This is a genomic window from Sphingomonas beigongshangi, assembly GCF_016820445.1.
In the GTDB taxonomy this organism is placed as follows: Bacteria; Pseudomonadota; Alphaproteobacteria; order Sphingomonadales; family Sphingomonadaceae; genus Sphingomonas; species Sphingomonas beigongshangi.
Genome location: NZ_JADHDT010000001.1, coordinates 1 through 221,469, shown reverse-complemented (window position 1 = coordinate 221,469; position 221,469 = coordinate 1). Strand labels below are relative to the sequence as shown.

Sequence of the window (221,469 nt, the reverse complement as noted above, 5' to 3'; positions counted from 1 at the left end):
ACCTCGGCGATGGCGTCGCTGCGCGCCTTGGCCTTGGGCGGCAGGAAGCCGAGGAACAGGAACCGGTCCGTCGGCAGGCCGGCGAGCGTCAGCGCGGCCACGGCGGCGCAGGGGCCGGGGATCGTCACCACCGTATGCCCCGCCGCACGCGCGTCGCGGACCAGCTTGTACCCGGGATCGGAGATCAACGGCGTCCCGGCGTCGGAGACGAGCGCCACCGCCTCGCGCGCCATGCGGGCGACCAGGCCCGGCCGCACGCCCTCCGCATTATGGTCGTGATAGGGCAGCATCGGCCGCTTTATCCCGATATGGCGGAGCAGCCCGGCGGTGACGCGGCTGTCCTCCACCGCGATCACGTCGGCGCGGGACAGGATGTCGGCGGCGCGCGGCGACAGGTCAGCAAGATTGCCGATCGGTGTCGCGACGATGTAGAGGCCTGGTTCTAAAGCATTCACGGGAGCGGTCATGGCAGAGGCGGGAACGATTGGACAGCCTGCGGGCAGGCTTGGGCGCTGGCTGGCGATCGCCGCGGCGGCGGCGCTCGCCGCCTGTTCGACGGTGGTCCCGCGCGGGCCGGTCGAATCGCCCGAGCAGCGGCCGGTCCGCTCGCAGGCCAACCGTCCCGCGCCGGCCGTCGAGCCCGGCCTGCCGCGCGACACGCAGCGCAACCGCGTCGCGCTGCTGGTGCCGCTGTCCGGGAGCAACGCCGGCGTCGGCCGCTCCATCGCCAATGCGACGATGCTGGCCGTGCTCGACACGGGCACCGACAAGGTCCGCATCACCAACTACGACACCGCCACCGGCGCCGCCGCCGCGGCGCAGCGCGCGATTCAGGAAGGCGCGCAGCTGATCCTCGGGCCGTTGCTCGCCGACGACGTCCGCGCCGTGGCGCCGGTCGCGCATGCGGCGGGCGTACCGGTGCTCAGCTTCTCCAACGACACCAGCCTGGGGGGCAACGGTACCTATCTGATGGGCTATGTCCCGTCTCAGTCGATCGCGCGGGTCGTCGCCTATGCGCGCGGCCGCGGCGTCACGAGCTTTGCCGGCCTCGTCCCCAACGGCCTCTATGGCGAGCGCGCCTCGACCGCCTTCCTGCGCAGCGTCGAGGGGGCGGGCGGACAGGTCGTCTCGCTCCAGACCTACAGCCGGACGAGCGGCGGGGTGCAGGCGGCGGTGACGCGACTGTCGGCGAAGGCGCCCTATGGCGCGGTGCTGATCGCCGATGCAGGCCCGACCGCCGCCGCCGCCGCGCCCTTGGTGCGGCGCGGCGCGGGCGCGGACACGCGCATCCTCGGGACCGAATTGTGGAATTCCGAAAGCGGCATTGCCGCCAGGCCCGGCCTGTCCGGCGCCTGGTTCGCCAGTGTCGGCAATACGCTCTATCGCCAATATGCGACCAAATACCGTGCCCGCTACGGCGCGGCGCCCTATCGCCTCTCGAGCCTGGGCTATGACGCGGTGCTGCTGACGGTCCGGATCGCGCGCGACTGGCCCGTCGGCCGCCCCTTCCCCGAGAGCCGGCTGCGCGACTCGGACGGCTTCGCCGGGATCGACGGCGCCTTCCGCTTCGGGCGCGACGGCGTCGCCGAGCGGGCGCTGGAGGTGCAGGAGATCCGCGACGGCACGACGGTCACGGTCTCGCCCGCACCGACCGGCTTCGGGGGGTAAGGGCCGGCGCCGCCCTGATCCAGCCGCGCCGGATCGCGCTTCAGGCAGTGGCTGCGTCCGCCACCACCAGCGGCAGGATCGCGTCGAGCAGCAGTGCGCCCGCCTCGGTGATCCGCAGCCGCTCGCCGTCGCACACCGCCATGCCCTGCGCGACCAGCCGGTCGACGGCGCTGTCGACGACGGGCGCCTGGCCCCCGGCGAGCGCCGCGACATGCGCCAGGTCGACCCCCTCGCGCAGGCGCAGCCCCATCACCAGCGCCTCGGTGATCCGCAGCCGCTCGCCGTCGCACACCGCCATGCCCTGCGCGACCAGCCGGTCGACGGCGCTGTCGACGACGGGCGCCTGGCCCCCGGCGAGCGCCGCGACATGCGCCAGGTCGACCCCCTCGCGCAGGCGCAGCCCCATCACCAGCGCCTCGGTGGCGCGTTCGTGCGGCGTCAGGCAGGTTTCCGCCTCGATCCCGTGGCGGTTGCGGGCGACCGCGGCAAGCCAGTTCTCCGGCTTGCGCCGCCGCTGCGTCGCCATGCCGCCGCGCCGCCCGTGCGCGCCCGGGCCGATGCCGGCATAGTCGCGATAGCGCCAGTAGGTCAGGTTGTGGCGGCTCTCCGCGCCCAGTCTGGCATGGTTCGACGTCTCATAGGCGGGCAGGCCGGCAGCGGCGGTCATCTGTCGCGTCGCCTCGAACAGGTCCGCCGCATCGTCGCTGTCGGGCAGCGTCAGCCGGCCCTTCGCCGCCTCGGTGGCGAAGCGCGTGCCAGGCTCGATCGTCAGCTGGTAGAGCGACAGATGCTCGGTGCCGAACGCCAGCGCGCGCGCCAGCTCCGCCTGCCAGGCCGCCAATGTCTGGTCGGGGCGGGCGCAGATCAGGTCGATGCTGACCCGCGCGAACGTCGCCTGCGCGACATCGAGCGCGCCCAGCCCCTCCTTCACGTCGTGCGCGCGGCCGAGGAAGCGCAGCGCCGCATCGTCGAGCGCCTGCAGGCCCAGCGACGCGCGGTTCACCCCCGCGGCCGCAAGGTCGGCGAAGCGCGCCGCCTCGACCGACGACGGATTGGCCTCCAGCGTGATCTCGACATCCGGCTCGGGTGGCCAATAAGTCTGCGCGGCGTCGAGGATCGCCGCCACCGTCGCCGGTGGCATCAGCGACGGTGTGCCGCCGCCGAAGAAGACCGAGCCCAGCGTCCGCCCCGGCAGCTGCGCCGCCTCGTGCGCCAGATCCGCAAGCAAGGCGTCGCGCCACGCCGCCTGGTCGACCGTGTCGCGGACATGGCTGTTGAAGTCGCAATAGGGGCATTTCGAGACGCAGAACGGCCAGTGGACGTAGAGCGCGAGCGGCGTCTTGTCGGGGGTCATGGTGGCGCCGATATGGCGGCGATGTGGTTCAAACGCCAGCATCTCGCCATCGCCCTGCTGTTCCTCGCCAGCGCCTGCGCCCAGCCTGGCCCGGAGCGCGTCGTCGAGCGGCGCGAAACGCAGGCGCCGGCGGCGCGGGGCGAGGCGCTGTTGCGCGGGGCGGTCATCGACAGCCACAATGTCGCCCGCGCGGCGGTCGGCACCCCGCCGATCGCGTGGAGCGACGCGCTCGCCGTGTCGGCCAGGGCCTATGCCGAGGAGATGGCGCGTACCGGACGCTTCGAACATGCGCATCAGCCGATGGGGCCCGGCCGCCAGGGCGAAAACCTGTGGACCGGCACGCGCGACGCCTATGACTATGCGGAGATGATGGGCCACTGGCTCGCGGAGCGGAAGGATTTCGTCAACCTGCCGGTCCCCGCCGCCAGCCGCACCGGGACGTTCGGGGACGTCGGCCATTATTCCCAGATCGTCTGGCGGGGCTCGACCGAGGTCGGCTGCGCGCTCGCCAGCAACGCGCGCGACGATTATCTGGTCTGCCGCTACAGCCCGCCCGGCAATGTCGTCGGCTGGCGCGCTTATTGACCTTTGCCGGCGCCGTCGGCGTCCGGGATGACCGCGGTCGTATAGGGGACGTACACCCGCCAGCCGATCGTCGCGTACAGCGCGCGGCCCATCGGCGTCGCCGTCAGCACCTCGCGCGCGGTCGGGTCCCGACGCGCCGTCGCCAGCGTCGCCATCAGCGCACGGCCCAGCCCGCGGCGCCGGTGCGCCTCCTCCGTGACGATCCGGTCGTAGCAGAAGACGCCATCGTGCTCGGCCGCGAACCCGCGCGCGGCCGGGCGACCGTCCTGCGTTACCAGATCGACGCGCGTGACGGCGCCGCGCCGCTCCACCATGGCGCGATAGCCGGCGGGGATCGCTGGCGCGGGGCCGGGCGCCGCGCGCACCATCATGCAATTGGACGGTAGGACCGACCAGCGCGGCGGCAGCAGCGCACGCAGCGCCGCCGCATCGGCGCAGAGCTTCACGAAGACGCGCGGCGCGTCGATCGACCCGGCAAGGGCTACCAGGCCCTCACCGGCCGTCGCGAAGACGTAGCGGCGGCGCTCCTCCGCATCGTCGGTGTCGACGCGCCAGCCGCCATGGTCGGCGACCGGCGCGGGCAGCCCGCGCGACAGCGAGCGCGCGGCGAGCCAGCCGCGGACGAGGTCGGGATCGACGGCCGTCTCCGACCCCGGCACCGGGTCAGAACACCGCGTCGGTCAGCTGGCGGAACGCATCCGCGCGGTGGCTGATCGCGTTCTTCACCGCCGGATCGATCTCCGCGAAGGTCTGGTCGTGGCCGAGCGGCTGGAAGATCGGGTCATAGCCATGGCCCTTGTCGCCGCGCGGCGGCCAGACGATGCAGCCGTCGACCCGGCCCTCGAACCATTCGACATGACCATCGGGCCAGGCGAGCGCCAGCGCGCAGATGAAATGCGCCTCGCGCGGCGTTTCCGGCTCTTCCGACAGGCGGTCCTCGACCAGACGCATCGCCATGCCGAAATCCTTGTCCGGCCCCGCCCAGCGCGCCGAGAACAGGCCGGGATCGCCGCCCAGCGCCTCGACGCACAGGCCGCTGTCGTCGGATAGGGCGGGCAGGCCCGACAGGTCCGCCGCCGACAGCGCCTTCAGTTCCGCATTGGCGACGAAGGTCGTGCCGGTTTCCTCCGGTTCGGGCAGGTCCAGTTCCGCCGCCGACAGCAGCTCGACGCCATAGGGTGCGAGCAGCTCGCGGAATTCGGCGACCTTGCCCTGGTTGTGGCTGGCGATCACCAGCTTGCCGGGCTGGAGCTTGCGGATCGCCTGCGGCTGCGGGCCTTCCCCGCTCACGCCGTCACCGCCCGGTCCTGCGCGGCGAAGATCTCCGCGCAGCCCATGCGTGCGAGGCGCAGCAGGCGCAGCAGCGCCTCCTCGTCATAGGTCGCGTGCTCGGCGGTGGCCTGCGCCTCCGCGATATGGCCATTCTCGAGCAGCACGAAATTGGCGTCGGCGTCGGCGGCGGAATCCTCGATATAGTCGAGGTCGAGCACCGGCGTGCCCTGATGGATGCCGCAGCTGACGGCCGCGACCTTCTGCTTGATCGGGTCGACGGTCAGCTTGCCCTCGGCGAGCAGGCGATTGACCGCAAGGCGCATCGCCACCCAGGCGCCGGAGATCGACGCCGTCCGCGTGCCGCCGTCCGCCTGGATGACGTCGCAGTCGAGCGTGATCTGGCGCTCGCCGAGCAGCTTCATGTCCATGACGGAACGCAGGCTGCGGCCGATCAGGCGCTGGATTTCCTGCGTGCGGCCGGACTGCTTGCCCTTCGCGGCTTCGCGGCTGCCGCGGGTGTGCGTGGCGCGGGGCAGCATGCCGTATTCGGCGGTGACCCAGCCCTCGCCCTTGCCGCGCAGGAAGGGGGGCACGCGCTCTTCGACGCTGGCGGTGACGAGCACGCGCGTGTCGCCGAAGCCGATCAGCACCGATCCTTCCGCATGGCGGGTGAAATGCGGCTCGATCGTGATGGCACGCATCTGGTCGGGGGCGCGTCCGCTGGGGCGCATTCGTATCTCCTTATCTGGTCAGTCGCGGCGATAGACCGGACGGGAAGGTGACGCCAGCCGTTGCCGCTCCGCCGGTCGTTCCCGCAGTTTCGTCACCCCGGGCCCTCCGTCACTCGGGACCTCCGCCGCCCGGCGGCTTACGTCGCTCCCGGGCCCTTCCGTCATTCCCGGGCCCCTTCGTCGTCCCGGCGAACGCCGGGACCCATGGTTGCGAAACGCCGGTTTCGTGCGATCCTGCGACCCCAACGCATCCGTGGATCCCGGCATGCGCCGGGATGACGAAGGGGGAAACGGATGAAAAACATGATTCAGGCGGTATCGGCCGCGTCGGCCGCCTTCGTCATTCCCGCGAAGGCGGGAATCCATGACCTCGGGCGATCCGGCTGAAAGCGCGACGGCGGCGTGTCTGGATTCCCGTCTGCGCGGGAATGACGGTGACGGGGCGAACCTGCCATGCCCCATTTGCCCCCCTTCGTCGTCCCGGCGCACGCCGGGACCCATGGTTGCGAAACGCCGGTTGCGTGCGATCCTACGGCCCCATCGCATCCGTGGATCCCGGCGTGCGCCGGGATGACGAAGGAGCAAACGGATGCGCGGAAGGGGGAACCGCCTGCACGGAACGGGGAAACGGATGAGGAGCATTATTAGGCGGTATCGGCCGCGTCGGCCGCCTTCGTCATTTCCGCGAAGGCGGGAATCCAGAACCTCGACTGTGCCGGCTGGTAGCGCGACGGCATCGTGTCTGGATTCCCGCCTTCGCGGGAATGACGGTGACGGGGCGAACCTGCCATTCCCTAACGCCCGACCCCTTCGTCATCCCGACGAACGCCGGGACCCATGGTTGCGGAACGCCGGTTTCGTGCGAGACTGCGACCATATCGCATCCATGGATCCCGGCGTGCGCCGGGATGACGAACGGGGAAACGGATGCGCGGGAGGGGGACCTTCATGCAGGGAAGGGGAAAACGGATGAAGAGCGTGATTCGGGCAATATCGGCCGCGTCCGCCGCTTTGGTCGCCTTGGCCGCAGCGACCACCGGCGCGACCGCCGCATCGGCGCGGCCGGCCCCCGAGCGTATCGTCTACGAAACGGGGCCGTGTTTCGGCTTCTGCCCGTCGTATCGCGTCACCGTGTCGTCGACGGGGGAGGGGCTTTTCGAGGGCGGCCGCTTCACCGCGGTGACGGGGTCACAGCGGTTCCGCGTCGCCCCGGCGCAATTCGCGGCCTTCCGCGACCGCCTGCGCGGTGACCGGCCGAGGTCGGAGCGCCTGCTCGGCGGCAAACCGGCCTGCCGCACCATCGCCACCGATCAGATCACCGTCGACGTCCGCTGGACCGGCGGGGCGGCGCCGCCGTCGCATCTGCACGCCTATTTCGGTTGCGACATGGACCGCAACGCGGCGCTGTTCCGGCGGCTGGCGGACGCGCCGAAAGCGCTGCCGATTGCCGACTTTATCGGCACGACGCGGCGTCCTAAATAGGAGGCATGGCTCCGCCCGTCACCGAACTGACCGATCGCGCGCGCGACATCTTCCGCGCGGTGGTCGACGGCTATGTCGAAAACGGCATGCCGGTGGGGTCGAAGACGATCGCCGCGGCGTCGGGCCTCAACCTATCGCCGGCGTCGATCCGCGGCGTCATGCAGGAGCTGGAGGAGCTGGGCCTGCTCGCCAGCCCGCATACCAGCGCGGGGCGCATCCCCACCGAGCGCGGCCTGCGCCTGTTCGTCGACGGCATGATGCAGGCGCTGGAACCGAGCGCGGAGGAACGCGCGGCGATCGAGGCGCGCGCTGGCGCGGGTGGCCCGGTCGAGGAGGCGCTGGCCGCGACCACCGCGGCGCTGTCCGGCCTGTCCGCCTGCGCGGGGCTTGTGCTGGTGCCGAAGCGCGAGCTCGCACTGCGCTCGATCGGCTTCGTCGCCCTGTCGCCGACGCAGGGCATGGCGGTGATCGTCAGCGAGGACGGCTCGGTCGAGAACCGCGTCATCCGCTTGCCGGCGGGCATGAGCCCGTCCGCTTTGGTGGAGGCGGGCAATTACATGACCGCGACGCTCGGCGGCCTGACGCTGGCGGAGGCGCGGGCGCGCATCGAGCGCGAGATGGCGGAGGAGCGGGCGATGCTCGACGGCGCGGCTCGCGCGCTGGTCGAACAGGGGCTCGTCGTATGGAGCGAGGACGGCGCGCGCCGTCCCGTGCTGATCGTGCGCGGCCAGGGGCGCCTGATCGATGCGGCGGCGGCGGCGGACCTGGAACGGGTGCGCGACCTGCTCGACGACCTCGACGGCAAGCAGGAGATCGCGGCGCTGCTCGACAGCGCGCGGGCCGGCGACGCGACGCGGATCTTCATCGGTGCGGAGAACAAGCTGTTCGCCTTGTCGGGCTCGTCGGTGATCGCGCGACCGTTCCGCGGGCCGGGCGGGCGCGTCGTCGGCGTGGTGGGGGTGATCGGCCCCACGCGGTTGAACTATGCGCGCGTCGTGCCCATGGTGGATTTCACGGCGGCAACGCTGGCCCGACGCATGGGCTGAAGAACAGGGATACGAATGACCGACGAGACGACCAAATCCGCCGCGGCGGAGGATCTGCGCCAGGAAACCGCGGAAGCCGCGCCCGAAGTGGCGGAGCACGATATTGCGGCGCGGCGCATCGCGGAGCTGGAGGATCAGCTCGCCGCGGCGAAGCAGGACACCTTGTACGCGCAGGCGGACATCCAGAACGTCCGTCGCCGTGCCGAAAAGGATGCGGCCGACGCACGCAATTACGCCGCGACCAATTTCGCCCGCGACATCCTGTCCGTGGCCGACAATCTGTCGCGCGCGCTCGCCGCGATCCCCGCGGAGCTGCGCGCGGACGACAAGATGAAGGGCCTGGTCACGGGGCTGGAGGCGACCGGCCGCGAGCTGGAGAGCGTCTTCACCCGCCACGGCATCACCAAGGTCGAGGCGATGGGCGTGACGCTCGACCCCAACAAGCATCAGGCGATGATGGAAATGCCCAGCGACGCCGAGCCCGGCACGATCGTGCAGGAGATGCAGGCTGGCTATATGATCAAGGACCGCCTGCTCCGCCCCGCGCTGGTCGCGGTGGCGAAGAAGCCGGAGTAACGCAGCATGAGGCCGCGCCACGACAAGCCGACCGGCAAGCCGGTCGAGCTGCGATTGTCGGCGGCGCGGCTGCGCTTAGCCAGCGAGATCGCGCGGCGTCGCCGCGGCGGGCCGGATGGCAGGGGCCTGCCGGGCGCGGACCCATGCCCGGTCACCCCCGACCGCCCGCTCGACCTGTCGGGCGGCGCGGCGGCGGCGCTTGCATTCGACGACTAAGGCCGCGTCAGACCTGCGCCGCGCGGAGCGCCGCGTTGATCCGCGCATGCCAGCCCGGCCCGGTCGCGCGGAACTTGGCGATCACATCCCGATCGAGGCGCAGCGTCACCTTCTGGGGGGCGGCGGTCAGCATGGCGGCGACATGCGGCGGCAGCACTTCGCGGGCCGGCCGAGCCCGCGCGAAGTCCGCCTCCGTCCATTCGGGGTTTTCGTCGAAATCGGCATCGGGATCGAAGTGCGCGGACGGATGTGGCTTATTCATAGCGGCGAAGCTCCTTCTCTCGAGCGCGCCGATAACTTATAACGCGTACGCCCGTTTCGGTGAAGGTGAAGATTAGGCAGTGCGGCTTGCCGTCGACCCTGCCGAACGCACGGTAGCGAATTTCACCATAGTCAAAGCGGTCATCCCGGACGACCTTGGGCTCCCGATCGAACGGCCGGACCTCGGCCAGCGACAGGCCGTGCTTGCGTCGATTAATCGCATCCTTTGCGGAATCGAACTCGAATGGCATGGGGATGGTCTAACGATCCTCCCGGCCCCATCAATGGCCAAAATGGACCTAACATGGAGCGGACGCCATCATGACTTTCGGCAGTAACCTTAATCTCAACACCGACCGCCCCACGTTCGTCACGCACCTCGAATGTTCGATGACGGGGGAGCGGTACGAGGCGGACCGGCTGCACGGCCTGTCGCGCGTCGGGCGGCCGCTGCTCGTCCGCTACGATCTCGAGGCGGTGCGCGCGAACCTGCCCAGGCCGATGCTCGCCGCGCGGCCGACCGATCTGTGGCGCTGGCGCGAGCTGCTGCCGGTACGCAGGACGGAGAATATCGTCAGCCTGGGCGAGATCGAGACGCCGCTGATCCCCCTATCGCGCAGCGCCGGCGGCGACACCGTGCTGGTCAAGGACGAGGGGCGCTTGCCCACCGGCAGCTTCAAGGCGCGCGGCCTCGTCATGGCGGTGGCGATGGCGAAGGAACTGGGCGTGCGCACCATCGCGATGCCGACCAACGGCAATGCCGGTGCCGCGCTCGCCGCCTATGCCAGCCGCGTCGGGATCGAGACGATCGTCTTCTGCCCGGAGGACACGCCGGAGGTGAACGTTCGCGAGATCGCGCTGCAGGGCGCGCGCGTCTATCGCGTCAACGGCCTGATCGACGATTGCGGCGCGATCGTCGGCAAGGGCGCGGCGGAAGGGCGGTGGTTCGACCTGTCGACGCTGAAGGAGCCCTATCGGATCGAGGGCAAGAAGACGATGGGGCTCGAGCTCGCCGCGCAGCTCGGCTGGACGCTGCCGGACGCGATCTTCTACCCCACCGGCGGCGGCACCGGCCTGATCGGCATGTGGAAGGCGTTCGACGAGATGGAGGCGCTCGGCTGGATCGGCTCCGAACGGCCGCGCATGTATGCGGTGCAGGCGAGCGGCTGCGCGCCGATCGTCCGCGCCTTCGAGGAAGGTGTGGAACATGCCGAGCGCTGGGAGGATGCGCATACCGTCGCGGCGGGCATCCGCGTGCCGCGCGCGGTCGGCGATTTCCTGATCCTGCGCGCGGTGCGGGCAAGCGGCGGCAAGGCGCTCGGCGTCGGCGATCCGGCGATCCTCAAGGCGGTCGACGATTGCGCGCGGCAGGACGGCCTGCTGCTCTGCCCGGAAGGGGGCGCGACGCTCGCCGCCTATCGCGAGGCGCTGCGGACCGGCGAGGTCGATGCCGAGGAAAAGGTCGTGCTGTTCAACTGCGCCACCGGACTCAAATATCCGATGCCGGAGGCGCCGAACTGGCTCGATCGTCACCAGCCGATCGATTTCGACGCGCTCTGACGCCTCAGGCGGCGGCGTCGCGCTCCGTCGCCGCCAGCAGCACGCCGGCCTGCGCGGCGGCCTCGCGCGTCGCCTGCGCGAGCCGCTTCACCTCCTGCGCGACGACCGCGAAACCGCGCCCGTGTTCGTTGGCGCGTGCCGCCTCGATCGAGGCGTTGAGCGCGAGGAGATTGGTCTGGGTGCTGATCGTCTCGATCGAGGTGACGATCCGCGCCACCTCCTCCATGGTCGCCGACAGATTGCCGCGCAGCGCGCTCTCCTGCGCGTAGCGATGCGCGGCGGCGCCGGCGGCAAAGGCGCGGATGTCGACCATGCCGAACAGATGCAGCGCGTTGCTCAGTTCCGCATAGTCCGCCACGCGCTCGCCCAGCGCCTGCCGCATCATCGCGTCGCGCACCCGGTAGTTCTCGATCAGGCCGTCCAGATAATCGTCCGGGTCGCCGCCGTTGGCGGCATAGCGCCGCCCGCGCGCCTCCATCTCCTGCGCCAGGGCCTCGTCGAACGGCCCGAGAAACTTGGCGCGGGTATAGGCGTGTTCGCGCTGCTCGAGCGCCTCGCGCGACATATCGGGGGGATAGAGCCTGCGCGACAGCGGATCGTGGCAGAAGGCCTTGCACTGATCGAGCAGCGTGCGCTCGAGGAGCGACCAGATTTGCGCCAGCGCGGCGGGGATCGCCGGATCGCGGGTGATCGCGGACAGGCGATTGCGAGTATCAGGCGGAACGCTGGATGGAGACCGTGATGCCATACCGATTTTGACTAAGGTTAAATCGTTAAATGTCTCAAAACGGACGGATCGGGATCGCATCGTTTATCGGAAGGGCAGCAATGTCTCATATTGGGTCAGGGGCGGGGCGCCGGGAATGACCGCGCCGTGGCGCAGCAGGAAGGCGTGCCGCACGATCTCTCCCTGCTGCTCGATGCCGTAGCGGTGCAGCGGCTGGCCGGGCTTCAGCGCATAATCGTACCGGCAGAAGGGGTGCCGGACGAGCGGCAGGAAGATGCCGCGCTGATGCTGCCAGATATGCACCATCTCGTGCACGAACAGACCCTGATCGGTCAGCGCGGCGGCGGCGAAATCGTCGCGATAGGCGGTGCCGGCCGGATGGAAATGGATGCAGCCGCTCGGCGCCATCACCGTGTCGCGCGGCTGGAAGAAGGCCCATTTGCGCCGCGCGATCCGCACCTGCGCATAGTCGATCGAGTCGTGGAAGACGCCGCGCGCCAGGGCGATCTCGCCGGGGGTGAGGGGACGCGCGCTCACGGCCATCGGTCCGCCACCGTCAGAAGGACGGCGCCGGCGCCCCGGCGGCGACGACCACGGCCCGCGCCGCGATGCGCCGGCCGTTCGACAGCGTCGCGCTCAGCGTCACGCGGTCGCCCGGCTTCACCGCCGGGTTGACGCCGAATAGCATCAGGTGCCGGCCGCCCGGCCCGAACACCAGTGGCGCGTTGGCCGGAAGCGTTACCGTCGACAGCGACGTCATCCCGGCCGGTCCGCCGCCGCCCCCGGTGCTTTCGTGCATCTCCGCGCGCAGCGAGACGTCGGAATTGGCGGCGACGATCGTCTGCGCGACGGTACCGCCGTGGAGCGTGAAATAGCCGGCGGCCGGGCGTCCGGGTACCGCCGGCAACCGTACCCAGGCATCGGTCATCGTCAGCGGATCGGGCTTGACGCAACCCGCCAGCGTGGCCGCGATCGCCAGCGGCAGCAGATATCGCACCATCATGTGTCTCCGGACGGGAACCTTCCTGCCGCTCTATGGAATGGCGGTTCTTGCGGCAAGGCGAACCCCACCTATATCGCCCGCCGAGACGGAGAGATTGCGCTGCCGTAACGGGGCGTGTCCTCCAGTGTTTTCGTTTGTGAGGGGCTAGGGTTAAGCACGTATGGCTAAAGTAATCGGGATCGATCTCGGCACCACCAACAGCTGCGTCGCGGTGATGGAGGGCGGCAAGCCCAAGGTGATCGAGAACGCCGAGGGCGCGCGCACCACGCCGTCGATTGTCGCCTTCGCCAAGGACGGCGAGCGTCTGGTCGGCCAGCCGGCGAAGCGTCAGGCGGTGACCAATGGCGACAACACGATCTTCGCGGTGAAGCGCCTGATCGGCCGCCGCTTCGACGATCCGATCACCAAGAAGGACACCGAGCTGGTCCCGTACCACATCGTGCGCGGCGGCAACGGCGACGCATGGGTGCAGGCGGGTGGCAAGGATTATTCCCCGTCGCAGATCAGCGCCTTCACGCTGCAGAAGATGAAGGAAACCGCCGAGAGCTATCTGGGCGAGACGGTGACCCAGGCGGTCATCACCGTGCCGGCCTATTTCAACGACGCGCAGCGCCAGGCGACCAAGGACGCCGGCCAGATCGCGGGCCTCGAGGTGCTGCGCATCATCAACGAGCCGACCGCGGCGGCGCTGGCCTATGGCCTGGAGAAGCAGGACGGCAAGACGATCGCGGTCTACGACTTGGGCGGCGGCACCTTCGACGTCTCGATCCTCGAGATCGGCGACGGCGTGTTCGAGGTGAAGGCGACCAACGGCGACACCTTCCTGGGCGGCGAGGATTTCGACAACAAGCTGGTCGATTACCTGGCGGAGGGCTTCAAGAAGGATGAGGGCATCGACCTCACCAAGGACAAGCTCGCGCTGCAGCGCCTGAAGGAAGCGGCCGAGAAGGCCAAGATCGAGCTGTCGTCCGCGGCCTCGACCGAGGTCAACCTGCCGTTCATCACCGCCGACCAGAACGGGCCGAAGCATCTGGTCAAGACGATCAGCCGCGCCGATCTGGAGCGTCTGGTCGACGGCCTGATCCAGCGCACGATCGAGCCGATGAAGAAGGCGCTCGCCGATGCCGGCGTGAAGACCAGCGACATCAGCGAGGTCGTCCTCGTCGGCGGCATGACGCGCATGCCCAAGGTCCGCGAGGCGGTGAAGACCTTCTTCGGCAAGGACCCGCACACCGGCGTCAACCCGGACGAGGTCGTGGCGATGGGCGCCGCCATCCAGGCGGGCGTGCTGCAGGGCGACGTCAAGGACGTGCTGCTGCTCGACGTGACCCCGCTGTCGCTGGGCATCGAGACGCTGGGCGGCGTGTTCACCCGCATGATCGACCGCAACACGACGATCCCGACCAAGAAGTCGCAGACCTATTCGACCGCGGACGACAACCAGGGCGCGGTGACGATCCGCGTGTTCCAGGGCGAGCGCGAGATGGCGGCGGACAACAAGCTGCTCGGCCAGTTCGACCTCGTCGGCATCCCGCCGGCGCCGCGCGGCGTGCCGCAGATCGAGGTGACGTTCGACATCGACGCCAACGGCATCGTCAACGTTTCCGCGAAGGACAAGGGTACGGGCAAGGAGCAGCAGATCCGCATCCAGGCCTCTGGTGGTCTGTCGGACAGCGACATCGAGCAGATGGTCCGCGACGCCGAGCAGTTCGCCGAAGAGGACAAGAAGCGCCGTGCGGCGGCCGAGGCGAAGAACAACGCCGAAAGCCTGATCCACACCACGGAGCGCCAGCTGGCCGACAATGGCGACAAGGTCGACGAGTCGCTGAAGTCGGAGATTCAGGCGGCGATCGACGAGGCCAAGGCCGCCGTCGAGTCGAACGACGCCGATCGCATGACCGAAAAGGCGCAGTCGCTCGCGCAGGTCGCGATGAAGCTCGGCCAGGCGATCTACGAGAAGCAGCAGCAGGCCGATGCCTCGCCCCAGGGCGGTGCGACGGCCGAGGAGGCGAAGGCGGAAGACGTCGTCGACGCCGAATTCTCGGAAGTCGACGACCACAAGGCGTAAAAGGCGTAAGAAGGCCGGCTCCCGTTTTCCGGTGATCGGTCACGAAAGACCCGCAAACACTGCGACTTTTGTGACCTTTCACCGAGGACGGGAGAGGTTTGCGTAGAGGGCGGGCATGAGCACCACGGTCGACTATTACGAGCTGCTCGAATGCGAGCGCGATGCGGACGGTGCGACGCTCAAGTCCGCCTATCGCAAGCTCGCCATGAAGTACCACCCGGACAAGAATGCCGGGTGCAAGGATTCCGAGGCCAAGTTCAAGGCGGTCAGCGAGGCCTATGAGGTCCTGAAGGACCCGCAGAAGCGCGCGGCCTATGATCGCTACGGCCATGCCGCCTTTCAGAACGGCGGCGGCGGCGGTGGCGGGGCGCAGGATTTCGGCGCCTTCTCCGACATTTTCGAAAGCGTCTTCGGCGAGTTCATGGGCGGCGGGCGCGGCGGCGGCCGCGCGCAGCCCCGGCGCGGCGCCGACCTGCGCTACGACATGGAGATCAGCCTCGAGGAGGCGTTCCATGGCAAGGCGACGGAGATCACCGTCGACGTCTCCGCGCAGTGCGACACCTGCCAGGGCTCCGGCGCCAAGCCGGGGACGCAGGCGACGACCTGCCGCCATTGCGGCGGCCACGGTAAGGTGCGTGCCCAGCAGGGCTTCTTCGTCGTCGAGCGGGCCTGTCCGGTCTGCCAGGGCTCGGGCCAGGTGATCGCCGATCCGTGCGCCGACTGTCGTGGCGACGGCCGGATCGAGCGGACCAAGACGCTGGCGGTGAACGTCCCGCCGGGCGTCGACGAGGGCACGCGCATCCGCCTGACCGGCGAGGGCGAGGCGGGGCCGCGCGGCGCGCCCGCCGGCGACCTGTACATCTTCCTCCACATCAAGCGGCACGCGATCTTCGAGCGCGAAGGCACGACGCTGTTCGCGCGCGCGCCGATCAGCTTCACCACCGCCGCGCTCGGCGGCACGCTGTCGATCCCGGGGCTGGACGGCCGCACGCACGAGGTGAAGATCCCGGCCGGCATCCAGTCGGGCAAGCAGCTGCGCCAGCGCGGCGCGGGCATGCCGGTGTTGCAGGGGCGGGGGCAGGGCGACCTGGTCATCCAGATCGAGGTGGAGACGCCGACCAAGCTATCGACCCGGCAGCGCGAATTGCTCGAGCTGTTCCGAGAGACCGAGACGGGCGACGAATGCCCGGCGAGCCAGGGCTTCTTCGCCAAGTTGAGGAACGTGTTCGCGGGGGAATAGACGTCATCGGGCCTGTGGGCCCTCCGGGGGATGCGACATGCTGGTGATCGCGGCGACGTTCCTGATGGCTTGGGCGGCGATGCTGCTATGGCCGGGGGTCGGCTCTTCCGCGGTATTGCGCGATTGGTTGGTGGTCCGACCCGCCGCGCGGCTGGCGGCGATCCGTCGGGGCGATGTCGCCGTGGCTGTCGTGATCCTTGCCGGCGTCGCTGTCATGACGCTTTGCGAGGATGGTTCGGCCGTTCGGTTGCTCCTCTATGCGGTGCCGGACGCGGCTGTGTGGATGACGTCGATCGAAGTGTCGGCGTGTATCGATGCGGTTGTCACCGTCGCGGTGGCATTGTCGGCATGGCGCGGCGGCGCGCGCGCGATGGGCGGGCGTGTGCGTTTCCACGGGATGCACCGCGCGACACGCGCCCCGCGCCGCACTGCCCGCAGGGCGGCCGCGAACGACGATCGGGACGGTGACCGAAGGCGCGCCGCGTGACGTGGCGCCGTCAGCGGAACAGCGCGACGATCGCCTGGATCACGGTCGCACCGCCGATCGGCGCGATCAGCAGCAACAGCATGTTGATGCCGATGATGGCGGCCAGCGTATCCTGCTGCCGTTTCGACAGCTGGGGCGTCTTGCGGACGGGCTTCGGCTCCCAGCGGGGCGGCGGCGGCTGGTCCCGGAAATCGACGAACATGCGCGTGCTCCTGCTGCCGCACCAACGTCGCGCGCCGGCTCCGGTTCGATCGCGCCGATGCGAATCGCGCCGGGGCCCGCAATCCGCCATTGCGGGCAGGGCAGCAGACCTATCTTGCGTCGGCCGCCGATCCCAGCTCCAATTGCAGGGTCCCTTCTTCGGAGAGCCGTCATGAATCGTTCGCCCGTCGTCTTGTCGCTCGCCGCCGCCGCCGCGCTGATGCTGCCCGCCGCGGCGCCCGTCGCGGCGCCGCGGGTGAATGTCGCCAAGTTCGACGCTTTGCCGCAGCCGCTGCCGCTGCCCTATCACGCCGGCAATGCGAAGGCGGAGATCGCCGCGGCGCGCGCACGCGCGATCAAGGCGCACAAGCGGCTGCTGATCGATCTGGGCGGCAATTGGTGCCTCGACTGCCGCCTGCTCGCGGGCGTGATGGACCTGCCGCAGATGAAGCCGTTCGTCGCGAAACATTTCGAGGTGGTGACGGTCGACGTCGGCCGCTTCGACCAGAATCTCGACATTCCCGAAAGCTACGGCATCAAGGGGCGTCTCGCCGGCGTGCCGGCCGTGCTCATCGTCGACCCGAAGACCAACCGCCTCGTCAACGCCGGCCGCGAGACCGCGCTCGCCGATGCGCGCAGCCTGACGCCCCAGGCGCTGGCCGACTGGATCGCGGGCTGGGTGGGGTAAGGCGCCTGCCCCCTTGCGGCCGCGCGTAAATGCCGCATCATCGCGTCGATAGCGAATGTGAGCATCTATGCGGGGCAAGGTACTGGGCGTCGACGTCAGGACGGGGGAGGGCCTCGTCGCCGGGGACGACGGGCGGCGCTATCGCTTCGCCCAGACCGACTGGGCGACGCGCGGCGAACCGGCGGTGGGCATGGCGGTGGACTTCGAAGCCGCCGATGACCGGGCGCTGAGCGTCTTTCCCATGCCGGGCGAACGCGGCGCTGTGACGCTGCCGCCCAAGCCCGAGGCGCCCGTCACCGACCGTAACAAGCTGGTCGCCGCCCTGCTCGCCTTCTTCCTCGGCACGCTCGGCATCCACCGTTTCTATCTGGGTCGGACCGGCAGCGGTGTGGTCATGCTGATCCTGTCGATCACGATCGTCGGACTGTTCGTGACGGGCATCTGGGCGCTGGTCGACACGATCCGCTATCTGATCATGTCCGACCGTGAATTCGCCGCACGCTACCCGCGCACCACCTGAACGCGACGCCGGGACGGCGGGCGCGCCCCGGCGGACGGCCGGGGCGTCGGGGTCGGTTAGTGTGCGATCCAGCAAAGCTGGATCGGCGCGGTACCGGCCCTCACCCCCACCCGGCCGCCCATCGAGGATACGCTGTGTGGGCGGCCGGGTGGGGGTGAGGGCCGGTACCGCTTCCACGCAGGTGGATCAAACTCTAGTCCGCGCGCTTCGGAAAGACGCGGTCGAAGATCGTATCGACATGGCGCAGGTGATAGTCGAGGTCGAAGCGCGACTCGATCTCCGCCGGCGACAGCGCCGCCGTCACCTCGGCATCGGCCTTGAGCAGGTCGAGCAGCGACAGCGCGCCGTCGCTTTCCCACACCTTCATCGCGTTGCGCTGGACCAGCCGATAGGCGTCCTCGCGGCTGACGCCGGCCTGCGTCAGCGCCAGCAGCACGCGCTGCGAATGCACCAGGCCACCCATCCGGTCGAGGTTCTTCTGCATCCGCGCCGGATAGACGAGCAGCTTGTCGACCACGCCGGTCAGCCGCGCCAGCGCGAAGTCCAGCGTGATCGTCGCATCCGGCCCGATGTAGCGCTCGACCGACGAATGACTGATGTCGCGCTCGTGCCACAGCGCGACATTCTCCAGCGCCGGCGTGACATAGCCGCGCACCATCCTCGCGAGGCCGGTCAGGTTCTCGGTAAGCACCGGGTTGCGCTTGTGCGGCATGGCGGACGAGCCCTTCTGGCCGGGGCTGAAATATTCCTCCGCCTCCAGCACCTCGGTCCGCTGCAGGTGGCGGACCTCGGTGGCCAGCCGCTCGATCGACGAGGCGATGACGCCCAGCGTCGCGAAGAACATCGCATGGCGATCGCGGGGGATGACCTGGGTCGAGACGGGTTCGATCGCCAGGCCCAGCTTCTGGGCGACATGCGCCTCGACGCGCGGGTCGATGTTGGCGAAGGTGCCGACCGCACCGGAGATGGCGCAGGTCGCGATATCCGCCCGCGCGGCGATCAGCCGGGTCCGGCATCGATCGAATTCCGCATAGGCCTGCGCCAGCTTGAGGCCGAAGGTGACGGGTTCGGCGTGGATGCCGTGGCTGCGTCCGATCGTCGGCGTCAGCTTGTGCTCCCGCGCACGCCGCTCCAGTACCGCGAGCAGTCCGTCAAGATCGGCGATCAATATGTCCGCCGCACGCGCCAGCTGCACCGCCAGCGTCGTGTCGAGCACGTCGGACGAGGTCATGCCCTGGTGCATGAAGCGCGCCTGCTCTCCGACATGTTCGGCGACCCAGGTCAGGAAGGCGATGACGTCGTGCTTGGTCACCGCCTCAATCGCGTCGATCGCGGCGACGTCGATGACCGGATCGGTCCGCCACCACGCCCACAGCGCATCGGCGGCCTCCTGCGGCACGACGCCCAGTTGGGCGAGCGCGTCGGTGGCGTGCGCCTCGATCTCGAACCAGATGCGGTAGCGCGCCTCCGGCGTCCAGATGGCGGTCATGTCGGGGCGGGAATAGCGGGGGACCATGGGGTTCCTTCGTCCTGTCGGGGGCACGGCTCGCCGCGTCGGTTTCGTCGCGACTCGTGGTTTCCTGCGGCGCGTTAGCAAAGTGGTCGCGCGGCGACAAACGGTCCGGTGCGGAACCGTTGAAAGCCCGTACCTGTTTACCCATATGAAATAGATGCCACGGTGGCCTAAGATCATCGTGCGTAACGTTTCGAACGACGATGGGAGACAAGCAGATGTTGAAATATGCTTTGCTCGCCGGCGCGATGACGATTGCTGCACCGGCACTTGCGCAGACGACGGCAAATCAGCCGCAGACGCAGCCCGGTCGTACCGCGATCACGCCAACCGATCCGGCGACTGTCAAGGATCAGAGTGCCACGACGCAGTCCTCGCCAGCAGCACAGCCGGCAGATGCGGCTGCGCCGGCAGAACAGGCTGCACCGCAAACCGCGCAGGCGACGTCGGCAGACGCGGCCGCGACCCCGTCGGGGAATGCGGATGCGACGGCCGCCGCCCAGCAACCCGCCGCGCAACCCGCCAGCGGTCCGGCCCAAGTCGCCAGCATCGTCGACACCGAGTTCCCGTCCTACGATGCGAACAAGGACGGACAGCTGACGCGGGCGGAATTCGACAGTTGGATGCTCAAGCTCAAGGAAAAGAGCGATCCCACCGCATCGGCCGATAGCGCCGCGACTAAAAAGTGGCTGGGCGCCGCCTTCACCCAGGCGGACAAGGATCGGAACAAGGAGATCAGCAAGGCCGAGCTGCTCGGGTTCCTGACCCAGGGTAAGTCCTGATCTTTCGGGAATGATCGATCGAGGGCCGCCGGAGCGATCCGGCGGCCCGCTCGCATCAGATCAGCCCCTGCGCGCGCAGGCTGACATGGCCGTGCAGCCCGATGATCAGGTGGTCATGGACAGCGATGTGCAGTCGTTTGCCCGCGTCGGCGATCGCCCGGGTGATCTCGATATCCGCGCGGCTGGGGGAGGGATCGCCCGACGGGTGGTTATGGACGAGGATGACCGCCGCCGATCCGAAGTCGATGGCGCGCCGGATCACCTGGCGCACATAGACGGCGGTTTCGTCGATCGACCCCTCGCTCATCACCTCGTCGCGGATGAGCATGTTGCGCGTGTTGAGGTGAAGGACGCGGAAGCGTTCGATCGTGTGATGCGCCATGTCGGCACGCAGATAGTCGAGCAGCGCCTGCCAGTTGCCTAGGACGGGGCGCTCCGCGACGTCTGCCTGGAGCAGCCGGAGGGCGGCGGCATGGGCGATCTTGATCGCCGCCGCGCTGGTTTCGCCCATGCCGGGTACGCGTGCGATCGCCTCCGCATCGGCGGTGAGCAGGCCGCCGATGCCGCCGAATTCGCGCAACAGCGCCTTGGCGAGCGGCTTGGTGTCCCGGCGCGGAATCGCGAGTGCAAGGAGGTATTCGATAAGTTCGTGGTCGAGCAGGGCCTCGCCACCATGTCCGAGCAACCGGCGACGCAGCCGCGCGCGATGTCCCACAGTGTCGTCGGGGCTTTCGGCCATCGGGAGAGGCTAGCGTTCGGATCCCCGGGGGGAAAGGGGCAAGGCAGGGCCGCCGCACAGGATGCGGCGGCGCGGGACCGGAGGGGCTGACCCAGAGTGCCGATGCGACGGGGCAAGGGATGGAAAGAGAAGGGCGTCCGGATCGCTCCGGACGCCCGCCCTCTTTTGGCTTGTCGCCGTCACAGGCCGTCGGCGAACCGCCGGCCCGCTCGATCAGGCGCTGTAGTACATGTCGTATTCGACCGGCGACGGAGTCATCTCCCAACGCGCGACCTCTTCCCACTTCAGCTCGATATAGGCTTCGATCTGCTCCTTCGAGAAGACGTCGCCCTTGAGCAGGAAGTCATGGTCCGCGGAGAGCGACTCAAGCGCCTCCCGCAGCGACGCGCATACGGTCGGCACCTGCGAAAGCTCCGCCGGCGGCAGGTCGTACAGGTTCTTGTCCATCGCCTCGCCGGGATGGATCTTGTTCTGGATGCCGTCGAGGCCCGCCATCATCAGCGCCGCATAGGCGAGATAGGGGTTGGCCATCGCATCGGGGAAGCGCACTTCGACGCGCTTCGACTTGGCGCCCGTGCCGTACGGAATGCGGCACGACGCCGACCGGTTGCGCGACGAATAGGCGAGCAGCACCGGCGCCTCATAGCCCGGCACCAGCCGCTTGTAGCTGTTGGTGGTCGGGTTGGTGAAGGCGTTCACCGCCTTGGCATGCTTGATGATGCCGCCGATGAAATAGAGGCAGGTATCCGACAGGCCGGCATAGCCGTTGCCCGCGAACAGCGGCTCCTTGCCCTGCCAGATCGAGAAGTGGGTGTGCATGCCGGAGCCGTTATCTTCCTTGATCGGCTTGGGCATGAAGGTCGCCGACTTGCCATAGGCATGTGCGACCTGGTGCACGACATACTTGTAGATCTGCATGCGGTCGGCGGTGGTGGTCAGCGTGCCGAAGGTGAGGCCAAGCTCGTGCTGTGCCGCCGCCACCTCGTGGTGGTGCTTGTCGCAGGGCAGGCCCATCTCGAGCATCGTCGAGACCATCTCGCCGCGGATGTCGACGGCCGAGTCGACCGGCGCGACGGGGAAATAGCCGCCCTTCGCGCGCGGACGGTGGCCGAGGTTGCCGCCCTCATAGTCGCGACCCGTGTTGGTCGGCAGCTCGATGTCGTCGATCTTGAAGTACGAGCCGGCATAGTTCGTGTCGAACTGCACGTTGTCGAACATGAAGAATTCGGCTTCCGGACCGACGTAGACGGTGTCGCCGATGCCGGTGGTCTTAAGATAGGCCTCGGCCCGCTTCGCGGTCGAGCGGGGGTCGCGTGCGTAGAGTTCGCCGGTCGACGGCTCGACGACGTCGCAGAACACGATCAGCATCGGCGTGGCCGAGAAGGGATCGGTGTAGACCGCGTCGAGATCCGGCTTCAGGATCATGTCCGACTCGTTGATCGCCTTCCACCCCGCGATCGACGAACCGTCGAACATCAGCCCGTCGGTCAGCTCGTCCTCGCCCAGGATCGAGGCGACCATGGTGAGGTGCTGCCACTTGCCCTTGGGGTCGGTGAAGCGGAGATCGATCCACTCGATCTCCTCGTCCTTGATCTTGTTCAGGATGTCGCTGGCAGTCGTCGCCATGGTAAGCCCCTTGCTCTCGAAAAGGTCGGCCGGAACTGGCCGGTACGGGTCGGTGCGGTGCGATTGAACGCCTTATGCTGCACCGCGTCAAATGACGTAGATGTCAGATTGCGTCAGATCGCTGCTTCATCGCGTTCGCCGGTGCGAATGCGCAGCGCCGTTTCGACCGGGATGACGAAGATCTTGCCGTCGCCGATGCGGCCGGTCTGCGCCGCGGCGGCGATCGCCTCGACGACGCGCTCGGTCAGGGCGTCGTCGACGACGACCTCCAGCTTAACCTTGGGTAGGAAGTCGACGACATATTCGGCGCCGCGATACAATTCGGTATGGCCCTTCTGCCGTCCGAATCCCTTCGCCTCGGTCACCGTGATGCCGCTCACGCCGATCTCGTGCAGCGCTTCCTTCACCTCATCCAGCTTGAACGGCTTGATGATGGCTTCGACCTTCTTCACCGCGAAAATGCCCTTCATGATGCCGCTTCGCCCGGGCGGGCGACCGGTGCCGATTGTGCCAGCAGCGGACACTTCCAACAACGGGGATTCTGGGATTTATGATGCCTGTTTGCGCGGCAGCCGATCGTGATCTGCCCGGTTTTTGCGCACGTGTGTCCGTCGGACCGGCAAGAGCCTGCATCGATCCGTGATGCTGGATGCATCGCTGAGACTGGCGACGGTCGTCGGTCGATTGCGACGCTGCGGGCGAGCGACAGCGCATTACGCGTCATCCAGCAGCGGGAAAGGGGGAATCCTGGCAACAGGATCGATCAGGAGCCGGCCGATGCCGTCAGCGTTTCACCCTGAACCGGACCAGCCTTTGCGCAAAAAGGGGGGCGGCCTTACGGCCCCCCCCCGATGCAATCATGCCGTCGGTGACGGTCAGTCCTGGCGCGCGAGCCACTCCTCGAGCCACTTGATCGTATAGTCGCCCTGCTGGAATTCCGGATCGTCGAGCAGGGCTTGGTGCAGCGGAATGGTCGTCTTCATCCCGTCGATCACGAACTCCTCCAGCGCGCGGCGCAGACGGCGCAGCGCGCCCTCGCGGGTCGTCCCGTAGACGATCAGCTTGGCGATCATCGAATCGTAATAGGGGGGGACCTTGTAACCCGCGTAGAGGCCCGAATCGACGCGCACGTGCATGCCGCCCGGTGCATGATATTGCTTCACCAGGCCCGGCGAGGGCGTGAAACTGCGCGGGTCCTCGGCGTTGATGCGGCATTCGATCGCATGGCCGCGGAACTGCACGTCCTCCTGCCGCAACGTCAGCGGATGCCCTTCGGCGACGCGAATCTGCTCGCGGACGAGATCGAGACCGGTGATCATCTCCGTCACGGGATGTTCAACCTGCAGGCGGGTGTTCATCTCGATGAAGTAGAATTCGCCGTCTTCCCACAGGAATTCGATCGTGCCCGCACCGCGATAGCCCATGTCAGCCATCGCCTTGGCGACGATGCCGCCCATGCGCGCGCGCTCTTCCGCGGAAATGACAGGCGAGGGCGCCTCTTCGAGCACCTTCTGGTGGCGGCGCTGAAGCGAACAGTCGCGCTCGCCGAGATGGATGGCATTGCCGTTGCCGTCGCCGAACACCTGAAATTCGATGTGCCGGGGATTGCCCAGGTACTTCTCGAGATAGACGGTGGCGTCGCCGAACGCGGCCTTCGCCTCCGTCCCCGCCTGCTGCATCAGCGTCTCCAGCTGATCCTCGGACTGGCAGACCTTCATGCCGCGGCCGCCGCCGCCCGACGCCGCCTTGATGATCACGGGATAGCCGGCGCGCGCCGCGATGGCCTTTGCCTCGGCCAGATCGCTGATCGGACCATCCGATCCCGGCACCAGCGGCAGGCCGAGCGCGCCCGCGGTGCGCTTTGCCTCGATCTTGTCGCCCATGGTGCGGATATGTTCGGGCTTGGGGCCGACGAAGAGCAGGTTGTGAAGCTCGACGATCTCGGCGAACCGGGCGTTTTCCGACAGGAAGCCATAGCCCGGGTGGATCGCATCCGCACCGGAAATCTCGGCGGCCGAGATGATGTTCGGGATGTTGAGGTAGCTGTCCGCCGCCGCCGGCGGCCCGATGCAGATCGCCTCGTCCGCCAGGCGTACGTGCATGGCATCGGCATCGGCGGTCGAATGTACCGCGACGGTGCGGATGCCCATCTCGCGGCAGGCGCGGTGGATGCGCAGTGCGATCTCGCCGCGATTGGCGATCAGCAGCTTTTTGATCGGACGCATGACCTTACTCGACCACCACCAGGGGCTGGTCGAACTCGATCGGCTGGCCATTTTCCACCAGGATCGCCTTCACAGTGCCGGCGGAGGTGGCAGTGATAGGGTTCATCACCTTCATCGCCTCGACGATCAGCAGCGTGTCGCCGGCCGACACGGTCTGGCCGACGCTGATGAACGGCTTCGCGCCTGGTTCGGCGGCAAGATAGGCGGTGCCGACCATCGGCGACTTGACCGCGTTCGCCGACACTGTGGGGGCCGAAGCGCCCGCTTCCGCGGCCACGGGGGCGGCAGGCGCGGGGGCGGCAGCCGGAGCCGGCGCATAATGAACCGCAGGCGCGGCGGCGGCGGCCTTGCGCGCGACGCGGATCTTGCGATCGCCCTCTTCGACCTCGATCTCGGTCAGGTGCGTGGCGTCGAGCAATTCGGCGAGCTGCCGCACGAGGTTGACGTCGACCTGCATATTGCCCCCCTGGGCGCTGTTCTGGCTATTATCAGTCATGGCGGAGCCTCCTGTCAGAACCGCGCGGCGGCTTCAAGCGCGAGCATGTAGCTCAACGCACCGAATCCCGCGATGCTTCCCTTTGCGGCGCGCCCCACGAAACTGTTGTGGCGAAAGGCTTCGCGCGCATGCGGATTGGACAGATGCACCTCGATCACCGGGGTCGTCACGCTCTTGATGGCGTCGTGGATCGCGACCGACGTGTGGGTGAACCCGCCCGCATTGAGCAGCACCGCTTTGGCCCGTACCGCCTGCGCCTCGTGCAGCCAATCCACCAGATGGCCCTCGTGGTTCGACTGCCGCATGTCGATCGCGAGCCCGAGTTCGCGGGCGCGATCCTCCAGCTGCCCGGCGATGTCGTCGAGCGTGTCATGGCCATAGATCTCCGGCTCCCGCAGCCCCAGCAGGTTCAGGTTCGGGCCGTTGAGAACGAAGATCGTCGCGGGGACGGTGTCGGACATGTCCGCTCCTTGGGTTGCGGCACCCGGAAGCCGGGCCTAGATCGAGCGCGTTCTCCTAGCCCGATCGCCCCTCGCTTGTCGAAGGGCAGTTCTTCCCGCGCCGAACGGGCGGCGCCGGAAGGGCAGGGCTTCGACAGGCTCAGCCCGAATGGAAAGGGTGGGGCTGCGCCCCGCATAGCGACTCATGGCCCATACCGACGGCACCGTCTCCATCACCGTCAACGGCGAGCACAAGCGCGTCGCCGCCGGCCTGTCCCTCGCGCAGCTCGCGTCCGAGCTGGGACTCGTGCCGGAAAAGGTCGCGGTCGAGCGTAATCTGGAAGTCGTGCCGCGCTCGACGCTCGCCGATGTCACCGTGGAGGACGGGGACGACATCGAAATCGTGCATTTCGTCGGCGGCGGCGATCACGCGCGGGCGGTCGATACCGACAGCTGGACCGTGGCGGGCCGCACGTTCCGCTCGCGGCTGATCGTCGGTACCGGCAAGTACAAGGACTTCGCCCAGAATGCCGCGGCACTCGAGGCGTCGGGGGCGGAAATCGTCACCGTCGCGGTGCGCCGCGTCAACGTCAGCGATCCGAAGGCGCCGATGCTGACCGACTATATCGATCCCAAGAAGGTCACCTACCTGCCGAACACCGCGGGCTGCTTCACCGCGGAGGAAGCGATCCGCACGTTGCGGCTGGCGCGCGAGGCGGGCGGATGGGACCTCGTCAAGCTGGAGGTTCTGGGCGAGGCCAAGACGCTCTATCCCGACATGCGCGAGACGCTGAAGGCCACCGAGGTATTGGCGCGCGAGGGGTTCAAGCCGATGGTCTATAGCGTCGACGATCCGATCGCGGCCAAGCAGCTCGAAGAGGCGGGGGCGGTCGCGATCATGCCGCTCGGCGCGCCGATCGGCTCCGGGCTGGGGATCCAGAACCGCGTGACCATCCGGCTGATCGTCGAGGGCGCGAAGGTGCCTGTCCTGGTCGACGCGGGCGTGGGCACCGCCTCCGATGCCGCGGTGGCGATGGAGCTCGGCTGCGACGGCGTGCTGATGAACACGGCGATCGCCGAGGCGAAGGACCCGGTGATGATGGCGGCCGCGATGAAGTCCGCGATCGAGGCGGGGCGGTTGAGCTATCGTGCGGGACGCATGGGACAACGCCGCTACGCCGATCCCTCGAGTCCGCTGGCCGGGCTGATCTAAGTGCCCGTCTAAGTGCCCGCCGCTCGTCGCAAAAACTGTGCCCGTTACGGATTTGTCACGGAACCGGCGCGAGCCACGGCCCGTTATTGCTGACGTGGATCAAGCGGCCCGAAAGGCGGGTCGCACGAAGCGCAGGAGGCCGGAATGGGCGAGCTGACCGACAAGATCAAGGGCAATGTCAACGAGGCGATCGGCAAGGCGAAGGAAGCGATCGGCAACCACACCGACAATGCCGATCTGGCCGCCGAGGGCAAGGCGCAGCAGCTGGAAGGCAAGGGCGAGCAGGCCAAGGGCAAGGTCAAGGGCGCGCTCGGCGACGACATCTGATCGGCGCCTAGACAGAATGACAGGGTCGTTCCGCTCCGGCGGGGCGGCCCTTTTCGTTGATCGAACAGGGGAAGAATTCATGAGGAAGACGATGATCGCCGCGCTGCTGGGTAGCATGGCGCTTTCGCTCGCCGCATGCGGCGGCAAGGGCGACGACAAGCTCGGCCATGATGTCGAGAAGGCCTATGACAATCGCGCCGACGCGATGGAACAGGCTGCCGACAACATGAAGGATCAGGCCGACCAGATCCGCAAGAGCGGCAAACAGCAGGCGGACGCAATCGATGACGCCGATGTCAACGCACAGGCGATGACCGACGAGCAGAAGGCGGCGTTGATCAACGGAACCGAGAAACTGCGCTGACCGAAGCGTGATCAGCCGGCGCGGCCAGCGACTTGCGTTAGCGTCGTGCCGGCGGTGATCGCCTCGACATCCGTTTTCAGATGCAGCAGCCGAACACCCCGGACGCGCTGCGCGCGTTCAAGCGCGGGGGCGAAGTCTTCGGTGCGTTGCACGGTTTCCGACCAGCAGCCGTACGCGCGCGCCAGCGCGGCGAAATCCGGATTGGCGAGACGGGTCGCGGAGGCGCGGCCGGGAAACTCCCGCTCCTGATGCATGCGGATCGTTCCATAGGCGCCGTTGTCGACCACGAGCACCAGCATCTGCGCGTCGTGCTGAACCGCGGTCGCCAGCTCCTGTCCGTTCATCAGGAAACAGCCATCGCCGGCAAGCGCGACGACGGTGCGCCCCGGGTGACGCAGCGCCGCGGCGACTGCCGCGGGGACGCCATAGCCCATCGCGCCCGCCGTCGGCGCGAGTTGCGTCCCCGGCCCCGCATAGGGCCAGTAGCGATGCCACCAGCCGCTGTAATTGCCTGCGCCGTTGCATAGGATCGTATCGGCGGGCAGCAGGTCGCGCATCGCCGCGACGCAGGGGCCGAGATCCATGATCAGATCGCGGGGCCGTGGCGTCGACCAGTCGCGCCATTCGTCATGGGCTCGCCCGCCCGCATCGCGCGCTGGCAGCGCGACGGCGAGCAACGCCTGCGCGAATTCCGCCATGCCCGCGCAGATCGCGATATCTGTACGATAGGTGCGGTCCAACTCCTCCGGGTCGGGGTGAACGTGCACCAGGCGTTGTCCCGGATGGTCGGGGGTCACCAGCGTATAACCGTCGGTCGTCGCCTCGCCCAATCTCGGGCCCACGACCAACAGCAGATCCGCCGCGCGGACACGCTCGACAAGCCGCGGATTGGGACCATAGCCCAGATTGCCCGCCCAGGCGGGCGACGTGTTGGGAATTGCGTCCTGCCGGCGGAAGGCGGCGGCGACGGGAATACCGACACGTTCGGCCCAGTCGACGAAATCGCGCGCCGCATCCTGGTCCCAGCCCGCGCCGCCGACGATCGCGACCGGTCGCTCCGCCGAGGCCAGCGCTTCCGCCACGCGCTGAATCTGTGCCGGATCGCAGGTCTGTTTAATGCGCGCAACGCGAGGCCGGTCGACGGCGTCGACACGGTCGAGCAGCATGTCTTCGGGCAGGGCGAGGACGACGGGACCGGGCCGCCCGCTCATGGCGACGGCATAAGCGCGCGCGACATATTCGGGAATGCGCCGCGCGTCGTCGATCCGCGCCGCCCATTTGGCGAGCGGGCCGAACATCGCGGCGAAGTCGATCTCCTGAAAAGCCTCGCGATCCCGCGTCGCGCGGTCGACGTCGCCGATGAACAGGATCATCGGCTGCGAATCCTGCATGGCGACATGGACGCCGATCGACGCGTTCGTCGCACCCGGGCCGCGGGTCACGAAGGCGATGCCGGGGCGGCGGGTCAGCGTCCCGTCGGCACAGGCCATGAACGCCGCGCCGCCCTCCTGCCGGCAGACCACCGTTTCGATCGCCGGCGTGTCGTGCAAGGCGTCCAGAACCGCCAGGAAGCTCTCGCCCGGCACGGTGAAAATCCGCTCGCAGCCCTGCGCGAGCAATTGGTCGACCAGAATCCGGCCTCCGGTGCGCGTTCCACTCTCCATCGCTCGTCCTTGGCGACTTTGCGCCGCCAAGTCGAGACGGCGGTCGCTCAGCGGAAGTCGAACCAGCCGCGCGGCCTGCCGTCGGTGAACGCCGGGCGCGCGCTACGCGCGGCGACCGGGGCACGGCCGTTGAGGCGTTCGGTCAGCGTCGGCCGGGCGACGGCGGGATCGACGACAGGGGTGGCTGCCACCGGCGTCGCATTGGCGAGGCGTTCGTTTTCGCGCTCGAGTTCGGCGGTGCGCCGATTGGCCTCGGCCAGCCGCGTTTCGCCGTCGCGGCGATGCGCCGCATGCGCCTCGCGTTCGGCCGCATAGCGTTCCTTCCACTTGCGGCCGCCAGGATGGCTGGCGAGACCGAACAGCCAGCCGGCGATCAGCGCAAGGGCCAGCGCGGCGAACTGCGTCGGGGTGGTGAAGAGCATCGTCGGACTCCCTGTTACGGGAGCACAACGACGCTGGGCGGCGATGGTTCAGCGCCGTGCGTCGCCGCCTCGCAACCGGATCAGAACGCGTCGCTGATCGAACAGGCTGCCGGACCCAGGATGACGACGAACAGCGTCGGCAGGATGAACAGGATCAGCGGCACCGTCATGATCGCAGGCAGGCGCGCGGCCTTTTCCTCGGCGCGCATCATGCGCTCGTTACGGAACTCGCCCGACAGGACGCGTAGCGCGGAGGCGAGCGGCGTGCCGTATTTCTCCGTCTGGATCATGGTCGTGACGACGCCCTTGATCGCATCGAGATCGACCCGCGTCGCCAGATTCTCGAACGCCTGGCGGCGTTCGGTGAGAAAGCCCAGTTCGATGGCGGTCAGCGTGAACTCGTCGCCCAGTTCGGGATAGGCGCGGCCAAGTTCCTTCGCCACGCGGTGGAAGGCCGCATCGACGGTCAGGCCCGCCTCCGCGCAGATCACCAGAAGGTCGAGCGCGTCCGGCAACCCCTTGCGGATCGCGTGGCTGCGCTTGGTGATCTTGTTCTTGAGGTAGATATCCGGCGCCTTGTACGACAGCACGAAGGCCATCGCGACGATGCCGTAGCGCTGCAGCGCGGAATAGTCGGCGAACGTGTCGGTGCCGTAGACGAAGAAGGTCGCGAGGCCGCCGATGACGATCGGCAGGGCGAGGCGGCCGAAGATGACCGCGACCGCCCAGTCCTTCGACCGGATGCCGGCCTGCATCAGCTTAACCTGCGCGATTTTGACCTGGCTGTCCTGCAAGACCTTCAGCGACGACAGGATGCTGCGCATCCGGTCGGCCGTATCGTTGCGCTGGACCAGTTTCGCGCGGCGTTTCGTCGAGGCGGTGATACCTGCCTTCAGCTGTTCGCGCCGGTCGTTGAGCGCCTTGACGCGCTTGGACATCGGATCGCTGACGGTCGTCACCGCGTAGATCGCGATCATCACCGCGAACGCGGCGACGCCGGAGAGGATCGTCGCGACCCAAAGGACGTCGACGCCGAGGAGGGTGGGGCCGGTTGCCTGCATGTTGCCTGTCCTTGCCCGTCAGATCTCGAAGCTGACCATCTTGGCCATGATGAAGGCGCCGATGCTCATCCACAGCAGTCCGCCGAGGCCGGCGACCATCAGGCGCTGGTCGACGAAGAAGTTCTGCATGTAGCTGGCGTTGATCATCCAGATCATACCGAACACGATGAACGGCAGCGACCCGACGATATAGGCCGATGCCTTCGACTCGGACGACATCGCCCTGATCTTGAGCTTCATCTGGCCGCGCTGGCGCAGCACCGTGGCGAGGTTCGCCAGCGTCTCGGCAAGGTTGCCGCCGGTTTCGCGCTGGATCGCGATGGTGATGACGAAGAACTGGAATTCGGGCGTGCCCAGCCGGTCGGCGGTGTCCTGCAACGCCGCATCCATGGATTTGCCGATCTTCATCTTGTCGGATACCATCCGGAATTCCTCGCCGACGGGGCCCTCGACCTCGTTGCCGACGACCGCCATCGTCTCGCTGACGGGTAGACCGGATCGCAGACCGCGCACGAGCAGTTCGATCGCGTCCGGAAACTTCGCGGTGAACTTCGCGATACGCCGCTTGATGAAATAGCCGACGATGTAATGCGGCAGGCCGGCGCCGACGAAGAGCGCGAGGAACATCGCAAGCAGGATCGGCGCGCCCTTCAGCCACAGCAACGCCGCGACGAGCGCGAACAGGCCGGCGCTCGCCATGCCATATTGCCCGACGGTCCAGTCCTTGCCCGTCATCGCCAGCCGCTTGGCCAGCTGCGCCGGGTTGGGCAGCAGCTTGCCGAAGGCGACGTCCGTCCTGGTCTGCGCCCGTCCCGCGGTGATGCGGCGCATCTGCGCCTCGGCGACCGCATCCGCCTCGCCGTGCCGGCCGCGGACGGCCGCGATCCGCCGCGCCTGCGAGCGTTGCGGCGACGGCCCCGCGAGGGCGAACGCCACGAGGCCCAGCGCCAGCGTGGCACCGATCGCGAGCAGGAAAAGGGGCAGCGTATCCATGACGTTCGATCAGGGCTCCATGACCGCTATCGGCATTCGCCGGTTCACTTGCGCGGGCGCTTGGCGAGCAGCGAGGCGAGCAGCGAGCTGCCCTTGCCGCCGCTCTTGCCGGCACCCGGGACACCGGCATCGAGCGCCTCGTCGCCGACGCTCAGCACGCCCTTGACCAGGTCGAGCAGGGGCGCGACGGTCTTGGAATTCTTGCCCGCCTCCGCCATCGGCTTGCCGAGCTTCGCCGCCTGTGCCGCCAGTTTCTGGTCGAACGGCACGACATGATCGATCTTGCGTTCGATCGATCCCTCGAAATCCTTGCGGCTGATCTCGAGCTGCCCGGCGGCATGCATGCGGTTGGCGACGACGGTCACCTGCGTCTGCGGGGCGTTGGACTTGAGCCACGACAGGATGCGGATCGTGTCGCGCGCCGCCGCCAGCGTCAGTTCGGTGACGACCACCGCGGTCTGTATGTCGCTGATCAGGTGTGGATGCTGCACCAGCATCGCACGCGGAAGATCGACCACGGTGCATTCGAAGGCGGCACGCATCTCTTCCTGCAACTGGTAGAAGGCGGCGCCATCGGTCATCAGCGGCTGGTTGATCGGCGCTTCCGCGGACAGCACGGCGAGCTTCTCCGACGCCTTCACCATCGCCCGCTCGATGAACAGGCCGTCGATCCGGCTGGGGTTTTCGATCGCGTCGGTCAGGCCGCGGCCCGGCTCGAGATCGAGCGCCAGCGCGCCGGTGCCGAAATGGACGTCGAGGTCGAGCAGCGCGGTCGCACGCTTCTCCTTGTCGCTCATCAGCCAGGCCAGCGAGGTCGCGACCGTCGAAGCGCCGACGCCGCCGCGCGTACCGATGACGGCGGTCGAGCAATGCGGACGGTCGACGACCGCCTCCGTCGCCTTGGGCGCGTTCAGCATCGCCTGTGCGTGGCCGAGCGCTTCGCGCAGCATGTCGGGATGCACCGGCTTCAGCAGATAGTCCTGGATGCCGCTGGCCACGAGGTCACGATACAGCCGGACGTCGTTGACCTGGCCGGCGGCAATCACGACCGTCCCCGGTTCGCACACCTCGGCGAGCGCATTGATGTCGTTCAGCGGATCGCCCGATTCCGCCAGGTCGACGAACAGGATCTGCGGGCTGGCCGATACCGACAGCGACTGGACCGCGTTGCGCAGCCCGCCCTTGTGCACCTTCTCGACCGTCCAGCCGAGCTCCGCGGCGACCGCGCGCAGCGTGTCGGCGGTGGTGTCGTCGCAGGCGAAGGCGGCAAAGGGTTCGCGCAGGCCGGTACCGGGCTTCCAGGGCGCGTTCATGTCACTTTCCTCCCGTCGCGGGCAGCGTACCCGTCGCGCCCGTCGCCGTGCGCTTGCGGTAATTGTCGATCGCCTTGCTGGTCAGCGCCGGATCGACGACCGATCCCGCTTCCGTCCCCCGAACGAGGTCGTCGGGACGCGCGACCATCGCGGCGAGGTTGCTGTTCACCGCACATCCGAAATTGGACGAGGTATGCTGATCGAGTTCGGTGCTGCTGTCGCGACTCCAGTCGGGACAGCCCGGCACCGACGCACGCATGCGGGACACGATGACGCGCACGGCGCCCTGTGCCACAGGCGCGTTCGTGACGGGCGTATCGGTCGACAGCAGCAGGCCATAGCGCGCGACGACGCCGGCGACCTGCTCGTGGGCAGTGGGCGCATAGCCGCCCGGATCGTCGATCGCGATGCGGTCGCCGAAGCCGACGTGCATGCCTTCCATCCAGCCGGCGAGGCGATAGTCCTCGCCGGGCGCGAGCGCGCCGCCGCGCGTCGCGAGATCGAGCGCGTAGCTGGTGCGGTCGACGACCGGCTGGTGCACGGACTCCACGCCGCGGTTCTGGGTGCCCATGCACCCGCCCAGCATCAGTGCGGGAACGGCGAGCGAGGCAAGGAGGATCGGACGGATCATCGGGAAGGTCATCCTTCGCGCGCTTAGTTGGAGAAGCCGGGGGCGGGGACGTCCGCCTTGCGGGACTTGCGATCGCTACGGGCGTCGGAGGCGGCCGGAGCGGCATCGCGCCGCGGTTGCGCCGGTACCGGAGCGGATGCGCCGTAACTGGGCGCCATGCCGGGCGCGCTGCCTGGCGCCATCGACGGCACCGGGCGGCGATCGCCGCTGATCCCCGTGCCGAGTTCGCCGAGCAGCAGACGGCCGGCATCGGTGGGGGCGCGATAGCCGTCGCTCGGCAGCGCGACCTGCGACAGGCTGTTGATCGGCTTTACCAGATAGGGGGTGATGATGATGACGAGTTCGGTCTCGCTGCGCTGGAAGCCGTTCGACCGGAACAGCGCGCCGATGATCGGCAGATCGCCGAGGAACGGCGTCTTCTGGATCGAATTGTTGTGCGTGTTCTGGAGGAGGCCGCCGATCATCATGCTCTGGCCGGAGCCCAGTTCCAGCGTCGTTTCGACGCGGCGGGTGGTCAGCCCGGGAACGCGGGTGCCGTTCATCGTCACCGCATTGGAGTAATCGAGCTGCGACACCTCCGGCCGCACACGCAGGCTGATGCGCCCGTCGGCGAGCACCGTCGGCGTATAGGCCAGGCTGACGCCATATTGCTTGTATTCGACCGACACGGTGCCCAGCGCCTGCGCGATCGGGATCGGCACCTCGCCGCCGGCGAGGAAGGTGCCCGTCTCGCCCGACAGCGCGGTGAGATTCGGATTGGCGAGCGTCGTCACCATGCCCGTCGTCTCGCCGAGGTCGAGCGCGCCGAGCAGGTCGAGGCCGAGCAGCCTGCCGGCGAAGCCCAGCGTCCCGCCGGTTGCCGCGCCCGTCAGCAGCGTGCTGCCCGTCGATGCGGTCGTGCCCCCGGTGAACATGCCCCCGCCGTTGGCCCCACCGCTCAGTGGGGCATATTGCGTCTGGGCTCGTCCCTGCGTGATGCCGAACTTGAAACCGCCGGTGCCGTCGAACGACTGGATGTTGACGCCGACCTGCTTGATGAAGCTGCGGCTCACTTCCGCGACGCGCACCTGCAGGTTGACCTGCAACGGCGTCGCCGTCTTCAGGCGGGAGAGCACCTTGGTGCTTTCGCCGACATAGGCCTGCACAAGGCGTTCCGCCTCGGCCGCGTCGCCGGGGCTGGCGATCGTGCCGGTGAGCAGGACCAGACCGTTCATCGGCGTTGCGACGATCTGTGCTTCCGGCATCGCAAGACGCAGCATCGCGCCGATCGAGTCGTAGTTGTTGCCGACGCGGACCGTGCTTGCATAGACGACCGCGCCACCCTTGGTCGTCGCGGAGATCGTTGTCTCGCCCGGCTTCTTGCCGAAGATGTAGAGCTGGGTCGGAGAGCGGACCTGCACGTCGGCGACCGCGTCGTCGGCGACGAACACGTCGCTCATCGGGCGTGGCAGCGTGACGAGCCGGCCGCGACCCGTGTTGACCTGGACGAGGCCGCTGGGGGCGCTGGACGCACCTGGCGCCGGCCGCGCATCGGCGAGGCCGGCGGGCGTCGCCAGCACCATGGCCAGCGCGAGCGGCGCGCGTGCGAAAGGCTTCGAGGACTTGCGCATGATTACTTGTTTCCCCCGACCGGAACGACGGTCACGCTGGTGCCGCGCGCGACACGCACGACGGGACCGGTTGGTATCGCGGCCGCACCCGGTGCGGTCGCGGCGGCGCCACCCGGAGCGGGCATGCCCACCCCCTGCGCCTGCGCGGCAAGCCCGGAGGCCTTGCCAGGCACGGAACTACGCTGGAAGCGCGAGACATCGGCTCCCGTGGCGAAGGTGCTGTCGCCCGACTGCGGGCGGCTGGCGGACGCCAGCATCATCGCCTTCTCGGCCTTGGCATCGCCGTTGGCCGGCACCTTGACCGATCCGTTGGCAATCGCCTCCTCCAGCTGCGCCGGATTGTCCGCGAGGCTGCGTAGCGACAGCGACAGGTCGCCGACGGTGCGCGCCACCGCGATCTGCTCCGCCATCTTGGGCGTCGCTTCGAGCGTCACGTTGGAATAGGTGCTGACCTTGGTCTTGCCGTCTTCTCCGACGCTGTTGTCGGTGCGCTGGTCGGTCGCGAGGACCCGCACGTTGCGCATGATCGTTTCCGAAACCTTGAGCGGCTGGCCGTCGCCGCCGCCCGTGACGGATTGGGTCAGCACGAGATCGACGCGGTCGCCCGGGAAGACGAAGCCCGCGACGGCCGCCTGGCCGGAAACCGCGACCGTGACGGCGCGCATGCCGGGACCCAGCGCGGCGGCCAGGAAGCCGCGGTCGCCGGGCTTCACGAGCGCGCCCTGCGTCACCGGCTGGCCCGCGGTGATCGGGTTGCGCACGACCGTTCCCTGCAACGCCTTGAGATCGGTGCCCGCCTTCAGGAAATAGGCGCCGTCGACCAGTTCCTTGGGCCAGGGCTGGAACTTCAGCGCCGAGGCATCGAGGATGGTGCCGACCGGCAGCGTGCGAGTCGCGACCAGCACTTCCGGCCCGTCGACGGGCCGCAGGCCCGGCTGCGTCATGGCGGCGGCCTGCGGTGCGGCGGAACCGGCGAGCAGCGTGCGGGCGAAGAACGCCGTGATGCCGGCGATCAGCAGCGCTCCCACCAGCAAAACGATCTTGCGACTATCCATGTTGCAACGGGCCTTTTCTGCGCACCGGTGGTTGATCCGGCGCTAAGTATTGAGGTGGAGTGGTTAAAATCCGGTTGGTGGTCCCGCCGGGACGACCGTCAGCAGGGCTGCGGCAGCGATGGCGACGCCGTAGGGCACTTCGACCACCGCCTCGCGACGGCGCCAGCGGTGCTCGACCACCATCAGCATCGTGATCGCGCCGCCCACCACCGCCATCAGCATCAGCATCGACAGCACGCCGCCGGGCGGAAACCAGAGGGCAAGCGCGCCGATCATCTTGACGTCGCCTCCGCCCATCCACCCGGCAGCGAAGACTCCCGCGAACAGGGCGAACACCGCGGTGGCCAGGCCGAACTGGATCGCCATGTCACCCCAGCCGAGCCCGTTCGCCCACCACCATGCGGGGGCAGCGAGCGCGATGGCGGCATTCTTCCAGTTCGCGATTTCGCGCCGGCGAGCATCCTCGATCCCTGCCGAGAGCAGCAGGGCGAAAAGCAGCGCGATGACGGCCATGCCGAGAAGTTTGTCCCACCCCATCGGTGTGAACAGGTAGACGCGATGGCTTTCGAAACCGTAACCAAGGGGAGCCGATGACCCAGATCCCGTTCGATCCCCACGCACTGCGGCGCGATTTTCCCGCAGACTCGCGCCTGTCGCATTGGATCGCGGCCGACGGATGGCGGCATCGTCGCTTCGATTGGCCCCATCCCAACCCGCGCGGCCGCATCCTCGTCCAGGGCGGACGGGCCGACATCATCGAGAAGTTCCTGGAGGTGATCGGCCATCTCCATGCACATGGCTGGGCGGTCACGGCCTTCGACTGGCGGGGGCAGGGCGGCTCCGGCCGCCTGGCGAAGGATCCGCACGTCGGTCATGCGGAGCGCTTCGATCCCTGGCTCGCCGACCTTTCCGCCTTCTGGAACGACTGGCGGTCGGAGGGTGATGGTCCGACCGCGATCCTGGGGCATTCGATGGGCGGCCACCTGCTGCTCCGGTCCTTGATGGACGGCGGTGTGGACCCGGATGCGGCTGTGCTGGTCGCGCCGATGCTGGGAATCCACTCGCCGGTGGGGCCGCGGCTGGGCGCGTGGCTGGCGCGGCTGATGACCCGGATCGGCGATCCGGCGCGGCCCGCCTGGCGCGTGCGCGACGATTCGCAATCCGCCGGCCATCGCGAGCGGCTGCTGACGCACTCGCACGACCGGTATGCCGACGAGGCCTTTTGGTACGATCGCGATCCCAGCCTGCGACTGGGGCCGCCGAGCTGGGCATGGATCGCGGAAGCATTCGTCGCCTGCACCGCGTTGCGGGACGACCCGCGCCTCGTGACGGTCCGGACGCCGATCCTGATGCTGGTGGCCGACGAGGATGGGCTTGTCGATTCGCAGGCGGCGGTAAGGGTGGCCGCACGGCTGCCGCGGTGCGAGCTGGAGCGCTTCGGCGCCGAGTCGGCGCATGAGATCCTGCGCGAAGCTGATGCCGTGCGGTTGCGCGCCTATGGCCTGATCGACGCGTTTCTTGCCCGGCAGACGGCATGACCTACGACATCGCGATCGTCGGCGCGGGCATTGCCGGGGCGAGCCTCGCCGCCGCGGTCGGAGACGGCGCGCGTGTCCTGCTGCTCGAAGCCGAATCGCATCCTGGCTATCATGCGACGGGCCGATCGGCGGCCTTCTGGTCGGAAACCTATGGTGGACCCGGGGTCCAGCCGCTGACGAGCGCGTCAGAACGGGCCCTGCGCGAGGCGGGCGTGCTCGATCCGCTCGGCGAGCTCCATATCGGTCGCGCGGACGACGCGGCGGCGGCGGACGCGTTTCTTGCCGCCTTCGCGGGCAGCGGCGTCCGGCTCGACCGTGTCGATCCGGCCGCGATGGTACCGGGCCTGTTACCCGGCTGGACGATCGGCATTCACGAACCGAGCTGCGCCTATATCGATGTCGGTGCTCTCCATGCGCGCTATCTTGCCACCGCTCGGTCGGCGGGCGCGACCCTGGTCGTCGATGCGGCGATGCGCAGCGCGGTCCGGCGCGGCGGCTCCTGGCGGATAGAGACCGCCGCGGGGCCGTTCGCGGCGGACGTGCTCGTCAATGCGGCGGGCGCCTGGGCGGACGAGGTCGCCGTGCGGGCCGGCGTGGCACCCATCGGTATCCGCCCGTTTCGCCGGACCGTCGTCCAGTTGCGCAGCGATCCCGCCCCGCCGGCGCGGCTGCCGCTGGTCGCGGACATCGCGGGCAGTTTCTATTTCAAGCCGGAGGCCGGCGGGCGGCTCTGGCTGAGCCCGTCGGACGAGACACCCAGCGACCCGTGCGATGCAGCGGCGGAGGAGCTCGACGTCGCAATCGCGATCGACCGCTTCGAAGGTGCGGTCGACTGGCGGGTCGACGCGGTGGAACGCCGCTGGGCCGGGCTGCGCAGTTTCGCGCCCGACCGGCTGCCGGTTTATGGTGTTGCGCCCGACATGCCCGGTTTCTTCTGGTTTGCAGGACAGGGCGGCTTCGGCATCCAGACATCGCCCGCCGCCGCCATGATCGGCGCCGCATTGGTTCAGGGCGGAACGCCCGCGGACGAGGTGTCGGGCATCGACGTCGCCCGCTATGCACCCGCGCGGTTCGCGTCTATGCCACGCTGACCACTCTCGCGAAGGAGGCCAGGATGGCGCACAAGTTCGTGATCGAGAAGAACAAGGCCGGGGAATTCGTCGCCAAGTTCAAGCACAACGGCGAATTGATCTGGTGGACCGAGGGCTATTCCAGTCGCGCCAGCGCGCGCAACGCGATCGCCTCGATCCTCAAGAACGGACCCGCGGCCGCCGTCGAGGAAGAGGAATAGCGGGCGGCGGGGTTCAGGGACGCTTCGCCGCCGCCAATGCGGCGTCGCTGGCGAGCTTGTCGGCACGCTCGTTATCCGGGTGGCCGGCGTGGCCCTTGACCCAGATCCACTCGATCTCGTGACGCTGCGTCGCGGCGAACAGCGCCTGCCACAATTCGGCATTCTTGACGGGCTTCTTGTCCGCCGTCTTCCAACCGTTCTTTCGCCAGCCGTGGATCCAGCGGGTCAGCCCGTCCATCACGTATTTGCTGTCGGTGGATAATGTAACGCGGCACGGCCGCGTCAGGACGCCCAGCGCCTCGATGGCCGCGGTCAGTTCCATGCGATTGTTGGTCGTCATCGGCTCGCCGCCGGACAATTCCTTCTCGTGGTTGCCGAAGCGGAGCAACGCCCCCCAGCCGCCGGGGCCGGGGTTGCCCTTGCACGCGCCATCGGTGGCGATCTCGACGCGGCTCATCTGCTCGGTCATGCGAATGCCTCCGGATGTGCGTCATACCAGTCGAGGCGCCGGAGATAGGCGAGCGGATCCTTGCGCGTGACGAGCGCGTCCGCCGGTGTGTTGAGCCAATCCCAGGCCCGCGTCAGCAGAAAGCGGATGCAGGCGCCCCGCGCCAGCACCGGCATGGCCGCGCGTTCCGCCGGCGAAAGCCGGTCGCCATAGCCTTTCATCAGCGCCGCGCCGACGCCGTCCAGCGGCGCACCGGCGGGATCGAACCCCCAGGACGTATGCATCACGGCGAGGTCATAGGCGCGTAGGTCGCAGCAGGCGAAGTAGAAATCGATGAGACCCGTCACCTGTGCGTCGAGCATCAGCACATTGTCCGGAAACAGATCGGCGTGGATGACGCAGGCAGGCAGATCGTGCGGCCAGGCTGCCTCGAGACGGGCGAGCGCCGCGTCGACGCGGGCGAACAGTCCGGGGGCGATGGCATCGAGATCGGCACCGCAACGCTCGAGCAGGGGCCGCCATGCCGTGACGCCCAAGCTGTTCGGCCTCTTCCCGTCGAAATCGGCGACCGCGGCATGAAGATCGGCGAGCGCGGCACCGGCGGTATGCGCCTGGATCGGCGACGGACGCGTCAGCGACACGCCGGGCAGGAAGCGGATGAGGCAGGCGGGCCGGCCGGCGAGCGTCTGGATCGCGACGCCGTCCCGGTCCTTGATCGCGGGCGGCACGGGTAGTCCGCGCGCCGCGAGATGATCGAGCAGCGCCATGAAGAAGGGCAGGTCACCCGCCTCGACGCGCCGCTCGTACAGCGTCAGGATGTACCGCCCCGCGGTCGTGTCGATGAGGTAATTGCTGTTCTCGACGCCCTCGGCGATCCCCTTGGCGGAGACGAGTTCGCCGACCCCTTCGTAGCGCGTCAGAAAGGCGGCAAGCGCCTCTGCCGAGACCTGCGTATAGACCGCCATCAGCCCCGCGCCGTCACGCCGCGGCGTCGAGCCCGCGCGGCAGCTTGAACGCGATCGTCTCCCGCGTCGTCTCCTCCTCGCGCTCGGTGATGGCGTAGCGGGTGGCGAGCAAATCGACGAGCTCGCGCACCAGCATCTCCGGTGCCGACGCGCCCGCGGTGATGCCGAGCGTGCCGACGCCGTCCAGAAACGTCCAGTCGATCTCCGCCGCGCGCTGGATCAGGCGCGCCGGCGTCCCCTCGCGCTGCGCCACTTCGACAAGCCGGAGCGAATTGGATGAATTGGGTGCCCCGATCACCAGCATCGCGTCGCACGCCGCCGCGATCGCCTTGACCGCGGCCTGGCGATTCGACGTGGCATAGCAGATGTCCTCCCCGCGCGGCCCCTGGATGGTCGGGAAGCGCGCCTGGAGGGCGGCGACGACGGCGGCGGTATCATCCACCGAGAGCGTCGTCTGCGTCAGGAAGGCGAGGTTGTCGGGCTCCGCCGGAGCGAAATCGGCGACATCCTCCACCGTCTCGATCAGCGTCATCGCACCCTGCGGTACCTGGCCGAACGTGCCGATGACCTCCGGATGGCCCGCGTGGCCGATGAACACGATATGCCGCCCGGCGGCGACGAGCCGTTCCGCTTCGCGATGCACCTTGGAGACGAGCGGGCAGGTGGCATCGAGATAGTCCAGCCCGCGATTCTGCGCCGCGGCGGGCACCGACTTGGGCACGCCATGGGCGGAGAAGACGACAGGCTTACCGTCGGGCACCTGATCCAGTTCTTCGACGAAGATCGCGCCCTTCGCCTTCAGCGTGTCGACGACGAACTTGTTGTGCACGATCTCGTGCCGGACATAAACGGGCGCGCCGTGCTTCTCGATCGCCAGCTCGACGATGCGGATCGCGCGGTCGACGCCCGCGCAGAATCCGCGCGGCGCGGCGATCAGCAGTTCGAGTACGGGCTTGTCGGCGGCGGGCGGCGCGACGATCGGATCGATGGTTGCCATGGCGGGGCTCTACGCGATTGCTTGCACGCGCGAAAGGCGGTTCCTATGGTGCGCGCCGCCCGGCCGGGGCAGCCCGGCCTGATGTCGTCGCCCGTTCGAAAAGGTACGCGTTCACCGTGAAAAGCTCGCTTCTCGCCCCTTGCGCCCTCGCGCTCGTCCTCGGCGGCTGCGCCGGCAAGGGCGAAGTGGTGGAGGGCGGCATCTCCGCCGTCCGCTCCGCCTGCCCGACGGTGGGCGTCGCCGCCGGTACCGGCGATGTCACCCTGTTCGATCCGGCGACCAGCCAGGACGAGAATGCCGTCGACGTCGTCGCCAACATGACCAACGTGCGCGGGACCTGCAACGATGCGGGCGACCAGATCACGACCACGGTGACGTTCGACGTCCTCGCGCGGCGGACGCGGACCGACGGCGCGCGCGACGTGACGCTGCCTTATTACATCGCGGTGGTGCGCGGCGGAAATCAGGTGACGGCGAAGCGCGTCGGTCAGGTCGCGGTGCATTTCGACGCCGGCCAGGCGCGCGCACAGACCCGCGGCGAGGCGACGAGCTACGTCAACCGGGCGGCTGCGACCCTGTCCGACGACGTGCGGCGCGAGCTGACCAAGAAGCGCAAGGCGGGCGAGGAAGACGCCGCGACCGATCCGCTGAGCCGTCCGGAGATCCGCCAGGCGGTGTTGAGCGCGACGTTCGAGGCACTGGTCGGATTCCAGCTGACGAACGACCAGCTGAAGTACAACGCTCAGCGCTAGCGCGTCCGAGCTTGTCGCGCGGGGACCGGGCGGACAGGGAAGTGGTGGTGCAGCGTCCCTCGGGGCGCCGCCATGCCTAATCGCGGGCGCCGCTGTTTGCCGATTGACTTGGGACGGGCGCCCCGTCAGAGATTTTTGCGTCGATGCGGGGCAACCCGCATAGGCGCGCGCGGGAGAGAGCCCAATCAGGGCCGCCGAAGGAGCAACCGCCCCGGAATCTCTCAGGCACACGGGACCGCGCGGTCGCCATCGACACTCTGGAAAGCGCCCCTTTCAGGGGCCACCGAAGGGGTAAGCCCGTACGCCGCAACGGCATCGGGTCAAAGCTCTCAGGTTCCGTGACAGAGGGGGTTTCCGGCACACGCGCGGCATGTCGCCGCCGCTGCCGCCCTTTTGAAAGGCCCCGGGTGATGAGCGACGCGGTGATCGAACAGGCGCAGGACGCCGACCTTGCCGGCGAGGCGGAGGGTGAAGAGCCCGTCATCCAGACTCTGCCGCTCGACGCATGGCATCGCGCCCACGGCGGTCGCATGGTCCCGTTCGCCGGCTACGAGATGCCCGTCCAATACAAAGGCATCATGGCGGAGCATTTGTGGACGCGCGAGAATGCGGGCCTGTTCGACGTCAGCCACATGGGGCAGGTCGGTCTGACCGGCGAGGGTGTCGCCGCGGCGCTCGAAGCGGTGCTGCCGGGTGACGTCGCCGGTCTCGCGCCGGCGAAGATGCGCTATTCGCTGCTCCTCAACGACGAGGGCGGCATCCTCGACGACCTGATGGTGACGACGCTGCCGGCCGGCGATGCGCATCCGTTCGGCGAGGCGAGCCATTACATGGTCGTCAACGGCGCGACCAAATATGACGACGTTTCCTATCTGCTGGATGTCCTGCCTGAAGACATCGTCATCAACCTGATGGAAGATCAGGCGCTGCTTGCGTTGCAGGGGCCGAAGGCGGTCGATGCCTTGTCGCGGATCGTCCCAGGGGTCGAATCGCTGGTGTTCATGACTGCCGGTGCCTTCGCATGGAACGGCGCGCCGTTATGGATCAGCCGCTCGGGCTATACCGGCGAGGACGGGTTCGAGATTTCGCTGCCGGCAGAGATCGCCGACGCGTTCGCCACCGCTTTGTGCGATCAGCCGGAGGTCGAGCCGATCGGCCTTGGCGCGCGCGATTCGTTACGCCTCGAAGCGGGGCTGCCGCTCTACGGTCACGACCTCGATCCGGAGACCACGCCGGTGATGGCGGACCTCGGTTTCGCGCTGTCGAAGCGTCGGCGCGAGGCCGGCGACTTCGCGGGTGCCACACGCATCCTTTCGGAGCGCGAGAACGGACCGGCGGTGAAGCGCGTTGGCCTGACCGTCGCCGGTCGCCAGCCGGTGCGCGAGGGCGCGAGCGTCGTCGACGCGGACGGTGCGATCATCGGCCGCGTCACCTCCGGCGGCTTCGCGCCCAGCGTCGGCGCGCCGATCGGCATGGCCTATGTGCCGGCCGCGCTGGCCGTGCCCGGAACGCCGCTCAAGCTGATCCAACGTGGCAAGCTGCACGACGCAACCGTTGCGGCGATGCCCTTCGTCCCCCACCGCTACATCCGTGCAGGAGCCAAATGAGATGAGCCGCTACTTCACCGAAGACCATGAATGGATCGACGTCGACGGCGAGACTGGAACCGTCGGCATTTCCGAATATGCGCAGGGTCAGCTCGGCGACATCGTGTTCGTCGACGTCCCTGAAGAGGGCAAGCAACTGGCCAAGGGCGACGAGGCGGCGGTGGTCGAGTCGGTGAAGGCCGCCTCCGACGTCTATTCGCCGGTGTCGGGCCACGTGATCGAGGGCAACACCGCGCTCGGCGACGATCCCAGCCTGGTCAATTCGGACCCGGAGGGAGAGGGCTGGTTCTTCAAGATCACCCTCTCCGACACGGCCGAGCTCGAGGAGCTGATGGACGAGACCGCCTACGAGGCGTTCGTCGCCAAGCTGTGATCGCGTAAACTTCCCTCCCGCTTGCGGGAGGGGCTGGGGGTGCGCCTGTCCCCTCCAGCCCAGCTCGTGCCGACAGGCCCTTCCCCGACCCCTCCCGCGCGCGGGAGGGGGGAGTCTTTGTCTCAATGCGCTACCTGCCCCTGACGTCCCATGACCGCGAGTCGATGCTCGCGACCATCGGTGCCGCGAAGATCGACGACCTGTTCGTCGACGTGCCCGAAGCCGCCCGCCTCGGCGGCCCGATCGACGGCCTGCCGATGCATGCGTCGGAACTGTCCGTCGAGCGGCACATGACCAAGCTCGCCCGGCAGAACCTGGTCGCGGGCGAGGTGCCCTTCTTCCTCGGCTGCGGCGCCTATCGGCATCACGTGCCGGCCAGCGTCGACCATCTGATCCAGCGTGGCGAGTTCCTGACCGCCTACACGCCCTATCAGCCGGAGATCGCGCAGGGCACGCTGCAGATGCTGTTCGAGTTCCAGACGCAGGTCGCGCGGCTGCTCGGCACCGATGCGGCGAACGCCAGCATGTACGACGGCTCGACTGCCTGCTGGGAAGCGATCGGCATGGCGCGGCGCATCACCAAGCGCGGCAAGGCGATCCTGTCGTCCGGCCTGCACCCGCATTACGTCAGCGTCGCGAAGACGATGGCCAAGTACACCGGCGACGCGCTCGAAACCTCGCTGCCGACGCTGAGCGCCGAGACGGACATCGAGGCGCTGATCGCGGCGATCGACGGCGATACCAGCTGCGTCGTCGTGCAATATCCCGACATCCTGGGACGCATCGCGGACCTGACCCCGCTTGCCGACGCCTGCCACGCGCAGAAGGCGCTGCTGATCGCGGTGGTGACCGAGCCGGTGGCGCTGGGCGCGATCCGCTCGCCCGGCGAGATGGACGCGGACATCGTCGTCGGCGAGGGCCAGTCGCTCGGCGTCGGCCTGCAGTTCGGCGGCCCGTACGTCGGCCTGATGGGCTGCAAGGACAAATATATCCGCCAGATGCCGGGCCGCTTCTGCGGTGAGACGGTCGATGCCGACGGCAAGCGCGGCTTCGTGCTGACGCTGTCGACGCGCGAGCAGCACATCCGCCGCGAAAAGGCGACGAGCAACATCTGCACCAACTCCGGTCTGTGTGCGCTCGCCTTCTCGATCCACATGACCTTGCTCGGCGAGGCGGGATTGCGGCGGCTGTCGGGCATTAATCATGCCCAGGCATGCCGCGCGGCGGAACGGCTGGCGAAGGTACCAGGCGTGCGGGTCGTGAACGACACGTTCTTCAACGAATTCACGATCGACCTGCGCAAGGAGGCGCGACCGATCGTCCGGACGCTCGCGGATCGCGGCGTACTCGCGGGCGTGTCGCTCGGCCGGCTGTACCCGGGCGAGGAGTCGCTGGCGAACGGTCTCGTCGTCGCGGTGACCGAGACGGTGACGCAAGAGGATATCGAGGCGCTGGCGACGGCGCTTGAGGAGGTGCTGGCATGACGATCAACCAGAGCGGCTGGAAGCCCACGTCGCCCACCGCCAAGGATGGCGGCGCACCGGCGACCTTCACGGGCAATCGCGCGCTGATGCTCGAGGAACCGCTGATCTTCGAGATCGGTGACCTGCACACGACCGGCGTCGACTTTCCCGATGGCGACGTCGCCGGGTCGCGGCTTGGCGATCTGACGCGCAAGGATCCGATCGGGCTCGCCGGCCTGTCGGAACCCGAGACGGTGCGTCACTATACCCGGCTCAGCCGGCAGAATTATGCCATCGACCTCGGGCTCTTCCCGCTTGGCTCGTGCACGATGAAGCACAATCCGCGCCTCAACGAGCGCATGGCGCGGCTGCCCGGTTTCGCCGACATCCACCCGCTCCAGCCGGTCGACACGGTGCAGGGCGCGCTGGGCGTCATCAACGAGCTGGCGCACTGGCTGATCACGCTGACCGGGATGCACGGCGTTGCGATGAGTCCGAAGGCGGGCGCGCATGGTGAGCTGTGCGGCATCCTGTGCATCAAGGCGGCGCTGGAGAAGCGCGGCGAGGGGCATCGCAAGGTCGTGCTCGTGCCCGAAAGCGCCCATGGTACCAACCCCGCGACCGCGGCCTTCGCCGGCTTCACGGTCGAGGATATCCCGGCGACCCCCGACGGCCGGGTCGACACCGTGGCGCTGGAGGCGCGGCTGGGGCCGGACGTTGCGGCGGTGATGATCACCAACCCCAACACCTGCGGCCTTTTCGAGCGCGACCTGAAGCGCATCTCGGACGCGGTCCATGCCGCCGGCGGATACGTCTATTGCGACGGGGCGAACTTCAACGCGATCGTCGGCAAGGTGCGGCCGGGTGACCTGGGCGTCGACGCGATGCACATCAACCTGCACAAGACCTTCTCGACCCCCCACGGCGGCGGCGGGCCGGGGTCCGGGCCGGTGGTGCTGTCGGAAGCGCTCAGCCCCTTCGGACCGCTGCCCTTCACCGCGCGCCACGTGAACGGCCATATCCAGCTCGTGGAGGAAGAGACCGCAGGTGACGATCATCCCGACACGTTCGGGCGGATGACCGCCTTCCAGGGCCAGATGGGCATGTTCACGCGTGCGCTGACTTATATCCTCAGCCATGGCGCGGACGGCCTGCGCCAGGTCGCCGAGGATGCCGTGCTGAACGCCAATTACGTGCTGCGCAGCCTCGAAGACACGCTGGACGCGCCGTTCGCCGCGAGCGGGCCCTGCATGCACGAGGCGATCTTCTCCGATGCCGGTCTGGCGGAGGGCTTCTCGACGATCGACGTCGCCAAGGCGCTGATCGACGAAGGATTCCACCCGATGACCATGTACTTCCCGCTGGTGGTGCACGGCGCGATGCTGGTCGAGCCGACGGAAACCGAATCCAAGGCGGCGCTGGATCAGTTCATCGGCGCGCTGCGGTCGGTGGCGGAACGTGCCAAGGCGGGCGACCAGAGCCTGAAGACGGCGCCGCACTTCGCCCCGCGGGCGCGGCTCGACGAGACGCTGGCGGCGCGCAAGCCGGTGCTCGTGTGGAAGGAAAAGCCGCTCGCCGTCGCGGCGGAATAGGAAGACGGGCGGGGAGGGCGAGCCCTCCCCGTTCCGATTACTGGCCGTCCGGTCGCGGCGTGCCGCTCGGACTGACCGGCTTCGGGCCGTCGGCGGTCGCCTCCAGCGAAGAATCGCCGCCGATGACGCGGTACAGCGTCACGCGGTTGGTCGCGTCGGTCAGCTGCGTCGCCACGAGCGTGCGCTGCGCCGAATAGTAGGACCGCTGCGCGTCCAGGCTGGACAGGAAGGTATCGATCCCGCCCTGGTAGCGCGCGTTGGTCAGCCGCAACGTCGTCGCCGCGGCGGTCTGGAAGTTGGTGTTGGCGCGCAGCTGGTCGGCGATCGTGCCCTGCCGGGCGAGGGCATCCGCCGTCTCCTGGAACGCCGTCTGGATCGCCTTTTCGTACGTGGCGAGCGCCGCGTCGCGCTGCGCCTCGGTATAGCGGACATTGGCGCGCGCGGCCCCGCCCTGGAAGATCGAATAGCTGACGCTGGGTGCGATCGAATAATTGAACGCGCCGCTCGAGAAGAGCGAGGACAAGGCGTTGCTGGCGAAGCCGAGCACGCCGGTCAGCGACAGGCGCGGGAAGAGCGCCGCGCGCGCAGCGCCGATCTGCGCATTATAGGCGCGCAGCTGATATTCCGCCTGCACCACGTCGGGCCGGCGCAGCAGGATCGAGCTGTCAAGACCGGCTGGCAGGGAGGCGATCGTCGGGCGCGCCTCCTCGATCGACGCCGGCAACAGGGCAGGGTCGACCGGGGCGCCGACGAGCAGCTGGATCGCGTTCACGTCCTGAGCGACCAATGTCCGCTGCAGCGCCAGGTCGGCGTTGGCGGTTTCGAGGATCTGCTGCGCCTGCGTCAGGTCGGTGCGGGCGCTGACACCGCCCTGCAGCCGCGCCTGGGTCAATTGCACGCTCTTCTGCGCGCTGGTCGCGGTATCCTGCGCGATCTTGAGCAGGCTGCGGTCGGACGCATAGTCGAGCCACGCGGTGGCAAGGTCGCCGACCAGCGTCAGCCGCGTCGCGCGCGCCGCGGCTTCGGTCGCGAAATAGCGGTCGAGCGCGGCACGCGACAGTGACCGCAGCCGGCCGAAGAGGTCGATCTCGAAAGCGGTCGTGCCGATGTTCGCCGAGAAGCTGCTGCCCGAGCTGCTGGTCGTGACGGTGCCAGCGCCGGTCCCGTTGCCCGAACCGGCGCCGGTGCCTGTGCCGACATCGGTTCCGGTCCCCGTTCCGGTGCCGGTGCCGCCGGTCCCCGTTCCGGTGCCGCCGGTTCCCGTCCCTGTCCCGGTGCCGTTGCCGGTGCTGCCGCCGGTCGCGATGGTGCTCGCGCCGCGACCGCCGTCCGAATAGGTGTAGCGGCCATTGGCGCTGATCGTCGGCAGGATGTTCGCGCGCTGTATTCGATATTGCGCGCGCGCCGCGGCGATGTTGGCGGCCGCGGTGCGCAGATCGCGGTTGTTGGCGAGGGCCTGGTCGATCAGGCGCTGGAGCCGTTCGTCCTTGAAGACATCGCGATAGGTGATCGCGGGCAGCGTCGCTTCCGATTGGCGCAGATAGGCATCGCCGACCGGCCAGGAGGCCGGCACGGGCAACTCCGAGCGGACGTACTTCGGCTCCATCGAGCAGCCCGCTAGGCTCGTTGCGGCCAGGGCGAGGGTCAGTACGAGGCGGCGCATCATGCAGGCTCCGGTGCGTGGGGCGGTGTCGTGGCGGGCGGCATCGGCGGAGCGGGCGGCGTGCCGCCGTCGCCGTCATGGCCGCCGCCGTGACCACCGTGATGCCCGGTGGGCTTGCCGCGCAGCTTCGCCAGCCCGTCACGCACACCGCGACGGACGAGGACGAAGAACAGGGGAATGTAGAAGATCGCGAGCACCGTCGCGGTCAGCATGCCGCCGATCACCGCGGTGCCGATCGCGATACGGCTGTTCGCGCCGGCGCCGGTCGAGATGGCGAGCGGCAGCACGCCGAAGATGAAGGCGAAGCTGGTCATCAGGATCGGGCGCAGACGGATCTTGGCCGCTTCGAGCGCGGCGTCGATGACGCGTGCGCCCTTCCGCTCCGCCTGTTCGGCGAACTCGATCATCAGGATCGCGTTCTTCGCGGCAAGGCCCATCGTCGTCAGCAGGCCGATCTGCAGATAGACGTCGTTCGTCAGCCCGCGCAGCGTCACGAAGGCGATCGCGCCGATCAGGCCCAGCGGGATGACGAGCAGCACGGCGAAGGGAATCGACCAGCTTTCGTACAAAGCCGCGAGGCACAGGAAGACGACGAGGATCGAGAGGCCGTAGAGCAGAGGCGCCTGCCCCGACGACAGCCGCTCCTGATACGACAGGCCGGCCCAGGCGACGGATACGCCGGGGATCTTCGCCGCCAGTTCCGCCATTCGCGCCATGGCGTCACCCGAACTCTTGCCGGCGGCCGCCGAGCCCTGGAATTCGTAGGACGGAATGCCGTTGAAGCGCGACAGCGTCGTCGGCGCCTGTCCCCAGCCGATCTGCGAGAAGGACGAGAAGGGCGCCATCTGGCCGTTCGAGCCGCGCACGAACCATTGCTTCAGGTCGTCAGGCTGCGCCCGGTACGGGGCGTCGCCCTGGACATAGACGCGCTTGACGCGGCCGCGATCGATGAAGTCGTTGACATATTGGCCGCCCCAGGCGGTCGACAGGGTGGAATTGGCTTGGCTCTGGGTCAGGCCGAGCGCGGCCAGCTTCTGGTTGTCCATGTTGACCTGAAGCGTCGCGATGTCGGGCAATTCGGTCAGGCGGACCGAGCGCAGCGTCGGGTCGGCATTGGCGGCGGCGAGCAGCTGGTCGCGGACCGCCTCGAACTTCTCCTGGCTCATGCCGCTGATGTTCTGCAGCTCCATGGTGAAGCCGTCGGACTGGCCGAGACCGCGCACCGCCGGCGGGACCAGCGCGAACACCTGCGCGTCGCGCAGACCGCGGAAGGCGGCGGAGGCACGCGCCGTGATCGCGTCGGCAGTGTTATCCTTGCCCTTGCGGTCCGCCCAGTCGGTCAGGTTGAGAAAGCCCTGACCCGTGTTCTGGCCGCTTGTGCCGCCGCCGCCGCCGCCGGCCACGGTGAAGATGACCGACGTGTTCTTGCCTTCGTTCTCGGCGAAATATTTCTCGACCTGCTGCTGCACCTCCAGCGTGCGACCCTGCGTCGCGCCGGCGGGAAGGCGGAACTGGACGAGCGCCGCGCCCTGGTCTTCCGTCGGCAGAAAGCCGGTCGGCAGCCGCAGGAACAGCACCGCCAGCAGCGCGACGATGCCCGCATAGATGAGCAGGAACAGCCACTTGCGATCGACGACATGCTGGACGCCGGCCGTGTAGCGCGCGACGCCGCGATCGAACCGGTCGTTGAAGCCGTGCTTGGCGCGCTCCAGCACATGCGCGACCCGCGGCAGCTTGCGCTCGAGCCAGGCGTTGTTCTCCTGGTTCTTCTGCTTGAGCAGGGTCGCGGTGAGCGCGGGCGACAGGATCAGCGCGACGAGCACCGACAGGACCATCGCCGCGACGATGGTGATCGAGAACTGGCGGTAGATGACGCCCGTCGACCCGCCGAAGAAGGCCATCGGCAGGAACACCGCCGACAGGACGAGCGCGATGGCGATGAGCGCGATGCTGATCTCGCTCATCGATTCGATCGTCGCCTCGCGCGGCGACATGTCGGGATTTTCCTCCATCAGGCGCTCGACGTTCTCGACGACGACGATGGCGTCGTCGACGAGCAGACCGATGGCGAGAACGAGGCCGAACAGCGTCAGCGTGTTGATGGTGAAGCCGGCGACGTAGAAGACGGCGAATGTGCCGAGCAGCACGACCGGTACGGCAATCGTCGGCACCAGCGTCGCGCGCCAGCTCTGCAGGAAGACGAACATGACAATGACGACGAGGATGATCGCCTCGACCAGCGTCTTCACGACCTCTTCGATCGACAATTTGATGAAGGCGGTGGTGTCGTTGGCGTAGGCGACCTTGAGGCCGGCCGGGAAGGTCTTGGCGACGCGATTGACCTCCGCCTTGACGAGCTCGGCCGTCTTCAGCGCGTCGGCGCCGGGCGAGAGCAGCACCGCAATGCCCGCGCCGGGGTGGCGGTTGATGCGGCTGACCGCGGCATAGCTTTCCGCGCCCAGTTCGATGCGCGCGACGTCGGACAGGCGTACCGTCGCTCCGTTGTTCAGCGTCTTGACGATGATCTGGCGGAACTGCTCGGGCGTCTGCAGGCGCGACTGCGCGGTCACGGTCGCGTTCAGCATCTGGGTCGTCGGCATCGGCGTGCCGCCGATCTCGCCGGCGGCGACTTCCGTATTCTGGTTCTGGATCGCGGTGACGATGTCCGACGGCATCAGCTGATAGGATGCGAGGCGGGCGGGATTGAGCCAGATGCGCATCGCATATTGCGATCCGAACACGTTGGTGTCGCCCACGCCCTGGATTCGGCCGAGCGGATCCTGGAGATTGGAGACCAGATAGTCCGCGACGTCCTGGTTGGTCATCCGGTCCGTCTCGTCATAGACGCCGGCGATCAACAGGAAGTCCGGGTTGGACTTGCGCACGACCAGGCCTTGCTGCTGCACCTGCTGCGGCAGGCGCGACACGCCCTGCTGCACCTGGTTCTGGACCTGCACCTGCGCGATGTCGGGATTGGTCCCCTTCGAGAAGGTCGCGGTGATCGTCACCGATCCCCGGCTGGACGAGGAGGACTGGAAATAGAGAAGGCCGTCGATGCCGGTCAGCTGCTGCTCGATGACCTGGGTGACCGAATTCTGCAGCGTCTGCGCGGACGCGCCGGGGAAGGTGGCGCGGATCGACACCTGAGGCGGCGCGACGTCGGGATATTGCGCGATCGGCAGCGACAGGATCGCGCCGATGCCTGCCAGCATGGTGATGATCGCCAGCACCCATGCGAAGATGGGGCGATCGATGAAGATGCGACTGATCATCGGTTCAGCGTCCGCCCTTGCCGGCGGCGCCGCCCTTTTCCTGCGCCTGTTTCATTTCCTCGGGGGAGGGGGGCTTTACCGTCTGCGGCGAATTGGCCGGTACCGGCTTCAGCGCCTGGTTAGGCTTCACGTTGGCGAGCCCCTGGGTGATGACCTTGTCGCCGGCGTTGAGCCCCTTGGTCACGACCCAGTTCGTGCCCTGCGTCCGCTCGGCGGTGACGGTCCGCTGCACCGCCTTGTTGTTCGGGCCGACGACGAACAGCGTCGCATTGCCCTTCGGATCGCGCGACACCGCCTGCTGCGGCACCAGGAATGCGCGGGTGTTGATCGCCTGCGCGAAACGCGCACGTACGAACATGCCGGGCAACAGCATGCCCTGCGGGTTGGGGAAACGAGCGCGCAGCGTGACGGTGCCTGTCTGCGTGTCGACCATCGTCTCCGCGAATTCGACCGTCCCGGTCTGGCCATAGTCGCTGCCGTCTTCCAGCAGCAGCCGCACCTGCGCGGATGCGGGAATGACTCCGCCCGACGACAGGCTGCGACGCAGGCTCAGCAGATCGGCGGCGGACTGCTGGATGTCGACGAACATCGGGTCCAGCCGCTGGATCTGTGCCAGCGGATCGGTCTGGCTGGCAGAGACCAGCGCGCCGACGGTGTAGAGCGATCGGCCGATGCGCCCGGTGATCGGCGCGGGGACGGTGGTGAAGCCCAGGTTGACGCGGGCGGTTTCCAGCGCGGCGCGATTCTGCGCGACGGAGGCCGCTGCCTGCCGCGCCGACGCGACGGCATTGGTATATTCCTGCTTCGAGACCGCTTCGATCTGCGCCAGCGGGCGATAGCGTTCCGCCTGGATGCGCGTCGCTTCGGCATTGGCCTGCGCGCTCTGTAGGTTGGCGGCCGCCTGGTTGACCGACGCGCGATACAGGCGCGGATCGATCTCGTAGAGCGGCTGCCCCTTTCGGACGATCGTCCCCTCGGTGAAGAATCGCCGGCGAATGATGCCGTTGACCTGCGGCCGCACGTCGGAACTTTCGTAGGCGCTGGTCCGGCCGGCCAGTTCGGTCTCCATGGCCGCATCGGAAGGCTGGACCACGACATAGCCGACGGTGGCCGGGCCTTGGCCGGGGCCACCCGCGCCGCGACCCTTGGCCTGCGACCCTTCGCCGCCGCCGCAGGCCGACAGCGCAAGCGCGGTGGCAAGGGCAAGGGCGGTGGCGGACGAAAGACGGCGTCCGCGAATCGATGCTGTGTTCAAGGCTCGTGTACCTGCTCGAATCTCGGCTCGCGCAGCCGCGACCGCGCGGAAATGCGCAGGTGCGGCGAACGGTTGCATTGGCGCCGTGCAATGACGAACAACCGCAGGGAAAAGCAACCCGCGCGCGGCGTTTATAATGTCGCAAAATGTCGCAATGGGGAAAGACGGCTGCCATGAATCGGATGATCGGGGCGCAGGACAACGGCGATGCCGACAAGCGCGCAGCAGCCGCGGCGGCGGTCGCCGAGGTGTGCGACGGCATGCTCATCGGCCTGGGCACGGGGTCGACCGCGACCCACGCGATCCGGCTCATCGGGGCGCGGGTCGCGGAAGGATTGCGTATCCGCGCGGTGGTGACCTCGCGAGCGAGCGAGGCGCTATCACGCGACCTAGGTATCCCGTTGCTCGATTTCGCCGACGTGCCGCGGGTCGACCTGACCATCGACGGCGCGGACGAGATCGACGCCCGACTGTTCGCCATCAAGGGTGCCGGAGGCGCGATGCTGCGTGAAAAGGTCGTCGCGGCGGCGTCCGCACGGATGGTGGTGGTCGCCGATGTTAGCAAGCGGGTCGATGCGATCGGTGCCCATGCTAGCGTGCCGGTGGAGATACTGCCCTTCGCGCGGGCATCCGTACTCGCCCGTCTCGGCGAGGCGGCTGTGCTGCGCATGGCCGGCGACTCGCCCTACGTGACCGACAATGGCAATCTGGTCGCAGACTGTCGGCTGGACCTGTCCGACCCGCGCGGACGCGCGGCCGAGCTCGCGGCGGTCCCGGGTGCGCTGGGGCACGGCCTGTTCCTCGACGAAGTCGATGCCGCCTATATTGCGGACCAAGGTGTCGTTTCGCGGCTGGAACGGGACGGCGGCGGCGGCTAAGGCGCTCGTCGAGACAGGCAACCGGATCGGGCGCGCCGCGTTCGAACCGCGACAAGAGCGAGGCCCCTTTTCCCATGTCCGATACCATGTCCGACCCCCAGACCTCCGGCGCGGGTGCGCAGGACGCATCCCTTCGCGAGGACGGATCGATCGAGCGCCTGACGATCGACACGATCCGCACGCTATCGATGGATGCCGTGCAGAAGGCGAATTCCGGCCACCCGGGTACGCCGATGGCGCTGGCGCCTGTCGGCTACACCTTGTGGGCGAAGTTCCTGCGCTACGACCCGGCGCATCCCGACTGGCCTAACCGCGATCGGTTCGTGCTGTCGGTCGGTCATGCCTCGATGCTGCTCTACAGCCTGATTCACCTTGCCGGGATCGAGGAGATCGACGCCAAGGGCAACAAGACTGGCCGCGCGGCACTGACGCTCGACGACCTGAAGGGTTTCCGGCAGCTGTCGTCCAAGACGCCCGGCCACCCCGAATATCGCCACACCACCGGCGTCGAGACGACCACCGGCCCGCTGGGCGCGGGCGCGGGCAATTCCGTCGGCATGGCGATCGCCGAACGCTGGCTGGCCGCGCGCTACAACAAACAGGGCTTCGCGCTGTTCGACCATGACGTCTATGCGCTGTGCGGCGACGGGGACATGATGGAGGGTGTTTCGGCCGAGGCGGCGAGCCTGGCGGGACACCTGAAACTGTCGAATCTGTGCTGGATCTACGACAGCAACCACATTTCGATCGAGGGCGGCACCGACCTCGCGTTCGACGAGGACGTGGGCAAAAGGTTCGAGGCCTATGGCTGGAACGTCATCCATGTCGACGATGCGAACGACACAGCGACCTTCACCAAGGCAATCGAGACGTTCAAGGCGACCGACGACAAGCCGACCTTCATCGTCGTCCATTCGGTGATCGGCTGGGGCAGCCCCAAGGCCGGCAGCGAGAAGGCGCATGGCGAGCCGCTCGGCGCGGACAATGTCAAGGCGACCAAGCGCGCCTATGGCTGGCCGGAGGACAAGGACTTCTACGTCCCCGAGGGCGTGGCGGAGCATTTCCAAGGCGCGCTGAAGGATCGCGGCGGCGCCTTGCGCGACGCGTGGGTGGCGATGTTCGACCGCTATCGCGGCGAGCATCCCGAGCTGGCGGCCGAACTCGACCAGATGCTCAAGGATGAGCTTCCCGAGGGCTGGGACGCCGACATCCCCGTCTTCCCGACGGACGAAAAGGGCCTCGCCAGCCGCGATTCGGGCGGCAAGGTGCTCAACGCGCTGGCCGGCAAGGTGCCGTGGCTGATCGGCGGCTCGGCCGATCTGGCGCCGTCGACCAAGACCGACATCAAGGGCAAGGACAGTTTCGAGGCGTCGAATTATGGCGGCCAGAACTTCCACTTCGGCGTGCGCGAGCATGGCATGGGCGCGGTGGTCAACGGCATGTCGCTGTCGCACCTGCGTGCCTATGGCTCCACCTTCCTCGTCTTCGCCGACTATATGCGCCCACCGATCCGGCTGTCGGCCATCATGGAGCTGGCGAGCATCTGGGTCTTCACGCACGATTCGATCGGCGTGGGCGAGGACGGACCAACGCATCAGCCGATCGAGCATCTCGCCTCGCTGCGCGCGATCCCCGGCCTCGACACGATCCGTCCCGGCGATGCCAACGAAGTCGCCTATGCCTGGCGCGCGGCGCTGGAGGATGCCAGCCGGCCGACCGCGCTGATCTTTTCGCGGCAGGCGCTGCCGACGCTGGACCGCGAGACATACGCGCCCGCGGACGGCGTGCTGAAGGGTGGCTATGTGCTCGCCGACAGCAACGGCACGCCCGACGTCATCCTGCTCGCGACGGGCAGCGAGCTGTCGCTCGTGGTCCAGGCGCACGAGACGCTGAAGGCAGAGGGCATCAACAGCCGCGTCGTATCGATGCCGAGCTGGTATCGCTACGAGCTGCAATCGGACGAATACAAGGAAAGCGTGCTGCCCAAGGCGGTGAAGGCGCGCCTGGCGGTCGAGCAGGCCGGTCCGATCGGCTGGGACCGCTATGTCGGCTATGAAGGGCGCCAGATCACCATGTCGACGTTCGGCGCCTCCGCCCCCATATCCAAGCTGCAGGACAAATACGGCTTCACCGTCGACAATGTCGTCAAGGTGGCCAAGGAAATGCTGGAGATGAAGTGATGAGCACGCTCAAGGATCTCAGCCAGGCAGGCACGGCGGTATGGCTGGACTTCGTCGACCGCAAGTTCCTGGAGGCCGGCGGCCTGCAGAAGCTGGTCGAGGAGGATGGCCTGACCGGCGTCACGTCGAACCCCTCGATCTTCGAAAAGGCGATGGGCCACGGCGACGCCTATGACGCGACGCTCGCCGAATTCGACAAGGCCCATCCCGGTGCCGCGACGATCGACCGCTACGAGGCGCTCGCGATCCAGGACATCAAGGCCGCGGCCGAGACGCTGAAGCCGGTCTATGATCGGCTCGACGCCAAGGACGGCTACGTCAGCCTGGAAGTGTCGCCGTATATCGCCGACGACACGGATGCGACGATCGCGGAGGCCGAGAAGCTGTGGCACGCCGTCGACCGGCCGAACCTGATGATCAAGATCCCCGGCACGCTCGCTGGCGCGCCCGCGATCAGCGCGACGATCGCTAAGGGCATCAACGTCAACGTCACGCTGCTGTTCTCGAAGGACGCCTATATCCGCGTCGCCGAGGCCTATGCCACGGGTCTCGAGGAACGCGTGCGCCAGGACCAGCCGATCGACCGCATCGCCAGCGTCGCCAGCTTCTTCGTCAGCCGCATCGACTCGGCGATCGACAAGGAGATCGACCGCCGCGTCGGCGAGAACGACCCCGAAGCGGAGGCGTTGAAGGCGATTCGCGGCAAGGTCGCGATCGCCAATGCGAAGCTCGCCTATCAGTGGTTCCTCGACTTCGAGAAGTCGGAGCGCTGGCAGGCGCTCGCCGCCAAGGGCGCGCAGCCGCAGCGCCTGCTCTGGGCGTCGACGGGCACGAAGGACAAGGCCTATCCCGACACGCTCTACGTCGACACGCTGATCGGGCGCGATACCGTCAACACGATGCCGCCGGCTACGATGGACGCATTCCGCGACCATGGGACGGTCGCCGAGACGCTGACCGCCGATGTCGCCGATGCGCGGCACGTGCTGGACGAGGCCGAGCGGCTCGGGCTCGATCTCGGCGGTGTCACCGACCGCCTGGTCGAGGAGGGCGTCGCCTCCTTCGCCAAGGCGTTCGACGACCTGCTGGGCTCGATCGCGGCAAAGCAGCCCGCCGCCGCCTGACGCATCTTCCTTCCGCCGCGGCGCAACACATTGCCCGCGGCGGAGTTTGACGCTGCATCATCTTCCCCACGGGACATGGCAAACATGAAGATCGGTTTGGTCGGACTCGGCCGCATGGGCGGCAATATCGCGCGGCGCCTGATGAAGGCTGGGCATGAGGTGGTCGCCTTCGACCGTGCCAAGGACGCGGTCGACAAGCTCGCCGCGGATGGCGCGATCGCGGCGAACTCGCTCGACGACATGCGCGACAAACTGGACACGCCGGCGATCTGGTGGGTCATGCTGCCCGCTGGTGGTCCGACCGAGGATACGATCCAGGCGATCGCCGAGGGCGCACGCGACGGCGACGTGATCATCGACGGCGGCAACAGCTTCTACAAGGACGACATCCGCCGGGCCAAGGCGCTGCGCGAAAAGGGCGTCCACTACGTCGACGTCGGTACGTCGGGCGGCGTCTGGGGGCTGGAACGCGGCTATTGCATGATGATCGGTGGCGACGCGGACACGGTGACGATGCTCGATCCGATCTTCGAGGCGCTCGCCCCCGGCTACGGCACGATCCCCCGGACGCCGGGCCGCGAGGGCGACGATCCGCGTGCGGAAAAGGGCTATATCCACGCCGGTCCGGCCGGCGCCGGCCATTTCGTCAAGATGGTCCACAACGGGATCGAATATGGCCTGATGCAGGCCTATGCCGAGGGCTTCGACATCCTGAAGGGCAAGAGTAGCGAGAAGCTGCCAGAGGACGAGCGCTTCGACCTCAATCTGACCGACATCGCCGAAGTCTGGCGGCGCGGCAGCGTCATTTCGTCCTGGCTCCTCGACCTCACTGCCATTGCGCTCGCGAAGGACGGAAAGCTGGAACAGTTCAGCGGCAGCGTCGCCGATTCCGGCGAGGGCCAGTGGACGATCGATGCCGCGATGGAGGAAAAGGTCCCGGCCAACGTGCTGACCGCCTCGCTGTTCGCGCGCTATCGCAGCCGCGTCGAGCATACGTTCGGCGACCAGGTGCTGTCGGCGATGCGTTTCGGTTTCGGCGGCCATGTCGAAATCCCGCAATGATCGGCCGGCGATGAACCCGATCCGTTTGGTCATCTCCGATATCGACGGCACGCTGGTCGACAAGTCGAAGCAACTGACGGCGGCAACCGCGGATGCGGTGCTGCGGCTCGAGCAGGCGAAGGTCGGCTTTTCCGTGATCAGCGCCCGCCCCCGGTCGGGTATCATGCCCATCGCCGAGACATTGGGGATCGACGCGCCGATGGCGGCCTTCAACGGCGGCATCATCTTTCGCCGTGACGGAACCGTCGAGGAGCATCACGTCGTCGACCCCGACGTGGTGCGCGGCGTGCTCGACCTGGCGAAGGACGAAGCCGTCGATATCTGGCTGTTCGCCGACGATCGCTGGTATGCGTCGCGGGACGAGGGCGTGCACGTCGAGCACGAGCGCCTGGCCTCGAACCAGAACCCGATCGTCACCGACGATTTCTCCGATTATATCGACCGGACGGACAAGATCACCTTCGTCAGCGACGACCATGCGCTGCTGAAGGGACTGGCCGAGCGATGCGCGCCGCATGCGGCCCGGGCGACCATCGTGCAAAGCCAGGTCTATTATCTCGACGTCACCGCGCTCGCGGGCAACAAGGGCGATGGCGCGCGTGCACTGGCGCGCGCGTTCGACGTGCCGCTCGACGCGGTGGTGGCGATCGGCGACCAGTTCAACGACGTCCCGATGCTCGACATCGCCGGATTCGCGATCGCCATGGGCAATGCACCCGACGCGGTGAAGGCAAAGGCCGATGACGTTACCCTCGCCAACGACGCCGATGGCGTCGCCCACGCGATCGATACCCTGATCTTCCCCCGAATTGGAGTTTCCGCATGAAAGAGTTGGTTGCGTTCGACCTCGATGGAACCCTGGCCGAAAGCAAGCAGCCGTTGCAGGACCCGATGGGGGAGGCGCTCGCCGACCTGCTCGGCGTCGCGCATGTCGCAGTGATTTCCGGCGGCGACTGGCCGCAGTTCGACAAGCAGGTGGCAAGCCGCCTGCCGGCCCGCGCCGACCGTACGAAGCTGTGGCTGATGCCGACGACGGGTACCAAGCTGTATACCTTTCGCGACGACACATGGTCGCCCGTCTATGCCGAATTGTTCGACGATGAGACCAAGGCGAAGATCCTGAAGGCGTTCGACGAATCGCTCGAGGCGACCGGCTTCGTACCCGAGAAGACCTGGGGCGAGCGGATCGAGGATCGCGGCAGCCAGATCACCTTTTCCGCGCTCGGCCAGCAGGCGCCGATCGACGCGAAGGAACATTGGGATCCCAAGTTCGAGAAGCGCAAGGTCATCCAGGCCGATCTCAAGAAGCGGCTGCCCGGCCTGTCGATCAACATGGGCGGGGCGACGTCGATCGACATCACGCGGGAGGGCGTCGACAAGGCCTATGGCCTAAAGAAGCTGCGCGACGCGAGCGGTATCCAGCTCGACAAGATGATGTTCATCGGCGACGCGATCTTTCCGGGCGGCAACGACTATCCCGCCAAGGAACTCGGCCTCGACACGGTCAAGGTGCGCGACCCGGAGGAGACGCTGTCGGTGATCGCCGCGATCGTCGCCTGCCAGAAGTAAGCGCGGTCGTTCGGTCGAATACCACCCCTCGATATCGTCCCGGCCCTTGCCGGGAGGTAGGTATGACGGGTCGGCGTCGCCGGGATTTCCGCTGTAGTGAAAATCCCGGTGACGGACCCCGCGCGGCGCGATAATCGCGGGCGCCATGATCAAGCATGCTCTGCCCGTCACCCGCGCCGCCGATTTCGCCGCCTGGTACCAGTCCGTCATCACCGAGGCCGACATGGCCGAGGAGTCCGGCGTGCGCGGCTGCATGGTCATCCGGCCATGGGGCTATGGCATCTGGGAGCGCATCCAGCGCCTGCTCGACGATCGCATCAAGGCGACGGGGCACGAGAATTGCTATTTCCCGCTGTTCATCCCGCTGTCCTATTTCGAGAAGGAGGCGGAGCATGTCGACGGCTTCGCCAAGGAGATGGCGGTCGTCACGCACCACCGGCTGATCGGTGACGGCAAGGGCGGCCTCACGCCCGATCCCGAGGCGAAGCTGGAGGAGCCGCTGGTCGTACGCCCGACCTCGGAGACGGTGATCGGCACCGCCTTTGCCCGCTGGGTGCAATCCTGGCGCGACCTGCCGGTGCTCATCAACCAATGGGCCAATGTCGTGCGCTGGGAAATGCGCACCCGCATGTTCCTGCGCACCGCCGAATTCCTCTGGCAGGAGGGGCATACCGCGCATGCGACGGTCGACGAGGCGCGGGGCGAGACGCTGCAGATGCTGGAGGTCTATCGCAGCTTCGCGGAAGATTGCCTGGCGATGCATGTCATCGCGGGCGAGAAGCCGGAAAACGAGCGCTTCCCGGGGGCGGTCGAGACCTGGTCGATCGAGGCGATGATGCAGGACGGCAAGGCGCTGCAGGCGGGCACCAGCCATTTCCTCGGCGACAATTTCGCGCGCGCGCAGAACATCCGTTTCCAGAATGCCGAAGGCCAGCTGGAGCATGCGCAGACGACGAGCTGGGGCGTGTCGACGCGGATGATCGGCGGCATGATCATGGTGCATGGCGACGACGACGGCATGCGCGTGCCGCCCCGCGTCGCGCCGTGGCAGATCGTCATCGTGCCGATGCTGCGCGACCAGCCGGAGGACGAGGCGCTGCTCGGCTATTGCCGCGACCTGCAGAAGGAACTGGCCGCGCTGACCGCTTTGGGTGAACCGGTGCGGGCCATGGTGGATGCGCGCGCGCAGAAGGCGGCGACCAAGCGCTGGGGCTGGGTGAAGAAGGGCGCGCCGATCGTGATCGAGGTCGGCGGTCGCGACATGGCGGGCGGCAATGTCTCGGTCATCCGCCGCGACCGGCTGTATCGCGAGGACGGCAAGCTCGATTCGGTCGTGACTCCGCGCGGCGACTTCGTCGCCGGGGCCGCGGACCTGCTGGAGGCGATCCAGGCCGAACTGCACCGCCAGTCGACCGAGGCCCTGCGCGCGCAGATCGTGCCGGTGGACGATTGGGCGGGTGTCGAGGCCCATTTCGCCGATGGCGTGAAGAATCCCGGCTGGGTCGACGTGCGCTGGTCGAAGCCGACCGGCGCCGCGCTCGATGCGGTGGTCGAGCGACTGAAGGCGCTGAAGCTGACGATCCGCAACGCGCCGGCGGGGCAGGGGGCGATCGAGGGCGTCTGCGTCTTCACCGGCGCGCCCGCGGTCGAGCGCGTGCTGCTGGCGCGGGCCTATTGAACGACGCCGCCGCGCCCACCCGCCGGGGGGGCGTGCGACGACCGGCATGACGAGGTCGGGCGCGCGCTACCCGTCGTAGCGTGCGCCGACATGCGCTTCGCCGCGCCTGGCGGCCAGTTCCACCTGGCGGTGCCGCTCGGCGGCGCGTGCCTTGGTCTCCGCGTCGCGGGTCGCATGACAGCGGGGGCAGGCGACGCCCTCCTGATACAGCGGTGACCGGCGGTCCTCTTCGCTCACCGGCATCCGGCAGCCGCGGCATAGGCCGTACGTGCCGGCCTGCAGGCCATGGCCGACCGCGACCCGCTCGTCGAAGACGAAGCATTCGCCCAGCCAGCGGCTTTCCTCCGCAGGCGTTTCCTCGAGATATTTGAGGATGCCGCCCTTGAGGTGGAAGACGTCGTCCACCCCCTCGCTCTTGAGGAACGCCGTCGCCTTTTCGCAGCGGATGCCGCCGGTGCAGAACATCGCCACCCGCTGCCTGCCTGCGAGCAAGGCGTCGCGATGCTCGCGGAACCAGCCCGGAAAATCGCGGAAACTGGCCGTGCCGGGATCGACCGCCCCGGCGAAGGTACCGACCGCGACCTCGTAATCGTTGCGCGTGTCGATGACGAGCGTCGCGGGATCGGCGATCAGCGCATTCCAGTCGGCGGGATCGACATAGGTGCCGGGATCGGTGGGATCGACGTCGGGCACGCCCATCGTCACGATCTCGCGCTTCAGCCGCACCTTCGTGCGGTGGAAGGGCATGGCGTCGGCGCTCGAGAACTTGACCTCCAGCGCGGCACAGCCGGGCAGGGCACGGACGTGCGCGAGAACCTCGTCTATTCCCGCACGCGTACCGGCGATGGTGCCGTTGATCCCTTCGCGCGCGAGCAGCAGCGTGCCGCGTACGCCCTGCGCCTCGCACAGCGCCAGCAGAGGCGCGCGCAGGGCGCCGGGGTCCTCGAAGCGGGTGAAATGGTAGAGAGCGGCAACGGTTAGGGTCATGACGGGGGCCGCTTTAGCCGCTCCGCGCGAACAAAACGATGACGAACCGTGCCTGCACGCCTATCTCCCACGGGTGGCGAAGAAACCAAGACCCGGCCTGCCGACGCGGCAGCAGATCCTCGACTTCATCGAGTCCTCCGATGTCCCCGCCGGCAAGCGCGAGATCGCGCGCGCCTTCGGCCTGTCCGCGCAGGACAAGATTGCGCTCAAGGCGCTGCTGAAGGACATGGCGGACGAAGGGCTGATCGATTCCGCGCCCGGCCGCGCGTTCCACAAGATGGGCGGCCTGCCCAAGGTGACCGTCCTGCGGATCGCCGACATCGACGACGGCGGCAACGTCTGGGCGGTCCCGGAGCGGTGGGAGGCTGACGGCCCCGCGCCGCGACTTCGGGTCCGCGAACGCAAACGTGGCGCATTGGGCGTCGGTGAGCGCGTACTGGCGCGGACCGAGGAGGCCGGCAACGGCTGGATCGCGCATCCGATGAAGACGCTGGCCCGCGCCAGCGAACAGGTGCTGGGCGTGCTGCGCGAAGAGGCCGGCCGCTTCTGGCTGACCAGCGTCGACAAGAAGGAGCGGCGCGAATTCGCCGTTTCCGACGCGGGCGGGGCGGGACCCGGCGATCTGGTGCTGGCCGAGAAGGGTGGTCGCCCTCCACGCATCACCGCACGGGTGGTCGAGAAACTGGGCGATCCGTTCGCGCCCAAGAGCTTCTCGCTCATCGCGATCCACAAGCACGACATTCCAGACGTCTTCGCCGCCGAGACGCTTGACGAGGCCGCGCGCATAGCGACGCAGCCGTTGGGCGACGATCGCGAGGATCTGCGCCACCTGCCGATCGTCGCGATCGATCCCGCCGATGCGCGCGACCATGACGATGCGGTCTGGGCTGCCCCGGATGACGATCCCGGCAACGAGGGCGGGTGGAAGGCGATCGTCGCCATCGCCGACGTCAGCTTCTACGTCCGTCCGGGCTCCGCGCTCGATCGCGAGGCGCGTCGGCGTGGCAATTCGGTCTATTTCCCCGATCGCGTCGTGCCGATGTTGCCGGAGATATTGTCGGCGGACGTCTGCTCATTGAAGGAGCAGGTCGATCGTGCGGCCCTGGTCTGCCACCTTCAGGTCAGCAAGGCGGGGACGCTCAAGGGCTGGCGCTTCACGCGTGCCGTGGTGCGGATCGCGGCGAACATCGCCTATGAGGAGGCGCAGGCGACGATCGATGCCGGGGACGGCGCGATGATCGACGCCCTGCGGCCCCTATGGGAATGCTGGCGCGCGCTGGCGGCCGCGCGCGACAAACGCGAGCCGCTGGACCTCGATCTGCCGGAAAGGCGCGTCGTGCTCGACGAGAAGGGGCGGCTGCTGTCCGTCGCGCCGCGCGAGCGGCTCGATGCGCATCGGCTGATCGAGGATTACATGATCGCCGCCAACGTCGCCGCCGCCAAGGCCTTGGAGGCGAAGAAGGCGCCCGTGATGTACCGCGTCCACGAGCCGCCCGCGCGCGAGAAGCTGGTCGCGCTCAAGGACTATCTGGAGACGTTCGGCGTTCCCTTCGCGCTCGGCCAGGTGATCCGACCCGCGACGTTCAATCACATCCTGTCGCGGATCGGCGATGCCGATTTCCGGCCGCAAGTGATGGAGCAGGTGCTGCGCACGCAAACGCAGGCCTATTATGCGCCCGCCAATCAGGGGCATTTCGGTCTTGCGCTCGGCTCCTACGCGCATTTCACCTCGCCCATCCGGCGCTACGCCGACCTTCTCGTCCACCGTGCGCTCGTCGGTGCCTATGCGCTCGGTCCTGGCGCGCTCACGCCGGACGAGGCCGCCGGCATGGAGCGGATCGGCGAAGCGATCAGCGGCCTGGAGCGGCGGGCGATGGAGGCGGAGCGCGAGACGCTCGATCGCTATGTCGCGGCCTATCTTGCGGAACGCGTCGGAGAGACGATGCCGGCCCGGATCACCGGCGTGCAGAATTTCGGCTTCTTCGCGACCGTCGAGGGGATAGGTGGTGATGGGCTCGTTCCCGTGCGCGACCTGGGCGGCGAATATTTCCGCTATGACGAGGCGGCGCGGCAACTCGTCGGCGAGGACAGCGGGGACGTCTATGCGCTCGGCCAGCGGCTCGACCTTCGGCTGGCGGAGGCCAACCCGGTCTCCGGCGCGCTGCGGTTCGAGCTGCCGGGCGGCAAGGGCGCGGCGCCGCCGCCGCGCTACGGTGACAAGACTACCCGCCGCGACCGCGTGATCGGCAAGCGCGGGCGGCCGGGTAACATCCGTCACCAGGGGCGGCGGCGATGAGCGAGCTGCGCATCGTGCCGCCACCGGGCCCGCGCGTCCGCGCGCACTATCTGGTCCGCGGTACGATCGCGCCCCATTTCGTCGAGGCCGGCGCCCTGTCGGCGAAGGATGCCATCGCGTTTTCGCCGCCGGACCCGCGGCAGGTGAAGGAACTGGCGGCGATGGTCGCCGACGGATCGATCCGCACCTTGGGCAACGGCCGTTTCTGGTTCGACATGGACGCCTATGAGGCGGCAGCCGATGCCCGCAGGCGGCGGAATTTGCCAATCCTCATACTGGCGGCCCTGATCGTCGCAGCTGTGGCGGTGCTTTTTTACAGGGGATGAGTGGCCAATCCATCGCTGCCCGGGGCGTCGCCCGGCACAAGTCAAGGCGGCTTCCGCTCAACCTGCGGTGAACCGCAGTCCCGCCTTCGCTTCCAGCCGGTCGCGGAGCGTTTTCCCGAGCAACGCGCCCGGCGTCCATACGCCGCCATCGCCTGGCGTCTCCACCAGACAGCGCGCGGTTTCCGCGATCATCTTGCTCGTCGATCCATAGCCGGGATCGCGATCGCCCGTCACGACCGCATCGAAGCGCGCGCCATCGGGCATCAGTCCGACGAACAGCAGGTCGTAATAGCCGGTTTCGCGCTCTTCCTTGCTCGGGCCTTCCCCTGGCTTGGGGCCGCCGCTGCCAGAGAAGGGATTGAACTTGGCGATCGCCTCCGCCGCCGCCTTCCCCATGTCGCCGAGGCCGGCCACCATCATCTCGTCGTAGACGAAGTCCGTCCCATAGGGGTGGCCGAGCAGGAAATTGGTGCGATGCACGTTCTTCGTGTTGATCGCCGCCATCACGAAGGGCGCGACCCAGGTGTTCAGGGTCGCATCGAACTCGGGCAGCATGCCGGTCGGCTGATGCGGGCCGCTGAACCCCGGTGTCAGCGCGAAGGGATTGGTGAGCAGGCCGATGGTGGCGGGATCGCGCGCGGCGGCAGCAAGCGTCGCGCGCGCGCTCGCGGCGGTGCCGCCGGAGAAGGTGCCCTTCATCGCGCGCACGCGCCCCTTCACGCGCGGTGCCGGATGGCCGTATTTGGCACGGGCGCAATCCTGCAACGTCTGTACGCCGAGGTCGAAGGGGATCGAATCGAAGCCGCAGCTGAACACGATGCGCGAGCCGGTACGCTGCGCCTCGGCATGATGCGCGTCGATCATGTGGCGCATCCAGGCGGGTTCGCCACAGAGATCCACATAGGCGGTGCCGGTGGCTGCGCAGGCGGCGACGAGCTGATTGCCATAGAGCTGGTACGGCCCGACGGTGGTGAGCACGACATGCGCCCGCTCCGCCATCGCCTTCAGCGCGGCGGCATCGTCGGACTCGGCGACGATCAGCGGCAGGTCGGCAGGCGCGCCGATCAGGTCGCGAACCTCCTGAAGCTTGGCGAGGCTGCGCCCCGCCATCGCCCATCGCGGCGCCTCTTCCGCGACGAGATATTCCGCCACCAGTCGGCCGGTGAAGCCGGTGGCGCCGTAAACGACGATGTCGAAGTCGCGCATGCAATCCCCTCCCGCTCGCGGGAGGGGCTAGGGGAGGGAGTTAGCCACCTGCGCCGCTGGTTTCGAACCCATGGTATGCCCCCGGACCAACGCGCTCGCAAGCGGCGGCATGCGCTGGGGGCATGCCGCACGCGCTATGCCGCCTCGTGGAACTGCAGGCTGGCGAGCCGCGCGTAGAGGCCGCCCCGTCCGATCAGTGTGGCGTGCGAGCCCTCTTCCACGATCCTGCCGGCGTCCATCACCACGATCCGCTCCGCCGCCCGGACGGTGGCGAGCCGGTGCGCGATCACCAATGTGGTCCGGTTCTCCATCAACCGTTCGAGCGCCTGTTGCACCAGCCGCTCGCTTTCCGCATCGAGCGCGCTCGTCGCCTCGTCGAGCAGCAGGATCGGCGCATCGCGGAGCAGCGCGCGCGCGATGGTGATACGCTGGCGCTGGCCGCCCGACAGGCGGGCGCCGCCTTCGCCGAGGAAGGTGTCGAGCCCCTCGGGCAGCGCGCGCAGGAAGTCCGCGGCGTTCGCCGCCTCCGCCGCCGCCCACAGCATGTCGTCGTCCGCCTGCCAGTCGCCATAGCGCAGGTTGTCGCGCGCGCTGGCGCCGAATATCACCGTCTCCTGCGGGACCATGGCCATCTGCGCGCGGATGGCGGCCGGATCCGCTTCGGTCAGGTCGACCCCGTCGAGGAGGATGCGGCCGGCCGCGGGATCGTAGAAACGCTCGGCAAGCTGGAACAGCGTCGACTTGCCCGCGCCGGACGGACCGACGACGGCGACGGTCTCGCCAGGGCGGATCGCCAGGCTGAGCCCGTCGAGCGCGGCGACCTCGGTTCGCGTCGGGTAGCGAAAGTGAACGTCGTCGAAGGTCAGGGCGCCGCGGACCGGCACGGGCAGCGGCATCGGCGCCGCCGGCCGCGTGATCTCCGGCTGTTCCGCGAGCAGCTCCGCGATGCGGCTCGCGGCACCGGCGCCGCGCAGCAGGTCGCCATAGACCTCGGTCAGCGCGCCGAAGGCCCCCGCGACGATGCCGCCCGTCATCACGAAGGCGAACATGCCGCCCCCCGTCAGCCGTCCGGCGGCGACGTCGGCGACGCCTTCCCAGACGACGAGGGTGATCGATCCGAAGATCAGGCCGATCATGATCGCGGTCATGATGGCGCGGAGCAGGACGCGCTGCTTCGCCGCAGCGAAAGTGGCATCGACCGCGCCGTGGAAGCGGTTGGCCTCGCGCTCTTCCTGGTTGAAGGCCTGGACGATCTTCATCGCGCCAAGCGTCTCGGTTACCATCGCGCCGACGTCGGCGATGCGATCCTGCGAGTTGCGCGAATGCGCGCGGATGCGGCGGCCAAAGATCGTCACCGGCAGGATGACGAGCGGGATGCCCAGCAGCAGCATGCCGGCCAGCTTGGGCGACAGGACGAACAGATAGACCATGCCGCCGATGCCGGTTGCGGTGTTGCGCAGCGCGATCGAAACGGTGCCGCCGACCACCGTCTCGATCAGCGTCGTGTCGGAGGTGAGGCGGCAGGCGATTTCCGACGGGCGGTTCTCCTCGAAGAAGCGCGGCGTCAGCCCCAGCAGGTGGCGTTGCACCTGCAGGCGGATGTCGGCGACGACGCGCTCGCCGAGCCAGGACACGTGGTAGAAGCGGATCGCCGTCGCGATCGCCAGCACCGCGACGATCATCAGCAGATAGTGGAAGGATGACGTCACGGTGCCCGAGGCGCCCGGGCCGAAGCCGTTGTCGATCACCCGCTTGAAACCATAAGGTATCGCGATCGTCGCCAGCGACGTGGTCATCAATGCCAGCAGCGCGACGACGAGCTGGCGCGGGTAGCGCAGCACGCGCTTCCAGACGAGGCGGAGGTCGCCGAGGCGGCGGCCGGGGGGCGGGGAAGCGGCCATGATGCCGACGCGCCTAGCAGCGGGCGGCGGGGGGCTCAACGGCATGCGCGTTCGAGCGGGGTCGTCGAGCGTCCGGCGCCTGCGCAACAATTCGTCGCAATGCGCCGTTAAGGGCAAGTTGGTTACGGACACGACAACCCGATTGGGCTAAGAGGCGCCATGCTATACGATGCCTATGAATTGCAGCGCTCGATGCTTGCCGGCGCGAGCGCGATGGCGACCTTCAGCGCGGGCCTGCTGCAGAATCCCGCCAATCCCTGGTCGTATCTGGGCGGCGGTTCGATCGTCGCGAGCGCGCTCGAGGTCTTCGCCCATGCCGCCGCCCCGCGCGGCAAGCCGGCCTTCGGGCTGACGCACACCGTCATCGACGGGCGCGAGGTGCCCGTGCACGAGGAGATCGTGCTGCAGAAGCCGTTCGGCCAGCTCAAGCGGTTTAGGCGCGAGGGCGTGGAGGGCGGCCCGAGGCTGCTGATCGTCGCGCCGATGTCCGGCCATTTCGCCACCCTGCTGCGCGGCACCGTCGAACGGATGCTGCCGATCGCGGATGTGTACATCACCGACTGGCGCGACGCGAAGCTCGTGCCGGTGTGGGAAGGCGGCTTCGACCTCGACGATTACATCGACTATCTCGTCGCCTTCCTCGAAGCGATCGGCCCCGACGCGGGCGGGCGTGGTGCGAACATGCTGGCCGTGTGCCAGCCTTCGGTGCCCTGTTATGCCGCGACCGCGCTGATGTGTGCCGACGGCAATCCGTGTCGTCCGCGTACGCTGACGATGATGGGTGGGCCGATCGACACGCGCGAGGCGCCGACCGCGGTCAACACGCTCGCGACCGAGCGTCCGCATGCCTGGTTCGAGCAGAACGCGATCGCGACCGTGCCGATGACCTATCCCGGCGCGGGGCGGAAGGTCTATCCGGGCTTCCTTCAGCTTGCCGGCTTCATGTCGATGAACCTCGGCAACCACATGGTCAGCCATTGGGAGATGTTCAAACACCTCGTCCAGGGCGATGGCGAGGGAGCGGCGGCGACCAAGGCATTCTACGAGGAATATCGCTCGGTTTGCGATATGACCGCCGAATTCTACCTGCAGACCGTCGATCTCGTCTTTCAGACGCATGCCCTCCCGAAGGGCGAGATGATGCACCGCGGGCGCCGCGTTGATCCGGCGGCGATCAAGGACGTCGGCTTGCTCGCGATCGAAGGCGAGCGCGACGATATCTCGGGCCTGGGCCAGACCAAGGCGGCGCTGACGCTCGCCACCTCGCTGCCGGAAGCGGACAAGCGCTATCTGATGGTCGAAGGTGCCGGCCACTATGGCATCTTCAACGGATCCAAGTGGCGTAATCGCGTTGCCCCCGTCGTCGAGGACTGGATGGCCTCGCACGCCGGCTGATCGCCTCGCCAACGAACACGAAAAAGGGGCGCAGGATCACAGGATCCTGCGCCCCTTTTCGTCAGGCGGCTGCGATCAGGCGACCGAGTCGACCACCGCGTGGCTGCTGGATTCATCGCCGCGGATGGTGCCGCCGAACAGCATCTTCACGCGACCCGACAGCGAGATGTCGGTTTCCCACAGCTCGGCGCTGTCGATGTCGAAGCGCAGCAGCGTGAGGTTCGGGTCTTCCTTGCCGCCGGGAAACCATGCCTCCACCTGATTATTCCACAGGCGGTCGATCTGAGCGCGATCGTTATCCTGCGAGACGGTTCCGGCCAGGCAGGCGAAGAAATCATGGCCCTTCCCGACGAACTGCGCCATCGCGTCGCCGCCGCTGGAGATGCGATTGTCGCGGCCGCTGAAGAAGAACAACGTGTTGGGACGCTCGTCGTCCAGTTGCGCGGTCATCGGTTCGCTGTGCTCGCCGTTGGTCAGGCCGATCATCACGAACGGACTGTCCTTGAGCTTGGACAGGAACTTGTCGGCGATTTCGCGCGGGTCGTCATGGTCGGCCATCGTCACTCTCCCGAAACGTGAGGTTCGCAGCGGAGAACGAGCACGGCGGGGCTTGGTTGCGCGATAGGGACGCGACGGCCATGCCGCCGCATGACGCTTATCCTGTCGTTACCCCCAAGCGCGAAACCGGGATGACGGTCTGCGACGTCAGCCGGATCCAAAGGGCATTCCCCGGACCGGCGGCCTCGGCCGTCATCATCATGAATATGCGTGGGAGGCACGCGCAGGGGCGATGTTTGCGCTGCAGACAGCCCCCAAACGTCGAAGCCCCGGCCGTTGCGACGACCGGGGCTCGCAGGATGGCGGGATGACGTCGCCGATCCCGCTCAAGCCCTTTTGGCCTTAATGCGTCACCCTCACAGCACCTCGAACAGCCCGGCCGCGCCCATGCCGCCGCCGACGCACATCGTCACCACGACATATTTGGCACCGCGGCGCTTGCCTTCGATCAGCGCATGGCCGGTCATGCGCGCGCCGGACATGCCATAGGGATGGCCGATGGAGATCGCGCCGCCGTTGACGTTGAGCAACTCGTCGGGAATGCCCAGCTTGTCGCGGCAGTAGAGCACCTGCACCGCGAACGCCTCGTTGAGTTCCCACAGGCCGATGTCGTCCATCGTCAGGCCGTTCTTCTCGAGCAGCTTCGGAATGGCGAAGACGGGGCCGATCCCCATCTCGTCCGGCTTGGTGCCCGCCACCGCCATGCCGACATAGCGGCCGAGCGGCGTGAGGCCCCGTGCCGCGGCGACGCTTTCCTCCATCAGCACGCTGGCGGACGCGCCGTCGGACAGCTGGCTGGCGTTGCCCGCGGTGATATGCCCTTCCGGACCGACGACCGGCTGCAAAGACTGCAGGCCTTCCAGCGTGGTCTCAGGACGGTTGCCCTCGTCCTTCGACAGCGTGACCTCGGTCTTGGTCACCTCCTTCGTCGCCTTGTCGACCACGTCCATGACGCTCGGAAGCGGCACGATCTCGTCGTCGAACTTGCCCGCCGCCTGCGCCGCGGCGGTGCGCTGCTGCGACTGGAGGCCATAGGCGTCCTGCGCCTCGCGGCCGATGCCGTAGCGCTTCGCCACCACCTCCGCGGTCTGCAGCATCGGCATGTAGATGTCGTCGTGCATCTGGATCAGCTGCTTGTCGGGCTGCACGCGCATCTGCGGCGTCTGCACCAGGCTGATGCTCTCCACCCCGCCGCCGATGGCAACGTCCATGCCGTCCTGTACGATCTGCTTCGCCGCCGTGGCGATCGCCATCAGGCCGCTGGCGCACTGGCGGTCGAGCGACATGCCCGCGACGCTGGTCGGCAAACCCGCCCGGAGCAATGCCTGGCGGGCGATGTTGCCGGCCTGATATCCCTGTTGGAGCGCGGCGCCGATGATCACGTCCTCCACCTCGCCGCCCTCGAGCCCGGCGCGTTTCACCGCATGCGCGATCGCATGGCCGGCGAGCGCCTGGGGCGTGGTGGCGTTGAACGCACCGCGATAGGCGCGGCCGATCGGGGTGCGGGCGGTGGAGGCGATGACGGCGGAGCGCATGATCGAAATATCCCTAAATTCGCACGTCTCGGTGCGGTGAAGATGTCGACGAACGTTTAGACGAAGGCTTGGCTGATCCATTCCGCGATGAGCGCGGGCTTGTCCTGCCCCTCGATCTCGACGGTGAATTCGGATGTTTGCTGGAATTGTCCGGGGCGCTTCTCGGCGAAGTCGAGCAGCTTGAAGCGGCCGCGCACGCGGCTGCCGGCCCGCACGGGCGTCAGGAAGCGGACCTTGTTGCCGCCGTAGTTGACGCCCATCCGCATGCCCGCGGGCCGCGGTGCGTCCGGCGTCTTCGCCGCCAGCGCCGGCATCAGCGACAGCGTCAGGAAGCCATGTGCGATCGTGCCGCCGAACGGCGTCGCCGCGGCGGCAACAGGGTCGACATGGATGAACTGGTGATCGCCCGTCGCCTCGGCGAACTGGTCGATCATCGCCTGCGTTACCTCGATCCAGTCGGAAACGCTTTCCGTCCCAACGCGGGCGCGCATGTCGTCGGGCGTCAGCTCTGCCACCGGCTTTCCTTCCTCGTTATCCGGCTTTTGTAATTGAGAGCGTGGATCGACAGCAAGAGGAAAGAACCGGTTTTTTGAAAGGTGCTCTCGCTGCTCACGTAATTGCGCGAAAAGGCCACACCCGTTGTTCGAAATGCTTCAGCCTCGCGTCAGCGCGGCGACGGGTCCGCAGCATAGGGCAGAACGAGTCGGCCGTCGGGCGCGGCGGTGTAGGTGGTCTGTGTCGGATAGGCGATGCCGATCCCCTCCGCCGCAAAGCGCCGTATCAGGGACACCATGATCCGGTCCCGCATCGGATGTGCCGTCGCCCAGTCGTTGCCGGGGATATCGAACTGCAGGGCGAAGTCGAGGCTCGATGCGCCGAACGTCTCGAAACCCGAGCGGGCGACCTTGCCGCCCTCCGCTTCGACGAGCTCGCGCAGTATAGCGGGTACCCGCGCCAAAGTATCTGGTGGGGTCTCATAAGTCACGCCGACGGTAAAGCTCAGCCGGATGTGATCGCGCACCGCCGTGTTCAGGATTTCCTTGTCGAGGAGCTGGCGGTTCGAAATGATGCGAAGTTCGCCGGTAAACGCGCGGATGCGCGTCGATTTGAGCCCGATCGACTCGATCGTGCCACTGCTGCTTCCGTAGCTGATCGTGTCGCCGCGGCGGAACGGGCGATCGAAGATGATCGCCAGCGCGGCGAACAGATCGGCGAAAATACCCTGCGCGGCCAGGCCGATGGCGATGCCGCCCACGCCCAGGCCGGCGACCAGTCCCGTGACGTTGACCCCGAGATTGTCGAGCACCACGACCAACGCGACCGCGAACAGCGCGACGGACACGAGCAGGCGGATCAGCCCCAGCGCCGAGAGCAAAGCCTCGCCCGAATAATTCTCCGCGCTGGTGCGATGTTCGATCCCGCCCAGGATCAGCTCGCGTGCCCAGATCGCCGCCTGGAAGACCCAGGCGACGGTCCACAGGAAGTTGATCGTCAGCGCCACCTGATCGGGCGCCCCCGCATAACCGGCGACGAGCTTTGCCGCGAGCATGACGATGAAGACGTTGTTGGTGCGCGCGATCGTCCGTCCCAGCACCTTGCCCCATCCGCGCAGCGACGCATCGTGGCGGCACAGGCGATCGCCGAGCCGGCGCAGGCCGTGGAGCGCGAGCACGATCACCGTGCCGGCGGCGAAGGCGACCAGGATCTGCAGCCAATGGTCGTGCAGCCAGCGCTGGCTTTCGCTGACCAGGCCGGTGACCTGCTGGGGGACCGAGCTGGTGTCGAGAATGGGCTGCTTGGCGGCTGAGCTCTTGGCCATGCGCTTCCTGTTGGTTGGGCATCCGTGCCGTGGCCGATGCGGGAATGGGACGCGTCGGTTTCCCGTCGCGGTGGACCGAGCCGCCACGCGGGCGCGCGGCGGCCCCGACGCGGGCGAGGACTAGGCCGCCTTCTTCATGTCTTCCGGCCGCAATTTCGCCGGTGGCTCCGCGGCGGGCGTACCGGCCTCGAGGAAGGCGATGAGGCCACGTTCCTCGCGCGTCAGCCAGCGCCCGGCCCGCGGCATCCGCAACGCACGGCGAAACGCGCTCTGCCCCGTCTTCACCAGTGCGATCAGGGACGGGTGGACGTAGCTCTTGCGCGCGATGGCGGGCGTGTTGCCGAGCCGCGCCACCACCGGTTCGAGCATCGCCTTCAGGCTGAGGTCGGCTTCGGCGCCGGCGAGCGCCTCGAACGCACAGACGCTGGCGCCCCAGGTCCGGAAATGCTTGGCCGAGAAGGTACCGCTCGTCGCCTCGCGGATATAGGCGTTGACGTCCGACGACGTGACCGGGTGCGCGGCGCCGTCGGCATCCACCCAGGCGAAGAGATGCTGGTCGTCGAGGTCCTGCATCCGGCGCACGGTCGCGGCCAGCCGCTTGTCGGTCACCTTGCAGTCGCGTTCCTTGCCCGACTTGCCCTTGTAGCGCAGCTTCAGCGTGTCGCCGCTCACCTTGCCATGGCGCTTGCGCAGCGTCGTCGCGCCGAAACTCTTGTTCGCCTGCGCATAGGCCTCGTTGCCGACGCGGATGTTGCTGATGTCGAGCAGCCGGACGACCGCGGCGACCGCGCGCTCCTTCGTCAACCCTCGCGTCGCCAGGTCCGCCTCGACGCGGCGGCGCAGCTTCGGCAGCGCATGGCCGAACTCGGCGCAACGCTCGTATTTCGCCGCTTCCTGCGCCTCGCGAAAGTCGGTGTGATAGCGATATTGCTTCCGGCCTTTCTCGTCCCAGCCTACCGCCTGGATATGGCCGTTGGGCTTGGGACAGAACCAGGCGTTCGCATAAGCGGGCGGCAGGCCGATGCGGTTGAGCCGGTCGATCTCGTCGCGATCGGTGATCCGGCTGCCGTCGGTGCCGAAATAGGCCCAGCCGTTCCGCACCTTCTTCCGCGTGATGCCGGGTTTGGAATCATCGCAATAGACGATGCGGGCAGGCACCTCAGTCTCCCAATTTAAACAATGGGTTGTGGATCGTGGAAAATGCGCGGTCCGTCGCTTCGTTCCGGAACGGCCGGCTCGGGCAGGTGTTGGGCAACCCGCGATCCCCCTCGCATCCCCATTGGAGTGTTCCCGACATGGCCGATCTCAGCCAAGCCCGCGTTCTCATGCTCGCCACCGACGGTTTCGAGCAGGATGAATTGTTCAAGCCCCGCCAGGCGCTTCTGGATGCCGGCGTCCAGCTGACGCTGGCGTCGATCAAGACCGATGCGATCCAGGGTGTCATCCACGACAGCGAGAAGGGCGACAGCATCACCCCCGACATCACGCTCGATCAGGTCGACACGGACGATTACGATGCGCTCGTGCTGCCGGGTGGCGTCGGCAACCCGGACAAGATGCGCCTGCAAGACCGCGCGATCGAAATCGTCACGGAGTTCATGGAGGACGACAAGATCGTCGCCGCGATCTGCCACGCGCCGTGGCTGCTGGTCGAGGCGGACGTCGTCGACGGCCGTCGCGTGACGAGCTGGCCTTCGGTGCGCACCGACCTGGAAAATGCCGGCGCGGAGATCGCCGACGAGCAGGTGGTCGTGGACGGCAATCTGATCACCAGCCGCAAGCCGGACGATATTCCGGCGTTCAACGACGCGATCATCCAGGCCCTGACGCAGGAACTGGCGGACGCCTGACACGGCTTCGCGGCGTCCCTTTCCGTCAGGGGAGGGACGCTGCGTTGACCCATCGCTGCGCCGGCCGCTCCCACAGGTGATAGAGCGCGACGGAAGCGGCGAACACGATCCCGAGATAGGCGGCGATCACGGCCGGCGGCACCGGCGCGGGGTTGTGGACGAAGGCGAGCTTGAACGCCTTCCACAGCAGGAAATGCGACAGATAGGTCGCATAGCTGATGTCGCCGAGATAGTGGATCGCCCGCGTCTCGAGCGGGTTCCCGGCACGCCCGGCGGTCAGCGCCAGCGTAAGCAACAGCGCGGCGAACGCCGCCGGTACGACCGCGGTCTCCGGCGCGCCGGCCACCCAGGCGGCGCAGCACAGCAGCAGGATCGTTGCAGGCCACAGGAACGAGGCGCGTCGCAGGAACAGCGCCGCCACCACGGTGCCGCAGCCGAATTCGGTGAGGCAGCGCGTTAGCCCGTAATGGGGAATGTCGCTACCGAGCGACGGCTGATCGCGCATGACGACATGCAGCACCGCGAGCAGGGCTACCGCGACCGCGACGAGCAGCGCAGTCGGCAGCCGTCGCCAGTCCACCGCGCAGGCGAGCAGCGGAAAGAGGATATAGGCGGCGGCCTCGCAACTGATCGACCATGCCGGATCGTTCCAGCGCAGCGCGTCGGTGAAGCCCCAGTTCTGCACCAGCAGCAGGTGCAGCGGCAGCTCCGCCAAGGGGAAGGCGGGATCGTGCCGTCCGGTCGCGGCCAACGCCAGCGCGATGGCGGCCGCAAAGCCCAGCATCAGCGCGTGCAGCGGCCAGATGCGCGCGACCCGCTTGCGCCAGAAGAGGGGGGCCGCGCCCATGCCGCGGTCATGCAGGCGTGCGCCCCAGGTCAGCCAGATGACGAAGCCCGAGAGCAGGAAGAAGAAGTCCACCGCCAGATAGCCTTTGGCGAGAAGCCTTTCCGCGGCGGGCGGCAGGCCGGCGATCGAAGCGCGGACATGGTAGAGGACGACGGCCCAGGCGGCGAGCCCGCGCGCGCCGGTGAGCGCACGAAGCTCCGTCATGCCGGTAGCGGCGGGGCGGAGGGGCGACGCCGGGCGAAACCGCCCGTGTCCGCCGCCTCCTTGCGGCGGCGCGCCAGATAGGTGTCGAGGCCGATCTGCGCCCCGATCAGCATATAAATGAACGGCTGGAAGGCGATGGCGATGAAGGCGGCGCCGAGCAGGTAGACGCAATGGGCGGTCTGCAAGGCGGCGGCGAGCGGACCCGCCCAGGCGAACTCGCCGTCGCGCTCGCGGTAGCGACGGCGGAGCACCTCCATGCGGAACAGCCCGATCAGGCTGATCGACACCCAGATGGCGAGTCCCGGATAGCCCTGTTCGCCCAGCATCTCGAAATAGGCGCTGTGATAGCCGCGCGCCTTGTCGGTCACGGCGGTGTCGGTGACGGCGCCCGTGGGACCCGCGGCAGGATCGGCCTTCCTGATCTCGTAGCGGATGTGGTTGCCGCGGTAGGCATCGAACCCGCCGCCGAACGGATGCGACCTGGCATAGTCGATCGTCCACGCCCAGACCGCGACGCGGGTGGAGGCGGATTCATCCGCCTGGTGGTTCTCGATCGTACTCATCCGTTGCGTGAAGGAGGCGGGCAGGAAGGGGACGGCCAGCGCCGCGGACGCGCCGATCAGGGCGAGATAGAGGAATTTGCGCTGCGCATTGCGGATCGACAGCAGCGCGACGAGCACGATGCAGAGCAGGCCCGTCCGCGTCGAGGTGCCGACCGGGATCAGCAGGCAGGCGAAGATCAGCGCCAGGCAGAAGCCCTTCACCCGCCAGTCGGGGGCGAAGATCGTGCCGTGCCGCATGAACCAGGCGATCAGCGGCACGATGGCGATCGCGACGGTCGAGATGGTCGACCCTTCGTACAGGCCCGAATTGTTGTTCACCATCAGGTCCAGCTGGCCGTAGCCGCCGCCGCCGGCCAGCGTCTTGATGCCGCCGACGATGATGATCGACGCCGCCGACACGATCATGAACAGCAGCAAGGCCTCGATCCGCAGCCGCGTCCGCAGCGTCAGCGGCAGGAAGGCGGCGAAGGCCAGGCATTTCCACACCCAGTCCCATTTGTCTTTCGCGTCGAGCGGAAAGTCCGCACCCAGCGTCGTCGCCCAGCAATAGAGCATCAGCAGCACGATCAGGCCCTGGCGCGGCGCGAAGCGGCTGTCGGCCTTGTTGTCCGCAAGCAGCCAGCCGCCGACCGCGAGCGCGACGGCGATCAACGAGATCGGCACGCTGTTGAGCAGGAAATAGGTCAGTCGCTGGGGCGAGACGATGTCGATGTAGACATAGGCGAGCACGAGCAGGAACGGCCGGCGGAAGCCCATGCCGAAGATCGCGGCGAGGAAGGCGATGAAGACGAGGTCGCGCATGCGGGACGGCCGTCGTCAGTCCCTCGCCCGCCAATGGCGGGGCGGGGGTGCTTCCGAATCGAGATCGGGGCGTCGCAGCAGCCGCCATGCGGCGAGCAGCAGCAGCGCATGCGTCAGGCCGAGCGCGAAATTGTCGATCATGCGGCCGCGCCTTCCCTGCGTTCGGCATCGCCGGCGCCATCCGGCGTCTCGATCCCCTGAGAGGCGGACGCTTACATGAGTGTCGGTTGACGCGGCGTTAAGCGCCTTGGGTGCATGGCCGGCGCGATGCGCATCCTCCATATCCTCGACCACGGGCTGCCCCTGCAGAGCGGCTACACCTTTCGCACGCGAGCGATCCTGAAGGCGCAGGAAGCGCGGGGCTGGCAGGTCGCGGCCGTGACCGGCCCGCGCCAGAAGGCGTATGGCGACGCCGTGGAATCGGTGGACGGACTTACCTTTCATAGGACGCCGCTGGTGGGCGGTGGCGGCCCGGTCGCGGAGGCGCGCGGCATCGTCGCCTTCGCGCGCCGGATCGACGCGGCGGTCGACGCCTTCCGCCCCGACATCCTTCACGCGCATTCTCCCGCACTGGACGCGGTCGCCGCCTGGCTGGTCGCGCGCCGCCGCGGCTTGCCGTTGGTCTACGAGATCCGCGCCTTCTGGGAGGATGCGGCGGTGGGCAACGGCACGGGCCGCGAGGGCTCGGCCCGCTATCGCGCGACCCGCGCGCTCGAAGACTGGGCGGTGGCGCGGGCGGATGCGGTGACGGTGATCTGCGAGGGGCTTCGCGGCGACCTGATCGCGCGCGGCGTGGCGTCCGACAAGATCGCGGTGTCGCCCAATGGCGTCGACCTGTCGCTGTTCGGCGCGCCGGCGCCGCGCGATTCCGCCCTCGCGGCCTCGCTGCAGCTGGAGGATGCGGAGACGATCGGGTTCATCGGCAGCTTCTACGACTATGAGGGATTGGACGATCTCATCGCTGCGATGCCCGCGCTGGTCGCGCGGCGGCCGAAGGCGCGGCTGCTGCTCGTCGGCGGCGGCCCGATGGAGGATGCGCTGCGGGCGCAGGCGGCGACGTCGCTCGCGGCAGACGCCATCCGATTCGTCGGGCGCGTTCCCCATCACGAGGTGGAGCGTTACTATGCGCTGGTCGACGTCCTCGCCTATCCCCGCAAGAAGATGCGCCTGACCGATCTCGTCACCCCGCTGAAACCGCTCGAAGCGATGGCGCAGGGGCGCCTGGTCGCGGCGTCCGACGTAGGCGGCCACCGCGAGCTGATTCGCGACGGCGAGACGGGGACGCTGTTCGCGCCGGACGATCCGGGCGCCATCGCGCAGGCGCTGGCCGCCCTGCTCGACGATCGGTCCGGCTGGCAGGCGCGGCGCGAGCGGGCGCGCACCTTCGTCGAACAGGAACGTAACTGGTCGTCAAATATTTGCCGTTACGAACCGATTTACCAACGGCTTAGCGCGTAACCACGGGATCGATCATGGCAGCCTTGCCCCGCACCACCCTGACCTTCGCCGCCATCGCGCCCTGGATCGCGCCGATCGGCGGCGCGATCGCGGGCGCTGCGGCCGCCGGCACGTTCCTGCTCGTGCCCTCGGCGATGCTGGAGGACTGGGTATGGCGCAGCGGCATCGCCGCGCTGCTCCCCGTCGCGCAGCCGCCACTGGGTGCGACGGCGCGCATCGTCCTCGCACTCGCGGGGGGAGGCGTCGCCGCCGCCGTCCTGTGGTCGGCGCTGTTCCTGCTCTTTGGGCCGGAAGGCCTGCTCGCGCCGAAGCCGCGCGCGCCCGCGGAGGCTGGCGCGCCGACGCTGCGTCGCGCGGACGCCCATCCCGATGCCCCGGCGCGCCGGCCGCTGTCGGCCAGCGACCTGGGCGCACCGATGCCCCCGCCGACCCAGCCGCGCGATCCCGTGGCACCGCCGCCACCGCCGGTCGAATGCGACCTTCCCGCCGATCTCGACCAGCCGCTTGCCGCCTTCCACCCCGGCGCGGTGCCTGCCGTGCCGCGCGAGCCGCTGCGCGCCGTCGCGCCACTGTGCCCGCCGGCCGTGCTGTCCCGCACCCCCGTCGCCCTGGCGCAGGGGGAGCGGATCGCGACCGTCGAACTGCCGCGCAACGCCGATGCGGCATCGGAAAGCCCCTCGATCGAATCGCTGCTCAAGCGTCTGGAACAGGGCGCCCGCCGCCGTCCCGCGCGCGCCTGACAAAAAAAGCGCACCCGACAAAAAAGCCGGCCCCGCATCGAGGCGGGACCGGCAGTAGCCGAGGGCAGCGAGGGTTCAGCGCGGCCGTTCGGAAGGCGATAAGCCCATGTCATCGGGTACCATGGCAGCGTACCATGCTGGACATAATATGTCCATTACTGCCTTAAAATGCGAGGCTCGTCTGTTCGAACCGGCGGTACTGCTGGCACCTGTACTGGTCGGCAATTCGATGTTAGCTCTTCAAAAAAGCGGTATGTAGGAGAGCGCGATGGCCGACCTTTCGGCGATGGGGCATGCCTCAGCAAGCGAGCGGGGCGCTTCGCGCTACGCCTGGTATGTGCTGGCGATCCTGTTCCTCGTGTACGTGCTCAACTTCATCGATCGGCAGGTGATCTCCATCCTCGCGGAGGACATCAAGCGTGACCTCGGCCTTCACGACGAGGACCTGGGGTTCCTGTACGGGACGGCCTTTGGCGTCTTCTACTCGCTGTTCGGGATCCCGCTGGGCCGCCTGGCCGACAGCTGGCATCGCGTGCGGCTGATGACGATCGGACTGGCGCTCTGGTCGACGATGACCGCGCTGTCCGGGTTTTCGCGCAGCGGCGGCCAGCTGGCGGCGGCGCGCATCGGCGTCGGGGTCGGGGAGGCCACGGCGAGCCCCGGGGCCTATTCGCTGATCTCCGACTATTTCCCGCGGCGACTGCGCGCGACGGCGCTCGCCATCTATTCGGCCGGCCTCTACGTCGGCGGCGGCTGTTCGCTGTTCATCGGCGGGCTGATCGTGCAGGGCTGGAACCGCGCCTATCCCGCGGGCGGCCCGATGGGCCTGGTGGGCTGGCAGGCGGCGTTCCTCGCGGTGGGGCTGCCCGGGCTGCTCGTCGCCGTGTGGATCGCGACGTTGCGCGAACCGATCCGCGGCGCGGTCGAGGGCCTGCCCGAGCCCGCGCGCCATCCGGCGCCGTTCCGGGCCTTCCTCGACGAGCTGCTGACGATCATTCCGCCGCTGACGCTGATCGGGGCGGCGCGCGGCGGGGCGCGGGCGCTGGCGGTGAACCTGCTGGCGCTCGGCCTCGTCGTCGCCGCCGTCGTGCTGCTGCGCGCGGCGGGCGAGCCGCTGCCGCAATGGCTGGCGATCGGCACCGGCGTCTATGCAGTCTTTTCCTGGGCGAGCGCGCTCAAGCGCCGCGACCCGGCGACCTTCGCGCTGATCGTGGGCACGCCGGCCTTTCTGTGCACGGTGGTCGCCTATGGCCTCAACGCCTTTCTGAGCTATGCGGCCAGTTTCTGGGCGGCGCCCTATGCCATGCGCACGCTGGGCGCGACGCCGGCGGAGGCGGGATTCCTGATCGGCGGCAGCGGCGCGCTCGCCGGTTTCGTCGGCGTATCGCTGGGCGGGGTCATGGCGGATCGGCTGCGACGGACCAATCCCGCGGGGCGGCTCGCCGTCGTGCTGTTCGGGGCGACCGTGCCGATCCCGTTCCTGGTCGGTGCCTTCACCGCCTCGGCGGCGTGGGTCTTCTATCCGTGCCTGTTCCTATCGGGCCTGTGCGCGAGCGGCGCGCTCGGCGCCGCGGCGGCGACCACGCAGGACCTCGTCCTGCCGCGCATGCGTGGCACGGCGACGGCGACCTTCTTCATCGGCACGACGCTGATGGGCCTCGCGATGGGGCCCTATCTGGCGGGGCGCGTGTCGACGCTGACCGGCAGCCTGTCGACGGGGATGATGGCGCTGCTGCTCGCCACGCCGATCACGATCGGCTGTGCGATCGCCGCCTATCGCCTCGTCCCCGCCGCGGAGGCAAGCCGCGAGGCTCGCGCCCGGGCGGCGGGGGAGGATATCTGATCAGGCGGCCAAGGCGCCGCAGGTGATCAGGCGGCGGCGAATACGCCGCAGGCGATCCGGCCGCCGCTGTTGCCCGACGGATCGGTCGTCAGGTCGTCCGGCCCCGCATGCACGACGATGGCGGCGCCGTCGGCGTCGAGCAGGCCGGCCATGGTCTGGCCGGGAACCGTCACCCCCAATGTGCCGCGACCGTCGCTGCCGACGACGAGATTGGGCAGGTCGCCTTCATGCGGCCCCTGGGGGTTCATCGTCCCGTGCTTGGCCATCGTCGGGTTCCAGTGGCCACCCGCGGTGGTGAAGTCGGGCGCGTCGCAGCGGCCGACGGTATGCACGTGCGCGCCATGGGTCCCGGCAGGCAACCCCTTGACGTCGAGCGTGTAGCGGATGCCGCCCGCGACCTCCGTTGCGGTCGCACGCCCCGCGTCGACGCCCGCCGCGGTGCGCAGCATGGCCACCGCCCGTGCACCGCCGGCGACGGCATCGCCCGTGTGCACCTTGGGTTCCTGATTGCAGGCGGACAGGGCGAGGGCGGACAAGCCGGCAAGGATGAGCGCGCGCATGGAAATCTCCCGGGACGAAGCCGTCCTTACGAACCCGTCATGACCTTCAGGGTTCCGCGTGGCAAGGGCGTGACGAGTCGCGCTCACCCCGCGGCGAGCGGCCAGCGCAGCACCGGGGAATAGCTGGCGCCGCTCCCGCCCAGCCGGCTTTCGTACAGGATGATATGACCGGGCTCGAACGCGGGAGACGTCAGTCCGGCGTGCACCGCCAGCCACCCTTCGATCTCCGGCGCAAGGCCCGCACTGCGCGAGAAGCGCGCGAGCGTGACATGCGGCAGGAAGGCGCGCGATTCCGGCGGGAGACCGGCACGGACGCATGCCTGCTCGACCTTGCGCTGGAGATGGCGCAGCGCGTCGGACGGCGCCACACCGGCCCAAAGGGCCTCGGTCCGGCCGCGATGCGCGAACCGTCCGACCCCGGCGAGCGTCAGCCGGGGCGCGGGTGCGTGCACCGCGCCGAGCGCGGCGGCGACGTCCTCCGCCACCGGACGATCGACATCGCCGACGAAGCGGAGCGTGAGGTGGAGCTGCTCGTCATCCTGCCAACGCGCGCCGGGAACCCCGCCGCCGCGTTCGAGCAACGCCGCGCGGATGGCAGGTGGTGGGCGCAGGGCGACGAACAGGCGAGGCATCGGGCGCTCCTATGATCCGCAACGGCATAGCCGGTCCGGCAATCGACGATAAGGGAAGATCGGCGGGCGGCAGGGGACCTTTGGCACGGTCGTGGGTTGAGGGTGCTTGCCCCCGCCCGACGAGGAGTGTGTGGAATGCGTTTGGATTCGATCGCGCCGACCGTGCTGGCCCTGTCCCTCGCGAGCGGCGCGGCGGCCGCCAGCATACCCCTGAGGCCCGGCGACTATGGTGCGATCGGCCTGGCGTGCGACAACCAGCCCAATGCCACGACGATGAGCTTCGATGGTCGCAGCTTTTCCTATGCCCATGCCAGCAAATGCACCGACACCGTCACCAGGCGGTCGGCGGGGACGCTGACGATCGCGGAAACCTGCCGCGCAGCGGGCGATGGCAGCCCGGCGAAAGCCAACACCGCGACGTTCGGACTGCGCCGTCAAAACGCGACGCGCTTCGTCCTGATCAAGGGTGAAAGCGCCACGTCGTTCCGCCGATGCGGTCCGCCCGGCTATTTCAACAGACATTGAGGCGATCCGCGAAGCGGGTGACAAGTCGCCGCATCGGAGGCAGGGATAGGGCATGACGCCCATGCTTCCCATCATCGCGAAGGCGCGGCGGCGTCTGCGCGGGCCTGCCTGGCTGCGGTGGCTTGGCGGACAGGTTCGGTCGGTCGAGATCCTGTTCGTCGCGCTCGCCATCCTGGTCGGCATGGGCGCCGGCGGGCTGACGGTGATGCAGGGCGCGCTTGCGCGCACCGTGCAGCATCTTCTGTTCGATCTGCCCGAGAACGTCCGGCTGAGCGGAGCGCCGCCGTTGCACTGGCCGCAGCTGCTGATGCTGCCGATCGGCGGCGCGGTGCTGGTCCTGTTCAACCGGCTGGTGCGGGCGCGACGACGCTCGCTGGTCGATGCGGTGGAGGCGAATGCGCTGCACGGCGGCCGCATGTCCGCCGCCGACAGTGCGGTCGTGTCGGGCCAGACGATCCTTTCGAACGGCTTCGGCGCCTCGGTGGGACTGGAGGCGGCCTATGCGCAGGCGGGCGGGCTGCTCGCGTCCCTCGCCGGCCATTGGCTCAAGCTGCGCCGGGGCGACGTGCGGACGTTGGTCGGCGCCGGATCGGGCGCGGCGATCGCGGCGGCCTTCGGCGCGCCGATCGCGGGCGCCTTCTACGCGTTCGAGGTCGTGATCGGCGCCTATACGCCGGCGGCAATCGCGCCCGTCGTCGCCGCCGCGCTGGCGGGCGCGCAGACCGCACGACGACTGGGTGTCGTCCCCTATATCGTCAACGTCCAGCGCGGCCCGGAAATCCACACGTTCGGCTATCTGCTCTACGGCGGGCTCGGCGTGACGTGCGCGCTGATCGGGATCGCCATCATGCGCGGCGTCGCGCTGATGGAGGCGCGGACGCGCGCGCATCTTCCGGGCTGGTCGCGGCCCATCGTGGGCGGCGCGCTGATGGCGGGGCTCGCCGCGCTGTCGCCGCAGGTGCTCTCCGCCGGACACAGCGCGCTGCACATCGACATCATGGCGAGCGTGCCGATCGCCTTCGTCGCCGGCATCCTGCTCGCCAAGGCGCTGGCGTCGATCGTGTCGCTCGGCTTCGGCTTTCGCGGCGGGCTGTTCTTCGCGTCGCTGTTCCTCGGCACCTTGGTGGGGCATCTCTATGCCGGCCTGCTGGGCTGGGTCGCGGGCCAGTCCATCCTCAACGCCGGCAATGCGGCGATGGTCGGCATGGCGGCGCTGGCAGTGGCGGTGGTCGGCGCGCCCTTCACGATGACGATGCTGGTATTGTCCGCCACCGGCAATTTCAGCCTGACCGGCGCGGTGTTGGCCGCCAGCCTCGTCTCGTCGACGATCGTGCGCCAGCTGTTCGGCTATTCCTTCTCGACGTGGCGCCTCCATCTGCGCGGCGAGACGATCCGCAGCGCGCGCGACGTCGGCTGGGTCAAGACGCTGACGGCCGGGCGGATGATGCGGCGCCAGCCCAATATCGTGCCAGGCGACACGAGCATCGCCGAATTCCGCCGCCGCTTCCCGCTGGGGTCGACGAGCCGCGTCGTCCTGACCGACGCCGTCGATCGCTACGCCGGGATCGTCAGTCCGATCGCCGCGCATACGGAAGGCCTCGATGCCGCCGAGCCTGTCGCGACGCTGGCGGGCGCGGCCGACATGGCGCTGCCCCCCGATCTCGACATCGCGGCAGTTATGCGGCAGTTCGACGCGGCGCAGCGCGACGAACTGGCGGTGATCGACCGCGACGGACATGTGCTCGGCCTGCTGACGGAGGCGCATGTCCGGCGGCGCTACGTCGACGAACTGGAGAAGGCGCAGCGCGAGCTGTTCGGCGAACGCTGAACGCCACGGACGCAACGCGGCGATCGCGCGCGCTTCGGGGGCGGCGTACGGACCCCGAAGCCTGTCTGTAACGTTGTGTTGCACATCGTCGAAACGAGGCCCGGTTTCGCTTGAAAAGCGTTCGCCGCGGGCCGATATTTCGTCCATCCGGCATTCGGCCGGACAAAGGAGTTCTGGATACCATGGCAAACTGGTCCGACCCCCGGCAGAGCGCCGCGCCGTTCGGTGCCCCGCGCGCCGGCACCGCGCGCAGCGGCGCCTATGACGCGGGTCTGCGCTCGTACATGCTGTCGGTCTACAATTACATGGCCTCGGGCGTGCTGCTGACGGGCATCGTCGCGCTCGCCTTCGCGATGTCGGGTGCCGCCGCGGCGGTCTTCTCGAACGGCGCGCTGCGCATGATCCTGATGCTGGCGCCGCTGGGCGTCGTGTTCGCGATGAGCTTCGGTCAGGGGCGCTTTTCGACCGGCACGCTGAAGGCACTGTTCTGGGCCTTCGCGACGCTGATGGGCCTGTCGCTGTCGACGATCTTCCTCGTCTATAGCGGCACCTCGATCGCGGGTGCCTTCTTCGCCACCGCGGCGGGCTTCGCCGGCCTCAGCCTGTACGGCTATACGACCAAGAAGGATCTGTCGGCCTTCGGCACCTTCCTGATCATCGGCCTCGTCGGTCTGATCGTCGCCAGCCTGATCAACCTGTTCCTGCAGTCGGGGCCGCTGAACCTGGTGATCAGCTTCATCGGCGTGCTGCTGTTCGCCGGCCTTACCGCCTATGACACGCAGCGCACCAAGAGCCTGTATTTCCAGGTCGCCGGCACGGACATGGTCGGTAAAGTCGTGGTGCTGTCGGCGCTGTCGCTGTACCTCGACTTCATCAACATGTTCCTGTTCGTGCTGCGGCTGTTCGGTTCGCAGCGCAACTGATCCCGGCACAAGCGGTCGGTCCCCCGGGACCCGATCGACGAAGGGCCCGGCGGCGAACCCGCCGGGCCTTTTGCATGTCCGGACCATATCGCCCGACCCCGATCGCGACGGAACGTTAGCCGACAGGCCGTCGTTTCATGCGCAACGTCATTTCGAGGAGGGTGCGATGGGTAACGAAGACACAATGGATCAGCGGGCGCTGGACAGCCTGGCCGTCGCGCCGCCGGAGCCCGAGGACCAGGGGCGCGACCCGCGCCAGGATGCGGGGCAGGACGAGTCCATCGCGAAGCGGCTCGAGAAGGACCCCGAGAACCGCGATGCGCGGCTCGATGCGGGACTGGATGAATCGATGGACGCCAGCGATCCGCCCGCCTCCACGCAGCCGATCCACAATCACGGACCGGCGCCTTCGTCCGGCTATGACGAGGAAGCCGAGAAGGCGCGCAGCGGCCAGGCCTGACGTGGTCATCACGCGGCGCCGGGCACCGGACTAGTCCGCAGGCTGACCTTTTGTTGCGTCAATGACGCATGTGATTGCATTTGCGGCGAGTCGAAACTCGGCTCGTCGCATTGTTTGTTGCGGCGCAGCAGTTTTCGTGATGCTTTTATGACGTCGGGCGGGCGTCGTTCAGGCATTGGTTAACCATCTTGGCGCATGATCCCTATCCGACGACACGAACGGGCGGGGTGACACAATGGGTGCAGCCAAGAAGCCGGCCGAGGGCGCGATGACGCTGGCCGAAATGAAGGAATTCGCAGGGTTCGCCGCATCGACGCAGCGCTACATCCGTCGCAGCCTCGATATCGGCCTGGACCGCGACGACGCCATGGCGCGCTGGTCGCGCGACGTGGTCGAGGCGGCGAGCATCCGCGCGCAGGCACGGCTGTATCGCGCCTTGCCGGAAATCCGGCAGCGCGTGCCGGACGACGCCGATTTGTCGCAGATCGAGCCTTTCCTCACCCCCGTGACGACGCTCGCCGCGTTCGACCTGGGGCAGGGGCGGCTGACCAGCTTCTCCGCCTTCCGCTTCCTGTACGAGCGGCTGATCGGCGCGCAAGTGCGGCCGTGGCTGCCCAGCGCGTTCTGCGGTGCCGCGGCGCTGCCGCATCTACACCCGGAGGTGCGCCGGAAGCTGCTGCAGTCGATCAGCGAGGCCGCGGCGACGGCATCCGGCTGGTCCAACCGACAGCCGGTCTTCTATCCGAAGTGGGTGGAGAAGGTGGATACGGGCTCCGCGACGCTGTCGCACTGAGCGCTCGGAGTTTGATCCACATGCGTGGGGCGGAACCGGCCCTCACCCCCACCCGGCCGCCCATCCAGGACACGCTGATTGGGCTGGCCGGGTGGGGGGCGAGGGCCGGTTCCACGCCGATCCAACCTTGCCGGATCGCAGCCTAGAACCGGCGCCATCGGGGGGTGGCGACGGTCAGCGGCAGGCACGCCAGCCGAGCGGGCCGCGATCGGCCTGGTCGAGGTGAAGATGGTCGCGATGCGCGGCGTTATAGTCGGGCGAAAGCACCGTGGCGTAGAGGCTGCAGGCGCCATCGCGCACGTCGTGGAGGAAGGCGGCGCTGGCATCGGACCCCTGCCAGTCGCGCGCGACGGTGATCCGCCGGCCGTCGGCAAGTCGAAAGCCCGCGATGTCGATCGCGTTGGCGCGGGCGTGTTCGCTCCAGGCACCGCTCTCGCGGCCGTAGAGGCGGCGGCACGCATAGCTGCCGAAATGATCGATCGACGCGATCGGCATGCCAAACCGCGCCTGCGCGGCGGGTTGCACGACGTTCCATTCCCATAGTGCCAGAGCCGCCGCGACCGGACAGGCGATGCCGGGTCCGGCCGGCCGCAGCGCTATCCCTATCGCGCCGCCGCGGTCGAGGCGGATCGCATCGGCATAGCCGCAGGTCGCACCGTCGCGTCGTGCCGGCAGGGCGGTATATCGTACGCCGGCGGCGCCGAGCAGCGCGCGGCATTGCGCCGGGTCGGTTCGCAGGGCGGCGAGCTTGCGCCCCGTCGACAGGCCGATCGGCGCGGCAAGATCGAGGGGCGTCCAGGGAAGGTCCTGGGGCCGACCGCGCAGCAGCGCGAAGCCGACCAGCACCGTCGCGGCGGCGATGAGCAGGCCGAGCGCAACGCCGGCCACGCGGCGCAGCGCGCGCATCACTGCCGCCGGACGTGGTCGATCGGTTCCCCCGTCACGGGATAACCGGCATCGGCGGGGATGCACAGGTGCGGCACGCCGCCCCGCGTCTCGACGAAGGGGGTGATCGTGCGGATGGGAACGGTGGCGGCATGGGCGCAGGCGTCGGCATAGCTGCCGAATTGCGCCAGCCGTTCCAGATTGCGGCGCGTGGGATAGATGATCGTCATCTCACCCGCGTCCGCCGCCGCCAGCGCATCGGCGGCGGTGATCCACAACAGGCGGACATTCTCCGTTCCGTCCACCTCGACGTCCGCATCTGCGGGGGCCTGGGCGAGGAAGAAGAGCGTGTCGAATATCCGCATGCCCGGATGGTCGGGCAGCCAGCGCGCGAAGGCGGTCAGCCGATCCGGCGCCAAGGTCAATCCCTCGGCGGCGAGCAGCCGGTCGAAGGCGGCGCCGGCGTGAAGCTGCCGCCGAACGGCACGGATCATCCCAGGCGCGGGCTTGGGGGTGATGCCGATGGCAAGGCCGACTTCCTCCAGCGTTTCCCGGATCGCCGCGATCCGCGCCGCACCGTCGCTGCCGAGGCCCAGGCCGGTCGCCATGGCGACGTCGCCCGGATCGATGCGCCCACCCGGGAACACCATGGCGCCAGCGGCGAATGCCATGGCTGACCCCCGCTCCACCATCAGAATCTCGGGCGGTCCAGAGGCGCGCTCGCGCAGAATGATCAGGGTGCTGGCAGGAATGGCAGGGGCGTTCATGACCGCTTCAAACGCATCGGCGACGTATGCGGGTCAAAGCCGTGGCGCCATGCTAACCCTGTATAAAACATTGATCTAAGATAAAGCTTATGGAGCGCGCCTCGCGAAGGAGAGCGCGGTGCCTCGATATCACTTTCATATCCACGACGGGACCACGATCACTGATCAGGCCGGACGCGAACTGCCGGATCTGGCGGCGGCCCAGCGCGTCGCGATCCGGCTCCTGGGCGAGGCGCTTGAACAGGTCGACGATTTCTGGTCGGGACACGAATGGCGGGTGCAGGTTACCGACGCGCATGGTCTGACGCTGTTCCTACTGGATTTCGTCGGCACGCTCGCGCCGGCTGCGCGGATAGTCCAGCCTGATATCGGATAGAAGGCGCGACGCTGGCGGAGTGGGTGGTGGAGCTGAGGGGAATCGAACCCCTGACCTCTGCAGTGCGATTGCAGCGCTCTCCCATCTGAGCTACAGCCCCGCACTCCGCCCCGGCAAGGCCGGGAGCGACGCCATTAGCGGGGCTTCCCGCCCGATGCAACAGGCCCGCGGGGCCACGTGCGAAAATCTTGCGACAAAGCCCATGCGACGAACCGACGCCGAAAAGCGCCGTTTTGCGTCGTTGTGCGCGCGCAACGATAGGAACGAAGCGGCGACTTTGACGCTTGTTAGGCCCGGACGCAGGAGCGCGGGAACGACGCTCCGCAGCCGCAGGACGACCATCCGAAGGAGACGATCATGGGCTACGAACGCTACCCGCGGGGCACCAATCCGCAGGGCGACTATTACGGCCGCTCCGACACGCAGGACTACGGACACGACTATGGCTCGGGCCGCAGCTACAGCTATTCGAGCGCGCGCGACTATGAAGCCTCCGGCGCCTATGACAACGACCGCGACTATGGTCGGCGCGAATACGGCAACCAGCGTTACGAGCAGCGCGATCGCTTCAATCGCGATCGGGATGCGCAGGGTGCCCGTGGCTTTGGTCGCGACGACGCCTATGGCCGCAGCGACGCCTATGGCCGCAGCGACGCCTATGGACGCGGTAGCCGCGACGACAGCTACGGACGCGGCAGCCGCGACTGGGGCCAGTCGGACAATCGTTTCGCACAGCAGAACCGCTACGGTGTGGACCAAGACCGTTACGGCGCGCGGCAGGACTATCATGGCAGCTACGGCCATGACGGCCGCCGCTTCCTCGACGTCGGTCAGAATCGCCATGCCGACGACGACAATTATCGCGGGCGCTACGACAATCGCGGCAGCTACGGCGAAGGTCGCAGCGCCGGCCGCCCGTCGTCGCAGCAGGGCGGTTATGGCCGCCAGCCCCAGGGCTATGATTATGAAGAGCGCGGTTTCTTCGCCCGCGCCGGCGACGAGGTCCGCTCGTGGTTCGGCGACGAGGACGCCGAGCGCCGCCGCGAGATGGATTCGCGGTACGACGAACGCAACGCCAATGATCGCGACGACGATTACGGCAATTGGCGTCGCGGCCAGATCGCCTCGCTCGATCGCGACTACGACGAATATCGCCGCGAGAACCGCACGAAGTTCGAGAACGAATTCAGCTCGTGGCGGACGAACCGTCAGGGCCAGCGCGACTCGCTGAACAAGGTCGAGGAGCATATGGACGTCGTCGGCAGCGACGGCGAGCATGTCGGCACCGTCGACAAGGTGCGTGGCGACCGCATCCTGTTGACCAAGAACGACCGCGATGCGGGCGGCCACCACCACTCGATCCCGTCGAGCTGGCTGAAGACGGTCGAGGGCAAGGTGACGCTCAGCAAGACCGCCGCCGAGGCCAAGCAGGCGTGGCGTGACGAGGAGCGGAACCAGGCGATGTTCGGCTATGGCGACAACACGCAGGACGGTGGCCGGCGCGACATGTCGAACACCCGCACCGACCGCACGACGACCACGTCCGCGACCGGTAGTCAGTCCACCTCGGGTCAGGCAACGTCGGGTCAGTCCACGACGGGACAGGCGGACGCAGAGACGTCGACGGATGGACAGAACCTCAACCGCAGCTTCCCCGGCACCTACTGAGCTCGGGAGATCTGCGCGCAGCGGATCCGCAAGGATCCCCAGGAGAAAGCCCGGGGGCGATGTCCCCGGGCTTTTTTCGTAGCGAATCAAAACCTAAAAGATCAGATTGGCTAGAAAAGGAGAATCAGCATGGCACGAGCATGGAGCCTGAAGTCACGCCCGCAGGGGATGCCGACGATGGACAATTTCGAACTGGTCGATCTCGGCCGGCGGGAGCTGGCGGACGGCGAGGTCCGGATCGCCAACAGCTGGTTGTCCGTCGACCCGTACATGCGCGGTCGCATGAACGACGTGAAAAGCTACACGCCGCCGTTCGAGCTTGGAAAGCCGATGCAGGGCGGCGCGATCGGCCGCGTCGTCGAGAGCCGGTCCGACCGGTACCGTGAGGGTGACATGGTGCAGCATTTCGCCGGCTGGCGCGATGAGGCCGTGCTGCCCGCGGATCAGGTCCAGCCGCTGCCGCAGCTCGACGTCGATCCGCAGGCCTTCCTTGGCCAGCTGGGCATGCCGGGGATGACCGCCTATTTCGGATTGACCGAGGTCGCGGGCCTGAAGGAGGGCGACACCGTGTTCGTTTCGGCCGCGGCGGGCGCGGTCGGGTCGACCGTGGTGCAGATCGCGAAGGCGAAGGGCTGCCATGTCATCGGATCGGCCGGCGGCGCCGACAAATGTGCCTGGGTCCAGTCGCTGGGTGCCGATGCGGTGATCGACTACAAGAGCGGGACGCCGGTCGTGAAGGCCCTGGGCGAGGTCGCGCGCAACGGCATCGACGTCTATTTCGACAACGTGGGCGGCGAACATCTCGACGCGGCGCTGGCGCATGCCAATGTGCATGCACGCTTCGCAATCTGCGGCATGATCGACGTGTACAACAGCGCGGAGCCGACCTCGCTCCGCTACCTGGCGCGGCTGATCGGCAACCGCGTCCGGATGCAGGGATTCATCGTCAGCGACTATGTCGGCAAGGCAGCGGACTTCTACCGCGACATGGGTGGCTGGCTCGGCGAGGGCAAGCTGCAGCGGCAAGAGACGGTGTTCGATGGACTGGAGCGGGCGCCGGACGCATTCCTGGCGCTGTTTTCCGGCGGCAACACCGGCAAGATGCTCGTACGGGTATGAGCGCTTCCGGCACCCCGCCCGTGCGGACGGGGTGCCGATGCGGCCGGGGCCCTATACGGCTCCGTTGAACGTATCGCACTGGGCGGGGTCGCCGGTTTCGAACCCGTGCTTCAGCCAATAGACGCGCTGGGCGGACGTGCCGTGCGTGAAGCTGTCAGGCACGACGCGGCCCTGCGCCTCCTTCTGCAGCGTGTCGTCGCCGATCGCGTTGGCGGCGGTCAGGCCCTCCTGAAGATCGGTCGAATCCATCCGGTCGCGATTCTTCGCGGCCCAGACTCCGGCATAGCAATCCGCCTGCAGTTCGAGACGGACCGACGCGGCGTTGCCCTCCGCTTCGCCGGACGAGCGCTGGATGCGCTGCACCTGATCCGACGTGCCGAGCAGGTTCTGGATGTGATGGCCGAATTCGTGCGCGATGACATAGTCCTGCGCGAAATCGCCCTTCGCGCCGAAGCGGTTCGCCAATTCGCCGAAGAAGCTGGTGTCGAGATAGATGTCATGGTCGGTCGGGCAATAGAACGGCCCCATCGCCGATTGCGCCGCGCCGCATCCGGACACGCCGCTGCCCGAATAGAAACGCAGGCCCGGCTTCTCGAACCGCGCGCCCTGCTGGGCGAAGATGGCCGCCCAGGTCTTCTGCGCCGACTGGAAGGCGTTGCATGCGGACTTCGCGCCGGCGTCGGTGGTGCAGAGGCGCGTGACCTCCGCGGCAGAGCCGCCGCGATCCTGCTGCGTGACGGATGGCGTACCGCCTCCGCCACCACCGAGCATGCCGCCGATATTGCCAAGGCCGCCGAAGACGGCGAGCAGCAGCAGCACGACAACGATACCGCCGCAGCCGAAGCGACTGCCGATCAACGGCAGCAGGCCGAAGAGCAATCCGCCGCTGCCACCGCCACCCCCGAAGCCGCCGCCCGAGCGCGCCTCCCCGACGTCGATGTCGTTGGGATCGAAATCGTCGAGGCGCATGGGCAGGTCTCCGTTGTGCTTGCGTCACGAAATGCGCGGGGACGCAGGCGGTTGCAACAGGGCCCGAACGAAGGGCATGACGCACAGCAAAGAACGGAGAATGCGCCAATGTTCCTGAAGGGCAAGACCGCCGTCATCACCGGCTCCACCTCCGGCATCGGGCTCGCCTATGCCCGCGCACTCGCGGCGGAAGGGGCGGCGGTGGTCATTAACGGCTTCGGCGATGCCGACGCGATCGAGGCGGCGCGGGCGGAACTCGCGTCGGCGAGTGGCGCGGGCGCGCTCTACGACGCGGCGGACATGACGAAGCCCGAAGAGATCGGTGCGATGGTCGATCGTGCCGCGCGCGAGCTGGGCGGGGTCGACATCCTGATCAACAACGCCGGCATCCAGCACGTCGCCCCGATCGACGAATTCCCGGCGGAGAAGATGGAGGCGATCGTCGCGATCAACATGACGAGCGCCTGGTACGCCATGCAGGCGGCGGTGCCGCACATGAAGGCCAAGGGCTGGGGCCGGATCATCTCCACCGCCTCGGCGCACAGCCTCGTCGCCAGCCCGAACAAGTCGGCCTATGTCATGGCCAAGCACGGGCTGGTCGGGCTGACCAAGACGGTCGCGCTGGAGACGGCGACGCATGGCATCACCGTCAACTGCATCTCGCCGGGCTATGTCTGGACGCCGCTGGTCGAGGCGCAGATCCCCGATACGATGAAGGCGCGCGGACTGACCCGCGATCAGGTGATGAACGACGTGCTGCTCGCGGCGCAGCCGACCAAGGCATTCGTCACGCCCGAACAGGTCGCGGCGCTCGCGCTGTTCCTGTGCGGCGATGCGGCGAAGGCGATCACCGGGGCGAACCTGTCGGTGGACGGCGGCTGGACGGCGATGTGACGGCGCCTGGAGTGTGATTACCTTGCGGGGAACTTCCGCCCTGATCCAGCCTTGCTGGATCGTGCACTAGCGCCGCGGTGCGGGCGCCGGGAGCGGCTGTACCACGGCAGTCGACGCGCCCGGCGTCGGCAGTGCGGCCGATGCCGGGGTGGCGGGATTGACGACGGTCGCCGGCCCGCCCGGCCCCGGCGCGACGACGACCGGAGTCGCCGTCAGCGGCGGCAGCGAGGCGAGATACGCCTTGCCGTGCATCTTCACCGGCACGATCGCGCCGGGATTGGCGGCGGCGACCGCCTGAAGATAGGAACGCGGCTTCTTCATCAGCTTGGGCTGGTCGAGGCCCGTCAGGCCGGCGATCCGCGCTGCTTCCTTGACGAAATGGATGCAGTTGCGGGTGTTGAGATTGTAATGGCCGTCGCCCGTCTTGTCGTCCCAGGCGGCGATGAGCTTGAGCACCGCGGCATATTGCGCGTCGGTCAGCACGACCGAGAATTGCGCGTCGCTGCCGGCGATGTACGTGGGCTTGGAGATGTCGAGCCGACCGGGCACCGTACCCATCAGGATCGCGGGGGTCACCGCCTTCGCCGTGAAGCCGTAATTCGCGTCGACGGGATCGCCACCCGCGTCCGGCACACCCCGCAGCGTGAAGAAGGCATGCGGAAAGCTGTTGCCGAACTCGTGGCTCCAGAAGGTGATCGTCACGGCCGCCCAGGCCGGCGAGGCGCCGACGAGGGCGCCGAGCGTCAGGAGCAAGGCAAGCAGCGGGCGCAGGAAGAAACGGAACATGGTCGCGATCCTAGCCGATGTCGCTCCGCACGTCAGCCGGCCATGCCGTAGGCCGCGACGTCGCTGATCGCATTTTCGCGCTTTTCCGGTCGTATGTAGATCGAACTCAACGCCGGGACCGCCGCCCGCAGCTGTTCCTCCAGCGCCTCGATCAACGTCTCGCCCTCGCCCATGGTGAGGGCGTCGTCGAAGTCCGCGCTGACCGCGACGAAGATCGCATCGGGCGCGGTATGGATCGTGCGGACGTGATTGACGCCCGACACCGCCGGGTGCGCGGCGACGATGGCGCGCACCGTCTCTATCACCTTCGGGTCGGCGCGCTCGCCGATCAGCAGCCCCTTCGCCTCACGCGCGAGGAGCACCGCGACGAGCCCCAGGATGAGCCCGATCACGATCGACGCGATGCCGTCGATCCGCGGGTCGGCGAAAGCGTGGCTCGCCCAGACGCCGATCGCGGCGATGACCAGGCCGGCCAGCGCCGCCGAATCCTCGAACAAGACGATGAAGCCGGCGGGGTCCTTGGACCGGCGGATCGCCTGCCACCAACCGGCGTCCCCCTTCGATTCGCGGAATTCCCGCATCGCGAGAAACCATGACGATCCCTCCAGCACGGTCGCGATGGCAAGGACGATGTAATTGACGAGCGGATCGGTCAGTTCTTCCGGCTCGACGATATGCAGATAGCCTTCGTAGACGGACACGCCGGCTCCAACCGCGAAGATCAGGATCGCGACCACGAACGCCCAAAAATACAATTCCCTGCCATAACCGAACGGGTGCACGGCGTCGGGGGGACGCTTGGCGCGATGCTGGCCGTAAAGCAGCAGGATCTGATTTCCGCTGTCGACGCAACTGTGCACGCCCTCGGTCAGCATGGACGAGGAGCCGGTGATCGCGGCCGCGACGAATTTCGCGACGCCGATGCCGAGATTGGCGGCGAGCGCGCCGTAGAGGACGATGTTTTCGCGGATGCGCTGCGCGAGGCCGTGGGTCATAGGCGACTTAACGCGGCCGGGGCGCCGACGGTGCCGTGACGACATGGTGTTGCTGCCCGCGCCGACAGCGGTGCCATGGCGACCCGTCGCTGCGGGGCTGTCGGGCGTCGCCGCCTTGGCCCAAGAATGGGAATGCCCGCCGGTGGACTCCACCAGCGGGCACCTTTCCTCCCCAGGAAACTTTCGAAGACGCTGATATCGCCCGTTTCGCTCTACGCCATCCGGGATGGACGCGCGCTGGCGGTCATGATGTGTACCGCATTTGTAGAACAGCGAGTGGGACTGTAACGAATTGACAAGTTGGTCCGCCTAGCGTCAATCGCTCGCGATCGGACGGAGGGAACATGGCGGAACGCAAGCTGTTCGCGGGACATGCCGTGCGGCGGGTGCGGCGGCAGGCAGGGCTGACCCAGGCGGCCATGGCCGAGGCGATGGCCATCTCGCCCAGCTATCTCAATCTCGTGGAGCGCAACCAGCGTCCCTTGTCCGCGGCATTGCTGGTCAAGCTCGCCGAATCCTATGACTTCGATCCGCGCGCGCTGACCGCGGGGGAGCCGGGGGGCGGCGAGTCGGCGCTCCGCCGGCGGCTGGCCGATCCGATCTTCGCCGACCTCGAAATCGATCGGAACGAGCTGGCGGAATGGATCGCCGGCGCGCCGGGTGGCGCGGAGGCGTTCGCCCGGGTCTACGATCGGCTCGGCGCGGGTGGCGGCAGCGGCGTCGCGCCGGAGGGCGTCGATCCCGTCGGCGAAGTCCGCCGGGAGATCGAGCGCTGGCGCGGACATTTCCCCGACCTGGACGGTCTGGCGGAGAATCTTGCCGACGAGCTGCGCCTGGGGGCAGGCGACCTCTATGGCGCCATCGCCGAGCGTCTGCGCGTCAAGCATCAGCTGACGATCCGTATCCTGCCGGTCGAGGTCATGCCCGACCTGCTCCACCGCCTCGATCTTCACGCGCGCCAGCTGCAGCTGAGCGAGACGCTCGATCCCGCGTCGCGGACCTTTGCGGCCGCCTATCAGCTGGCGCTGATCGAGGCGCGGGGGGAGATCGACGCGCTCGCCAAGGGGGCGGGGTTCGCGGACCGGGCCTCCGAACGGCTGTTCCGGCGCCATCTCGCCAGCTATTTCGGCGCGGCCGTGATGATGCCCTACGCCCGCTTCCTGCGGGCATGCGAATCGACCGGATACGATTTCGAACTGCTGCAACGGCGCTTCGGCGCCGGGTTCGAGCAGGTCGCACACCGGCTGACCACGCTGCACCGGGTCGGCGCGCGGGGATTGCCGTTCTTCCTGATCCGGATCGATCGCGCCGGCCAATGTTCGAAGCGGTTCGCGGGCTCCAGCGCCTCACCGCTGGCCGAGGCGAAAGGCCGATGCCCGTTGTGGCGCGTGCATCACGCCTTCGACCGGCCCGGTGATCTCGCGGTTCAGTTGGTCGAATTGGAGGACGGCGCGCGCTGGCTCACCGTGTCGCGCACCGTGACGCCGCAACGTCGCCGGTACGGCGCGGTGGTCGCGGAATTCGCCGTCGGGCTCGGCGTGCCGGCGGACGTCGCGGGCGGGCTGGCGGTCGCGCGCGGCATCGATCTCAAAGGCGACGCGACGCCAATCGGTCTCGGCTGCGCGGCCTGTCATCGCGGTGATTGTCCGCAGCGCTCTGCTCCACCCGCCGGAAGGCCGCTCCTGATCAACGAGCGGGACCGGGGCGTGTCGGGGTTCACCTTCGCGGGCGATTGATGAAAAATATTTACAAAATTACAAACGGCCCGGCCCGATGTTGACTTGGAAACGCGCTATTGGAGCAGTTTTTTCGTAATCCGGCTGTGAAGTGACATACAGAGGCTGCACTTACACAGCGAGGCAGCGACATGACCTACCAGCAAGCCATCGGACACGCGCGACAGGCGATCGAAACCCAACCTGCCTGGGGCGGCATCGATGCGGAGGCCGTGGCGCGGATGCGCCTGCAGAACAGATTCCGCACCGGGCTGGATATCGCCCGCCATACCGCCGCGATCATGCGCCGCGACATGGCGGCCTATGACGCCGATCCCGCCGCCTATACGCAGTCGCTGGGATGCTGGCACGGCTTCATCGGGCAGCAGAAGCTGATCGCGATCAAGAAGCATTTCGGGTCGACCAAGGGGCGCTACCTCTATCTGTCGGGCTGGATGATCGCCGCATTGCGGAGCGAATTCGGCCCGCTGCCCGACCAGTCGATGCATGAGAAGACCAGCGTGCCGGCCCTGATCGAGGAGCTGTACACCTTTCTCCGGCAGGCGGATGCGCGGGAACTGTCGTTGCTGTTCCGCGACCTCGACAAGGCGCGGGCGGCCGGGAACGACGTTGAGGCCCAGCGCGTGCAGCAGGCGATCGACAATCACGAGACGCACGTCGTGCCGATCATCGCGGATATTGATGCCGGCTTCGGCAACGCCGAGGCGACCTATCTCCTGGCGCGCAAGATGATCGAGGCCGGCGCCTGCGCGTTGCAGATCGAGAACCAGGTCAGCGACGAGAAGCAGTGCGGCCACCAGGACGGCAAGGTCACCGTGCCGCACGAGGATTTCCTGCAGAAGATCCGCGCGATCCGTTACGCCTTCCTCGAGCTGGGCGTCGAGGACGGCATCATCGTCGCGCGCACCGATTCGCTGGGTGCGGGCCTCACCAAGCAGATCGCCTATTCGCGCGAGCCGGGCGATCTCGGCGACCAGTATAACGCTTTCCTCGATTGCGAGGAGGTGACCGACCTGTCGACGCTGCGCGGCGACGTCGTCATCGAACGGGACGGCAAGCTGATGCGGCCCAAGCGGCTGCCGTCCAACCTCTTCCAGTTCCGCGAGGGCACGGGCGCGGATCGCTGCGTGCTGGATTGCATCACGTCGCTGCAGAACGGCGCGGACCTGCTGTGGATCGAGACGGAGAAGCCGCACATCGAGCAGATCGCGGGCATGGTCGACCGCATCCGCGCCGTGGTTCCGGATGCCAAGCTCGTCTACAACAATTCGCCGAGCTTCAACTGGACGCTCAATTTCCGCCAGCAGGTCTACGACCACTGGGCCGGGGAAGGGCGCGACGTCGCGTCCTATGACCGGGCGCGGCTGATGAGCGCCGATTATGACGATACGGCGCTGGCGGCGGAGGCGGACGAACGCATCCGCACGTTCCAGAAGGATGCCAGCGCACGCGCGGGGATCTTCCACCACCTCATCACGCTGCCGACCTATCACACGGCGGCGTTGAGCACCGACAATCTCGCCCGCGAGTATTTCGGTGAGGCGGGGATGCTGGGTTACGTCAAGGGCGTCCAGCGCCGCGAGATCCGTGAGGGCATCGCCTGCGTCAAGCACCAGAACATGTCGGGCAGCGACATCGGCGACGACCACAAGGAGTATTTCGCGGGCGAGGCCGCGCTCAAGGCCGGCGGCGCCCACAACACGATGAACCAGTTCGCCGCCTGACGGGAAGGATCGTCACCCCGGTGCGCGCCGGGGTGACGTGTCGCTTCACGCGCCGGCCGCGTCCAGCCGACCGACCTGTTCCTTGGTCAGGTCCAGCGTCATCGCGGGCAACAGGTCGCGCAATTGTTCGACACTGGTCGCGCTGGCGATCGGTGCGGTCACGCCTTCCTGCGCGATCAGCCAGGCTAGCGCGATCTGCGCCAGCGTCGCGCCGGTCTCGGCGGCGATGTCGTCCATGACGCCGAGCACGGACGCGCCCTTGCCTTCGAGCAGGTCGCCCATGCGATTGCCGCGCACGCTCTTACCTAGATCGTCACGACTGCGGTATTTGCCCGTCAGGAAGCCGGAGGCGAGACCGTAATATGGCAGCACCCCGATGTTCTCGGCGATGCAATAATCCTCCAGCTCACCCTCGAACTTGTGGCGGCTGACCAGATTATATTCGGGTTGGAGCACATGATAGCGGGGCAGGCCGTTCGCTTTCGCGGCATCGTTGGCCGATTTGAGACGCGCGGCGTGGAAATTCGAGGCGCCGATGACGCGGACCTTGCCGGCGTCGACCAGCCTGCCGAACGCTTCGAGCACCGCTTCCTGCGGAACGCTCTCATCGTCCTGGTGCGCGTAGTAGAGATCGATGCGGTCCGTGCCGAGCCGCTTCAGTGAGGCCTCGGCCGCCGCGGCGATGCGCGCGGGCGCGAGCTTCTCGCCGCCTTCCCCCGGCAGCATGCCGACCTTGGTCGCGAGCAGCACCGCATCGCGCTTGCCGCTCGCCTTCAGCCACTCGCCGATCATCGTCTCGGATTCGCCGCCCTGATGGCCGTCGACCCAGGCGGAATAGACATCGGCGGTGTCGATCATCGTCCCGCCGCCGTCGACGAACGCGTCGAGCACCGCGAAGCTGGCCGCGCGGTCGGCCGTCCAGCCGAATACGTTGCCGCCGAGCACCAGCGGGGCGATGCGCAGGTCGGTGGAGCCGAGGCGTCGGAGGGGCACGGTCATGCGGGGTCGCTTCCGTTCTGGTAGGGGTCGATCGCGTTGAGGTCGACGCTGTTGGCATCCAACATGTCCGCCGCCTCGTTCAGCTGTCGCGCCTCGTCAGCGGTGATGGCGCGGGCCGGCTCGTCCGGCGCCTGGCGACAGGCGGTGGCGGAAAGTCCGAGGAGGGCGGCTGACATCAGGCGGCGCATCATGACCGGACTGTGCGATCCAATAGCGTGTCCGCACAAGCGATAATGCTCGGACCGCCGGCCGGCCGGACTACCGTCATGCCGCGCCCCGCCGTGGTGCGTTCGGGCGGCATGACGGCGGTCACTATCAGTCCTTCAGCGCGCGGCCGGCCTTTTCCAGCGTGTTGCCGGTGGCGTCGGCGGCGCGATCGGCACCGTTGCTGATGGCGCGGCCGGCATCGTCGGCGCCGCGGTCGATCGCGCGGCCCGCGCGGTCGGTCGCGTTGGCGATGTGATCGCCGGCACGGTCCAGCCCACGCTCGGCCTTGCCGAACGCTTCGTCCGTGGCGGAGGACACGTCGCTCGCGGCGTTGCGGGTGGTCGCGCTCGCATCGGCGGCGATCGCGTTGCCCGCCTGCTCGGTCTGCTCCTGCGCGTTCCGGCTGCATGCGCCGAGTGCGAGCGCGGGGATGGCCGCGAGAAGGACGATCCGCTTCATTTTATGTCTCCCTTTCAGTTGATCCAGGTGTGGTGCAACGCTGCCCGCGCGTTTCGGCTCCGCGTTGACCACATATAAAGATATCTTTATATGTTGATCCCGTGAGCCAAGCCCTCGACATATTCCGCGCCCTTGCCGACGCGACCCGCCTGCGGATCTTCTCGCTGCTGCGGTCGATGGAATTGTCCGTCGGGGAACTGGCGCAGGTGCTGGGCCAAAGCCAGCCGCGCGTATCGCGGCACGTGAAGATCCTGTGCGACGCGGGTCTTGCCGAGCGACGCAAGGAGGGAAGCTGGGTATTCGTCGCCCTCGGGCGGCAGGCCTCCACGGCGCCGGTCGCGGCGGCGCTGGACCAATGGCATGCCGAGCAGCCCGATCACTGGGCGGTGGCCGATGCCGCGCGTCTCGCCGCGGTGCGCGCGGATCGCGCGGCGAGTGCGGCGCAGTGGTTCGAGGGACATGCCGGCGAATGGGATGCGATCCGCTCGCTGTACGTGGCGGAGGAACAGGTCGAGGCGGCGATGGCAGCGCTGATCGGTCCCGCACCGATCGGCCAGCTGATCGATATCGGAACGGGCACCGGGCGCATGCTGGAGCTGTTCGCAGGACAGGCCGACGCGGCATTGGGCATCGACCGTTCGTCGGAAATGCTGCGGCTGGCGCGGGCGAAGCTGCACGACCGATCGAACACCGAATTGCGCCAGGCGGACCTTTATGCGCTGCCCCTCGGCGACGGTGCGGCGGATGTCGCCATCCTACACCATGTCCTGCACTTCGCACAGCAGCCGGGGGCGGCGATCGCCGAGGCGGCGCGCGTGCTGGGGCCGGGCGGGCGGCTGCTGATTGCCGACTTCGCACCCCACGACCGGGAGGAGCTGCGCACGCGCGACGCGCACACCCGGCTCGGGTTTGCGGATGCGCAGATCGCGGGCTGGTTCGGCAAGGCCGGGCTGGGCCTCGCGGAAACACGCACGCTGGAAGGCGGCGATTTGACGGTCACCTTGTGGCTGGGCGTGAGACCCGGCGCGCGACTACGTGAAGTGCCTAGGAAAAGGGTTGGTGTGGCATGACGATTTCGGTGAACCAGCTCGAGGAAGCGCAGATCGCGCTCAAGGCGCCGCTCTATGCCGACGTGGCGGGCGACCTGGACGTGTCGTTCGAATTCTTCCCGCCCAAGACGGAGAAGATGGACGCGCAACTGTGGGACGCGATCCGCACGCTCGAGCCGCTCGGGCCGAGCTTCGTCTCCGTCACCTACGGCGCGGGCGGGTCGACGCGCGAGCGGACGCATGCGACGGTGGCACGCATCCAGCGCGAGACGAGCCTCGCGGCGGCCGCGCATCTGACCTGCGTCGAGGCGACGCGTGAGGAGATCGATCAGGTCGCCAACGAATATTGGGCGGCGGGCGTCCGCCACATCGTCGCGCTGCGTGGCGATCCGCCCGCGGCGGGCACGCGCTTCCAGAGCCATCCGGGCGGCTACGAGAATGCGGCCGCGCTGGTCGCTGGACTGAAGCGGCTGCACCCGTTCGAGGTGTCGGTGGCGGCCTATCCCGAATGCCATCCGGACTCGCCGAACCCGGCCGCCGACCTCGACAATCTGAAACGCAAGATCGATGCCGGCGCGACGCGAGCGATCACGCAATTCTTCTTCGAGCCGGAAACCTTTTTCCGGTATCGCGATGCCGTGGCCGCGGCGGGCATCGATGCGGAGATCGTTCCGGGGATCATGCCCGTGGCGAACTTCGCGAGTGTCCAGCGCATGAGCGCGATGTGCGGGACCGACGTGCCCGCCTGGATGGCCCGTCTGTTCGAAGGGCTCGACGACCATCCCGCGACGCGGCAGCTGGTCGCCGCGACGCTCGCGGCGGAGCTCAGCCGCAAGCTCTACGCGGGCGGGGTCAAGGCCTTGCATTTCTACACGCTTAACCGCGCGGAACTCGCCTTCGCGATCTGTCACCTGCTGGGCGTGCGGGCGAAGGACCGGGCCGCGGTGGCGGCGGCTTGACGTGAAACAGGCCCCTCTCCTTCGGGGGAGGGGTGGAGGGCGGGGCCCGTCCGCAAAATGTCGGACCCGGTGAGACGCCGGCGCCCCACCCCAACCCCTCCCATCAAGGGGAGGGGCTTGAAGGATGAGACAATGACGACACGCGACATCTTCCTGGCGGAAGCCGCCAAGCGCATCCTGATCACCGATGGCGCCTTCGGCACGGAGATCCAGAACTGGAAGCTCTCCGAGGCCGATTATGCCGGCGACTTGGGCCTCGGTCACGACCAGAAGGGCAACAACGACATCCTCGCGCTGACCAAGCCGGACGTGCCCGCCGCCATTCACCGGGCCTATTTCGAGGCGGGGGCGGACATAGCCGAAACCAATACCTTTTCCGCGAACAGCATCAGCCAGGCCGATTACGGCGCCGAACATCTGGTGCGCGAGATCAATTACGAGAGCGCCAAGCTCGCGCGTTCGATCGCGGACGAGTTCCAGGCGAGGGACGGGCGCCCGCGCTTCGTCGCGGGTGCGATCGGCCCGACCAACAAGACGCTGTCGCTGTCGCCCGACGTCAACGATCCCGGGTTTCGCGAGATCGACTTCGATTATCTGAAGGGCGTCTATCGCGAACAGACGGACGCGCTGCTGGATGGCGGCGCGGATTTCGTGCTGATCGAGACGGTGTTCGACACGCTCAACGCCAAGGCCGGGATCATGGCCGCCCTCGATGCGGGGCGGGATCGCGGTCGCGACGTGCCGATCATGCTCTCGATGACGCTGACCGACCTGTCGGGGCGCAATCTGTCGGGCCATACGGTCGAGGCATTCTGGCATGCGGTGCGGCACGCGAAGCCGCTGACGATCGGGCTGAACTGCTCGTTCGGCGCGGAACAGCTGCGGCCGCACATCCGGACGCTCAGCGAGATCTGCGATACGCTGATCATGGTCTATCCCAATGCCGGCCTTCCCAATGAACTCGGCGCCTATGACGAGGCACCGGCCACGACGGCGGGGCTCGTCTACGAATGGGCGGGGGCGGGGCAGGTGAACGTCCTCGGCGGCTGCTGCGGCTCGACGCCCGCGCATATCGCGGCGATCGCGGAGCGGGTGAAGGGCGTGGCACCCCGCGTCATCCCGACCCCGCCGGTCCGCACGCGGCTCGCCGGCTTGGAGCCGTTCACGATGGCGGCGTAGCACTCCCTCCCGCTTGCGGAAGGGGCTGGGGGTGGGCCTGCCCCTGGCGACGCAACCTCAATTCAGGCCCACCCCCGACCCCTCCCGCAAGCGGGAGGGGGGAAGAAAGTTGCGATGACCACCAGCTCCTCCACCCAGTTCGTCAACATCGGCGAGCGGACCAACGTCACCGGATCGGCGGCGTTCAAGAAGATGATCATGGCGGGCGACTATGCCCGTGCGGTCGAGGTCGCGCGCCAGCAGGTGGAGAATGGGGCGCAGGTGGTCGACGTCAACATGGACGAAGGCCTGCTCGACGCACACCATGCGATGACGACCTTCCTCAAGCTGATCGCCGCCGAGCCCGATATCGCGCGCGTGCCGATCATGATCGACAGCTCGAAGTGGAGCGTGATCGAGGCCGGGCTGAAGTGCGTGTCGGGCAAGCCGATCGTCAACTCGATCAGCATGAAGGAGGGCGAGGCGCAGTTCCTCGAACAGGCGCGGCTGTGCATGGCCTATGGCGCGGCGGTGGTCGTCATGGCGTTCGACGAGGTCGGGCAGGCCGATACCAAGGCGCGCAAGGTCGAGATCTGCGAGCGCGCCTACAAGCTGTTGATGACGATCGGCTTCCCGCCGGAGGACATCATCTTCGACCCCAATGTGTTCGCGGTCGCGACGGGGATCGAGGAGCATAACAACTACGGCGTCGACTTCATCGAGGCGTGTCGCGAGATCAAGGCGCGCTGCCCGCACGTCCATATCTCGGGCGGATTGTCGAACCTGTCGTTCAGCTTCCGCGGCAACGAACCGGTGCGCCGCGCGATGCACTCGGTGTTCCTCTACCATGCCATTCCCGCCGGCATGGACATGGGCATCGTCAACGCAGGCCAGCTCGACGTCTACGACACGATCGATCCGGAACTGCGGATCGCCTGCGAGGACGTGATCCTCAACCGCGATCCGGAGGCAGGGGACCGGCTCGTCGCGCTGGCGGAGAAGTTCCGTGGCACCGACGCCGTCGCGGAGAAGCAGGCGGCGGAATGGCGCAGCCTGGATGTCACCAAGCGGCTGGAATATGCGCTGGTCAAGGGCATCGACGCGCATGTCGTCGACGACACCGAGGAAGCGCGCGCCGCGATCGCCGCGCGCGGCGGCCGCCCGATCGAGGTGATCGAAGGTCCGCTGATGGACGGCATGAACGTCGTCGGCGACCTGTTCGGCAGCGGCAAGATGTTCCTGCCCCAGGTCGTCAAGTCCGCGCGCGTGATGAAGAAGGCGGTCGCGCATCTGCTGCCGTTCATCGAGGCGGAGAAGGCGGCGGGGTCGCGCGCCAAGGGTCGCGTCATCATGGCGACGGTCAAGGGCGACGTGCACGATATCGGCAAGAACATCGTCGGCGTCGTCCTGCAGTGCAACGGTTTCGAGGTCGTGGACCTGGGCGTGATGGTGCCTTGGGCGAAGATCATCGAGGCGGCGAACGAGAACGATGCCGACATGATCGGCCTGTCGGGTCTGATCACTCCCTCGCTCGACGAGATGGTGACGGTCGCCGAGGAAATGCAGCGCGCCGAGATGCGCATGCCGCTCCTGATCGGCGGGGCGACGACGTCGAAGGTGCATACCGCGCTGCGCATCGCGCCGGCCTATGACGGGCCGGTGGTGCATGTGCTCGACGCCAGCCGCGCGGTCGGCGTCGCGACGACCCTGGTCTCCGACACGCAGCGCGATCCCTATGTCGCCGACATCGCGGCGGAATATCAGAAGGTGCGCGATGCGCGCGCGGGCAAGGGGCAGAACGACCTGCTGCCGCTCGCCGAGGCGCGGGGTCGGGGTTTCGTCGCCGACATGATGCTGAAGGCGCCCGCGCCGAACCGGCCCGGCGTGCACGTCTTCGATGACTGGGATCTCGAGGACCTGCGGCACTACATCGACTGGACGCCATTCTTCCGCGCCTGGGAACTGGCGGGCAATTTCCCCGCGATCCTGGACGATGCGATCGTCGGCGAAAGCGCGCGTTCGCTCTATGCCGATGCCCAGGCGATGCTCGATCGCATCGTCGCGGAGAAGTGGCTGACCGCCAGGGGCGTGGCCGCGCTGTGGCCGTGCCGCCGCGACGGCGACGATGTGGTGCTGGACGAAGGCGCGCGGCTGCCCTTCCTGCGCCAGCAGATCGCCAAGCGCGAAGGGCGCGCGAACATGTGCCTCGCCGATTTCATCGATCCGGCCGGAGACTGGATCGGCGGCTTCGCGGTCGGCATCCACGGGATCGAGCCGCATCTCGCCACGTTCAAGGCGTCGCACGACGATTACAACGACATCCTGCTCAAGGCGCTCGCCGACCGCCTCGCCGAGGCATTCGCCGAGCGGCTGCATGCGCATGTCCGCACCGATCTGTGGGGCTATGCGCAAGGCGAGCAGCTGACCAACGAGGCGCTGATCCGCGAGCAATATCGTGGCATCCGTCCGGCGCCGGGCTATCCGGCCTGTCCGGAGCACAGTCTCAAGCGGACCTTGTTCGACCTGCTCGACGCCGAGGCGAAGGTCGGCATCGAGCTGACGGAAAGCTTTGCGATGCTGCCGACGGCTGCGGTCAGCGGCTTCTATTTCGGCCATGCGCAGGCGGAATATTTCGGCGTGGCGCGGATCGGCGAGGACCAGGTGTCGGACTATGCGGCGCGGCGTGGCGTCGACATCGCGCAGGCGACGCGCTGGCTGCGCCCCAACCTGGACTAAGGTGCGATCCAGCAAGGCTGGATCGGGGCGGTGCCGGCCCTCACCCCCACCCGGCCGCCCACAGCATATCCTGGATGGGCGGCCGGGTGGGGGTGAGGGCCGGCACCGCTTCACCCTTTAAGCCCAAGGACATCGGGCGGATCGACACGTCACGCGGGCTCCCTCCGGCGTGGCGCGATCGGATCGGCAGGAGTCGTCGCGCACGATGACCCGCGTACCGCTTTGTTAACCATCTCTGCCTAGGACGAGACGCGAGGGGGATCATCCGGATCCTCCCTGCGCGCCTGGGCACGACGATGGAATTGACCTGCTACCTTCATCCGAGCTGGCACCCCCGGATCCGCCCGGCCGGGTCGAAGCGCGAATGGATGGACGCGACGCCCGAAAGCTTCGCCTATCGCTGCCTGCCGCTGGCGATCGCCAACGCCCATGGCTGGGAAGTCGGCAGTCCCTGCGCCTTCCGCGCGCGCTGGAACGGCGGCCAGGGCGTCGATGCGGTCGAGATCGAGGTCGAGGGCGACGTGCCCGAAAGCCAGCGCCCGGTCTCGCTGTTCGGCAGCGGCACGATCACCTTTCACATCGAGGGGCTGATCCGCACGTCGCCAGGCTACAATCTGTGGGTCGGTGGCCCGCCCAATGCCGCCAAGCACGGTATCGCGCCGCTGACCGGTGTGATCGAGACCGACTGGTCGCCCTATACCTTCACGATGAATTGGCGCTTCACCGCGCCGGGCGAATGGGTGCGGTTCGAGGAGGACGAGCCCTTCTGCTTCTTCTACCCCGTCGAGCGCGGGTTGATCGACCGGGTCGAGGCCCGGATGCGGCCATTGTCCGATGCGCCCGAGTTGGAAGAGGCGTTCATGGCCTGGAGCGCGTCGCGCGATGCCTTTCAGGAGCATGTCGCGCGCACCCAGCCGGAAGCGCCGTCCGACCGCTGGCAGAAACTCTATTATCGCGGCGTCTGCCCGAACGGTGAACCCGGCGCGGCGGACCATCAGGCGAAGCTGCGGCCGCCTGCATTCCAGAACGCACCCGAGAAAGGACGTTGTCCCATGGCCACACAGGCGAAGGCGGTCGTCGCCGCCGTTTCCGATCCCCATCCCATCGCTGCGCAGCGCCAGGCGTGGCGCGAGCGGACGCAGAAGCGCCAGGCGGCGCTGGCCGACGGGCTGACGGCCATCCCGATCCTGCCGACGATACCGGCCGAGACCTTCCTCGACCTGTTCTACGCACCGGGCGTGCCGGTGCTGATCGAGGGGCTTGCCGCCAACTGGCCCGCCGTCGGGCAATGGACGCCGGAATATCTTGCCGAGAAGGTCGGTCATGCGGAGATCACCTATCAGGGGGGACGCAATGGCGCGGCGGATTTCGAGCTGGCGAAGGATCGCCACATCCGCACCATGCCGTTCGACGCCTATATCGACGCGGTGACCGGCGGGGAGACGGGCAACGACGCCTATATCACCGCCTATAACAGCACCGCCAACAAGGCGGCGCTGGCGCCGCTGATGGCCGATCTGGGGCAGGTACCCTATCTCGACGAGGCTGAGGGCATGCTGTGGATCGGCCCGCAGGGCACGTTCACGCCGCTCCACCACGACCTGACCAACAATCTGCTCGTGCAGGTGACCGGCGCCAAGCGACTGCATCTGATCCCGCCCAGCGAGACGCATCTGATCGCCAACACGCGGCACGTGTTCAGCGACCTCCACGACATCCTCGACGAGGAGAAACTGGCGCAATATCCGGCGGCGCGGCAGGCGGTCTGCTACGAGATCGACATCCTGCCGGGCGACGCATTGTTCATCCCCGTCGGCTGGTGGCACCAGGTCCGCTCGCTGTCGTTCAACACGATGCTGACCTACACCAATTTCCTGTGGCCGAACGACGCCTACAAGGATTTTCCGACCGACCAGTGATGCAGGCGGGCGGGGGCTAGAACCCCCGCTTGGCCAGGCCGGGATCGCGGCGCAGCAGCGGCGCGACCATCGGGATGGTCAGCATCGTGCTCGCGACCGCCATCAGCAGCAGCGCGGTGAACGTCTCGTTGGTGATGATCTTCTTGTCGAGCAGGATGTTGACGAAGATGATCATGATCAGCGCCTTGGTCTGCAGCAGCCAGCCGATCGCCTTTGCATCGCCCTTCGGCCAGCGCAGGACGCGTCCGGCGACCGCCACGCCGAGCAACTTGCCGCCGACGCTGGCGACGAGCAGCAGCGCCGCCGCGGCGAACACCGCCGGCCCGCCAACGCCCCATTGCGTCTTGAGTCCGGTCGACAGGAAGTAGACGGGCATCACGCCGAGCAGGATCGTCTGGCGGAACCGGTCCATCCGCGCCTCGCCGAACCAACGCGCATCGAGGACCGCACCGGCGAGAAACGCGCCGACCATGAAGTGCAGCCCCGCCCAATCGGCGGTGAAGCCGCAGGCCGCCAGCCAGATCAGCCCGACGTACCAGCGGTCGTTCTCCGGAATCGCGCGCAACAGCCGGCGGATCGCCCAGGTGGCAAGCGCGAAGCCGAGCAGGAAGCCGCCCTGCCGCCCGACACGCTGCCAATCGAGCAGGATGAGCGCCAGCACGCCCCAGATCGCAATATCGTCGAGGCTGGCGTAGCGCAGGACCCGCTGGCCGAGCGGCGCGCGCAGGATCGCCAGTTTCTCCATGAACAATACGAGGATCGGCAGCGCGGTGACCGCGCAGGCCATGCCGATGCCGAGCACCACCTGCCATTGCGCCCCCTCGGGCCCGCGCCATCCCGGAAAGCGCAGCATGACGAGCGCGGCGAGGCTGCCCGCGATCAGGGGGACGCCGAGGGCCAGGCCCGCGGTGACGCCCGTCTCGCGCCGCCGCTTCCAAGCTTCGCCGACGTCGAGTTCCAGTCCGGCGACCCAGACGAACAGCATCACCGACCACCAGGCGATACCGTTGAGCGCGCCCAGCGTCGGCGCGCCGAAGACGAATGCATAATAACTGGGAAAGAGCGCGCCCAGGATCCCGGGGCCGAGCAGGATGCCGCCGACGATCTGCACCACGACCAAGGGCGCCCAGTAGTCGGTCCGCCCCAGCCGCCAGACGAGATAGGGCCCCGTGAAGATGATCAGGATGGCGAGGAGGAACACCTCCGTCGGCGCCATAGGCATCGCAATTCACTCCCCCGTCTACCCCGAAAGGCGGCTTATCGCGTCGGTCAGGCCAGGTGCAATCCCATGGCGGCGATGTCCCGATAGAGGACGGTCCGCCCTGCCTTTCCGCTCCCTCGGCGATGGCGGGGTGCGTTAACCGCGAATGCGGCTTTCCGCCCGCTCCGGCACGGGGCAGAAACAGCGCAAAGGAGTTGTCCGATGCGTGCCGCCCTGCTCACCCTGATCGCCTGCGCTGCCCCCGCGATCGGTGCCCCCGCCACCCCCGCGGGCCCTGCCGGTGCGCCCTTCACGATCGCGGAAACCGGGCAGACGTTCACCAACCTCCAGGACGCGGTGTCGTCGATCCGGATGGGGACGGGGACGATCCTGATCCGGCCCGGGGTATACCGGCAATGCGCGGTGCAGCAGGGCGGCCGCATCACGTTCAAGGCGATGCAGCCGGGCACCGCGATCTTCGAGCGCCAGGCGTGTGAGGACAAGGCCGCGCTGGTGCTGCGCGGGCAGGGATCGGTGGTCGATGGCCTCGTCTTTCGCAATTACAGCGTCAGCGACGGCAATGGCGCGGGCATCCGGACCGAGATGGGCGACCTGACCGTCACCAATGCCATGTTCCTAGACAGTCAGGAGGGCATCCTGGGTGGCGAGCCGACGGGGCAGCGGATCGTCATCGACCGCTCCACCTTTTCCGGCCTCGGCCAGTGCGACCAGACGGTCAATTGCTCGCACGCCATCTATCTCGCCAATCGCGGCAGCGTGACGGTGACGCATTCGCGGTTCGAGCGGGGCACGGGCGGCCATTACGTCAAGCTGCGCGTGCCGCACGTGGCGATCAGCGACAACAGCTTCGACGACACGGGGGGGCGGAAGACCAATTACATGATCGACCTGTCCGAAGGCGGCACGGGCACGATCGCGCGCAACATCTTCGTGCAGGGGCGCAACAAGGAGAATGCGTCCGCGCTGATCGTCGTCGCGGCGGAAGCGCGGACCTACCCGGCGACGGGCCTCGCCATCGAGGGCAACGACGCGCGCATGGCGCCCGGTGCGCCGGGCAATCCCGCGTTCGTCGCGGATTTCACGCACCAGCGCCTCGCGATCGGCGCCAATCGGCTGGGCGCGGGGATCCGGCCGTTCGAGACGCGGTAAGCCGCGAAGGTGCAAAGCCGCCAAACCCTTGGCGGCGGCGGATGCCGCATCACTTCTCCGGCGGCGGCAGCTTCAGCGTCAAGGACGCCTTCGGCGTCGCCTTTGCCTGCGGCGCCGGCTGCGCCTGCGAGACCGACGGCGGCGCGTCGCCGCCATAGGTCCGCGCCTCCAGCGTGGCGAGCCTCTGTTCGAGAAGCTTGGTATCGAGAGCCTGCTTGCCGTCCCTCAGGTCCGACACCTCCGCCTGCAGTTGGTCGACCTGATTTTGCAGCGTCTTGATGCGGACGTCCGTCTCGATGCCGTCGATCGCCTTCCGCTCGGCCGCCTCCGCCGCCTGGCGCGCGCCGTCATCGCGCGGTTCGGGCACGGGCTGACTGCGGTTGCAGGCGGCTAGGAGTAGCAAACAGACGAAGGGCAGGGCGCGCATCGCATCGTTCTAGGGTCTGATCCACCGACAAGGAAGCGGCGCAGGACCACGCACCCTGCGCGCCCCGCCAAGCTGGCGACACGCCGTGGGTTGGGACGGCGGCCGGAATGCTGCGCAGGGGCTGGGGCGCCTCGGCCAGGTTATGGCCGAGCGAGACCGTGCGGGACGTGCGGTAACGTCTATCGCGGCGCGTTCGGACAGGTCGAGGTCGCGCCCGGATCGAGGTCGAGGCAGCGGCCGTCGAGGCCATGGACGGGCAGGGCAATCGTCGCCGCAAGCGTCGGCGCGATGTCGACGGTCTCCACCGAAAGCGGCTGTTCGAAGCCGGTCATGCCGCGGCGCCAGAACAGGATGGGCACGCGCCGATCGTAATCCCATGGGCTGCCGTGAGTCTCGACATAACCGGTGGCGGGCGTCTCGATCGTGGTGACGCGCGGCTTGAGCAGGACGAGCAGGTCGCCGGAGCGATCCGGGTCGAAGGACGCGCGGGCCCGCTCGGCGAGCGTCCAGGTTTCCGGCGGGGTGGTGGCAAGAGGCGTCGCGGCGATCTGCGCGCGCGTGAGCGCGGCGGCGACCTGTGGCAGGGCGGCGAAGCGACGCTGCGCCTCCGCCAGCACGCGCGCGCGTGTCGCGGGCGGCAGATCGCGGTCGACGTAGACGTCGCCCTCCGCGCCGAGCAGCGCGGGACCCTTGAGGCCCAATGCCTTGACGATCGCCGCATCCACGGTCTTGATCGAGGCATCCGCGGAGACATGCTCCTCCATCGGCATCGCGCGCTGCTGCTGCCGCTCGGTCATGTCATGCGCGCCGTGATCGGCGGTCAGCATCACCTCGTAATCGATCCCGAAGCTGTCCAGGGCGTCGAGGAAGCTGCCGATCGTCTGGTCCAGCTGGTCCATCTGGATGCACATTTCGGTGCCTTGGGTGCCGAGCGAATGGCCGATATAGTCGGTCGCCGACGCGCCGATGTCGATGATGTCGGTCTGCGGCCCCTTGCCCAGCCCCATGTCCTGGATGAGCCCCGCCGCGATCGCGAAGACCGCCGCGTCACTTGCGGGGGAGGCGCGGAACGCCTTCAGATCGCCCGCCGCGCGTTCGAAGCGCCCCTGGCCGTAGGCGCGGCCGGCGACGGTGATCGGGCGATCGAGCGGCTTGCAGAAGCCCGGCAGCGGCAGCGCCGCCTGCGGCCGCGCGATCATTGCGGCGACCGCGTCGCGTCCGCGTTGTACCGCGCGCGGCACCGCGCGGCCCGCATAGCTGGTATAGGTCTTGCCGTCCCACCACCACAATTCGTCGACCTTGTGGCCGCCCATCATCACCGCGGCGCGGTCCTTGCCCGCGACCGAGACGACGCGCGTGCGGGGATCCGCCGCCTTCATCATCTCGCCCAGCGTCGGCACCTTCAGATGCGTGTCCGAGACGGTGTAGGTGTCGTGGTTCATGCCCGCGACGCTTTCGTCCTCGGCGCAATAGACGATCTTGTCGGCGCGCGGCGCGGACTGGTTGATCCAGTTGTTCGCGACGATGCCGGTATGCGCCGGTCGCATGCCCGTCAGGATCGTCGAGTGGCCAGGGCACGTCTCCGTCGCGGCATGGCTTTGGTAGCCGGACGGAAAGACCGCGCCGGTCAGAAGGCGGGCGAAGCCGCCGGTGAAGTGATTGCGATATTGCTGGAACAGGTCGGCGGAGAATTGATCCACGGAAATCGCGACGATCAGCTTGGGCGGTGTACGCGGAAACAGCGGCGTGGTCGGCGTCGGCGCGACGGCGGGCGGGGGCGGCGCGGTCACCGTCGGCGGGGGCGATGCCTGCTGCGCGGCGGCAGGGGCGAGCGGAAGCAGGGTTGCGGCGGTCGAGAACAGGACGGCGGCGAACATGGCCTTCATCGCGAAGATAACCTTATACTGGATCGTCGAGTCCGCTATGGTCGCAATCAATGGGACGGGCAACGACCGCAATGCGCGCACTGTGTGGCGCCGTGATGACGCTGATCGCACAGGCGGCGATCTGGCTTGGACTGGGCCTCGCGCCGGCGGCGGCGGACAGCCTCCCGCCAGCGGGCGGGGCGCCGCATCTGGCGATGTCGCTGGTCGCGGACAGCGACGCGCCACGCGCCGGCCAGGTGGTGACGCTGGCGCTCGATACGCGGCCGGCGAAGGGCTGGCACGGCTATTGGCGCAATCCGGGGGATGCGGGTTTCCCCCCCAGCTTCGACTGGACGCTGCCGAAGGGCGTGTCGGTCGACGCACCGCAATGGCCGGTGCCGACGACGCTCGTCGTCGCGGGGCTGATGAATTTCGTCTACGACACGCCCTATGCGCCGCTGGTCGCGGTGCACGTGCCGGCAGGCCTGGCGGCAGGCACGAAGCTGCCGATCCGGCTGCACACCAGCTATCTCGTCTGCACGGACACGATCTGCGTTCCCGAGCAGCAGAATCTTGCGGTCGAATTGACGGTCGGCGACGGGGCACCAGCCAATGGTGCTGCGTTCGATCGCTGGCGGGCGGCGATCCCGAAGCCGCTGGATGCCGCGGCGACCTACCAGGTCGAGGGCGACACGGTGACAATCGCGGTGCCGCTGCCGGCCACCGCGAAGGTCGATCAGGCCTATTTCTTCGCCGGCACGCCGGGCAGCCTGAAATATGCCGCCCCGCAGACGGTGACGCGCGACGGCGACCGGCTGGTGATCGCGACGCAGGGCGCACCGAGCGGGCGGATCGAGGGCGTACTCCGCATCGGTCGCGATCTCGGCCTGTCGGTACGGGCGGCGCCGGGAACGGTCGCGGCGACGTCCGGCCAGGAAGCCGCGGCGAGCGGTGGCTTGGCGGCCGTGCTCGCGGCGTTTGCCGGTGCGCTGCTGGGCGGCCTGATCCTCAACGTCATGCCGTGCGTCTTTCCGATCCTCAGCCTGAAGGCATTGCATCTCGCGCGCGGCGGCGCCGACGAGCGGACGGCGCGCGTCGATGCGCTCGGTTATACGCTGGGCGCGGTGCTGACCTGCGTCGCGCTGGGCGGTGTGATCCTCGCGCTGCGGGCGGGCGGGTCGGCGATCGGCTGGGCCTTCCAGCTGCAGGACCCCCGCGTCATCGTGCTGCTCGTCGCGCTGACCTTCGCGATCGGCCTCAATTTGCTGGGCCGGTTCGAAGTGCCCGCGCCGCAATTCGCGACGCACGGGGGCGCGCTGGGATCGGTCGCCACGGGCGCGCTGGCCGCCTTCGTCGCGACGCCCTGTACCGGGCCGTTCATGGGGGCAGCGCTCGGCGCGGCGCTCGTGCTGCCGTGGCCGGCGGCGCTTGCGGTGTTCGCCGGCCTGGGGCTCGGGCTCGCGCTGCCGTTCCTGGCCATCGGGTTCGTGCCCGCACTGCGCCGCTTCCTGCCGCGACCGGGTGCGTGGATGGAGCGGCTGCGGCGCGTCCTCGCGATACCGATGCTGCTGACGACGGCGGCGTTGCTGTGGCTTCTGTGGCGGCAGGCGGGTTGGCTCGGGCTCGGCGTCGGGATCGCGGCGGCCGTGCTGGTCGCGATCGTCCTCGTCGCGGGCGGGCGGCGTCAGCATCGCGGCGAGGGCTTCGGTCTGCCACTGGCGTTCGCGGCCATCGGGGCACCGCTGGTACTTGCGCTGGTCGTGACGGGCAATGCCACGGTCCATGCCGAGACCGACGGCACGGCGTTCAGCGAAGCAAAGCTTGCGCAACTGCGGCGGGAGGGCAAGCCGGTGTTCGCCTATTTCACGGCTGACTGGTGCCTGACGTGCAAGGTCAACGAGCGTGCCGCGATCGACACCCAGGCGACGCGCGCAGCGTTCGCCCGCAACAAGGTGCAGGTCCTCGTCGGCGATTGGACCGATGGCGATCCCGTGCTCGGCCGGTTCATCCAGGCGCACAATCGCGCGGGGGTGCCGCTGTACCTCTATTATGCGCCCGGCGCGGCCACGCCGCAGGTGCTGCCGCAGGTGCTGACGCCGGGGATGCTCGCGACGCTCCATTGATACCGGCCGTCCCCCGCTGCGGCCGTAGGCGAGGGGATAGGGCCGGCCCCGAAGCAATTAACCGTATCGCAAGGGCGATGGCTTAGCCCCGCGCATCGTGGGGCGTTTCCGTATCTCGATCCTCGGCCAGTCGCTGCTGGGCCTGACATTGCTCGCCGCATCGTCGTGCGTGCCGCCCAAGGCGAAGCGGGTCACGGTGGCGCAGGCGGTGCCGCCGGCCAGCCCGCGCCAGTTGCTTCGAGATCTCGCGCTCGACGCGTCGGCGACTGCGGATCTGCCGCGCGCGCTGGGTCTCGACCCGTCCGACGATGCAGCCCCCGCCTTCGTGCAGGCGGCGCCGGGGTTCCTGGCGAGCGCTCGCAGCGAGGAGGATGCACGCCGCGCCGCGGACTGTCTGACCGCAGCCGTCTATTACGAGGCGCGCTCGGAACCGATCGACGGGCAACGGGCGGTGGCGCAGGTCGTGCTCAACCGCGTGCGCGACCGCGCCTTTCCGCACAGCGTCTGCGGCGTGGTCTACCAGGGCTCGCAGCGGCGCACGGGATGCCAGTTCTCCTTCACCTGCGATGGATCGATGAATTACCGCCGCGATCCGCTCGCCTGGGCGCGCGCCGCGCAGGTCGCCGCCGCCGCCTTGTCCGGCCAGGTCTATGCGCCGGTCGGTTCGGCGACCTTCTACCATGCCAATTACGTGCTGCCCTGGTGGGCAGGCAGCCTGACGCGGATCGGTTCGGTCGGTGCGCACATCTTCTACCGATGGCGCGGCGCGATGGAGCGGGCCCTGAGCTTCCGCGCGGACTATGCCGGTGTCGAGCCGGGCATCGCCTCGCCGCGCCTGGCGGGGACGCCGGGCGCGACCACCGCAGCCTTCTACCCCGATGCGACCGACGACACGGGGGTCACCGTCCATCGTGGGAGGATGACCGCCTCTGCCAACGCGACCGCGACCCCGCGCCCGTCGATGCTGACGAGCGGCGGCGTGCGGGTCCATTTCGGCCGCGGCGCGCCCGAGCGCGAGGTCACGGCGGACGGCGTCGTGATCGAGGCGGAGAGCGACCCGATCTGAGCGGTCAGCCCGCCGCCTGATCCGGCCCGTCTTCCATCAATCGCCAGCCGGTGGGGCCAAGCACCTCGATCGGGCGATAGCGCGTCTTGTACGCCATGCGTTGCGACCCTTTCACCCAATAGCCGAGATAGACATAGGGCAGCCCGGCGTCGCGTGCGCGCAGGATGTGATCCATGATGATGAAATTGCCCAGCCCCGCCGGCGCATCGTCGCCGGCATCGAAGAAGCTGTAGATCATCGAAAGACCGTCCGCCTGCTGGTCGGTCAGGCATGCGCCCACCAGCTGCCCGCGACCGCCGTCCGCCGCCGGCAGCCGATATTCGATCACGAGCGAATTGACGGGCGAATGTTCGACCATGTCGGCATAATCGTCCTCGTCCATCCCCGCCATGCCCCCGCCGGGGTGGCGGGCGGAGAGATAGCGCCGCAGCAGCTGGAACTGCTCGTCCGTGGCCCAGGGACGACAGGCGGTGACGGTCAGGCCGGCATGACGCTTGAGCAACTTGCGCTGCGTGCTGTTCGGCTCGAACTGCTGCGTGACGACGCGAACCGAAAGACAGGCTGCGCAATTGGCACAAGACGGGCGATAGGCGACCCCCTGCGACCGACGGAAGCCGATGCGGCCGAGCGCGTCGTTCAACTCCGCGGCATGGGGGCCGGTCAGCTCGGTGAAAACCTTGCGCTCCTGCCTGCCCGGCAAGTACGGACAGGGTGCAGGGCTGGTGACGAAAAAGCGCGGAAAACGAAATGGCGCGGTCACCGCCCGTCAGCTCCCATCCGAGAAAGTGTCGGAACGGCCCGACCCGCCCGATAGCGTATATGTATAACCCGACACCTGGTGGAAAGCGCCTTTACCATAAAAATGGGTTAATCCGTTCTGAAGCATTCTCTTGCGCATCGCAGCAAAAACTGCGCGCGACAGGGGAACCTTTCTGTCATTGATCTGGTTTACCCGGTCCAGGGTTTTGTAGAGGTGTATTCATGAGCAAGTTTCTAACGGGTTCCGTCGCCGCTTTGTCGCTCCTCGCGTCGGCGCCCGCTTTCGCGGCGCCCGCGAACCCGGCGGCGTCGCTGTCGATTTCCCCGTCGGTCCGCGCCGGTGCGCCGACCGCGGGCAAGAGCAAGCTCGGCGGCGGTGGCGGCGTGCTCGCCGCGATCATCGCGGCGGGTGTCGTCGCGATCGGTGTCGTGGCGATCGTCAACGACAGCAACTCCGACAGCAACTGATCGGCATTGCATAGCGGGAAGGGGCGTCGCGGCTAAGGTCGCGGCGCCCCTTTCTCGTCGCGGGCCGACCGGGGCCTGAAAGCGGCGGCCTTCAGGCCTGCTCGACGAGGCTCGTCTCGTAGCCGCCCTCGCGCAGCGCGGCGATCAGCCGGCTCAGATGGTCGCGATCGCGCGCCTCGCATTCGATGTCGGTGATCAGGCCCTTCGCGGGCAGCGACGTGAAGATGCGCTGGTGATAGACCTCGATGATGTTGACGCGCTGCGCGTCGAAGATGCGCGCGACGTGATAGAGCGCGCCGGGTTGATCCTGCAGCCGAATGCGCAGGCGGGCGAGGCGGCCGGACCGGGCGAGGTCGCGGAGCAGCACGTTGGCGAGAAGCCGTGTGTCGATATTGCCGCCGCACAGCACGATCCCGACGCACCGCCCGGCGAACCGTTCGGGATAGGCGAGCAGCGCGGCGAGCCCCGCGGCGCCCGCACCCTCGACAACCGTCTTCTCGATCTGCAGCAGCAGGCTGACCGCTTCCTCCAGATTGCGCTCGGCGACCAGTACGATGTCGTCGACCAGCGCGGCCACCATCGCCGCGGTGATGCCGCCGGGCTCCTTGACCGCGATTCCTTCCGCCAGCGTGTCGCCCGCACATGGCAAATGCGTGCCACGGATGCGATTGTACATGGAGGGGAACAGTTCGGCCTGCACGCCGATCACCTCGACGTCATGCGGCTGCGCCCGCGCGACCGTCGCCATGCCGGAGATGAGCCCGCCGCCGCCGATCGGCGTCAGCAGCGTGTCGAGTTCCGGCACGTCCTCGAACATCTCGAGCGCGACGGTTCCCTGGCCGGCGATGACGCGGGGATCGTCGAACGGGTGGACGAAGGTGAAGCCGCGCTCCGCCTCCAGCACGCGGGCATGCGCATAGGCGGCGTCGAACGTCTCGCCTTCGAGTACGACGGTGGCGCCATGCCCCTCCGTCTGCACGACCTTCACCGTCGGGGTGGTGCGGGGCATGACGATCGTGGCGGGAATGCCGAGCCGGTTGGCGTGATAGGCGACGCCCTGGGCATGGTTGCCGGCCGATGCCGCGATGACGCCCTTGGCCCGCGCCGCGTCGGACAGCTGCAGCAGGGTATTGAGCGCGCCGCGCTCCTTGTACGCGGCGGTGAACTGCAGATTTTCGAACTTCAGATATACCTTCGCCCCGGTCATCTGGGAGAGGGTCCGGCTGACGAGCGTCGGCGTGCGGACGATCGAATCGCGAATGCGCCCATGCGCCGCGTGAACATCATCGATGGAAACGGGAAGGACGGCGGCGTCGACGCTCAGGGTAGCCATAAGGTCCAGCTATACGATTAGGCGACCCGGGGGAACCGCCGCGGCGGCCGTCGCCGTCCGAAAGCCGGGGCGACGGTACGGATCTGGGCGAGGGCGTGCGCCGACTTGGCACGCAAGCCTATCTGGACTCTCGCCAATCCGTCGTCCCCGCCATATGGCGGACCAATGGCAAAACGCACCGTCCATGCCCTGCTCGCGGCCTCGGCAGCCGTCCTGGCGCCCTGCGCCGCCCAAGCGGATGCGCTGATCGACAATGTCAGCGGGGTGACACTCGATTCGAATCAACGCGTCGTCCGCTTCCGCGCGATGGTGATCGACGGCCAGGGCCGTGTCGTGCGGCTCATCCCCGTGGGGGAGAAGGCGCCGGAGCCGACACGCAAAAATCCGGGGCCGCGCTACGACTGGCGCGCGGACCTGAAGGGGCGGACGATCGTGCCGGGCATGATCGACGCGCACGGTCATGTCATGGAACTCGGCTTCCGGGCGCTCGAACTCGATCTGTCGGACACGAAGAGTCTGGCCGAGGCGCAGGCGAAGATCGCCGCCTATATCAAGGCGAACCCTGAGCGGCGCTGGATCCTGGGCGGCGGCTGGAATCAGGAGACCTGGGGGCTCGGTCGCTTTCCCACCGCGGCGGAGCTGGATGCGGTGACGGGCGACCTGCCCGTATGGCTTGAGCGTGCGGATGGCCATGCCGCCTGGGCGAACAGCGCGGCGATGAAGGCGGCGGGGGTCACCGCCGCTACCGCGACGCCTGCGGGCGGCCGGATCGAGAAGGCGGGAGGCCGCCCGTCGGGTGTGTTCGTCGACGCCGCCATGGACCTGGTGCGCAAGGTCGTGCCGCAGCCGCTCGGCAAGGACCGCAACGCGGCCTTCATCCGGGCACAGGACATCCTGCTCTCCTATGGCGTCACCGCGACGGCTGACATGGGCACCAGCCTGGACGACTGGCTCACCTATCGCCGGATCGCCGATCGCGGCGACCTGCGCGTGCGAATCATGAGCTATGGCATGGGCGTCGACACGGCGATCCAGATCGGTGGGACGGGGCCTAGTCCGTGGCTCTACGGCGACCGTCTGCGCCTGGTCGGCGTCAAGCTGTACGCCGATGGCGCATTGGGATCGCGCGGGGCGTGGCTGAAGGCACCCTACGCCGACGCGCCGGGCCAGTCGGGGGCGGGCTTCATGTCCGACACGCTGATCCGCAACCTGATGAGCCGTGCGGCGATGGACAATTACCAGATCGCCGTTCACGCGATCGGAGACAGGGCGAATGCGCAGGTCCTGGGCGCGATCGAGGAGCTTTCGGACACCTACAAGGGCGACCGGCGGTGGCGGATCGAGCATGCGCAGATCGTCGATCCTGCCGATCTGCCGCGCTTCGGCCGCAACGGCATCGTCGCCTCTATGCAGCCGGTCCACGAGACGAGCGACCGGTCGATGGCGGAAGCGCGGCTCGGCGCGCAACGGCTGACGGGGGCCTATGCCTGGGCGTCGATGCTCAAGAACGGTGCGCATCTCGCCTTCGGCTCCGACTATCCGGTCGAACGGCCTGATCCCTGGGCGGGCTGGGCCGCGGCGATGACGCGGCAGGGGCCGGACGGCCAGCCGTTCGGCGGCTGGCAGCCGCAGGAGGTGGTGACGCGCGAACAGGCCTGGTGGGCCTATACCGGCGGCGCGGCCTATGCCGGATTCGCGGAGAAGCAGTTCGGATCGCTGGAGCCGGGGCAGAAGGCCGATTTCGTCGTCGTTGATCGCGATCCGCTGAACGCCAGCCCCACGGAACTGCGCGCGACAAAGGTGCTGGAAACGTGGATCGGCGGCCAGAAGGTCTGGGAGCGGAAATAGGGGGCGTGGCTACGCGCGGCCGATTGTGACTATCGTCGCCAGTTCGGACAGACCCGCGGGCGCATATTTCCAGAATGACGACAGGCGTTTCGGGAATCGCTCCCGCAGATCGGCAAGAACAGGCGCTGCGTCGCTCTCCGACAGGCGAAGGAGCCAGGGCTGCAAGGACATTCCTGCCCGTGCCGCCCCGCACAGGATTTGCTCGACCTCGCACGTGAGCCATCCCTCTGCGGCCTCGGCCAGATCACGCGCAAGCCTTTGCTCGAACCAGGCGTCGACGAGATCCTCGATCACGCGCTGCTCCTCCCGCGACCACGATCGCCAGTCGGCGAGCGCCAGCTTTCCCAGCACGATTTCCGGATCGTTGGCATCCTCGGACTCGCGTACGGACACCTCCAGAATCCGGGGGAGGAGGTAGCGGAAATCCCGCGTGTCGCCGACCGTCAAAAAGGCGCCTGACACATAGCGCCGCAGCGCCCGACCGGGGATTTGTCGCAAGGGCGTCGTCAACAGCACGTCGATGCCGCGCGTCGCGATACAGCAGGGACATCCTTCGATCGTGGCGGGCGGTACGCACGCGAAGGCCTCGTACACCGCCGACAAGGCCTGCCCGATGTCAGGCTTCGACGCAGATGGCGGAGCGTTGGTCACCCGACTATGCGACCGTCAGGACGACATCGTCCAAGAGGTCGACGTCGCACCCGCTAGCGGTTGCGGCCTGTGCGACCACCGCGCGTGAAAGCGGCCGCACCGGGCCGCAGCGGCGTCGCATGATGACGGGCGCGATCCGCGATCAGGCGACCGCGACGATCTCTTCCGGCTCGCGCAGCACATAACCGCGGCCCCAGACGGTCTCGATGTAATTCTCGCCGTCGCAGGCGACGCTGAGCTTCTTGCGCAGCTTGCAGATAAAGACGTCGATGATCTTCAACTCGGGCTCGTCCATGCCGCCATAGAGATGGTTGAGGAACATCTCCTTGGTCAGCGTGGTGCCCTTGCGCAGGCTGAGCAGCTCGAGCATCGCATATTCCTTGCCCGTCAGGTGCACGCGGGCGCCGTCGACCTCCACGGTCTTGGCGTCGAGGTTCACGGCGAGCTTGCCGGTGCGGATCACCGACTGCGAATGACCCTTGGACCGGCGGACGACCGCGTGGATGCGCGCGATCAGCTCTTCGCGGTGGAACGGCTTGGTGACATAATCGTCCGCGCCGAAGCCGAAGCTGCGCACCTTGCTGTCCATCTCGCTGATGCCCGACAGGATCAGCACCGGCGTCGACACGCGGGCGACGCGCAGCTTCTTCAGCACGTCATAGCCGTGCATGTCCGGCAGGTTGAGGTCGAGCAGGATGATGTCGTAGTCGTAGAGCTTGCCGAGGTCCAAGCCCTCTTCGCCCAAGTCGGTCGTGTAGACGTTGAAGCCTTCGGTCCCGAGCATAAGCTCGATGGCCTTGGCCGTGGTCGGCTCGTCCTCGATCAGCAGCACCCGCATCGCGTCGTCCCCTGTTGGCGCGGACGGGCACTCCCTGGCGTGCCCGGACGGCCCGGATTCATTAACCAAACGACATCTGAAGGACAAAGGTTAATTTGCGATTAAAGCGAATTAATCCCGCGATTACCGCGATTCGCGTGGCGACTCGTCCCCGTCCGGGTCGACCGGCGTGAGGTCCGGGCCGAGCAAGGTCTGGTGGCGGCTGCGGGGAATGTCCTCTCCCAATACCTCCCTCAGGTACAGGCTGCGCACCAGCGTAAAGATGACGACGAGCAGCGCGGCGGAAAAGAACAGCCCGAAGATGCCGAAGATCACGCCGATGCCGATGATCGCGAAGACGGTGATCGCCGGCGGGATCGAGACGACGCGTGCCTGGACATAGGGGGTGATGAAGTTGGTCTGGATCAGGCGCACCACGGCATAGGTGACGAGCGCGCCGATCAGCGGCCCGTTGCCCTGCGTCGCGGCGAGGCCGAGCGCGGGGACCATCGCCGCCGTCGGGCCGACATAGGGGATGAATTCGCTGAGGCCGGCGAGCAGGCCGAGCGCGGCGGCGGACGGCACGCCCGAAATCCACAGGCCGACGCCGATCAGCACGCCCATGGTGGTCATCAGGATCAGCGACGAGCGCAGCCACAGCCGCAGCGTCGAGCCGACGTCGAACAGCGCGTCCTCTATCGCGGGTCGCTTCGACGGCGGCATCAGGAACAGGAAGCCGCGCTGGTAGATGCCGGGGTCGGCGGCGAAGAACAGCGCGCCGACGAGCAGCAGGATGCAATTGAGCAGCAGTTCGCCCGCCCCGGTGACGAGCCCGCCGACATCGCGCGCCGCCTGCGATCCGGCATAGGCCTGGCGGACGGCGTCGACGATCTTCGCGCCGACCGGGCTTTGCGATGCCCAGGCGGCGAGCTGGTCGAGCAGGCCGGGCAGGCGGGTGACGAGGACGTTGACCTGCTCGCGGAACTGGACGCCGAACAGCCAGGCGAGGAAGACGACGATGCCGAGCGCGGTCGCCATGCCCAGCGGCAGCGCGGCGCGCTCGGGCACGCGGACATGGTCGCGCCACAGGTCGGCGATGGCGTGGATCGCGATCGCGCCGAGCATCGACCCGAAGGCGAGGATGAGCAGATTGCCCGCCTTGAGCAGCGCGGCGGCGATGCCGACGATGACCAGCACGTAGAGCACCCGGCGCATGAAGCGCGCATCGGCCTCGTCGGGAGCGAGGCGGTTCATGCGGCGGCGGGACGGGTCGGCATGGCGTGCTCAATGAGCGACGAGTGGTTTTGCTCCCCGGATTGGGGGGGATGGTCGCAGTGGGTGACCGGAACGTCCGCTATTGGGAGGAAGCGGAACGTCTGCTTACCGGAACGCCGAGGACGATAGCCGAAATCGCCCGGCACTGCCTTTTCCCGAAAACGGCGGTCTACCGGGAACGCTGGCAGTTTCTCAAAACTCACCTGTCGCTGACGTTCAAGGAGCTGGAAGGCGTCCGGGGCGGCGACCGATTGCGGGTAGGTGGCTGTCGGCTTTATGCGTAGTCTTGTGAACGCCGACGTTGCATACAATCTGAAACGTTCCGGGGCTGGCGCTAAATAATGGGATGGGACGATGAGGGTTGCGATTGGGCTGGCAACGGCCATGTTGGCCGCACCTAATCTGGCAGGAGCAAAAACAGCCGGTTCGCTCAGCGAGGTCGCCGCTGCACCATGTGAAGCGGTTGCGCGTGGGGCACGGGTATTGCCGCCAAGAGCGTGGGATCACGCCAAGACACCGCTTCAAGGTGTAATGCGACTTTCACAGGAAGCGAACGGCTCACCTCAGCGTCCATTTACTCGCACCGAGCAGCTAATAGCTCAAAATCCTGATGTGATTGAGACGATCGGTGCCGGGCCAGGCACCACTACTTTCGTCGAGCATCTAATGGGAACCACACTGTATCAGGTCTACACGTTCCAGGGCACGCTTCATGAGCAGGCAAGTGCGTTCGTCCAGGCTGACGCGAGCGGCGCGATATCGGTTCTGGCCACTCCGAGGTCAGCGCGGGGTGGCAGCTATACGACGGTCGAAGATTTAGGCACGGTCGGCAACAGCCTGTTCGTGATCGACCACGGTCAGAATGAAGCCGAGTCACCCGACGAAGACATCCAACTCACTCCGTGGTCCGGGCAGGACTTTGGCCCCGCGTGCCGCATCGCGCTGCGGTTCAGCACCGACTATAGGATCTCGGAAAGCTTCGGCGATCCTGCGATAGTTGCTGCGGGTGGGCGCACAGCGCTTGGGCTTGCGCGGTCGCTAGACGCGGGTGACGCAGGCGGCTCGCGGGGCGCTGGTGATGCGCAAGCCGGTCTCGACAAGGGTGAAATCGCACGAATTGAGTTTCCAACCTTTGGGCGCAATCGCTTCCCACCAAGCTGGAACTACGTTGACGGTATTACCGCTCATGTGACTTTGGCGGGACATCCCTTGCTTGCCATCTATGGTCATGAGGGCGTGGGCTGGCGTAGCGGGATGACGATGCTGGTTGCGTTCTATCGCGACGACGAAGGCAAGCGAACGCCCGTCGCAAGTTTCACGATCAGACGGTTCGTCACTAGGCTCCGCAGCGCAACTGTACTTTCTCCCGTCATACAGTCGCGGGGCGGCTGATCAAGCAAGGCATCCGGGTCTTATCAGCGGGGTGCGGGACATGCCTTTGCTATGGGACGCAATGACCCTACGATACGAAAAGCGATTATGCAGCCCATTCCCGAAAGCGAATCCGTAGCGGGAAAGCGGACTTTCTGACCGTGTTGCGAGGCGTCGGAGGCATCGCGTTTCCCGAAATATGTTCCCACTTACTCTTTCCCGAAATTGCCCCTTGATGACGGGGAAACGGGAATGGTCGGACTGAACCGATGGCCGATTTCGGGAAGACAGATTGCGTGCCCGAGCGTCTAGGTTTGGGCGCAATCCGCCATTTCCCTCAAGCTGGCCCCAGCAGCGGCGCGGTCAGCTTCCAGAGCCAGGACCATGTCCGCCCTCGCACGGGTCCCGCAGCCGCGCACCGAGGAAGGTGATCAGCGCCTCGACCCGCGCGGGGCGCAGCGGGCTGGGCGGGGTGAGGAGGTGGAGGCCGACCGGCGGGGGGGCCCAATCGGCGAGGATCTCGACCACATCGCCCGCCGCGAGGTGCGGCCCAATGATGAACCCCGGCAGCCGCGCGATGCCGAGTCCCGCGATCAGCGCCGGCACCAGCGCCTCGCCGGAATTGGCGACGAGTGGGCCTTCGGGCTTGACCGACACCTCCGCGCCGCCCGGACCGCGGAAGCGCCACGGGCCGGGGACGTTGGCATAGCCGAGCAGCCGGTGCTCGCCGAGCTGGCCGGGATGCTTCGGCTCGCCGTGCCGCGCGAGATAGGCGGGGGCGGCGATCATGTGCATGCGGATGCCGCACAGCCGTCGCGCGCGCAGGCTCGAATCGGGCAGGTCGGCGATGCGCAGCGCGACGTCGAATCCCTCCGCGACGATGTCGATCCGCGCGTCGGAGCAATGGAGGTCGATTTCGATGCCCGGATGCAGGCTGAGGAATTCGGCGATCAGCGGTGCGACGCTGCCGATGCCGAAGCTCATCGGTGCGGCGAGGCGGACGCGCCCCGTCGGTGCGCTTGCCGCGTCGCGCGCGGTCTCCTCCGCCGCCCGGGCCTCGGCGAGGATGCGCGCGGCATAGTCGGCGAGCGGCTTGCCCGCCTCCGTCAGCGCGAGCCGGCGCGAGGTGCGGTGGAAGAGCGACTGGCCGATATGCGCCTCCAGCCGGGTGATCGCCTTGCTCACCGTCGCCTTGCTGAGGCCGATCGCATCGGCCGCGCCGCTGAACGAGCGATGCTCGACCACCGCCGCGAAGATCGCCCAGGCCTCAAGATCGGGTAGCCGCATCCGTCTTTCTCCCTCAGCGCGCAGGCGTAGCAGGGAAACGATAGGTTTCCAGCGTTTCCGTTTACGCGCTGCCCGATCCGCCCCATCTTGGCTGCAACAGACAGGAGGCAGCCATGCTCGCTACCGATACCAAGACCGCTGCAAACGCCGGAATCGAACGGAGGCCGTTCGCCAGCCTGGGCCATGCCGATCACGGCTGGCTCGATGCCCGGCATCATTTCAGCTTCGCCAATTATTATGATCCCGCCCGGATGAGCTGGGGCGCGATCCGGGTGTGGAACGATGACGCCATCGCGCCGCAGACCGGTTTCCCGCCGCATCCGCACCGCGACATGGAAATCGTCACCTATGTCCGCACCGGGGCGATCACGCATCAGGATTCGATGGGCAATCAAGGCCGTACCGAAGCGGGTGACGTGCAGGTGATGAGCGCGGGCTCCGGCGTGCGCCATGCCGAATACAATCTGGAGAACGAGACGACGACGCTGTTCCAGATCTGGATCGAGCCGACCCGGACGGGCGGCGCGCCGAGCTGGGGCGCCAAGCCCTTTCCGAAAGGTGACCGGTCCGGCCAGTTCGTGACGCTCGCCAGCGGCTTTGCCCAAGACACCGACGCGCTGCCGATCCGCGCCGAGGCACGCGTGATGGCTGCGACGTTGAAGGCAGGCCAGAGCGCGACGCACACGATCGGCGAGGGGCGGCACGTCTATCTGGTGCCGGCGACCGGCGCGATCGACATCGACAGCGTGCGCTTCGACGCGCGCGACGGTGCGGCGCTGTCCGGCCGCCAGACGGTGACCATAACCGCGATCGACGATGCCGAGATCGTGCTGGTCGACGCGAACTGAACCTTCACTGCCGTGCCCGGTTGTCGCCGGGCACGTTCCTTTCCCATTGATCTGGAGCAACATCCGATGACCAAGGTCCTCGTCCTCTATTATTCGTCCTACGGCCATATCGAGAAGATGGCGGACGCCATGGCGGAAGGCGCGCGCGCCGGCGGCGCCGAGGTGGACATCCGCCGCGTCGCGGAAACCGCTCCGCCCGAGGTCGTCGCCGCGGCGCATTTCAAGACCGACACCGCGCATCCCGAGATCGAGGGTCCCGACGCCCTGACCCAGTATGACGCGATCATCGTCGGCGCCCCGACCCGTTACGGCCGGATGCCGAGCCAGATGGCGGCCTTCTGGGACACGACCGGCGGCGTGTGGATGCGCGGCGGGCTGGTCGGCAAGGTGGGGGGCGCCTTCACCTCGACCGCCAGCCAGCACGGCGGGCAGGAGACGACGCTCTTCTCCATCCTCACCAACCTGCTCCATCACGGCATGACGATCGTCGGCCTGGACTATGGCTATCAGGGCCAGATGGGCGTCAAGGAAGTGCATGGCGGGACGCCTTACGGCGCCTCGACGCTCGCCGACGGCGATGGCAGCCGCCAGCCCAGTCAGGTCGACCTGGACGGCGCGCGGCACCAGGGCAAGCGTATCGCCGAGACCGCAGCCAGGCTGAAGGGCTGACACGGCGCGTCCCCTCCCGCACGCGGGAGGGGCCTTCTGGCTAGAGGCTGATCCACGTGCGCGGACGGGGTGCTGGCCCTTGCCCCAACCCGGCCGTCCTTACAGCGTAGCTTAAATGGGCGGCCGGGTGGCGGCGAGGGATGGCACTGCCCGAGCCCAGCCCTGCTGGATCGCGCATCAAAGGCCGCGTTTGCCCTTCTTCGAGGCCTTGGCCGCGGGCGCTACCCAGGCGGGGAGGGCGACGAACGCGACCGGCACGACCGATGCGATGGTCACCGTCGCGTCGACGGCCGGATCGGCGGGAAATTGATCGCGCGCCTTGGCGAAGACGAAGCGGGCGCGCGCCGCGCCCGGCGCCGATGCCGTCGCGCCGACCCAGCGCCAGTGCCAGGGTTCCCATTTCACCTGTTGCCGGTTGCCGCCAGGGAACGACAGTTCAAAGCCGTAATGCGGCGCATTGCGAAGCAGCCACCGCGCCGCCGGCGTCGCCGCCATACACGCTTCCGCGTCGCGACATCCGTTCGCCGGCCGCACCGCGAAGTCGACGGCATAACCCGTCGCATGTTCGCTATGCCCCGGCGGCGCGACGGAAATCGCGCGATCGGCGGCGCTGGTCGTCCCGCCACGACAGAAAACCTCCGCCTGCGATACGATGGAGCGATGGCAGGACAGACCGCGCAGTGTGCCGCCCACCGCCGGATCGCCCGCGGCGGCCGCGACCAGGCGGCCGAGGTCGGGCAGCATGTCGCGCCTGACGAGGCAGCGGCCGAGGCCGAAGCCCGGAGGCGCGGGCACGAGTTCGTCCGGCGGCGCATCGCCATAGGCGAGGTGGCCGAAGGATCGGCCCGGATCGCTCATGCTGGCGCGGGCGGCGGGACATATGTCCGCCGCGGCGGGTGTCGCCTGGAGCAACTGGCCGCACAGGAGAAGGGAGGGGAGGAACGCACGCATTGCGGTGCGCCTCTGGCGCGAAGCGCCATCCGGTGGCAAGGGCCGTCGCATGCATGGCGACAGGGTCCTATTCATCGACGGCGAGGCGTTGGTCATCGACAAGCCCGCCGGCCTGCCGGTCGATCGCCCGCGCGACGGCGGCCTCAGCCTCGAAAACCACCTCGAATCCCTGCGCTTCGGCTTCCAGCGCTGGCCGCAGGCGGTGCATCGGCTCGATCGCGACACCAGCGGTTGCCTGCTCCTGTCGCGCAACCCGAAGGCGCATGCGCGGTACCAGCAGGCGTTCGAGCAGGGATTGGTCGAGAAGCGATACCTCGCCGTGCTCGCTGGCGTACCGAAAGGCGAGTCGGGGACGATAGACCTGGCGCTCGCCAAGGTGTCGACGCGGGAACAGGGATGGCGGATGGTGGCCGATCCGAAGGGCAAAAATGCGCGTACCGACTGGCGGCTCGTCGCGACGGACGATGCGGGGCGCGCGCTGGTGGAGTTTCGTCCCACCACCGGGCGGACGCACCAGATCCGCGTGCATGCCGCGACGGGTCTGGGTGTCGCCGTGGTCGGCGACCCTGTCTACGGCACGGCGGACAAGGGCGGGATGCTGCTGCACGCGGCCGGACTGGTGGTGCCGCGGGGGACCAAGGAGCCGATCCGCGCGGAGGCCCCCATGCCCGAGCGGTTCGGCGTCTGGCCGCTGTGATGCACGTGCCCGAGGATGCGATCGAGGAACGCTTCCTCGCCGCCTCCGGACCGGGTGGGCAGAATGTCAACAAGGTCGCCACCGCGTGCCAGCTGCGCTGCGACGTGTTCAAGCTGGGGCTCCACCCCGAGACGTGGCGTCGGTTGAAGGTGATCGCGGGCAGTCGTCTCAGCACCAGCGGCGAATTAATCATCACCGCGCGCCGCTATCGGACGCAGGAGGCGAACCGAGCCGACGCGCGCGACCGGCTGATGGAGATGCTCGCCAAGGCGGAGGAACGCGAGGCCCGCCGCGTGAAGACCAAACCGTCCAAGAGCGCCAGGGCAAAGCGCGTCGATGCCAAGAAGGGCCGGGGCGTGGTCAAGGCGGCGAGGGCGAAGGTCCGGCTCGACTGACGACGCCGGCTGGGATTCGCGCCCGCGTCGGCCTACATCGGGGCGCATGTACCAGTTCGATATCGCCGCCGGCTCCAAGGCCGAACTCTACCATGACCTGGCCGCGGCGCTCGATGCGCTGACCGCCGACGAGCCCGATCCCATCGCCAACATGGCCAATGCGGCGGCGCTGATCTGGCAGTATCTCCCCGACCTCAACTGGGCCGGATTCTACCGCAACGTCGCGGACGAGCTGGTGCTCGGGCCGTTCCAGGGCAAGGCGGCGTGTATCCGCATTCCGTTCGGCAAGGGCGTGTGCGGCACCGCCGCGGCGACGCGGGAAACGCAGGTCGTGGCCGATGTCCATGCCTTTCCCGGGCACATCGCCTGCGATGCGGCGAGCCGGTCGGAACTGGTGGTTGCGATCGTTCATGAAGAACGGCTGCTCGGCGTCCTTGACCTGGACAGCCCCGAGGCCGGCCGCTTCGATGCGGAAGACGCGGCAGGTTGCGAGGCGCTGATGCGGCGTCTGGCGCCCCGCATCGCCTGACCCCCGGCTTCGGGCCGCCGTACCTGACCCGGATCGGGACAATGGGTCCGCGTTCGACCCCTCTTCGGTGTCGGTAAGCAACCTGTTAAGGAAAGCGGCGTTGCGCAACCGTAACGTCGAGTCGGCGTCGGTTGGCCGTGGAACGGGAGGAAACAGGGATGCGCAGGGTGATGCTTGCGGGCGCCGTGCTCGCCATGGGGTTGACGGGTGGCGCGGATGCACAGCAGCGTGTCATCGTGCGCGGTCCCGGCATGGGTGTGCCTGGACCGGCGACGCCAGGCATGGCGCCCAGGACGGGCTATACGGGCCGATGGGGCAGCAAGGTCGGCGGCCACTGGTGGGGCGGCGTCAACGCGCCCGGCGGTTGGGGCGCCTATCGCCGTCCCGCACGTGGGTGGACCCTGCCTAGCTATTGGTATGCCCCGCGCTTCTACGTCAGTGATTGGTCGACCTACGGGCTCGCGCAGCCGCCGCAGGGCTACACCTGGGTGCGCTATTACGACGATGCGGTGCTCGTGGACGGCCGCGGCGCGGTCTACGACAGCGTGGGCGGACTCGACTGGGACCGGTATGAAGCCGGCTATGTCGCGCAGGATGCCGCCTATGCCGAAGGCGCTCCTTCGGACGGCTATTACGAGCACGACTACGACCGGCGTGGCAGTGGCGTGGGTGGAGCCGTCGCGGGTGCGGTGGTCGGCGGCGTCGCCGGCAACGTGATCGCGGGACGCGGCAACCGGCTGGGCGGTACCCTCATCGGTGCGGGTGTAGGCGCCGCGGCAGGCTATGCTATCGACCGGTCGCAGGATCGCCACCGCGTGGACGATTATGGCGCCCCTTACGGACGGCCGGGGCGCATTCCCGTGGCCCCGGATTATCCGCCGCCGCCGCCGGGCGACTATGCGCCGCCGCCGCCTCGCGGCCCGGCGCCCTACGCTCCGCCGCCGCCCGTCGCCTATGCCCCGCACGCGCCGATCGTTCAGCCCCTGCCGTCCCCCGCATGGCGATCCGCCGACGGGACGACGACGGTGACGACCACGACGGCCGGCGGTTATGTGAGCGGCGGTTACTATTATCCCGGCGCGAGTACGACGACCGTGGTGGTGCAGACCCAGCCCGTCGTCACGACCACGACGGAAATTTACGAGGATGCGGTGACGTATACGCGGCGTCCGGTGGCTCACATCAAGACCAAGCGGGTCTGGCGCCCGGCACCGCGCTGCGCCTGCCGCTGACGCGGGGGCGGTGCGGGGCGGTTACCGGATAGCCTCTCCGTGCCGTGCGCTCGGGGCGATGTCCGACCAGGCTAGCTTCGGTTCGGACCTTTCCCCGATTGTGCGCGTCGTGCCCTGATGCTTGTATGATGCCGAACGGGAGAATGACGATGCGCATGCCACTGCTCTGCCTGCTCCTGGCGCTGCCGGCGTCGCTATCTGCGCAGGCTTTGCCGACCCCACGGCCGCCGGTCGATCTCGGCGACCACGCCGTCCCGCGCCTGAGCCAGCCCTGGCTGCCGGGGGTGTTGAGCGACACGCGCGATACGCCGACGACCCGCCGCCAGCGTATCGTCTGGATCAGCCTGCTAAAGGCCCAGGCCGAGGCGTTGCAGGCCCAGGACGGCGGGACGCTTTCCGCCGATCATCGCGCCTATATACAGCGCCGGCTCAGCCGATATCTGCGCAGCTGAATCGCGCCGCACGCGATTCGCTTTCGCACGGACTGGGCGGCTCAGCGGCGCGATGCACGGCCGCCGAATGTCACCAAGCTTTCCGAGCCGTCCGCACCGATGGCCGAGACGCCGATGAACGTATCGTCGACGGGAACCTGCGACAGCACGGTTCGCGTGTCGGCGACATCGCGCGACTTCGCCCAGTCGGCGGTGTCGTTGGACCGCCAGTGCACCCGATAGCGGACGGCACCCGGAACCGCCGGCCATGATACCTGTGTGTCGCGCGACAGGTCGCCCGATAGCGTGACGCTGGCCGGAGCGGCGGGCGCGGCGGCGAGTCGCGCGATCGTCGCGACGTTGATCGCCGTCACCTTTGCGAGATACGCGAAATCCATCCGGTCGATGGTGTCGCCGTACACGACGCCCTTATCCGTCCGCAGGTCCTGGTGCTGCGCATCCCAATTTTCCGCACCGACCGAAAAGCGCACCGCGGGATAGCCGCGCTTGAGAAACGGTTCGTGATCGCCGCCCCGGCCGAAGCGGTCCGGCCGGCGGTCGATGACGACGTCCAGGCCGCCCGGGATGCCGCGGGCTATACCGTCGATCGCCTTCGCGAGCGCACGGCTCGGCCCGTCGTCCTCCCCGCCGTCGCCGCGGCGACGCATCTGCTGCGGCAGGTCTTCCGACGCGCGGATCCCCTCCGAAAAGACGCGCACCCGATCGGCGTCTACGACGCCGCCCTGGCCCATTGTGTTGCCCACGATGTCGTTGTTGAGCATCGCGCTCACCTGCCATCCGCGTTGCTGCGCGGTGTCGGCGAGAAGCTCCGCACCCCACAGGCCCTGTTCCTCCGCGGAAAAGGCCACGTAGACGATCGTCGCGTCGAATTGGTGCTTGGACAGCAGTCGTGCCGCCTCCAGCACCAGCGCGACGCCCGACGCGTCGTCATTGGCCCCGGGGGCATCGTGAGTCGCATCCATCACGTCCGTCACGCGACTGTCGATATGGCCGCCGACGATGACCACGCGATTGGGATCGCGACCGCGCTGAATGCCAAGCACGTCCTGTACGACGACGCCCTGCGGCGCGCGCGGACCGTCGAACCGCCGATCGATCCGCTCCACGCTGATGCAGCCGCCGCATTCGCGTCCGATCGCCTCGAACTGGCGCGCCGCCCAATCGCGCGCGGCGCCGATGCCGCGCTTGGGATCGGTCGTGGAGGACAATGTGTGGCGTGTGCCGAAACCAACGAGCGCCGCGACGCTCGCCTTCAGACGCTGAGCACTGGGCGCGGCGACCTTGGCGGCAGCCGCTGGGTTCGGGGGAGGCGCGGCGAGCGACGCGGCGGAGGCGGCAAGCAGTAGAGCAGGGATCATGCACCAGGCATGACGATTTTTCCCAACGGTCTCAAGGGAGAAGGCGTTGCAGCCTGGATCAGTGCAGCCGATGGGCTGAGGTCCGCGTTTTGGTCTCCAGTTGCTCTATGACGCCGGAAATCTGTGCTGCGGGAATGCCTTCGTCGAGCCTGTCCAGGATCGCGAGTGCCTCCGCCAACAAGGCGAGCACCTTGGCGTGGTGCGGTGCCTGCCCGCATGGTCGACCCATCATCGCTCTCCCGCCTAATCGTATTGCGGATAACGTATAACAGATCGGATATTCCGCTTCCATCGCAAAGCGATAGCTGTAGCCTCAGCTCAATCGATCGATCGCATCAGGGGTCAGGGAGCCTGGCACGATCATGACGGGAACTGGCAGGGTCCCGGCATCGGTGCCGGCGAAGTGACTGACCAACTTGCCCGGCGCGCCCGTCGCGGCCGCGCCCAGCACCAGTGCGGCGATGTCGCGATTCGTCGCGATGATCTCGCGGATGATCTTCGGACCCTCACCCTCGCGCACGGTGATCGCCGGCTTGAGGCCCGATTCCGTCATCAACGTGCCTGCGGCCTTCGTCACCAGCCCTTCGGCGTGAAGGCGCGCCTCTTCCTCGATCGTCGCCTGCACGCCGCCGAATGCGATGAATTCCTGCGGCGGGATCAAGGTCAGGATCTCGACACCGCCACCGGTCTTCACGGCCCGCCGCGCGGCGAAGCGCAGCGCGATCTCCGCCTCCGGACTGTCGTCGATCACCACCAGATAGATGCGCATCGCGTCCCCTTTTTCCGTTACGTGACGCGTGGCTCGGACGAGCGCAAGGGTTGACCCTGTGCGTCAGGGGCGCAAAGGAGCCTCCACTCCCCAGGCAAGAGGACCTGCATGTCGATCGAGATCAAGATGCCCGCGCTGTCGCCGACGATGGAGGAGGGCACGCTCGCCAAGTGGCTCGTCAAGGAAGGCGACACCGTCAAGTCCGGCGACATCATGGCGGAGATCGAGACCGACAAGGCGACCATGGAGTTCGAGGCGGTCGACGAAGGCACGATCGCCAAGATCCTCGTCGCAGAGGGTACCGACAACGTGAAGGTGGGCGCGGTGATCGCGATCCTGGCGGAAGAAGGCGAGGATGCCTCTTCGGTGCAGGCGCCGAACAAGAGCGAGACGCCCGAGCCCGCCGACCCGGAATTCAAGGGGCGCCCGGATCCGACCGATCCCAACAAGACCGGCAGCGAGGCGAAGCCCGCCGAGCGCACGGTGACGCAGGCCGAGGATCATGGCCGTCCCGCGGCGCAGGACGATCGTGGTGGCGCCACGGGCGGTGACGGCCGCGTCAAGGCGACGCCGCTCGCGCGCCGCATCGCCGCGGACAAGGGCATCGAGCTGGGCAGCGTGACCGGTTCGGGTCCCAACGGTCGCATCGTCAAGGCGGACGTCGAGGGTGCGAAGCCCGGCGCCGCGGCCCCCGCACAGGCGGCGTCGCCCGCCCGCGCTGCCGAGTCGAGCGCCCCGGTCGCCGCCCCCAAGCCCGCGGTCGTGCCGGACATTCCGCACGAGGCGACGAAGCTGTCGAACATGCGCAAGACGATCGCGCGCCGCCTGACCGAATCGAAGCAGACGGTGCCGCACATCTACCTGACGGTGGACGTGCAGCTCGACGCGCTGCTCAAGCTCCGTACGGAGCTCAACGCCTCGCTGGAAAGCCGCGGCGTCAAGCTGTCGGTCAACGACATGCTGGTCAAGGCGCTGGCGCAGGCGCTGATCGCGGTGCCCAAGTGCAACGTCATGTACACGCCCGACCAGCTGATCAGCTTCAAGCGCGCCGATATCTCGGTCGCCGTATCGACGCCCTCGGGCCTGATCACGCCCATCGTCGTGGGCGCGGACAGCAAGAGCCTGTCGACGATCTCGAACGAGGTGAAGGACCTGGCGGCGCGGGCCAAGGACAACAAGCTGAAGCCCGAGGAATTCCAGGGCGGCACCGCGTCGATCAGCAACATGGGCATGTTCGGCATCAAGCAGTTCGAAGCCGTCATCAATCCGCCGCAGGGCATGATCCTCGCGATCGGTGCGGGCGAGAAGCGGCCCTATATCGTCGATGGCCAGCTCGGCGTGGCGACGGTGATGACCGCGACCGGCAGCTTCGACCATCGCGCGATCGACGGTGCCGACGGCGCCGCGCTTATGAAGGCGTTCAAGGAGCTCGTCGAGCGTCCGCTCGGCATGCTCGCCTGAGGCGCGGAGCGCCGCGCGCATGCGCACGCTGATCGAACTGCTTCATATCCTCGTCGGGCTGACCGCGGCGGCATTCATCTCCGCCGCGGCAGCCTGGGCCTATCCGCTGGGACGGGATGTGATCTGGTGGTGCGGCGCGGGCGCGATGCTCGCGACGCTCGTCATGGGTGTGAAGCCACTGCGCCGCGCGCGCGCCGCCGACAGGAAACGCTGACCGTGACAGATCTTCCCCACGCCGATCCGACGATCCGCGTCACCGCCATGCCTGCGGATGCGAATGCCTATGGCGACATCTTCGGCGGCTGGCTGATGAGCCTGATGGATTCCGCCGCCGGACTCGTCGCCGCGCGCCGGGCGAAGGGACGGGCCGTCACGATCGCGATGGATGGCATGCAGTTCCACGCGCCGGTCCATGTCGGTGACGAGGTGTCCGTCTATGCGCGCCTCGACCGTGTCGGCCGCACGTCGATGACGATCGCCGTCGAAAGCTGGTCGCGAGACCGGCATGGCGAGGAGGTCCGCAAGGTGACGGAAGCGCGTTTCACCTTCGTCGCCATCGATGAACACCGCCAGCCGCGCCCCGTGCCGACGCTGGCCTGATCCCATTCTCCCCAGGTAAGGACCTTTCCCGTGGCAGACTCCTACGATCTCATCGTCCTCGGCTCCGGCCCCGGCGGCTATGTCGCGGCGATCCGCGCCTCGCAGCTGGGCATGAAGGTCGCGATCGTCGAGCGTGAGCGGCTGGGCGGCATCTGCCTCAACTGGGGCTGTATCCCGACGAAGGCGCTGCTGCGGACCTCGGAAATCTATCACTATATGACCCATGCCGATGCCTATGGGCTGAAAGCGGGGAATGTCGGTTTCGACCTGGGCAAGATCGTCGATCGCAGCCGCAAGGTCGCCGGCCAGCTCAACGCCGGCGTCAAGGGATTGATGAAGAAGAACAAGGTCACCGTGGTCGAGGGCGTCGGCACGGTCACTGGCAAGGGCAAGCTGTCGGTCAAGCAGGGCGACAAGACGGTCGAGCTCGCCGGCAAGCATATCCTGATCGCGACGGGCGCGCGGGCGCGCGACCTGCCGTTCGCAAAGGCGGACGGGGAGCGCATCTGGACCTATCGCCACGCCATGGTGCCGCAGGTGATGCCGACCAAGCTGCTGGTCATCGGGTCGGGCGCGATCGGCGTCGAGTTCGCGAGCTTCTACAATGATATGGGCGCGGACGTGACGATCGTCGAAATGCTGCCGCGCATTCTGCCGGTCGAAGACGCAGAAGTCAGTGACTTCATGACCAAGGCCCTGACAAAGCAGGGCATAAAGATCGTCACCGGCGCTGCACTGGAAAAGATCGAGACGGGTAAGGATGGGGTGAAGGCGTCGATCAAGGGCGCCGACGGCAAGGTCGACGCGCAGGACTATAGCCACGTCATCGTCGCCATCGGGATCGTGCCGAACACCGAGAATATCGGGCTGGAGGCGCTGGGGGTGCAGACGGAGCGCGGCCATATCAAGGTCGACGGCTTCGGTCGTACCAACGTCGAGGGCATTTACGCGATCGGCGACGTCACCGGCGCACCCTGGCTCGCGCACAAGGCGAGCCACGAGGGTATCGTCTGCGTCGAGAAGATCGCCGGGGAAAATCCGCATCCGTTCGAGACCTGGAACATCCCCGGCTGCACCTACAGCCGCCCGCAGGTGGCGAGCGTCGGTCTGACCGAAGCCAAGGCGAAGGAGGCGGGTCACGACGTCAAGGTCGGCAAGTTCCCCTTCATCGGCAACGGCAAGGCGATCGCGTTGGGCGAGGCGGAAGGCTTCATCAAGACCGTGTTCGACGCCAAGACGGGCGAACTGCTCGGCGCGCACATGGTCGGCGCCGAGGTGACCGAGCTGATCCAGGGCTATGTCGTCGCGCGTCAGCTGGAGACCACCGAACACGAGCTGATGGAGACGGTGTTCGCGCATCCGACGCTCAGCGAGATGATGCACGAGAGCGTCCTGAGCGCCTACGGCCGCGCGCTGCATTTCTAGAGCGGGGCAGGGTCGCGGGTGTCGTGCTGCCTCCTCCTGTCGGGTGCCCCGGCGTTCCCTTCGTCGCGTGCGGAGGGGAGGGGGGCATGGCCCTCACCACTGGTGGTAAATGACCCGGGCCATGTGACGGGCGCTGCATCATGAGCTTTCCGCGGCTTTCTGCGGGCGCCCCCCGTCTCGCCGCAGGCATCGCGCTGCTCTTCCTGGCCAGCGTCGCTTTGTTCTGGCCCGGCTATGTCCAGTACGACAGCCTGGCCCAATACGGCCAGGCGCTGTCCGGTACGTATGACGACTGGCATCCGCCGGTCATGGCGCGCCTGTGGGCGTTGTTCGGCGCGCGGGGGCAGGCCCCGATGATGCTGGTCCAACTGGCGGGCTATTGGGCCGGATTTGGTGCCCTGATCGTCGCCCTCGCCCTCTCGGGGCGGCGGCTCGCGGCACTGGCGCTGCTCATTGTGGCGCTCTGGCCGCCGCTGCTCGGATGGCAGCCGGTCGTGCTGAAGGACACGCAGATGCTCGCCGCGCTGCTGGCCGCGACCGGGGCGATCGGGTGGTGGCGCGTGCGCGGCGCCGCCGTTCCACCGATCGCATGGGCGGTCGTGGGAATCCTGCTCGGTTATGCCATGCTGGTACGCGCCAACGCGGTGTTCGCGGTGGTGCCGTTCGGCGCGATGCTGGCGCGGCGCCAAGGCGGATTGCCAAGGCCGTGGCAGGCGATCGCCGGGGGCGCGGCAATTTTGCTCGCGATCCTGATCGTCATCGGTCTGTCGTCGGTGATCAATCACGATCTGCTCGGTGCGTCGCGCAGCGGGGTCGAGCGGACGCAGCCGACCTACGACCTCGCCGGGATCGCGGTGCGCAGCGGCGCAACCGATACGGGCCTGCCGCCGTCAGCGATCGCCGTCCTGCGGCGAAAACGCTGCGTGCGCCCCTATTTCTGGGACCCCCTGGGTGAGGAGCGTCGTTGCCAGCGCGACGTGGCGACTTTCGCCGCCATGCCGGTGGCGACGGTGTACGCAACATGGGCATCGGCGGCGCTGCGTCATCCGATCGCCTATGCCGGCCACCGACTTGCGCACCTGAACGCGACCGATCGCTGGATCGTGCCCGCGCGCTGGCCGGGCGCGCAGCCGCCAGAGGCGAACGAGCCGAACACGATGGGGCTGCTTGAACCATCCAGGGCGGCGGCGCGATGGCAACGCGTGGCGGGGGCGCTGACCGATCTGCCGGTTGGTTGGCCGATCGTCTGGATCGTCATCGCGTTTGCCAACCTATCCGCGGCGGCGTCGCGTCGCGACGGCAGCGGCAAGCTCGCCGCGGCGCTGCTCGTATCGGCCCTGTCGCTGGAAAGCAGTTTCGCGGTGCTCAGCATCGCCTCGGACCTGCGCTACCATCTCTGGGCGATGGTGGCGACGGCAACGGCCGTCGTGCTGCTCGGGCGCAGGCGCTGGCGACTGCCCTGGGTCGCCCTGCTCGTGCTTGTCATCATCGCAGGCATCGGCGCACGCCTGCTGCTCCCGACGCCGCCGCAAACCTATGCCGGGATGCTCGGCTGACGCGAGGCAACCGCATCGCCGCTGCGGACGTTCCGTCAGGCCCAGCCGACAGGAGAAATGCGATGGCGGAGCGCGACGACCAGGACCAGATCTATCGCGACTTCAAGGAAGCGGTGAACATGACGCCGTCGGCGCTCGAACATTTTCTCGACAGCGATGAAAGCAAGCGGGTCGGGTGGAAGGGCGAGGACGGCGATGGCGCCGGAGAAAGCGTCGGCCACAAGTCCGGACGCCGGATCGTGGAGATCAAGCACAAGAAAAAGGCGGACCTGACCAACGACGATTATGCGCATATGAAGAAGGTCGTCGGCTATGTCCGGCGCCATATGGCGCAAGGTGGTCCGAAGAAGGACGCAGAGCATAGCGACTGGCGCTATTCGCTGATGAACTGGGGCCATGACCCGCTGAAGGACTGAGCGGCGGTGGCAGCAGCTTGTCATGGCGCGCGGCCGACGCCCGACGATCCCGGGCCGGTAGCCGCCGGCCGTAACGGATTGCGCCGTACCCAAGATGACCGGCCTAGCATCCGCTGCGCGCGCCTCCTAAGTCGATCGTCATGCTGACTTCCGACCAGGCGCGCGACCGCGCCGCCGATATCGCTTCCCGCGCCAAATCCGCCGGCGCCGATGCGGCCGACGCTGTCTTCGCGGCCGACGCCTCCCTCGACGTATCGGTCAGGCTCGGCCTGCTCGAGGATGTCGGGCGATCGGAAAGCGAGGAGCTTGGCCTGCGCGTGTTCGTCGGTCGTCGTTCGGCAAGCGTTTCGACGACGGACCTGTCCACGGACGCACTGGCGACGCTGGTCGATCGCGCCGTAGCGATGGCGCGCGAAGCGCCGGAAGACCGATGGGCGGGCCTCGCGCCGGCCGACCGTCTGATGCACGGCGCGCCGCCGCTGCTCGATCTGGATGACCGGGAGGAGGCGGACCCTGCATCCTTGAAAGTTATGGCGCTGGAGGCCGAAGACGCCGCGCGCGGCGTCGCGGGCGTCACCAACAGCGAAGGTGCGGGGGCGAGCGCGTCGCGTTCGGTCTGGGCGTTGGCGACCAGCCACGGCTTCACGGGGTCCTTTTCGGCGACTGCCTATAGCGTTTCCGCAAGCGTGCTTGCGGGTGATGTCGCGCGCGGCATGGCACGCGATTATGCCCATCACGCGACCCGTCATCGCCGTCACCTCGATCCGCCAGCCGACATCGGCCGCCTTGCGGGTGACCGCGTGGTCGCGCGGGTCAACCCAGGCCGCGCGCCGAGCGGCGCGTTGCCGGTCGTGTTCGACCCCCGCGTCGCCGCGTCGCTGGTCGGCCATCTTTCCGGCGCGATCGCGGGACAGGCGATCGCGCGGCGCACCAGTTTCCTGCTGGACGCGCTGGGTCAGCGCGTCTTCGCGCGGGGCGTGACGATCCGTGACGATCCTCACCGGCCGCACGGCCTGCGGTCGCGCCCGTTCGATGGGGAGGGTCTGCCGGTTTCTCCCGTGGCGCTGGTCGAGGACGGGATGCTCGAGACCTGGCTGCTGGATAGCGCATCCGCGCGTCAGCTGGGGCTGGAGCCGACCGGCCATGCGGCACGCGGCATCGGCGGTGGCCCGGGCGTGTCGCCCAGCAATCTGTACATGGAAGCGGGTGCGATTCCCCCTGCGACGCTGATCGAGGACATAGCGGCGGGCATCTATGTCACCGAATTGATCGGCCAGGGCGTCAATCCGGTGACGGGCGATTACAGTCGCGGCGCCGCTGGCTTCCTGATCGAGCGCGGCGCATTGACCACGCCGATCGCCGAATTCACCATCGCGGGCAATCTCAAGGATATGTTCCTCAACCTCACGCCCGCGAACGACCTGGCGTTCCGGTACGGCACGAATGCCCCGACCTTGCGGATCGAAGGGATGATGGTCGCCGGTGGCTGATCCCGCCGCTCTTGCCGGGGCGGTCGCGGCCGCCGCTGCCGAGGCGGGGCAGATGGCGCTGACGCGCTGGCGGACGGACTTTCGCCGTTGGGAAAAGACGCCTGGCAGCCCGGTATGCGAGGTCGATCTCGATGTCGACGCGATGCTGAGGGCGCGACTGGGCGCCTTGCTGCCGGACGCCGGTTGGCTTTCCGAGGAAAGCGCCGACAGTCCGGAGCGGCTTCAGCGGTCGCGCGTGTGGGTGGTCGACCCGATCGACGGCACGCGCGACTATATACGCGGACGCGAGGGGTGGTCGGTCTCGGTCGCGCTCGTCGAGCATGGCGACGTGACGATCGGCGTGCTCGATGCGCCGGCGCGGCGTGAGCGCTGGTGCGCCACGGTCGGGTGCGGCGCGTGGCGTAACGGGGTACGGTTGCGGGCGGGCTGCCGTGATCGCCTGCCCGGCGCGCGTGTGCCGACGGATGCCCTGCCCAAGGCGGATCGGGATTTGACCGCCGTCGCCAAGCCCAATTCGATCGCGTTGCGGATCGCGATGGTCGCTGCGGACGAGGCGGATCTGGTCGCCACGCTGCGCTGGGGCAACGAGTGGGACATCGCGGCGGCGGCGCTGATCGCAGCGGAGTCGGGCGCTGCAGTGGGTGACGCGCTGGGTCGCCCTCTCGATTTCAACAAGCCGGACGCGCGCGCCTTCGGCGTGCTCGCCTGCGCACCCGGTATCCGCGACGCGGCGATCGCACGGCTGGCCGACCGCGCGCGCTCTATCCTGGGCGAGCCTCCATCGAATGGCATAAATCGCGACGCTTAACCGAGGTTTAGTAGAACGGTCGGAACACGGCACGCTTCCGTAACGTTTTGTTGCGAAACGGTGACGGCTGGCGTCATCGTCTGGAAGGGACCTCAACCATGCTTTGGACGATCGCCGTCATCCTGCTGATCCTCTGGCTGCTCGGTTTCTCGCTGCACATCGCGGGTGGCCTGATCCACATCCTGCTGGTGATCGCGATCATCGTCGGCCTGATCCAGCTCTTCACCGGCCGACGGGCGGTCTGATGCCCCGGCACGCGACGATCCGATCCGTCGGATCGTCGTCGTTGCCGCCGGGTTTACCGCGATAGCGACTGCGGGACCGGAACAGCATTACAGTCGAAATGGTTATATCGGCCATGCCGACCGTCAGACGTCCCCGGATCCTCGTCGTGGAGGATCAACCCCTGCTCCGTGTCCATGCCAATCTCGCCCTCGAAGAGGCCGGCTATACCGTTGTCGAGGCCGGAGACGCGGAGGAGGCGCTGGCGGTGCTCGCCACCGACCCGGACGTCGCCGCCGTATTCACGGACATTCGCATGCCTGGCGACGTCGATGGGCTTGCGCTGGCGCATCGTCTCCATGCCGACCGGCCCGATCTGAAGGTGATCGTCACGTCGGGCGCCGAGCAGGTGGAGAAGGACGCGCTGCCCCCTGGCGGGGTGTTCGTCGCAAAGCCCTATACCGCCGCCGAAATCGCTCGCGCGCTGCAAGACGCCTGAGCGGAACGGGCATGGGACCGCCCGGGGCTCCGTCCCAAGGCACCGCCTCCGGGCTGGTTAGGACCTCGTCGGCAAGGCGGCCGTAGCCCCAAATCCGACCGAGGTCCCCTCGATCAGTGAACGAATCGCGCCACGACGTCGCGGTAGCTGCGGCTGACCTTCACGCTCGCGCCCGAATCGAGCACCAGGAAACATTCGCCGTTGGTATGTGGCTTGACCTGCTTGACGAGGTCGAGGTTGACGATCGTCGACCGATGCACGCGCTGGAACCGTCGCGGATCGAGGCGCTTCTCCAGGTCCTTCATCGTCTCGCGCAGGATCAGCGTATTGTCGCCGGTGTAGATGCACATATAGTCGCCGGCGGCGTCGATCCGCTCGATCGTGTCGACATCGACGCGGAAAATCTGGCCGCGATCCTTGATGTTGATGAGCTTCTCGAAACGGTTGGACGAGACCGCGTCGCCGCCGTCGGCCATGTCGGCGGCCGCCTCCGGCGCATGCTCGGCGAGCACCTCCTTGAGCTTCTCGACCTCCTCGACGCCGCGCTTCTCCGAAAGCCGCTGCCGTACCCGGTCGAGCGTATCGGCAAGGCGCGCTTCCTCGACGGGCTTCATCAGATAGTCGACCGCCTGTGCCTCGAAGGCGCGCAGGGCATGGTCGGAATAGGCGGTGACGAAGACGAACAACGGCGGCTCCACCTCCATCAGACCCTGGACCACCGAGAAGCCGTCGAAGCCGGGCATCTGGATGTCGAGGAAGACGAGATCGGGCTTGTGCGTCTTGATCGCCCGGATCGCCTCGCGCCCGTTGGAACATTTCTCGATGATCTCGACGTCATCGTGCGCCTGGAGCCGAAGCTCCAATCCTTGGATTGCGAGCGGTTCGTCGTCCACCAGGATGGTTCTGATCGTCATGCGGCCTCTCTACTGACATCGTCGAGCTGAAAGGGTATCTCGATATCCACCGAGAACCCGCCAGCCGGCGTGGTACGCGTCTCGAATCGGTGGTCCGGGCCATAGGCCTGCACCAGCCTCTCCCTGATATTGGTGAGACCCACGCCGGTTGAAAGGCTGGGCATCACGCGCGTTTCGTTCAAGCCCGGTCCGGTATCGGAAACGCCGATCTGCACCCGGTCCCCGGCGAGCCGCACGCGGACGCAGATTTCGGCGCCTTCCTCCTGCGGCGTGACGGCATATTTGATCGCATTCTCGACCAGCGGCTGGAGCAGCAGCGAAGGCAGGCGGGCACGCTCGGCGCGTGGATCGATGTCGAACACCGGACGCAACCGCTCCTCGAAGCGCATCTTCTCGATCTCGAGGTACAGCTTCAATGTCTCCACCTCCTGCGCGACCGTGACATGGGCGGTCGGTTCGTTGGCGAGCGTGTAACGCAGGAAGGAGGACAAACGGCTCAACATCGCATTGGCCCGCTCCGTCTGCTTCAGCAGCACCAGCGTCGAGATGGAGTTGAGCGTGTTGAACAGGAAGTGCGGATTGAGCTGGTAGCGCAGCATCGCGAGCTGCGCCGACGAGGCCTGGTTCTCCAGCACCTGCATCTCGTCGATCTGCTGTTCGACGATCAGGTAGAAATTGATGCCGAAGTACAGCGCGGACCAGCCGGTGAGGACGATGAAGGCGACGTAGATGGCGCCGAACATGCCGACGATCGTCACCGCGGCGCGGTCGTCACGGACCAGCGAGAAGGCGACCGACACGATCAGCGCGTAGAACAGCACCGCGCCCAGCAACGTGACGACCGTCAGCAAGACGCCGCCGAGCCGCGGCAGCGACCGGTAATAGCCGTAGAGCGTCGAGAGCAGCAAAGTGATGCAATAGCCGACGATCGCCTCGACGATCGCGGGGATCACCGCCTTCACCGACAGGTTGGACAGCGTCGAGGCGCCGCGCAGCAGCAGATAGCCGGTCCACCCGACCGCCTGTAGCGTCCAGAAGGCGCGGGCCTTGTCCTCGAAGAAGGGGCGTACGTTGAGCGCGGGGCGCTGCGGGGCGGGAAGGGTCGCCATGTCGCGCAGCCCTCTACACCGGAGCGAGCCGGTTCGCAAAACAGAAGGGCCGCCGTTCCGGGTGGAACGGCGGCCCCGAAGGGTCGACCGGATCGGTCGAGCGCTTCGCTTAGAACGAGAAGCGGGCGCCCAGGCGGATCTGGTAGAGCGATTGGTTGAACGTGAGCGACTGCGTGTTCGGGTTGGTGAACGACGTGTAGCGATACTGCGCGCAAGGCTGCGCCGTGCTGGTCGCTACCGTGCCGCCGTTGTTCGCATTGCCTGCGGTAGTGAGGCACTGCACCGTTACCGGCGATGCGCCATACGGGAAGCCGAGCTGGCGCAGGCCGCCCCAGTTCTTGTTCAGCAGGTTCGGCAGGTTGTTAATGTCGGCGAATATCGAAATGCGCGACTTGCCGATGAAGGTCGGCAGTTCCTGCTCGAGGTGGACGTCGATGCGCGTGAACGCGCGGTTGCGGGCCGTGTTCTTCGGGACGATCATGCCGCGATAACGCGCCAGATCCGGGTTGGCGTTGATATAGGCATCGAGCTGCTGTGCCGCCTGTGCTGCGGTCTGCGTCACGGTGGTTACGCCGTTGGTGGTCGTCGTGGTGTCGGCATAGCTGACCCGCGGATCGTTCAGACCCGTCGGCACGTACAACAGGTTGGTGCTGTTGTTGCCGGTGAGCACCGTGCCAAAAACGGGCGAGCGTACGTTGTTCGAGTTGTCGAAGAACGTGTAGCTGTATGCGCGTCCGGCGCGGGTTTCACCGAACAACTGGATACGGGTCTTGTAGTCTCCGAAGAACGCGTGATCGTAGCCGAGGCTGTACTTGAACTGCCACTTGATCTGATCGGCCGACGTTCCATACGCCGGATTGTTCGGATCGGCGCCGAAGAACTGATTGCGATAGTTCGAGTTGATCGTCGAGGAGGTCGCATTGCCGACGTCCTTCACCCATTGACGCGTGAAGCTGCCACCAAACTGCAGACCCCAGTCGAACTCCTTGTCGAAGCGGGCGACCAAGACGTGGCTATAGCCCTTGGAGCTGTTCGATGCGAGGATGTCGTAGTTCGGATCGGTGAAGACGGTTGCGCTACCGTAACGGATGCGACCATCAGGCATAACACCGACCGGGACGGAGCGCAGATCGGTGAAGATCACGCCATCGACATTCTTGGTGTACAGATAGTCGGCGCCGACGTTGAAACCGAACAGGCGATAGTCCGCCGACAGCGTGGCCTTCAGCGAACGCGGCAGGTGGAAGTTCGGAGCAAGCTCGCCCGTATTCGTACGGGACAGGTTCGTCGGATTGGTCGTGTTGGCAGCATATTGCGCCACCGACGCCGGTACGGTTCCGGTCACGCCGTTGAGCGCCGCCTGGCAGATCGCGTCCGGTACACCGTTGGTGCAGGTGTTGACGCCCAGCGAGGCCTGGCCCGCGCGGTTGATCGTAATGGCGCTGGTCGTGATCGTGTTCGAGAAGCTGTTCGACATGAAGATGTCGGGCAGGCCGCCGCCAAAGATGCCCGCACCGCCACGAATTTTCAGCCCGCCGCCGAGGATGTCGGTGGGCTTCCAGTCGAAGCTGATACGCGGTTCGAACTGATCGAGCCCGTTATAGGTGTTGGTGTTGGGGAAGCCGTAGCGCTGGTTGAAGTACGGGTTGTACACCGGCCGCTCGCCCATCGCATACAGAGTATAGCGCGCACCGTACGTCAGCGACAGCGTATCGCTGACTTGCCACTCGTCCTGCATGCCGAGCGAGATCGTGGTGTAGCGGAAGTCTGCTGCCGCGCTGACGCCTGCGATCGGAGCGGCGAACTGCAGCTGGTTCGCGTTGCCCGCACGGAAGTCGGCGAGCGAATCGAAGTAATATGCGCCCTGGCTGTTCGGGACGAAGTTGTTGAACGTGCGGTTCTGCGCGACGTCGATGAGCGCCTGCACCTGATGAGCGCCGGCCGTGTAGCGGCCGACGAACTGGCCGCCCCAGGTGTCGGTGAACAGCTGGTTCGTCTGGCGGAAGTTGTCCGGCCCGAAGGTGATCCGCGGAACGGCGTTGCTGCAGCCGGTCAGCGCGCTTCCCGTCGTGCCCTGCGAGGTCGCATCGTCGCAAACCTGGATCTGGCCGATCGAGCGACCCTGCAGCGGCTCCTGGCCACGGGTGTAATATTTGTAGATCGCACGCGCTTCGGTCGAGAAGTTATCGGTCCAGTCGGAGTTCAGCTGGACGATACCGGCACGCAGCAGCTCGGTCAGCGCATAGGCGTTGGAGCTGAGGCCGTAGGTTGGCGCGTTGGCGTTCGAAGCCGACGTGTTGTTCTGGCTTACCAGTGAGTCGTACGCATTGATGTAGGACAGCGAGAGGCGCTGGCCGCTCGTGATGTTCCAGTCGATGCGACCGGAGATCTTTTCGTCCTTGCGCGGATTGAGGCCGAGAATGCCGCCGGCGGCAGTGCCGAGGTTCTTGGTGTTGGCGACGGCCAGCACGTCGTTAACCGCCTGCGTAATTGCACCGGGATTGGCATAAGACGCAATCACGGTACCGAACGGACGGGGGTCGGTATTGCGCTCCGCCGAAACCATGAAGAACAGCTTGTCGGCGATGATCGGACCGCGCAGCGTCGCGCCATAGGTTTCCGACTTGAACTTCGCCGTATTCAGCTTGGTGCTGCCGATCGTGTCGCCGGTCAGGCCATCGGTATTCTGCGAATAGAATCCGGTGCCGTGGAATTCGTTGGTGCCCGACAGCAATACGGTGTCGATCGCGCCGCCCTGGAAGCCGGACTGGCGGAAATCATAGGGCGCGATCGAGACCGAAACCTGCGAAATCGCATCGAACGGCACCGGACCACGGTTCGTCGGGCTGGCGTCCTGATTGAGGCCGAAGCTGTCGCCGACGGTCACGCCGTTGATCGTGAAGCGGTTGAAACGCGGATTGACGCCGGCGAAACTCACCGCGCCACCGCGATCGCCAGCGTTGCCGAGGTCGATCGACGCGAACGGGTCGCGGCGCTCGATGTCACGGATGTCGCGATTGACGGACGCGACCTTGGCAATGTCCGCCTGGGTAATGACCGTCTGCGGACCATCGGACGTGACGCCCGCGCCGCGGATCGAGGACGCCGTGACTACGATGTCCCCGCCCTCCGCGTCATTCGCGGCGGCCAGTTCGATCGGCAGCGTATAAGCCTGCTGCACGACGGTGTAGACGTCGGTGATTGTCTTGTTGCCCTGCGGGCTGGTCACTTCGACCGAGTAGGGGCCACCGGCCTGAAGGCCGGACTGCGAAAACGAACCATCGCTGCCGCTCTGCGTCGACGTACGCGTGTTGGTGGGCACGTTGATGATCGTGATCTGCGCGCCGGCCACCGGGGCGCCATTCGCCGTCACGGTGCCGCGGATGACCGAGGTCGTCTCCTGTGCGGACGCGGCCGCCGGGGCGATGAGCGCGACCGCAGCCACACCCAGGAAAAGGTTGTTTCGCATCGAAGAATGTCCCCTTTGAGCTTTATGCTCGGAATCGCGGCCAGCATGTTTGCCGTCGCCCGCGCCCTTGCGCCGGGGATATTTCTGTTATGTGACAATGGCGAGTCGCGAGTGTCGTTCCTGTCATGTTGACCGTATTGCGTTGCAAAAACGCAACGCTTTGGTGCCGAAGCAGGACCAGAACGGGGATGATGAAACGCGGCGGATCAGGAGTTTGCCGACCCCGCGACCAGCGCGTTCCATGCCGCCTCGTCGATGACGGCGACGCCGAGATCCGCCGCTTTCTTCAGCTTCGATCCCGCGTCCGCGCCGGCGACGACGAGGTCCGTCTTCGCCGAAACCGATCCCGCGACCCGCGCGCCAAGCGCCTCCGCCTGTGCCTTGGCCTCGTCGCGGCTCAGCGTCTCCAGTTTGCCCGTGAAGACGATCGTCTTGCCGCTGACTTCCGATTCGCGCGTCCGCCACACGACGTCGGCCGGCGTGACCTGGGTCAGCAGATCGTCGACCGCGTCCCGGTTGTGCGGTTCCGCGAAGAAGTCGACCAGCGCCAGAGCGACCTCGGGCCCGACCTGCTTGGTGTCCACCACCCCGGCAAGCGCCTTCGCGACCCGCGCCAGGTGCTTGTCGTCGCTCTCGCCGATGGCGGCGACCGTCGCGTCGCGCAACGCGATCGCGCGTTCGATCATCGCCATCAGCGCGCCCCAGCTCGTCCAGCGGCGGGCAAGGTCGCGTGCGGTCACTTCGCCGACATGACGGATGCCGAGGGCGAACAGGAACCGGTCGAGCGGCGGATTGCGCTTCGCGTCGATCGCCGTGATGAGGTTGCGGGCCGACACCGCCGCCCAGCGCTCGCGCGCGAGCAGCATGTCCTCCGACAGGCGGAAGATGTCCGCGGGCGTCTGGATCAGCCGGTCGCGGAAGAAGCTTTCAATGTTGGTGATCCCGAGGCCCTCGATGTCGAGCGCGTGGCGGGACACGAAGTGGCGCAGCCGCTCAACCCGCTGCGCCGGGCAGATCAGACCGCCGGAGCAGCGCCAGTCAACCTCGCCCGGTTCGCGCTCCGCCGCCGAGCCGCATTCGGGGCAGTGCGTCGGAAAGGGCCAGGGCGCGCGCGCCTCGTCGCGGGACAGGTTCTCGACGATCTGCGGTATGACGTCGCCCGCGCGCTGCAAGACGACGCGGTCGCCCGGATGCACGGCCAGCCGGCCGATCTCGTCGGCATTGTGCAACGTCGCATTGGTGACCACCACGCCGCCGACCGTCACCGGCTCCAGCCGTGCGACGGGGGTCAGCTTGCCGGTGCGGCCGACCTGGATGTCGATCGCGTTGAGCGTGGTCTGCGCGCGCTCGGCGGGGAATTTGTGCGCAATCGCCCAGCGTGGCGCGCGGGCGACCTGGCCGAGACGCTGTTGCCAGTCGAGCCGATCGACCTTGTAGACGACGCCGTCGATGTCGAACGGCAGGTCGGCGCGGCGCGCCTCGATCACGCGATAGGCGGCCAGCGCCTCCGCCGCCGTCTCGGCGCGGGTGAAGCCGTCGGCGATCGGTAGCCCCCAGCCGCGGATCGCGGCGACGACCCCGCTCTGCGTGTCGGCGGGAAGGGCGGACACCTCTCCCCAGCCGTGCGCGAAAAACCTGAGCGGGCGGCTGGCGGTGACCGCCGCGTCCTTCTGGCGCAGCGACCCGGCGGCCGCGTTGCGCGGATTGGCGAACTGGCGCGCCTCCTTGCCCGCGGCCGCCGCCTCCTCCGCCAGCCGGCGGTTGAGCGCGGCGAAATCGGCCTTGGCCATGTAGACCTCGCCGCGGATCTCGAACAGATCGGGCGCGCCGGCGGGCAGCGCGGGCGGTATGTCGGCGATCGTCCGGACATTCTCCGTCACGTCCTCTCCCACCGCGCCGTCGCCGCGGGTCAGCGCCTGGGTCAGGCGGCGCCCCTCGTAGCGTAGCGAGCAGGACAGGCCGTCGATCTTGGTCTCGGCGGTAAGGGCCACCGGCTCCGCGTCCGACAGGCGCAGGAAGCGGCGGACGCGGGCGACGAACTCGGCGACCTCCTCGTCGGAAAAGGCGTTGTCGAGGCTCATCATCGGTCGCGCATGCGCGACCTTGGCGAGGTGGCCGGACGGTGCCGCGCCGACGAGTCGGCTGGGCGAATCGGCGCGGACCAGATGCGGGAAGGCGGCCTCGATGGCGGCGTTGCGGCGGACGAGCGCGTCATAGTCCGCATCGCTGATCTCTGGCGCGTCGTCCGCATGGTATCGGCGGTTGTGGTGCGCGATCTCGGCGGCGAGCGACTCGAGCGCGGCGGCGGCTTCGCGATCGTTGGCGGGCAGGTCGGTCATGCGGGTGGCCTAGGGGAGGCGCCCCCGATCGGGCAAGCCGCTACAGCCACCAGCCGGGGTAGGCGGCGAGGATCGCGGCGGAGAGCAGGACCACGGGCACCGCGACCCGCCAGTCGAAGGTCGCCATCACCTCGATAGCCTTGCGCGTGTTCCAGGCGGCGGCGGCGGCGGCGGGCAGGCACCAGAGCAGCCAAAGCCGCGCATCCGCCGGCTGGCGGATCGCCATGTCCAGCGCCAGCACCACGACGGCGACGAACCCGCCCGCGGAGGCGAGGCTGAGCAGCGCGCCCAGCGGCAGCATCGCCAGCGCGACGCGCGATTCGGTGTCCCGGATGGGCATGGTGGCCTTGGTCGGGCCGGCCGCCGCCTGGTGCAAGAGGACCCGGTCGAAAATCTTATGCGGCCAAGATGCGTGAGGCGACCGGGAAACGCCGCTTGGCGCGCTGGGCAGGGCGGCAGAGCTGCCGGCGCGCTTCGCCCCGCTCGCCGATCTGACGGTGTCCCTCACGATCGGTAGCGTCTTCGGCGCCAATGCCGGGGCGAGCGATGTGAACGACACGTTCTCATCCGCTTACGAAAGGGGTTTGGGGTGGGCCGTCAGCGAGGCCAGTCTCCGCAAGATCCGGGCATACGTGGCATTCCTGTGGGCAAGAGAGGCCAAGTCGGCCGTCGATCGGTCTCGCGCGTAGCGTCAGGCCGTTTCCAGCAGCCGCTCCGCCTGCGCGCGCGCCTCGTCGGTCACGGTCGCGCCGGACAGCATCCGCGCGATCTCCTCGCGACGCTCGTCCTCGCCGAGCACTCGCACGCCGGTCCGCGTCACCGTGCCGTCGTGGCTCTTGGCGATAAGCAGATGCTCCGCGCCACGCGCCGCGACCTGTGGCGAATGGGTGACGACGAGCAGCTGTGTCCGTTCGGCGAGGCGGGCGAGGCGTTCGCCGATCGCGCTCGCCACCGCGCCGCCGACGCCGCGGTCGATCTCGTCGAAGATCATCGTCGCCGCGCCGCCTTCCTCCGCCAGCGCGACCTTGAGCGCGAGGATGAAACGCGACAATTCGCCGCCCGACGCGATCTTCGCCAGCGGCGCGAAGGGGGCGCCGGGGTTGGTCGCGATCTCGAATTCGACGCGGTCCTTGCCATGCGCCGACCAGCCGTCCGCGCCCAGCGTCTGCACGACAGTGCGGAAACGTGCCGCATCGAGCTTGAGCGGCGCGAGTTCGCTCGCCACCGCCGCGTCCAGCCGCTCCGCGGCGGCGTGTCGCCGGGCGGAGAGCACGTCCGCCACGGCGTCATAGTCCGCACGCGCCGCAGCCACGGCAGCCTCGAGCAGCGCGATGCCGCCTTCGCCCGCCTCCAGCCGGTCGAGCCGCTCGCGCAGCTCGGTGGCGAGCGCGGGCAGATCGTCCGGCTGGACGCGATGCTTGCGCGCCATGCCGCGCAGGTCGAACAACCGCGCCTCATCCTCCTCGAGCACGCGCGGATCGAAGGCGAGCGCGCCATGCGCCTCGCGCAGACGATCCTCCGCTACCGATGCCTCGATCACCGCGCGGTCGATCGCGGCCAGCGCCTCGGCGAGCGCGGGATGGTCCTCCGCGATCCGTTCCAGCACCCGCGCCGCCTGGCGCAGGCGCGACAGCGCGCCATCGGAGCCATCGAGATAGTCGTCGATCGCGCCCAGCTCGTCGGCGATCTTCTCCGCACGCTGCATGCCGCGCCGCTTGTCGGCGAGCGCCTCCTCCTCGCCCGGCGCGGCGGCGAGTGCGGTGAGTTCGGCGACTGCATGCTCCAGCCATTCGCGATCGCGCGCGGCGGTCTCGATCTCCGCCCGGGCAGCCGCGAGCTTGCCTTCCGCCTCGCGATACGCGGCCCAGGCGCGCGCGGCCTCGGCGGGTTCGACGCGCCCGAAGGCGTCGAGCAGCGCGCGGTGGCCGCGCGGATTGAGCAGGCCGCGATCGTCGTGCTGGCCGTGGATCTCCACCAGCATCGGCGCCATCTCGCGCAGCAGCGCGGCGCCCGCGGGCTGGTTGTTGACGAAGCCGCGGCTGCCGCCATCCGCCTTGACCAGCCGGCGCACGAGCAGCGGCTCGCCCGGCTCCACGTCGATGCCATTGTCGTCGAGCAACGCGCGCAGCGGGCCGGTGGGCGGATCGAAGGTCGCCGTCACCGTCGCCTGGCTGGCGCCGTGGCGGACGAGGCCGCTCTCGCCCCGCGCGCCGAGCGCGAGACCGAGCGCATCGAGCAGGATCGACTTGCCCGCGCCGGTCTCCCCGGTCAGCACGTCGAGCCCGGACCCGAATTCGAGGTCGAGCGCCTCGATCAGCACCACGTCGCGGATTGAGAGCGCAGTCAGCATCGTGCGCGGATATAGCGCGGCCGGGACGCGATGTTGATCCTTAAATGTTCTGTTTTTTTGCGGAGCTGTGGGGATATGCGCAGGATCGGACGTCTCGGTTATTCGCCGTCTAGCCGCACGATCATCCGGACGCCGTAAGCGATCAAGCCCATTATGACCATCGCGCCACCAAAGAACAGGGTCAGTGCGAGTGTAATGCCATATGCGATCGGGTGTGCCCCGAATGCTGCGGCCGAGACGATGAGCAGCGTCACAATGGCTGTAATACCCCCTGCTGCGCCGCGGAGCCATGCTGCACGCCATGCCGACCAGATCATCACGCCGCCCCAGATCATCATCGCCAGGAGAACGGTAATCCACATCGCTATCCGCATAGGGCGATGCTGCCATGTGCGATCGTGTGTGACTAGCGGGACTGGTCTGGGATGCTAAACCCCGTCCGGCGATATCTACCGCATCCCTTCACTTCGCGGACATTGAGGCGCAATCTTGGAGCGCGCTCTTTGGCTTTCAGTGCGCCGAGGCCTATCCCTCCGGCGTGCGTGAACAGCTCGAGCGGTACTCTAAGAGGCGCTCCGAAGGCGGCGTTGCGAAACAATCGCCCGGCGCGCACCGCCGCCCTTGTCCTCAGTTCGTCGGGCGGCCGGCGCTGGTGCTGCCGGCGGGGCCGACGGGGCTGGGGCCGGCGCTGGTCGCGCTCGGCGCGGAGCCGCCCTTGCGCGATTCGCCCGGCATCGTCGGCGCGGCGCCCGGCGTGCCGACGGGCACGATCGGCTGACCGGCGGCGACCGCCGCGGCGGGCTTGTACGGATGGTCTTCCATCAGCTTGTAGGCGTGGTTGTACCAGTCCGTGCCGGGATAGTTGGCGCCGAGCACCGCGGTCGCCTTCTGCGCCTCGCCCGGCAGGCCGAGCGCCAGATAGCTTTCGGTCAGGCGCATCAGCGCCTCGGGTACGTGCGTCGTCGTCTGGTATTTGTCGACGACGGTGCGGAAGCGCAAAGTCGCGGCGAGCCACTGGCCGCGCACCTCGTAGAAGCGGCCGATCTCCATCTCCTTGCCCGCGAGATGGTCGTTGACGAGGTCGATCTTGAGCCGCGCATCCGACGCATAGCGCGTGTTGGGGTAGCGGCGGGTCAGTTCGCCGAGCGCGTCGAGCGCCTGGCGCGTGATCTTCTGGTCGCGCGTGACGTCGCGGATCTGTTCGTAATAGCTCAGAGCGACGAGGTAATAAGCGTAGGGCGCGTCGCGGTTGCCCGGGTGCACCGAGATGAAGCGCTGCGCCGACTGGATCGACTTGGTGTAGTCGCGGTCGAGATAATAGCTGAACGCGCTCATCAGCTGCGCGCGGCGGGCCCAGATCGAATAGGGATGCTGGCGCTCGACCTCGTCGAAAAGCTGCGCCGCCTCCTTGTAGCGGCCCTGGTCGAGCCGCCGCTTGGCGGTCGAATAGAGCGTGCCGACGTCGCGCGCGACATAGGGCAGGTCGTTCTTCGCGCGATTGCGCGCACAGCCGGCCATCGGCAGGGCAAGGGCGGCGAGCAGCGCGACGGTCAGCGCCTTGGACTGGGGGATACGCATCGGCTACGGCTCTTAGCGTAAGCGGGAGCCAGCGAACAATCCCCCTCCTCGTTCGTTGCTGCCGGCGATTTTCCTGCCCTGCGAAAGGACCCCAGATGCCTGCCACGTTGCTCCATACCCATCGCGTCGAAAAGCCTTGGGGACGGCACGACCTTGGCTTCGGGTTCGAGGATGCGCCCGAGGGCGGCGATCCGGTCGGCGAGATCTGGTTCCAGGAGCCGGGCGACAGCACGCCGGAACTGCTGATCAAATATTTGTTCACCGGGCAGAAACTGTCGGTGCAGGTGCATCCCGACGACGAGCAGGCGCATGCGCGCGGGCTGCCGCGTGGCAAGGACGAATGCTGGACGATCCTGGCGGCAAAGCCCGATTCGACGATCGCGCTCGGGCCGAAGGCGCCGATCGACAAGGAGACGCTGCGCGCGGACGCGCGCGACGGCACGATCGAATCGGACCTCGACTGGGTGCCGGTCAAGGCGGGCGATTTCTATTATGCGCCGTCGGGCACGATCCACGCGATCGGCGGCGGGCTGACGCTGATCGAGGTGCAGCAGAATTCCGAGACGACCTATCGCCTGTACGATTACGGCAGCGACCGCGAGCTGCACCTGAAGGACGGCGTCGACGTCGCGCATCTCGAGCCGTACCGGCCGATCACCTCGCCGGGCGAGGTGGAGCCGGGTCGCACCATCCTGGTCGAGGGGCCGAAGTTCGTGCTGGAGCGCTGGACCGGCGGGCGATCGGTCGCCCTGCCCGAAGGCACGACCGGCTGGCTGGTACCGATCGCCGGGTCGGGCGTCGTCGCCGGCGTGGCCTTCAAGGCCGGTGAATGCGTCACGGTGACCGGCAGCGAGACGATCGCGGCGGAAGGCGAGGCGGACCTGCTGTTCGCCTATCCGGGCACGCGGCGGCTCTGAGTGGGGCGGGGCTGGGGCGGCGATGCGCAACGGCGGCCCGGCCCTCGTCGCCAACAGCCCGACGGGGCTCCGGCCATTGGCGGGGTGGGACGTTCGCGCGAATGCGCTGGCCGTCACTTACGCAGGGTTAACAACGCACGGGTAGGGAGAGCGCCATGCTTCGCGTGCTGACGCTGTCCTCCCTGTTTCCCGACGCGAGCCGGCCCAATTTCGGTCAGTTCGTCGCCAGGCAGACCGTGGCGCTGGCGGCGCAGCCGGGCGTTGCGGTGCGGGTCGTCGCGCCGATCGGCCTACCGCCCTGGCCGCTGCGGCAAGCGGGCCACCGCGCGCTGGCGGCCCTACCATTCCGTCAGGACTGGGCGGGTCTGGACGTGCTGCGCCCGCGCTTCGTGACGCTGCCGGGGACGGGCGGTCGCTGGCATGTGGCCGCGCTGACGCGCGTGCTGGTGCCGCTGCTGGACCGGCTGCGCACGGATTTCGCGTTCGACGTGATCGACGCATCCTTTTTCTTCCCAGACGGACCGGCCGCCGTGGCGCTGGGAAGGCGCTATGGCGTACCCGTGTCGATCAAGGCACGTGGCGCGGATATCCACCATTGGGGACACGCGACCGCGACGGCGGCGCAGGTGCGCGCGGCGGGGCGGGCGGCGGACGGCCTGCTGGCGGTATGCGACGCGATGCGCGACGACATGTCGGCGATCGGCATGCCCAGGGCTCGCATCCGCGTGCATCACACCGGCATCGATCAGGCGCGCTTCCGGCCGGCCGATCGCGCGACGTTGAGGGCTCAACAGGGCGTCGAGGGGCCGCTGGTCGTGTCGCTCGGCGCGCTGATCCCGCGCAAGGGGCACGACATCGTGATCGATGCCGTGGCCCGGCTGCCCGGCGTGCGGCTGCACATCGCGGGGCAGGGGCCGGAGGCGGCACGCCTCGCGGCACAGGCGGCGCGGCTGGGTATCGCCGACCGGGTCACGATACTGGGCGGCGTGCCGCACGACGCGATGCCTCAGCTGCTCGCCGCCGCCGACATCATGGCGCTCGCCTCCACGTCGGAAGGGCTGGCCAATGCCTGGGTCGAGGCGCTCGCTTGCGGCACGCCGATCGTCATTGCCGACGCGGGCGGCGCGCGCGAGGTCGTGACCGCGCCGGCGGCGGGGCGGATCGTCGCGCGCGATCCTTCCGCCTTCGCGGCGGCGATCGCGGCGCTGCTGGCGGACCCGCCGCGGCAGGACGCGGTCGCAGCGATGGCGGCGGGGTTCAGTTGGGAAGCGAACGGCGCGGCGCTCGCGGCGCACCTCGGCGCGCTGGTCGACGCGCGTGCGGCTCAGGCGTCGAGGGGGTAGAGGGCGGCGGCGATGCGCCGACCCTCGCTGCGCAGCACGCCCCAGGCACGTGCCGCGGCCCGGCTGTCCATCGCCTCGACGCCGATCTCGCGGGCTTCCAGGGCGGCGACGAGCGCTTGCGGCGGCCTGACGAGCGTGGCGCCGGTACCAATCAGCACGAACTCCGGCTGATCCGCGATCAGCGGCCCGAGCGCCGCCTCGTCCAGATCGGCCAGCGGCGGGGGCGACCATTCGGCCGCCCGATCGACGGTCAGCAGCAAGGCGCGATAGGCCGTGTCCTCGACCCGGAAGCCGTTCCCCGCGAAGCCGCGGACGATCGGCCCGCCCGCCCGGTTCTCGCGCTCCATCCGCATGACGTCAGCGATCGCGCGGGGCGACCCGCTCGGCATTGTCGATCGGGCTCTGCGACACCTTCTCCGCCCGCGGATCGGCGCGCAGGCCGAGCGTGATGAGCAGCGACGAGGATACGTAGATCGACGAATAGGTGCCGACGACGATGCCCAGGATCATCGCCGCGGTGAAGCCGCGCAGCACATGGCCGCCGAGCAGCAGCATCGCGACCAGCGCGAGCAGGATCGTCACCGAGGTCATCACCGTGCGCGGCAGCGTCTCGTTGACCGACAGGTTGATGATCTCGCGCATGTCCATCTTGCGATAGCGGCGCATGTTCTCGCGGATGCGGTCGTCGATGACGATCTTGTCGTTGATCGAATAGCCGATGATGGTCAGCACGGCGGCGACGATGTTGAGGTCGAACTCGAACCGCGTGATCGCGAAGAAGCCCAGCGTCATCAGCAGGTCGTGGACGATCGCGACGATCGTCGAGACGCCGAACTGCCATTCGAAGCGGAAGATCGCGAACAGGCCGATGCCGATGATCGCGAGCACGACCGCGAGCACGCCGTGGCGGATCAGCTCGCCCGACACCTTGCCGGACACGGTCGAGTAGCGCGAGAAGGTCGCGCCGGGGAAGGCCTGCGCCAGCGCGGCCTCGACCTTCTTGACGACGGCATTGGTCGCGCCTTCGTCCGCGCTTTCCTGCACCGGCAGCAGGATCGTCAGCGAGCGCGGGTCGCTGAGCTGCTGGAGCGACGCCTCGCCCACGCCCAGGCCGTTGACGACGCTGCGCACCTTGTCCTCCGCCGGCGGCGTCGCGAAACGCTCCTCGATGCTGAGCCCCCCGGCGAAATCGACGCCGAAGTTGAGGCCCTTCACGAGCGTGACGCCGACCGCGAGTACGCTGAGCAGCAGGGTCAGCCCGAACGCCCAGCCGCGCAGCCGCACGAAGTCGATGTTGGTGTTGTCGGGGACGATCTTCAGGAGTTTCATGACAGCAATCCGTCATTCCCGCGAAGGCGGGAATCCATTCTGGCGAAGGTTTGCGACTCTTCCGAGGCGATGCGCGTCTGGATCCCCGCATGCGCGGGGATGACGACGGAGGGAATGGCCCGCGCGATCATATGTTGATCGTCTTGGGCTTGTTGCGCCGGATCCACAGCGCGACGAGCATGCGGGTGAAGGTGACGGCGGTGAACACCGAGGTGCAGATGCCGATCAGCAGCACGACCGCGAATCCCTTCACCGGGCCAGAGCCGAGCACGAACATGATGACGCCGGAGATGGCGTGCGTGACATTCGCCTCGAAGATCGTGCGGCTGGCTTCCTTGTAGCCGAGTTCCACCGCCTGCACGACGCTGCGCCCGCGCCGCCGTTCCTCGCGGATGCGCTCGTTGATCAGCACGTTGGCGTCGACCGCGGTGCCGATGGTGAGCACGAAGCCGGCGATGCCCGGCAGCGTCAGCGTGCCATGCAGCACGGCGAGCACGCCGAGGATGACGAACACGTTGATGACGACGGCGAGATTGGCGTAGAGGCCGAACCGGCCATAGGTCAGGAACATGAAGGCGACGACGAGCGCCACCGCGACCGCGCAGGCGATGATGCCGGCATGGATCGAATCCTTGCCGAGGCTGGCCGACACGGTCGATTCCTCGATGACCTTGAGGTTGATCGACAATTTGCCCGACCGCAGCGCGATCGCGAGCTGGTTGGCGCTGTCGACCGTGAAGCCGCCGTTGATCACCGCCGAGCCGCCGAGGATCGGTTCGTTGATGTTGGGCGCGGAGATCACCTTGTTGTCGACGATGATCGCGAACGGCTTGCCGACGTTCTGCTGCGTGATGCGCGCGAAGCGGTTGCCGCCGACGGCGTTGAACGTGATCTGGACGTTCGGCTGGTTGGTCTGCTGGTCGAACGCCTGGCGCGCGTCGGCGAGCTGGTCGCCGGATATGATCACCTGGCGCTTGACCGCGATCGGCGGCAGGCCCGGCGTCGCATAGGGCAGGATCTGGCTGCCGATCGGCGCGATGCCCTTGGCGACGTCGACCGGGTTGGCGGTGGTGTCGACCAGCTTAAACTCGAGCTTGGCGGTCTTGCCGAGCAGCTCCTTGAGCTGCTGCGGATTGCCGAGGCCGGGAACCTGCACGACGATGCGGTTGTCGCCCTGGCGCACGATCGTCGGCTCGCGCGTGCCGAGCGCGTCGATGCGCTTGCGCACGACGTCGGTCGTGTCGTCCATCGCGGTCTTCACCGCCTGGTCGAGGCCGGCCTTGGTTGGTGTGACGACGAAGCGACTGGTGTCGACGACCTGGATGTCCCATTCGCGCTGGCCGGTCATGCCGGCGCCGGTCCCGGTGATGCCGAGCAGCCGCTCGCGCGCGGCGTCGACCTGTGTGGGATCGCGCAGCATGAAGCTGATCTGTCCGCCGCGCGTCGAGATGTCGCCGATCGCGATCGGCGGGGTGCCGTTGCGCATCGTGCCCTGGATCTGGTCGCGCATCGACTCGATGCGGCTGTTGGCGAGATCCTGCGTGTCCGCCTCCAGCAGCAGATAGCTGCCGCCGGCGAGGTCGAGGCCCTTGTTGATACGCGGGTGGATCGGCCAATGCGCGGTCTGCTCTTCCGAGAAGAAGCTCGGAATGGCGAGCGCGCAGAGCACCGCGAGCAGCGCCCAGATCGCGGTGACCTTCCAGCGGGGGAAGTCCAGCATCAGTCGTTCGCCGGCTTGGAATTGGCGCTGGTCACCTCGGTCAGCGTCGCCTTGACGACGCGGACGCGCACTGTCGGCGCGATCTCGACCTCGACATAGCGATCCTCGACCTTGGTCACCTTGCCGACGATGCCGCCGGCGGTGACGACGGTGTCGTTCTTCTTCACCGCCTCGACCGACTGCTGGAGCGTCTTCATCCGCTTCTGCTGCGGACGAATCATCAGCACGTAAAAGACGATGAAGACGAGAAAGAGCGGTGCGAGGCTGATGAACGAGGCGAGACCGCCCGATTCAGCGGCGCCGCCGGCGGCCTGGGCATAAGCGGGAGAGATGATCATCTGGTCCGTGCATGACTGATCGGCGGCGGAAAGATTTCCCCGCACAGGAAGCGCCGCGGGCTAGCATTGGTTGGGCCGGCGCGCAATCTTTGCCGCGGGTGGCGACCGTCGCGGCGACATTCGCGATGAAGACGGTTGCGTTGCCGCGCCGAGCCGCCTACAGGCCGCCGCTCGGGTCCGGCCGCGCATCCAAGTGGCGGGACCTATCGGTCGGGGCGTAGCGCAGCCTGGTAGCGCATCACACTGGGGGTGTGGGGGTCGCAGGTTCGAATCCTGTCGCCCCGACCATTTCATCGATTTCGCAGACTGGGTGATATCCGGGGTCGTACCGGAGTCGTTCCCGTGGCGCGCCCTAGTAAGGGGACGCGGCGGCCTTGCCTCGCTTACGGGCGTCGGGTGGTCCTGCCAGCCTTTCCGAGTAGCGGGACACGGTGCGGGGTGAATATCCCTTGGCTAAGCGCTAGGCATCGGCGATCGCGCGTCGCGACCTCCGGTCGTGCGGGCTCATGGAACATGACGCACATGACCTGCTCCGCCGGCCCGCGTCGCGGCGCAGCTACCTCATTCCGCCGCGTGCTGGTCTGGTCCGTGCTGCGCGATCGATTCGATGCTGTTGCGGAGCGTGCCCGGCGAGCACGGCTTGCCGCAGACGAGCGCACCGGGATAGCGGCGCTGCAACGCCTGCTGATCGGCATGGCCGGAATGGAAGATGATCGGCACGCCTGCCGCCTTCAGCCGGTCGGCGGCCGGAAAGACCTCGCCGTCTCGCAGCCGCACGTCGAGGATCGCGCAGAGCAGCGCATGCGGGTCGAGGTGCGCGATCGCCGCTTCGGCCTCCGCGAGCGAGGTATAGGGGCCCTCGACCGTCAGCCCGGCGTCCTCCACCGTCATCTGGACGTCGAGCGCGACGAAGAGCTCGTCCTCGACGAGCATCACCCGGTCAGCCATCGACGGTGACGGCGCGCGGCAGGGACAAAACGAGGCGGTAATGGTCGTCCGCGATCTCGCGGCTTACCGATGCGCCGAGCTGGCGGGCCGAGGTATCGACCAGCAGCGTGCCGAAGCCCTTGCCCGGCGCGATCTGCGTCCCCGACCGGCGGCTTTCGTTCCATTCGACCACCAGCGCATCGTCCTCCAAATGCCAGCCGATCGTCAGGCGACCCGCCGGTCCGGCGCCCAACGCGCCGTATTTCACGGAGTTGGTCGCCCACTCGTGCAACATCAGCGCGAGGGGGGAAAGGCAATCCCGCGACACGAGAACGTTCGGACCGGTCATTTCGATCCCGGCATGATCACGATACGGTGCGAGCGTTGCCTCGAACAATCCGTACAGGTCGATCGCCTGCTGTTCGCCCGTCGGCGAGGCGAGCGAATGCGCACGGCCGAGCGCGGCGATGCGCTCGCGCAGATCGTTGGCGAAGGTGCGCACATCGTCGTGACTGCGTGCCGCCGCGGTGACCATGCCGCCGACGATCGCGAACAGGTTCTTCACGCGATGGTTCATCTCGCGCAGCATCAACTCGCGCGTTTCGGCGACCGCATATTCGGGCGTGACGTCGATCGACACGCCGACCAGGCGGGCCGGCCTGCTATCCGTGACGAGGCGCCCGAACCCCTTGATCCAACGGACGCTGCCGTCCTTCAGCCGAACGCGGAAACTCGCCTCGAAATCGCCGGTGCCGGCGGCGGTGCGGCGCAGCGCTTCCTCGACATGGCTCCGATCCGCCTCGTCGATACGGCCGATGAGGTCGTCCATCCGGGTCGCCTCCTCGCCACTGACGTCGAACAGCTGATGTTCGACCGCGTCGAGGATCGTCTCCCCCGTCTCGGGGCAATATTCCCATACGCCGATGCCGCCTGCCTTGACGGCGAGATCGAGACGTTCGCGTTCCGCCGCGAGCTGTCGCTCGAGCGCCAGGGCCTCGGTGATGTCCGTGAGCAGCAGCGTCGCGCCGTCGATCCCGCCGGCCGGCGTACGATAGGGCAGGACGCGCAGCGAGAAGACGTTCTTGCCGTCGCGACTGACGACGCGGCGCTGCGTCGGCTCGGTCCCCGCCGCCACGTGCCGCGCGTCGTCGAGATAGTCGCTGGTCGCGAGTCGCGTCGTCACGTCGGTGAGCGGGCGGCCCCGGTCTGTCGGCTTGAGCGGGAAGATCGCAGTCGCTGCCTCGGTGAAGCTGCGGATGCGCAGCTCGGCGTCGACGACGATCATTGCCAGGCTGGTGGTCTCGAAGAAGTTGCGCAGGTCCGAATTGGCGATGGTCAGCTGGTCGACCTTCCCCTTCAATTCGTCGTTGACGGTCGAAAGCTCCTCGTTCGTCGACTGGAGCTCCTCGTTCATCGACATCATTTCTTCGTTGGAGCTTTTCAGCTCCTCGTTCGCGGTCTCCAGTTCCTCGACCGCCGAGCGCAGGCGGTGACGCGTCAGGCGCAGTTCGTCCTCAAGGGCCTCGACATGATCGTCGCCCGGCTCGAGATCGTTGAGGTCGCGGTCCTGCGCGGGCTGGAACGGTCCGTTTTCGCGGAACACGAAGAGCAGACTGCCGTCGGCAAGGGGGTCGCAGATCACCTCGACGGTCTGCGTCCCGAAGTCGCCTTCGACCGCCACGTCGCGCGCGACATGGCGCTTCTTCTCGTCGCGCGCCTGGCGAAGCAGCGGGCCGAGCACGTTCCGCAGGCCGGGGCGCGCGAGCGTCACCGCGCTCGATCCTCCCGTGCGGGTGACGGGAAACTCGAAATAGCGGCCGAGCTTGCCGAACGCGGCGAGGATGCCGCCGTCCTGGTCGAGCAGGAGCGCGGGCGGCGCGTAGCGGTCGACGAGCCGCCGTACGACCGCGCTTTCGTCACCCAGGCTGCTGTTGCCCCGATCCTCGCGCTCCCGGCGGGGCGTCCGGTGGCGCGGGCTGCCGGGCAGGTCGATCGGATAGCTCGGCGCGCCGGGCGAACGCTGGAACAACCGCGCCTGCTGGTCGATGGGGGGAAAGAGATGATCGAACCGGCCGACGCTTTCGGACGGACCCAGGAACAGGAAGCCGCCCGGCCGGATCGCGTAATGAAACAGCGGCATGATCGACTGCTGCAGGCGATCGTCGAAATAGATGAGGAGGTTGCGACAGGACAGCAGGTCGATCCGCGAGAAGGGCGGATCCTTGACCAGACTATGGTTCGAAAAGCGGATCATGTCGCGGATGTGCGGCACGATGGTGAAGCGGTCCGCGTGCAGGATCGTGTAGCGCTCGCGCAGCGCCGCCGGAATGTCCGCGAGCGCGGCGGCGGGATAGGTCCCCTCACGCGCCTGGCCGAGCATCTGTTCGTCGATGTCGGTGGCGAAGATCTGCACGGCCAGCGGCTGACCGGTGGTGCGCGCCGCCTCCGCGAACAGCATGGCGATGCTGTATGCCTCCTCGCCGCTGGAGCAGCCGGGAATCCAGACGCGCACGTCCTCGTCGGGTGCCCGATCCCGCAGCAAAGGCTCGATCACGCGCGTGCGCAGCGTCTCGAAGAATTCAGCGTCCCGGAAGAACCGGGTGACGTTGATCAGCAGATCGCGGAACAGAGCCTCGCACTCGTCGCTGTCGCGGCGAACGCGCTCCAGATAGGCGCGTCCCGTCTCGATCCCGAGCACATGCATGCGGCGCTCGACGCGACGGATCAGCGTCGATCGCTTGTAACCGGAAAAATCGTGGCCGATCGCGGTGCGTAGCACGCGGCAGAGGTCGTCGACATGGTCGGCGACGACGCTCGCCTCCTGCGCGTCCGCCTCGCTCGCGCCGGAGCGACGGCTGAAGAAGGTCGTCAGGCATCCCAGGATGTCGCCCGGCGTCTTGACGAAATCGACGAGACCGGTGCCGACCGCGGACAGCGGCATGCCGTCGTAGCGCGCGGTTTCGGGCTGCTGCACGACGCAGACGCCGCCGTGTTCCTTGACCGCGCGCAGGCCGGTGGTGCCGTCCGCGCCCGTACCCGACAGGATGACGCAGGCCGCGTTCGCCTGCTGATCCGTCGCCAGCGACAGGAAGAAATCGTCGATAGGCCGGCGCAGGCCGCGCGGCTGGGCGAAATCGGTGAGATGGAGCACGCCCTTCCGGATCGCCAGGCCATGGCCGGGGGGGATGATGTAGACGCGATCCGCCTGCAACCTCTCGCCGCCCTCGCTTTGCAGGACCTCAAGGCTGGTGTGGCGATCGAGCAGCTGCGCGAGCATGCTCTCGTGATTGGGGTCGAGGTGCTGGACCACGACGAAGGCCATGCCCGTCGGCGCGCGGGCCGGCGCGAGCATGTCGCGCAATGCTTCCAGCCCGCCAGCCGAAGCGCCTATGCCGACGATCGGCAGCGCCGCGCTGTCGCCTGCCGGATCAGCCGAAAGAGGTGGCATCGAGGTCCGATAGCGTCAGCTTGGCCTGGGCGACGGTGGCGGCGGTGTTGGCGATCGTCATCAGCGATCCCTCCAGCACGATGCCGCTTTCGGCGAGCACCGGTGTCAGCGTCTTGAGCGTGCGCCCCAGCGTCTCGTCATAGTCCGCGAGCAGCTCGGGCTGGGAGCGGCTGATGTCGAACTGGGAGGCGAAGACATAGCGCACGCCGCCGCCCAGCGCGCGCAGCTTCGACATGAAGAGCAGGTTGACGAACGGCGAGCCGTCCTTGCGGAAATTGACGAGCGGCGTGCGCACGCTCTTCTCCGCCTCCTTGTCGAGGAAGGCATGGATGCGCGCGCGCGGCTCCTCGTTGGGAGCGTCGCCCTGCAGCATGCGGCAGTTCCGGCCGATGACGTCGGCGTCGTCGTAACCGGTAAGGGCGCGGAAGGGGCCGTTGACGAGCAACAGCGGGTTGTCACCCTCCGCCGATGCCAGGGCGAGCGCGATATGCGACCTTTCGAAGAAATCGCGCAGATGATTGGGTACGTCGCCGGTCACACTCTAGCCTTATTTCCGCCTAAGCAGCATCCGCCGTGCGATGCAATCCATGTTGTACGTGCGACGGCCTGCTTCGTATCCCTGCGCGGCCGCGGCGTGGCGACATCGATCACTGAGAGGCGCCGAATTGCGCGCGCAGGTCGTCGCGGGTGGCGGATAGATGTTGCGTCACCAGGGCTTCCACCGTCTTTCCATCGCGGGCAAGCCAGGCGTCGATCATCTGTCGGTGCTCGACATGCGCCCGATCCTCCCGGCCCGCGGGCTGGAGATGCGCGATGACATAGCGTTCGGCGAGAACGGCAAGACGCTCGACGAGCTGCGTCGTCAACACGCGTCCGCCCGGACGGACCAAAGCGGTATGGAAATCGCGGTTGCGAACGGCGACCTCGGTGAGGTTCTCCGCTGCCGCGGCGTCAAGTGCGTGGTAGGCGGCCTCCGCCTCCGCGCGGTCACGGGCGGTCGCTTCGGCGGCGGCGCAGGCGGCGGCGGCCGGCTCGATCGCGAGGCGCAGCGCATAGATCTCGTCCGCCTGTTCGGCCGACATCGGTCGTACGGTATAGCCGCGATTGGCCTGGCTGACGAGTAGCCCTTCCTGTTCAAGGCGCGCCAGCGCCTCGCGTAGCGGTATCTTGCTGACGCCGAGCTCCGCCGCCAGCGCGTCCTGCCGGATCGGCGAGCCGGTCGGAATGTCGCCCGACACGATCCGTTCGAGCACGATCTCGAATACCTGATCGGACAACGTGCGCACGACGATGGTCATGAAAAGGGAAAACCTCCGAGGGACCGGACGGTGAGTCCGTCAAAGATGCAGACATTTCAGAAGGCGGTCGCGGGATCAATCACCTACTGCGCGTCCGTCATGCCACGCCGATCGCGACGCGACAACGGGAAGAGCGGTTGCGCGGGTTTTTCGTATACGATAGGCGCGGGCAATGGGTGAAACGAGCAGGTGCGCATCCGTCGCGGTGATAGGCGGCGGTATCGTGGGGCGGAGCATCGCGTTGCAACTGGCCGCGCGCGGCATCGCGGTGACGCTGATCGACCTGGAAGGGGCGGGCGCGGCGTCGTGGGGCAATGCGGGCCATATCGCGACCGAACAGGTCGTGCCCCTTGCATCGCCCGCGACCTTGCGATCCGCGCCGCGCCGCCTGTTCCTGCGCGGCGGCCCGCTCGCACTGCCGCCGGCGATGGCGCGGAGCTGGCTGCCGTTCGCGCTCCGGCTCGTCCGTGCCAGCAGCCGACGTCAGGTCGCCGCGGGCGCGAGGGCGCTCGGCAGTCTGCTTTGCGAGGCAGCGCCCGCGTGGCGACGGCTTGGTGAGGCGATCGGCGCGCCCGGACTCGTCGCGCTCGATGGTCACGAAGTCGCCTGGGAAAGCGCGCGCAGCGCCGACGCGGGCCGGCGGGCCTGGGCGCAGGCGAATACGGGTACGGCACGTCCGGGCAATGTCGACGCGGCGGGACATGCCGCGCTGCGCCGGTTGAGCCCCGCGGTTGTCGACGCGATCCGTTTCGTGGGCACCGGCCGGATCACCGACCTGGACCAGCTTGCGCATGCGCTGGATGGGGCGCTCGCCCGTGCGGGCGTGACGCGCGTCGCCGCGGAGGCGCGGCTGCATCGCGCCGGGGACCGGATCGTGTGCGAAGGCGTCGAAGCGGATGGGATCGTCGTGGCGGCCGGTATCGGCTCGCGCGATCTGATCCGCGCGATCGGCTGGCGCGTCCCGATGATCGCTGAACGCGGCTATCATGTCCGCTTCGCGCCCGGCGATTGGCCTGCAGACCGTATCCCGCTGGTGTTCGAAGATCGTTCGATGATCGTCACCCGCTATGCCGATTGCGTGCAGGCCGCGGGTTTCGTCGAGTTTAGTCGTGTCGATGCGCCGGCAGACCCCCGCAAATGGCAACGGCTCGAGGCGCATGTCGCGGCCTTGCGGCTCCCGGTCGGCCCGGTGGTCAGCCGGTGGATGGGTGCGCGGCCGACGCTGCCGGATTATCTGCCCGCCATCGGGCGCGCGGTAGGTGTCGACAACCTCTTCTATGCGTTCGGTCACCAGCACCTCGGCTTGACGATGGGACCGGTCACGGGGGAAGTGCTGGGACAGCTGATCGGCGGCGAGACGCCGGCGATCGACCTGACGCCCTTTGCCCTCGAACGCCTGACGGGACCTCTGCCATGATCGCGACCTCCGATGCCGCTGCCGAACTCGCCGCGATCCGGCCGCCAGCCACCCGCGCCGCCGCCATTTCCGGGGACGAATATACGGTGCGGCTGGGGAAGGCGCGCGGGCTGACCGAAGCGCTTGGGGCGGAGGCGCTGCTCGTCCACGCGGGCGCATCGCTTCGCTATTTCACCGGCATACCCTGGGGCGCGAGCGAGCGGATGGTCGCGCTGCTGCTGCCGGTGCAGGGCGCGCCCTCGATCGTCTGCCCGCGTTTCGAGGAAGGGACGCTGCGCGCAGACCTGAAGATCGCGGCGGAGCTGAGACTGTGGGAGGAGGACGAGGATCCCACGGCGCTGGTCGCCGACGCAGTGCCGCGCGGCGCGCGGATCGCGATCGATCCGCTCTTGCCCTTCGCCTGGGGCGAGAAGCTGCGGCGTCTGGGGCTCGACGCGATCGACGGCGCCGCCGCGATCGACGGTTGCCGGATGATCAAGTCGGCGGCGGAGCTGGCGTTGCTGGCGGAAGCCAAGGCGATGACGCTGGAGGTACAGGCCCGTGCCGCGCGGATCCTGCGCCCCGGCATGGCGGCGGCCGAGGTGGTACGGTTCATCGATTCCGCGCACCGCGCCATCACCGGGGGCACGGGCAGCACCTTCTGCATCGTTCAATTCGGCCGAGCGACCGCCTTTCCGCACGGCCTGCCGGGCGAGCAGTTTCTCGAGGAAAATCAGCTGGTGCTGATCGACACCGGCACCACGGTACAGGGATATCATTCCGATATCACGCGCAGCTATGCGTTCGGCAACGTCGGCGCGGAGGTCGAGGCCATCTGGCATATCGAAAAGGCTGCGCAGGCGGCGGCGTTCGCGGCCGCCGCGCCGGGCGTGCCGTGCGAGGCGGCTGACGCGGCGGCACGCGACGTGATCGCTGCGGCAGGCCTTGGGCCGGACTATCGCCTGCCCGGCCTGCCGCATCGCACCGGTCACGGCATTGGCCTGTCCATCCACGAGCCGGCCTATCTGGTGCGCGGAGACCATACGTCGATGGCGCCGGGCATGTGTTTTTCCAACGAGCCGATGATCGTCGTACCCGACCGGTTCGGCGTCCGTTTGGAGGATCATTTCCATGTCACCGCGGACGGCGCGGCCTGGTTCACCGAGCCGCAGCCATCGCTGACAGAGCCGTTCGGATGAGCCGGCGCCGAGACTGATCCGAAAACGCCGGTCATCGGCACGCGTCCTTGTCTTCACCGTTGGGCGAACCTATATGGTTCGCTCAACGGGTGGGGGGACAGCTTGGTGGCACAAGCGGAAGCGGATGACGGCATGGCGCGGGCAGCAGGGGCGGCCGACGTCGGGACGCAGAACGAGGATGCCTGGGTGCGCCGGGCGCGTCCGATGTTCCTCTATGTGATGTACGCCCTTCTTCTGTGGGCGATCCCCATGGGGGTGATCGCCGCGGTACGACCGGCGGCGGCGGCGGCGATGGCGGCCGGCATCGCCGCCTATCTACGCGCCATTCCCGAGCCGCTCTACGCGCTCTTCGGCACGGGCTATCTCGGCTATACGGTGGCGCGGAGCTGGGGAAAGGCGCTGGGCAGCGAACGTTAGCGGCGCGATCCGACGCCCCGGGGCGGGATCGGATCGAGGAGTGAGCCGTCCGCCCCTTGGCATTCGCGTCCGCCGCTTCCTACATGCGGCGCCATGAGCGGGAACGATCCTCACGCCATGCCCGTATGGCATGGCACCACCATCCTGTCGGTACGACGCGGCGGCAAGGTCGTCGTCATCGGCGACGGCCAGGTCTCCATGGGCCAGACGGTCATGAAGCCGAACGCGCGCAAGGTGCGCCGACTTGGCGCCGACGGTCAGGTGATCGGCGGCTTCGCCGGCGCCACGGCCGACGCCTTCACGCTGTTCGAGCGGCTCGAAGCCAAGCTGGAGCGTCACCAGGGGCAGCTGATGCGCGCCGCGGTCGAGTTGGCAAAAGACTGGCGCACCGACAAATATCTGCGCAACCTGGAGGCGATGATGATCGTCGCCGACAAGGAGGTGACGCTGATCCTCACCGGCAACGGCGACGTGCTGGAGCCGGAGAATGGCGTCGCCGCGATCGGATCTGGCGGCAATTACGCGCTCGCCGCGGCGCGGGCGCTCGTCGATTACGAAGGCGACGCGGAAACGATCTGCCGCAAGGCGATGCAGATCGCCGCCGACGTCTGCGTCTACACGAACGACCGGGTCACGGTGGAGACGCTGGATAGCGCGGCGTGATCGGAATCCCTCCCCCATTCAGGGGAGGGCCGAGAATGACTGTACCAGAACTTCGCCCGTGACGTAACCTTCCCAACCCCGTTCCCGACGGAAAGGGGCTCGAGAGAATAGATGAACCAGAATCTCACCCCCAAAGCGATCGTCGCCGCACTGGATGCCCATATCGTCGGCCAGCGGGACGCGAAGCGCGCGGTCGCGGTGGCCCTGCGCAACCGCTGGCGGCGGCAGCAGCTCAGCCCCGACTTGCGCGACGAGGTAACGCCCAAGAACATCCTGATGATCGGGCCGACCGGCTGCGGCAAGACCGAGATCAGCCGTCGTCTGGCGAAGCTCGCCGATGCGCCCTTCGTCAAGGTCGAGGCGACCAAGTTCACCGAGGTCGGCTATGTCGGCCGCGACGTCGAACAGATCGCCCGCGACCTGGTCGAGGAAGCGATCCGGCTGGAGAAGGAGCGTCGGCGCGTCGCGGTCAAGGACAAGGCGGAAGACGCGGCGATGAAGCGCCTGCTCGATGCGCTGGTCGGCAAGGACGCCAGCCAGGCGACGCGCGAGAGTTTCCGCCAGCGCTTCGCCGACGGCCATCTCGATACGGCCGAGGTGGAGATCGAGGTGGAGCAGGCGGCGGCGGCACCGTTCGACATCCCCGGTGCCGGCGCGCAGATGATCAACCTGTCGGAGATGATGAAGTCCTTCGGCGGCGGCCAGCCGTTGAAGCGGCGCAAGCTGACCGTCCGCGCGGCGTGGGAGAAACTGATCGAGGAGGAGGCGGACAAGCGTCTCGACCAGGACGACGTCAATCGGACCGCGCTGGCGGACGCCGAGGCGAACGGCATCGTCTTCCTCGACGAGATCGACAAGATCGCGGTCAGCGACGTGCGGGGCGGTTCGGTGAGTCGCGAGGGCGTGCAGCGCGACCTGTTGCCCCTGATCGAGGGTACCACCGTCGCGACCAAATATGGCCCGATGAAGACGGATCACATCCTGTTCATCGCTTCGGGGGCGTTCCACGTCGCCAAGCCCAGCGACCTCCTGCCCGAGCTGCAGGGGCGCCTGCCGATCCGCGTCGAGCTTAAGGGCCTCAGCGAGGCCGATTTCATCGCGATCCTGTCGGATACCAAGGCGTCGCTGCCCGCGCAGTACAAGGCGTTGCTCGGCACCGAGGGCGTGGCGGTCGAATTCGCTCCCGACGGCATCGCCGCGATCGCGCGGATCGCCGCCGAGGTGAACGGGCAGGTCGAGAATATCGGCGCGCGAAGGCTGCAAACGGTGATGGAGAAGCTGCTCGAGGATGTGAGCTTCGACGCGGAGGACCGGAAGGAGCCGGTCACCGTCGATGCCGCCTATGTCGAGGCGCAGCTGGCGGGGATCGCGCGCAACACCGATCTCAGCCGTTTCGTACTGTAGACGCGCACAGGTGGATCGGGGCGGCATGGCGGGCCCCGATCCGGCAGGATCGGATCGGGGCCGTACGGCGCTATTTCGTGATCCGATCGTACGGGGTGAAGGGCGTGAAGCGGCAGTTTGCCGACGGAATGCTCACCCCCGGCTCAAGGACCTGAAAGCGGTCGTTGGCGCATAGCTGCGATCCCGAATAGGCGTGGACGATCAGCGTCGTCAGCGGCCGCAGCCACGGACAGTCGCCGACCGGTCCGGTCTGCCACACACGCCGTCCCGCACCCGCGCGGTAGAGGATCGTGTGGCTGTCGACGATGGTCGGACCATCCGACATCCCCAGGTCGATACATTGCTGCGGCTTGCCCGCGACGCGGCCGGCGAGCGGATCGTCCTTCGCCCCGAGGGTGAGCGCGGCGAGCGGGAGCAGGGCGAGCGCGCGGATCATTTCACGCTGTACCGCACGAAGGGGCCGAACGAGCAACTGCCGGTGAAGGTCCGGCTGGCCGCGTCGACCGTGGTCGCGATGTCGCCCTGGCACAATTGCGTGCTGGGCGTGCGCGTGATCAGGACGTCGCCGCGACCCATGCCCTCGCATCCGCCACTGGTGTCGCTGCGATATTTGAGCTGCGGGCTGACGATGTAGACGATGGTCGGGCCGTAGCCGTGGCTCTGCTGCGAACGGGTGAGGCTGATGCAGCTGGTGCTGCCGTGCGGCGTCAGGCCGGCGAGTTCCTTGTCGAGACCGGCCGCCGCCTGGGCGCTGACCTGCGGCGTTGCGGCGGTGCCGGTACAGCCCGCGACGGCGAGCGGCACGAGCGTGGCGATACAGAGCAGACGGATCATGGCGCCACAACGCATCGCGCCTTTTCCGGCTCCCCGCAAGTCAGCCGCGAAACGCATCCTTCTCGTCGCGAAGTCGCGCCAGCTCGTCGGCGGTGTCGGCCCGCAGGAAGGGGTTGGTCGCGCGCTCGAGTCCGATCGACGTCGGGATCGTCGCCTCGCCTCGCGCGCGCATCGCGTCGACCTCCGCCATGCGGGCGGCGATCGCCGCATTGTCCGGCTCCGCGACGCGCGCGAAGCGGCCGTTGGACTGGGTATATTCGTGCCCGCAATAGACCTGCGTATCGTCGGGCAGGGCGGCATAGCGACGCATGTTGGCGAACATCTGCGCCGCGTCGCCCTCGAACAAGCGGCCGCAGCCCATCGCAAATAGCGTATCGCCGGTGAAGATCGCGCCCGCCTCGGCGAAATGGAAGGCGACATGACCGGCGGTGTGTCCTGGCACATGCAGGACGGACGCGACATGGCGGCCGAGGCGGACCGTATCGCCCTCGCCGACCATGGTGTCGAGCGTCGGGATCTTCGCCGCTTCCGCAGCGGGTCCGGTGATCCGCGCGCCGGCTGCCTTCATCGCCGCATTGCCGCCCGTGTGGTCGGGATGCCAATGGGTCGTCCACACCTGTCCGATCGACCAGCCGAGTTCGGCGGCGGCATCCAGCAGCGGCTGCGCCTCGCCCGGATCGATGGCGACCGTCTCGCCGCTGGCGGGATCGTGGACCAGCCAGGCGTAATTGTCGGCGAGTACCGGCACCCGCACGATGCCGAGCGAGGACGCGGCCATGATCACCAGCTCCCGGTGTTGGGCATCGAGGCCCAAGGCTCGGCCGGGGCCAGTGGCTCGCCGGCCTGCAGCAGTTCGATGGAGATGCCGTCGGGGGTCTTCACGAACGCCATGTTCCCGTCGCGCGGCGGCCGGTTGATGGTCACGCCCGCGTCGCGAAGCCGCGCGCACATGTCGTAGATGTTGTCGACGCGATAGGCGAGATGACCGAAGTTGCGGCCGCCCGAATAGGCCTCCGACTCGCTGCCGTCTTCCGCCGGCCAGTTGTACGTGAGCTCGACCTCCGCGCGACGATTGCCGATCTTTGCATCCTCCTCGCTTGCCAGGAAAATCAGCGTGAAGCGGCCGGCCTCGCTCTCCATGCGACGGACCTCCTTCAGCCCGAGCAGTTCGAAGAAGCGGATCGTCGCGTCCGGATCGGTCACCCGGATCATCGTGTGCAGATAGTAGGTCGACATGCAAAACTCCGTTCGTCGCCGTAAAGGCACGGTTCATCGGCGCGAGAGCAGCCTCTCCCCGGCTATATGGGAGCGGAGGACGGGATGGAAAGCGGGGTGACGACGTACAATCGAGGGCTGTGGATCGCAGCGGTGATCCTGGCGGCGGGCATCGCGCTTGGCGGCTATCTGCTCGGCGACGGGTTGTTGCGCGCCAGGCATGCCGATCGGGCGGTGACGGTCCGTGGCCTGGCCGAGCGCAACGTGACCGCGGATCTGGCCGTCTGGACGCTCAATTATTCCGAACAGGGCACCGATACCGCGGCGGTGCAGGCCGACATCGAGCGCGACACGGCGACGGTTCGACGCTTCTTCGCCGCGCTGGGCTTCCCCGCCGGCGCGCTGACGCCGACGGGTGCCGGCGTGAACCAGAATTTCGTCAACGGCATGCCGACAGTGACGATCAGCCAGCGCTTGCAGCTTCGCACCACCGACATTGCGCGCGCACGTGCCGCGGTGGCGCGGCAGTTCGACCTGGTGCGGCAGGGCGTGCGGCTGCAGGAAGGCTCTGGCATGACCTACAGCTTCACCCGCCTGAACGACATCAAGCCGGCGATGGTCGCGGCGGCGACCCGTGATGCGCGCGCTTCGGCGGAACAATTCGCCAAGGACAGCGGCACCGGCGTCGGCGGCATCAAGAGCGCCACCCAGGGTTATTTCTCGGTCGAGGCGCGCGACGGCGAGCCGAGCGGCTATGGTGTCGCGGATACGCCCTTCAAGAAGGTGCGGGTGGTGACGACGGTCGAATTCTACTTGCAGTGAACGCCAAAGCCTGCACGTGCCGCTTTCCGCGCGCCAGTCGTGCGGGGGGTGGTGATCGGCGTCAGCGTCCGATCGGCGCCGTGGGCTTCGCAACAGGCGCCGTCGCCGATGCGCCCTCGGCGTCGAACTGCCCGAGCGCGGCGAGCGCGTGCGCGGCGACCGGCGTGTTCGGCGCGAGCCGTGCGGCCTCGGCCCAGGCCGCCTTGGCGCCGGCTTCGTCGCGCGCGAGGGCGGCGATGTTGCCGGCCTCCAGCTGGACGGACGCATCGTCGGGCGAGCGCTTCAGCGCCTCTGCAATGTCCTTCTTCGCACGTGGAATGTCGCCGTCACGGCGCGCCAGGGTCGCCGAAAGCAGCCAGGCGAGCGGATCGGCGGCGGCATTGGTCAGCGCCATGTCAATGTCCCGCCGCGCGGCCTCGGTCTCGCCCGCCGCCACGAGCGCGCGGGCGTGGTCGAGCTGCGTCTCGCCCAACGCGAGTCCGGTCAGCGTGCCGGCGATCAGCGCGGTGTCCAGCGCGGCGCGCGCCTTCGCGGCATCGCCCGCGGCGAGCCACGCATTGCCCGCCTGCGCCCAGTAATTGGCGGCGCGTTTGTCGTGCCCGAGCTCAGCCGCCTTGCCCGCCGCCTCGAACGCCCCTGCGGCGGCCGGCCAGTTACGCTCCTGGGCATAGGCGAGGCCGGCACATTGCTGTGCGAACCAATGGCCATCCGCCGCTGCCCAGCGCAGCGCCTCGGCCCGCGCGGCGGCGGGGTCGCTCTCCGCCAGGTTGACGCAGCGCTGGTAGCGCGCTTCCCGCGAATCCTCCGGCTGCGACGCGGGTCTCGCGGCGCCTGCCTTGATCGACACGGGCGATTTGGGCGCGGTGGCCTGAGCCATGGCCGCGGCAAGAAACAGGGCGATCATAGTCGGTGCAGCACGTCCTCGACCGCCCGAATGATCAGCGCGACGTCGGTATCGCGGGACAGGCGGTGGTCGCCGTCCTTGACCAGCCACGTCTGCACGTCCGCTGAACGGAGCAGCTCGGCCAGATGGCAGGTGCGCTGCCACGGTACGTCGGGATCGCGCTGTCCCTGCACCAGCCGCACCGGACCGTCGATCGCGATCTGGCCGAACATCAGCCGGTTCGCCTCGCCCGAGGTGAAGAAGCCGCGCGTGTAGACGGTCGGCTCGGGACCATAGGGATTGGCGCGCTCCAGCCGGCCGGTCTGCAGTATCGCCATCTTCTCGTCCATCGAGAAGCCCCAGTCGGTGAAGTCCGGGGCGGGGGCGATGCCGACCAAGGCCTTGACGCGGTCGGGCCGCGCGCGGGCCGCGAGCAGCATCAGCCAGCCGCCCATCGACGAGCCGACCAGTACGACGTCGCCGCCGGCCACTTCGTCGATCATCGCAAGCACGTCGTCGCGCCATCCGGCCAGCGTCTGGTCTTCGAACGCGCCCTCGCTATGGCCGCAGCCGGCATAATCGAAGCGCAGGAACGCCTGGCTCCGTGCCTTCGCCCAGTTTTCCAGCGCGACCGCCTTGGTGCCGCTCATGTCGGAGGCATAGCCGGGCAGGAAGATGACGGTTGGGCCGGTCCCCTGCGTGTGGTGGTAGGCAAGGCGGGGACGGGGCGTTTCGGTCATGCCGCGGCTCTAGGCCCCGGGGGGCGGGGGCGGCAAGGGGGTGACCCCGGTCGACGTCGAACAGGCCACGCCGGCGCCGGCGCGCGCGTCCCGTCGCAGCCGGAGACGAAGCCCGCGCCGGCGGCTATCGTCAGTCGCGCAGCTCGTCGAGCAATCCGCCGCCCAGCACGAGCAGCAGCTTGGCGTCGATGCCCATGCCCGCGCGGCGCTGTTCGGCGACGAACCCGGCGACGGCGTCCAGCGGCACGCGGTGGACCGTGATATTCTCGTCATGATCGCCGCCGCCGTCGCCCGTCCGGGTCAGGCCGGTCGCGACGACCAGCGTGAAGGCCTCCGACGTCATGCCGGGCGAGGAATAAAACTGGCCACGCTCCTCGACGATGGCGGCGTGATAGCCGGTCTCCTCCTCCAGCTCGCGGCGGGCGGCATCGGCGATGCTCTCGCCCGATTCCGTGTCGCCGACGAGACCGGCGGGCAGTTCCAGGCAGGGGCGGCCGATCGGGATGCGATATTGCTCGACGAGGATCAGCTGGCCCTCTCCGTCGAGCGCGACGATCACCGCCGCGTCGATGCCGCCGCGCCGCTCGGCATATTCCCAGCTGCCCTGCTGGCGCACGCTGAGATACTTGCCTTCCCACATGGTGCGGGCGGCGTCGTCCGTCCTGGTTTCGATGGTCATAGCTCGATCAAACGATCCGGCAGTTCGTTGGTGTCGTCGGCGCGCGGCGGAAAATGTTCGGCGAGCACATTGCCCACCCGCGCGACGGCGGCGGCCATGCCCTCGCCGGGGCGGCCATCGCGCATGCCGGCGACGAGCGCCGCCATCGCCGCCCCCCAGACGTCGGGCGCGACCCGCGTGTGGATCGCGCGATCGGCGATGATCTCCGCACGCCGCTCGTCGAGCGACAGGTAGATGAGCACACCCGTCGCATCGCGCGTCCGCGCCTCGGCGGCGGCACGGAACAGCGTCAGCGCGCGGGCGTGGACTCGGCGCGTCTTGGTCGGTGCCGGCGTCAAGGCGAGGCGCAGCGGCATCCAGGCGAGGGCGAGGCGCACGACCAGGAACACGATGGCGAGAAGCACGAGCGCGACGGTGAACAGGCCGCCGGGGGAGGGGGCGCTCGCCCAGGGATCGGCGACAAGGCCGTGCGCCCACACCGCTGCCTCCGGCCGCCAGGCGAGCACCGCGAGCGCCAGCAGCATCGCGAGCACCGCCCAGTGCAGGCCGACGTCGTGATAGGCATCGGAACGCCGCGTCACGACGGTAACGATCTCGCCCGCGGTGTTGCGCTCCGCGTCCGCCACGGCCTGCGCGACGCGGGCGCGATCGGCTTCGGTCAAGTGCATCGGTTCCTCCGCCTCACCAACTGCCCGACGCGCCGCCGCCGCCACCCGATCCGCCGCCGCCGCCGGTAAAGCCGCCGCCCCCCCAGCTGCCGTCCGAGCCGCCGCCGCCCCAACCGCCGCCGCCGCCCCAGCCGCCGCGATCGTCGTCGTCACGGTTGCTGGCGGCGCGGCCGAGCTCGTTGGCGATCGACCAGAGCACGATCGGAAGCGCGCTGCCGCCGCCGTCATCGTAGCGCCGGCCCCATGGGCCCGCGCTGCGGCGCCGGCCGACGATCATCGGCACGACCACGAAAAGCAGGATGATCCCCCAGAAGATCAGGCCGATCGGCACGCCGCCGCCTCGCGTTCCGGACGCGCGGCGATGCGTCGCGTCAAACTCCTTGATCGCGGCATCCGTGCGCGCCTTCGCCTCGTCGGGATTGGCGCGCAATTGCTGGATCAGCGCGTCGGTACCGGCGGTCATCGCGCCGGGCACGTCGCCCGCCTTCAGCTTGGGCATCATCTGCTGGTTGATGATGACGCTCGATAGGGCGTCGGTGATGATCGGCTCGAGGCCGTAGCCAACCTCGATCCGCGGGCCGCGATGGCCGGGCGGCTCGTTGGGCGCGATGAACAGGATCGCGCCAGTGTCGACACCCTTCAGCCCGACACCCCAGCCGCGGATCAGGGCGTTGCCGTAATCCTCGATCGGATAGCCCTGCAGATCGGGAATCGTCGCGACCACCAGCTGGCGCTTGGTGTCGCGCTGCAACGCTTCCAGCTTCGCCGTCAGGTCCGCCTTGGTCTGCGGCGGCAGTACGTTGGCGGCATCGACGACGAGGCCGGTGAATTTCGGCAGCGTCTGCGCGCTCGCCGGCACGAGGCCGAGCAGCAGCGCGCCCGCGAAGGCGAGCAGCGCCGCTGCGAAGCGAACGAGGGGAGGGCGCATCGCCGTCAGCTCGCATTCCCGAAGTTGACCGTCGGCGCGCGATCCGCGCCCGGCGTGGTCGCGCTGAACGGCGTCACCGGCTTGGCGCCGTAGAAGATGCGCGCGCCGATCGCGTCGGGGAAGGTGCGGATGCGCGTGTTATACTGCTGCACCGCCTCGTTATAATCGCGGCGCGCGATGGCGATGCGGTTCTCCGTGCCTTCCAGCTGGCTCATCAGCGTGGTGTAATTGCCCTGGCTCTTCAGCTCGGGATAGGCCTCCTGCAGCCGCTGCAGCGACATGGTCACGTTGTTCTGCGCACGCTCGTACTGCTGGACCTTGGCCGGGTCGGTGAGCTGATCGCCCGACACCTGCACGCGGTTCGCGTCGGCGCGCGCCTGCGTCACCTGGACCAGGATGTCCTTCTCCTGCGCGCCGGCGGCCTTTACCGTCGAGACGAGATTGGGGATCAGGTCGGCGCGGCGCTGATAGTCGTTCTGGACGTCGGCCCAGCGTGCCTTCACGTTCTCCTCGGCGGTGGGAACCGAGTTGAGGCCGCAGCCGGACAGGCTGGCGACGAGGACGACGCTGGCGATCGGCGCGGTGACGGAACGAAACGACGGCATGAACACCCTCCAAAAGGATCGAACCCGCTGGTTCTGTCCTAGTGATATAGGACAGTTGTGACGCTTGGCGAAGGGGGAATCGCTGCCTAAGCTCGCCGCCGTCCATGCAACGAGCAGAGGGGTGGCAGCATGTTCAAGGAATTCAGGGCCTTCATCGCGCGCGGCAACGTTCTCGACCTGGCCGTGGCGGTGATCATCGGCGCCGCGTTCGGCAAGATCGTCACGTCGCTGACCGAGGACGTTCTGATGCCGATCATCGGCAAGATCTTCGGCGGCCTCGATTTTTCCAGCTACTTCATCCAGCTCGGGCCGATCCCCACGACCTACAAGGGATCGCCGACCGATTATGCCGCGCTGAAGAAGGCGGGCGTCCCGCTGCTCGGGTACGGCGAGTTCGTCACGCAGTTCGTCAACTTCGTGATCATCGCCTTCATCATCTTCCTCATCGTCCGCACGGTGAACCGCGCGACCGGCCTGCTGGAACGGCAGAAGGCGGAAGCGGCGGCGGCTGTGCCCGCGCCGGAGGCGGCGGAGGTCGCGTTGCTGCGCGAGATTCGCGACGAGCTCAAGGCGCGGCCGCGCGTCTGAGTCGCTGCGGCGGGCGGCGGCGCGTTACGCCGCCGCCAGATCCCGCGCGGTCGCGTCCGCAAGGCTGGTGCCGTCGAGGATGCGGGCGGTCTCGTCCCGCACGCGCATCATCGCGTGGCGGATCGCGCAATCCGCCTCGCTCTTGCAATCCTTGCACGGCCGGTATGCGGTCCGGCTGACGCAGGGCACGAGCGCGAGTGGCCCCTCGATCGTGCGGATGACGTCGCCGAGCGAGATGAGGTGGCGCGGGCGCGCGAGCAGATACCCGCCCATCTTGCCCCGGTGGCTGTGCAGCAGCCCGGCGTCGCGCAGGTCGGCGAGGATCAGCTCCAGAAACTTGCGCGGTACGTTCGCCTCCGCCGCGATGCGGGTCATCGGAATGGGCGGGCTGGCGGGCGGTGCTTCGGCGAGGAACAGCATCGCGCGCAGCGCGTAGCGTGAACGCTGGGTCAACATGGTCGCCCCCTATGCGCTTATTGTGGCAAGCGAAAGGCGTGGATCGGCCCGATCGCGCACTGATCGGGCAGCCATTGCGGCCGGCAGGCGGCGCGACTATATCGATCGCGTCGGCTTCCAGCCGGCTATGGCGATAAACTGCGGCGTATAATAGACGCAGCGGACCCGGGGGCAGTACCCGGCGGCTCCACCATCGCAGCTGAACGACAGGGTGCCATGCTCGATGCATGCCACCCGCGGGCTTCATCAAAGGTATCGCTTTGAGGAAGCACGGTGGCTCAGCTTCGCTGATGGGGCCGAACCAGGATCGACGTGTGTTGAAAGGCGCTGTTTTCGCTCGGAATGGGACCACCGCAACGGCCCATTACACAAGTGCCAACGATAACGAAGCACTCGCGATTGCGGCGTAACTGAGGGCCTCGCGGCCTAAGGTTACTCCAAAATAGCGCGGTCGGACCCCACCGGGCAACAGAAGGGGATTCCAGCGGCCGCCGGAGGGGCCGGGCAACAGAACCCTCCGGACCTTCCCCCATTGACGGTCTTGCGCCGCCCGGCAGACCCGTTTCGTGCGTTTGGCGGCGCGCTCTCCGCGTCTCGATGCGGTCAGCTCCGGCAGAGCCCGTCGATCGATCCGCTTGTCACGGGGAATCGCCCGGCCCGGTCCTCAGACCTGAATCGTCAGGCGTGAGCGTCGTCCGGCGGCTTGATCCTGAGCGAGCGCGGCATAGCGATCCGCCAGCTGAAGATGGACGATGCGCCCCTCGGGCGAACCGGCGTGCAACGCCAACGCGCGCTCCTGGCGTTCGCGATGTTCGTAATAGGCCTGATGCCGCTGGGCATCGGTCGTCGACGAGTTGGTGGTGGACATGGCAGTCTCCGGTCGCGGTTTCGGCACGCTTGGGCCAACACCATGTCTTCATACGATATTTTGGCGCAAATCGCGTTTACCTGTATTAGGTGAGCCCGTTACGGGCGCGATTGCCGGGTCCGGCGCGACGCGATAGTATCGGTAGCAAAGAACAACCGGAGAGATGCCATGGCGACCGTAACCGCCCCGATGCCCGATTCACGATCGGCGACGATGAGCCCAGGCGAATGGCAGGCGCGCGTCGACCTTGCCGCCGCCTATCGGCTGGTCGCCCTGTACGGCTGGGACGATCTGATCTTCACGCATCTGTCGGCACGCGTGCCGGGGCCGGAGCATCATTTCCTGATCAACCCCTATGACATGATGTTCGAGGAGATCACCGCGTCGAGCCTGGTCAAGATCGACGTGAACGGCGCGCCGGTCGGACCGAGCAGCCATCCCGTCAACCCCGCTGGGTTCACGATCCATTCGGCGATCCACATGGCGCGGGAGGACGCCGCGGCCGTGATGCATCTGCATACCCCGCATGGCCAGGCGGTGAGTGCGATGGAGTTCGGACTGCTGCCGCACACGCAGACCGCGATGATCGCCAGTCACGACGTCGCCTATCACGACTATGAGGGCATTGCGACCGATCTGGATGAACGCGAGCGGCTGGTCGCCGATCTGGGCGCGCGCAATGCGATGATCCTGCGCAACCACGGCACGCTGGCGGTCGGTGAGACCGTGGGCGCGTGCTTCGTCCGCCTGTATTTCCTCGAACGCGCCTGCGAGGCGCAGGTGCTGATGTTGTCGGCAGGGCGCGAGAACCTCAACACGCCGCCGCAAGGCGTGGAGGAGAAGGTCGCGCAACAGTCCAGCCCGAAGGGCATGGGGATGCTGGCGCAGGCGCTCGCCTGGCCGGCGCTGTTGCGCAAGCTCGACCGGATCGATCCGAGCTATCGCGACTAGAGGCTGAGCCAATCGCGGGGAAGCGGTGCCGGCCCGGAGGCAGTTTGCGCCTTCAAATGATGACGCAGCGCCGTTCCCTCGAACGTGGCGTCGCGGCGCCATTGCCCGGCTCGATCATATCCGGGCGGCGGATCCCGGGGCTGTCGGTAGCGGAATCTCCATGGCGCAGAGCAGGCCCCCCGGCCGGAAATCGAGCGTCACCGCCGCGTCGATCTCATAGAGCAGGCTGCGTGTCAGCAGTTCCAGGCCGAAGCCTTCGCCAGCGGGCGGGATGATGCCGCCGTCCGGCACGTCCTCGTCCCAGACAAGGCGGAGCCGTAGGGCGTCGCCCTGCGAGTCGAGCGACCAGTGGATCGCGATCCGGCCGCCTTCGCGGGCGAGCGCACCGAATTGGACCGCATTCGCAACCAGTTCGTGCAGCGCCAGCCCGAGCTGATCGGTGAGCCGTGGCGGCAGCCGGACTTCCGGGCCGCCATAGCTGACGCGATTGCGATATCCCGCCTGGTTCGCGAGCAGTTCGTCGGCGAGCAGCGCCTCCAGATCGGTGCCCTGTTCGTCGCCGCGCAGGATATGGCCCTGCGCGCGTGCGAAGGCGGCGAGGCGTCCGTCAAATCGCGCGCGATAATCGTCCACCGTCTCGCTGGTCTCCGCCGTGCGGCGTGCGACCGAGCGTATCACCGACAGCGTGTTGCGGACGCGATGCTGCAGGGCGAGGCGACGCGTCCGCTCGCGATCGAGCCGACGTCGCAGATCGTCGATGTCCACCGCGCTCGCGATCCACGTCGCCACCCCGTCATGCTCCTCGCGCATCGTCTGGATGCGGAGCCAGCGGTAGCCGCGCGTACCGGCCAGCGTGACGCGCAAGTCGACGACGCCGCTGCCTTCCGCCTGCGCGCCCCGCCACATCGTCGCAAGCGCGGCGCGGTCGTCAGGATGGATGTGGTCGATCCAGCCTCTGTCGAGCGACAGGCTGGCATCCTGGCCCGTCAGCGCATGCCACCACGGCGCTATCCATATGCAACGTCCGTCCGCCGTGCCGCGCCAGCCCGGCTGCGGGAACGCGAGCGGCGATGGGGCGGCCGGATCGACGGGCTCAACCATCATGGTCCGGGCTGCGGCCCGCCTGATCGAGATGGAGATAGTCCGGGCTGAACATCGCGACGTCGCACAGGCCCTCGAGATCGAGCGCCTCGAATTCGCCGCCCTTCCAGCGGATGAGGCCGCGCCCTCGTAGCTCCTGGACCATGCGATTGACGTGGACCGGCGTCATCCCCGTGGTTTCCGCCAGATCGGTCTGTGTCAGCGGGATGTCGCAGCTGTGCCCGGCGACGAGACCCACCGCCCGCAAGCGGAAGAAGAGCTCACAGAAGAGGTGGGCCAGCCGCTCCAGCGCGTCGCGCTGCCCCAGGTTGACGATCCATTCTCGCGAGGTCGCCGCTTTAGTCAACGCGTCCCACCACAGGGCGCGCGTCAGGGGGATACTGTAGCCCGTCATCATGTCGATGCGATCGGGCGATAATTCGACATAGCGGACCGGGGTGAGCGCGCCGATCGAATGATCCATCTCGTCGAGAATATATCCATGAATGTCGCAAAGGTCCCCGGGCAGGTGGATCGACATGATCTGGCGTCGGCCGTCCTCCAGCGTCTTGTAGCGAAACGCCCAGCCTTCCACGATCAGGGGGACGCCGCGTGGCCGGTCGCCTTCACGGATCAGGTCCCGGCGCTGACGGACGGCAATCTCAGGACCGGCCACGGCCTTGTCGACGACCGTCTGCTCGGCTTCGGAAAGCCGGACGTAGCGGCACAATCGAGCGACGAGCGGATTGGGCGCGGTGTTGGGCATGGCCAAGGGTGACATCAGTATAGATCAGGATCGTTCACCCATGTTAGCGCTGTTGCGGTCGAAATGATTATTTCTTGAATTACAGGGAGTAAGATAATCATGTCTTTACCATCGCCGCTTGCGGGCAAGCATATTCTGGTCGTCGAGGACGAATATCTGATCGCGGACGACTTCGCTCGCGTGCTGACCGGAGCGGGCGCGCAGGTTGTGGGACCGGCGGCGTCGCTGCCGCAGGGCATGCGGCTGGTCGGTGACGCGCAGGCGCTCGACGCCGCGGTGCTCGACATCAATCTGCGCGAGACGATGGTCTATCCGTTGATCGATCGCCTGATCGGAGATGGCGTGCGCGTGTTGCTGACCAGCGGATATGACGAGACGGTGATCCCGGCGGCCTATCACCATCTGCCGCGCTACGAGAAGCCGGTGTCCGCGCCGCGCCTCTTGCGTGCCACGGAGGAGTTGCTGGCCGACGATCGGTCCTGAAAGGGCGCCCCTGCGCGGCTGTCGCGCCTGCTGCTCGTCCGTTGCGAGGCGGCAGGGCGGGCGCAAAAAAGGGCCGGGTGGCGACACCCGGCCCTTTCTCTTGTGTCTCCGGTCAGACCGACAGGATCAGTCGCGATCGCCGGTCAGGAAGGCGGGCGCGAAGTCGGGCGCGGGGCCGTCGTCGTTGCCGCCGCCGTTACCGCCTTCGCCGCGCTCGCGACGCGGACCGCGGTCGCCGCCGCGGTCGCCGCGGTCCCGGCGCGGGCCGCGATCGCCACGGTCGCCACGCGGGCCGCGATCGCCGCGGTCACCACGCGGGCCACGATCGCCGCCCTCGCGCGGCGCACGCGCCGGGCGGGTGTCCTCCAGCTCGGCGCCGGTCTCCTGGTCGACGACGCGCATCGACAGGCGGACCTTGCCGCGCGGATCGATCTCGAGAACCTTGACCTTGACCTCCTGGCCTTCGGACAGGACGTCGGAAACCTTCTCGACGCGCTCGTTCTTGATCTCCGAGACGTGGACGAGACCGTCCTTGCCGCCCATGAAGTTCACGAACGCGCCGAAGTCGACGAGATTGACGACCTTGCCGTTATAGATCTTGCCGACCTCGGCCTCTTCGACGATGCCCTTGATCCAGTTCATCGCCGCCTCGATCTGCGACGCGTCGGACGAGCTGATCTTGATCACGCCTTCGTCGTCGATGTCGACCTTCGCGCCCGTCGTCGCGACGATCTCGCGGATCACCTTGCCGCCTGTGCCGATGACGTCGCGGATCTTCGACTTGTCGATCGTCATCGTCTCGATGCGCGGCGCATGCGCGCTGAGTTCGGTGCGGGTCTCGCCCAGCGCCTTGCTCATCTCGGCGAGGATGTGCGCGCGGCCCTCATGCGCCTGCGCCAGGGCGACCTTCATGATCTCCTCGGTGATGCCGGCGATCTTGATGTCCATCTGCAGGCTGGTGATGCCCTCGCTGGTGCCGGCGACCTTGAAGTCCATGTCGCCCAGGTGATCCTCGTCACCCAGGATGTCGGACAGGACGGCGAAGTCCTTGCCCTCCAGGATCAGGCCCATCGCGATGCCGGAGACGGGGCGCTTCAGCGGCACGCCCGCGTCCATCATCGACAGCGAGCCGCCGCAGACGCTGGCCATCGACGACGAGCCGTTCGACTCGGTGATGTCGCTGGTGACGCGGATCGTGTAGGGGAACTCTTCCTTGGTCGGCAGCACCGGGTGCAGCGCGCGCCACGCCAGCTTGCCATGGCCGATCTCGCGACGGCCCGGCGCGCCGAAGCGGCCGACTTCGCCGACCGAATAGGGCGGGAAGTTATAGTGCAGCATGAAATGCTGGTAGGTCAGGCCGCCGAGGCCGTCGACCATCTGCTCCGCGTCGCGGGTGCCCAGCGTCGTCGTCGCGATCGTCTGCGTCTCGCCGCGGGTGAACAGCGCCGAACCGTGCGCGCGCGGCAGGAAATGGACCTCCGCGGCGATCGGGCGGACCGTCTTGGTGTCGCGGCCGTCGATGCGGCGGCCTTCCTTCAGGATGGCGGTGCGAACAACTTCGGCCTCGAGCTTCTTGAACGCCTTGCTCGCCTTGAGCGCCTCGACCGGCGCCTCGTCGGCGGTCATGGTCTTCAGCTCGGCCTTGAGCGCGGTCAGCGCGGCCTGGCGCTCGGCCTTCTTGACGTTCTTGTAGGCGGCGTCGATCTTCTTGGCGAAGGTCGGGCGCAGCTTCTCGACCCATGCCTTCGTCGGGTCGGTGATGTCGACGTCCCACGGATCCTTCGCCGACTTTTCGGCGAGGTCGATGATCGCGTCGATGACCTGCTGCGACGCCTTGTGCGCGAACATGACCGCGCCGAGCATCACGTCCTCGGACAGCTCCTTGGCTTCCGACTCGACCATCATCACCGCGTCGTGCGTCGCGGCGACGACCAGGTCCAGCTCACCGGCGGCGACCTCGCCGTCGGTCGGGTTCAGCTGATATTCGCCGTCCTTGTAGCCGACGCGCGCGCAGCCGATCGGTCCCATGAAGGGAACGCCGGAGATGGTGAGGGCGGCGGAGGCAGCGATCATCGCGAGGATGTCAGGCTCGTTCTCGCCGTCGTACGAGAGGACCTGCGCGATGCAGTTGATCTCGTTGTAGAAGCCTTCGGGGAACAGCGGGCGGACCGGACGGTCGATCAGCCGGCTGATCAGCGTCTCACGCTCGGTGGCGCCGCGCTCGCGCTTGAAGAAGCCGCCGGGGATGCGTCCCGCGGCCGAATACTTCTCCTGATAGTGAACGGTGAGCGGGAAGAAGTCCTGGCCTTCCTTGACGCTCTTGGCGGCGGTGACGGCGCACAGCACGACGGTTTCGCCGAGGGTCGCGAGCACCGCGCCGTCGGCCTGGCGGGCAACCCGGCCCGTTTCGAGAGTCAGCGTCTTGCCGCCCCACTCGATTTCCACCTTCTTGGTATCGAACATTTTCATTCCTTCACTCCCGCGCGCCCTATGCGGCGGGGGCCTATGAGTGAGCCGTTATTGGCTCGAGGAAGACGGCCGGATTGCCGCCCCCTTGTGCTCCTGCGACCGCAGGAGCCCAGAGTTGCAGGGCGTCGGGCCCTTGGCTCTGGATGCCCGCCTGCGCGGGCATGACGCAATACGTAAACGGCCCGCCGAGGCGGGCCGTAACGATTGCGTCACTTGCGAAGGCCGAGCTTCGCGATCAGCGCCAGATACCGATCGCCATCCTTGTGGCGGAGGTAGTCCAGCAGGCTGCGACGCTTGTTGACCAGCATCAGCAGGCCGCGACGCGAATGGTTGTCCTTGGCGTGGCCCTTGAAGTGCTCGGTCAGGTTCTTGATGCGCTCCGACAGGATCGCGACCTGCACCTCGGGCGAACCCGTGTCGCCCTCTTGGCGGGCGTGTTCCTTGATGAGCTCCTGGCGGCGCTCTGCAGTGATCGACATCGTCGTCCTTTCTATAACTACAGGTTGAAGCCACGGACGACGCGGACGCTTCCGTCCTCCACCTCCACCAGCGCGACCGGGACATCCCCCAGCATCGCGAACGCGGAGCCATCGTCTGCGGCGATCCCGGCCAGCACACGCCCCTGTCGGAGCGCCCCTGCCTGGTCGGGAGAGAGAGCAAGAGCCGGGATGTCGTCCAGCCCCGCCCTCAGCGGCAGGAGTAGGTGTTCAGGCTCGCGCGCCATAGCGGCTTCGTGTAATTTGTCCAGCGATATCGCCTGGGACAGGTCGAACGGTCCGGCCTTCAGCCGGCGCAGCATCGTAACGTGACCGACGGTGCCAAGCGCGAGCGCGATGTCGCGGGCGAGGCTGCGGATGTACGTGCCCTTGGAGACATAAGCGACGAGCGTCGCCTCTTCGCCGTCGGCCGCCGACAGGCTGAGTTCGTGGACGACCACGTCCCGGCTCTTCAGCACGACCTCCTCGCCGGCGCGAGCCAGGTCGTAGGCGCGTTCGCCGTCGACCTTCAGCGCCGAATAGGCGGGCGGTACCTGCGCGATCGGTCCCGTGAAGCGCGGCAGAACGGCCTCCACGTCCGCCGGCAAGGGGCGCCCGGCCGCCGTGGCGATCACCTTGCCCTCGGCATCCAGCGTATCGGTCTGCTCGCCGAAACGGATCGTGAAGGCATAGGCCTTGTCGCTGTCGAGCATTCGGCCGGCGAGCTTGGTCGCCTCGCCGACGGCGATCGGCAGGACGCCGGTCGCCAGCGGGTCGAGCGTGCCGCCATGGCCGACCTTCGCCTTGCCATGGCCGGCCTGTCGAAGCGCGCGCTTGACCGCGGAGACGCCTTGGGTCGAGCCAAGGCCGAGCGGCTTGTCGATGATGATCCAACCGTGCATCGGACGGGCGGGTAACGACCGTGCCGCACGATGCAAGTGTCGCGTCAACCAGCGGGGCGGGGATGGGAACGGGGGGCCCCGGGCCACCCAGCCGGCGGCGCGCTGGTACGGATGCTCGTCACGCCGCAGATCTGGTTAGGGAAGCGCGCGACGCTGACCCGCGAGAAGCGATCGAACGTCCCGTTCGGGTCGGTCGTGTAGGTCAGCGTGTCCAACGCGCGGTCGCGCGCGCAAGGACCGGTCAGCGTCACGCGATACCAGTTCAGGGTGCGGTCGCGGACGTAGACGATATTGCTGCCGGTCGGTCCGGGCTGCCAGTCGCGAAGACCGCCTCCCGCCGCGAAGGAGATCACCGTCTCCTTGTCCAATGCGCGTTGCGGACGAGCGGTCGCGGTCGACCCCAGGAGGGCGGTGACGAGCATCGGCAGAACCAGGTATCGCATGAACGGAATTCCTGACGGTGATGCGGTCAACGGGGCATGCGTGGCCGTGGTTCCGCTATCCTCAGCCCGCGATCGCGCCGGCGACGGTCAGGAACCAGCCGATCAGCGCCTGTGCCGGCGGTGCGATCAATCGCCCGACGATATCCAGTCGCGGCGAGAGCATCGGCAGCAGCACCAGCACGCCGATGAGCAGCAGCAGGCCGAACTGGCCGAGCCGCGCATAGCGCGCCGCGAGCGGGCGCGGCAGCACGCCTTCCACGACATGGCCGCCATCGAAAGGCGGGATCGGCAACAGGTTGAACAGCGCAAGGAAGACGTTGACGGCCAGGAAGTTGACCAGATTGGCCAGGATGAACGCGGCGAGGCCGGTCGGCTCGGCGCCGTGCATGGTAACGCCGAAGATGCCGAGGCCGATCGCCGCCAGCGCGGCCAGCGCGAGGTTCATGCCGGGTCCCGCCAGGGCGACCGCCACCATACCCCATCGCGGGTTACGCAGCCGCTCCGCGACGACGGGCACCGGCTTCGCCCAGCCGAAGACGGGCGCTCCGGCGACGGCGAGTCCGAGGGGCAGGATGAGCGTCCCGACGGGATCGACATGGCGGAGCGGGTTGAAGCTCAGCCGCCGCCGTTCCGCCGCGGTCGGGTCGCCCAGCCATTTGGCCATCCAGCCGTGCGCGACCTCGTGGAACACGATCGCAATAACGAGCGGGATGATCCAGACCGCGGTGCGGTAGACGATATGATCGGGGTTCATGCGTCCGATATGGCTGGGCGCCCGGCAAAGCGCCAGTGGGCCGGGGTACTGCGACAATAGCCGCCGTCAAACGTCCCGCGTCATGCGGTCAGGGTCGGGCCGGAACCGGTCCGACATGATTGATCGCGGGGGCGGTCGCGGCGGTGGCTCAACCGCCGAGGGCTTGGCTGAAATGACGGCGGCACAAAGCGATGTAGCGATCGTTGCCGCCGATCTCGGTCTGCTGTCCTTCCGCGATCGCCCGCCCATCGGCATCGACACGCAGGTTCATCGTTGCCTTGCGCCCGCAGGTGCAGACGGACTTGATCTCGATGAGCGCGTCCGCGAGCGCGAGCAACCGGGCCGATCCCTCGAACAGCGCGCCGCGGAAGTCGGTCCGCAATCCATAGGCCAGCACCGGAATGTTCATCACGTCGCAGATGCGCGCAAGCTGGTCGACCTGCATCGCCGACAGGAATTGGGCTTCGTCGACGAGCACGCAGGCGAGGGGCTCTTGCGCGTGCCGGTCTGCGACGCAGGCCGCAAGGTCGGTCGCGGTGTCGAACGGGGTCGCCGGCGCTTCCAGTCCGATGCGGCTGGTGATCGTCCCGCGCGCGAACCGGTCGTCGATCGCGGCGGTGAACAGCATCGTATGCATGCCGCGCTCGCGGTAGTTGAAATCCGCCTGGAGCAGCGTCGTAGACTTCCCCGCATTCATCGAGGCGTAGTAGAAATAGAGCTTGGCCATCAGAAGCCGCGGTACAGGGGATCGCGCGGCTCCTGTAAAGCGCCTTCTGCCCTGTCGACCTTTACCGATTTTGGATCAATCCGCCCCGTGCGGATATCGCCGATCATCCAGAGTGGCCACCAGTCGCCCGGGCGGGCAGTTGCGCTACAGGCGTAAGGCGAGCTGATCGTGACCATCATCAGTCGGCGGCTGTCCTTCGACCAGCGTATCGCCGACGGCAGGACAGCGTTCGGGGTGAGGCAGCGGTACGTCTGAGTCGCTTGCCGCCGCGCCGCCGTGACGAGGTCTCGGCGGCGCATGATCCGCCGGTCGACGATCTCAAAGAGCTGCAGCTCATCCATGAACGATCCGACATGATGGTTCACCGCAAGCCACTGACCGTTGGGCGACCATAAAACCGCGAACGGCATATCATCGGACAGGGAGCGCAGACGCGCGAGTGTCCTGCCATGCGCATCCTGCAAGGTGATCGGCGGTTGGCGATCCCGATAGGCGCGTTGAACGATCGCTAGGCGGCCATCGGGGGACGGGGCCCGGCCGCGACATGTTGCGACGAATTGATAGATAATTTTGTTGCGGTCGAATCCGCTGGCTCGACAATCGGTGGTCAGCGCACCGATCTGCGCACGCATCGGCGTGGTGTGGCCGATCGCTATGAGGATCGCGATTGACCGCGGGAACAGGTGACGGGGCTTCACGACCGGTCAGCCCCTTGGGCTCCGGCGTTTCGTTTTCCCGAGAGACGGCGTGTTCGACGCATAGGCCTCTGTGGAACGGGCGGGGGGGCGGGCGATCAGGCCCGTCCCCTGAACGGCGAGGATCCGATATGGGCAGCGTCAAGCATCGCCGCCCGGGTGTCAATCCTCGGTCGCGTCGCTCAAATCGCGCGCCACTTCCGGCTTGCGCAGGATCGCGTCGATGTGGCTGCCTTCGTCGAAGCTCTCGTCCGGGAGGAACTTGAGCTTGGCGGCATATTTGTTCTGCACGCGGTGCGCGACCTCGCGCTGGAGATAGGCGGTGTTGGTGCGCAGCGCCTTCAGCACCGCCTCTTCATCCTTGCCGAGCAGCGGCTTCACGAACACGGTCGCATGGCGCAGGTCGGGCGACATGCGCACCTCGGTGACGCTGACCATGTGCTTGGCCAGCGTCTCGTCATGCACGTCGCCGCGTTGGAGGATTTCCGACAGCACGTGGCGGACCTGCTCGCCGACGCGAAGGGTGCGGACGGATTTTTCCTGTGGGTCTTTGTTCATCGTCGGTCCAAGCCCCCGGCCAGGCGCGAGAGGGAGGGCCCCAGTCGGCGCGGTCGACCGGGGGATGACGGTGCACGAGCCATCGGCCCTCACCCTTCCGCCGGTCGTGCCGGCGCCCTCCCTCTCCCGCTGGAAGAGGGATAAAGATTACAGCGTGCGCTCGCGCAGCTCGACCTCGAACGTCTCCAGGAAATCGCCGGAGCGGATATCGATGAAGTTGTTCGAGAAGGTCACGCCGCATTCCAGGCCTGCGCGGACTTCCGCCACGTCGTCCTTGAAGCGCCGCAGCGACGCGATCTCGCCGACGTAGACGATGACGTCGTTGCGCGTGATGCGCGCCTTGAGCGCCTTGCGGATCGCACCTTCGACGACGAGCAGACCCGCCGCCTTGCCATGCTTGCCCGCCGAGAAGACCTCGCGGATTTCCGCACGGCCCACCACGGTCTCGAACGCCTCCGGCCCGAGCTCGCCCGCCATGCCGGCGCGGATCTCGTCGATCAGGTCGTAGATCACGTCGTAATATTTCAACGCGACCTTGTGGCGATCGGCGATCTGACGCGCATTCGCATTGGCACGGACGTTGAAGCCGATGATCGGTGCGCCCGAGGCCGCGCCGACGTTGACGTCGCTTTCCGTGATGCCGCCGACGCCCGAGTGCAGGATGCGCACGCGGATGTCGTCGGTCGACAGCTTGTTGAGCGACGCCACGATCGCCTCGACCGTGCCCTGCGTGTCGGCCTTGACGACGACCGGATATTCGATCGCCTGATTGGCCTTCAGTGCGGAGAACATGCTTTCCAGGCTGGCCGGCGCCGCGGTGGTCCGCTTCTGCGTCAGCACGCTCTGGCGATATTCGGCGACCTCGCGGGCACGCGCTTCCGTCTCGACGACCTGCAGCGGATCGCCCGCCGAAGGAACGCCCGAGATGCCGAGGATCTCGACCGGCATCGCCGGGTCGGCGGTCTTCACCTGCCGGCCCTTGTCGTCGATCAGCGCACGCACCTTGCCGCTCTCCGCGCCGACGACGAAGACGTCGCCGACCTTGAGCGTGCCACGGGTGACGAGCACCGTCGCGACCGGACCGCGGCCCTTGTCCAGCTTTGCCTCGATCACCGTACCCTCGGCGGCACGGTCGGGATTGGCCTTCAGCTCGAGGATTTCGGCCTGCAGTTGGATCTTCTCGATCAGCTCGTCGAGACCGGTCTTCTTGAGCGCGGAGACCTCGACCTCCTGGACGTCGCCGCCCATGCTCTCGACCACCACCTCATGCTCGAGCAGACGCTCGCGCACGCGCTGCGGATTCGCCTCGTACTTGTCGATCTTGTTGATCGCCACGATCATCGGCTTGCCGGCCGCCTTGGTGTGGTTGATCGCCTCGATCGTCTGCGGCATCAGCCCGTCGTCGGCGGCAACCACCAGCACGACGATGTCGGTCACGTCCGCGCCGCGCGCCCGCATGGCGGTGAACGCCTCGTGGCCCGGTGTGTCGAGGAACGTGATCTTCGACTTGTCCTTCAACGTCACCTGATAGGCGCCGATGTGCTGCGTGATGCCGCCCGCCTCGCCGCGGACCACGTCGGTACCGCGCAGCGCGTCGAGCAGGCTGGTCTTGCCGTGGTCGACATGGCCCATGATCGTCACGACCGGCGGACGCGGCTTCAGCGACTCCTGCGCGTCTTCCGTCGTGTCGACGGCAAGGTCGATGTCGGAATCGGACACGCGCACGATGTTGTGGCCGAATTCGGTGACCAGCAGCTCGGCCGTGTCCTGGTCGATGGTCGCGTTGAGCGTGACGGGCATGCCCATCTTGAACAGCGCCTTCACCAGGTCGGCGCCCTTTTCGGCCATGCGATTGGCGAGTTCGGACACGGTGATCGCCTCCGGCACCTGCACGTCGCGGACCTGCTTGGCCTGCTGCTCGCGCGGGCCGCCGAACGCACGCTTTTCCTTCTCGCGGGCACGCTTCAGCGCGGCGAGGCTGCGCGCGCGCGCGCCGCCGTCCTCGTTGAGCGCACGGTTGACGGTCAGCTTGCCGCCACGACGCTCGTCGCCCTTGCGGTCGCGCTGCTGCGGACGGCTCGGCGGCGCGTTGCGCGGCGTCGCCTGGCCCGACGGCATCGGCCGGTTGGGCGCGGACGAGGAGGCAGACGGCTGCGCAGCCTGCGTCGGTGCCGGGGCGGGGGCCGGCGCGGGCTTCGGCTGCGGCTTCGGGATCTCCGGACGCGCGACCGGCGAGAAGCGGCGCGGCGCGGGCAGCGAGGGATCGCGGCCCAGCTCCAGCGACAGCGGCGCCGACGCTGCGGGCGCGGGCTCCGGTGCTTCGGCGACGGGAGCGGGCGCTGCCTCTACCGGGGCCGGAGCAGCCGGGGCGGGCGCCGACGCCGGCTCGGCCTCGGGCTGTGCTTCGACCACAGGCTCCGCAACGGGCGGCGGCAGGGGCCGCTCGACCGGACGGAAACCGCGGCCGGCCGGCGTCGGCACGGACACGGTCGGGGTCGGCGCGGCGACGGGCGCCTCCGCTACGGGCGCGGGGGCTTCCGGTTCAGGGGCAGGCTCGGGCTGCGGGGCAGGCGCCGCGGCAGCCGCGGCACGCTCCGCCGCGCGGGCGCGTTCCTCCTCGGCGGCCCGTGCACGCTCGATCTCCTCGCGGCGACGCGCGTCCTCCAGCGCGTGCATGCGCTGTTCCTCGGCCTCGCGCAGCAGGCGTGCCTGCCGCTCCTGCGCCGTCTCGCCGGCGGGGGCGGGGCGCGGTGCCGGACGCGGGGCGGGTGCCTCCGCCGCGGGGGCGGGGGCCGCGACCGGCGTCGGTTCCGCCGCAGGCGCGGCTTCGCCCGGACGGCCGAGCACGCGGCGACGCTTCGTCTCCACGATCACGGTGTTCGAGCGGCCGTGGCTGAAGCTCTGCTTCACCTGGCCGGTCTCGACCGTACGCTTCAGCCCCAGGGGCGCGCGCATGCCAAGCTTCGGCTTCTCGTTGTCGGTCTCGCTCACTCAGTTTCCTCATTTACGTCTACGGCCGGCAGCGCCCCGGTAACACCGGAGGGCGATGAACCTCGCGAGGCCGTTTCGCAAGGCGCAGGGGCAGATTCAGGTCCGATAAAATGCAGCCAGCGGTCGAGCGCGTCGCTCACCCGCGCGGCGGCAGCGCGGTCGGTCAGGCCGATGTGTACCACATTCTCGCGGCCCAGCGCCAACGACAATATGGGGCGTGCGACGGGCAGTGCCAACCCCTTCAGATCGCTACCTTCGCGATCCGATCCGACGCGCCACGCCTGGGCCAGCTTGCGCCGCCCGTCCTCGCTGGCGTCGGCGGCATGGTAGAGGGCATGCAACTGGCCCGATCGTGCCGCGGTCTCGATCCGCTCCGATCCGGTCAGCAGCGTGCCGCTGCGCGATTCGAGGCCGAGCCGGTCGAGCGCGTTCCGCTCGAGCGCGTCGGCGATTCGCTGCGGCAGGTCGTCGGCGATGGTGAGTTCGGCGCCCTTGAACGCGCGCAGCAATGCGCCGCGCAACCGCTTCTTCGCGATCGCCTCTTCCAGCTCGGCGCGGGTGACGCCGATCCACGCCCCGCGACCGGGCGCCTTCGCGCGCACGTCGGGCAGTACCTGGCCGTCAGGGGCGATCGCCAGCCGGACCAGATGGTCCCGCGCGTCACGCTCCTGGGTGAGGATGCACTTGCGGATGGGATCGCTCATGCCGACGCCTCCCGGCCACGCACGTCGTCATTCCCGCGCAGGCCGGTATCCGGACGCGCAACGCTCTGCGACGGAGCCGTCACGCCAGCCAGTCTGTATCCCCGCCTGCGCGGAAATGACGGGCGGGCGAAGGCGAGCGTAATGCTCTGCTGAAGCCTCAGCGCCTCATTGCGAGGGAACCGCATGCGCGTCCTCCCTCGAATCGGTTTTTGGCGCATCGCGGTCGACGAGCAATTGCCCGCCGGCCGCGTAATTCTCCAGCGCGACCTCCTCGATCACGATCTGGACCGCGGCCGGGTTCTTGCCCAGCCGCGCCACCAGCGAGGCCGTCACGTCCGCGACGACCCCCGCCTTCTGCTCCTTAGTCGCGGAGCCGGCCAGTCGGATTGAGACGAAGGGCATCAGGCCTCCTCGCCCTCCGACGCGTCGGCATCCGCCGCAGGCGCCTCGTCCGCGAACCAATGCTGGCGCGCGGCCATGATGATCTCGTTGCCCTGCTCGTCGGTCAGGCCATATTCGGCCAGGATGCCGCCCTTCGGCTCGGGCCGCTTGGGTGCGTCGTCGTTGCGGCGGCGCGGCTCGGCCCGCTTCTTCTCGACCAGCTCGTCGGTCGCGAGATCGGCGAGGTCGTCGAGCGTCTTGATCCCCGCCTTGCCGAGCGTGACCAGCATCGCCTCGGTCAGATACGGCATGTCGGCCAGATCATCCTCGACGCCCAGCGCGCGACGTTCCTCGCGCGCGGCGGCCTCGCGGCGCTCAAGCGCTTCCTGCGCACGGCTCTGCAGCTCCTGCGCCAGATCCTCGTCGAAGCCCTCGATGCTGGCGAGCTCGTCGATCTCGACATAGGCGACCTCTTCCAGCGCGCCGAAGCCCTCGGCGACGAGAAGCTGCGCCAGCGTCTCGTCGACGTCCAGCTCGTTCTGGAACATCTCGGAATTCTGGACGAATTCCTTCTGGCGCTTCTCGGAGGCGTCGGCCTCGGTCAGGATGTCGATCGCCTTGCCCGTCAGCTGGCTGGCGAGGCGGACGTTCTGACCGCGGCGGCCGATGGCGAGTGACAGCTGGTCGTCGGGCACGACCACCTCGATCCGATCCTCTTCCTCGTCGATGACGACGCGGCTGACGCTGGCGGGCTGCAGGGCGTTGACGACGAAGGTGGCGGTGTCCGGCGACCAGGGGATGATGTCGATCTTCTCGCCCTGCATCTCCTGCACGACCGCCTGCACGCGGCTGCCCTTCATGCCGACGCAGGCGCCGACCGGGTCGATCGACGAATCGCGGCTGATCACGCCGATCTTGGCGCGGCTGCCCGGGTCGCGTGCCGCGGCCTGGATGGTGATGATGCCGTCGTAGATCTCCGGCACTTCCTGCGCGAACAGCTTCTTCATGAAGTCGGGATGCGCGCGGCTGAGGAAGATTTGCGGCCCGCGGTTCTCGCGACGGACATTGAGGATCAGCGAGCGGATGCGGTCGTTGACGCGCACCACTTCGCGCGGGATCTGCTGGTCGCGGCGGATCACGCCCTCGGCGCGACCGAGGTCGACGACGATATGGCCGAATTCCACGCGCTTCACGACGCCGGTGATGATCTCGCCTTGGCGGTCCTTGAACTCTTCATACTGGCGATCGCGCTCCGCGTCGCGGACCTTCTGGAAGATGATCTGCTTCGACGCCTGCGCCTGGATGCGGCCGAACTCGATCGGCGGCAGCGGATCGACGATATAATCGCCGACCTGCGCGCCCTTTTGCAGCTTCTGCGCCTGGTTGACGTCGACCTGCTTGAAATAGTCGTCGACCGCCTCGACCACCTCGACGACGCGCCACAGGCGCAGGTCGCCGGTCTGCGGATCGAGTTTCGCGCGGATGTCGTTCTCGATGCCGTAACGGGTCTTGGCGGCGCGCTGGATGGCCTCTTCGAGCGCCTCGATGACGATCGCCTTGTCGATCATCTTCTCCGACGCGACCGAATTGGCGATCGCGATCAGCTCCGCGCGGTTGGCGGTGGCAACACTGGCCATCTTAAGCGTGTCCTTCCTTGAGGGCATCATTGTCGTCGGTGTCGGCGGCGTCGCCATGATCGGCGTCCACCTCCTCGAATTCGTCCGCGCCTTCCGTCGAAAGAGGCGCGGTGGCGGCGATCAGCCGGTCGGTGATCGTCAGCTTGGCATCCTGGATCTGCGCGAGGTCGACCGTCATCGGCCGATGCCCGCGCACGTCGATCGTCACCCGCAGATCGTCCGGGTCGCCTTCGATCCCGACGAGGTCGCCGGTCAGGATCTTGCGGTTGTCGATCTTCTCGACCAGCGTGATCTTCGCCTCATGCCCCGCCCAATTCGCATAATCCTGCGGCCGGGTGAGGGGGCGGTCGATACCGGGCGACGACACTTCGAGCCGATAGGCGTCCTCGATGGGGTCGCGTCCTTCGGCTTCGAGCGCGTCGAGCCGATCGGAAATCCGGCGCGACAGGTCGGCGCAGTCGTCGATCGTCAGCTGACCCGTCTCCGGCCGCTCCGCCATCACCTGCAGCGTCGGGTCGGACTTGCCGCCGAACATCTTGACCCGCACGAGGTCGAAGCCGAGCGCTTTCGCTTCGGGTTCGATCAGTCGGGTAAGAAGGGCGATATCGACCATGTGGACCTTTACGGGATGTGCGTTGTCGGCGCCGCGGAGGAACCCCGCAGCCTCTTTCACCTGACGATGTAAGAGAAGACATGCGCCATATACGCCGCCAAGCCGCGCTGCGCAAGCGGGCAACCACTACCCCGGCAAGGGGTTATGTCCATGATTTTCGGGAGAGTGATCGATGACCCGTGCCTTCCTCCTGTCGCTGCTGATGATCGGCACGGCCTGTTCCGCCCAGCCGCAACGGGGTACGCCCGCCGCCGCGGCGTCGGAGGACCAGGGGCCGCAGGGTCCGCAGCCTGCGGGTGCCAACGATCCGGTCCCGGCGAATGCGCCGCTCGATCCGTCGATCCGCAACGTGCCCGCCACCACCGGCCGCGCTAATCTTCCCAAGACGCCGCCGCCTTTCGCCGTGGCGGAGATCGGTCGTTTCGACGCGCCGTTCGCAATGGCCTTTCTTCCCGACGGCACGCTGCTCGTCACCGAAAAGGCGGGGCGGCTGATGCTGCGACGGGCGGATGGCACGACCGTTCCGGTGGGCGGCGCGCCCGCCGTCGCCACGGGCGGGCAGGGCGGGCTGCTCGACGTCGCGATCGCCCCCGATTTCGCGCGCAGCCGCGTGCTCTATCTGTCCTATGCGGAGCCGCGCCCGAATGGGGGCAGCAGTCTCGCGCTCGCCCGCGGCGTTCTGGACCGGGCGAACGGATCCTCGGCGCCCACATTGCGGGACCTCGCCGTGGTCTGGCGGGCGGGCTCGGATGGGCCCGGCGGGCAGTTCGGTGCCATCATCACGTTCGCGCCCGACGGCAAGTCGCTGTTCCTCACGTCCGGCGAGCGGCAGCGTTTCACGCCCGCGCAGGATCCGAACCAGGCCTTGGGCAAGATCCTCCGGCTGACGCTCGACGGCAAGGCTTGGCCCGGCAACCCGGCCTATCGCAAGGGCGGGGTTCAGGCGATGACCTGGACGAGCGGCCACCGCAATCCCTACGGCCTCGTCTTCACGAGCGACGGCCGGCTGTGGGAAGAGGAGATGGGGCCGAAAGGCGGCGACGAGCTCAATCTGATCGAACCAGGGCGCAATTACGGATGGCCCGTGGTGTCGAACGGCGACAATTATTCGGGGCAGCCGATCCCGGATCATCCCAGCCGCCCGGATTTCGCCGCGCCGGTCCTGTGGTGGAACCCGGCCATCTCGCCGGGCGGGATGATCGCCTATTCCGGGACGATGTTCCCGCAATATCGAGGGTCGCTTTTCATCGCCGCGCTGTCCGACAAGTCGCTGATCCGCGTCGCCGTCGATGGGGTCCGCGCGACGGCGAAGGACCAGTGGGACATGGGCACGCGCATCCGGGACGTGGCGCAGGCGCCGGACGGCGCGATCTGGCTGCTGGAGGACGGCGGCAAGGGCTCCGGCGGACGGTTGCTCCGCCTGACCGCGAAATAGCGACGGTTCAATCGCGGACGACGAGGTAGTTCATCTGCGCCCGCGCGATCGGCCGGGCGGGATCGTCCTGCCACGCCACCGCGTCGACGTTCGCGACGCGCGTCCCGAGCCGGGTGACCTTGCCCTGCGCCTGCGTCGGCTTCTCGCGCCCGCCGCGCATGAAGTCGATGGTGACGCCGATCGGCTTGATCCGTCCGCCGCCGTCTCCTGCCAGCGCGTGACGCAGCGCGGCGATCGCGGCGATCTCCAGCAGACCCGCGATCGCGCCGCCGTGCAGGAACCCGGGCCGACCCAGCACGTCGTCGCCGAACGGCATCACGATCAGCGGCGGCGCGTCGTCCCGTTCCTCGACCGCGACGCCGAGCAGCTGCGCATAGGGCGGCAGGCTCATGACCAGCTGTCCATCAGCATGAAGGTGCCCGCCACCTGGGCGAGAGGATCGTCGGCATCCCCGTCATGGGCGATGCCGCGTACGAAGGCGACGGAGCGGGTCAGCTTCACGCATTCGCCGCGCCCGATGACGGTGCGGCCCGGCACCGCGGGACGCAGATAGTCGACGCGCAGGTCCAGCGTCGCCTGGGGCACGAACCGCCCCAGCCTCACCCACACGGCCAGACTCGTCGCCGTGTCCATCATTGTCACGATCGGTCCGGAAGCGATCACGCTCGTTGCCGGATCGCCGATCTGGTCCTCGGCATAGGGCAGGGCCAGCGCCACCCAATCCGGACCGCTGTCGTGGAAGGTGAGGCCAAGGCGTCCGATGTGCCCGCCGAAGCCCCGCGCGGTGAAGCGCCTGATATCGAAACCGCTCATTCGTTCCTGTTCTACACGGCGGTCCAGGTGGCGCAACGTAATCGCGGGGATTAGAGAGCGCGACACGTCAAGCGAGCAGGAGAGAGCCATGACCGAGCGCGTCACCGTCCGCATCGAAGAAGGCGTCGCCGACGTACGCCTGTCGCGTCCCGACAAGATGAACGCGCTCGACCCCGCCATGTTCGACGCTCTGGCGGCGACGATCGACGATCTGAAGGCGCGCACGGACGTCCGTTGCGTCGTCCTGTCCGGAGAGGGGCGGGCCTTTTGCGCCGGTCTCGACATGGCCGCGATGGCGAGCGGCGGATCGGGCATCGACCTGGACTCGCGTACGCATGGCATCGCCAACCTCGCTCAATATGTCGCTTGGGGATGGCGCGAGCTGCCGATGCCGGTGATCGCGGCGCTGCACGGCGTGGTGCTGGGCGGTGGGCTGCAGATCGCGAGCGGCGCGGACGTGCGCATCGCCCATCCGGCGACGCGTCTGGCGATTCGCGAGCTGCACTGGGGGATCGTGCCCGACATGGCCGGCATCGCCTTGTGGCGCACGCTGGCGCGGGACGACGTGTTGCGCGAATTGACGTATACGGCCCGCGAGTTCGATGCGGTGGCGGCGGCGGAATATGGCTTGGTCACGCGCGTCAGCGAGGACCCGCTGGGCGAGGCGATGGCGCTCGCCCGCGATATCGCCGGGCGCAATCCGCATGCGATCCGCGGGGCCAAGCGCCTCTACAATCTGGCAGCGGACAGCGATGCTGCGGGCGCCCTGCGTGCGGAAAGCGACGAGCAGCTCAAACTGCTGCGTTCGCCCAACCAGATGGAGCAGGTGATGGCCAACATGGAAAAGCGCGCCGCGCGTTTCATCGACTGACCCTGCGTTCTCCCCGACCGGGATGACGCGCTTCTACAGAACCACCGTCTCCGGCTTGGATTCCGCTATCGCGGCGAGCACCATCCGCTCCCAGATCGCGGGATCGCCCGCCGCCGCCATTGCCTGGTCCGGCTCGCGCAACGTTCGCAGCACAGCGCGCGCGTCGCTCAGATAGTCGCGCCAGGCGGCGTCGACGGCATCACCCGCGGATTCGGCATCGCCATTGGCATTGGCGCTGATCCGCTGGCCGGCAAGCACCCGCGCGATGCGTTCGGCGACGGGGGTGGTCGATACGTCCATGGCCTCTCTCCCAATGTATTTCCGCTTGCGTGCTCAATGCACGAGGAGGGAGGCCGGGTCCGCCGCCGATCAGCGTGCCGCGCCGGCTCCGGCGCCCGCACCGCCACGGCCCTGGCCGCCGCGCCCGCGGCCGCCGCGTCCACGCCGGCTGCGGCTGGCGTTGGCATAGTCCCGGGTCGACGTCGGCGCATGCGTCGCGCGCGGCTTGGGCAAGGGACGCTGGCGCGGCAGGTCGGCGCGCGGCGCGGGATCCGCGCCGATGGCCTTGACGCGCGCCGCCTTGATCTCGTTCGACAGGCCGGTGAAATTGTCGGGCAGCGGGCGTACCGCCACCTTCTGGCGCGTCACCTTCTCGATGTCCTTGAGGTAGGGCCGCTCGTCATCGGCGCAGAAGGCGATGGCGATGCCGCTGTTGCCCGCGCGCGCCGTCCGGCCGATCCGGTGGACATATTGCTCGGGCACGTTCGGCAGCTCGAAGTTGACGACATGGCTCACGCCCGAGACGTCGATGCCGCGCGCCGCGATGTCGGTCGCGACCAGCACCTTGGTCTTGCCGTCCTTGAATTCGCCGAGCGCGCGCTCGCGTTGGCCCTGGCTCTTGTTGCCGTGGATCGCGTTCGCCGCAATGCCGTTGCCGGCGAGCAGCTTCACGACGCGGTCCGCGCCATGCTTGGTGCGGGTGAAAACGAGCGCGCGGTCGATCGTCGGGTCGCGCAGCACCAGCGTCAGCAGCGCCTGCTTCTCCGTCTGGTTGACGAAGGTGACGTACTGGTCGACGCGCTCGGCGGTGGTCGATTCCGGCACCACGGAGACGGTCTTCGGATCGGTGAGGAACTGGCTGGCAAGATCGCGGATCGCGGTCGGCATCGTGGCGGAGAAGAACAGCGTCTGGCGCTTGCGCGGGATCATCCGCACGATCTTCTTGAGCGCGTGGATGAAGCCGAGGTCCATCATCTGGTCGGCCTCGTCGAGGACGAGGATCTCGATCATCGACAGGTTGCACATGCCCTGCTCGACGAGGTCGATCAGGCGACCGGGCGTCGCGACGAGGATGTCGACGCCGCGCGAAAGGTCCTGGCGGTTCTTGTTGATGCTGGTGCCGCCGAACACGGTCGCGACCGACAGCTTGCTGAACTGGCCGTAGCCGCGCGCATTGTCGGCGATCTGGCTGGCGAGTTCGCGCGTCGGCGCGAGGACGAGCATGCGGACATGCGTCGGCAGCACGCGCTTGTTCGCCGCGACGAGGCGCTGGATGGACGGCAGCACGAAGGCGGCCGTCTTGCCTGTGCCGGTCTGCGCGATGCCGAGCAGGTCGCCGCCATCGAGGCAGATCGGGATCGACTGCGCCTGGATCGGCGTCGGGGTGGAATAGCCCTTGGCTTCGAGCGCGCGGACGAGCGGCTCGGCAAGGCCGAGAGTGGCGAAAGACATGAGAAAAAAACCTCAAACAACGGGCCGTGCCCGCGACGCCGATGGGGCGCACGGGTGGCGGGGGAAAACTGACACCCCGCGTGAATAGGGAAGCCCTGAACGGATCGACCGAGGCGGAGCCGGGGGCATTCGCCCCGTTCACGCTGCCTGACGCCTCGATGCGGGGGCATGTGCGCGCTACCGGACCAAAAGTCAATGGTACCGCCGCCGCGAAGGCGCAAACCCTGCCGGCGCCAATGCGATCGCGGACGCAACATTGATCTAAATGGGTTTATTTTCGCCCCGTTAACCGCATCATAATTCGGCCGGGTCCAAGCGCTTGGCATGACTCGAGGATCGATCCGGCAGGGCCACCGCGGCGCGGCCGTCGCGCAGATGGCGGCGGTGGCCGTGATACTGGCGATGTTGGCGGCAATGCCGCGGCCCGGCGGTGCGTTGCTGCTGGTCCCGACGTGGTCGGCCGATGGCATGGCACGCGAGGCGGTGGCGCAGGGCGCCGCGTTGCTGGCGCCCGGGCCGGGATCGACGCTGCTCGTGCGTGGGCGCTGGGGTCCCCTGCAGCGGGCGTTGCTGTCGCACGGGGTCGTCGTCGTCGGCGCCCCCGCGGTCGTGTGTGGAGGACGGATATGACGATCGAAAGCCTGGACGCGCTGCGCGAACGCGGCGTGCGCGGCATTGTCGCGGTCTCGTGGGGCGCCGTGCCGATGCTCGGCCTGATCGGCTACGGCATGGGCAGCGACCATACGGTGCCGACCGTCGTGCTCGCGCTCGCGGCCCTGGCGATACCCACATGGCTGGCGGCGAAGCGGCGGTTCGACGTCGGCGCGCGTCTTGCCGTCGGCAGTCTCGCGGCGGTGCTTCCCGCGCTGTTCGTCTTCCTGCTGGCAGGGGCGGGCTGGCAGATGGACGCCCATATGTACTTCTTCTCGGCGCTCGCCGCGCTGACCGTGATGTGCGACTGGCGCCCCTTGGTGCTCGCCTCGGCCATCATCGCGGTGCACCACCTGCTGCTCGATTGGCTGATGCCGAGCTGGGTTTTCGAAAACGGACTCGGCGGGATCGCCCGCGTCCTGTTCCATGGCGCCGCCGTCGGTCTGCAATGCATCGCGTTGAGCTACGTCACGCTCCATCTGCGCAGCCTGATCGCGCGGCAGGACGTCGCGCGGCGGGACAGCGAGGCCATGGCGGCGGTCGCGGAGACCGAGCGCGAGGTCGCGCGCGTCGAACGCGAACGTGCCGTCGTCGCGCTCGAGGCGGCACGGGTCGCCGAGGCGCAGGCCGCGGCCGACCGCGACGCGCGCCGACGGGCGGAGATCCGCAGCGAAAAGGCGCGGCGCGCGGAGCTCGTCGACCTGGCGGCGCAGTTCGAGCAACGGGTCGTCGAGGTCGCCGTCGCGATCGAGGCCGCCTCGTCACGGCTCGAGGGGTCGGCCGCCGCGCTCAACGGTCTTGCCGCCGATACCGGACGCCAGGCGAGCGAGGCGGCGACCGGCGCGACGCAAGCGTCGGACGCGGTCCGCTTCGTCGCGCAGGCCGTCGACCAGCTGACGGGGGCGATCAACAGCGTCGCGGAAAGCGCGGCGCAGCAGAGCCGTCTGACGGCGGCGGCGCGTTCCAGCACGCGCAACGGCGACGCCACCGTTCAAGCCCTCGCGGGCCGTGCCGTCGACATCGGCGGCTTCGTCGGCGAGATCAACAGCATCGCGGCGCAGACCAATCTGCTCGCCCTCAACGCGACGATCGAGGCGGCGCGCGCGGGCGATGCGGGACGCGGCTTCGCCATCGTCGCGAGCGAGGTCAAGCAGCTCGCCGGTGCGACGGGACGCGCGACCGACAAGATCGCGGGCCTCGTCGCCAGCGTTCAGGACGGCGTCGACGCAGCGGCCACCGATCTCGACCGCGCCTCGTCCGCGGTAGTCGAGGTGGCCGAGGCGGCGGACGACATCCGGGCGGCCGTCGCAGCGCAAGGTGGCGCGGCGCAGCGCATCGCGGACAGCGTGCACGAGGCGCGCGCGGGCGCGCACGTCATCGCGGAAAGGATCGCCGACGTTGCGGCGGCCGCCAATGCGGCGGGCGATCTGTCCGGCGAGGTGCGCGACGCGGCGACGGCGCTCGCGGACCATGCCCGCCGGCTGCGCGCCTCGACGGTCGGGTTCGTCGAGCATCTGCGCAGCGCCCAGGGCGCCGCGGCGGCCTGATCTCGGGACCAACCGGTATCGCGTGATACTTTTTCGCTGTTTTCGGCCCTCGTGCGTCTTATGAGGGTCGGCAAACATCGAAAGAGGATCGCGCATGAAACTGGCCAGTCTGAAGCACGGTCGCGACGGCAAGCTCGTCGTCGTCTCCAACGATCTCGCCTGGTGCGCGGATGCCGGGCACATCGTGCCGACGCTGCAGGCGGCGCTCGACGACTGGGACCGGCTGCTCCCCGATCTGCAGAACCTCGCCACCGACCTCGAGCATGAGACGATCCCCCGCCTGCGGTTCCACGAACACGATGCGGCGGCACCGCTGCCGCGCGCCTATCAATGGGCGGACGGTTCGGCCTATGTGAACCACGTCGCACTGGTCCGGCAGGCGCGGGGCGCGGAGATGCCAGACAGCTTCTGGCACGATCCGCTGATGTACCAGGGCGGCAGCGACGGCTTCTTGGGCCCGCGCGATGCCATTCCGCTCGCCGACGAAAGCTGGGGCTGCGATCTGGAGGCGGAGGTTGTCGTCGTCACCGGCGACGTGCCGCTCGGCGCCAGCCGGGAGGAAGCGCTCGCCGCGATTCGCCTGGTCGGCCTGACCAACGACGTGTCGCTGCGCAACCTCATTCCAGGCGAGCTCGCCAAGGGTTTCGGCTTCTTCCAGTCCAAGCCCGCGAGCGCCTTTTCGCCCGTCTTCGTCACGCCCGACGCACTCGGCGACTGGTGGCGGGACGGCAAGCTGCACCGCAAGCTGATGGTCGATCTGAACGGCGAGCCGTTCGGCCGCGCCGAGGCCGGCGAAGACATGACCTTCGACTTCGGCACGCTGGTCGCGCATGCGGCGAAGACTCGCCGCCTGGGCGCGGGTACCATCGTCGGCTCCGGCACGGTCAGCAACCGTGGCCCCGACGGCGGACCCGGCAAGTCGATCGGCGAAGGGGGCGTCGGCTATTCGTGCCTTGCCGAACTCCGCACCGTCGAAACGATCGGCGGCGGCAAGCCGGTGACGCCGTTCCTCAAGGCGGGGGACACGATCCGCATCTGGGCGGAGGACGATCGCCACCACCCGATCTTCGGGGTGATCGAGCAGACGGTGGAGGGCGGAGCCGGCGCATGACGCGCCGCAACAGTCGGAAAGTCTCTTGAAATTAAGTTACGCTTGCGCAAGAGGCGGACGGGTTAGCGCCGGGGCAGTGATTCTCCGGCAAGACGAGGAGAGAGACGTGGCGGCCGAGCATATCCGCGCCAACCTGCAGCCGCTGTCCCTGCACGTGCCGGAACCGAAGTTCCGGCCGGGCGACGCGGTCGATTTCGCCGCCGTCGACGTACCGCCGGCAGGCGCGCAGCGTCGCCCCGATACGGCCGAAGAGGCCCGCGCCTTCACCGATCTCGCCTATACGCTGGTCCGGGTCCTCGACGAGGAGGGCCGTGCCGTCGGTCCCTGGGATCCGAAGCTGTCGCCCGACGCGTTGCGCCGCATGCTGCGCAACATGGTCCGGCTGCGGGCGTTCGACGAGCGCATGTTCCGCGCCCAGCGCCAGGGCAAGACGAGCTTCTACATGAAGGCGACGGGGGAGGAGGCGGTGGCGGTCGCCGCCGCGCAGGCGCTCGATCGCGACGACATGTGCTTCCCCTCGTATCGTCAGCAGGGCCTGCTCATCGCACGCGACTATCCCTTGGTCGAGATGATGAACCAGATATACTCGAACCGCGGCGACAAGCTTGGCGGCAAGCAGCTGCCGATCATGTATTCGGCGAAGGAATACGGTTTCTTCTCGATCTCCGGCAACCTGACGACCCAATATCCGCAGGCGGTCGGTTGGGCGATGGCGTCGGCGGCGAAGGGCGACACGCGTATCGCCGCGGCCTGGTGCGGCGAAGGCTCTACCGCGGAGGGCGATTTCCACTCCGCCTGCACCTTCGCCGCCGTGTACCGCGCGCCGGTGATCTTCAACGTCGTCAACAACCAATGGGCCATCTCGAGCTTCTCCGGCTTTGCGGGGGCGGAGGCGACGACCTTTGCCGCTCGGGCGATCGGCTATGGCATCGCGGGATTGCGCGTCGACGGCAACGACGCGCTGGCGGTCTATGCGGCCACGCAATGGGCGGCGGAGCGGGCGCGCACCAATCAGGGTGCGACGCTGATCGAGCATTTCACCTATCGCGCCGAAGGCCATTCGACGTCCGATGATCCGTCGCAATATCGCAGCGCGGGGGAGGCGACTGCCTGGCCGCTCGGCGACCCGATCCAGCGGCTGAAGCAGCATCTGATCGTGATCGGCGAATGGGACGAGGAGCGTCATGCCGCCCAGGATCGCGAGATCGCGGAGGACGTGCGCGCCACCCAGAAGGAAGCCGAGAAGAATGGCATCCTGGGGCATGGGCTGCACCAGCCGCTCGACAGCCTGTTCGACGGCGTGTTCGAGGAGATGCCCTGGCACCTGCGTGAGCAGCGCCAGATGATGATGGACGAGGAAGAGGCGAGCGGACGGCCATGGGCGCGCAAGTGAGCTGCTCGATGCCCGTCATTCGCCCCTCCATCGTCATCCCGGCGAATGCCGGGACCCATGGTTGCGGCGCGGCCCATGGGGAAAGCCAACCGGTGCAGCCGGGTCCATGGGTCCCGGCGTGCGTCGGGACGACGGGAGTGACATGGTGAGCGATACGATCGAGCAACCGACCTTGGAGGGCGAAGCCCCCGCCGTCGCCCGCATGAACATGATCCAGGCGATCAACTCCGCGTTCGACGTCGTGATGGCGCGCGATGCGGACGTGTTGGTGATGGGCGAGGACGTCGGCTATTTCGGCGGCGTGTTCCGCGCGACCGCCGGTCTGCAGGCGAAGTACGGCAAGACCCGCGTCTTCGACACGCCGATCACCGAGATCGGCATCATCGGCGTCGCGATCGGCATGGGCGCCTATGGCCTGCGTCCCGTCCCGGAGATCCAGTTCGCCGACTATATCTACCCCGCGCTCGACCAGCTGGTCAGCGAGGCGGCGCGGCTGCGCTATCGGTCGGCGGGTGATTTCACCGCGCCGATCACGGTGCGCTCGCCCTATGGCGGCGGCATCTTCGGCGGCCAGACGCATTCGCAGTCGCCGGAAGGCATCTTCACGCACGTGTCCGGCATCAAGACGGTGATCCCCGCGACCCCCTACGACGCCAAGGGGCTGCTGATCGCCGCCATCGAGGACAATGATCCCGTCCTCTTCCTCGAGCCGAAGCGCATCTACAACGGGCCGTTCAACGGCCATTGGGACAAGCCGGCCGAGAACTGGTCGAAGCATCCCGGCGGTTCGGTGCCGACCGGCTATTACAAGGTGCCGCTGGGCAAGGCGGCGATCGTGCGGCCCGGCGAGGCGTTGACCATCCTGTGCTACGGCACGATGGTCCATGTCTGCGAGCGCGTCGTCGCGGACATGGGTGTCGATGCGGAGATCGTCGACCTGCGCACCCTGGTGCCGCTGGACATCGAGACGATCGAGGCCTCCGTCAAGAAGACCGGCCGTTGCATGATCGTGCACGAGGCGACCCGGACGTCCGGTTTCGGCGCCGAACTGTCGGCGCTCGTCCAGGAACGCTGCTTCTACCATCTGGAGGCGCCGATCGAGCGCGTCACCGGATTCGATACGCCTTATCCCCACAGCCTCGAATGGGCCTATTTCCCGGGCCCGGTCCGCATCGGCGAGGCGCTCAAGAAGATCATGAAGGACGCCTGAGCTATGGCCCGCTTCACCTTCCGCCTTCCCGACATCGGCGAGGGCATCGCCGAGGCCGAGATCGTCGCCTGGCACGTCCGCATCGGCGACCGTGTCGAGGAGGATCAGAACCTCGCCGACATGATGACCGACAAGGCCACCGTCGAGATGGAGAGCCCCGTTGCGGGCACCGTGATCGAACTGGCGGGCGAGGTCGGCGATCAGGTTGCGATCGGATCGGCGCTGGTCGTCATCGAGACCGAGGGCGAAGGGGAGGGCGAGGCAGAGGCCATCGCCGCGCCGCCGACGCCCGCGCAGGCCGAGACCGCGGAGCAATATGAGGCGGAGAACCCGGGCGTCGAGGACGCGCAAGCCTCGTCTTCCGCCGTGGGAGGGGAAGACGCCGCGCCCGCGCGCACGACCGGGACTGACGAAGCGCCGGCTTCGCCGCGGACACCCCCACATCCTTCCGCCGACCCCATTCCTCTCCCGCAAGGGGAGAGGGAAAGTGCACCCGTCCTCGCCTCGCCGGCGGTGCGGGCGCGGGCGCGCGATCTCGGCGTCGACCTGTCCCAGGTGCGCGTCGCCGACGGTGAGCGCATCCGCCACGCCGATCTCGACGCCTTTCTCCGCTACGGCGCGGCGCAGGGCTATCAGCCGCCGCATGCCAGCCGCGCGCGCGCGGACGAGGCGGTGCGCGTCATCGGCATGCGTCGGCGCATCGCGGAGAACATGGCGGCCTCGAAGCGGAACATCCCGCATTTCACCTATGTCGACGAGATCGACGTCACCGCGCTGGAAGCGATGCGTGCCGATCTCAACGACAACCGGGGGCAGCGTCCCAAGCTGACGCTCTTGCCGATGCTGATCGTCGCCATCTGTCGCACGCTGCCGGACTTCCCGATGCTCAACGCGCGCTACGATGACGAGGCGGGTGTCGTGACCCGCTCGGGTCGCGTGCACCTGGGCATGGCCGCGCAGACGGACGCCGGCCTGACGGTGCCCGTGATCCGCGACGCGCAGGACAAGAACGTGTGGCAGTTGGCCAGCGAGATCGCCCGGCTGGCGGAGGCGGCGCGCGCCAGCAAGCTGAAGCCGGAGGAACTGGGCAACGGTACGATCACCGTCACCAGCCTGGGGCCGCTGGGCGGGATCGCCACCACGCCGGTGATCAACCGGCCCGAGGTCGCGATCATCGGCCCGAACAAGATCGTCGAACGTCCGGTCTTCACCGGGCGGGGCGACGAGATCCGCCGCGCCAAGCTGATGAACCTGTCGATCAGCTGCGACCATCGCGTCGTCGACGGTTGGGACGCGGCCAGCTATGTGCAGGCGCTGAAGAAGGTGCTCGAGACGCCGGTGTTGCTGTTCGCGGACTGATGGCGGCTCAGTGGCGCGGCGCGGCGCCCGACGTGCCGCGGCGCTCCGCAGCGGCGCGGGCGATCTTGCGTTCGATCTGGTCCAGCATGCCGGTGTAGCCGCGTTCCTCCACCGGTTTCAGCCACCCCTGCAGTCGGAAAGCGGACGCGATCATGTCCGCGACCCGCGCGATGTCCTGGCGCAGGAATGCGATGCGCCCGGCGGCGAGGCCGCCCGCCTCGAGCCGGTCGACCGTCGTACTCATCCGATCCAGCCTCGCGGAAAAGACGGCATTCTGCCGCTGGGCGATCGACCGCTGCGTCGCGGATGGCACCAGCGATAGGCCGCGATCGGCGGATGCCGGTGTCGTGGCGGAGAAGGCGAGCAACAGGGTAGCGGCGCGGAATGGCGACATGGGCGACCGACGAATGGACCGTGAAGCGGACCGTATACGGACCACGCGTTAACAGGCCCGAAACGGCCTCACCATTTCGGCAGTTTTGTCGCTCGCGACGGGATTGGGCGCCGGGCTTTTCATCGCTATGCCGGTTGCATGACCCAGACCGTTCACGTCACGCATGACGGCCATGTCGCCGTCGTCGCCTTTGCCCGACCGCCGCACAACCATGCCGACCTGTCGCTGATCGAGGCGGTCGGTGCGGCGTTCGAGGCGGCGGATGCGGACGCCGATGTCCGCGCGATCCTGTTGCGGTCGGAGGGCCGTGTCTTCTGCGCGGGCGCCGATCTGGCGAACGCCAATCCCGTCGCCGATCCGCAGCCCGAGGGCGCGCGCAATCCGTTTTACGTCGCCGCCGCGCGGCTGTTCGCGGTGCGCAAGCCGGTCGTGGCGGCGATCCAGGGCTCGGCGGTCGGCGCCGGTCTCGGCCTGGCGCTCGCCGCCGACTTCCGCATCGCTGCGCCGGAAGCCCGCTTCGTCGCCAATTTCGTCCAGCTCGGTCTGCATCCCGGTTTCGGCATTTCGGCCGTGCTGGAACGCGTGATCGGGCGGCAGCGGGCGGCGCTGATGCTGCTCACCGGGCGGCGCATCAGGGCGGACCAGGCGGCGGAATGGGGCTTGGTCGACGAGGTCGTGGCGCAGGAGCAATTGCACGAGGCGGCGCTGACGCTGGCGCGGGAGATCGCGGCGGGTGCGCCGCTCGCGGTGCAGTCGACGCGCGCGACGATCCGTGGCGACCTGTTCGCGCTCGTCCAGCGGCAGACCGACCACGAACTCGCCGAGCAGGCATGGCTGCAACGCACCGCGGACTTCGCGGAGGGGGTCAGGGCGGTGAACGAACGCCGCCCCGGCCGCTATATCGGTGCGTGACCCGCGGCTGATGCCTCAGCGCATCAGCACCAGTTCCTCCGCCATCGTCGGGTGCAGCGCGACCGTCTCGTCGAACTGCGCCTTGGTGAGGCCGGCCTTCACCGCGATGGCGGCGGCCTGGAGGATTTCGGGAACGTCGGGGCCGATCATGTGCAGCCCGACGATCCGGCCGGTCTCGCCGTCGCACACCATCTTGTAGAGCGCTCGCTCGTTGCGGCCGGCAAGGACGTTCTTCATCGGCCGGAAATCCGAGGAATAGACCGCGACCGAGCCGAGCTTCTGCTTCGCCTCGCTTTCCGTCATGCCGACGCCGGCGAGCGGCGGGTGGCTGAAAACCGCGCTGGGAATGCAGCCATAGTCGACGGTGGTCGGCTTGTCGCCGTAGAAGGTGTCGGCGAACGCCTGGCCCTCGCGGATCGCGACCGGGGTCAGTTGCACGCGATTGGTGACGTCGCCGATCGCGAAGATGCTCTCGCAGGTCGAGCGGTTGCGGTCGTCGACCTTGATCGCGCCCTTTTCGTCGACGTCGACGCCGGCGGTTTCCAACCCCAGTCCCTTGGTGTTGGGCAGGCGACCGGTCGCGAACATGACCATGTCGACCGTGACGGGCTCGTGGTTCGACATCTTGACGGTCAGGCAGCCGTCCTCGCCCTTGTCGATCCCTTCGAAGGCGGCGTCGAAGCGGAACTCCAGGCCCTTCATCATGCTGATCTGCAACAGGCGGTCGCGGATCGAGAGGTCGTAGCCGCGCAGGATGTCCTGCGTCCGGTTCATGATGATGACGTGCGCGCCGAACTGGTGGAAGATGCCAGCGAACTCATTGGCGATATAGCCTGCGCCGGCGATCAGCACGCGCTTCGGGATGGCATCGAGGTGGAAGGCCTCGTTGCTCGTGATGCCATGCTCGTGGCCGGGGCAGGACGGGACGGCCGGATGCGCCCCGACGGCGACGAGGATGCGCGCGGCGGTCTTCTCCGAGCCATCGGCGAGGCGCACGCTGTGCGGGCCCGTCACGACCGCGCGCTGCGGGATGATCTCGACACCGTTGTTCTCGAGCGTCTGCGTATAGGCGCCGTTGATGCGATCGACCTCCGCCAGCACGTTGTCGCGCAGCCGCTTCCAGTCGAAGGCACAGGGTTGCGGCACGTCCCAGCCGAACTGCGCGGCATCGCGCAGGTCCTCGGCGAAATGCGCGCCGTAGACGAGCAGCTTCTTGGGCACGCAGCCGCGGATCACGCAGGTCCCGCCAACGCGATATTCCTCCGCCACCGCGACCTTCGCGCCGTGCGCCGCAGCGACGCGGCTGGCACGCGTGCCGCCGGAGCCGGCCCCGATGACGAAGAGGTCGTAGTCGTAATCGGGCATCAGTTCACTCCGGTGGTTTCTGCCATCGCCGACCGCAGGCCGAGATACTGCACGAAAGGATCGAAATCTCGATCGCGATACAACAAAGGCATGTCATCAAGGATGCACCGCGTCGCGATCAACGTGTCGATCGTCTTTCGGACTGTGATGCCAAGCGCGCGCAGTCGACGATAGTTGCGGGCCGCCTCGACCGCGACGGTATGCGATGTCACCGCCAGGTGATCGAACGATGCCATCAGGTGGTGCGCCCGGTCGAAATGGCGATCATCGGTCGTACCTTGCAGAACTTCTGCGAGCATCAAATCGCCGACCATAACCCTGTGCCGCGCCAGGATAAGATTTCTCAGCGTTCGGACTTCGGCAGTGTCGCGATCCGCCAGCCTGTCGATCCAGATGCTGGAGTCAACAACGACAGCGGTCATTGCTCAGGCAAATATCTGCTCGTCCGCATCTCGTCGAGATCGCCCTCCCAGCCGAGCCCGCGCAAGCCATCCAATGCGGCGAGCTGACGCTTGACGCGCAGCGTATCTCGCAGAGCTTGTTCCACCGCCTCGCGCTGATTGTTCATGCCCAGCACGGCGGTGATGTCCGCTACGAGCTTCTCGTCGATATCGATGTTCGTCCGCATGTGTATGGCTCCGCAGAGCCATACACATAGCGTTTACGCCTGTATCAATCCAGACCGGCGCGGCGGATCAGGTCCTCGGTCGAGGGGTCGAAGCTCTGTCCGCCCTTGTCGGCGGCCTTGGCCATCTCCTTGCCCAGTTCGACGCCGAACTGGTCGAAGCTGTTGATGCCCAGCAGCACGCCGTTCACGAACACGCGATGCTCGTAGAAGGCGATCAGCGCGCCGAGGGTGCGCGGGTCGAGCACGTCGAGCAGGAGGGTCGAGGACGGCCGGTCGCCGCTGTAGGAGCGCGCCGGATCCTCGACATGCTTGCCCTTCATCAGCGCCGCACCCTGCGCAAATGCGTTGAGGAGCAGCTGGCGATGATGATCCTCCGCCAGCGTATCGCCCGGCTCGATCACCGCGATGAACTCGACGGGGACGAGGTGCGTACCCTGATGGAGAAGCTGGAACACCGCGTGCTGGGCGTCGGTGCCGACGCCGCCCCAGGTGATCGCCGCCGTCGGACGGCCGACCGGCTGACCGTCGATCGTCACGCCCTTGCCGTTCGATTCCATTTCCAGCTGCTGGAGATAGCTGGGCAACAGCCGCAGCCGCTCGTCATAGGCGAAGGGTGCGCGCGTTTCCGCATGACGGACCTGCGTATAGTAGAGGTCGGCGAAGGCCGCGATCGCCGGCGCGTTCTGGTGCAGCGCGGTCAAACGGAAATGGCGGTCCATCTCCGCCGCGCCTTCGAGCAGTTCCTCGAACGCCGCCCAGCCGAGCGCGACCGCGGCGGGGAAACCGATCGATGACCAGAGCGAATAGCGCCCGCCCACCCCTTCGCTGAACGGCAGGATGCGGGTTTCGTCGACACCCCATTCGATCGCCTTCTCCGGGCTGGCGGTCAGCGCGATGACCTTGCCATAGGGGTCCTCGACCCCATGCTCCTGCATCCATTGCAGCGCCGAGGTCGCGTTGAGCATCGTCTCGGTCGTCGTGAAGGTCTTGGAGGCGACGACGAGCAGCGTCGCGGCGGGATCGAAATCCTTCACCGCCTCCTCCAGCGCGACGCCGTCGACGTTGGAGACGATCGCGACGTCGTAGCGCTTGTCCTCGCGACCGAGCGCATCGACGAGCAGGTCCGGACCCAGTGCGGACCCGCCGATGCCGACGTGCAGCACGTGGCGGATGTCGCCCAGCGCACCCGCTTCGATCGCGTCGATCAGCGCGCGCATCCGATCGTGCAGCTGGCGCGCGCGCGCGACGCTGTCCGCCTTGCCTTCTCCGCGTTCTGCCGTGTGTTCGACCGGACGGTCCTCGGTCACGTTGACGTGCTCGCCGCCGAACATCGCGTCGCGCTTTGCGGCGAGGCCCTTGGCATCGGCAAGGGCGATGAAGGCATCCACCGCCTCGCGCGTCAGATGCGTCTTCGACCAGTCGAAGTGGATACCGGCGACATCCAGACTGAACGTCGCCAGACGCTCCGGATCGGCGTCGAACAGCTCGAGCAGCTTGGGCGAGGGGAGGGACTCGATGGCAGACCAGTCGCTCATGGGCATCATCCTGAAGGGGAAGGAAGGTGGCGATCGTTTCCGTAGCGAACCAAAATGAGACCGCAAGGGGATCGTCCCGTGGCAGGGCACAGGATACGACTACTCAGGACGCACGAGCGCGGCTAAGGCTCCCGTCATGGCCACCAAACCGAAACCGCAACGGTCGGAGACCGTCGAGACGCTCCGCTTCCTGCTCAAGCTCGCGCTCGCCGTGCTGATCCTGCGTAGCTTCGTGTTCGCGCCCTTCTCCATTCCCTCGGAATCGATGCTGCCCCGGTTGCTGATCGGCGACTATCTGTTCGTGACCAAGTGGAACTACGGCTATTCGCGCTGGTCGCTGCCCGGCGGTGTGCCGCTGATCCCGGGGCGCCTCTTTCCGCATACGCCCGCGCGGGGCGACGTCGTCGTCTTCCGCTCGCCCGATCCCGTCGCCGGCGACACCAATCCCGAGCATGCGGACCATGACGTCATCAAGCGGGTCATCGGCCTGCCGGGCGACACGATCCAGGTGACGCACGGTCAGGTCATCCTCAACGGCAAGCCGATCCCCAAGCAGCGTGTCGCCGATTTCGTTCTGCCGCTGTCGACCAATTTCGATGCGCAGAAATGCGGCGCCCCCTTCGTCGACGTCGACGCCAAGGGTCAACCGATCTGCCGCTACCCCCAGTTCCGCGAAACCTTGCCGAACGGGCGCAGCTACATGGTGCTCGATCAGGCGGAATTGCCCGACCGCGACGACACCGGCCTCTACACCGTGCCTGCCGGTGACGTCTTCCTGATGGGCGACAATCGTGACGACAGCGCCGACAGCCGTTTCCCGTATCCGGCGGGCATGGGCTACATCCCGATGGAGCGGATCGAGGGCAAGGCGGTGGTGACCTTCGCCTCGAACGACGGCGGCGCCTCGTTGCTGCGTCCGTGGACCTGGCTGTCCGGCTGGCGCTGGAGCCGGACGGGAGAGGGCTTCTGACCACCGACCTCAAGGCCTGGGTCGCGGCGACGTTCGGGCGCGAGCCGCACGATCTCGCCGCCTTTTCCCGCGCGCTGACCCATGGCAGCCAGGCGGCGGACAATTACGAGCGGCTGGAGTTCCTGGGCGACCGCGTGCTCGGCCTCGTCATGGCGGAATGGCTGTGGGACCTGTTCCCCGACGAGCCGGAAGGCCAATTGTCGAAGCGGCTCAACGCGCTCGTCACCGGCCACGTCTGCGCGGAGGTCGCGCGCAGCCTGGGCGTGCGACCGCACCTGCGCCTGGGCAAGCAGGCACGGGACGACGGTGCATCCGACAGCGACAACATCCTCGGCGACGTGATGGAGGCGCTGATCGGTGCGCATTACCGCGAGGCGGGACTGGAGAGTGCGCGCGCCTTCATTCGCCGCGCCTGGGCCGATCGCGTTCACCGGACCGACAAGGCGCCGCAGCATCCCAAATCCGCCCTTCAGGAATGGGCGGCGGCGAACAATCGCAAGCCGCCGGAATATGCGATCCTGGAACGCTCGGGCCCGCATCACGCGCCCCGCTTCACCGTGCAGGTGAAGGTGGGCCGGCAGCTGGAGGCTACCGCGATCGGCGCCAGCAAGCAGGATGCGGAAACCGCCGCCGCGAGGGCGATGCTGGAGAAGGTGCGGCGGTAGTCGCGACGCCCCCGCGCCCGGCGCCAGGCTTGCCATCGCAATTGCCGCCATCGGACGATAAAGCCCGTTTATGACCCACACCCAACATTGCGGCCTCGTCGCCGTCGTCGGAGCGCCGAATGCCGGCAAGTCGACGCTCGTCAACGCACTCGTCGGCCAGAAGGTGGCGATCGTCAGCCCCAAGGCGCAGACGACGCGCACCAAGCTGCTCGGCGTCGCGATTCAGGATGCGGCGCAGATCCTGCTCGTCGACACGCCCGGCATCTTCGAGCCGCAACGCCGGCTCGACCGCGCGATGGTCGCCGCCGCCTGGGGCGGGACCGAGGGGGCGGACCTGATCGCGCTCGTCGTCGACGGCAAGGGCGGCATCGGCCCCAAGGTCGAGGGCATCGTCGCCGCGCTGAAGGACAGGCCCGAGCCCAAGATCCTGGTCCTCAACAAGGTGGACGTCGCCGACAAGCCCAGGCTGCTGCTGCACGCCGAGAAGCTGAACGCGATGATGGCGTTTGCGGATACGTGGTTCGTGTCGGCGCAGACCGGGGACGGCCTGCCCGAGCTCAAGTCCGCGCTGGCCGCGGCGATGCCGGAAGGACCGTGGCATTATCCGGAAGATCAGGTCTCCGACGCCACCGAACGCGCGCTGGCCAGCGAGGTGACGCGCGAACAACTCTATCTCCAGCTCCATGCCGAGCTTCCCTATGCCAGCGCCGTGGAGACCGAAGCCTATAAGGAGCGCCCGGACGGGTCGGTCGAGATCCACCAGCAGATCCTCGTCGAGCGTCCGACCCAGCGCGCCATCGTGCTCGGCAAGGGGGGCGCGCGCATCCGCGAGATCGGCGCGCGGGCGCGGACCGAGCTCGCCGCGATCATGGGCTGCCCCGTCCACCTCTACCTCCACGTCAAGGTGAAGCAGGGGTGGGACGAGGACCGCGAGGTCTATCGCGACATGGGGCTCGATTGGGTCGACTGAGCGGCGAGCAACCGCTCCACCCATTCGGGCACGAGGACGCTGGCCGCGCCAAGCCGGCTGTCCGCGAAAAGGCCGCTTCCCGCGGATCGTTCGAGGTTGAGTTCCAGCGTGTCGGCGCCGCAGGCATCGGCCATCTGCACGAACCCTGCGGCGGGATAGACCGCACCGGACGTACCGATCGACACGAACAGGTCGGCGGCGGCGATCGCCGCCTCGATCCGCTCCATATGATAGGGCATCTCGCCGAAGAAGACGATGTCCGGCCGCAGCGCGCACGTCCCGCAATTGGGGCATTCGCTTTCCGGCGGCAGCGCCCCGGTCCAGGTCTCGCGCACGCCGCATGCGCCGCATAGCGCCGACTGCAATTCCCCGTGCATGTGCACCAGCCGGTGCGCGCCGGCGCGCTCGTGCAGGTCGTCGACGTTCTGCGTGACGATCAGCAGCTCCCCGCGCCATGCCCGATCGAGCCGCGCCAGCGCGTCATGCGCCGGATTGGGCGCGACCCCCGCCAAGGCCGCGCGCCGCTCGTCATAGAAGCGATGGACCAGCGCCGGATTGCGCGCCAGCGCCTCCGGCGTGCAGACGTCCTCGACCCGATGCCCCTCCCACAACCCGCCGGGGCCGCGGAAGGTGGCTATCCCCGATTCGGCGGAGATGCCCGCACCGGTGAGGATGACGATGTTGCGGATGTCCTGCATGCGGGAAGGATAGGGCGTGCGCTCCGCCTGCGGAAGGGCGGGGGTGGGATCATGCCGCGGTCGAGGCAAGCGAAAGCGCGGCGGTGCGCAAAGATCGCGACGGTGGGCCCGGCCGCGACTGACGGTCTCTTTACCCCGCGGCGGCTGTGACACCTGTCGCTGACCGGTCTAAAGGAAAGTCACGTATCGGCCTGAAATACCTTGTCTATCGCCTGTGCCTGATCCAGGTCTACATCCCAAATTGCCTTTTGGGGGGGCGATGGGCGACCAGCTTCGTGTCGTCGTGATGAACTCATTCAATCACGATTATGCCAGTGCGTTCAGGGCGTCGCTTGCCCGCCTCGGCCTTCAGGCGGAGGTGATCGACCTTCCCAACATCGAACTGGCGGATCTGACCCCCGGCAAGGTGCGGCATATCCGGCACCTGCTCACCCCCAGCGCGCCGGAGCAGATCGTCATCTTCTGCCCGGGCATCATGGAGATGTTCATCGACGGGCCGCATCACAGCGTCCATTTTTCGGGGTATCGCGCGTGGCACGACGAGGGGGCCAGCTCGGTGTTGCCGCATCCATGGTCGGTCCATGCCGCACCGCCGCGTGCCGCGATCGCGTGGACGGAGAAGCCGGCGTTGCGGGCAGGCTTCATGGGATCGATCTACGACGACGCCGCTCTGGTGAGGCTTGGGCGCCGGCTGCCTCGCCCGGTCAAGAGCTGGCTGCTTACCGGGCGCTACCTTCGTCATGCCCGGATGACGGCATGCGCCTATGCGAGTGGCCTCCCGGTGAGGTTCGCGCTCGCATTCCCCAGGGTCGAGGCGCTCGAAGCGCTCGAAAGACAGGCGGCAGACCAGGACGATTTCGACGTGCGCATCATCGGCACCGGTGGCTTCACCGGCTTGCCCGATGCCAAGGCGCGCTATGTGGATGAGATGATCGCGTCGACCTATGTCCTGTGTCCTCGCGGGTCGGAGAATTTCAGCTTCCGCGTCTACGAAGCATTCCTGTACGGGCGGGTTCCGGTCATCATAGATACGGACATGGTGCTGCCGCCCCAGATCCCTTGGCGGGATCTCGCGCTGATCATTCCCTATGACGGTCTGGAGGGCATCGCGCAGTCGATACGCGACGACTATGAACGAACGGACGCCGCACGCTTCATCGCGCGGCAGCGTGCCGCACTGGAACTGATGCAAGAGCTCGGCACGGGATATTGGCTCGACGATGCGCTGGGCGGGATCGTGCGCATGCGTCGCGCAGCCCGGGAGACGACGTCCGCCGGCCGCCTCCGGCCACTATCGATCTGAAGCCAGTGTCGGAACGCTGCTGCGCTTTCGGGCAGCGCCCAGGCGCGCCCGATCGCGGATGTCCGCCTGTTGGGGTGAGCGGAACGCCTGCTTCTCAGCGTTTGCGGTCGCTCTGCGATCGCAGCCGTCGCGCGTTTAAAGGCCGTTAACGGAGCGGACTTAAATCAAATCAAATCGGGTTGATATTCTGTCCGGCGGAAGCGGTGACTCTATGTTCGCGATACTGAAAAGCCAGCATGCCGAGATCGCGAAGATTGCGGCCGGACTGGAAAAGCTGCTCACGGCGCATCCGGACCCGGTAATCTCGGAATTATCCATCCTCCGAACCAAGCTTTCTCTTTCGCTTGTTGGCCATTTGACAGCCGAAGAGGAACATCTGCATGCACCGCTGCGTAGGTCAAGATTGGGCGCAAAAATCCCGCGCTATGCCGCTGTAGCAGACGCCACCCGAGACCTGCGGCTTGCGTACTCCGCCCATATCGCCCGCTGGCCGGTCAAGACAATCCGATCCCATTGGGCCGATTACGTCGCAGAAACGCGCGCGTTGCTCGGCAATCTAAGCCAGATCATGCGCGATGAAGAACACGATATCTTCCCGTTGGCGCAGCAGTTGCTCGCGGCGCGGGCATTTCCAAGCGAAAGCGGAAGTGGTCAAGATGGTTATGCAGTGAACGATCGAAGCACACTGTCGAGGCTGTAGCGATCTCCTGGGTCGAACCCCTACGTGCGGCAGGGCGGTGAGCAACCCGGGCGCGAATTTCCGCTATTGGGGGAGAGCGGACGGTCCGCTTTCCTGTATGAAGCGCTGATAGCTGGCCTTCAGATCAATTGACGCAGTCATATGCCTCCGCCAACTTCCGGTTCTGCTTTCGGGCGTCATCGCAGGAATTTTGTCAGAGACTCGGGTCAACGCCGCCAGTGAATCCGCCTTGTCTTTGTATCATAAACAAATGGATGATCGAAGTCGTGAGATCGGTTCGAGTCAGTATGTCCAGACACTGCTCCTTCAATAAAGTTCGGTGAACGCCATCGATTGCAGTGAACGTAATAATGCGACGCCGACGGGATTTCCGATCCTGTCGGATGCCCACGTGATTTTTGTACTATCTTGAAGAGGCTGATCCCTGTCACGACCTTAGTAGACAGATTCAACACATAGCAATCTGCAACGTTGCTACCCCAATTGTCCTGTAAGAATGCACGTTGTCCGTCAGGCGACCAACTCACACCCATACTGCGGGTCACCGTCGCGACACGAGTTCGATGGCCACGGCCATCTTCGTAAAAAACTGGGTGGGCCTGACCGCCATTCCGGTCCACGTGTGGTCGGTAAAAAATGCGTGCGCCGGAGCCATCCGGCGACGAGACTGAACGAATGGCTCCAGGAAAGGTGTTCGGACGAACACTAGTGGCGGCAGCCCCCGCGACGAGCAGGGCAGCAACCAAAACCGGTAGAACCGACCAAGGTCGTGCTGGCGTGTAGTTGTTCAAAGTTGCCATCTGAGAATGCTGTCGGAACGGCAGGTTTCGGACAAGCCCCCTAGCAGCGGCAGCGACGAGAATTGGACGAAAGCGGTACGTCCGCTTTTGAGCATTAGCGGTCGTTCAATGACAGCGCCCCGGTCAAGCCTAGAAAATTGGGTCATGACGTCAGCGAAAATGGGACGGTCCAGCTCGCGTAGTGAACTCGACCAGCGTGTGTCACGTAATCCAGCTGCTCAGACACGTTGCCGCCCAACTACCACGCCTCTTTCGGACGACACACTCTTTACCGAACGCAAACCGTCCGGGTGAGTAAAATGATACCTCTACAAGCGCGAGCTCCCGCTTCGGATCAATGATGGGCCGAGAAAACGACGTCTTGAATGTCACTCCGCTATCGACATAATTATGCGGCGCGCCGCTCCATACACAGTTCGGTTTATAGCGAAGCGCAGGAGGAGGTTGCAATCTCTGCATCTCGGCAAAATCATCTTCATCAATCGGAACTTTTCGACGATATTCAGCGGTCCAGGTTTCGAGTCTTGATGGTTCATGCTCAGCAGCCACTACCGTGCCTGGGTAGACATTATCAGCGATGCCTGCGCTCGATGGGGCGATTATAGCCGCTGTATAGGCCGCCTCTAGAATTTTACACGTTGCCGCGTCGGTTTGTGCTTCGTTCAGAGGCACAGACATGTATAGCGAGATCATCGACAATGCGATTATCATGACGGCCGGCCCTACTATTCAGGTGGGCAGAGTTTAATCCATACCTGTGAGGACGCAATATGCACCTGCGAACTTCGCGGTAAGACGAAAGCGGACGTGGGTATCGCGAGGCAAAAAGCGGCTACTCTGCTCAACGCACGGCCGGGAAATGCTTGGTCTAGGCGGAGGGATCCTCCGCCGCGAATGTCCGTGTGTGGACGCCCCGTCGGATACAAGGGGGTGTTCGGAAGATTTGATCGCGCGGGTTCAGGTGCTTCCGTGTGT

The 221,469-nt window shown here is 67.8% G+C and carries 223 protein-coding genes, 2 tRNA genes, 1 other RNA gene and 1 riboswitch (1 of these 227 only partly in view); of the genes, 104 read left to right on the top strand and 122 right to left on the bottom strand.

The features are described from left to right. On the bottom strand, window positions 1-467 hold the 5' portion of the coding sequence (gene rsmI / locus IQ292_RS01125) for a 16S rRNA (cytidine(1402)-2'-O)-methyltransferase (RefSeq protein WP_203308469.1). It extends 379 nt beyond the left edge of the window; the window shows 467 of its 846 coding nt (coding positions 1-467); it begins with the start codon at window positions 465-467; its stop codon lies beyond the left edge, outside the window. Between rsmI and IQ292_RS01120 the strand changes: the two genes are divergently transcribed. Continuing rightward, window positions 466-1,668, top strand: a complete 1,203-nt coding sequence (locus IQ292_RS01120) for a penicillin-binding protein activator (protein WP_203308468.1) — start codon at window positions 466-468, stop codon at window positions 1,666-1,668. The genes rsmI and IQ292_RS01120 overlap by 2 nt on opposite strands. Before the next feature lie 40 nt (window positions 1,669-1,708). Here the strand turns inward: IQ292_RS01120 and hemW are convergent, their stop codons facing one another. Further along, a complete protein-coding gene (gene hemW, locus IQ292_RS01115; RefSeq protein WP_203308467.1) occupies window positions 1,709-3,022 on the bottom strand; it encodes a radical SAM family heme chaperone HemW in 1,314 nt (437 codons plus the stop codon). 12 nt (window positions 3,023-3,034) lie between these two features. Here hemW and IQ292_RS01110 point away from each other — a divergent pair, with 12 nt between their 5' ends. Beyond that, window positions 3,035-3,607, top strand: a complete 573-nt coding sequence (locus IQ292_RS01110; protein ID WP_203308466.1) for a CAP domain-containing protein — start codon at window positions 3,035-3,037, stop codon at window positions 3,605-3,607. Here the strand turns inward: IQ292_RS01110 and IQ292_RS01105 are convergent. Genes IQ292_RS01105 through rph form a run of 3 tightly spaced genes read right to left on the bottom strand, consistent with a single transcriptional unit; the run spans window position 3,601 to window position 5,610 of the window. Then, window positions 3,601-4,266, bottom strand: coding sequence for a GNAT family N-acetyltransferase (locus IQ292_RS01105; RefSeq protein ID WP_203308465.1), 666 nt, complete (start codon window positions 4,264-4,266; stop codon window positions 3,601-3,603). The two genes, IQ292_RS01110 and IQ292_RS01105, sit on opposite strands and share 7 nt — an antisense overlap. 4 nt (window positions 4,267-4,270) lie before the next feature. Beyond that, complete coding sequence (rdgB, locus tag IQ292_RS01100) at window positions 4,271-4,897, bottom strand: RdgB/HAM1 family non-canonical purine NTP pyrophosphatase (protein ID WP_203308464.1); 627 nt, start codon at window positions 4,895-4,897, stop codon at window positions 4,271-4,273. Beyond that, entirely contained in the window at window positions 4,894-5,610 is a 717-nt protein-coding gene (rph, locus tag IQ292_RS01095) for a ribonuclease PH (protein WP_203308463.1), read from the bottom strand. Before rph ends, rdgB begins: the two co-directional genes overlap by 4 nt. Window positions 5,611-6,579: 969 nt before the next feature. Between rph and IQ292_RS01090 the strand changes: the two genes are divergently transcribed. From IQ292_RS01090 to IQ292_RS01075, 4 genes are read left to right on the top strand one after another with little or no spacing between them, the layout of a single operon-like run. Further along, window positions 6,580-7,092 carry a DUF6438 domain-containing protein gene (locus IQ292_RS01090; protein ID WP_203308462.1) on the top strand — a complete coding sequence of 171 codons (513 nt, stop codon included), beginning with the start codon at window positions 6,580-6,582 and terminating at the stop codon, window positions 7,090-7,092. A gap of 5 nt (window positions 7,093-7,097) precedes the next feature. Beyond that, on the top strand, window positions 7,098-8,138 hold the full coding sequence (gene hrcA / locus IQ292_RS01085; protein WP_203308461.1) for a heat-inducible transcriptional repressor HrcA: 1,041 nt from the start codon (window positions 7,098-7,100) through the stop codon (window positions 8,136-8,138). A gap of 15 nt (window positions 8,139-8,153) precedes the next feature. After that, complete coding sequence (gene grpE, locus IQ292_RS01080) at window positions 8,154-8,714, top strand: nucleotide exchange factor GrpE (protein ID WP_203308460.1); 561 nt, start codon at window positions 8,154-8,156, stop codon at window positions 8,712-8,714. 6 nt (window positions 8,715-8,720) lie between these two features. Continuing rightward, the gene (locus tag IQ292_RS01075; protein WP_203308459.1) at window positions 8,721-8,930 is read left to right on the top strand and encodes a hypothetical protein; all 210 of its coding nucleotides are present in this window, start codon (window positions 8,721-8,723) and stop codon (window positions 8,928-8,930) included. Between the two features lie 7 nt (window positions 8,931-8,937). Here IQ292_RS01075 and IQ292_RS01070 read toward each other — a convergent pair whose 3' ends face one another. Next, entirely contained in the window at window positions 8,938-9,192 is a 255-nt protein-coding gene (locus IQ292_RS01070; protein WP_203308458.1) for a BrnA antitoxin family protein, read from the bottom strand. Beyond that, window positions 9,185-9,442 carry a BrnT family toxin gene (locus IQ292_RS01065; protein ID WP_203308457.1) on the bottom strand — a complete coding sequence of 86 codons (258 nt, stop codon included), beginning with the start codon at window positions 9,440-9,442 and terminating at the stop codon, window positions 9,185-9,187. The genes IQ292_RS01070 and IQ292_RS01065 overlap by 8 nt, the downstream gene beginning before the upstream one ends. Window positions 9,443-9,512: 70 nt before the next feature. Between IQ292_RS01065 and IQ292_RS01060 the strand changes: the two genes are divergently transcribed. After that, entirely contained in the window at window positions 9,513-10,751 is a 1,239-nt protein-coding gene (locus IQ292_RS01060) for a threonine synthase (protein ID WP_203308456.1), read from the top strand. Between the two features lie 4 nt (window positions 10,752-10,755). Here the strand turns inward: IQ292_RS01060 and IQ292_RS17760 are convergent, their stop codons facing one another. The 3 genes from IQ292_RS17760 to IQ292_RS01045 form a co-directional block, all read right to left on the bottom strand. After that, a complete protein-coding gene (locus IQ292_RS17760) occupies window positions 10,756-11,499 on the bottom strand; it encodes a methyl-accepting chemotaxis protein (RefSeq protein ID WP_210356906.1) in 744 nt (247 codons plus the stop codon). A gap of 63 nt (window positions 11,500-11,562) precedes the next feature. Then, window positions 11,563-12,021: a vgr related protein gene (locus tag IQ292_RS01050; RefSeq protein WP_203308454.1), complete on the bottom strand. Its 459-nt coding sequence runs from the start codon at window positions 12,019-12,021 to the stop codon at window positions 11,563-11,565. Window positions 12,022-12,034: 13 nt separating this feature from the next. Then, a complete protein-coding gene (locus IQ292_RS01045; RefSeq protein ID WP_203308453.1) occupies window positions 12,035-12,481 on the bottom strand; it encodes a copper chaperone PCu(A)C in 447 nt (148 codons plus the stop codon). 160 nt (window positions 12,482-12,641) lie between these two features. On the opposite strand from IQ292_RS01045, the gene dnaK reads away from it, so the two are divergent. The 3 genes from dnaK to IQ292_RS01030 all read left to right on the top strand — a co-directional run bounded on the left by dnaK (window position 12,642) and on the right by IQ292_RS01030 (window position 16,276). Next, window positions 12,642-14,549, top strand: a complete 1,908-nt coding sequence (gene dnaK, locus IQ292_RS01040) for a molecular chaperone DnaK (protein ID WP_203308452.1) — start codon at window positions 12,642-12,644, stop codon at window positions 14,547-14,549. Between the two features lie 115 nt (window positions 14,550-14,664). Beyond that, window positions 14,665-15,789, top strand: a complete 1,125-nt coding sequence (dnaJ, locus tag IQ292_RS01035; RefSeq protein ID WP_203308451.1) for a molecular chaperone DnaJ — start codon at window positions 14,665-14,667, stop codon at window positions 15,787-15,789. Window positions 15,790-15,826: 37 nt separating this feature from the next. Beyond that, entirely contained in the window at window positions 15,827-16,276 is a 450-nt protein-coding gene (locus IQ292_RS01030) for a hypothetical protein (RefSeq protein ID WP_203308450.1), read from the top strand. A 10-nt stretch (window positions 16,277-16,286) separates the two neighbouring features. On the opposite strand, the gene IQ292_RS01025 is transcribed toward IQ292_RS01030, so the two are convergent. After that, window positions 16,287-16,478 carry a hypothetical protein gene (locus tag IQ292_RS01025; RefSeq protein ID WP_203308449.1) on the bottom strand — a complete coding sequence of 64 codons (192 nt, stop codon included), beginning with the start codon at window positions 16,476-16,478 and terminating at the stop codon, window positions 16,287-16,289. A gap of 171 nt (window positions 16,479-16,649) precedes the next feature. On the opposite strand from IQ292_RS01025, the gene IQ292_RS01020 reads away from it, so the two are divergent. Then, window positions 16,650-17,165, top strand: coding sequence for a thioredoxin family protein (locus IQ292_RS01020; protein ID WP_203308448.1), 516 nt, complete (start codon window positions 16,650-16,652; stop codon window positions 17,163-17,165). A 67-nt stretch (window positions 17,166-17,232) separates the two neighbouring features. Then, complete coding sequence (locus IQ292_RS01015) at window positions 17,233-17,685, top strand: TM2 domain-containing protein (protein ID WP_203308447.1); 453 nt, start codon at window positions 17,233-17,235, stop codon at window positions 17,683-17,685. Between the two features lie 193 nt (window positions 17,686-17,878). On the opposite strand, the gene purB is transcribed toward IQ292_RS01015, so the two are convergent. Next, window positions 17,879-19,201, bottom strand: coding sequence for an adenylosuccinate lyase (gene purB / locus IQ292_RS01010; RefSeq protein ID WP_203308446.1), 1,323 nt, complete (start codon window positions 19,199-19,201; stop codon window positions 17,879-17,881). Window positions 19,202-19,431: 230 nt separating this feature from the next. Here purB and IQ292_RS01005 point away from each other — a divergent pair, with 230 nt between their 5' ends. Beyond that, window positions 19,432-19,980 carry an EF-hand domain-containing protein gene (locus tag IQ292_RS01005; RefSeq protein ID WP_238940707.1) on the top strand — a complete coding sequence of 183 codons (549 nt, stop codon included), beginning with the start codon at window positions 19,432-19,434 and terminating at the stop codon, window positions 19,978-19,980. 55 nt (window positions 19,981-20,035) lie between these two features. Here the strand turns inward: IQ292_RS01005 and radC are convergent, their stop codons facing one another. The 6 genes from radC to aroQ all read right to left on the bottom strand — a co-directional run bounded on the left by radC (window position 20,036) and on the right by aroQ (window position 25,527). Next, window positions 20,036-20,719, bottom strand: a complete 684-nt coding sequence (gene radC / locus IQ292_RS01000; RefSeq protein ID WP_203308444.1) for a RadC family protein — start codon at window positions 20,717-20,719, stop codon at window positions 20,036-20,038. Window positions 20,720-20,932: 213 nt separating this feature from the next. Next, window positions 20,933-22,345, bottom strand: a complete 1,413-nt coding sequence (glnA, locus tag IQ292_RS00995) for a type I glutamate--ammonia ligase (RefSeq protein WP_203308443.1) — start codon at window positions 22,343-22,345, stop codon at window positions 20,933-20,935. Between the two features lie 113 nt (window positions 22,346-22,458). Then, on the bottom strand, window positions 22,459-22,797 hold the full coding sequence (locus tag IQ292_RS00990; protein ID WP_115377572.1) for a P-II family nitrogen regulator: 339 nt from the start codon (window positions 22,795-22,797) through the stop codon (window positions 22,459-22,461). Between the two features lie 423 nt (window positions 22,798-23,220). Next, on the bottom strand, window positions 23,221-24,570 hold the full coding sequence (gene accC, locus IQ292_RS00985) for an acetyl-CoA carboxylase biotin carboxylase subunit (protein WP_203308442.1): 1,350 nt from the start codon (window positions 24,568-24,570) through the stop codon (window positions 23,221-23,223). 4 nt (window positions 24,571-24,574) lie between these two features. Further along, window positions 24,575-25,066, bottom strand: coding sequence for an acetyl-CoA carboxylase biotin carboxyl carrier protein (gene accB / locus IQ292_RS00980; RefSeq protein WP_203308441.1), 492 nt, complete (start codon window positions 25,064-25,066; stop codon window positions 24,575-24,577). 14 nt (window positions 25,067-25,080) lie between these two features. Beyond that, the gene (gene aroQ / locus IQ292_RS00975; RefSeq protein WP_203308440.1) at window positions 25,081-25,527 is read right to left on the bottom strand and encodes a type II 3-dehydroquinate dehydratase; all 447 of its coding nucleotides are present in this window, start codon (window positions 25,525-25,527) and stop codon (window positions 25,081-25,083) included. 184 nt (window positions 25,528-25,711) lie between these two features. On the opposite strand from aroQ, the gene thiS reads away from it, so the two are divergent. The 3 genes from thiS (at window position 25,712) to IQ292_RS00960 (ending at window position 27,410) form a co-directional block, all read left to right on the top strand. Then, the gene (gene thiS / locus IQ292_RS00970) at window positions 25,712-26,719 is read left to right on the top strand and encodes a sulfur carrier protein ThiS (protein ID WP_203308439.1); all 1,008 of its coding nucleotides are present in this window, start codon (window positions 25,712-25,714) and stop codon (window positions 26,717-26,719) included. 144 nt (window positions 26,720-26,863) lie between these two features. Continuing rightward, on the top strand, window positions 26,864-27,046 hold the full coding sequence (locus IQ292_RS00965) for a CsbD family protein (RefSeq protein ID WP_203308438.1): 183 nt from the start codon (window positions 26,864-26,866) through the stop codon (window positions 27,044-27,046). 91 nt (window positions 27,047-27,137) lie between these two features. Continuing rightward, window positions 27,138-27,410 (top strand): hypothetical protein, encoded by a 273-nt coding sequence (locus IQ292_RS00960; protein WP_238940705.1) that lies wholly within the window; start codon window positions 27,138-27,140, stop codon window positions 27,408-27,410. 11 nt (window positions 27,411-27,421) lie between these two features. On the opposite strand, the gene IQ292_RS00955 is transcribed toward IQ292_RS00960, so the two are convergent. From IQ292_RS00955 to IQ292_RS00915, 9 genes are all read right to left on the bottom strand, one after another. Continuing rightward, window positions 27,422-29,074 carry a thiamine pyrophosphate-binding protein gene (locus IQ292_RS00955; protein WP_203308437.1) on the bottom strand — a complete coding sequence of 551 codons (1,653 nt, stop codon included), beginning with the start codon at window positions 29,072-29,074 and terminating at the stop codon, window positions 27,422-27,424. 47 nt (window positions 29,075-29,121) lie between these two features. Further along, window positions 29,122-29,496, bottom strand: coding sequence for a hypothetical protein (locus tag IQ292_RS00950; RefSeq protein ID WP_203308436.1), 375 nt, complete (start codon window positions 29,494-29,496; stop codon window positions 29,122-29,124). A gap of 80 nt (window positions 29,497-29,576) precedes the next feature. Further along, the gene (locus tag IQ292_RS00945; protein ID WP_203308435.1) at window positions 29,577-30,557 is read right to left on the bottom strand and encodes a type II secretion system F family protein; all 981 of its coding nucleotides are present in this window, start codon (window positions 30,555-30,557) and stop codon (window positions 29,577-29,579) included. Between the two features lie 18 nt (window positions 30,558-30,575). Beyond that, window positions 30,576-31,550 (bottom strand): type II secretion system F family protein, encoded by a 975-nt coding sequence (locus tag IQ292_RS00940; RefSeq protein WP_203308434.1) that lies wholly within the window; start codon window positions 31,548-31,550, stop codon window positions 30,576-30,578. Between the two features lie 44 nt (window positions 31,551-31,594). Further along, on the bottom strand, window positions 31,595-32,863 hold the full coding sequence (locus IQ292_RS00935) for a CpaE/TadZ family protein (RefSeq protein WP_203308433.1): 1,269 nt from the start codon (window positions 32,861-32,863) through the stop codon (window positions 31,595-31,597). Window position 32,864: 1 nt separating this feature from the next. After that, window positions 32,865-33,494 carry a CpaD family pilus assembly protein gene (locus IQ292_RS00930; protein WP_203308432.1) on the bottom strand — a complete coding sequence of 210 codons (630 nt, stop codon included), beginning with the start codon at window positions 33,492-33,494 and terminating at the stop codon, window positions 32,865-32,867. Between the two features lie 23 nt (window positions 33,495-33,517). Continuing rightward, complete coding sequence (locus IQ292_RS00925) at window positions 33,518-35,104, bottom strand: type II and III secretion system protein family protein (RefSeq protein WP_203308431.1); 1,587 nt, start codon at window positions 35,102-35,104, stop codon at window positions 33,518-33,520. A 2-nt stretch (window positions 35,105-35,106) separates the two neighbouring features. Further along, on the bottom strand, window positions 35,107-36,159 hold the full coding sequence (cpaB, locus tag IQ292_RS00920) for a Flp pilus assembly protein CpaB (protein ID WP_203308430.1): 1,053 nt from the start codon (window positions 36,157-36,159) through the stop codon (window positions 35,107-35,109). 63 nt (window positions 36,160-36,222) lie between these two features. Next, the gene (locus IQ292_RS00915) at window positions 36,223-36,672 is read right to left on the bottom strand and encodes an A24 family peptidase (RefSeq protein ID WP_238940704.1); all 450 of its coding nucleotides are present in this window, start codon (window positions 36,670-36,672) and stop codon (window positions 36,223-36,225) included. 77 nt (window positions 36,673-36,749) lie between these two features. On the opposite strand from IQ292_RS00915, the gene IQ292_RS00910 reads away from it, so the two are divergent. The 3 genes from IQ292_RS00910 to IQ292_RS00900 are packed head-to-tail and all read left to right on the top strand — an operon-like array spanning window position 36,750 to window position 38,988. Then, a complete protein-coding gene (locus tag IQ292_RS00910) occupies window positions 36,750-37,697 on the top strand; it encodes an alpha/beta fold hydrolase (RefSeq protein ID WP_203308428.1) in 948 nt (315 codons plus the stop codon). After that, the gene (locus IQ292_RS00905; protein WP_203308427.1) at window positions 37,694-38,788 is read left to right on the top strand and encodes an NAD(P)/FAD-dependent oxidoreductase; all 1,095 of its coding nucleotides are present in this window, start codon (window positions 37,694-37,696) and stop codon (window positions 38,786-38,788) included. Before IQ292_RS00910 ends, IQ292_RS00905 begins: the two co-directional genes overlap by 4 nt. A gap of 23 nt (window positions 38,789-38,811) precedes the next feature. Then, the gene (locus IQ292_RS00900; protein WP_203308426.1) at window positions 38,812-38,988 is read left to right on the top strand and encodes a YegP family protein; all 177 of its coding nucleotides are present in this window, start codon (window positions 38,812-38,814) and stop codon (window positions 38,986-38,988) included. A 13-nt stretch (window positions 38,989-39,001) separates the two neighbouring features. On the opposite strand, the gene rnhA is transcribed toward IQ292_RS00900, so the two are convergent. The 3 genes from rnhA to ispH are packed head-to-tail and all read right to left on the bottom strand — an operon-like array spanning window position 39,002 to window position 41,398. Beyond that, window positions 39,002-39,457: a ribonuclease HI gene (gene rnhA / locus IQ292_RS00895; RefSeq protein ID WP_203308425.1), complete on the bottom strand. Its 456-nt coding sequence runs from the start codon at window positions 39,455-39,457 to the stop codon at window positions 39,002-39,004. Next, window positions 39,454-40,401: a homoserine kinase gene (gene thrB / locus IQ292_RS00890; RefSeq protein ID WP_203308424.1), complete on the bottom strand. Its 948-nt coding sequence runs from the start codon at window positions 40,399-40,401 to the stop codon at window positions 39,454-39,456. The genes rnhA and thrB overlap by 4 nt, the downstream gene beginning before the upstream one ends. Window positions 40,402-40,414: 13 nt before the next feature. Next, the gene (ispH, locus tag IQ292_RS00885) at window positions 40,415-41,398 is read right to left on the bottom strand and encodes a 4-hydroxy-3-methylbut-2-enyl diphosphate reductase (protein ID WP_203308423.1); all 984 of its coding nucleotides are present in this window, start codon (window positions 41,396-41,398) and stop codon (window positions 40,415-40,417) included. A gap of 116 nt (window positions 41,399-41,514) precedes the next feature. On the opposite strand from ispH, the gene IQ292_RS00880 reads away from it, so the two are divergent. The 5 genes from IQ292_RS00880 to gcvPB all read left to right on the top strand — a co-directional run bounded on the left by IQ292_RS00880 (window position 41,515) and on the right by gcvPB (window position 47,185). After that, the gene (locus IQ292_RS00880) at window positions 41,515-42,150 is read left to right on the top strand and encodes a hypothetical protein (RefSeq protein WP_203308422.1); all 636 of its coding nucleotides are present in this window, start codon (window positions 41,515-41,517) and stop codon (window positions 42,148-42,150) included. 160 nt (window positions 42,151-42,310) lie between these two features. Further along, window positions 42,311-42,398: riboswitch (glycine riboswitch) on the top strand. Window positions 42,399-42,560: 162 nt separating this feature from the next. Next, a complete protein-coding gene (gene gcvT / locus IQ292_RS00875) occupies window positions 42,561-43,757 on the top strand; it encodes a glycine cleavage system aminomethyltransferase GcvT (RefSeq protein WP_203308421.1) in 1,197 nt (398 codons plus the stop codon). Window position 43,758: 1 nt separating this feature from the next. Then, a complete protein-coding gene (gene gcvH / locus IQ292_RS00870) occupies window positions 43,759-44,130 on the top strand; it encodes a glycine cleavage system protein GcvH (RefSeq protein WP_203308420.1) in 372 nt (123 codons plus the stop codon). 125 nt (window positions 44,131-44,255) lie between these two features. Beyond that, entirely contained in the window at window positions 44,256-45,614 is a 1,359-nt protein-coding gene (gene gcvPA, locus IQ292_RS00865) for an aminomethyl-transferring glycine dehydrogenase subunit GcvPA (RefSeq protein WP_203308419.1), read from the top strand. After that, window positions 45,611-47,185 (top strand): aminomethyl-transferring glycine dehydrogenase subunit GcvPB, encoded by a 1,575-nt coding sequence (gcvPB, locus tag IQ292_RS00860; RefSeq protein ID WP_203308418.1) that lies wholly within the window; start codon window positions 45,611-45,613, stop codon window positions 47,183-47,185. Before gcvPA ends, gcvPB begins: the two co-directional genes overlap by 4 nt. A 37-nt stretch (window positions 47,186-47,222) precedes the next feature. On the opposite strand, the gene IQ292_RS00855 is transcribed toward gcvPB, so the two are convergent. From IQ292_RS00855 to IQ292_RS00845, 3 genes are read right to left on the bottom strand one after another with little or no spacing between them, the layout of a single operon-like run. Beyond that, window positions 47,223-48,851, bottom strand: coding sequence for an efflux transporter outer membrane subunit (locus IQ292_RS00855; RefSeq protein ID WP_203308417.1), 1,629 nt, complete (start codon window positions 48,849-48,851; stop codon window positions 47,223-47,225). Next, the gene (locus tag IQ292_RS00850; RefSeq protein ID WP_203308416.1) at window positions 48,848-52,120 is read right to left on the bottom strand and encodes a multidrug efflux RND transporter permease subunit; all 3,273 of its coding nucleotides are present in this window, start codon (window positions 52,118-52,120) and stop codon (window positions 48,848-48,850) included. Before IQ292_RS00850 ends, IQ292_RS00855 begins: the two co-directional genes overlap by 4 nt. Before the next feature lie 4 nt (window positions 52,121-52,124). Then, window positions 52,125-53,375, bottom strand: coding sequence for an efflux RND transporter periplasmic adaptor subunit (locus tag IQ292_RS00845; protein ID WP_238940702.1), 1,251 nt, complete (start codon window positions 53,373-53,375; stop codon window positions 52,125-52,127). 182 nt (window positions 53,376-53,557) lie between these two features. On the opposite strand from IQ292_RS00845, the gene rpiA reads away from it, so the two are divergent. The 7 genes from rpiA to IQ292_RS00810 all read left to right on the top strand — a co-directional run bounded on the left by rpiA (window position 53,558) and on the right by IQ292_RS00810 (window position 61,866). Beyond that, entirely contained in the window at window positions 53,558-54,253 is a 696-nt protein-coding gene (gene rpiA / locus IQ292_RS00840) for a ribose-5-phosphate isomerase RpiA (protein WP_203308841.1), read from the top strand. 74 nt (window positions 54,254-54,327) lie between these two features. Continuing rightward, window positions 54,328-56,433 carry a transketolase gene (gene tkt / locus IQ292_RS00835; RefSeq protein WP_420853637.1) on the top strand — a complete coding sequence of 702 codons (2,106 nt, stop codon included), beginning with the start codon at window positions 54,328-54,330 and terminating at the stop codon, window positions 56,431-56,433. Beyond that, the gene (gene tal, locus IQ292_RS00830) at window positions 56,433-57,557 is read left to right on the top strand and encodes a transaldolase (protein WP_203308414.1); all 1,125 of its coding nucleotides are present in this window, start codon (window positions 56,433-56,435) and stop codon (window positions 57,555-57,557) included. Before tkt ends, tal begins: the two co-directional genes overlap by 1 nt. A gap of 30 nt (window positions 57,558-57,587) precedes the next feature. After that, a complete protein-coding gene (gene gnd, locus IQ292_RS00825) occupies window positions 57,588-58,619 on the top strand; it encodes a phosphogluconate dehydrogenase (NAD(+)-dependent, decarboxylating) (protein ID WP_275298221.1) in 1,032 nt (343 codons plus the stop codon). A gap of 10 nt (window positions 58,620-58,629) precedes the next feature. Continuing rightward, window positions 58,630-59,445, top strand: coding sequence for a Cof-type HAD-IIB family hydrolase (locus IQ292_RS00820; RefSeq protein WP_203308412.1), 816 nt, complete (start codon window positions 58,630-58,632; stop codon window positions 59,443-59,445). Continuing rightward, window positions 59,442-60,188 (top strand): HAD-IIB family hydrolase, encoded by a 747-nt coding sequence (locus tag IQ292_RS00815; protein ID WP_203308411.1) that lies wholly within the window; start codon window positions 59,442-59,444, stop codon window positions 60,186-60,188. The genes IQ292_RS00820 and IQ292_RS00815 overlap by 4 nt, the downstream gene beginning before the upstream one ends. A gap of 145 nt (window positions 60,189-60,333) precedes the next feature. After that, window positions 60,334-61,866 carry an aminoacyl--tRNA ligase-related protein gene (locus IQ292_RS00810; RefSeq protein ID WP_203308410.1) on the top strand — a complete coding sequence of 511 codons (1,533 nt, stop codon included), beginning with the start codon at window positions 60,334-60,336 and terminating at the stop codon, window positions 61,864-61,866. A 66-nt stretch (window positions 61,867-61,932) separates the two neighbouring features. Here the strand turns inward: IQ292_RS00810 and trhO are convergent, their stop codons facing one another. Beyond that, the gene (gene trhO / locus IQ292_RS00805) at window positions 61,933-62,853 is read right to left on the bottom strand and encodes an oxygen-dependent tRNA uridine(34) hydroxylase TrhO (RefSeq protein WP_203308409.1); all 921 of its coding nucleotides are present in this window, start codon (window positions 62,851-62,853) and stop codon (window positions 61,933-61,935) included. Between the two features lie 73 nt (window positions 62,854-62,926). Here trhO and IQ292_RS00800 point away from each other — a divergent pair, with 73 nt between their 5' ends. Further along, window positions 62,927-65,149, top strand: a complete 2,223-nt coding sequence (locus IQ292_RS00800) for a ribonuclease R family protein (RefSeq protein WP_338057560.1) — start codon at window positions 62,927-62,929, stop codon at window positions 65,147-65,149. Further along, window positions 65,146-65,475, top strand: a complete 330-nt coding sequence (locus tag IQ292_RS00795; protein WP_203308407.1) for a hypothetical protein — start codon at window positions 65,146-65,148, stop codon at window positions 65,473-65,475. Before IQ292_RS00800 ends, IQ292_RS00795 begins: the two co-directional genes overlap by 4 nt. A 57-nt stretch (window positions 65,476-65,532) precedes the next feature. Here the strand turns inward: IQ292_RS00795 and IQ292_RS00790 are convergent, their stop codons facing one another. Then, a complete protein-coding gene (locus IQ292_RS00790; RefSeq protein ID WP_203308406.1) occupies window positions 65,533-66,681 on the bottom strand; it encodes a saccharopine dehydrogenase family protein in 1,149 nt (382 codons plus the stop codon). A gap of 134 nt (window positions 66,682-66,815) precedes the next feature. Beyond that, window positions 66,816-68,582: an ABC transporter transmembrane domain-containing protein gene (locus tag IQ292_RS00785; RefSeq protein ID WP_203308405.1), complete on the bottom strand. Its 1,767-nt coding sequence runs from the start codon at window positions 68,580-68,582 to the stop codon at window positions 66,816-66,818. Window positions 68,583-68,741: 159 nt separating this feature from the next. Between IQ292_RS00785 and IQ292_RS00780 the strand changes: the two genes are divergently transcribed. Then, window positions 68,742-69,977, top strand: coding sequence for a polyhydroxyalkanoate depolymerase (locus tag IQ292_RS00780; RefSeq protein WP_203308404.1), 1,236 nt, complete (start codon window positions 68,742-68,744; stop codon window positions 69,975-69,977). Window positions 69,978-70,052: 75 nt separating this feature from the next. On the opposite strand, the gene IQ292_RS00775 is transcribed toward IQ292_RS00780, so the two are convergent. The 5 genes from IQ292_RS00775 to IQ292_RS00755 all read right to left on the bottom strand — a co-directional run bounded on the left by IQ292_RS00775 (window position 70,053) and on the right by IQ292_RS00755 (window position 75,047). Continuing rightward, window positions 70,053-70,535, bottom strand: coding sequence for a pyridoxamine 5'-phosphate oxidase family protein (locus IQ292_RS00775; protein WP_203308403.1), 483 nt, complete (start codon window positions 70,533-70,535; stop codon window positions 70,053-70,055). Window positions 70,536-70,891: 356 nt separating this feature from the next. Next, window positions 70,892-72,070 carry an acetyl-CoA C-acyltransferase gene (locus IQ292_RS00770; RefSeq protein ID WP_203308402.1) on the bottom strand — a complete coding sequence of 393 codons (1,179 nt, stop codon included), beginning with the start codon at window positions 72,068-72,070 and terminating at the stop codon, window positions 70,892-70,894. A 56-nt stretch (window positions 72,071-72,126) separates the two neighbouring features. Further along, window positions 72,127-72,561 carry a MaoC family dehydratase gene (locus IQ292_RS00765; RefSeq protein ID WP_203308839.1) on the bottom strand — a complete coding sequence of 145 codons (435 nt, stop codon included), beginning with the start codon at window positions 72,559-72,561 and terminating at the stop codon, window positions 72,127-72,129. A gap of 173 nt (window positions 72,562-72,734) precedes the next feature. Next, the gene (locus IQ292_RS00760) at window positions 72,735-73,889 is read right to left on the bottom strand and encodes a mechanosensitive ion channel family protein (RefSeq protein ID WP_203308401.1); all 1,155 of its coding nucleotides are present in this window, start codon (window positions 73,887-73,889) and stop codon (window positions 72,735-72,737) included. A gap of 120 nt (window positions 73,890-74,009) precedes the next feature. After that, the gene (locus tag IQ292_RS00755; protein WP_203308400.1) at window positions 74,010-75,047 is read right to left on the bottom strand and encodes a DNA topoisomerase IB; all 1,038 of its coding nucleotides are present in this window, start codon (window positions 75,045-75,047) and stop codon (window positions 74,010-74,012) included. Window positions 75,048-75,184: 137 nt separating this feature from the next. On the opposite strand from IQ292_RS00755, the gene IQ292_RS00750 reads away from it, so the two are divergent. After that, window positions 75,185-75,739, top strand: coding sequence for a type 1 glutamine amidotransferase domain-containing protein (locus IQ292_RS00750; protein ID WP_203308399.1), 555 nt, complete (start codon window positions 75,185-75,187; stop codon window positions 75,737-75,739). A gap of 25 nt (window positions 75,740-75,764) precedes the next feature. Here the strand turns inward: IQ292_RS00750 and IQ292_RS00745 are convergent, their stop codons facing one another. From IQ292_RS00745 to IQ292_RS17755, 3 genes are read right to left on the bottom strand one after another with little or no spacing between them, the layout of a single operon-like run. Further along, on the bottom strand, window positions 75,765-76,790 hold the full coding sequence (locus IQ292_RS00745; protein WP_203308398.1) for an acyltransferase family protein: 1,026 nt from the start codon (window positions 76,788-76,790) through the stop codon (window positions 75,765-75,767). Further along, window positions 76,787-78,154, bottom strand: a complete 1,368-nt coding sequence (locus IQ292_RS00740; RefSeq protein ID WP_203308397.1) for a putative O-glycosylation ligase, exosortase A system-associated — start codon at window positions 78,152-78,154, stop codon at window positions 76,787-76,789. Before IQ292_RS00740 ends, IQ292_RS00745 begins: the two co-directional genes overlap by 4 nt. 15 nt (window positions 78,155-78,169) lie before the next feature. Next, on the bottom strand, window positions 78,170-78,295 hold the full coding sequence (locus IQ292_RS17755; protein ID WP_275298220.1) for a hypothetical protein: 126 nt from the start codon (window positions 78,293-78,295) through the stop codon (window positions 78,170-78,172). A 126-nt stretch (window positions 78,296-78,421) separates the two neighbouring features. Between IQ292_RS17755 and IQ292_RS00735 the strand changes: the two genes are divergently transcribed. The 3 genes from IQ292_RS00735 to IQ292_RS00725 all read left to right on the top strand — a co-directional run bounded on the left by IQ292_RS00735 (window position 78,422) and on the right by IQ292_RS00725 (window position 82,195). Then, window positions 78,422-79,612, top strand: a complete 1,191-nt coding sequence (locus IQ292_RS00735; protein WP_203308396.1) for a TIGR04063 family PEP-CTERM/XrtA system glycosyltransferase — start codon at window positions 78,422-78,424, stop codon at window positions 79,610-79,612. Window positions 79,613-79,626: 14 nt separating this feature from the next. Continuing rightward, entirely contained in the window at window positions 79,627-80,352 is a 726-nt protein-coding gene (locus tag IQ292_RS00730) for a hypothetical protein (RefSeq protein WP_238940700.1), read from the top strand. Between the two features lie 268 nt (window positions 80,353-80,620). Then, the gene (locus tag IQ292_RS00725; RefSeq protein ID WP_238940699.1) at window positions 80,621-82,195 is read left to right on the top strand and encodes a spinster family MFS transporter; all 1,575 of its coding nucleotides are present in this window, start codon (window positions 80,621-80,623) and stop codon (window positions 82,193-82,195) included. A 26-nt stretch (window positions 82,196-82,221) separates the two neighbouring features. Here IQ292_RS00725 and IQ292_RS00720 read toward each other — a convergent pair whose 3' ends face one another. Both IQ292_RS00720 and thpR read right to left on the bottom strand, forming a co-directional pair. Beyond that, on the bottom strand, window positions 82,222-82,755 hold the full coding sequence (locus IQ292_RS00720) for a superoxide dismutase family protein (RefSeq protein ID WP_203308395.1): 534 nt from the start codon (window positions 82,753-82,755) through the stop codon (window positions 82,222-82,224). Between the two features lie 83 nt (window positions 82,756-82,838). Continuing rightward, on the bottom strand, window positions 82,839-83,387 hold the full coding sequence (thpR, locus tag IQ292_RS00715; RefSeq protein ID WP_203308394.1) for an RNA 2',3'-cyclic phosphodiesterase: 549 nt from the start codon (window positions 83,385-83,387) through the stop codon (window positions 82,839-82,841). 135 nt (window positions 83,388-83,522) lie between these two features. On the opposite strand from thpR, the gene IQ292_RS00710 reads away from it, so the two are divergent. The 5 genes from IQ292_RS00710 (at window position 83,523) to IQ292_RS00690 (ending at window position 87,916) form a co-directional block, all read left to right on the top strand. After that, the gene (locus IQ292_RS00710; RefSeq protein ID WP_203308393.1) at window positions 83,523-83,912 is read left to right on the top strand and encodes a hypothetical protein; all 390 of its coding nucleotides are present in this window, start codon (window positions 83,523-83,525) and stop codon (window positions 83,910-83,912) included. A 61-nt stretch (window positions 83,913-83,973) separates the two neighbouring features. Further along, a complete protein-coding gene (locus IQ292_RS00705) occupies window positions 83,974-85,740 on the top strand; it encodes a chloride channel protein (RefSeq protein WP_420853642.1) in 1,767 nt (588 codons plus the stop codon). Window positions 85,741-85,922: 182 nt separating this feature from the next. Then, window positions 85,923-86,663 carry a Bax inhibitor-1/YccA family protein gene (locus tag IQ292_RS00700; protein WP_203308391.1) on the top strand — a complete coding sequence of 247 codons (741 nt, stop codon included), beginning with the start codon at window positions 85,923-85,925 and terminating at the stop codon, window positions 86,661-86,663. A gap of 166 nt (window positions 86,664-86,829) precedes the next feature. Beyond that, the gene (locus tag IQ292_RS00695; RefSeq protein ID WP_203308390.1) at window positions 86,830-87,123 is read left to right on the top strand and encodes a hypothetical protein; all 294 of its coding nucleotides are present in this window, start codon (window positions 86,830-86,832) and stop codon (window positions 87,121-87,123) included. A gap of 235 nt (window positions 87,124-87,358) precedes the next feature. Then, the gene (locus IQ292_RS00690) at window positions 87,359-87,916 is read left to right on the top strand and encodes a hypothetical protein (protein ID WP_203308389.1); all 558 of its coding nucleotides are present in this window, start codon (window positions 87,359-87,361) and stop codon (window positions 87,914-87,916) included. Between the two features lie 174 nt (window positions 87,917-88,090). On the opposite strand, the gene IQ292_RS00685 is transcribed toward IQ292_RS00690, so the two are convergent. Then, a complete protein-coding gene (locus IQ292_RS00685; protein ID WP_203308388.1) occupies window positions 88,091-88,822 on the bottom strand; it encodes an extensin-like domain-containing protein in 732 nt (243 codons plus the stop codon). Beyond that, window positions 88,822-89,568: an NUDIX hydrolase gene (locus tag IQ292_RS00680; protein WP_203308387.1), complete on the bottom strand. Its 747-nt coding sequence runs from the start codon at window positions 89,566-89,568 to the stop codon at window positions 88,822-88,824. The genes IQ292_RS00685 and IQ292_RS00680 overlap by 1 nt, the downstream gene beginning before the upstream one ends. Before the next feature lie 118 nt (window positions 89,569-89,686). Between IQ292_RS00680 and IQ292_RS00675 the strand changes: the two genes are divergently transcribed. After that, window positions 89,687-89,944 carry a DUF6894 family protein gene (locus IQ292_RS00675; protein ID WP_203308386.1) on the top strand — a complete coding sequence of 86 codons (258 nt, stop codon included), beginning with the start codon at window positions 89,687-89,689 and terminating at the stop codon, window positions 89,942-89,944. Between the two features lie 24 nt (window positions 89,945-89,968). On the opposite strand, the gene IQ292_RS00670 is transcribed toward IQ292_RS00675, so the two are convergent. Further along, window positions 89,969-90,044: transfer RNA gene (locus IQ292_RS00670), tRNA-Ala, on the bottom strand. Between the two features lie 257 nt (window positions 90,045-90,301). On the opposite strand from IQ292_RS00670, the gene IQ292_RS00665 reads away from it, so the two are divergent. After that, on the top strand, window positions 90,302-91,612 hold the full coding sequence (locus IQ292_RS00665; protein ID WP_203308385.1) for a DUF2171 domain-containing protein: 1,311 nt from the start codon (window positions 90,302-90,304) through the stop codon (window positions 91,610-91,612). Window positions 91,613-91,741: 129 nt separating this feature from the next. Beyond that, entirely contained in the window at window positions 91,742-92,731 is a 990-nt protein-coding gene (locus tag IQ292_RS00660; RefSeq protein ID WP_203308384.1) for an NADP-dependent oxidoreductase, read from the top strand. A gap of 51 nt (window positions 92,732-92,782) precedes the next feature. Here IQ292_RS00660 and ypfJ read toward each other — a convergent pair whose 3' ends face one another. Then, complete coding sequence (gene ypfJ, locus IQ292_RS00655; protein ID WP_203308383.1) at window positions 92,783-93,700, bottom strand: KPN_02809 family neutral zinc metallopeptidase; 918 nt, start codon at window positions 93,698-93,700, stop codon at window positions 92,783-92,785. Window positions 93,701-93,808: 108 nt separating this feature from the next. Between ypfJ and IQ292_RS00650 the strand changes: the two genes are divergently transcribed. After that, window positions 93,809-94,594 carry a 3-hydroxybutyrate dehydrogenase gene (locus IQ292_RS00650; protein ID WP_203308382.1) on the top strand — a complete coding sequence of 262 codons (786 nt, stop codon included), beginning with the start codon at window positions 93,809-93,811 and terminating at the stop codon, window positions 94,592-94,594. 66 nt (window positions 94,595-94,660) lie between these two features. Here the strand turns inward: IQ292_RS00650 and IQ292_RS00645 are convergent, their stop codons facing one another. Both IQ292_RS00645 and IQ292_RS00640 read right to left on the bottom strand, forming a co-directional pair. Beyond that, entirely contained in the window at window positions 94,661-95,380 is a 720-nt protein-coding gene (locus tag IQ292_RS00645; RefSeq protein ID WP_238940698.1) for a hypothetical protein, read from the bottom strand. Between the two features lie 32 nt (window positions 95,381-95,412). Beyond that, window positions 95,413-96,375: a cation diffusion facilitator family transporter gene (locus tag IQ292_RS00640; protein ID WP_203308381.1), complete on the bottom strand. Its 963-nt coding sequence runs from the start codon at window positions 96,373-96,375 to the stop codon at window positions 95,413-95,415. A gap of 344 nt (window positions 96,376-96,719) precedes the next feature. On the opposite strand from IQ292_RS00640, the gene IQ292_RS00635 reads away from it, so the two are divergent. Together IQ292_RS00635 and IQ292_RS00630 are read left to right on the top strand one after the other, a co-directional pair. Continuing rightward, window positions 96,720-98,111, top strand: a complete 1,392-nt coding sequence (locus IQ292_RS00635) for a helix-turn-helix domain-containing protein (RefSeq protein ID WP_203308380.1) — start codon at window positions 96,720-96,722, stop codon at window positions 98,109-98,111. Between the two features lie 131 nt (window positions 98,112-98,242). Then, window positions 98,243-99,835: an isocitrate lyase gene (locus IQ292_RS00630; protein ID WP_203308379.1), complete on the top strand. Its 1,593-nt coding sequence runs from the start codon at window positions 98,243-98,245 to the stop codon at window positions 99,833-99,835. Between the two features lie 45 nt (window positions 99,836-99,880). On the opposite strand, the gene IQ292_RS00625 is transcribed toward IQ292_RS00630, so the two are convergent. From IQ292_RS00625 to IQ292_RS00615, 3 genes are all read right to left on the bottom strand, one after another. Further along, the gene (locus tag IQ292_RS00625; protein WP_203308378.1) at window positions 99,881-100,834 is read right to left on the bottom strand and encodes an aldo/keto reductase; all 954 of its coding nucleotides are present in this window, start codon (window positions 100,832-100,834) and stop codon (window positions 99,881-99,883) included. Continuing rightward, window positions 100,831-101,010, bottom strand: coding sequence for a hypothetical protein (locus IQ292_RS00620; RefSeq protein WP_203308377.1), 180 nt, complete (start codon window positions 101,008-101,010; stop codon window positions 100,831-100,833). The genes IQ292_RS00625 and IQ292_RS00620 overlap by 4 nt, the downstream gene beginning before the upstream one ends. Window positions 101,011-101,149: 139 nt before the next feature. Further along, a complete protein-coding gene (locus IQ292_RS00615) occupies window positions 101,150-101,500 on the bottom strand; it encodes a hypothetical protein (RefSeq protein ID WP_203308376.1) in 351 nt (116 codons plus the stop codon). Window positions 101,501-101,601: 101 nt separating this feature from the next. Between IQ292_RS00615 and IQ292_RS00610 the strand changes: the two genes are divergently transcribed. The 5 genes from IQ292_RS00610 (at window position 101,602) to IQ292_RS17565 (ending at window position 109,321) form a co-directional block, all read left to right on the top strand. Then, complete coding sequence (locus tag IQ292_RS00610) at window positions 101,602-102,570, top strand: ArsR/SmtB family transcription factor (protein WP_203308375.1); 969 nt, start codon at window positions 101,602-101,604, stop codon at window positions 102,568-102,570. Next, window positions 102,567-103,508 carry a methylenetetrahydrofolate reductase [NAD(P)H] gene (gene metF, locus IQ292_RS00605; RefSeq protein WP_203308374.1) on the top strand — a complete coding sequence of 314 codons (942 nt, stop codon included), beginning with the start codon at window positions 102,567-102,569 and terminating at the stop codon, window positions 103,506-103,508. Before IQ292_RS00610 ends, metF begins: the two co-directional genes overlap by 4 nt. 132 nt (window positions 103,509-103,640) lie before the next feature. Next, the gene (locus IQ292_RS00600; RefSeq protein WP_203308373.1) at window positions 103,641-104,687 is read left to right on the top strand and encodes a homocysteine S-methyltransferase family protein; all 1,047 of its coding nucleotides are present in this window, start codon (window positions 103,641-103,643) and stop codon (window positions 104,685-104,687) included. Between the two features lie 114 nt (window positions 104,688-104,801). Beyond that, complete coding sequence (gene metH / locus IQ292_RS00595) at window positions 104,802-107,402, top strand: methionine synthase (protein WP_203308372.1); 2,601 nt, start codon at window positions 104,802-104,804, stop codon at window positions 107,400-107,402. Between the two features lie 296 nt (window positions 107,403-107,698). Beyond that, the gene (locus tag IQ292_RS17565) at window positions 107,699-109,321 is read left to right on the top strand and encodes a DUF6065 family protein (protein WP_238940697.1); all 1,623 of its coding nucleotides are present in this window, start codon (window positions 107,699-107,701) and stop codon (window positions 109,319-109,321) included. Between the two features lie 16 nt (window positions 109,322-109,337). Here IQ292_RS17565 and IQ292_RS00585 read toward each other — a convergent pair whose 3' ends face one another. After that, on the bottom strand, window positions 109,338-110,537 hold the full coding sequence (locus IQ292_RS00585) for a cation:proton antiporter (protein ID WP_203308835.1): 1,200 nt from the start codon (window positions 110,535-110,537) through the stop codon (window positions 109,338-109,340). 207 nt (window positions 110,538-110,744) lie between these two features. On the opposite strand from IQ292_RS00585, the gene IQ292_RS00580 reads away from it, so the two are divergent. Beyond that, on the top strand, window positions 110,745-111,692 hold the full coding sequence (locus tag IQ292_RS00580; protein ID WP_203308371.1) for a right-handed parallel beta-helix repeat-containing protein: 948 nt from the start codon (window positions 110,745-110,747) through the stop codon (window positions 111,690-111,692). A gap of 49 nt (window positions 111,693-111,741) precedes the next feature. Here the strand turns inward: IQ292_RS00580 and IQ292_RS00575 are convergent, their stop codons facing one another. Continuing rightward, window positions 111,742-112,119 carry a hypothetical protein gene (locus IQ292_RS00575; protein ID WP_203308370.1) on the bottom strand — a complete coding sequence of 126 codons (378 nt, stop codon included), beginning with the start codon at window positions 112,117-112,119 and terminating at the stop codon, window positions 111,742-111,744. Between the two features lie 179 nt (window positions 112,120-112,298). Beyond that, window positions 112,299-114,005, bottom strand: a complete 1,707-nt coding sequence (locus IQ292_RS00570) for an alkaline phosphatase family protein (protein WP_203308369.1) — start codon at window positions 114,003-114,005, stop codon at window positions 112,299-112,301. Between the two features lie 95 nt (window positions 114,006-114,100). Here IQ292_RS00570 and IQ292_RS00565 point away from each other — a divergent pair, with 95 nt between their 5' ends. Then, window positions 114,101-116,107, top strand: coding sequence for a protein-disulfide reductase DsbD family protein (locus IQ292_RS00565; protein ID WP_238940696.1), 2,007 nt, complete (start codon window positions 114,101-114,103; stop codon window positions 116,105-116,107). A 97-nt stretch (window positions 116,108-116,204) separates the two neighbouring features. After that, window positions 116,205-117,173 carry a cell wall hydrolase gene (locus tag IQ292_RS00560; protein WP_338057559.1) on the top strand — a complete coding sequence of 323 codons (969 nt, stop codon included), beginning with the start codon at window positions 116,205-116,207 and terminating at the stop codon, window positions 117,171-117,173. 4 nt (window positions 117,174-117,177) lie between these two features. Here the strand turns inward: IQ292_RS00560 and IQ292_RS00555 are convergent, their stop codons facing one another. Then, complete coding sequence (locus tag IQ292_RS00555; RefSeq protein ID WP_203308367.1) at window positions 117,178-117,933, bottom strand: arginyltransferase; 756 nt, start codon at window positions 117,931-117,933, stop codon at window positions 117,178-117,180. A gap of 221 nt (window positions 117,934-118,154) precedes the next feature. On the opposite strand from IQ292_RS00555, the gene IQ292_RS00550 reads away from it, so the two are divergent. Next, the gene (locus IQ292_RS00550; protein WP_203308366.1) at window positions 118,155-118,400 is read left to right on the top strand and encodes a hypothetical protein; all 246 of its coding nucleotides are present in this window, start codon (window positions 118,155-118,157) and stop codon (window positions 118,398-118,400) included. Between the two features lie 91 nt (window positions 118,401-118,491). Here IQ292_RS00550 and IQ292_RS00545 read toward each other — a convergent pair whose 3' ends face one another. Further along, a complete protein-coding gene (locus IQ292_RS00545; RefSeq protein ID WP_203308365.1) occupies window positions 118,492-119,733 on the bottom strand; it encodes a threonine ammonia-lyase in 1,242 nt (413 codons plus the stop codon). Window positions 119,734-119,898: 165 nt separating this feature from the next. Between IQ292_RS00545 and IQ292_RS00540 the strand changes: the two genes are divergently transcribed. Next, the gene (locus IQ292_RS00540) at window positions 119,899-121,581 is read left to right on the top strand and encodes an amidohydrolase (RefSeq protein WP_203308364.1); all 1,683 of its coding nucleotides are present in this window, start codon (window positions 119,899-119,901) and stop codon (window positions 121,579-121,581) included. A 9-nt stretch (window positions 121,582-121,590) separates the two neighbouring features. Here the strand turns inward: IQ292_RS00540 and IQ292_RS00535 are convergent, their stop codons facing one another. From IQ292_RS00535 to IQ292_RS00525, 3 genes are all read right to left on the bottom strand, one after another. Next, window positions 121,591-122,232, bottom strand: coding sequence for a hypothetical protein (locus IQ292_RS00535; protein ID WP_203308363.1), 642 nt, complete (start codon window positions 122,230-122,232; stop codon window positions 121,591-121,593). Window positions 122,233-122,374: 142 nt separating this feature from the next. Next, window positions 122,375-123,070, bottom strand: a complete 696-nt coding sequence (gene ctrA / locus IQ292_RS00530) for a response regulator transcription factor CtrA (RefSeq protein ID WP_203308362.1) — start codon at window positions 123,068-123,070, stop codon at window positions 122,375-122,377. Window positions 123,071-123,193: 123 nt separating this feature from the next. After that, window positions 123,194-124,303 carry an AI-2E family transporter gene (locus IQ292_RS00525; RefSeq protein ID WP_203308361.1) on the bottom strand — a complete coding sequence of 370 codons (1,110 nt, stop codon included), beginning with the start codon at window positions 124,301-124,303 and terminating at the stop codon, window positions 123,194-123,196. A 375-nt stretch (window positions 124,304-124,678) separates the two neighbouring features. Between IQ292_RS00525 and IQ292_RS00520 the strand changes: the two genes are divergently transcribed. After that, window positions 124,679-125,716: a hypothetical protein gene (locus IQ292_RS00520; RefSeq protein WP_203308360.1), complete on the top strand. Its 1,038-nt coding sequence runs from the start codon at window positions 124,679-124,681 to the stop codon at window positions 125,714-125,716. A 342-nt stretch (window positions 125,717-126,058) separates the two neighbouring features. On the opposite strand, the gene IQ292_RS00515 is transcribed toward IQ292_RS00520, so the two are convergent. Beyond that, window positions 126,059-126,982 carry a LysR family transcriptional regulator gene (locus tag IQ292_RS00515; RefSeq protein WP_203308359.1) on the bottom strand — a complete coding sequence of 308 codons (924 nt, stop codon included), beginning with the start codon at window positions 126,980-126,982 and terminating at the stop codon, window positions 126,059-126,061. 113 nt (window positions 126,983-127,095) lie between these two features. Here IQ292_RS00515 and IQ292_RS00510 point away from each other — a divergent pair, with 113 nt between their 5' ends. Then, window positions 127,096-127,830 (top strand): pirin family protein, encoded by a 735-nt coding sequence (locus IQ292_RS00510; protein WP_203308358.1) that lies wholly within the window; start codon window positions 127,096-127,098, stop codon window positions 127,828-127,830. Window positions 127,831-127,896: 66 nt separating this feature from the next. Further along, the gene (gene wrbA / locus IQ292_RS00505; protein WP_203308357.1) at window positions 127,897-128,499 is read left to right on the top strand and encodes an NAD(P)H:quinone oxidoreductase; all 603 of its coding nucleotides are present in this window, start codon (window positions 127,897-127,899) and stop codon (window positions 128,497-128,499) included. Window positions 128,500-128,676: 177 nt separating this feature from the next. Here the strand turns inward: wrbA and IQ292_RS00500 are convergent, their stop codons facing one another. Then, window positions 128,677-129,450, bottom strand: a complete 774-nt coding sequence (locus IQ292_RS00500; RefSeq protein WP_203308356.1) for a M15 family metallopeptidase — start codon at window positions 129,448-129,450, stop codon at window positions 128,677-128,679. 49 nt (window positions 129,451-129,499) lie between these two features. On the opposite strand from IQ292_RS00500, the gene IQ292_RS00495 reads away from it, so the two are divergent. The 5 genes from IQ292_RS00495 (at window position 129,500) to IQ292_RS00475 (ending at window position 132,755) form a co-directional block, all read left to right on the top strand. Continuing rightward, a complete protein-coding gene (locus tag IQ292_RS00495) occupies window positions 129,500-130,147 on the top strand; it encodes an RluA family pseudouridine synthase (RefSeq protein ID WP_203308355.1) in 648 nt (215 codons plus the stop codon). Further along, window positions 130,147-130,542, top strand: coding sequence for an alternative ribosome rescue aminoacyl-tRNA hydrolase ArfB (arfB, locus tag IQ292_RS00490; protein ID WP_203308354.1), 396 nt, complete (start codon window positions 130,147-130,149; stop codon window positions 130,540-130,542). The genes IQ292_RS00495 and arfB overlap by 1 nt, the downstream gene beginning before the upstream one ends. 46 nt (window positions 130,543-130,588) lie before the next feature. After that, window positions 130,589-131,071, top strand: a complete 483-nt coding sequence (locus IQ292_RS00485) for a GAF domain-containing protein (protein WP_203308353.1) — start codon at window positions 130,589-130,591, stop codon at window positions 131,069-131,071. Window positions 131,072-131,229: 158 nt separating this feature from the next. After that, window positions 131,230-132,303, top strand: coding sequence for an RcnB family protein (locus tag IQ292_RS00480; protein ID WP_203308352.1), 1,074 nt, complete (start codon window positions 131,230-131,232; stop codon window positions 132,301-132,303). A gap of 155 nt (window positions 132,304-132,458) precedes the next feature. Continuing rightward, window positions 132,459-132,755 carry a hypothetical protein gene (locus IQ292_RS00475; RefSeq protein WP_203308351.1) on the top strand — a complete coding sequence of 99 codons (297 nt, stop codon included), beginning with the start codon at window positions 132,459-132,461 and terminating at the stop codon, window positions 132,753-132,755. A 41-nt stretch (window positions 132,756-132,796) separates the two neighbouring features. Here the strand turns inward: IQ292_RS00475 and IQ292_RS00470 are convergent, their stop codons facing one another. The 3 genes from IQ292_RS00470 to IQ292_RS00460 form a co-directional block, all read right to left on the bottom strand. Next, window positions 132,797-134,113 carry a M20/M25/M40 family metallo-hydrolase gene (locus tag IQ292_RS00470; RefSeq protein WP_203308350.1) on the bottom strand — a complete coding sequence of 439 codons (1,317 nt, stop codon included), beginning with the start codon at window positions 134,111-134,113 and terminating at the stop codon, window positions 132,797-132,799. A gap of 58 nt (window positions 134,114-134,171) precedes the next feature. Continuing rightward, entirely contained in the window at window positions 134,172-134,345 is a 174-nt protein-coding gene (locus IQ292_RS00465; RefSeq protein ID WP_203308886.1) for a hypothetical protein, read from the bottom strand. An 81-nt stretch (window positions 134,346-134,426) separates the two neighbouring features. Continuing rightward, window positions 134,427-134,882 carry a universal stress protein gene (locus tag IQ292_RS00460; protein ID WP_203308349.1) on the bottom strand — a complete coding sequence of 152 codons (456 nt, stop codon included), beginning with the start codon at window positions 134,880-134,882 and terminating at the stop codon, window positions 134,427-134,429. 108 nt (window positions 134,883-134,990) lie between these two features. Between IQ292_RS00460 and IQ292_RS00455 the strand changes: the two genes are divergently transcribed. The 10 genes from IQ292_RS00455 to IQ292_RS00410 all read left to right on the top strand — a co-directional run bounded on the left by IQ292_RS00455 (window position 134,991) and on the right by IQ292_RS00410 (window position 143,359). Further along, window positions 134,991-136,343, top strand: coding sequence for a pyruvate dehydrogenase complex dihydrolipoamide acetyltransferase (locus IQ292_RS00455; protein ID WP_203308348.1), 1,353 nt, complete (start codon window positions 134,991-134,993; stop codon window positions 136,341-136,343). A 19-nt stretch (window positions 136,344-136,362) separates the two neighbouring features. Then, complete coding sequence (locus tag IQ292_RS00450; RefSeq protein ID WP_203308347.1) at window positions 136,363-136,557, top strand: hypothetical protein; 195 nt, start codon at window positions 136,363-136,365, stop codon at window positions 136,555-136,557. 47 nt (window positions 136,558-136,604) lie between these two features. Beyond that, the gene (locus tag IQ292_RS00445) at window positions 136,605-136,943 is read left to right on the top strand and encodes an acyl-CoA thioesterase (RefSeq protein WP_203308833.1); all 339 of its coding nucleotides are present in this window, start codon (window positions 136,605-136,607) and stop codon (window positions 136,941-136,943) included. 30 nt (window positions 136,944-136,973) lie between these two features. After that, a complete protein-coding gene (gene lpdA, locus IQ292_RS00440) occupies window positions 136,974-138,368 on the top strand; it encodes a dihydrolipoyl dehydrogenase (RefSeq protein ID WP_203308346.1) in 1,395 nt (464 codons plus the stop codon). Window positions 138,369-138,508: 140 nt separating this feature from the next. Then, window positions 138,509-139,924, top strand: coding sequence for a hypothetical protein (locus tag IQ292_RS00435; RefSeq protein ID WP_203308345.1), 1,416 nt, complete (start codon window positions 138,509-138,511; stop codon window positions 139,922-139,924). 62 nt (window positions 139,925-139,986) lie between these two features. Then, window positions 139,987-140,340: a DUF3140 domain-containing protein gene (locus tag IQ292_RS00430; protein ID WP_203308344.1), complete on the top strand. Its 354-nt coding sequence runs from the start codon at window positions 139,987-139,989 to the stop codon at window positions 140,338-140,340. A 140-nt stretch (window positions 140,341-140,480) separates the two neighbouring features. Beyond that, window positions 140,481-141,830, top strand: coding sequence for a TldD/PmbA family protein (locus IQ292_RS00425; RefSeq protein WP_203308343.1), 1,350 nt, complete (start codon window positions 140,481-140,483; stop codon window positions 141,828-141,830). Beyond that, entirely contained in the window at window positions 141,823-142,638 is an 816-nt protein-coding gene (locus IQ292_RS00420) for an inositol monophosphatase family protein (protein ID WP_203308342.1), read from the top strand. Before IQ292_RS00425 ends, IQ292_RS00420 begins: the two co-directional genes overlap by 8 nt. Before the next feature lie 98 nt (window positions 142,639-142,736). After that, window positions 142,737-142,883 carry a lmo0937 family membrane protein gene (locus tag IQ292_RS00415; protein ID WP_203308341.1) on the top strand — a complete coding sequence of 49 codons (147 nt, stop codon included), beginning with the start codon at window positions 142,737-142,739 and terminating at the stop codon, window positions 142,881-142,883. A 113-nt stretch (window positions 142,884-142,996) separates the two neighbouring features. After that, complete coding sequence (locus tag IQ292_RS00410; RefSeq protein WP_203308340.1) at window positions 142,997-143,359, top strand: response regulator; 363 nt, start codon at window positions 142,997-142,999, stop codon at window positions 143,357-143,359. Between the two features lie 113 nt (window positions 143,360-143,472). On the opposite strand, the gene IQ292_RS00405 is transcribed toward IQ292_RS00410, so the two are convergent. The 8 genes from IQ292_RS00405 to IQ292_RS00370 all read right to left on the bottom strand — a co-directional run bounded on the left by IQ292_RS00405 (window position 143,473) and on the right by IQ292_RS00370 (window position 155,118). Beyond that, window positions 143,473-144,273 (bottom strand): LytR/AlgR family response regulator transcription factor, encoded by an 801-nt coding sequence (locus tag IQ292_RS00405; protein ID WP_203308339.1) that lies wholly within the window; start codon window positions 144,271-144,273, stop codon window positions 143,473-143,475. Next, window positions 144,270-145,382, bottom strand: a complete 1,113-nt coding sequence (locus IQ292_RS00400; RefSeq protein ID WP_203308338.1) for a sensor histidine kinase — start codon at window positions 145,380-145,382, stop codon at window positions 144,270-144,272. The genes IQ292_RS00405 and IQ292_RS00400 overlap by 4 nt, the downstream gene beginning before the upstream one ends. A 109-nt stretch (window positions 145,383-145,491) precedes the next feature. After that, window positions 145,492-148,851 carry a TonB-dependent receptor gene (locus IQ292_RS00395; protein ID WP_203308337.1) on the bottom strand — a complete coding sequence of 1,120 codons (3,360 nt, stop codon included), beginning with the start codon at window positions 148,849-148,851 and terminating at the stop codon, window positions 145,492-145,494. A gap of 206 nt (window positions 148,852-149,057) precedes the next feature. Then, a complete protein-coding gene (gene ligA, locus IQ292_RS00390) occupies window positions 149,058-151,190 on the bottom strand; it encodes an NAD-dependent DNA ligase LigA (RefSeq protein WP_203308336.1) in 2,133 nt (710 codons plus the stop codon). A gap of 40 nt (window positions 151,191-151,230) precedes the next feature. Then, complete coding sequence (locus IQ292_RS00385) at window positions 151,231-151,530, bottom strand: hypothetical protein (RefSeq protein ID WP_203308335.1); 300 nt, start codon at window positions 151,528-151,530, stop codon at window positions 151,231-151,233. 351 nt (window positions 151,531-151,881) lie between these two features. Further along, a complete protein-coding gene (recN, locus tag IQ292_RS00380) occupies window positions 151,882-153,540 on the bottom strand; it encodes a DNA repair protein RecN (protein ID WP_203308334.1) in 1,659 nt (552 codons plus the stop codon). A 98-nt stretch (window positions 153,541-153,638) separates the two neighbouring features. Next, a complete protein-coding gene (locus IQ292_RS00375; protein ID WP_203308333.1) occupies window positions 153,639-153,902 on the bottom strand; it encodes a hypothetical protein in 264 nt (87 codons plus the stop codon). A gap of 265 nt (window positions 153,903-154,167) precedes the next feature. Continuing rightward, window positions 154,168-155,118 carry an outer membrane protein assembly factor BamD gene (locus tag IQ292_RS00370; RefSeq protein WP_203308332.1) on the bottom strand — a complete coding sequence of 317 codons (951 nt, stop codon included), beginning with the start codon at window positions 155,116-155,118 and terminating at the stop codon, window positions 154,168-154,170. 95 nt (window positions 155,119-155,213) lie between these two features. Between IQ292_RS00370 and IQ292_RS00365 the strand changes: the two genes are divergently transcribed. After that, window positions 155,214-156,035 (top strand): class I mannose-6-phosphate isomerase, encoded by an 822-nt coding sequence (locus tag IQ292_RS00365; protein ID WP_203308331.1) that lies wholly within the window; start codon window positions 155,214-155,216, stop codon window positions 156,033-156,035. Window positions 156,036-156,190: 155 nt separating this feature from the next. Then, window positions 156,191-157,378, top strand: coding sequence for a glycosyltransferase (locus IQ292_RS00360; RefSeq protein ID WP_203308330.1), 1,188 nt, complete (start codon window positions 156,191-156,193; stop codon window positions 157,376-157,378). Here IQ292_RS00360 and IQ292_RS00355 read toward each other — a convergent pair. The 4 genes from IQ292_RS00355 to yajC all read right to left on the bottom strand — a co-directional run bounded on the left by IQ292_RS00355 (window position 157,360) and on the right by yajC (window position 160,765). Next, window positions 157,360-157,731 carry an Mth938-like domain-containing protein gene (locus IQ292_RS00355; RefSeq protein WP_238940695.1) on the bottom strand — a complete coding sequence of 124 codons (372 nt, stop codon included), beginning with the start codon at window positions 157,729-157,731 and terminating at the stop codon, window positions 157,360-157,362. The genes IQ292_RS00360 and IQ292_RS00355 overlap by 19 nt on opposite strands. A gap of 4 nt (window positions 157,732-157,735) precedes the next feature. Next, window positions 157,736-158,707: a protein translocase subunit SecF gene (secF, locus tag IQ292_RS00350; protein WP_203308328.1), complete on the bottom strand. Its 972-nt coding sequence runs from the start codon at window positions 158,705-158,707 to the stop codon at window positions 157,736-157,738. A gap of 127 nt (window positions 158,708-158,834) precedes the next feature. After that, a complete protein-coding gene (gene secD / locus IQ292_RS00345) occupies window positions 158,835-160,427 on the bottom strand; it encodes a protein translocase subunit SecD (protein WP_203308327.1) in 1,593 nt (530 codons plus the stop codon). Further along, window positions 160,427-160,765, bottom strand: a complete 339-nt coding sequence (yajC, locus tag IQ292_RS00340; protein WP_203308326.1) for a preprotein translocase subunit YajC — start codon at window positions 160,763-160,765, stop codon at window positions 160,427-160,429. Before yajC ends, secD begins: the two co-directional genes overlap by 1 nt. A gap of 211 nt (window positions 160,766-160,976) precedes the next feature. Here yajC and IQ292_RS00335 point away from each other — a divergent pair. Continuing rightward, window positions 160,977-161,053: transfer RNA gene (locus IQ292_RS00335), tRNA-Pro, on the top strand. 273 nt (window positions 161,054-161,326) lie between these two features. Here IQ292_RS00335 and IQ292_RS00330 read toward each other — a convergent pair. The 4 genes from IQ292_RS00330 to IQ292_RS00315 form a co-directional block, all read right to left on the bottom strand. Continuing rightward, the gene (locus IQ292_RS00330) at window positions 161,327-161,713 is read right to left on the bottom strand and encodes a response regulator (RefSeq protein WP_203308325.1); all 387 of its coding nucleotides are present in this window, start codon (window positions 161,711-161,713) and stop codon (window positions 161,327-161,329) included. Then, window positions 161,706-165,140, bottom strand: coding sequence for a CheR family methyltransferase (locus IQ292_RS00325; RefSeq protein WP_203308324.1), 3,435 nt, complete (start codon window positions 165,138-165,140; stop codon window positions 161,706-161,708). Before IQ292_RS00325 ends, IQ292_RS00330 begins: the two co-directional genes overlap by 8 nt. Further along, window positions 165,121-165,678 carry a PAS domain-containing protein gene (locus IQ292_RS00320; protein WP_203308323.1) on the bottom strand — a complete coding sequence of 186 codons (558 nt, stop codon included), beginning with the start codon at window positions 165,676-165,678 and terminating at the stop codon, window positions 165,121-165,123. The genes IQ292_RS00325 and IQ292_RS00320 overlap by 20 nt, the downstream gene beginning before the upstream one ends. 109 nt (window positions 165,679-165,787) lie before the next feature. After that, the gene (locus IQ292_RS00315; RefSeq protein WP_203308322.1) at window positions 165,788-166,438 is read right to left on the bottom strand and encodes a GntR family transcriptional regulator; all 651 of its coding nucleotides are present in this window, start codon (window positions 166,436-166,438) and stop codon (window positions 165,788-165,790) included. 172 nt (window positions 166,439-166,610) lie between these two features. Between IQ292_RS00315 and IQ292_RS00310 the strand changes: the two genes are divergently transcribed. The 5 genes from IQ292_RS00310 to hslU all read left to right on the top strand — a co-directional run bounded on the left by IQ292_RS00310 (window position 166,611) and on the right by hslU (window position 171,517). After that, the gene (locus tag IQ292_RS00310) at window positions 166,611-167,855 is read left to right on the top strand and encodes an NAD(P)/FAD-dependent oxidoreductase (RefSeq protein WP_203308321.1); all 1,245 of its coding nucleotides are present in this window, start codon (window positions 166,611-166,613) and stop codon (window positions 167,853-167,855) included. Continuing rightward, window positions 167,852-169,033, top strand: a complete 1,182-nt coding sequence (locus IQ292_RS00305; protein WP_203308320.1) for a M24 family metallopeptidase — start codon at window positions 167,852-167,854, stop codon at window positions 169,031-169,033. The genes IQ292_RS00310 and IQ292_RS00305 overlap by 4 nt, the downstream gene beginning before the upstream one ends. 132 nt (window positions 169,034-169,165) lie before the next feature. Further along, window positions 169,166-169,450 (top strand): 3TM-type holin, encoded by a 285-nt coding sequence (locus IQ292_RS00300; RefSeq protein ID WP_203308319.1) that lies wholly within the window; start codon window positions 169,166-169,168, stop codon window positions 169,448-169,450. 117 nt (window positions 169,451-169,567) lie between these two features. Continuing rightward, window positions 169,568-170,113, top strand: coding sequence for an ATP-dependent protease subunit HslV (hslV, locus tag IQ292_RS00295; protein ID WP_203308318.1), 546 nt, complete (start codon window positions 169,568-169,570; stop codon window positions 170,111-170,113). A gap of 111 nt (window positions 170,114-170,224) precedes the next feature. Continuing rightward, window positions 170,225-171,517: an ATP-dependent protease ATPase subunit HslU gene (gene hslU, locus IQ292_RS00290; protein ID WP_203308317.1), complete on the top strand. Its 1,293-nt coding sequence runs from the start codon at window positions 170,225-170,227 to the stop codon at window positions 171,515-171,517. 70 nt (window positions 171,518-171,587) lie between these two features. On the opposite strand, the gene IQ292_RS00285 is transcribed toward hslU, so the two are convergent. Genes IQ292_RS00285 through IQ292_RS00270 form a run of 4 tightly spaced genes read right to left on the bottom strand, consistent with a single transcriptional unit; the run spans window position 171,588 to window position 173,587 of the window. Then, window positions 171,588-171,953, bottom strand: a complete 366-nt coding sequence (locus tag IQ292_RS00285) for a hypothetical protein (RefSeq protein ID WP_238940694.1) — start codon at window positions 171,951-171,953, stop codon at window positions 171,588-171,590. After that, window positions 171,950-172,351, bottom strand: coding sequence for a hypothetical protein (locus tag IQ292_RS00280; RefSeq protein WP_203308316.1), 402 nt, complete (start codon window positions 172,349-172,351; stop codon window positions 171,950-171,952). Before IQ292_RS00280 ends, IQ292_RS00285 begins: the two co-directional genes overlap by 4 nt. A 40-nt stretch (window positions 172,352-172,391) precedes the next feature. Further along, window positions 172,392-173,129 carry a hydroxyacylglutathione hydrolase gene (gene gloB / locus IQ292_RS00275; protein ID WP_203308315.1) on the bottom strand — a complete coding sequence of 246 codons (738 nt, stop codon included), beginning with the start codon at window positions 173,127-173,129 and terminating at the stop codon, window positions 172,392-172,394. 2 nt (window positions 173,130-173,131) lie between these two features. Beyond that, a complete protein-coding gene (locus IQ292_RS00270; protein ID WP_203308314.1) occupies window positions 173,132-173,587 on the bottom strand; it encodes a VOC family protein in 456 nt (151 codons plus the stop codon). Between the two features lie 84 nt (window positions 173,588-173,671). On the opposite strand from IQ292_RS00270, the gene IQ292_RS00265 reads away from it, so the two are divergent. Continuing rightward, on the top strand, window positions 173,672-174,388 hold the full coding sequence (locus tag IQ292_RS00265; RefSeq protein ID WP_203308313.1) for an SIMPL domain-containing protein: 717 nt from the start codon (window positions 173,672-173,674) through the stop codon (window positions 174,386-174,388). Window positions 174,389-174,449: 61 nt separating this feature from the next. Here IQ292_RS00265 and IQ292_RS00260 read toward each other — a convergent pair whose 3' ends face one another. The 6 genes from IQ292_RS00260 to IQ292_RS00235 all read right to left on the bottom strand — a co-directional run bounded on the left by IQ292_RS00260 (window position 174,450) and on the right by IQ292_RS00235 (window position 178,891). After that, window positions 174,450-175,292 (bottom strand): tetratricopeptide repeat protein, encoded by an 843-nt coding sequence (locus IQ292_RS00260; protein WP_203308312.1) that lies wholly within the window; start codon window positions 175,290-175,292, stop codon window positions 174,450-174,452. Beyond that, entirely contained in the window at window positions 175,289-176,011 is a 723-nt protein-coding gene (locus tag IQ292_RS00255) for an alpha/beta fold hydrolase (protein WP_203308311.1), read from the bottom strand. Before IQ292_RS00255 ends, IQ292_RS00260 begins: the two co-directional genes overlap by 4 nt. A 130-nt stretch (window positions 176,012-176,141) precedes the next feature. Continuing rightward, on the bottom strand, window positions 176,142-176,690 hold the full coding sequence (locus tag IQ292_RS00250; RefSeq protein ID WP_203308310.1) for an NUDIX hydrolase: 549 nt from the start codon (window positions 176,688-176,690) through the stop codon (window positions 176,142-176,144). Next, window positions 176,687-177,358 (bottom strand): TPM domain-containing protein, encoded by a 672-nt coding sequence (locus IQ292_RS00245; RefSeq protein ID WP_203308309.1) that lies wholly within the window; start codon window positions 177,356-177,358, stop codon window positions 176,687-176,689. The genes IQ292_RS00250 and IQ292_RS00245 overlap by 4 nt, the downstream gene beginning before the upstream one ends. Before the next feature lie 13 nt (window positions 177,359-177,371). Continuing rightward, a complete protein-coding gene (locus IQ292_RS00240; RefSeq protein ID WP_203308308.1) occupies window positions 177,372-178,286 on the bottom strand; it encodes a TPM domain-containing protein in 915 nt (304 codons plus the stop codon). Window positions 178,287-178,291: 5 nt separating this feature from the next. After that, complete coding sequence (locus tag IQ292_RS00235) at window positions 178,292-178,891, bottom strand: LemA family protein (RefSeq protein WP_203308307.1); 600 nt, start codon at window positions 178,889-178,891, stop codon at window positions 178,292-178,294. Between the two features lie 129 nt (window positions 178,892-179,020). On the opposite strand from IQ292_RS00235, the gene mscL reads away from it, so the two are divergent. Next, window positions 179,021-179,479, top strand: a complete 459-nt coding sequence (mscL, locus tag IQ292_RS00230; RefSeq protein WP_203308306.1) for a large conductance mechanosensitive channel protein MscL — start codon at window positions 179,021-179,023, stop codon at window positions 179,477-179,479. 24 nt (window positions 179,480-179,503) lie between these two features. On the opposite strand, the gene IQ292_RS00225 is transcribed toward mscL, so the two are convergent. Next, window positions 179,504-179,935: an RrF2 family transcriptional regulator gene (locus IQ292_RS00225; protein WP_203308305.1), complete on the bottom strand. Its 432-nt coding sequence runs from the start codon at window positions 179,933-179,935 to the stop codon at window positions 179,504-179,506. A gap of 70 nt (window positions 179,936-180,005) precedes the next feature. On the opposite strand from IQ292_RS00225, the gene ssrA reads away from it, so the two are divergent. Further along, window positions 180,006-180,419: a transfer-messenger RNA gene (ssrA, locus tag IQ292_RS00220) on the top strand. A gap of 180 nt (window positions 180,420-180,599) precedes the next feature. Here ssrA and IQ292_RS00215 read toward each other — a convergent pair. After that, entirely contained in the window at window positions 180,600-180,803 is a 204-nt protein-coding gene (locus IQ292_RS00215; RefSeq protein WP_203308304.1) for a hypothetical protein, read from the bottom strand. 168 nt (window positions 180,804-180,971) lie between these two features. On the opposite strand from IQ292_RS00215, the gene IQ292_RS00210 reads away from it, so the two are divergent. Next, window positions 180,972-181,754, top strand: a complete 783-nt coding sequence (locus tag IQ292_RS00210; protein ID WP_203308303.1) for a class II aldolase/adducin family protein — start codon at window positions 180,972-180,974, stop codon at window positions 181,752-181,754. A gap of 114 nt (window positions 181,755-181,868) precedes the next feature. Here the strand turns inward: IQ292_RS00210 and IQ292_RS00205 are convergent, their stop codons facing one another. Continuing rightward, entirely contained in the window at window positions 181,869-182,858 is a 990-nt protein-coding gene (locus tag IQ292_RS00205; protein ID WP_203308302.1) for a sensor histidine kinase, read from the bottom strand. Then, the gene (locus tag IQ292_RS00200; RefSeq protein WP_203308301.1) at window positions 182,848-183,615 is read right to left on the bottom strand and encodes a Crp/Fnr family transcriptional regulator; all 768 of its coding nucleotides are present in this window, start codon (window positions 183,613-183,615) and stop codon (window positions 182,848-182,850) included. Before IQ292_RS00200 ends, IQ292_RS00205 begins: the two co-directional genes overlap by 11 nt. 84 nt (window positions 183,616-183,699) lie before the next feature. On the opposite strand from IQ292_RS00200, the gene IQ292_RS00195 reads away from it, so the two are divergent. Further along, complete coding sequence (locus IQ292_RS00195; protein ID WP_203308300.1) at window positions 183,700-184,083, top strand: response regulator; 384 nt, start codon at window positions 183,700-183,702, stop codon at window positions 184,081-184,083. Window positions 184,084-184,209: 126 nt separating this feature from the next. Here IQ292_RS00195 and pnp read toward each other — a convergent pair whose 3' ends face one another. The 13 genes from pnp to rimP form a co-directional block, all read right to left on the bottom strand. After that, complete coding sequence (pnp, locus tag IQ292_RS00190; RefSeq protein WP_203308299.1) at window positions 184,210-186,546, bottom strand: polyribonucleotide nucleotidyltransferase; 2,337 nt, start codon at window positions 186,544-186,546, stop codon at window positions 184,210-184,212. Between the two features lie 215 nt (window positions 186,547-186,761). After that, window positions 186,762-187,031, bottom strand: a complete 270-nt coding sequence (gene rpsO / locus IQ292_RS00185; RefSeq protein ID WP_198352289.1) for a 30S ribosomal protein S15 — start codon at window positions 187,029-187,031, stop codon at window positions 186,762-186,764. A gap of 17 nt (window positions 187,032-187,048) precedes the next feature. Then, a complete protein-coding gene (truB, locus tag IQ292_RS00180; protein ID WP_203308298.1) occupies window positions 187,049-187,930 on the bottom strand; it encodes a tRNA pseudouridine(55) synthase TruB in 882 nt (293 codons plus the stop codon). A gap of 44 nt (window positions 187,931-187,974) precedes the next feature. Beyond that, the gene (locus tag IQ292_RS00175; protein ID WP_203308297.1) at window positions 187,975-188,373 is read right to left on the bottom strand and encodes a hypothetical protein; all 399 of its coding nucleotides are present in this window, start codon (window positions 188,371-188,373) and stop codon (window positions 187,975-187,977) included. A gap of 61 nt (window positions 188,374-188,434) precedes the next feature. Further along, the gene (locus IQ292_RS00170) at window positions 188,435-189,127 is read right to left on the bottom strand and encodes a site-2 protease family protein (protein ID WP_203308296.1); all 693 of its coding nucleotides are present in this window, start codon (window positions 189,125-189,127) and stop codon (window positions 188,435-188,437) included. 148 nt (window positions 189,128-189,275) lie between these two features. Next, on the bottom strand, window positions 189,276-189,854 hold the full coding sequence (locus tag IQ292_RS00165; RefSeq protein ID WP_203308295.1) for a thymidine kinase: 579 nt from the start codon (window positions 189,852-189,854) through the stop codon (window positions 189,276-189,278). Beyond that, window positions 189,854-190,552: a TolB-like translocation protein gene (locus IQ292_RS00160; protein ID WP_238940693.1), complete on the bottom strand. Its 699-nt coding sequence runs from the start codon at window positions 190,550-190,552 to the stop codon at window positions 189,854-189,856. Before IQ292_RS00160 ends, IQ292_RS00165 begins: the two co-directional genes overlap by 1 nt. A 159-nt stretch (window positions 190,553-190,711) precedes the next feature. Continuing rightward, window positions 190,712-191,107, bottom strand: coding sequence for a 30S ribosome-binding factor RbfA (rbfA, locus tag IQ292_RS00155; protein ID WP_203308294.1), 396 nt, complete (start codon window positions 191,105-191,107; stop codon window positions 190,712-190,714). A gap of 147 nt (window positions 191,108-191,254) precedes the next feature. After that, on the bottom strand, window positions 191,255-194,098 hold the full coding sequence (gene infB / locus IQ292_RS00150) for a translation initiation factor IF-2 (RefSeq protein ID WP_203308293.1): 2,844 nt from the start codon (window positions 194,096-194,098) through the stop codon (window positions 191,255-191,257). After that, window positions 194,095-194,802: a DUF448 domain-containing protein gene (locus tag IQ292_RS00145; protein WP_203308292.1), complete on the bottom strand. Its 708-nt coding sequence runs from the start codon at window positions 194,800-194,802 to the stop codon at window positions 194,095-194,097. The genes infB and IQ292_RS00145 overlap by 4 nt, the downstream gene beginning before the upstream one ends. Window positions 194,803-194,967: 165 nt before the next feature. Then, window positions 194,968-195,204 carry a tautomerase family protein gene (locus tag IQ292_RS00140; protein ID WP_203308291.1) on the bottom strand — a complete coding sequence of 79 codons (237 nt, stop codon included), beginning with the start codon at window positions 195,202-195,204 and terminating at the stop codon, window positions 194,968-194,970. Continuing rightward, window positions 195,204-196,820 (bottom strand): transcription termination factor NusA, encoded by a 1,617-nt coding sequence (gene nusA / locus IQ292_RS00135; protein WP_203308290.1) that lies wholly within the window; start codon window positions 196,818-196,820, stop codon window positions 195,204-195,206. Before nusA ends, IQ292_RS00140 begins: the two co-directional genes overlap by 1 nt. Before the next feature lies 1 nt (window position 196,821). After that, window positions 196,822-197,433, bottom strand: a complete 612-nt coding sequence (rimP, locus tag IQ292_RS00130) for a ribosome maturation protein RimP (protein ID WP_203308289.1) — start codon at window positions 197,431-197,433, stop codon at window positions 196,822-196,824. A gap of 172 nt (window positions 197,434-197,605) precedes the next feature. Between rimP and IQ292_RS00125 the strand changes: the two genes are divergently transcribed. Continuing rightward, a complete protein-coding gene (locus IQ292_RS00125; protein ID WP_203308288.1) occupies window positions 197,606-198,868 on the top strand; it encodes a PQQ-dependent sugar dehydrogenase in 1,263 nt (420 codons plus the stop codon). A 7-nt stretch (window positions 198,869-198,875) separates the two neighbouring features. On the opposite strand, the gene IQ292_RS00120 is transcribed toward IQ292_RS00125, so the two are convergent. After that, window positions 198,876-199,259 (bottom strand): PaaI family thioesterase, encoded by a 384-nt coding sequence (locus tag IQ292_RS00120; RefSeq protein WP_203308287.1) that lies wholly within the window; start codon window positions 199,257-199,259, stop codon window positions 198,876-198,878. Then, a complete protein-coding gene (locus IQ292_RS00115) occupies window positions 199,256-199,681 on the bottom strand; it encodes a PaaI family thioesterase (protein WP_203308286.1) in 426 nt (141 codons plus the stop codon). The genes IQ292_RS00120 and IQ292_RS00115 overlap by 4 nt, the downstream gene beginning before the upstream one ends. Window positions 199,682-199,769: 88 nt before the next feature. On the opposite strand from IQ292_RS00115, the gene IQ292_RS00110 reads away from it, so the two are divergent. Further along, entirely contained in the window at window positions 199,770-200,552 is a 783-nt protein-coding gene (locus IQ292_RS00110) for a crotonase/enoyl-CoA hydratase family protein (protein ID WP_203308285.1), read from the top strand. A gap of 33 nt (window positions 200,553-200,585) precedes the next feature. Here the strand turns inward: IQ292_RS00110 and IQ292_RS00105 are convergent, their stop codons facing one another. Continuing rightward, window positions 200,586-200,852 carry a hypothetical protein gene (locus IQ292_RS00105; RefSeq protein ID WP_203308284.1) on the bottom strand — a complete coding sequence of 89 codons (267 nt, stop codon included), beginning with the start codon at window positions 200,850-200,852 and terminating at the stop codon, window positions 200,586-200,588. Window positions 200,853-200,921: 69 nt separating this feature from the next. Continuing rightward, entirely contained in the window at window positions 200,922-202,283 is a 1,362-nt protein-coding gene (locus IQ292_RS00100; protein WP_203308283.1) for a DEAD/DEAH box helicase, read from the bottom strand. A gap of 324 nt (window positions 202,284-202,607) precedes the next feature. Here IQ292_RS00100 and IQ292_RS00095 point away from each other — a divergent pair, with 324 nt between their 5' ends. The 6 genes from IQ292_RS00095 (at window position 202,608) to IQ292_RS00070 (ending at window position 209,554) form a co-directional block, all read left to right on the top strand. Further along, window positions 202,608-202,913 (top strand): hypothetical protein, encoded by a 306-nt coding sequence (locus IQ292_RS00095; RefSeq protein ID WP_203308282.1) that lies wholly within the window; start codon window positions 202,608-202,610, stop codon window positions 202,911-202,913. Then, window positions 202,910-204,481 (top strand): methyl-accepting chemotaxis protein, encoded by a 1,572-nt coding sequence (locus IQ292_RS00090; protein ID WP_203308281.1) that lies wholly within the window; start codon window positions 202,910-202,912, stop codon window positions 204,479-204,481. The genes IQ292_RS00095 and IQ292_RS00090 overlap by 4 nt, the downstream gene beginning before the upstream one ends. 94 nt (window positions 204,482-204,575) lie before the next feature. Beyond that, window positions 204,576-205,592 (top strand): fumarylacetoacetate hydrolase family protein, encoded by a 1,017-nt coding sequence (locus tag IQ292_RS00085; RefSeq protein WP_203308280.1) that lies wholly within the window; start codon window positions 204,576-204,578, stop codon window positions 205,590-205,592. A gap of 106 nt (window positions 205,593-205,698) precedes the next feature. Then, window positions 205,699-206,985 carry a 3-methyl-2-oxobutanoate dehydrogenase (2-methylpropanoyl-transferring) subunit alpha gene (locus IQ292_RS00080; RefSeq protein ID WP_203308279.1) on the top strand — a complete coding sequence of 429 codons (1,287 nt, stop codon included), beginning with the start codon at window positions 205,699-205,701 and terminating at the stop codon, window positions 206,983-206,985. A gap of 202 nt (window positions 206,986-207,187) precedes the next feature. After that, the gene (locus IQ292_RS00075) at window positions 207,188-208,195 is read left to right on the top strand and encodes an alpha-ketoacid dehydrogenase subunit beta (protein WP_203308831.1); all 1,008 of its coding nucleotides are present in this window, start codon (window positions 207,188-207,190) and stop codon (window positions 208,193-208,195) included. A 3-nt stretch (window positions 208,196-208,198) separates the two neighbouring features. Continuing rightward, on the top strand, window positions 208,199-209,554 hold the full coding sequence (locus tag IQ292_RS00070; protein ID WP_203308278.1) for a dihydrolipoamide acetyltransferase family protein: 1,356 nt from the start codon (window positions 208,199-208,201) through the stop codon (window positions 209,552-209,554). 7 nt (window positions 209,555-209,561) lie between these two features. On the opposite strand, the gene IQ292_RS00065 is transcribed toward IQ292_RS00070, so the two are convergent. Continuing rightward, complete coding sequence (locus tag IQ292_RS00065; protein WP_203308277.1) at window positions 209,562-209,948, bottom strand: hypothetical protein; 387 nt, start codon at window positions 209,946-209,948, stop codon at window positions 209,562-209,564. Between the two features lie 138 nt (window positions 209,949-210,086). On the opposite strand from IQ292_RS00065, the gene IQ292_RS00060 reads away from it, so the two are divergent. Then, window positions 210,087-210,860 carry an enoyl-CoA hydratase/isomerase family protein gene (locus IQ292_RS00060; RefSeq protein ID WP_203308276.1) on the top strand — a complete coding sequence of 258 codons (774 nt, stop codon included), beginning with the start codon at window positions 210,087-210,089 and terminating at the stop codon, window positions 210,858-210,860. A gap of 15 nt (window positions 210,861-210,875) precedes the next feature. Here IQ292_RS00060 and gorA read toward each other — a convergent pair whose 3' ends face one another. From gorA to pgi, 4 genes are read right to left on the bottom strand one after another with little or no spacing between them, the layout of a single operon-like run. Next, on the bottom strand, window positions 210,876-212,225 hold the full coding sequence (gene gorA, locus IQ292_RS00055; protein WP_203308275.1) for a glutathione-disulfide reductase: 1,350 nt from the start codon (window positions 212,223-212,225) through the stop codon (window positions 210,876-210,878). Continuing rightward, entirely contained in the window at window positions 212,225-212,647 is a 423-nt protein-coding gene (gene vapC / locus IQ292_RS00050; protein ID WP_203308274.1) for a type II toxin-antitoxin system VapC family toxin, read from the bottom strand. The genes gorA and vapC overlap by 1 nt, the downstream gene beginning before the upstream one ends. Next, window positions 212,644-212,853: a type II toxin-antitoxin system VapB family antitoxin gene (locus IQ292_RS00045; protein WP_203308273.1), complete on the bottom strand. Its 210-nt coding sequence runs from the start codon at window positions 212,851-212,853 to the stop codon at window positions 212,644-212,646. The genes vapC and IQ292_RS00045 overlap by 4 nt, the downstream gene beginning before the upstream one ends. Window positions 212,854-212,897: 44 nt before the next feature. After that, complete coding sequence (gene pgi / locus IQ292_RS00040) at window positions 212,898-214,388, bottom strand: glucose-6-phosphate isomerase (RefSeq protein ID WP_203308272.1); 1,491 nt, start codon at window positions 214,386-214,388, stop codon at window positions 212,898-212,900. A gap of 136 nt (window positions 214,389-214,524) precedes the next feature. Between pgi and lepB the strand changes: the two genes are divergently transcribed. The 3 genes from lepB to era all read left to right on the top strand — a co-directional run bounded on the left by lepB (window position 214,525) and on the right by era (window position 216,993). After that, window positions 214,525-215,358, top strand: coding sequence for a signal peptidase I (gene lepB / locus IQ292_RS00035; RefSeq protein WP_203308271.1), 834 nt, complete (start codon window positions 214,525-214,527; stop codon window positions 215,356-215,358). Next, complete coding sequence (rnc, locus tag IQ292_RS00030; protein WP_420853641.1) at window positions 215,313-216,023, top strand: ribonuclease III; 711 nt, start codon at window positions 215,313-215,315, stop codon at window positions 216,021-216,023. The genes lepB and rnc overlap by 46 nt, the downstream gene beginning before the upstream one ends. A gap of 70 nt (window positions 216,024-216,093) precedes the next feature. Then, window positions 216,094-216,993 (top strand): GTPase Era, encoded by a 900-nt coding sequence (era, locus tag IQ292_RS00025; RefSeq protein WP_203308270.1) that lies wholly within the window; start codon window positions 216,094-216,096, stop codon window positions 216,991-216,993. On the opposite strand, the gene IQ292_RS00020 is transcribed toward era, so the two are convergent. Beyond that, window positions 216,960-217,691 (bottom strand): NAD-dependent deacylase, encoded by a 732-nt coding sequence (locus IQ292_RS00020; protein ID WP_203308269.1) that lies wholly within the window; start codon window positions 217,689-217,691, stop codon window positions 216,960-216,962. The two genes, era and IQ292_RS00020, sit on opposite strands and share 34 nt — an antisense overlap. A 259-nt stretch (window positions 217,692-217,950) precedes the next feature. On the opposite strand from IQ292_RS00020, the gene IQ292_RS00015 reads away from it, so the two are divergent. Next, a complete protein-coding gene (locus IQ292_RS00015; protein ID WP_203308268.1) occupies window positions 217,951-218,994 on the top strand; it encodes an exostosin domain-containing protein in 1,044 nt (347 codons plus the stop codon). A gap of 211 nt (window positions 218,995-219,205) precedes the next feature. Further along, the gene (locus IQ292_RS00010; protein WP_203308267.1) at window positions 219,206-219,694 is read left to right on the top strand and encodes a hemerythrin domain-containing protein; all 489 of its coding nucleotides are present in this window, start codon (window positions 219,206-219,208) and stop codon (window positions 219,692-219,694) included. Between the two features lie 1,001 nt (window positions 219,695-220,695). Here the strand turns inward: IQ292_RS00010 and IQ292_RS00005 are convergent. Further along, the gene (locus IQ292_RS00005; protein ID WP_203308266.1) at window positions 220,696-221,205 is read right to left on the bottom strand and encodes a hypothetical protein; all 510 of its coding nucleotides are present in this window, start codon (window positions 221,203-221,205) and stop codon (window positions 220,696-220,698) included. Window positions 221,206-221,469: the final 264 nt, after the last annotated feature.

Bases quoted from the DNA above. Each gene is read 5' to 3' on its own strand.
- IQ292_RS00810 (WP_203308410.1), top strand. From the start codon at position 60,334: ATGATCAAGCATGCTCTGCCCGTCACCCGCGCCGCCGATTTCGCCGCC.
- IQ292_RS00500 (WP_203308356.1), bottom strand. From the start codon at position 129,450: ATGCGTGCGTTCCTCCCCTCCCTTCTCCTGTGCGGCCAGTTGCTCCAG.
- IQ292_RS00405 (WP_203308339.1), bottom strand. From the start codon at position 144,273: ATGACGATCAGAACCATCCTGGTGGACGACGAACCGCTCGCAATCCAA.
- IQ292_RS01020 (WP_203308448.1), top strand. From the start codon at position 16,650: ATGAATCGTTCGCCCGTCGTCTTGTCGCTCGCCGCCGCCGCCGCGCTG.
- IQ292_RS00520 (WP_203308360.1), top strand. From the start codon at position 124,679: ATGAGGGTTGCGATTGGGCTGGCAACGGCCATGTTGGCCGCACCTAAT.
- IQ292_RS00765 (WP_203308839.1), bottom strand. From the start codon at position 72,561: ATGCGCGCCCGCGTTGGGACGGAAAGCGTTTCCGACTGGATCGAGGTA.
- IQ292_RS00140 (WP_203308291.1), bottom strand. From the start codon at position 195,204: ATGCCCTTCGTCTCAATCCGACTGGCCGGCTCCGCGACTAAGGAGCAG.
- IQ292_RS00020 (WP_203308269.1), bottom strand. From the start codon at position 217,691: ATGCAGGACATCCGCAACATCGTCATCCTCACCGGTGCGGGCATCTCC.
- IQ292_RS00060 (WP_203308276.1), top strand. From the start codon at position 210,087: ATGACCCAGACCGTTCACGTCACGCATGACGGCCATGTCGCCGTCGTC.
- IQ292_RS00645 (WP_238940698.1), bottom strand. From the start codon at position 95,380: ATGTTCCGTTTCTTCCTGCGCCCGCTGCTTGCCTTGCTCCTGACGCTC.
- IQ292_RS00775 (WP_203308403.1), bottom strand. From the start codon at position 70,535: ATGGCCGACCATGACGACCCGCGCGAAATCGCCGACAAGTTCCTGTCC.
- IQ292_RS00075 (WP_203308831.1), top strand. From the start codon at position 207,188: ATGAACATGATCCAGGCGATCAACTCCGCGTTCGACGTCGTGATGGCG.
- tkt (WP_420853637.1), top strand. From the start codon at position 54,328: ATGTCCGATACCATGTCCGACCCCCAGACCTCCGGCGCGGGTGCGCAG.
- rnhA (WP_203308425.1), bottom strand. From the start codon at position 39,457: ATGACCGAGCAGATGAGCCGCGTCGAGATCGCCACCGATGGCGCGTGC.
- IQ292_RS00175 (WP_203308297.1), bottom strand. From the start codon at position 188,373: ATGCGATACCTGGTTCTGCCGATGCTCGTCACCGCCCTCCTGGGGTCG.
- pgi (WP_203308272.1), bottom strand. From the start codon at position 214,388: ATGAGCGACTGGTCTGCCATCGAGTCCCTCCCCTCGCCCAAGCTGCTC.
- IQ292_RS00365 (WP_203308331.1), top strand. From the start codon at position 155,214: ATGCCTGCCACGTTGCTCCATACCCATCGCGTCGAAAAGCCTTGGGGA.
- IQ292_RS00240 (WP_203308308.1), bottom strand. From the start codon at position 178,286: ATGCGCCCTCCCCTCGTTCGCTTCGCAGCGGCGCTGCTCGCCTTCGCG.
- glnA (WP_203308443.1), bottom strand. From the start codon at position 22,345: ATGGCGACGACTGCCAGCGACATCCTGAACAAGATCAAGGACGAGGAG.
- IQ292_RS00545 (WP_203308365.1), bottom strand. From the start codon at position 119,733: ATGGCTACCCTGAGCGTCGACGCCGCCGTCCTTCCCGTTTCCATCGAT.
- IQ292_RS00780 (WP_203308404.1), top strand. From the start codon at position 68,742: ATGCTATACGATGCCTATGAATTGCAGCGCTCGATGCTTGCCGGCGCG.
- IQ292_RS00400 (WP_203308338.1), bottom strand. From the start codon at position 145,382: ATGGCGACCCTTCCCGCCCCGCAGCGCCCCGCGCTCAACGTACGCCCC.
- IQ292_RS00330 (WP_203308325.1), bottom strand. From the start codon at position 161,713: ATGGCTGACCGGGTGATGCTCGTCGAGGACGAGCTCTTCGTCGCGCTC.
- recN (WP_203308334.1), bottom strand. From the start codon at position 153,540: ATGCTGACTGCGCTCTCAATCCGCGACGTGGTGCTGATCGAGGCGCTC.
- IQ292_RS00415 (WP_203308341.1), top strand. From the start codon at position 142,737: ATGCTTTGGACGATCGCCGTCATCCTGCTGATCCTCTGGCTGCTCGGT.
- IQ292_RS00195 (WP_203308300.1), top strand. From the start codon at position 183,700: ATGTCTTTACCATCGCCGCTTGCGGGCAAGCATATTCTGGTCGTCGAG.
- IQ292_RS00570 (WP_203308369.1), bottom strand. From the start codon at position 114,005: ATGAAGGCCATGTTCGCCGCCGTCCTGTTCTCGACCGCCGCAACCCTG.
- IQ292_RS00900 (WP_203308426.1), top strand. From the start codon at position 38,812: ATGGCGCACAAGTTCGTGATCGAGAAGAACAAGGCCGGGGAATTCGTC.
- IQ292_RS00315 (WP_203308322.1), bottom strand. From the start codon at position 166,438: ATGACCATCGTCGTGCGCACGTTGTCCGATCAGGTATTCGAGATCGTG.
- IQ292_RS00100 (WP_203308283.1), bottom strand. From the start codon at position 202,283: ATGTCTTTCGCCACTCTCGGCCTTGCCGAGCCGCTCGTCCGCGCGCTC.
- IQ292_RS00925 (WP_203308431.1), bottom strand. From the start codon at position 35,104: ATGCGCAAGTCCTCGAAGCCTTTCGCACGCGCGCCGCTCGCGCTGGCC.
- IQ292_RS00435 (WP_203308345.1), top strand. From the start codon at position 138,509: ATGAGCTTTCCGCGGCTTTCTGCGGGCGCCCCCCGTCTCGCCGCAGGC.
- IQ292_RS01070 (WP_203308458.1), bottom strand. From the start codon at position 9,192: ATGAATAAGCCACATCCGTCCGCGCACTTCGATCCCGATGCCGATTTC.
- hslU (WP_203308317.1), top strand. From the start codon at position 170,225: ATGAACCAGAATCTCACCCCCAAAGCGATCGTCGCCGCACTGGATGCC.
- IQ292_RS01110 (WP_203308466.1), top strand. From the start codon at position 3,035: ATGGCGGCGATGTGGTTCAAACGCCAGCATCTCGCCATCGCCCTGCTG.
- IQ292_RS00575 (WP_203308370.1), bottom strand. From the start codon at position 112,119: ATGCGCGCCCTGCCCTTCGTCTGTTTGCTACTCCTAGCCGCCTGCAAC.
- IQ292_RS00285 (WP_238940694.1), bottom strand. From the start codon at position 171,953: ATGATCCGCGCGCTCGCCCTGCTCCCGCTCGCCGCGCTCACCCTCGGG.
- IQ292_RS00855 (WP_203308417.1), bottom strand. From the start codon at position 48,851: ATGATGCGCCGCCTCGTACTGACCCTCGCCCTGGCCGCAACGAGCCTA.
- IQ292_RS00105 (WP_203308284.1), bottom strand. From the start codon at position 200,852: ATGGACGTATCGACCACCCCCGTCGCCGAACGCATCGCGCGGGTGCTT.
- IQ292_RS00485 (WP_203308353.1), top strand. From the start codon at position 130,589: ATGTACCAGTTCGATATCGCCGCCGGCTCCAAGGCCGAACTCTACCAT.
- IQ292_RS00205 (WP_203308302.1), bottom strand. From the start codon at position 182,858: ATGATGGTTGAGCCCGTCGATCCGGCCGCCCCATCGCCGCTCGCGTTC.
- IQ292_RS00850 (WP_203308416.1), bottom strand. From the start codon at position 52,120: ATGATCAGTCGCATCTTCATCGATCGCCCCATCTTCGCATGGGTGCTG.
- IQ292_RS00960 (WP_238940705.1), top strand. From the start codon at position 27,138: ATGATCGCCGCGCTGCTGGGTAGCATGGCGCTTTCGCTCGCCGCATGC.
- IQ292_RS00280 (WP_203308316.1), bottom strand. From the start codon at position 172,351: ATGATCCGTCTGCTCTGTATCGCCACGCTCGTGCCGCTCGCCGTCGCG.
- rpiA (WP_203308841.1), top strand. From the start codon at position 53,558: ATGATCGGGGCGCAGGACAACGGCGATGCCGACAAGCGCGCAGCAGCC.
- nusA (WP_203308290.1), bottom strand. From the start codon at position 196,820: ATGGCCAGTGTTGCCACCGCCAACCGCGCGGAGCTGATCGCGATCGCC.
- IQ292_RS17755 (WP_275298220.1), bottom strand. From the start codon at position 78,295: ATGATCGACAATTTCGCGCTCGGCCTGACGCATGCGCTGCTGCTGCTC.
- IQ292_RS00215 (WP_203308304.1), bottom strand. From the start codon at position 180,803: ATGTCCACCACCAACTCGTCGACGACCGATGCCCAGCGGCATCAGGCC.
- IQ292_RS00735 (WP_203308396.1), top strand. From the start codon at position 78,422: ATGCGCATCCTCCATATCCTCGACCACGGGCTGCCCCTGCAGAGCGGC.
- IQ292_RS00680 (WP_203308387.1), bottom strand. From the start codon at position 89,568: ATGAACGCCCCTGCCATTCCTGCCAGCACCCTGATCATTCTGCGCGAG.
- IQ292_RS00790 (WP_203308406.1), bottom strand. From the start codon at position 66,681: ATGCGCGACTTCGACATCGTCGTTTACGGCGCCACCGGCTTCACCGGC.
- IQ292_RS00235 (WP_203308307.1), bottom strand. From the start codon at position 178,891: ATGCCGTCGTTTCGTTCCGTCACCGCGCCGATCGCCAGCGTCGTCCTC.
- hrcA (WP_203308461.1), top strand. From the start codon at position 7,098: ATGGCTCCGCCCGTCACCGAACTGACCGATCGCGCGCGCGACATCTTC.
- accC (WP_203308442.1), bottom strand. From the start codon at position 24,570: ATGCGTCCGATCAAAAAGCTGCTGATCGCCAATCGCGGCGAGATCGCA.
- IQ292_RS01030 (WP_203308450.1), top strand. From the start codon at position 15,827: ATGCTGGTGATCGCGGCGACGTTCCTGATGGCTTGGGCGGCGATGCTG.
- IQ292_RS00270 (WP_203308314.1), bottom strand. From the start codon at position 173,587: ATGTCGACCTACTATCTGCACACGATGATCCGGGTGACCGATCCGGAC.
- IQ292_RS00745 (WP_203308398.1), bottom strand. From the start codon at position 76,790: ATGACGGAGCTTCGTGCGCTCACCGGCGCGCGCGGGCTCGCCGCCTGG.
- rbfA (WP_203308294.1), bottom strand. From the start codon at position 191,107: ATGAACAAAGACCCACAGGAAAAATCCGTCCGCACCCTTCGCGTCGGC.
- IQ292_RS00700 (WP_203308391.1), top strand. From the start codon at position 85,923: ATGGCAAACTGGTCCGACCCCCGGCAGAGCGCCGCGCCGTTCGGTGCC.
- secD (WP_203308327.1), bottom strand. From the start codon at position 160,427: ATGCTGGACTTCCCCCGCTGGAAGGTCACCGCGATCTGGGCGCTGCTC.
- IQ292_RS00615 (WP_203308376.1), bottom strand. From the start codon at position 101,500: ATGAAGCGGATCGTCCTTCTCGCGGCCATCCCCGCGCTCGCACTCGGC.
- IQ292_RS00635 (WP_203308380.1), top strand. From the start codon at position 96,720: ATGGCGGAACGCAAGCTGTTCGCGGGACATGCCGTGCGGCGGGTGCGG.
- IQ292_RS00935 (WP_203308433.1), bottom strand. From the start codon at position 32,863: ATGAACGCGCCCTGGAAGCCCGGTACCGGCCTGCGCGAACCCTTTGCC.
- hslV (WP_203308318.1), top strand. From the start codon at position 169,568: ATGCCCGTATGGCATGGCACCACCATCCTGTCGGTACGACGCGGCGGC.
- gcvH (WP_203308420.1), top strand. From the start codon at position 43,759: ATGAGCCGCTACTTCACCGAAGACCATGAATGGATCGACGTCGACGGC.
- IQ292_RS00325 (WP_203308324.1), bottom strand. From the start codon at position 165,140: ATGCCACCTCTTTCGGCTGATCCGGCAGGCGACAGCGCGGCGCTGCCG.
- IQ292_RS00510 (WP_203308358.1), top strand. From the start codon at position 127,096: ATGCTCGCTACCGATACCAAGACCGCTGCAAACGCCGGAATCGAACGG.
- dnaJ (WP_203308451.1), top strand. From the start codon at position 14,665: ATGAGCACCACGGTCGACTATTACGAGCTGCTCGAATGCGAGCGCGAT.
- dnaK (WP_203308452.1), top strand. From the start codon at position 12,642: ATGGCTAAAGTAATCGGGATCGATCTCGGCACCACCAACAGCTGCGTC.
- IQ292_RS01075 (WP_203308459.1), top strand. From the start codon at position 8,721: ATGAGGCCGCGCCACGACAAGCCGACCGGCAAGCCGGTCGAGCTGCGA.
- IQ292_RS00640 (WP_203308381.1), bottom strand. From the start codon at position 96,375: ATGACCCACGGCCTCGCGCAGCGCATCCGCGAAAACATCGTCCTCTAC.
- IQ292_RS00650 (WP_203308382.1), top strand. From the start codon at position 93,809: ATGTTCCTGAAGGGCAAGACCGCCGTCATCACCGGCTCCACCTCCGGC.
- IQ292_RS00815 (WP_203308411.1), top strand. From the start codon at position 59,442: ATGAAAGAGTTGGTTGCGTTCGACCTCGATGGAACCCTGGCCGAAAGC.
- IQ292_RS00265 (WP_203308313.1), top strand. From the start codon at position 173,672: ATGGAAAGCGGGGTGACGACGTACAATCGAGGGCTGTGGATCGCAGCG.
- IQ292_RS00690 (WP_203308389.1), top strand. From the start codon at position 87,359: ATGGGTGCAGCCAAGAAGCCGGCCGAGGGCGCGATGACGCTGGCCGAA.
- truB (WP_203308298.1), bottom strand. From the start codon at position 187,930: ATGCACGGTTGGATCATCATCGACAAGCCGCTCGGCCTTGGCTCGACC.
- IQ292_RS17760 (WP_210356906.1), bottom strand. From the start codon at position 11,499: ATGGCATCACGGTCTCCATCCAGCGTTCCGCCTGATACTCGCAATCGC.
- lepB (WP_203308271.1), top strand. From the start codon at position 214,525: ATGGCCACCAAACCGAAACCGCAACGGTCGGAGACCGTCGAGACGCTC.
- IQ292_RS00785 (WP_203308405.1), bottom strand. From the start codon at position 68,582: ATGGCCGCTTCCCCGCCCCCCGGCCGCCGCCTCGGCGACCTCCGCCTC.
- IQ292_RS01120 (WP_203308468.1), top strand. From the start codon at position 466: ATGGCAGAGGCGGGAACGATTGGACAGCCTGCGGGCAGGCTTGGGCGC.
- rimP (WP_203308289.1), bottom strand. From the start codon at position 197,433: ATGGTCGATATCGCCCTTCTTACCCGACTGATCGAACCCGAAGCGAAA.
- vapC (WP_203308274.1), bottom strand. From the start codon at position 212,647: ATGACCGCTGTCGTTGTTGACTCCAGCATCTGGATCGACAGGCTGGCG.
- IQ292_RS00730 (WP_238940700.1), top strand. From the start codon at position 79,627: ATGGCAGCCTTGCCCCGCACCACCCTGACCTTCGCCGCCATCGCGCCC.
- IQ292_RS00725 (WP_238940699.1), top strand. From the start codon at position 80,621: ATGGCCGACCTTTCGGCGATGGGGCATGCCTCAGCAAGCGAGCGGGGC.
- thpR (WP_203308394.1), bottom strand. From the start codon at position 83,387: ATGCCTCGCCTGTTCGTCGCCCTGCGCCCACCACCTGCCATCCGCGCG.
- era (WP_203308270.1), top strand. From the start codon at position 216,094: ATGACCCACACCCAACATTGCGGCCTCGTCGCCGTCGTCGGAGCGCCG.
- IQ292_RS00360 (WP_203308330.1), top strand. From the start codon at position 156,191: ATGCTTCGCGTGCTGACGCTGTCCTCCCTGTTTCCCGACGCGAGCCGG.
- IQ292_RS00210 (WP_203308303.1), top strand. From the start codon at position 180,972: ATGGCGACCGTAACCGCCCCGATGCCCGATTCACGATCGGCGACGATG.
- grpE (WP_203308460.1), top strand. From the start codon at position 8,154: ATGACCGACGAGACGACCAAATCCGCCGCGGCGGAGGATCTGCGCCAG.
- IQ292_RS00585 (WP_203308835.1), bottom strand. From the start codon at position 110,537: ATGGCGCCGACGGAGGTGTTCCTCCTCGCCATCCTGATCATCTTCACG.
- IQ292_RS00930 (WP_203308432.1), bottom strand. From the start codon at position 33,494: ATGATCCGTCCGATCCTCCTTGCCTCGCTCGCCGTTCCCGCACTGATG.
- IQ292_RS00580 (WP_203308371.1), top strand. From the start codon at position 110,745: ATGCGTGCCGCCCTGCTCACCCTGATCGCCTGCGCTGCCCCCGCGATC.
- IQ292_RS01045 (WP_203308453.1), bottom strand. From the start codon at position 12,481: ATGATGGTGCGATATCTGCTGCCGCTGGCGATCGCGGCCACGCTGGCG.
- thiS (WP_203308439.1), top strand. From the start codon at position 25,712: ATGGCCCATACCGACGGCACCGTCTCCATCACCGTCAACGGCGAGCAC.
- accB (WP_203308441.1), bottom strand. From the start codon at position 25,066: ATGACTGATAATAGCCAGAACAGCGCCCAGGGGGGCAATATGCAGGTC.
- IQ292_RS00795 (WP_203308407.1), top strand. From the start codon at position 65,146: ATGAGCGAGCTGCGCATCGTGCCGCCACCGGGCCCGCGCGTCCGCGCG.
- IQ292_RS00740 (WP_203308397.1), bottom strand. From the start codon at position 78,154: ATGCGCGACCTCGTCTTCATCGCCTTCCTCGCCGCGATCTTCGGCATG.
- IQ292_RS00245 (WP_203308309.1), bottom strand. From the start codon at position 177,358: ATGCACTTGACCGAAGCCGATCGCGCCCGCGTCGCGCAGGCCGTGGCG.
- IQ292_RS00370 (WP_203308332.1), bottom strand. From the start codon at position 155,118: ATGCGTATCCCCCAGTCCAAGGCGCTGACCGTCGCGCTGCTCGCCGCC.
- IQ292_RS00625 (WP_203308378.1), bottom strand. From the start codon at position 100,834: ATGACCGTGCCCCTCCGACGCCTCGGCTCCACCGACCTGCGCATCGCC.
- secF (WP_203308328.1), bottom strand. From the start codon at position 158,707: ATGAAACTCCTGAAGATCGTCCCCGACAACACCAACATCGACTTCGTG.
- IQ292_RS01065 (WP_203308457.1), bottom strand. From the start codon at position 9,442: ATGCCATTCGAGTTCGATTCCGCAAAGGATGCGATTAATCGACGCAAG.
- IQ292_RS00260 (WP_203308312.1), bottom strand. From the start codon at position 175,292: ATGATCGCCCTGTTTCTTGCCGCGGCCATGGCTCAGGCCACCGCGCCC.
- rpsO (WP_198352289.1), bottom strand. From the start codon at position 187,031: ATGTCGATCACTGCAGAGCGCCGCCAGGAGCTCATCAAGGAACACGCC.
- IQ292_RS00955 (WP_203308437.1), bottom strand. From the start codon at position 29,074: ATGGAGAGTGGAACGCGCACCGGAGGCCGGATTCTGGTCGACCAATTG.
- IQ292_RS00665 (WP_203308385.1), top strand. From the start codon at position 90,302: ATGGGCTACGAACGCTACCCGCGGGGCACCAATCCGCAGGGCGACTAT.
- IQ292_RS00770 (WP_203308402.1), bottom strand. From the start codon at position 72,070: ATGCGCTCCGCCGTCATCGCCTCCACCGCCCGCACCCCGATCGGCCGC.
- IQ292_RS00395 (WP_203308337.1), bottom strand. From the start codon at position 148,851: ATGCGAAACAACCTTTTCCTGGGTGTGGCTGCGGTCGCGCTCATCGCC.
- IQ292_RS00120 (WP_203308287.1), bottom strand. From the start codon at position 199,259: ATGAGCCTGCCGCCCTATGCGCAGCTGCTCGGCGTCGCGGTCGAGGAA.
- IQ292_RS00085 (WP_203308280.1), top strand. From the start codon at position 204,576: ATGAAACTGGCCAGTCTGAAGCACGGTCGCGACGGCAAGCTCGTCGTC.
- ligA (WP_203308336.1), bottom strand. From the start codon at position 151,190: ATGACCGACCTGCCCGCCAACGATCGCGAAGCCGCCGCCGCGCTCGAG.
- IQ292_RS00015 (WP_203308268.1), top strand. From the start codon at position 217,951: ATGGGCGACCAGCTTCGTGTCGTCGTGATGAACTCATTCAATCACGAT.
- IQ292_RS00445 (WP_203308833.1), top strand. From the start codon at position 136,605: ATGCCTGCGGATGCGAATGCCTATGGCGACATCTTCGGCGGCTGGCTG.
- IQ292_RS01015 (WP_203308447.1), top strand. From the start codon at position 17,233: ATGCGGGGCAAGGTACTGGGCGTCGACGTCAGGACGGGGGAGGGCCTC.
- IQ292_RS00695 (WP_203308390.1), top strand. From the start codon at position 86,830: ATGGGTAACGAAGACACAATGGATCAGCGGGCGCTGGACAGCCTGGCC.
- IQ292_RS00470 (WP_203308350.1), bottom strand. From the start codon at position 134,113: ATGATCCCTGCTCTACTGCTTGCCGCCTCCGCCGCGTCGCTCGCCGCG.
- IQ292_RS00910 (WP_203308428.1), top strand. From the start codon at position 36,750: ATGACCCAGATCCCGTTCGATCCCCACGCACTGCGGCGCGATTTTCCC.
- IQ292_RS01025 (WP_203308449.1), bottom strand. From the start codon at position 16,478: ATGTTCGTCGATTTCCGGGACCAGCCGCCGCCGCCCCGCTGGGAGCCG.
- IQ292_RS00355 (WP_238940695.1), bottom strand. From the start codon at position 157,731: ATGCGGATGGAGCGCGAGAACCGGGCGGGCGGGCCGATCGTCCGCGGC.
- arfB (WP_203308354.1), top strand. From the start codon at position 130,147: ATGCACGTGCCCGAGGATGCGATCGAGGAACGCTTCCTCGCCGCCTCC.
- IQ292_RS00525 (WP_203308361.1), bottom strand. From the start codon at position 124,303: ATGAACCGCCTCGCTCCCGACGAGGCCGATGCGCGCTTCATGCGCCGG.
- metH (WP_203308372.1), top strand. From the start codon at position 104,802: ATGACCACCAGCTCCTCCACCCAGTTCGTCAACATCGGCGAGCGGACC.
- IQ292_RS00070 (WP_203308278.1), top strand. From the start codon at position 208,199: ATGGCCCGCTTCACCTTCCGCCTTCCCGACATCGGCGAGGGCATCGCC.
- IQ292_RS00540 (WP_203308364.1), top strand. From the start codon at position 119,899: ATGGCAAAACGCACCGTCCATGCCCTGCTCGCGGCCTCGGCAGCCGTC.
- IQ292_RS00950 (WP_203308436.1), bottom strand. From the start codon at position 29,496: ATGCTCTTCACCACCCCGACGCAGTTCGCCGCGCTGGCCCTTGCGCTG.
- IQ292_RS00110 (WP_203308285.1), top strand. From the start codon at position 199,770: ATGACCGAGCGCGTCACCGTCCGCATCGAAGAAGGCGTCGCCGACGTA.
- IQ292_RS00945 (WP_203308435.1), bottom strand. From the start codon at position 30,557: ATGCAGGCAACCGGCCCCACCCTCCTCGGCGTCGACGTCCTTTGGGTC.
- IQ292_RS00125 (WP_203308288.1), top strand. From the start codon at position 197,606: ATGACCCGTGCCTTCCTCCTGTCGCTGCTGATGATCGGCACGGCCTGT.
- gcvT (WP_203308421.1), top strand. From the start codon at position 42,561: ATGAGCGACGCGGTGATCGAACAGGCGCAGGACGCCGACCTTGCCGGC.
- IQ292_RS00255 (WP_203308311.1), bottom strand. From the start codon at position 176,011: ATGACCGAAACGCCCCGTCCCCGCCTTGCCTACCACCACACGCAGGGG.
- thrB (WP_203308424.1), bottom strand. From the start codon at position 40,401: ATGGCGGTCTATACGCAGGTCTCGGCAGAGGCGCTTGCCGCCTTTCTG.
- IQ292_RS00410 (WP_203308340.1), top strand. From the start codon at position 142,997: ATGCCGACCGTCAGACGTCCCCGGATCCTCGTCGTGGAGGATCAACCC.
- IQ292_RS00300 (WP_203308319.1), top strand. From the start codon at position 169,166: ATGGCGCGGGCAGCAGGGGCGGCCGACGTCGGGACGCAGAACGAGGAT.
- IQ292_RS00565 (WP_238940696.1), top strand. From the start codon at position 114,101: ATGACGCTGATCGCACAGGCGGCGATCTGGCTTGGACTGGGCCTCGCG.
- IQ292_RS00385 (WP_203308335.1), bottom strand. From the start codon at position 151,530: ATGCCCATCCGGGACACCGAATCGCGCGTCGCGCTGGCGATGCTGCCG.
- cpaB (WP_203308430.1), bottom strand. From the start codon at position 36,159: ATGGATAGTCGCAAGATCGTTTTGCTGGTGGGAGCGCTGCTGATCGCC.
- IQ292_RS00170 (WP_203308296.1), bottom strand. From the start codon at position 189,127: ATGAACCCCGATCATATCGTCTACCGCACCGCGGTCTGGATCATCCCG.
- rph (WP_203308463.1), bottom strand. From the start codon at position 5,610: ATGCGCCCCAGCGGACGCGCCCCCGACCAGATGCGTGCCATCACGATC.
- IQ292_RS00225 (WP_203308305.1), bottom strand. From the start codon at position 179,935: ATGTTGACCCAGCGTTCACGCTACGCGCTGCGCGCGATGCTGTTCCTC.
- IQ292_RS00475 (WP_203308351.1), top strand. From the start codon at position 132,459: ATGCCACTGCTCTGCCTGCTCCTGGCGCTGCCGGCGTCGCTATCTGCG.
- IQ292_RS00450 (WP_203308347.1), top strand. From the start codon at position 136,363: ATGCGCACGCTGATCGAACTGCTTCATATCCTCGTCGGGCTGACCGCG.
- IQ292_RS01090 (WP_203308462.1), top strand. From the start codon at position 6,580: ATGAAGAGCGTGATTCGGGCAATATCGGCCGCGTCCGCCGCTTTGGTC.
- IQ292_RS00660 (WP_203308384.1), top strand. From the start codon at position 91,742: ATGGCACGAGCATGGAGCCTGAAGTCACGCCCGCAGGGGATGCCGACG.
- aroQ (WP_203308440.1), bottom strand. From the start codon at position 25,527: ATGTCCGACACCGTCCCCGCGACGATCTTCGTTCTCAACGGCCCGAAC.
- trhO (WP_203308409.1), bottom strand. From the start codon at position 62,853: ATGACCCTAACCGTTGCCGCTCTCTACCATTTCACCCGCTTCGAGGAC.
- mscL (WP_203308306.1), top strand. From the start codon at position 179,021: ATGTTCAAGGAATTCAGGGCCTTCATCGCGCGCGGCAACGTTCTCGAC.
- IQ292_RS00165 (WP_203308295.1), bottom strand. From the start codon at position 189,854: ATGGCCAAGCTCTATTTCTACTACGCCTCGATGAATGCGGGGAAGTCT.
- ctrA (WP_203308362.1), bottom strand. From the start codon at position 123,070: ATGCGGGTGCTGCTGATCGAGGACGAGCCGACCACGGCCAAGGCCATC.
- IQ292_RS00005 (WP_203308266.1), bottom strand. From the start codon at position 221,205: ATGATAATCGCATTGTCGATGATCTCGCTATACATGTCTGTGCCTCTG.
- IQ292_RS00685 (WP_203308388.1), bottom strand. From the start codon at position 88,822: ATGCGCGCGCTGCGCCGCGTGGCCGGCGTTGCGCTCGGCCTGCTCATC.
- IQ292_RS00465 (WP_203308886.1), bottom strand. From the start codon at position 134,345: ATGATGGGTCGACCATGCGGGCAGGCACCGCACCACGCCAAGGTGCTC.
- IQ292_RS00965 (WP_203308438.1), top strand. From the start codon at position 26,864: ATGGGCGAGCTGACCGACAAGATCAAGGGCAATGTCAACGAGGCGATC.
- IQ292_RS00495 (WP_203308355.1), top strand. From the start codon at position 129,500: ATGCATGGCGACAGGGTCCTATTCATCGACGGCGAGGCGTTGGTCATC.
- ypfJ (WP_203308383.1), bottom strand. From the start codon at position 93,700: ATGCGCCTCGACGATTTCGATCCCAACGACATCGACGTCGGGGAGGCG.
- IQ292_RS00200 (WP_203308301.1), bottom strand. From the start codon at position 183,615: ATGTCACCCTTGGCCATGCCCAACACCGCGCCCAATCCGCTCGTCGCT.
- IQ292_RS00145 (WP_203308292.1), bottom strand. From the start codon at position 194,802: ATGAGCGATCCCATCCGCAAGTGCATCCTCACCCAGGAGCGTGACGCG.
- radC (WP_203308444.1), bottom strand. From the start codon at position 20,719: ATGGCCGAAAGCCCCGACGACACTGTGGGACATCGCGCGCGGCTGCGT.
- IQ292_RS00375 (WP_203308333.1), bottom strand. From the start codon at position 153,902: ATGTGGATTACCGTTCTCCTGGCGATGATGATCTGGGGCGGCGTGATG.
- IQ292_RS00705 (WP_420853642.1), top strand. From the start codon at position 83,974: ATGCTTCCCATCATCGCGAAGGCGCGGCGGCGTCTGCGCGGGCCTGCC.
- IQ292_RS00720 (WP_203308395.1), bottom strand. From the start codon at position 82,755: ATGCGCGCGCTCATCCTTGCCGGCTTGTCCGCCCTCGCCCTGTCCGCC.
- IQ292_RS00820 (WP_203308412.1), top strand. From the start codon at position 58,630: ATGAACCCGATCCGTTTGGTCATCTCCGATATCGACGGCACGCTGGTC.
- IQ292_RS00065 (WP_203308277.1), bottom strand. From the start codon at position 209,948: ATGTCGCCATTCCGCGCCGCTACCCTGTTGCTCGCCTTCTCCGCCACG.
- hemW (WP_203308467.1), bottom strand. From the start codon at position 3,022: ATGACCCCCGACAAGACGCCGCTCGCGCTCTACGTCCACTGGCCGTTC.
- IQ292_RS00630 (WP_203308379.1), top strand. From the start codon at position 98,243: ATGACCTACCAGCAAGCCATCGGACACGCGCGACAGGCGATCGAAACC.
- IQ292_RS00460 (WP_203308349.1), bottom strand. From the start codon at position 134,882: ATGCGCATCTATCTGGTGGTGATCGACGACAGTCCGGAGGCGGAGATC.
- IQ292_RS00905 (WP_203308427.1), top strand. From the start codon at position 37,694: ATGACCTACGACATCGCGATCGTCGGCGCGGGCATTGCCGGGGCGAGC.
- IQ292_RS00940 (WP_203308434.1), bottom strand. From the start codon at position 31,550: ATGGATACGCTGCCCCTTTTCCTGCTCGCGATCGGTGCCACGCTGGCG.
- IQ292_RS00305 (WP_203308320.1), top strand. From the start codon at position 167,852: ATGATCGCGACCTCCGATGCCGCTGCCGAACTCGCCGCGATCCGGCCG.
- IQ292_RS00915 (WP_238940704.1), bottom strand. From the start codon at position 36,672: ATGGCCGTCATCGCGCTGCTTTTCGCCCTGCTGCTCTCGGCAGGGATC.
- IQ292_RS00455 (WP_203308348.1), top strand. From the start codon at position 134,991: ATGTCGATCGAGATCAAGATGCCCGCGCTGTCGCCGACGATGGAGGAG.
- IQ292_RS00010 (WP_203308267.1), top strand. From the start codon at position 219,206: ATGTTCGCGATACTGAAAAGCCAGCATGCCGAGATCGCGAAGATTGCG.
- IQ292_RS00250 (WP_203308310.1), bottom strand. From the start codon at position 176,690: ATGACCATCGAAACCAGGACGGACGACGCCGCCCGCACCATGTGGGAA.
- purB (WP_203308446.1), bottom strand. From the start codon at position 19,201: ATGGTCCCCCGCTATTCCCGCCCCGACATGACCGCCATCTGGACGCCG.
- gorA (WP_203308275.1), bottom strand. From the start codon at position 212,225: ATGCCCGATTACGACTACGACCTCTTCGTCATCGGGGCCGGCTCCGGC.
- IQ292_RS00045 (WP_203308273.1), bottom strand. From the start codon at position 212,853: ATGCGGACGAACATCGATATCGACGAGAAGCTCGTAGCGGACATCACC.
- IQ292_RS00430 (WP_203308344.1), top strand. From the start codon at position 139,987: ATGGCGGAGCGCGACGACCAGGACCAGATCTATCGCGACTTCAAGGAA.
- yajC (WP_203308326.1), bottom strand. From the start codon at position 160,765: ATGATCATCTCTCCCGCTTATGCCCAGGCCGCCGGCGGCGCCGCTGAA.
- pnp (WP_203308299.1), bottom strand. From the start codon at position 186,546: ATGTTCGATACCAAGAAGGTGGAAATCGAGTGGGGCGGCAAGACGCTG.
- wrbA (WP_203308357.1), top strand. From the start codon at position 127,897: ATGACCAAGGTCCTCGTCCTCTATTATTCGTCCTACGGCCATATCGAG.
- IQ292_RS00620 (WP_203308377.1), bottom strand. From the start codon at position 101,010: ATGTCAGCCGCCCTCCTCGGACTTTCCGCCACCGCCTGTCGCCAGGCG.
- IQ292_RS00600 (WP_203308373.1), top strand. From the start codon at position 103,641: ATGACGACACGCGACATCTTCCTGGCGGAAGCCGCCAAGCGCATCCTG.
- IQ292_RS01060 (WP_203308456.1), top strand. From the start codon at position 9,513: ATGACTTTCGGCAGTAACCTTAATCTCAACACCGACCGCCCCACGTTC.
- ispH (WP_203308423.1), bottom strand. From the start codon at position 41,398: ATGGCAACCATCGATCCGATCGTCGCGCCGCCCGCCGCCGACAAGCCC.
- IQ292_RS00095 (WP_203308282.1), top strand. From the start codon at position 202,608: ATGACTCGAGGATCGATCCGGCAGGGCCACCGCGGCGCGGCCGTCGCG.
- gcvPB (WP_203308418.1), top strand. From the start codon at position 45,611: ATGACGATCAACCAGAGCGGCTGGAAGCCCACGTCGCCCACCGCCAAG.
- IQ292_RS00750 (WP_203308399.1), top strand. From the start codon at position 75,185: ATGGCCGATCTCAGCCAAGCCCGCGTTCTCATGCTCGCCACCGACGGT.
- gloB (WP_203308315.1), bottom strand. From the start codon at position 173,129: ATGGCCGCGTCCTCGCTCGGCATCGTGCGGGTGCCGGTACTCGCCGAC.
- IQ292_RS00515 (WP_203308359.1), bottom strand. From the start codon at position 126,982: ATGCGGCTACCCGATCTTGAGGCCTGGGCGATCTTCGCGGCGGTGGTC.
- IQ292_RS17565 (WP_238940697.1), top strand. From the start codon at position 107,699: ATGGAATTGACCTGCTACCTTCATCCGAGCTGGCACCCCCGGATCCGC.
- IQ292_RS00425 (WP_203308343.1), top strand. From the start codon at position 140,481: ATGCTGACTTCCGACCAGGCGCGCGACCGCGCCGCCGATATCGCTTCC.
- gcvPA (WP_203308419.1), top strand. From the start codon at position 44,256: ATGCGCTACCTGCCCCTGACGTCCCATGACCGCGAGTCGATGCTCGCG.
- IQ292_RS00710 (WP_203308393.1), top strand. From the start codon at position 83,523: ATGCGTTTGGATTCGATCGCGCCGACCGTGCTGGCCCTGTCCCTCGCG.
- IQ292_RS00310 (WP_203308321.1), top strand. From the start codon at position 166,611: ATGGGTGAAACGAGCAGGTGCGCATCCGTCGCGGTGATAGGCGGCGGT.
- IQ292_RS00760 (WP_203308401.1), bottom strand. From the start codon at position 73,889: ATGGCCAAGAGCTCAGCCGCCAAGCAGCCCATTCTCGACACCAGCTCG.
- IQ292_RS00090 (WP_203308281.1), top strand. From the start codon at position 202,910: ATGACGATCGAAAGCCTGGACGCGCTGCGCGAACGCGGCGTGCGCGGC.
- IQ292_RS00550 (WP_203308366.1), top strand. From the start codon at position 118,155: ATGAGCAAGTTTCTAACGGGTTCCGTCGCCGCTTTGTCGCTCCTCGCG.
- IQ292_RS00115 (WP_203308286.1), bottom strand. From the start codon at position 199,681: ATGAGCGGTTTCGATATCAGGCGCTTCACCGCGCGGGGCTTCGGCGGG.
- tal (WP_203308414.1), top strand. From the start codon at position 56,433: ATGAGCACGCTCAAGGATCTCAGCCAGGCAGGCACGGCGGTATGGCTG.
- metF (WP_203308374.1), top strand. From the start codon at position 102,567: ATGACGATTTCGGTGAACCAGCTCGAGGAAGCGCAGATCGCGCTCAAG.
- IQ292_RS01050 (WP_203308454.1), bottom strand. From the start codon at position 12,021: ATGGCCGTGAGCGCGCGTCCCCTCACCCCCGGCGAGATCGCCCTGGCG.
- IQ292_RS00480 (WP_203308352.1), top strand. From the start codon at position 131,230: ATGCGCAGGGTGATGCTTGCGGGCGCCGTGCTCGCCATGGGGTTGACG.